The 230,686-nt window shown below is 40.9% G+C and carries 209 protein-coding genes, 8 tRNA genes, 2 other RNA genes and 1 riboswitch (2 of these 220 cut by a window edge); of the genes, 113 read left to right on the forward strand and 106 right to left on the reverse strand.

Annotated elements, in window-relative coordinates:
* The 3 genes in view from THEIN_RS08710 to THEIN_RS08720 are tightly spaced (at most 2 nt apart) and all read left to right on the forward strand, a layout consistent with a single transcriptional unit that may run on beyond the window.
* A protein-coding gene (locus THEIN_RS08710; RefSeq protein WP_013908307.1) for an efflux transporter outer membrane subunit crosses the window boundary here: on the forward strand, positions 1 to 144 show its 3' end. 1,233 nt of this gene lie to the left of the window's left edge; only the last 144 of its 1,377 coding nucleotides appear in the window; its start codon lies beyond the left edge, outside the window; it ends in the stop codon at positions 142 to 144.
* A 2-nt stretch (positions 145 to 146) separates the two neighbouring features.
* Positions 147 to 1,304, forward strand: a complete 1,158-nt coding sequence (locus THEIN_RS08715; RefSeq protein WP_013908308.1) for an efflux RND transporter periplasmic adaptor subunit — start codon at positions 147 to 149, stop codon at positions 1,302 to 1,304.
* Positions 1,301 to 4,405 (forward strand): efflux RND transporter permease subunit, encoded by a 3,105-nt coding sequence (locus THEIN_RS08720; protein WP_013908309.1) that lies wholly within the window; start codon positions 1,301 to 1,303, stop codon positions 4,403 to 4,405. Before THEIN_RS08715 ends, THEIN_RS08720 begins: the two co-directional genes overlap by 4 nt.
* Before the next feature lie 40 nt (positions 4,406 to 4,445).
* Here the strand turns inward: THEIN_RS08720 and THEIN_RS08725 are convergent, their stop codons facing one another.
* From THEIN_RS08725 to THEIN_RS08750, 6 genes are all read right to left on the reverse strand, one after another.
* Entirely contained in the window at positions 4,446 to 5,405 is a 960-nt protein-coding gene (locus THEIN_RS08725; RefSeq protein WP_013908310.1) for a hypothetical protein, read from the reverse strand.
* Between the two features lie 478 nt (positions 5,406 to 5,883).
* Positions 5,884 to 8,205: an excinuclease ABC subunit UvrA gene (locus THEIN_RS08730; RefSeq protein ID WP_013908311.1), complete on the reverse strand. Its 2,322-nt coding sequence runs from the start codon at positions 8,203 to 8,205 to the stop codon at positions 5,884 to 5,886.
* A gap of 18 nt (positions 8,206 to 8,223) precedes the next feature.
* Positions 8,224 to 8,739, reverse strand: a complete 516-nt coding sequence (locus THEIN_RS08735) for a paREP15 coiled-coil protein (RefSeq protein WP_013908312.1) — start codon at positions 8,737 to 8,739, stop codon at positions 8,224 to 8,226.
* A gap of 263 nt (positions 8,740 to 9,002) precedes the next feature.
* On the reverse strand, positions 9,003 to 10,142 hold the full coding sequence (gene hemW / locus THEIN_RS08740) for a radical SAM family heme chaperone HemW (protein WP_013908313.1): 1,140 nt from the start codon (positions 10,140 to 10,142) through the stop codon (positions 9,003 to 9,005).
* Positions 10,133 to 11,665, reverse strand: a complete 1,533-nt coding sequence (locus tag THEIN_RS08745) for a hydantoinase B/oxoprolinase family protein (protein WP_013908314.1) — start codon at positions 11,663 to 11,665, stop codon at positions 10,133 to 10,135. The genes hemW and THEIN_RS08745 overlap by 10 nt, the downstream gene beginning before the upstream one ends.
* Entirely contained in the window at positions 11,666 to 12,379 is a 714-nt protein-coding gene (locus THEIN_RS08750) for an HD domain-containing protein (protein ID WP_217125038.1), read from the reverse strand.
* Between THEIN_RS08750 and polA the strand changes: the two genes are divergently transcribed.
* Together polA and THEIN_RS08760 are read left to right on the forward strand one after the other, a co-directional pair.
* Entirely contained in the window at positions 12,371 to 15,082 is a 2,712-nt protein-coding gene (polA, locus tag THEIN_RS08755; protein WP_013908316.1) for a DNA polymerase I, read from the forward strand. The genes THEIN_RS08750 and polA overlap by 9 nt on opposite strands.
* A complete protein-coding gene (locus tag THEIN_RS08760) occupies positions 15,079 to 15,768 on the forward strand; it encodes a flagellar brake protein (protein ID WP_013908317.1) in 690 nt (229 codons plus the stop codon). The genes polA and THEIN_RS08760 overlap by 4 nt, the downstream gene beginning before the upstream one ends.
* A gap of 317 nt (positions 15,769 to 16,085) precedes the next feature.
* Here the strand turns inward: THEIN_RS08760 and THEIN_RS08765 are convergent, their stop codons facing one another.
* The 6 genes from THEIN_RS08765 to THEIN_RS08785 form a co-directional block, all read right to left on the reverse strand.
* Complete coding sequence (locus tag THEIN_RS08765; protein WP_148236953.1) at positions 16,086 to 16,847, reverse strand: RNA methyltransferase; 762 nt, start codon at positions 16,845 to 16,847, stop codon at positions 16,086 to 16,088.
* Between the two features lie 2 nt (positions 16,848 to 16,849).
* The gene (locus tag THEIN_RS08770; protein ID WP_013908319.1) at positions 16,850 to 17,833 is read right to left on the reverse strand and encodes a beta-ketoacyl-ACP synthase III; all 984 of its coding nucleotides are present in this window, start codon (positions 17,831 to 17,833) and stop codon (positions 16,850 to 16,852) included.
* On the reverse strand, positions 17,830 to 18,852 hold the full coding sequence (plsX, locus tag THEIN_RS08775; protein ID WP_041435300.1) for a phosphate acyltransferase PlsX: 1,023 nt from the start codon (positions 18,850 to 18,852) through the stop codon (positions 17,830 to 17,832). The genes THEIN_RS08770 and plsX overlap by 4 nt, the downstream gene beginning before the upstream one ends.
* A 9-nt stretch (positions 18,853 to 18,861) precedes the next feature.
* Positions 18,862 to 19,050: a 50S ribosomal protein L32 gene (gene rpmF, locus THEIN_RS12070; RefSeq protein WP_013908321.1), complete on the reverse strand. Its 189-nt coding sequence runs from the start codon at positions 19,048 to 19,050 to the stop codon at positions 18,862 to 18,864.
* Positions 19,051 to 19,078: 28 nt separating this feature from the next.
* Entirely contained in the window at positions 19,079 to 19,615 is a 537-nt protein-coding gene (locus THEIN_RS11735; RefSeq protein WP_052299065.1) for a YceD family protein, read from the reverse strand.
* A 204-nt stretch (positions 19,616 to 19,819) separates the two neighbouring features.
* A complete protein-coding gene (locus THEIN_RS08785) occupies positions 19,820 to 21,091 on the reverse strand; it encodes an OmpP1/FadL family transporter (protein WP_013908323.1) in 1,272 nt (423 codons plus the stop codon).
* Positions 21,092 to 21,354: 263 nt separating this feature from the next.
* Here THEIN_RS08785 and THEIN_RS08790 point away from each other — a divergent pair, with 263 nt between their 5' ends.
* Positions 21,355 to 21,627, forward strand: a complete 273-nt coding sequence (locus THEIN_RS08790) for an HU family DNA-binding protein (RefSeq protein ID WP_013908324.1) — start codon at positions 21,355 to 21,357, stop codon at positions 21,625 to 21,627.
* A 46-nt stretch (positions 21,628 to 21,673) separates the two neighbouring features.
* Here the strand turns inward: THEIN_RS08790 and THEIN_RS08795 are convergent, their stop codons facing one another.
* The gene (locus tag THEIN_RS08795; protein ID WP_013908325.1) at positions 21,674 to 22,015 is read right to left on the reverse strand and encodes a hypothetical protein; all 342 of its coding nucleotides are present in this window, start codon (positions 22,013 to 22,015) and stop codon (positions 21,674 to 21,676) included.
* 192 nt (positions 22,016 to 22,207) lie between these two features.
* Between THEIN_RS08795 and THEIN_RS12485 the strand changes: the two genes are divergently transcribed.
* The gene (locus tag THEIN_RS12485) at positions 22,208 to 22,333 is read left to right on the forward strand and encodes a hypothetical protein (protein WP_013908326.1); all 126 of its coding nucleotides are present in this window, start codon (positions 22,208 to 22,210) and stop codon (positions 22,331 to 22,333) included.
* A 47-nt stretch (positions 22,334 to 22,380) separates the two neighbouring features.
* Here the strand turns inward: THEIN_RS12485 and THEIN_RS11740 are convergent, their stop codons facing one another.
* Positions 22,381 to 25,362: a ChaN family lipoprotein gene (locus tag THEIN_RS11740; protein ID WP_013908327.1), complete on the reverse strand. Its 2,982-nt coding sequence runs from the start codon at positions 25,360 to 25,362 to the stop codon at positions 22,381 to 22,383.
* A gap of 959 nt (positions 25,363 to 26,321) precedes the next feature.
* Here THEIN_RS11740 and THEIN_RS08810 point away from each other — a divergent pair.
* Positions 26,322 to 26,759, forward strand: coding sequence for a CoA-binding protein (locus tag THEIN_RS08810; RefSeq protein WP_013908329.1), 438 nt, complete (start codon positions 26,322 to 26,324; stop codon positions 26,757 to 26,759).
* Positions 26,760 to 27,227: 468 nt separating this feature from the next.
* Here the strand turns inward: THEIN_RS08810 and THEIN_RS08815 are convergent, their stop codons facing one another.
* From THEIN_RS08815 to THEIN_RS08900, 16 genes are all read right to left on the reverse strand, one after another.
* Positions 27,228 to 28,559, reverse strand: a complete 1,332-nt coding sequence (locus THEIN_RS08815; protein WP_013908330.1) for a hypothetical protein — start codon at positions 28,557 to 28,559, stop codon at positions 27,228 to 27,230.
* A 15-nt stretch (positions 28,560 to 28,574) separates the two neighbouring features.
* Positions 28,575 to 29,114, reverse strand: coding sequence for a PilW family protein (locus tag THEIN_RS08820; protein ID WP_013908331.1), 540 nt, complete (start codon positions 29,112 to 29,114; stop codon positions 28,575 to 28,577).
* Entirely contained in the window at positions 29,104 to 29,499 is a 396-nt protein-coding gene (locus THEIN_RS08825; RefSeq protein WP_013908332.1) for a type II secretion system protein, read from the reverse strand. The genes THEIN_RS08820 and THEIN_RS08825 overlap by 11 nt, the downstream gene beginning before the upstream one ends.
* Positions 29,496 to 29,954 (reverse strand): pilus assembly FimT family protein, encoded by a 459-nt coding sequence (locus tag THEIN_RS08830; RefSeq protein WP_013908333.1) that lies wholly within the window; start codon positions 29,952 to 29,954, stop codon positions 29,496 to 29,498. Before THEIN_RS08830 ends, THEIN_RS08825 begins: the two co-directional genes overlap by 4 nt.
* Before the next feature lie 533 nt (positions 29,955 to 30,487).
* Entirely contained in the window at positions 30,488 to 32,986 is a 2,499-nt protein-coding gene (locus THEIN_RS08840; protein ID WP_013908334.1) for an RIFT barrel domain-containing protein, read from the reverse strand.
* Between the two features lie 6 nt (positions 32,987 to 32,992).
* On the reverse strand, positions 32,993 to 34,804 hold the full coding sequence (locus THEIN_RS08845; RefSeq protein WP_013908335.1) for an asparagine synthase-related protein: 1,812 nt from the start codon (positions 34,802 to 34,804) through the stop codon (positions 32,993 to 32,995).
* A gap of 1 nt (position 34,805) precedes the next feature.
* The gene (locus tag THEIN_RS08850; protein ID WP_013908336.1) at positions 34,806 to 35,765 is read right to left on the reverse strand and encodes a UbiA prenyltransferase family protein; all 960 of its coding nucleotides are present in this window, start codon (positions 35,763 to 35,765) and stop codon (positions 34,806 to 34,808) included.
* A 481-nt stretch (positions 35,766 to 36,246) separates the two neighbouring features.
* Entirely contained in the window at positions 36,247 to 36,909 is a 663-nt protein-coding gene (locus THEIN_RS08860; RefSeq protein ID WP_013908338.1) for a nucleotidyl transferase AbiEii/AbiGii toxin family protein, read from the reverse strand.
* Positions 36,845 to 37,114 carry a hypothetical protein gene (locus THEIN_RS12215; RefSeq protein WP_169311168.1) on the reverse strand — a complete coding sequence of 90 codons (270 nt, stop codon included), beginning with the start codon at positions 37,112 to 37,114 and terminating at the stop codon, positions 36,845 to 36,847. The genes THEIN_RS08860 and THEIN_RS12215 overlap by 65 nt, the downstream gene beginning before the upstream one ends.
* Positions 37,071 to 38,384: a putative glycoside hydrolase family 15 protein gene (locus THEIN_RS08870; protein WP_013908340.1), complete on the reverse strand. Its 1,314-nt coding sequence runs from the start codon at positions 38,382 to 38,384 to the stop codon at positions 37,071 to 37,073. The genes THEIN_RS12215 and THEIN_RS08870 overlap by 44 nt, the downstream gene beginning before the upstream one ends.
* Positions 38,385 to 38,530: 146 nt before the next feature.
* Entirely contained in the window at positions 38,531 to 40,072 is a 1,542-nt protein-coding gene (locus THEIN_RS08875; RefSeq protein WP_041434650.1) for an ATP-binding protein, read from the reverse strand.
* A gap of 126 nt (positions 40,073 to 40,198) precedes the next feature.
* Complete coding sequence (locus tag THEIN_RS08880) at positions 40,199 to 41,848, reverse strand: ArnT family glycosyltransferase (protein ID WP_013908342.1); 1,650 nt, start codon at positions 41,846 to 41,848, stop codon at positions 40,199 to 40,201.
* A gap of 291 nt (positions 41,849 to 42,139) precedes the next feature.
* On the reverse strand, positions 42,140 to 43,063 hold the full coding sequence (locus THEIN_RS11745) for a sulfotransferase domain-containing protein (protein WP_013908343.1): 924 nt from the start codon (positions 43,061 to 43,063) through the stop codon (positions 42,140 to 42,142).
* Positions 43,056 to 44,132 (reverse strand): glycosyltransferase family 4 protein, encoded by a 1,077-nt coding sequence (locus tag THEIN_RS08890; RefSeq protein ID WP_169311169.1) that lies wholly within the window; start codon positions 44,130 to 44,132, stop codon positions 43,056 to 43,058. The genes THEIN_RS11745 and THEIN_RS08890 overlap by 8 nt, the downstream gene beginning before the upstream one ends.
* Before the next feature lie 316 nt (positions 44,133 to 44,448).
* Complete coding sequence (locus THEIN_RS08895; RefSeq protein ID WP_013908345.1) at positions 44,449 to 45,729, reverse strand: O-antigen ligase family protein; 1,281 nt, start codon at positions 45,727 to 45,729, stop codon at positions 44,449 to 44,451.
* Positions 45,730 to 46,075: 346 nt separating this feature from the next.
* Positions 46,076 to 46,363, reverse strand: a complete 288-nt coding sequence (locus tag THEIN_RS08900) for a GIY-YIG nuclease family protein (protein ID WP_013908346.1) — start codon at positions 46,361 to 46,363, stop codon at positions 46,076 to 46,078.
* A gap of 363 nt (positions 46,364 to 46,726) precedes the next feature.
* On the opposite strand from THEIN_RS08900, the gene THEIN_RS08905 reads away from it, so the two are divergent.
* A complete protein-coding gene (locus THEIN_RS08905; RefSeq protein WP_013908347.1) occupies positions 46,727 to 47,695 on the forward strand; it encodes an IS110 family RNA-guided transposase in 969 nt (322 codons plus the stop codon).
* 198 nt (positions 47,696 to 47,893) lie between these two features.
* Here the strand turns inward: THEIN_RS08905 and THEIN_RS08910 are convergent, their stop codons facing one another.
* The 10 genes from THEIN_RS08910 to THEIN_RS08960 all read right to left on the reverse strand — a co-directional run bounded on the left by THEIN_RS08910 (position 47,894) and on the right by THEIN_RS08960 (position 57,661).
* Complete coding sequence (locus THEIN_RS08910) at positions 47,894 to 49,009, reverse strand: glycosyltransferase family 4 protein (protein ID WP_013908348.1); 1,116 nt, start codon at positions 49,007 to 49,009, stop codon at positions 47,894 to 47,896.
* Entirely contained in the window at positions 48,990 to 49,997 is a 1,008-nt protein-coding gene (locus tag THEIN_RS12080; RefSeq protein ID WP_013908349.1) for a glycosyltransferase family 2 protein, read from the reverse strand. The genes THEIN_RS08910 and THEIN_RS12080 overlap by 20 nt, the downstream gene beginning before the upstream one ends.
* A gap of 1 nt (position 49,998) precedes the next feature.
* Positions 49,999 to 50,880 (reverse strand): sulfotransferase family protein, encoded by an 882-nt coding sequence (locus tag THEIN_RS11750; RefSeq protein WP_013908350.1) that lies wholly within the window; start codon positions 50,878 to 50,880, stop codon positions 49,999 to 50,001.
* Positions 50,881 to 50,882: 2 nt separating this feature from the next.
* Positions 50,883 to 53,114, reverse strand: a complete 2,232-nt coding sequence (locus THEIN_RS08925) for an NAD-dependent epimerase/dehydratase family protein (RefSeq protein WP_013908351.1) — start codon at positions 53,112 to 53,114, stop codon at positions 50,883 to 50,885.
* Positions 53,107 to 54,042: a glycosyltransferase gene (locus THEIN_RS08930; protein WP_013908352.1), complete on the reverse strand. Its 936-nt coding sequence runs from the start codon at positions 54,040 to 54,042 to the stop codon at positions 53,107 to 53,109. The genes THEIN_RS08925 and THEIN_RS08930 overlap by 8 nt, the downstream gene beginning before the upstream one ends.
* Positions 54,042 to 54,824 (reverse strand): oligosaccharide flippase family protein, encoded by a 783-nt coding sequence (locus THEIN_RS08935; protein ID WP_148236954.1) that lies wholly within the window; start codon positions 54,822 to 54,824, stop codon positions 54,042 to 54,044. The genes THEIN_RS08930 and THEIN_RS08935 overlap by 1 nt, the downstream gene beginning before the upstream one ends.
* Before the next feature lie 19 nt (positions 54,825 to 54,843).
* Positions 54,844 to 55,488: an oligosaccharide flippase family protein gene (locus THEIN_RS08940; protein WP_041434656.1), complete on the reverse strand. Its 645-nt coding sequence runs from the start codon at positions 55,486 to 55,488 to the stop codon at positions 54,844 to 54,846.
* Positions 55,489 to 56,478 (reverse strand): sulfotransferase domain-containing protein, encoded by a 990-nt coding sequence (locus THEIN_RS08945; protein ID WP_013908353.1) that lies wholly within the window; start codon positions 56,476 to 56,478, stop codon positions 55,489 to 55,491. It abuts the gene before it with no gap.
* Entirely contained in the window at positions 56,466 to 56,678 is a 213-nt protein-coding gene (locus THEIN_RS08950) for an oligosaccharide flippase family protein (protein WP_013908354.1), read from the reverse strand. Before THEIN_RS08950 ends, THEIN_RS08945 begins: the two co-directional genes overlap by 13 nt.
* Positions 56,679 to 57,436: 758 nt before the next feature.
* Positions 57,437 to 57,661 (reverse strand): DUF2283 domain-containing protein, encoded by a 225-nt coding sequence (locus tag THEIN_RS08960; RefSeq protein WP_013908355.1) that lies wholly within the window; start codon positions 57,659 to 57,661, stop codon positions 57,437 to 57,439.
* A 626-nt stretch (positions 57,662 to 58,287) separates the two neighbouring features.
* Between THEIN_RS08960 and THEIN_RS08965 the strand changes: the two genes are divergently transcribed.
* The 3 genes from THEIN_RS08965 (at position 58,288) to THEIN_RS08980 (ending at position 61,915) form a co-directional block, all read left to right on the forward strand.
* Positions 58,288 to 58,536 (forward strand): type II toxin-antitoxin system prevent-host-death family antitoxin, encoded by a 249-nt coding sequence (locus THEIN_RS08965; RefSeq protein ID WP_013908356.1) that lies wholly within the window; start codon positions 58,288 to 58,290, stop codon positions 58,534 to 58,536.
* 650 nt (positions 58,537 to 59,186) lie between these two features.
* Positions 59,187 to 60,701: an alkaline phosphatase gene (locus tag THEIN_RS08975; RefSeq protein ID WP_013908358.1), complete on the forward strand. Its 1,515-nt coding sequence runs from the start codon at positions 59,187 to 59,189 to the stop codon at positions 60,699 to 60,701.
* 68 nt (positions 60,702 to 60,769) lie between these two features.
* On the forward strand, positions 60,770 to 61,915 hold the full coding sequence (locus tag THEIN_RS08980) for a YibE/F family protein (protein WP_013908359.1): 1,146 nt from the start codon (positions 60,770 to 60,772) through the stop codon (positions 61,913 to 61,915).
* Positions 61,916 to 62,055: 140 nt separating this feature from the next.
* Here THEIN_RS08980 and THEIN_RS08985 read toward each other — a convergent pair.
* The 3 genes from THEIN_RS08985 to THEIN_RS08995 all read right to left on the reverse strand — a co-directional run bounded on the left by THEIN_RS08985 (position 62,056) and on the right by THEIN_RS08995 (position 65,191).
* Positions 62,056 to 62,128: transfer RNA gene (locus THEIN_RS08985), tRNA-Thr, on the reverse strand.
* 243 nt (positions 62,129 to 62,371) lie between these two features.
* The gene (locus THEIN_RS08990) at positions 62,372 to 63,340 is read right to left on the reverse strand and encodes an IS110 family RNA-guided transposase (RefSeq protein ID WP_013908360.1); all 969 of its coding nucleotides are present in this window, start codon (positions 63,338 to 63,340) and stop codon (positions 62,372 to 62,374) included.
* Positions 63,341 to 63,745: 405 nt separating this feature from the next.
* Entirely contained in the window at positions 63,746 to 65,191 is a 1,446-nt protein-coding gene (locus THEIN_RS08995) for a CCA tRNA nucleotidyltransferase (protein ID WP_013908361.1), read from the reverse strand.
* Between the two features lie 53 nt (positions 65,192 to 65,244).
* On the opposite strand from THEIN_RS08995, the gene THEIN_RS09000 reads away from it, so the two are divergent.
* From THEIN_RS09000 to THEIN_RS09095, 20 genes are all read left to right on the forward strand, one after another.
* The gene (locus THEIN_RS09000) at positions 65,245 to 68,271 is read left to right on the forward strand and encodes a phosphoenolpyruvate carboxylase (RefSeq protein WP_013908362.1); all 3,027 of its coding nucleotides are present in this window, start codon (positions 65,245 to 65,247) and stop codon (positions 68,269 to 68,271) included.
* A gap of 388 nt (positions 68,272 to 68,659) precedes the next feature.
* Positions 68,660 to 70,426: a chloride channel protein gene (locus THEIN_RS09005; RefSeq protein WP_013908363.1), complete on the forward strand. Its 1,767-nt coding sequence runs from the start codon at positions 68,660 to 68,662 to the stop codon at positions 70,424 to 70,426.
* A complete protein-coding gene (locus THEIN_RS09010) occupies positions 70,426 to 72,168 on the forward strand; it encodes a chloride channel protein (RefSeq protein ID WP_013908364.1) in 1,743 nt (580 codons plus the stop codon). The genes THEIN_RS09005 and THEIN_RS09010 overlap by 1 nt, the downstream gene beginning before the upstream one ends.
* A 71-nt stretch (positions 72,169 to 72,239) precedes the next feature.
* Positions 72,240 to 73,244: a PhoH family protein gene (locus tag THEIN_RS09015; RefSeq protein ID WP_013908365.1), complete on the forward strand. Its 1,005-nt coding sequence runs from the start codon at positions 72,240 to 72,242 to the stop codon at positions 73,242 to 73,244.
* The gene (locus tag THEIN_RS09020) at positions 73,241 to 74,275 is read left to right on the forward strand and encodes a molybdopterin-binding protein (protein ID WP_013908366.1); all 1,035 of its coding nucleotides are present in this window, start codon (positions 73,241 to 73,243) and stop codon (positions 74,273 to 74,275) included. Before THEIN_RS09015 ends, THEIN_RS09020 begins: the two co-directional genes overlap by 4 nt.
* Positions 74,276 to 74,290: 15 nt before the next feature.
* On the forward strand, positions 74,291 to 74,587 hold the full coding sequence (locus tag THEIN_RS09025) for a YggT family protein (RefSeq protein WP_013908367.1): 297 nt from the start codon (positions 74,291 to 74,293) through the stop codon (positions 74,585 to 74,587).
* A gap of 4 nt (positions 74,588 to 74,591) precedes the next feature.
* Positions 74,592 to 75,041 carry a DivIVA domain-containing protein gene (locus THEIN_RS09030; protein ID WP_013908368.1) on the forward strand — a complete coding sequence of 150 codons (450 nt, stop codon included), beginning with the start codon at positions 74,592 to 74,594 and terminating at the stop codon, positions 75,039 to 75,041.
* Positions 75,042 to 75,341, forward strand: coding sequence for a DUF167 domain-containing protein (locus tag THEIN_RS09035; protein WP_013908369.1), 300 nt, complete (start codon positions 75,042 to 75,044; stop codon positions 75,339 to 75,341).
* A 152-nt stretch (positions 75,342 to 75,493) separates the two neighbouring features.
* Positions 75,494 to 76,162, forward strand: a complete 669-nt coding sequence (locus tag THEIN_RS09040) for an HAD family hydrolase (RefSeq protein ID WP_013908370.1) — start codon at positions 75,494 to 75,496, stop codon at positions 76,160 to 76,162.
* Complete coding sequence (locus THEIN_RS09045; protein ID WP_013908371.1) at positions 76,162 to 77,088, forward strand: NOL1/NOP2/sun family putative RNA methylase; 927 nt, start codon at positions 76,162 to 76,164, stop codon at positions 77,086 to 77,088. The genes THEIN_RS09040 and THEIN_RS09045 overlap by 1 nt, the downstream gene beginning before the upstream one ends.
* Complete coding sequence (locus tag THEIN_RS09050; protein WP_013908372.1) at positions 77,088 to 77,561, forward strand: hypothetical protein; 474 nt, start codon at positions 77,088 to 77,090, stop codon at positions 77,559 to 77,561. The genes THEIN_RS09045 and THEIN_RS09050 overlap by 1 nt, the downstream gene beginning before the upstream one ends.
* 230 nt (positions 77,562 to 77,791) lie before the next feature.
* A complete protein-coding gene (locus THEIN_RS09055; protein WP_013908373.1) occupies positions 77,792 to 78,895 on the forward strand; it encodes a Coenzyme F420 hydrogenase/dehydrogenase, beta subunit C-terminal domain in 1,104 nt (367 codons plus the stop codon).
* Positions 78,896 to 78,928: 33 nt separating this feature from the next.
* Positions 78,929 to 80,944 carry a CoB--CoM heterodisulfide reductase iron-sulfur subunit A family protein gene (locus THEIN_RS09060; protein ID WP_013908374.1) on the forward strand — a complete coding sequence of 672 codons (2,016 nt, stop codon included), beginning with the start codon at positions 78,929 to 78,931 and terminating at the stop codon, positions 80,942 to 80,944.
* Between the two features lie 10 nt (positions 80,945 to 80,954).
* Complete coding sequence (locus THEIN_RS09065) at positions 80,955 to 81,476, forward strand: 4Fe-4S dicluster domain-containing protein (protein WP_013908375.1); 522 nt, start codon at positions 80,955 to 80,957, stop codon at positions 81,474 to 81,476.
* Positions 81,477 to 81,491: 15 nt separating this feature from the next.
* Positions 81,492 to 82,412 carry a CoB--CoM heterodisulfide reductase iron-sulfur subunit B family protein gene (locus THEIN_RS09070; RefSeq protein ID WP_013908376.1) on the forward strand — a complete coding sequence of 307 codons (921 nt, stop codon included), beginning with the start codon at positions 81,492 to 81,494 and terminating at the stop codon, positions 82,410 to 82,412.
* Between the two features lie 2 nt (positions 82,413 to 82,414).
* On the forward strand, positions 82,415 to 82,825 hold the full coding sequence (locus THEIN_RS09075) for a hydrogenase iron-sulfur subunit (RefSeq protein ID WP_013908377.1): 411 nt from the start codon (positions 82,415 to 82,417) through the stop codon (positions 82,823 to 82,825).
* Positions 82,826 to 82,846: 21 nt separating this feature from the next.
* Complete coding sequence (locus THEIN_RS09080) at positions 82,847 to 83,806, forward strand: NADH-quinone oxidoreductase subunit B family protein (protein WP_013908378.1); 960 nt, start codon at positions 82,847 to 82,849, stop codon at positions 83,804 to 83,806.
* 18 nt (positions 83,807 to 83,824) lie between these two features.
* A complete protein-coding gene (locus THEIN_RS09085) occupies positions 83,825 to 85,294 on the forward strand; it encodes a Ni/Fe hydrogenase subunit alpha (RefSeq protein WP_013908379.1) in 1,470 nt (489 codons plus the stop codon).
* 253 nt (positions 85,295 to 85,547) lie between these two features.
* Positions 85,548 to 86,015, forward strand: coding sequence for a hydrogenase maturation protease (locus THEIN_RS09090; RefSeq protein WP_013908380.1), 468 nt, complete (start codon positions 85,548 to 85,550; stop codon positions 86,013 to 86,015).
* A 75-nt stretch (positions 86,016 to 86,090) separates the two neighbouring features.
* The gene (locus THEIN_RS09095) at positions 86,091 to 86,813 is read left to right on the forward strand and encodes a hypothetical protein (protein WP_013908381.1); all 723 of its coding nucleotides are present in this window, start codon (positions 86,091 to 86,093) and stop codon (positions 86,811 to 86,813) included.
* A gap of 197 nt (positions 86,814 to 87,010) precedes the next feature.
* On the opposite strand, the gene THEIN_RS09100 is transcribed toward THEIN_RS09095, so the two are convergent.
* The 3 genes from THEIN_RS09100 to THEIN_RS09110 are packed head-to-tail and all read right to left on the reverse strand — an operon-like array spanning position 87,011 to position 90,332.
* A complete protein-coding gene (locus THEIN_RS09100) occupies positions 87,011 to 88,102 on the reverse strand; it encodes an NHL repeat-containing protein (RefSeq protein ID WP_013908382.1) in 1,092 nt (363 codons plus the stop codon).
* 5 nt (positions 88,103 to 88,107) lie between these two features.
* A complete protein-coding gene (locus THEIN_RS09105; protein WP_013908383.1) occupies positions 88,108 to 89,193 on the reverse strand; it encodes a cytochrome c3 family protein in 1,086 nt (361 codons plus the stop codon).
* A gap of 50 nt (positions 89,194 to 89,243) precedes the next feature.
* On the reverse strand, positions 89,244 to 90,332 hold the full coding sequence (locus tag THEIN_RS09110; RefSeq protein WP_013908384.1) for a cytochrome c3 family protein: 1,089 nt from the start codon (positions 90,330 to 90,332) through the stop codon (positions 89,244 to 89,246).
* Positions 90,333 to 90,869: 537 nt separating this feature from the next.
* Here THEIN_RS09110 and THEIN_RS09115 point away from each other — a divergent pair.
* The 13 genes from THEIN_RS09115 to THEIN_RS09175 all read left to right on the forward strand — a co-directional run bounded on the left by THEIN_RS09115 (position 90,870) and on the right by THEIN_RS09175 (position 106,497).
* Positions 90,870 to 92,675, forward strand: a complete 1,806-nt coding sequence (locus THEIN_RS09115) for a hypothetical protein (protein ID WP_169311170.1) — start codon at positions 90,870 to 90,872, stop codon at positions 92,673 to 92,675.
* Positions 92,676 to 92,753: 78 nt separating this feature from the next.
* Positions 92,754 to 93,254 carry a GNA1162 family protein gene (locus THEIN_RS09120; RefSeq protein WP_169311171.1) on the forward strand — a complete coding sequence of 167 codons (501 nt, stop codon included), beginning with the start codon at positions 92,754 to 92,756 and terminating at the stop codon, positions 93,252 to 93,254.
* Positions 93,255 to 93,364: 110 nt separating this feature from the next.
* Positions 93,365 to 94,849, forward strand: coding sequence for a hypothetical protein (locus THEIN_RS09125; RefSeq protein WP_013908387.1), 1,485 nt, complete (start codon positions 93,365 to 93,367; stop codon positions 94,847 to 94,849).
* A complete protein-coding gene (locus tag THEIN_RS09130; RefSeq protein ID WP_013908388.1) occupies positions 94,831 to 95,397 on the forward strand; it encodes a hypothetical protein in 567 nt (188 codons plus the stop codon). The genes THEIN_RS09125 and THEIN_RS09130 overlap by 19 nt, the downstream gene beginning before the upstream one ends.
* Positions 95,367 to 97,037, forward strand: a complete 1,671-nt coding sequence (locus THEIN_RS09135; protein ID WP_013908389.1) for a peptidylprolyl isomerase — start codon at positions 95,367 to 95,369, stop codon at positions 97,035 to 97,037. The genes THEIN_RS09130 and THEIN_RS09135 overlap by 31 nt, the downstream gene beginning before the upstream one ends.
* Positions 97,018 to 98,961 (forward strand): cytochrome c3 family protein, encoded by a 1,944-nt coding sequence (locus tag THEIN_RS09140; RefSeq protein WP_013908390.1) that lies wholly within the window; start codon positions 97,018 to 97,020, stop codon positions 98,959 to 98,961. The genes THEIN_RS09135 and THEIN_RS09140 overlap by 20 nt, the downstream gene beginning before the upstream one ends.
* Positions 98,958 to 100,142: a cytochrome c3 family protein gene (locus THEIN_RS09145; RefSeq protein WP_013908391.1), complete on the forward strand. Its 1,185-nt coding sequence runs from the start codon at positions 98,958 to 98,960 to the stop codon at positions 100,140 to 100,142. Before THEIN_RS09140 ends, THEIN_RS09145 begins: the two co-directional genes overlap by 4 nt.
* A complete protein-coding gene (locus THEIN_RS09150; RefSeq protein WP_013908392.1) occupies positions 100,115 to 101,014 on the forward strand; it encodes an NHL repeat-containing protein in 900 nt (299 codons plus the stop codon). The genes THEIN_RS09145 and THEIN_RS09150 overlap by 28 nt, the downstream gene beginning before the upstream one ends.
* A 156-nt stretch (positions 101,015 to 101,170) precedes the next feature.
* Entirely contained in the window at positions 101,171 to 102,229 is a 1,059-nt protein-coding gene (locus THEIN_RS09155) for a cytochrome c3 family protein (RefSeq protein ID WP_013908393.1), read from the forward strand.
* Complete coding sequence (locus THEIN_RS09160) at positions 102,168 to 103,556, forward strand: cytochrome c3 family protein (RefSeq protein WP_013908394.1); 1,389 nt, start codon at positions 102,168 to 102,170, stop codon at positions 103,554 to 103,556. Before THEIN_RS09155 ends, THEIN_RS09160 begins: the two co-directional genes overlap by 62 nt.
* Positions 103,547 to 104,878 carry a YncE family protein gene (locus THEIN_RS09165; RefSeq protein WP_013908395.1) on the forward strand — a complete coding sequence of 444 codons (1,332 nt, stop codon included), beginning with the start codon at positions 103,547 to 103,549 and terminating at the stop codon, positions 104,876 to 104,878. Before THEIN_RS09160 ends, THEIN_RS09165 begins: the two co-directional genes overlap by 10 nt.
* Positions 104,879 to 104,958: 80 nt before the next feature.
* Complete coding sequence (locus THEIN_RS09170; protein WP_169311172.1) at positions 104,959 to 105,957, forward strand: cytochrome c3 family protein; 999 nt, start codon at positions 104,959 to 104,961, stop codon at positions 105,955 to 105,957.
* A gap of 12 nt (positions 105,958 to 105,969) precedes the next feature.
* Positions 105,970 to 106,497, forward strand: coding sequence for a methyl-accepting chemotaxis protein (locus THEIN_RS09175; protein ID WP_013908397.1), 528 nt, complete (start codon positions 105,970 to 105,972; stop codon positions 106,495 to 106,497).
* Positions 106,498 to 106,548: 51 nt separating this feature from the next.
* On the opposite strand, the gene THEIN_RS12560 is transcribed toward THEIN_RS09175, so the two are convergent.
* The 3 genes from THEIN_RS12560 to nadC all read right to left on the reverse strand — a co-directional run bounded on the left by THEIN_RS12560 (position 106,549) and on the right by nadC (position 108,550).
* Positions 106,549 to 106,647: a cytochrome c3 family protein gene (locus THEIN_RS12560; protein WP_083817708.1), complete on the reverse strand. Its 99-nt coding sequence runs from the start codon at positions 106,645 to 106,647 to the stop codon at positions 106,549 to 106,551.
* Between the two features lie 182 nt (positions 106,648 to 106,829).
* The gene (locus tag THEIN_RS09180; protein ID WP_013908398.1) at positions 106,830 to 107,618 is read right to left on the reverse strand and encodes a sulfide-dependent adenosine diphosphate thiazole synthase; all 789 of its coding nucleotides are present in this window, start codon (positions 107,616 to 107,618) and stop codon (positions 106,830 to 106,832) included.
* A 65-nt stretch (positions 107,619 to 107,683) separates the two neighbouring features.
* Positions 107,684 to 108,550 carry a carboxylating nicotinate-nucleotide diphosphorylase gene (gene nadC / locus THEIN_RS09185; protein ID WP_013908399.1) on the reverse strand — a complete coding sequence of 289 codons (867 nt, stop codon included), beginning with the start codon at positions 108,548 to 108,550 and terminating at the stop codon, positions 107,684 to 107,686.
* 100 nt (positions 108,551 to 108,650) lie between these two features.
* Here nadC and THEIN_RS09190 point away from each other — a divergent pair, with 100 nt between their 5' ends.
* The 12 genes from THEIN_RS09190 (at position 108,651) to THEIN_RS09245 (ending at position 120,405) form a co-directional block, all read left to right on the forward strand.
* On the forward strand, positions 108,651 to 110,045 hold the full coding sequence (locus THEIN_RS09190) for a sigma-54-dependent transcriptional regulator (RefSeq protein ID WP_013908400.1): 1,395 nt from the start codon (positions 108,651 to 108,653) through the stop codon (positions 110,043 to 110,045).
* 311 nt (positions 110,046 to 110,356) lie between these two features.
* Positions 110,357 to 112,219, forward strand: a complete 1,863-nt coding sequence (locus THEIN_RS09195) for a tetratricopeptide repeat protein (protein ID WP_169311173.1) — start codon at positions 110,357 to 110,359, stop codon at positions 112,217 to 112,219.
* The gene (locus THEIN_RS09200; protein ID WP_013908402.1) at positions 112,219 to 113,517 is read left to right on the forward strand and encodes a sigma-54 dependent transcriptional regulator; all 1,299 of its coding nucleotides are present in this window, start codon (positions 112,219 to 112,221) and stop codon (positions 113,515 to 113,517) included. The genes THEIN_RS09195 and THEIN_RS09200 overlap by 1 nt, the downstream gene beginning before the upstream one ends.
* An 8-nt stretch (positions 113,518 to 113,525) precedes the next feature.
* Complete coding sequence (flgB, locus tag THEIN_RS09205) at positions 113,526 to 113,933, forward strand: flagellar basal body rod protein FlgB (protein ID WP_013908403.1); 408 nt, start codon at positions 113,526 to 113,528, stop codon at positions 113,931 to 113,933.
* On the forward strand, positions 113,933 to 114,367 hold the full coding sequence (gene flgC / locus THEIN_RS09210) for a flagellar basal body rod protein FlgC (protein ID WP_013908404.1): 435 nt from the start codon (positions 113,933 to 113,935) through the stop codon (positions 114,365 to 114,367). Before flgB ends, flgC begins: the two co-directional genes overlap by 1 nt.
* An 11-nt stretch (positions 114,368 to 114,378) precedes the next feature.
* Positions 114,379 to 114,669 carry a flagellar hook-basal body complex protein FliE gene (fliE, locus tag THEIN_RS09215; RefSeq protein ID WP_013908405.1) on the forward strand — a complete coding sequence of 97 codons (291 nt, stop codon included), beginning with the start codon at positions 114,379 to 114,381 and terminating at the stop codon, positions 114,667 to 114,669.
* 12 nt (positions 114,670 to 114,681) lie between these two features.
* Entirely contained in the window at positions 114,682 to 116,295 is a 1,614-nt protein-coding gene (fliF, locus tag THEIN_RS09220; protein ID WP_013908406.1) for a flagellar basal-body MS-ring/collar protein FliF, read from the forward strand.
* Positions 116,285 to 117,298 carry a flagellar motor switch protein FliG gene (gene fliG, locus THEIN_RS09225; RefSeq protein ID WP_013908407.1) on the forward strand — a complete coding sequence of 338 codons (1,014 nt, stop codon included), beginning with the start codon at positions 116,285 to 116,287 and terminating at the stop codon, positions 117,296 to 117,298. Before fliF ends, fliG begins: the two co-directional genes overlap by 11 nt.
* The gene (locus THEIN_RS09230; protein ID WP_041434672.1) at positions 117,291 to 118,127 is read left to right on the forward strand and encodes a FliH/SctL family protein; all 837 of its coding nucleotides are present in this window, start codon (positions 117,291 to 117,293) and stop codon (positions 118,125 to 118,127) included. The genes fliG and THEIN_RS09230 overlap by 8 nt, the downstream gene beginning before the upstream one ends.
* Positions 118,108 to 119,418, forward strand: a complete 1,311-nt coding sequence (locus THEIN_RS09235; protein WP_013908409.1) for a FliI/YscN family ATPase — start codon at positions 118,108 to 118,110, stop codon at positions 119,416 to 119,418. Before THEIN_RS09230 ends, THEIN_RS09235 begins: the two co-directional genes overlap by 20 nt.
* Entirely contained in the window at positions 119,415 to 119,855 is a 441-nt protein-coding gene (locus THEIN_RS09240; protein WP_013908410.1) for a flagellar export protein FliJ, read from the forward strand. Before THEIN_RS09235 ends, THEIN_RS09240 begins: the two co-directional genes overlap by 4 nt.
* Positions 119,842 to 120,405, forward strand: coding sequence for a MotE family protein (locus tag THEIN_RS09245; protein WP_013908411.1), 564 nt, complete (start codon positions 119,842 to 119,844; stop codon positions 120,403 to 120,405). The genes THEIN_RS09240 and THEIN_RS09245 overlap by 14 nt, the downstream gene beginning before the upstream one ends.
* A gap of 70 nt (positions 120,406 to 120,475) precedes the next feature.
* Here the strand turns inward: THEIN_RS09245 and THEIN_RS09250 are convergent, their stop codons facing one another.
* The 7 genes from THEIN_RS09250 to THEIN_RS09285 form a co-directional block, all read right to left on the reverse strand.
* A complete protein-coding gene (locus THEIN_RS09250) occupies positions 120,476 to 121,096 on the reverse strand; it encodes a molybdopterin-guanine dinucleotide biosynthesis protein B (RefSeq protein WP_013908412.1) in 621 nt (206 codons plus the stop codon).
* 116 nt (positions 121,097 to 121,212) lie between these two features.
* Positions 121,213 to 122,085: a formate dehydrogenase subunit gamma gene (locus tag THEIN_RS09255; protein ID WP_013908413.1), complete on the reverse strand. Its 873-nt coding sequence runs from the start codon at positions 122,083 to 122,085 to the stop codon at positions 121,213 to 121,215.
* Positions 122,086 to 122,170: 85 nt separating this feature from the next.
* The gene (gene fdh3B / locus THEIN_RS09260) at positions 122,171 to 122,722 is read right to left on the reverse strand and encodes a formate dehydrogenase FDH3 subunit beta (RefSeq protein WP_013908414.1); all 552 of its coding nucleotides are present in this window, start codon (positions 122,720 to 122,722) and stop codon (positions 122,171 to 122,173) included.
* 55 nt (positions 122,723 to 122,777) lie between these two features.
* Positions 122,778 to 125,534: a formate dehydrogenase subunit alpha gene (locus THEIN_RS09265; RefSeq protein ID WP_013908415.1), complete on the reverse strand. Its 2,757-nt coding sequence runs from the start codon at positions 125,532 to 125,534 to the stop codon at positions 122,778 to 122,780.
* 20 nt (positions 125,535 to 125,554) lie between these two features.
* Positions 125,555 to 125,737, reverse strand: a complete 183-nt coding sequence (locus THEIN_RS09275; RefSeq protein WP_013908416.1) for a hypothetical protein — start codon at positions 125,735 to 125,737, stop codon at positions 125,555 to 125,557.
* A gap of 55 nt (positions 125,738 to 125,792) precedes the next feature.
* Positions 125,793 to 126,395 carry a TorD/DmsD family molecular chaperone gene (locus tag THEIN_RS09280; RefSeq protein WP_013908417.1) on the reverse strand — a complete coding sequence of 201 codons (603 nt, stop codon included), beginning with the start codon at positions 126,393 to 126,395 and terminating at the stop codon, positions 125,793 to 125,795.
* Entirely contained in the window at positions 126,396 to 128,195 is a 1,800-nt protein-coding gene (locus THEIN_RS09285) for a 4Fe-4S binding protein (protein WP_013908418.1), read from the reverse strand.
* 577 nt (positions 128,196 to 128,772) lie between these two features.
* Here THEIN_RS09285 and THEIN_RS11755 point away from each other — a divergent pair.
* Complete coding sequence (locus THEIN_RS11755) at positions 128,773 to 129,231, forward strand: YgiW/YdeI family stress tolerance OB fold protein (RefSeq protein WP_013908419.1); 459 nt, start codon at positions 128,773 to 128,775, stop codon at positions 129,229 to 129,231.
* Here the strand turns inward: THEIN_RS11755 and THEIN_RS09295 are convergent.
* From THEIN_RS09295 to icd, 3 genes are all read right to left on the reverse strand, one after another.
* Positions 129,228 to 130,136, reverse strand: coding sequence for a cation diffusion facilitator family transporter (locus THEIN_RS09295; RefSeq protein ID WP_013908420.1), 909 nt, complete (start codon positions 130,134 to 130,136; stop codon positions 129,228 to 129,230). The genes THEIN_RS11755 and THEIN_RS09295 overlap by 4 nt on opposite strands.
* Before the next feature lie 428 nt (positions 130,137 to 130,564).
* Positions 130,565 to 133,165 (reverse strand): leucine--tRNA ligase, encoded by a 2,601-nt coding sequence (leuS, locus tag THEIN_RS09300; protein WP_013908421.1) that lies wholly within the window; start codon positions 133,163 to 133,165, stop codon positions 130,565 to 130,567.
* Positions 133,166 to 133,181: 16 nt separating this feature from the next.
* Entirely contained in the window at positions 133,182 to 134,408 is a 1,227-nt protein-coding gene (gene icd, locus THEIN_RS09305) for an isocitrate dehydrogenase (NADP(+)) (RefSeq protein ID WP_013908422.1), read from the reverse strand.
* Positions 134,409 to 134,822: 414 nt separating this feature from the next.
* Between icd and THEIN_RS09310 the strand changes: the two genes are divergently transcribed.
* Positions 134,823 to 135,572, forward strand: coding sequence for a slipin family protein (locus THEIN_RS09310; RefSeq protein ID WP_013908423.1), 750 nt, complete (start codon positions 134,823 to 134,825; stop codon positions 135,570 to 135,572).
* Between the two features lie 267 nt (positions 135,573 to 135,839).
* On the opposite strand, the gene THEIN_RS09315 is transcribed toward THEIN_RS09310, so the two are convergent.
* The 10 genes from THEIN_RS09315 to THEIN_RS09360 form a co-directional block, all read right to left on the reverse strand.
* Positions 135,840 to 136,433 (reverse strand): DUF4405 domain-containing protein, encoded by a 594-nt coding sequence (locus THEIN_RS09315; protein WP_013908424.1) that lies wholly within the window; start codon positions 136,431 to 136,433, stop codon positions 135,840 to 135,842.
* A complete protein-coding gene (locus tag THEIN_RS09320) occupies positions 136,433 to 137,779 on the reverse strand; it encodes a sigma-54-dependent transcriptional regulator (protein WP_013908425.1) in 1,347 nt (448 codons plus the stop codon). The genes THEIN_RS09315 and THEIN_RS09320 overlap by 1 nt, the downstream gene beginning before the upstream one ends.
* The gene (locus THEIN_RS09325) at positions 137,760 to 139,286 is read right to left on the reverse strand and encodes a sensor histidine kinase (RefSeq protein WP_013908426.1); all 1,527 of its coding nucleotides are present in this window, start codon (positions 139,284 to 139,286) and stop codon (positions 137,760 to 137,762) included. The genes THEIN_RS09320 and THEIN_RS09325 overlap by 20 nt, the downstream gene beginning before the upstream one ends.
* Complete coding sequence (locus THEIN_RS09330) at positions 139,264 to 139,734, reverse strand: hypothetical protein (RefSeq protein WP_148236956.1); 471 nt, start codon at positions 139,732 to 139,734, stop codon at positions 139,264 to 139,266. Before THEIN_RS09330 ends, THEIN_RS09325 begins: the two co-directional genes overlap by 23 nt.
* Positions 139,735 to 139,784: 50 nt before the next feature.
* A complete protein-coding gene (locus tag THEIN_RS09335) occupies positions 139,785 to 140,312 on the reverse strand; it encodes a MamS/MamX family magnetosome protein (RefSeq protein WP_013908428.1) in 528 nt (175 codons plus the stop codon).
* A gap of 482 nt (positions 140,313 to 140,794) precedes the next feature.
* Entirely contained in the window at positions 140,795 to 141,469 is a 675-nt protein-coding gene (locus THEIN_RS09340; protein WP_013908429.1) for a DUF1614 domain-containing protein, read from the reverse strand.
* Positions 141,459 to 141,881, reverse strand: a complete 423-nt coding sequence (gene tsaE / locus THEIN_RS09345) for a tRNA (adenosine(37)-N6)-threonylcarbamoyltransferase complex ATPase subunit type 1 TsaE (RefSeq protein WP_013908430.1) — start codon at positions 141,879 to 141,881, stop codon at positions 141,459 to 141,461. Before tsaE ends, THEIN_RS09340 begins: the two co-directional genes overlap by 11 nt.
* On the reverse strand, positions 141,868 to 143,436 hold the full coding sequence (locus tag THEIN_RS09350) for a bifunctional ADP-dependent NAD(P)H-hydrate dehydratase/NAD(P)H-hydrate epimerase (RefSeq protein WP_013908431.1): 1,569 nt from the start codon (positions 143,434 to 143,436) through the stop codon (positions 141,868 to 141,870). The genes tsaE and THEIN_RS09350 overlap by 14 nt, the downstream gene beginning before the upstream one ends.
* Positions 143,437 to 143,475: 39 nt before the next feature.
* Positions 143,476 to 144,846, reverse strand: a complete 1,371-nt coding sequence (gene tilS, locus THEIN_RS09355) for a tRNA lysidine(34) synthetase TilS (RefSeq protein WP_013908432.1) — start codon at positions 144,844 to 144,846, stop codon at positions 143,476 to 143,478.
* Positions 144,827 to 145,549, reverse strand: coding sequence for a hypothetical protein (locus tag THEIN_RS09360; RefSeq protein ID WP_013908433.1), 723 nt, complete (start codon positions 145,547 to 145,549; stop codon positions 144,827 to 144,829). The genes tilS and THEIN_RS09360 overlap by 20 nt, the downstream gene beginning before the upstream one ends.
* Positions 145,550 to 145,583: 34 nt before the next feature.
* Here THEIN_RS09360 and cbiB point away from each other — a divergent pair, with 34 nt between their 5' ends.
* From cbiB to THEIN_RS09415, 11 genes are all read left to right on the forward strand, one after another.
* Complete coding sequence (cbiB, locus tag THEIN_RS09365) at positions 145,584 to 146,564, forward strand: adenosylcobinamide-phosphate synthase CbiB (RefSeq protein WP_013908434.1); 981 nt, start codon at positions 145,584 to 145,586, stop codon at positions 146,562 to 146,564.
* A complete protein-coding gene (gene cobT, locus THEIN_RS09370) occupies positions 146,495 to 147,538 on the forward strand; it encodes a nicotinate-nucleotide--dimethylbenzimidazole phosphoribosyltransferase (protein WP_013908435.1) in 1,044 nt (347 codons plus the stop codon). Before cbiB ends, cobT begins: the two co-directional genes overlap by 70 nt.
* Positions 147,538 to 148,269, forward strand: coding sequence for an adenosylcobinamide-GDP ribazoletransferase (locus THEIN_RS09375; RefSeq protein WP_013908436.1), 732 nt, complete (start codon positions 147,538 to 147,540; stop codon positions 148,267 to 148,269). Before cobT ends, THEIN_RS09375 begins: the two co-directional genes overlap by 1 nt.
* A gap of 84 nt (positions 148,270 to 148,353) precedes the next feature.
* Positions 148,354 to 148,914, forward strand: a complete 561-nt coding sequence (locus THEIN_RS11760; RefSeq protein WP_013908437.1) for an archaemetzincin — start codon at positions 148,354 to 148,356, stop codon at positions 148,912 to 148,914.
* Positions 148,911 to 149,741 carry a glutamate racemase gene (murI, locus tag THEIN_RS09385; RefSeq protein ID WP_013908438.1) on the forward strand — a complete coding sequence of 277 codons (831 nt, stop codon included), beginning with the start codon at positions 148,911 to 148,913 and terminating at the stop codon, positions 149,739 to 149,741. Before THEIN_RS11760 ends, murI begins: the two co-directional genes overlap by 4 nt.
* Before the next feature lie 87 nt (positions 149,742 to 149,828).
* Entirely contained in the window at positions 149,829 to 150,305 is a 477-nt protein-coding gene (locus tag THEIN_RS09390; protein ID WP_013908439.1) for a flavin reductase family protein, read from the forward strand.
* Complete coding sequence (locus tag THEIN_RS09395; RefSeq protein ID WP_013908440.1) at positions 150,305 to 150,967, forward strand: YfgM family protein; 663 nt, start codon at positions 150,305 to 150,307, stop codon at positions 150,965 to 150,967. Before THEIN_RS09390 ends, THEIN_RS09395 begins: the two co-directional genes overlap by 1 nt.
* A 188-nt stretch (positions 150,968 to 151,155) precedes the next feature.
* Positions 151,156 to 151,845 (forward strand): DUF2202 domain-containing protein, encoded by a 690-nt coding sequence (locus THEIN_RS09400; protein WP_013908441.1) that lies wholly within the window; start codon positions 151,156 to 151,158, stop codon positions 151,843 to 151,845.
* A gap of 76 nt (positions 151,846 to 151,921) precedes the next feature.
* On the forward strand, positions 151,922 to 152,740 hold the full coding sequence (locus THEIN_RS09405) for a PfkB family carbohydrate kinase (RefSeq protein ID WP_013908442.1): 819 nt from the start codon (positions 151,922 to 151,924) through the stop codon (positions 152,738 to 152,740).
* A 71-nt stretch (positions 152,741 to 152,811) separates the two neighbouring features.
* Positions 152,812 to 153,801, forward strand: coding sequence for a ketol-acid reductoisomerase (ilvC, locus tag THEIN_RS09410; protein WP_013908443.1), 990 nt, complete (start codon positions 152,812 to 152,814; stop codon positions 153,799 to 153,801).
* 213 nt (positions 153,802 to 154,014) lie between these two features.
* A complete protein-coding gene (locus THEIN_RS09415; protein WP_013908444.1) occupies positions 154,015 to 154,653 on the forward strand; it encodes a class I SAM-dependent methyltransferase in 639 nt (212 codons plus the stop codon).
* Here the strand turns inward: THEIN_RS09415 and rnpB are convergent.
* Positions 154,653 to 155,090, reverse strand: an RNA gene (gene rnpB, locus THEIN_RS11870) — RNase P RNA component class A. The genes THEIN_RS09415 and rnpB overlap by 1 nt on opposite strands.
* A gap of 123 nt (positions 155,091 to 155,213) precedes the next feature.
* On the opposite strand from rnpB, the gene THEIN_RS09425 reads away from it, so the two are divergent.
* Both THEIN_RS09425 and THEIN_RS09430 read left to right on the forward strand, forming a co-directional pair.
* Positions 155,214 to 155,705 (forward strand): CarD family transcriptional regulator, encoded by a 492-nt coding sequence (locus THEIN_RS09425; RefSeq protein ID WP_013908445.1) that lies wholly within the window; start codon positions 155,214 to 155,216, stop codon positions 155,703 to 155,705.
* 3 nt (positions 155,706 to 155,708) lie between these two features.
* Positions 155,709 to 156,743 carry a PIN/TRAM domain-containing protein gene (locus THEIN_RS09430; RefSeq protein ID WP_013908446.1) on the forward strand — a complete coding sequence of 345 codons (1,035 nt, stop codon included), beginning with the start codon at positions 155,709 to 155,711 and terminating at the stop codon, positions 156,741 to 156,743.
* Here THEIN_RS09430 and THEIN_RS09435 read toward each other — a convergent pair.
* On the reverse strand, positions 156,740 to 158,008 hold the full coding sequence (locus THEIN_RS09435) for a molybdopterin molybdotransferase MoeA (RefSeq protein ID WP_169311174.1): 1,269 nt from the start codon (positions 158,006 to 158,008) through the stop codon (positions 156,740 to 156,742). The genes THEIN_RS09430 and THEIN_RS09435 overlap by 4 nt on opposite strands.
* 99 nt (positions 158,009 to 158,107) lie before the next feature.
* Between THEIN_RS09435 and leuC the strand changes: the two genes are divergently transcribed.
* The 4 genes from leuC to THEIN_RS09455 all read left to right on the forward strand — a co-directional run bounded on the left by leuC (position 158,108) and on the right by THEIN_RS09455 (position 160,133).
* The gene (leuC, locus tag THEIN_RS09440) at positions 158,108 to 159,379 is read left to right on the forward strand and encodes a 3-isopropylmalate dehydratase large subunit (protein WP_013908448.1); all 1,272 of its coding nucleotides are present in this window, start codon (positions 158,108 to 158,110) and stop codon (positions 159,377 to 159,379) included.
* A 24-nt stretch (positions 159,380 to 159,403) separates the two neighbouring features.
* The gene (locus THEIN_RS09445; RefSeq protein ID WP_013908449.1) at positions 159,404 to 159,916 is read left to right on the forward strand and encodes a 3-isopropylmalate dehydratase small subunit; all 513 of its coding nucleotides are present in this window, start codon (positions 159,404 to 159,406) and stop codon (positions 159,914 to 159,916) included.
* 51 nt (positions 159,917 to 159,967) lie between these two features.
* Positions 159,968 to 160,044 (forward strand) — tRNA-Arg (locus tag THEIN_RS09450).
* A 1-nt stretch (position 160,045) separates the two neighbouring features.
* Positions 160,046 to 160,133 (forward strand) — tRNA-Leu (locus THEIN_RS09455).
* Between the two features lie 286 nt (positions 160,134 to 160,419).
* On the opposite strand, the gene THEIN_RS09460 is transcribed toward THEIN_RS09455, so the two are convergent.
* From THEIN_RS09460 to THEIN_RS09485, 6 genes are all read right to left on the reverse strand, one after another.
* Positions 160,420 to 161,457, reverse strand: a complete 1,038-nt coding sequence (locus THEIN_RS09460) for a branched-chain amino acid ABC transporter permease (protein ID WP_013908450.1) — start codon at positions 161,455 to 161,457, stop codon at positions 160,420 to 160,422.
* A gap of 5 nt (positions 161,458 to 161,462) precedes the next feature.
* On the reverse strand, positions 161,463 to 162,371 hold the full coding sequence (locus THEIN_RS09465) for a branched-chain amino acid ABC transporter permease (protein WP_013908451.1): 909 nt from the start codon (positions 162,369 to 162,371) through the stop codon (positions 161,463 to 161,465).
* Positions 162,372 to 162,392: 21 nt separating this feature from the next.
* Positions 162,393 to 163,106, reverse strand: a complete 714-nt coding sequence (locus THEIN_RS09470; RefSeq protein ID WP_013908452.1) for a branched-chain amino acid ABC transporter ATP-binding protein — start codon at positions 163,104 to 163,106, stop codon at positions 162,393 to 162,395.
* Positions 163,107 to 163,111: 5 nt separating this feature from the next.
* Entirely contained in the window at positions 163,112 to 163,900 is a 789-nt protein-coding gene (locus THEIN_RS09475) for an ABC transporter ATP-binding protein (protein WP_013908453.1), read from the reverse strand.
* A 9-nt stretch (positions 163,901 to 163,909) separates the two neighbouring features.
* The gene (locus THEIN_RS09480) at positions 163,910 to 165,148 is read right to left on the reverse strand and encodes an ABC transporter substrate-binding protein (RefSeq protein WP_013908454.1); all 1,239 of its coding nucleotides are present in this window, start codon (positions 165,146 to 165,148) and stop codon (positions 163,910 to 163,912) included.
* Between the two features lie 88 nt (positions 165,149 to 165,236).
* Entirely contained in the window at positions 165,237 to 166,472 is a 1,236-nt protein-coding gene (locus THEIN_RS09485) for an ABC transporter substrate-binding protein (RefSeq protein WP_013908455.1), read from the reverse strand.
* Between the two features lie 728 nt (positions 166,473 to 167,200).
* On the opposite strand from THEIN_RS09485, the gene lon reads away from it, so the two are divergent.
* Positions 167,201 to 169,603, forward strand: a complete 2,403-nt coding sequence (gene lon / locus THEIN_RS09490) for an endopeptidase La (protein ID WP_013908456.1) — start codon at positions 167,201 to 167,203, stop codon at positions 169,601 to 169,603.
* Positions 169,604 to 169,659: 56 nt separating this feature from the next.
* Here lon and THEIN_RS09495 read toward each other — a convergent pair whose 3' ends face one another.
* From THEIN_RS09495 to purB, 5 genes are read right to left on the reverse strand one after another with little or no spacing between them, the layout of a single operon-like run.
* Complete coding sequence (locus tag THEIN_RS09495; protein ID WP_013908457.1) at positions 169,660 to 170,469, reverse strand: metal ABC transporter permease; 810 nt, start codon at positions 170,467 to 170,469, stop codon at positions 169,660 to 169,662.
* Complete coding sequence (locus THEIN_RS09500) at positions 170,469 to 171,212, reverse strand: metal ABC transporter ATP-binding protein (protein ID WP_013908458.1); 744 nt, start codon at positions 171,210 to 171,212, stop codon at positions 170,469 to 170,471. The genes THEIN_RS09495 and THEIN_RS09500 overlap by 1 nt, the downstream gene beginning before the upstream one ends.
* A 4-nt stretch (positions 171,213 to 171,216) precedes the next feature.
* Positions 171,217 to 171,774, reverse strand: a complete 558-nt coding sequence (locus tag THEIN_RS09505) for a Yip1 family protein (protein WP_013908459.1) — start codon at positions 171,772 to 171,774, stop codon at positions 171,217 to 171,219.
* The gene (locus THEIN_RS09510) at positions 171,771 to 172,175 is read right to left on the reverse strand and encodes a (deoxy)nucleoside triphosphate pyrophosphohydrolase (protein WP_013908460.1); all 405 of its coding nucleotides are present in this window, start codon (positions 172,173 to 172,175) and stop codon (positions 171,771 to 171,773) included. The genes THEIN_RS09505 and THEIN_RS09510 overlap by 4 nt, the downstream gene beginning before the upstream one ends.
* On the reverse strand, positions 172,175 to 173,497 hold the full coding sequence (purB, locus tag THEIN_RS09515) for an adenylosuccinate lyase (RefSeq protein WP_013908461.1): 1,323 nt from the start codon (positions 173,495 to 173,497) through the stop codon (positions 172,175 to 172,177). The genes THEIN_RS09510 and purB overlap by 1 nt, the downstream gene beginning before the upstream one ends.
* Positions 173,498 to 173,584: 87 nt before the next feature.
* On the opposite strand from purB, the gene THEIN_RS09520 reads away from it, so the two are divergent.
* Together THEIN_RS09520 and THEIN_RS09525 are read left to right on the forward strand one after the other, a co-directional pair.
* On the forward strand, positions 173,585 to 174,211 hold the full coding sequence (locus tag THEIN_RS09520; protein ID WP_013908462.1) for a TrmH family RNA methyltransferase: 627 nt from the start codon (positions 173,585 to 173,587) through the stop codon (positions 174,209 to 174,211).
* Positions 174,208 to 175,146 carry an RluA family pseudouridine synthase gene (locus THEIN_RS09525; protein ID WP_013908463.1) on the forward strand — a complete coding sequence of 313 codons (939 nt, stop codon included), beginning with the start codon at positions 174,208 to 174,210 and terminating at the stop codon, positions 175,144 to 175,146. The genes THEIN_RS09520 and THEIN_RS09525 overlap by 4 nt, the downstream gene beginning before the upstream one ends.
* Here the strand turns inward: THEIN_RS09525 and THEIN_RS09530 are convergent.
* Positions 175,136 to 175,837, reverse strand: a complete 702-nt coding sequence (locus THEIN_RS09530; protein WP_013908464.1) for a DUF8196 domain-containing protein — start codon at positions 175,835 to 175,837, stop codon at positions 175,136 to 175,138. The two genes, THEIN_RS09525 and THEIN_RS09530, sit on opposite strands and share 11 nt — an antisense overlap.
* Positions 175,838 to 175,920: 83 nt before the next feature.
* On the opposite strand from THEIN_RS09530, the gene coaE reads away from it, so the two are divergent.
* From coaE to THEIN_RS09560, 6 genes are all read left to right on the forward strand, one after another.
* Positions 175,921 to 176,508, forward strand: coding sequence for a dephospho-CoA kinase (coaE, locus tag THEIN_RS09535; RefSeq protein ID WP_013908465.1), 588 nt, complete (start codon positions 175,921 to 175,923; stop codon positions 176,506 to 176,508).
* Positions 176,495 to 177,727, forward strand: coding sequence for a molybdopterin molybdotransferase MoeA (locus tag THEIN_RS09540; protein WP_013908466.1), 1,233 nt, complete (start codon positions 176,495 to 176,497; stop codon positions 177,725 to 177,727). Before coaE ends, THEIN_RS09540 begins: the two co-directional genes overlap by 14 nt.
* Positions 177,728 to 177,926: 199 nt before the next feature.
* Positions 177,927 to 178,454 (forward strand): helix-turn-helix domain-containing protein, encoded by a 528-nt coding sequence (locus THEIN_RS09545; protein ID WP_041435362.1) that lies wholly within the window; start codon positions 177,927 to 177,929, stop codon positions 178,452 to 178,454.
* Positions 178,455 to 178,476: 22 nt separating this feature from the next.
* Positions 178,477 to 178,914, forward strand: coding sequence for an adenosylmethionine decarboxylase (speD, locus tag THEIN_RS09550; RefSeq protein WP_013908468.1), 438 nt, complete (start codon positions 178,477 to 178,479; stop codon positions 178,912 to 178,914).
* Positions 178,915 to 178,975: 61 nt separating this feature from the next.
* Entirely contained in the window at positions 178,976 to 179,821 is an 846-nt protein-coding gene (gene speB, locus THEIN_RS09555; protein ID WP_041434683.1) for an agmatinase, read from the forward strand.
* A 53-nt stretch (positions 179,822 to 179,874) separates the two neighbouring features.
* Positions 179,875 to 179,950 (forward strand) — tRNA-Thr (locus THEIN_RS09560).
* A 27-nt stretch (positions 179,951 to 179,977) separates the two neighbouring features.
* On the opposite strand, the gene THEIN_RS09565 is transcribed toward THEIN_RS09560, so the two are convergent.
* Entirely contained in the window at positions 179,978 to 181,042 is a 1,065-nt protein-coding gene (locus THEIN_RS09565; RefSeq protein WP_013908470.1) for a two-component system sensor histidine kinase NtrB, read from the reverse strand.
* Between the two features lie 137 nt (positions 181,043 to 181,179).
* Between THEIN_RS09565 and THEIN_RS09570 the strand changes: the two genes are divergently transcribed.
* From THEIN_RS09570 to nusB, 3 genes are read left to right on the forward strand one after another with little or no spacing between them, the layout of a single operon-like run.
* Positions 181,180 to 182,391: a bifunctional 3,4-dihydroxy-2-butanone-4-phosphate synthase/GTP cyclohydrolase II gene (locus THEIN_RS09570; RefSeq protein ID WP_013908471.1), complete on the forward strand. Its 1,212-nt coding sequence runs from the start codon at positions 181,180 to 181,182 to the stop codon at positions 182,389 to 182,391.
* 11 nt (positions 182,392 to 182,402) lie between these two features.
* Positions 182,403 to 182,873 carry a 6,7-dimethyl-8-ribityllumazine synthase gene (ribH, locus tag THEIN_RS09575; RefSeq protein WP_013908472.1) on the forward strand — a complete coding sequence of 157 codons (471 nt, stop codon included), beginning with the start codon at positions 182,403 to 182,405 and terminating at the stop codon, positions 182,871 to 182,873.
* Positions 182,873 to 183,292 carry a transcription antitermination factor NusB gene (gene nusB, locus THEIN_RS09580; RefSeq protein WP_013908473.1) on the forward strand — a complete coding sequence of 140 codons (420 nt, stop codon included), beginning with the start codon at positions 182,873 to 182,875 and terminating at the stop codon, positions 183,290 to 183,292. Before ribH ends, nusB begins: the two co-directional genes overlap by 1 nt.
* Here the strand turns inward: nusB and THEIN_RS09585 are convergent.
* Genes THEIN_RS09585 through THEIN_RS09625 form a run of 9 tightly spaced genes read right to left on the reverse strand, consistent with a single transcriptional unit; the run spans position 183,285 to position 192,276 of the window.
* A complete protein-coding gene (locus tag THEIN_RS09585) occupies positions 183,285 to 184,220 on the reverse strand; it encodes a tetratricopeptide repeat protein (RefSeq protein WP_013908474.1) in 936 nt (311 codons plus the stop codon). The two genes, nusB and THEIN_RS09585, sit on opposite strands and share 8 nt — an antisense overlap.
* Entirely contained in the window at positions 184,217 to 185,695 is a 1,479-nt protein-coding gene (locus tag THEIN_RS09590; protein WP_013908475.1) for a type II secretion system protein GspD, read from the reverse strand. The genes THEIN_RS09585 and THEIN_RS09590 overlap by 4 nt, the downstream gene beginning before the upstream one ends.
* Before the next feature lie 17 nt (positions 185,696 to 185,712).
* Complete coding sequence (locus THEIN_RS09595) at positions 185,713 to 186,144, reverse strand: hypothetical protein (RefSeq protein ID WP_013908476.1); 432 nt, start codon at positions 186,142 to 186,144, stop codon at positions 185,713 to 185,715.
* 5 nt (positions 186,145 to 186,149) lie between these two features.
* Positions 186,150 to 186,554, reverse strand: coding sequence for a hypothetical protein (locus THEIN_RS09600; RefSeq protein WP_013908477.1), 405 nt, complete (start codon positions 186,552 to 186,554; stop codon positions 186,150 to 186,152).
* A gap of 1 nt (position 186,555) precedes the next feature.
* On the reverse strand, positions 186,556 to 187,860 hold the full coding sequence (locus tag THEIN_RS09605; protein ID WP_013908478.1) for a hypothetical protein: 1,305 nt from the start codon (positions 187,858 to 187,860) through the stop codon (positions 186,556 to 186,558).
* Positions 187,857 to 188,774 carry an ExeA family protein gene (locus tag THEIN_RS09610; RefSeq protein WP_013908479.1) on the reverse strand — a complete coding sequence of 306 codons (918 nt, stop codon included), beginning with the start codon at positions 188,772 to 188,774 and terminating at the stop codon, positions 187,857 to 187,859. The genes THEIN_RS09605 and THEIN_RS09610 overlap by 4 nt, the downstream gene beginning before the upstream one ends.
* On the reverse strand, positions 188,774 to 189,985 hold the full coding sequence (locus THEIN_RS09615) for a type II secretion system F family protein (RefSeq protein WP_013908480.1): 1,212 nt from the start codon (positions 189,983 to 189,985) through the stop codon (positions 188,774 to 188,776). The genes THEIN_RS09610 and THEIN_RS09615 overlap by 1 nt, the downstream gene beginning before the upstream one ends.
* On the reverse strand, positions 189,985 to 191,616 hold the full coding sequence (locus tag THEIN_RS09620) for a GspE/PulE family protein (protein WP_013908481.1): 1,632 nt from the start codon (positions 191,614 to 191,616) through the stop codon (positions 189,985 to 189,987). Before THEIN_RS09620 ends, THEIN_RS09615 begins: the two co-directional genes overlap by 1 nt.
* Before the next feature lie 57 nt (positions 191,617 to 191,673).
* The gene (locus THEIN_RS09625; RefSeq protein WP_013908482.1) at positions 191,674 to 192,276 is read right to left on the reverse strand and encodes a prepilin-type N-terminal cleavage/methylation domain-containing protein; all 603 of its coding nucleotides are present in this window, start codon (positions 192,274 to 192,276) and stop codon (positions 191,674 to 191,676) included.
* A 98-nt stretch (positions 192,277 to 192,374) separates the two neighbouring features.
* On the opposite strand from THEIN_RS09625, the gene THEIN_RS09630 reads away from it, so the two are divergent.
* The 5 genes from THEIN_RS09630 to fbp all read left to right on the forward strand — a co-directional run bounded on the left by THEIN_RS09630 (position 192,375) and on the right by fbp (position 197,652).
* Complete coding sequence (locus THEIN_RS09630; RefSeq protein ID WP_013908483.1) at positions 192,375 to 192,941, forward strand: prepilin-type N-terminal cleavage/methylation domain-containing protein; 567 nt, start codon at positions 192,375 to 192,377, stop codon at positions 192,939 to 192,941.
* A 169-nt stretch (positions 192,942 to 193,110) separates the two neighbouring features.
* Positions 193,111 to 194,802, forward strand: coding sequence for an adenine deaminase (gene ade, locus THEIN_RS09635; RefSeq protein ID WP_013908484.1), 1,692 nt, complete (start codon positions 193,111 to 193,113; stop codon positions 194,800 to 194,802).
* 22 nt (positions 194,803 to 194,824) lie between these two features.
* Positions 194,825 to 196,126 carry an NCS2 family permease gene (locus THEIN_RS09640; protein ID WP_013908485.1) on the forward strand — a complete coding sequence of 434 codons (1,302 nt, stop codon included), beginning with the start codon at positions 194,825 to 194,827 and terminating at the stop codon, positions 196,124 to 196,126.
* A gap of 184 nt (positions 196,127 to 196,310) precedes the next feature.
* Positions 196,311 to 196,398, forward strand: a tRNA-Leu gene (locus THEIN_RS09645).
* 108 nt (positions 196,399 to 196,506) lie between these two features.
* Positions 196,507 to 197,652, forward strand: coding sequence for a fructose-1,6-bisphosphate aldolase/phosphatase (gene fbp, locus THEIN_RS09650; RefSeq protein WP_013908486.1), 1,146 nt, complete (start codon positions 196,507 to 196,509; stop codon positions 197,650 to 197,652).
* Positions 197,653 to 197,679: 27 nt separating this feature from the next.
* Here fbp and THEIN_RS09655 read toward each other — a convergent pair whose 3' ends face one another.
* The 7 genes from THEIN_RS09655 to THEIN_RS09685 form a co-directional block, all read right to left on the reverse strand.
* The gene (locus tag THEIN_RS09655) at positions 197,680 to 198,150 is read right to left on the reverse strand and encodes a chemotaxis protein CheX (RefSeq protein ID WP_013908487.1); all 471 of its coding nucleotides are present in this window, start codon (positions 198,148 to 198,150) and stop codon (positions 197,680 to 197,682) included.
* Between the two features lie 84 nt (positions 198,151 to 198,234).
* On the reverse strand, positions 198,235 to 200,508 hold the full coding sequence (locus THEIN_RS09660) for a glycosyltransferase 28 domain-containing protein (protein WP_013908488.1): 2,274 nt from the start codon (positions 200,506 to 200,508) through the stop codon (positions 198,235 to 198,237).
* Complete coding sequence (locus THEIN_RS09665) at positions 200,495 to 201,580, reverse strand: metallophosphoesterase family protein (RefSeq protein ID WP_013908489.1); 1,086 nt, start codon at positions 201,578 to 201,580, stop codon at positions 200,495 to 200,497. The genes THEIN_RS09660 and THEIN_RS09665 overlap by 14 nt, the downstream gene beginning before the upstream one ends.
* A gap of 382 nt (positions 201,581 to 201,962) precedes the next feature.
* On the reverse strand, positions 201,963 to 203,267 hold the full coding sequence (locus THEIN_RS09670; RefSeq protein ID WP_013908490.1) for a cobyrinic acid a,c-diamide synthase CobB: 1,305 nt from the start codon (positions 203,265 to 203,267) through the stop codon (positions 201,963 to 201,965).
* Positions 203,267 to 204,982, reverse strand: coding sequence for a precorrin-3B C(17)-methyltransferase (gene cobJ / locus THEIN_RS09675; RefSeq protein WP_013908491.1), 1,716 nt, complete (start codon positions 204,980 to 204,982; stop codon positions 203,267 to 203,269). The genes THEIN_RS09670 and cobJ overlap by 1 nt, the downstream gene beginning before the upstream one ends.
* Before the next feature lie 71 nt (positions 204,983 to 205,053).
* Complete coding sequence (gene cobM, locus THEIN_RS09680) at positions 205,054 to 205,812, reverse strand: precorrin-4 C(11)-methyltransferase (RefSeq protein WP_013908492.1); 759 nt, start codon at positions 205,810 to 205,812, stop codon at positions 205,054 to 205,056.
* A complete protein-coding gene (locus tag THEIN_RS09685) occupies positions 205,802 to 207,046 on the reverse strand; it encodes a bifunctional cobalt-precorrin-7 (C(5))-methyltransferase/cobalt-precorrin-6B (C(15))-methyltransferase (protein WP_013908493.1) in 1,245 nt (414 codons plus the stop codon). Before THEIN_RS09685 ends, cobM begins: the two co-directional genes overlap by 11 nt.
* Before the next feature lie 122 nt (positions 207,047 to 207,168).
* Between THEIN_RS09685 and THEIN_RS09690 the strand changes: the two genes are divergently transcribed.
* Together THEIN_RS09690 and THEIN_RS09695 are read left to right on the forward strand one after the other, a co-directional pair.
* Positions 207,169 to 208,143 (forward strand): FecCD family ABC transporter permease, encoded by a 975-nt coding sequence (locus THEIN_RS09690; protein WP_013908494.1) that lies wholly within the window; start codon positions 207,169 to 207,171, stop codon positions 208,141 to 208,143.
* Positions 208,130 to 208,897 (forward strand): ABC transporter ATP-binding protein, encoded by a 768-nt coding sequence (locus THEIN_RS09695; RefSeq protein ID WP_013908495.1) that lies wholly within the window; start codon positions 208,130 to 208,132, stop codon positions 208,895 to 208,897. The genes THEIN_RS09690 and THEIN_RS09695 overlap by 14 nt, the downstream gene beginning before the upstream one ends.
* Here the strand turns inward: THEIN_RS09695 and THEIN_RS09700 are convergent.
* Complete coding sequence (locus THEIN_RS09700; RefSeq protein ID WP_013908496.1) at positions 208,879 to 209,679, reverse strand: ABC transporter substrate-binding protein; 801 nt, start codon at positions 209,677 to 209,679, stop codon at positions 208,879 to 208,881. The two genes, THEIN_RS09695 and THEIN_RS09700, sit on opposite strands and share 19 nt — an antisense overlap.
* An 88-nt stretch (positions 209,680 to 209,767) precedes the next feature.
* Positions 209,768 to 210,003: riboswitch (cobalamin riboswitch) on the forward strand.
* Between the two features lie 92 nt (positions 210,004 to 210,095).
* On the opposite strand from THEIN_RS09700, the gene THEIN_RS09705 reads away from it, so the two are divergent.
* Together THEIN_RS09705 and cobI are read left to right on the forward strand one after the other, a co-directional pair.
* Complete coding sequence (locus THEIN_RS09705) at positions 210,096 to 211,019, forward strand: sirohydrochlorin cobaltochelatase (RefSeq protein ID WP_013908497.1); 924 nt, start codon at positions 210,096 to 210,098, stop codon at positions 211,017 to 211,019.
* 2 nt (positions 211,020 to 211,021) lie between these two features.
* Entirely contained in the window at positions 211,022 to 211,726 is a 705-nt protein-coding gene (gene cobI, locus THEIN_RS09710) for a precorrin-2 C(20)-methyltransferase (RefSeq protein ID WP_013908498.1), read from the forward strand.
* A 63-nt stretch (positions 211,727 to 211,789) separates the two neighbouring features.
* Here cobI and THEIN_RS09715 read toward each other — a convergent pair whose 3' ends face one another.
* Genes THEIN_RS09715 through THEIN_RS09730 form a run of 4 tightly spaced genes read right to left on the reverse strand, consistent with a single transcriptional unit; the run spans position 211,790 to position 215,213 of the window.
* Positions 211,790 to 212,890, reverse strand: coding sequence for a cobalt-precorrin-5B (C(1))-methyltransferase (locus tag THEIN_RS09715; RefSeq protein WP_013908499.1), 1,101 nt, complete (start codon positions 212,888 to 212,890; stop codon positions 211,790 to 211,792).
* 1 nt (position 212,891) lies between these two features.
* A complete protein-coding gene (locus THEIN_RS09720; protein WP_013908500.1) occupies positions 212,892 to 213,521 on the reverse strand; it encodes a precorrin-8X methylmutase in 630 nt (209 codons plus the stop codon).
* Positions 213,518 to 214,561 (reverse strand): histone deacetylase family protein, encoded by a 1,044-nt coding sequence (locus THEIN_RS09725; RefSeq protein ID WP_013908501.1) that lies wholly within the window; start codon positions 214,559 to 214,561, stop codon positions 213,518 to 213,520. The genes THEIN_RS09720 and THEIN_RS09725 overlap by 4 nt, the downstream gene beginning before the upstream one ends.
* Before the next feature lie 16 nt (positions 214,562 to 214,577).
* Positions 214,578 to 215,213, reverse strand: a complete 636-nt coding sequence (locus tag THEIN_RS09730) for a MarC family protein (protein ID WP_013908502.1) — start codon at positions 215,211 to 215,213, stop codon at positions 214,578 to 214,580.
* A 224-nt stretch (positions 215,214 to 215,437) separates the two neighbouring features.
* Between THEIN_RS09730 and THEIN_RS09735 the strand changes: the two genes are divergently transcribed.
* From THEIN_RS09735 to tyrS, 11 genes are all read left to right on the forward strand, one after another.
* The gene (locus THEIN_RS09735) at positions 215,438 to 216,313 is read left to right on the forward strand and encodes a biotin--[acetyl-CoA-carboxylase] ligase (RefSeq protein WP_013908503.1); all 876 of its coding nucleotides are present in this window, start codon (positions 215,438 to 215,440) and stop codon (positions 216,311 to 216,313) included.
* A gap of 127 nt (positions 216,314 to 216,440) precedes the next feature.
* Complete coding sequence (gene radC / locus THEIN_RS09740; RefSeq protein ID WP_013908504.1) at positions 216,441 to 217,160, forward strand: RadC family protein; 720 nt, start codon at positions 216,441 to 216,443, stop codon at positions 217,158 to 217,160.
* Entirely contained in the window at positions 217,157 to 218,884 is a 1,728-nt protein-coding gene (gene ispH, locus THEIN_RS12220; RefSeq protein WP_013908505.1) for a 4-hydroxy-3-methylbut-2-enyl diphosphate reductase, read from the forward strand. Before radC ends, ispH begins: the two co-directional genes overlap by 4 nt.
* Before the next feature lie 10 nt (positions 218,885 to 218,894).
* On the forward strand, positions 218,895 to 219,368 hold the full coding sequence (gene tadA, locus THEIN_RS11765) for a tRNA adenosine(34) deaminase TadA (protein ID WP_052299092.1): 474 nt from the start codon (positions 218,895 to 218,897) through the stop codon (positions 219,366 to 219,368).
* A tRNA-Ser gene (locus tag THEIN_RS09750) sits at positions 219,322 to 219,413 on the forward strand. Before tadA ends, THEIN_RS09750 begins: the two co-directional genes overlap by 47 nt.
* A gap of 94 nt (positions 219,414 to 219,507) precedes the next feature.
* Positions 219,508 to 219,601 (forward strand) — tRNA-Ser (locus THEIN_RS09755).
* 29 nt (positions 219,602 to 219,630) lie between these two features.
* Positions 219,631 to 219,729: signal recognition particle sRNA small type (ffs, locus tag THEIN_RS11865), an RNA gene on the forward strand.
* 6 nt (positions 219,730 to 219,735) lie between these two features.
* Positions 219,736 to 219,831: transfer RNA gene (locus THEIN_RS09760), tRNA-Sec, on the forward strand.
* Positions 219,832 to 220,166: 335 nt separating this feature from the next.
* Positions 220,167 to 221,183 carry an AmmeMemoRadiSam system radical SAM enzyme gene (gene amrS / locus THEIN_RS09765; protein WP_013908507.1) on the forward strand — a complete coding sequence of 339 codons (1,017 nt, stop codon included), beginning with the start codon at positions 220,167 to 220,169 and terminating at the stop codon, positions 221,181 to 221,183.
* A complete protein-coding gene (gene hypE / locus THEIN_RS09770; protein WP_013908508.1) occupies positions 221,174 to 222,175 on the forward strand; it encodes a hydrogenase expression/formation protein HypE in 1,002 nt (333 codons plus the stop codon). The genes amrS and hypE overlap by 10 nt, the downstream gene beginning before the upstream one ends.
* A 74-nt stretch (positions 222,176 to 222,249) precedes the next feature.
* Entirely contained in the window at positions 222,250 to 223,458 is a 1,209-nt protein-coding gene (gene tyrS / locus THEIN_RS09775) for a tyrosine--tRNA ligase (RefSeq protein ID WP_041434688.1), read from the forward strand.
* Positions 223,459 to 223,498: 40 nt separating this feature from the next.
* Here tyrS and THEIN_RS09780 read toward each other — a convergent pair whose 3' ends face one another.
* Positions 223,499 to 224,608: a DNA recombination protein RmuC gene (locus THEIN_RS09780; RefSeq protein ID WP_013908510.1), complete on the reverse strand. Its 1,110-nt coding sequence runs from the start codon at positions 224,606 to 224,608 to the stop codon at positions 223,499 to 223,501.
* Positions 224,609 to 224,954: 346 nt separating this feature from the next.
* Between THEIN_RS09780 and THEIN_RS09785 the strand changes: the two genes are divergently transcribed.
* The 5 genes from THEIN_RS09785 to THEIN_RS09805 all read left to right on the forward strand — a co-directional run.
* Positions 224,955 to 225,188, forward strand: coding sequence for a DUF465 domain-containing protein (locus THEIN_RS09785; RefSeq protein ID WP_013908511.1), 234 nt, complete (start codon positions 224,955 to 224,957; stop codon positions 225,186 to 225,188).
* Positions 225,189 to 225,199: 11 nt separating this feature from the next.
* Positions 225,200 to 226,891: a biosynthetic-type acetolactate synthase large subunit gene (gene ilvB / locus THEIN_RS09790; RefSeq protein WP_041435383.1), complete on the forward strand. Its 1,692-nt coding sequence runs from the start codon at positions 225,200 to 225,202 to the stop codon at positions 226,889 to 226,891.
* A gap of 10 nt (positions 226,892 to 226,901) precedes the next feature.
* Positions 226,902 to 227,396, forward strand: coding sequence for an acetolactate synthase small subunit (gene ilvN / locus THEIN_RS09795; protein ID WP_013908513.1), 495 nt, complete (start codon positions 226,902 to 226,904; stop codon positions 227,394 to 227,396).
* Between the two features lie 76 nt (positions 227,397 to 227,472).
* On the forward strand, positions 227,473 to 230,145 hold the full coding sequence (locus tag THEIN_RS09800; protein ID WP_013908514.1) for a cation-translocating P-type ATPase: 2,673 nt from the start codon (positions 227,473 to 227,475) through the stop codon (positions 230,143 to 230,145).
* 153 nt (positions 230,146 to 230,298) lie between these two features.
* Positions 230,299 to 230,686: the start of a shikimate dehydrogenase gene (locus THEIN_RS09805; RefSeq protein WP_013908515.1), read on the forward strand. Its footprint extends 434 nt past the window's final position; 388 of the gene's 822 nt are visible here — the first part of the coding sequence; the start codon lies at positions 230,299 to 230,301; its stop codon lies beyond the right edge, outside the window.

Below are 230,686 nucleotides of genomic sequence, written 5' to 3' on the forward strand. Positions count from 1 at the left end.
GCAAAGCTTGGAACAATTTCTATTTTAGATTATTTAAAAATTAAACACTTGTGTCTTGAGAGAAAGAGAAAGACACTTTCAACAAAGAAAAACCTGTTATTGGCAAGAATTTCTCTTTTCAGGGCCTTAGGAGGTGGTTTTTAACATTGCTTACCGCTATCAGACGTAAAACCGTTATTCAGATAGTTCTGGTATTATTCGTATTAGCCATAGGTTTAGGCATTGCTCATCACTTTATATCTACCAAGCCCAAGGTCCCGCGACGAAAAGTAAAGCCTCATATCCCTGTGGTCCAAGTAGAAACTATTAAACCTCAAAATTTTCTCGTAACTATTGAAAGTTTCGGTACGGTTAAAGCACTGAGAACAGGAAGCATTGTTTCTGAAACAAGTGGCCGTGTAATATATATTTCTCCTAATTTGCTCCCAGGAGGGCGATTCAAAAAGGGAGAAGTTTTAGTCCGTCTTGATTCCAGTGATTATAAGGCGGCCTTGGCCATGGCCAAAGCTGAACTAGAAGAAGCGAAAAGGGCCTATGAAGAGATTAAAGCTCAGGCCGAAGCGGCCAGGCAGGAATGGGAAGACGTCCTTAAGGAAAAGACACCTCCCCCGCCTTTAGTGGTTAAACAACCGCAAATAGCTGCAGCTAAAGCGAGGATAAAGGCGGCTCAAGCCAAATATGAAAAGGCTCGCTTAGATCTTGAACGTACCGTTATCAGGGCTCCTTTTGATGGCCTGGTAACAGAGAGCAAAATAGAGCTTGGCCAATACCTTGGGAAAGGCAGCCTTGTTGCTAAAGCTTATGAAGTAAGGGCCGTAGAAATAGCCGTGCCCCTTTCGTTAGAAGAGATAAAATGGATACAGGTTCCAGGGTTCAATGCAAAGAAGGGCTCAAAGGCCAAAGTTTCCTTAGAAACCTTAAATGCCACCTGGTCTGGCAGGGTGGTAAGGTCTGCGGCCAAGGCCAATGAAAAGACCCGCCTGATAGATATCTATGTAAGGGTAAAGAATCCTTTAAAGGCTAAAGTGGCCCTAGTCCCTGGACTTTTTGTAAAAGTAGAACTAACTGGTCGTACTTTAAAAAACGTCTTTATATTGCCTAGAAATGCTCTTTATTTTCAGGAAGGCAAATGGCTGGTTTATACCGTAAAAAACGGCCGTTTAATTCAAAAAGATATAAAAGTTGTCCTTTTTGACCAACGTGACAGGGCTATAGTACGAGAAGGGCTTAAACCGGGTGATCAGTTAATCCTTACCAGACTTTCAAAGCCAGTCCCTGGAATGAAGGTGCACATAAAGCCATGAAAAATATAATTTCTTGGTTTGCTGAAAATCACGTTGCCGCCAATTTACTAATGGTGTTTCTGCTGGCGGCTGGGCTTTATAGCATTTTCAATATCAAGGTAGAAATATTTCCAGATATTACCCTCAACGCTGTTCAAATAAGTGTGGAATACCGAGGAGCCTCCCCTGAAGAAATAGAAAGGGCCATTATTCGGCCTATAGAAGAGCGCATAATGGGGCTTTCCGGAATAGAAAGAGTTTATTCTAAGGCCACCGAAGGTCGGGGGCAAATTACCGTTGAGGCCACTCGAGGGTGGGACATAAATAAACTCTATGATGACATAAAAGTGGAGATTGATGGCCTTACCACCTTACCAAAAGAAGCAGAAAGGCCTATTGTCAGGCGAGTTTCAAGGCTTTTCCCGGTAATAAGTATAGCGGTTTATGGAGACGTTTCGGAAAAGATACTTAAAAAGTGGGCGGAACAGATTAAAACAGAGTTGCTTACTTTGCCTGAAGTAACAGAAGTATCTTACTTTGCCGTTCGGCCAGAAGAAATTCACATAGAAGTTCCCGAGAAAAACTTACGTAAATACAACCTTAGTCTCTCAGAAATAGCTCAGAAGATAAATCAGGAAAGCATAGATTTACCCGCCGGGCGTATTATCGAAAAAAGCCGAGAAATACTTTTAAGAGCGGAAGGGAAGCGCTATTACGGAGAAGAATTCTTAAATATTCCTATAGTAACCGGGCCAGAAGGAGCGGAAATAACACTTGGTCAAATAGCCCAAATAAAGGATTCTTTTAGGGATCTAAATGAAATTTCGGCCTATTTTCAGGACAAGCGCGCCGTAGTAGTTCAAGTATTTCGCTTGGGGAATCAAAATGTTCTTACTATTTCTAAAGCTGTAAACAAGTACTTCCAGTCTCTTAAAGATAGGCTTCCTGATGGCATTCACGTTAAACTCTTTGAAGACTCTTCGCAGATATTAAAAGCCCGGCTTTTTCTTTTAGTCAAGAATCTCAGCATGGGCATGATATTGGTATTCGTAGTTTTAGGGCTCTTTCTTCACCCTAAGCTGGCTTTCTGGATAATGTTGGGTATTCCTATTGCCTTTGCTACTGCTCTAGGGCTTATTCCTCACTTTGGTGTCTCTATTAATATGGTTTCTTTATTTGCCTTTATTCTGGTGCTTGGCATTGTGGTGGACGATGCCATCGTTGTGGGAGAAAACGTCTTTCATTTACGCCAAAAAGGGCTACCTCCTCTTGAAGCCGCTATCAAAGGAACCATTGAAGTAAGCGGGCCAGTTATTTTTTCGGTTTTGACTACTATGGCTGCTTTTGCCCCCCTGCTGTTTGCCTCAGGTGTTATGGGAAAGTTTATCTTTGTTATTCCAGTAGTGGTAATAGCGGTGCTTTTTGGTTCTCTTGTTGAGTCCCTTTTTGTTTTACCAGCTCATCTAGCGGCTACCAAAGGAAATATTTCCCCTGAAGGGATTAACTTTGTAGCTCGTGCTTTACAACGTTTTATATATGGACCATATAAAAGAGCTCTCGTTTTTTGTTTGCGCTGGCGTTATCTCACTTTAGCCGCGGCTATGGCTCTACTGATAGTAGTTTTTTCTTTATGGCTTGGAGGACGTATAAAATTTACGTTTTTCCCGAAAGTGGAAGGGGATGACATGAATTGTTATATCACCATGCCCGCTGGAACTCCGGCCAACGTAAGCCTTGCTATAGCCAAAGAAATAGAAAAGAAGGGCCTTGAGGTTGTAAAAGAATACGAGAAAAAATATGGTAAGCATCTGCTCAAATACTCCATGATAATGATAGGTGTGCACCAGGTCCGCCACGGTCCTAAGGCCGGTAAACCTGATATAGGTTCTAATCTTGCTCAGGTTACCCTCCAGCTTGTTCCAGAAGAAGAAAGGCCAGGAATTAGCAGTGCTCAATTGATACGAGAGTGGCGTAAAAAAGTCGGTGAGGTGCCGGGAGTTGAGGGTCTCTTATTTCAAAGTGAGTTGTTTGGTTTAGGTAAGGCCGTAGACTTGGCTGTATCTTTAAAAGATGAAAAGGATTTACTTAGGGTAATCACCGAAATTAAAAATGAATTAAAGAAGATACCAGGGGTGCATGACGTTGAAGATAGCTTTTTACCAGGAAAAGAAGAAATAAAGCTTGTTCTCAAACCCGGGGCAGAAACTTTAGGAATAACCCTTGAAAGCGTAGCCAGGCAAGTGAGACATGCTTTTTATGGAGCAGAAGCTCTAAGAGTCCAGCGGGGAGAAGATGAAGTTCAGGTCTTGGTACGCTATCCAGCCGAGGAACGTACAACTATAGCTTCTTTAGAGAATATGAGACTCCATCTCCCTGATGGGCGAGAGATCCCTCTGCTAGAGGTAGTGAATTTGAAATGGGGCCATAGTTATGTTTCTTTGGATAGACTTGATGGTCGAAGGGTAATTCATGTTCTGGCTGAAGTTGACGAAAAAATAGCCAGTGCCTCAGAGATAAGAAGATATCTGGCCACCCAATTTCTTCCAAAACTGAAAGAGCAATATCCGGACTTGACTTATTCCTTTGAAGGTGAAGGGCGACGTCAACAGGAGTCTATGAAAGATGTGATGAGGGCTTTTCTTTTTGCCCAGCTAATAATTTATAGCCTGCTGGCCATTCCTTTACGTTCTTATACTCAACCCTTGATTATTATGTTTGCCGTGCCCTTTGGTATTATTGGTGCTTTTCTTGGTCACAAACTCATGGGGTATCACCTGAATATATTAAGTTTCTTTGGTATTGTGGGGCTTTCTGGCGTGGTGGTAAATGACTCGCTCATTCTTACAGACATCATAAACCGGCTGAGAGATAAGGCTAAAAATATGATGGAAGCGGTGGTTGAAGGAGCTTGCCGTCGCTTTAGGCCAATTTTACTGACCACTATTACCACGTTTGCCGGGCTTACACCGATGATACTTGAAAAAAGCCTTCAGGCAAGGGTGCTTATTCCTATGGCTATAAGCCTTGGTTTTGGCGTCCTTTTTGCCACTTTTATCACCCTTATTATTATTCCTTGTGCCTATCTGGTACTTGAGGATATAAAAAAGGTCTTTAAGAGTTGATTGGGTTTGGGGAGGCCTTACTTATTGGCCTCCCTTTTTATTAGTTTTCAGCGAATAGCTTTACGGCCTGGTTACCTTTCTGAATCTGTATATTTTCAGGCCCTTCCCAATTAATTAAAGTATTGTCAAGCAAATGAATTGTTACACGATGGAATTGATTCTTTACTTCAAAAGAATATTCACTTTGTACTCGAAATCTGAATTGTTTGGTTTTGTCAAAAATTTCCAGACCAAACGAATTTTGCCGTACTATTTGAAATCGTCCCGTATCCACTACCTGAGGGCTCAAAAGACGAAGTTGTGAGCCCTGCTTTTCTGTTTGAGTGCTATTTTTTGGACTTATTGTTTCTTCCGGGGCTTGGGTAGTTTGGGTGGCGCTAAGTTCATCACTATCTATTTTATTGTCTGTAGCCTCTTCAGCCGGTGCTTCAATTTCTGAAACAGGTGTAGTTTCTGTAGGCTCTAAGGAGCTATTGTCATCTGCACTTAAGGTTTCAGAGGGTACTTGTTCTATATTTAATTCTAGATGAAAATCAACTTGGACTACCTGTCCGCGGAAGCGAGTTACTCCCTGGTAATCAAGCTCAAAGTTAAGGCTAAATTCGTCCGCTGAGGTAATTTTTAGGCCTCCTGGCTTCCATAATCCTTCAAGGAAACTGTTAAATTTTTTTAAAACAGCGTGAACATCTCCATTAGCCAGATCTTTCCAGACTTGATGAACAAGGCCTTTTAAGCGCCCAAGAGATAAGACAGGTACGTCTTCTTGCGGTAGTTTGCCCTCGGCGTTGTAAAAGTTTACTTTTTCGGGATACTCAATACCTACCTGAGATTTGATTTGACTTCTTACCTGCTCCTGAATTTGTTCCTGAGGCCGCACCTGATTTTTTACCTGAACCTGAGCTTCTACCTGATTCTTTACCTGAGTTTGATTTTTGATAGGTTCTCCAAAAGAAAAGTTTTCCCTGACTGGAGTTGGGGTAGAGTTGATGAGTCCGTTCATCTTTTTACCCTCCTTGGCTTATTTTTGAATAAATAATCGGAAACAAATGAATTGAACTGAAATAAAAAATGAGGAGGGTTTATATTTAGACCTTTAACTTACAAAATTCAGAAAATATAGATTGATCGCTACAGTTAGACTTTCGCCTCGAGAGAGTTGCTTCGGCTGCTGTCGCCTGGTGACAGAGATCCCTTCGCTAGCGCTCGGGACAGTGATTGCTTCGCCACTTTGTGGCTCGTAATGACCCTCTATCTGTCACTGCGAGCGAAGCGAAGCAGTCTCTTAGATTACTTCGTCGGTCCTTTGGGCCTCCTCGTAATGACCCGGTTGGGCCACTTCGTCGGCCCTGCGGGGCCCCTCGTAAGTATAAGTGAGAAGTGAAAATTATTTACCACCAGCCATCTACCATCAGCCCTTAGCCATTTAGTTACGGCGAGCTCGTATGGGCGAAGCAGTCTCTTAAAAAGGTCTTTAAAGGTTAGATTCTCTCAATCAAAGGCAAATATTTTTCAAACAGCCTGGCAAATGGGCCTTTTTGTTTGAGCCAGGTCTCAGGTGTTCCTGAAAAGGCTATTTCTCCTTGTTTTATTTCCCAGATCTCGTCAGCGAGAAGGGCAAAAGCCGGGTGGTTATCCGCTACCACCAGGGTATAGCCCTGGTCAAGCAGCCGCTCAAAGAGGGCCAGCAGCTTGTTTATATCTTCAAAATGTAGGCCGATGCTTGGTACATCGAATAACAATATCTGGGCTTTTTCTCCTTTGAGAAGTAGCCGGGAGAGCCTCAGGCGCTGACGTTCTCCGCCAGAAAGAGAGTTTATTTCTTGACCGAGAGTCAAATAACCCAGGCCAACTTCCGCTAAAAGGGTGAGTTTCTCGCAAAGTTTAGGGACTCTCGCCAAAAGAGAAAGGGCTTCTTCTACGGTGAGATTTAATAATTCATGGATGTTTAGCCCACGAAATTTTACCTCTAATACGTCTCGTCTAAACTTAGTTCCCAGGCATTCTTCACATACCGCCCATAAAGAAGAAAGATGTGGAATTTTTATCTCATAGCGGCCAAGGCCCTTACATACCGGGCAGCGCCCTTCTTTGGTAAAAAAGCTAAAGTGCGCCGGTTTAAAACCGCGTGCCCGGGCTTCTTTAGTAGAGGCCAAAAGTTCGCGTAAAATTTTTAACCCTTCAATGTAGCTTATAACTATACTTTCGCGCCCTTTGGGCGTGGCGGGTGTGATGAGTTTGGCCTGCTCGTATTCAGCCAGTTCTTTAAGCAACGAAGTTTTGCCTGTCCCCGAAGGGCCCACTAAACAAAGCAAGACTTGTTTGGGTATGGTAAAGCGGCCAACTTTAAGTGTCTCTTTAGTCTGTCTTAGGCGGCGAAAAAGTCGCCTTTTGCCGGAAAGAAAGGCCCCGGTAGGGGTATCTTCTCGGGAAATGAGCTCTTCAGGGCTTCCCACAAAAAGAATCTTTCCACCGTGCCGCCCGGCCCCTGGCCCCATTTCCACCACTACCTGCGAAGCAGTGATAAAAAAGGGGTCATGCTCAACTATGATAACGGTGTTGCCCTGGGCAATGAGGCCCTGCAAGAGAAAGAGAAGGCGTTCTTTTTCCATAGGTGAGAGACCAACCCCAGGCTCATCAAATATGTAGAGACAGCCTGAAAGCTTCTCTCCAAAGAAGGCCGCAAGCCGCAAGCGCTGTAGTTCCCCTAAAGAAAGTTTGTTACAAGGACGAAAAAGATTTAAATCATCAAGTCCAAGGTCAATGAGGGCACTTGTGCGGGTTTTAATTTCACTAAAAAGTCCTTCAAATATGCGGGCTTTTAAGCCTTCAAACTTAAGAGAAGAAAGTTTTTCCATCAACTCTTTGAGAGGGCTTTGAGCCAGATCAGCAAAATTGAAGGAGCCGAGAAAAACTTTCAGGGCTTCTGCTTTTAATCGTTTCCCTTTACACTCGGGGCAAAGGCCTTCAGCCGTTTCTCCTGTGCCCTGGCAATGAGGACAAGCTCCCAAGGAATGATTGAAAGAAAAAAATTCAGCTCTTATTTCCGGTAATGGAGTTCCACAATGTGGACAACATTCACCCCGGGTAAAACGAAGCTCTGACTGGTTCTTATCAAGGGGTTTAATCCATACCACTCCGCGGGTTAGGGAAAGGGCTAGTCGCACGGCCTCTTCCAGTCGGCTTTCAACCCCTTCTTTCATTATCAGGCGGTCAACCAAAATGGCACAACTTGAAAATTTTTGAGGGGGATTTTCTTCAGTGAGGTCAATTACTTTCCCGTCTATTAAGAGTCGCTGAAAGCCTTCAGCCTGCAAAAAACGCAAACCCTCTGGGTTAATTTGCCATAAAGGGGCCAGGACATAAAACTTGGTTTTAAGGGGCAGAGTATTTTGGATTTCGTCAAGTATTTCGGTAAGTGTTTGGGAGATAACAGGATTTTTACAGCTTTTACACTCAATGCTTCCGAGTTCGGTAAAAAGGACACGAAGATAATCAAGTATGCCGGTTAAAGTGCCAACAGTTGAACGGGGTGAGGCCTGAGGGACTTTTTGTTCAAGCCCCACACTTGGTGGAAGACCTCCCGCCGCTTCAAGATAAGGATTTTCTGTGGCCCTTCTTTCTGTTTGGCCTAAGTTGAGGACAGCCAGATAGCGTCTTCTCGCCTCCTGACAGATGGTATCAAAAGCTAAGCTTGATTTACCCGAACCAGAAGGCCCGGTGATACAGATTAGGACTCCTTTGGGAAGCTCAAGAGAGACACTTTTTAAGTTGTGAATTTTAGCGCCGGTAATGCGTATCACGGAATTTTGTTGCTCTATTTATTCGCCTATCACGCGTTTTTCCAAGTAGCGCAGGCGGTCTAACACGTCAGCCATGACCTTTTCTTCACGCTTCAGGCGTTCTAATTCCTGGGCCACTTTGCCAACTTGGAAAGTAAGCTGGTCAATGCGGTGGTTGGTGCTGTCTATACGGGAAGTAAGATCCGACTTCACTTCGTCAATTTTACCACTAAGCTCACATCGCACTTCGTCAATTCTTCCAGTAAGCTCGGTACGAACTTCGTCAATTTTTGTGGTAAGCTCAGACCGCACTTCGTCAATACGCTTGTTGGTCTCATCAATACGCTTGTTGGTCTCGTCAATTCTGGCGGAAAGTTCAGAGCGTACTTCGTCAATACGGCGGCTCTGGTCGGCCAGGTGGATATTTACATCATCAAGGCGTCTGCTGATCAGCTCAATGGCGGTTCTTATTTCCCTTTGCTCCTGTTTAATGCCCTCAAGTTCAGGAAGCATAAACTCTTTGAAAACACTTCTTACAGCCTCTTTGATGTCCATAATTTTCTCCAGAAGTATTTTTGATTAATATGTTTACTTAGAGACTGCTTCGCCCATACGGGCTCGCAGTGACAACGGGCGAAAGTCATGCGAGGCTGCCTCGGCAGCCGAAGCAATCCCTGTCCCGAGCGCTAGCGATGGTATCCCTCTCGCCAGGCGCCGGTGGCGCCATGGCGATCTACTCTTTGTTTTTTGGATTTTGCAAAGTCTCTTTACTTAATTATCGTTCCAAAAAGCCAATTTGAAAAGAGTTAAATGCACCACTATACCAGCTCCCGGAAAACTAAGTTTGATAATAAAAGTCCTTTTCGGCTAAGACGCAGTCTATCCTTTTCTAAAATTAAAAGTCCATTTCTTACCAACTTTTCAATAATTTCTCCATAGTAATCAAGCACATCAAAATCGAAGCGCCTTTTAAATTCCGACAAACTTATGCCTTTAAGTAACCTTAAACTGAGGATCACTGCTTCGCGAAACCTGGCCTCGGCGTCTAAAGTTTCTTCATCACGAGGAGGGAAATGTTCCTGCCTCAAGGCCTCAAGATACCCAACAAGATTTTCCTGATTTTTAAAGCGCTTGTTTTCTAAAAAGGAAGCGCCTCCCGGGCCTAAGCCTAGATATGGGCGCGCCTGCCAGTAAAAAAGGTTGTGCTTACACTGATACCCGGGTTTGGCGTAGTTGGATATTTCGTAATGCTCAAAACCTTTATCTTCTAAAAAGTCGTGAATAAGCCAGAAAAATTCGATTATTTGTTCTTCAGGCAAAAGGGTAATCTTTTTCCGCTTTATAGCCTGCCATAGCGGGGTGTCTGGTTCAGGGGTCAGTTCATAACAGGATACGTGTTGCGGTTCAAACGAAAATAAAAGTTCCAATTCGTGTTCTAGCTCTTTTAAAGTTTCGCCCGGCCAGGCATAAATCATGTCCAGAGAAAGATTACTAAAGCCTGCTTTTCTGGCAAGGGAAATGGCTTTTTGGGTATCGTCAACCGAATGCCTGCGGCCAAGGGCCTTTAATCCTTTTTCCGTAAAACTTTGGGCGCCAATGCTTATACGGTTAAAGATTTTTCGGTAGTCTGATAAGGCCTCAAAAGTTAAGCCCTCGGGGTTTACTTCTATAGTGGCTTCTTCTGGCCTGAAGTTTAAACTGGCCTTTAAAAACGCAAAAAGTTCTTGATAAAAAGCAGGCGGGATAAGCGAAGGTGTGCCGCCACCCACGTAAAAGGTTACAAATTCGTAAGTTTCAACCAGCGGCTGCCAAAGACTAATTTCTTTTTTCAGGGCGTGAAGAAATTCTTTGACTGGAATTTTTTCTGGATCAGGGAAGGGCAGGGAATAAAAATCACAATAAGGGCATTTGGTACGGCAAAAGGGGATGTGCACGTAAAGAGCAGCTTCTATCCCCAACCGCCTCCTCCAGGGGTGCGTATCTCTATTACGTCACCAGGAGCAACTTTAAGGGTTACTTTTCCAGGAAGCTTACGTTTGCGACCTTCTTTTTCTAAGATGTTCTGACCACGGCGGCCGGGCTTCCCTCCGTAAAGTCCATAAGGGGCCAGGCGTCGCCTTTCCGAAAGAATAGTCACGGTTAATGGCTTTAGAAAACGAAAGCGCCTTATAAGGCCATCGCCGCCTCGAAATTTGCCTGTCCCCCCGGAGCGAGCACGCAGGCCATATCTTTCTACCAGCACGGGGAATTCCCTTTCAAGGGCTTCAATAGGGGTATTTAAGGTGTTGGTCATGTGGGTGTGCACGCCAGAAAGCCCTGGCTTCCCGGGCCTTGCGCCCATGCCTCCCCCTATGGTCTCGTAATAAGAAAAGTCTTCAGTACCAAAGGCAAAGTTGTTCATGCTACCACAGGAAGCCGCGGGTATTTCTTCAGGTATGGCCTGGGCTAAGGCCCCTAAAATAGTATCTACGATTCGCTGTGAAGTTTCTACGTTTCCAGCAGCTACTGGAGCAGGGTAGCGGGCGTCAACCACGGTTTCTGGCTCGGTAATAACCTCTAACGGTTCAAAAGCCCCCTGGTTTTGCGGAATATTTCCCCGCGCCAGGGCAAAAAATACGTAGTAAACTGCAGCACAGGTAACCGCATAAACAGCGTTTAGTCCCGTGGCCACCTGGTGGGCGCTGCCTTTAAAATCAATAATGGCCTTCTCTCCTTTGATGTTTACCCGCACTTTAATGGGAATGGGTTCTTTATTGAGTCCGTCATCATCTAAAAAATCTTCAAAATAATAAGAACCATCAGGAATTTCTTGAATTAGGGTTCGCATGTAAATCTCACTGTGATTGAGAAGCATGGCCAGCCGTTCTTTAAGAAAAGAAAGGCCGTACCTGGAAATAAGTTCTTTTAGACGCAGCTCCCCGCGGTGGAGGGCCGCGATCTGGGCCCTTAAATCGCCCTCACGTTCAGCCGGGTTTCTCACTTTCCTCAAGAAATCGCGAAAGAAAGTTTCATTTAGTTCTCCGGTTTTGATGAGTTTTTGCGGGCGAATGAGAACACCTTCTTCTTCAATGTGAGTGGCAAGCGGCATAGAGCCTGGGGCCTTTCCGCCTACATCGGCGTGATGGGCCCTGACCGTAAGATAGAAGGCTATTTCTTCTCCGTGGTAAACCGGTTTTATCAGGGTGATGTCTGGCAGATGGGTGCCGCCAGCGTAAGGGTCGTTGGTAATAGCCACATCTCCTGGATTCAAAGTAAGTGTCTCCCGCACCGCGGCTAGGGTGTGAGGCATGGCCCCAAGGTGCACGGGTATATGAGCGGCCTGGGCGATAAGACGGCCTTTTCCATCAAAAATGGCACAGGAAAAGTCCCGCCGCTCTTTGATATTGGCCGAGAAAGACGACTTTTGCAGCACTATGCCCATCTCTTCAGCAATGGCTGAAAGCAAGGAATTGAATATAGTGATTTCTATTTCTTCACGCATTTAAAGCTCTCCGGCTACTTCTTTATGAAGACGCTCAAAAAATTTTTCCATAAAACGGTAGCGTTCTTCGGCCAGACGACGGCCTTCTTCAGTAAGCAAGTGGTCTTTAATTCTAGAAAGCTTGAGTTTGAATTCCCGCCAGGCCGTATCTTCTCGGGAATAAGATTCGGTCTTAGAAAGATCAACTTCGGGGTTATGGAGCCTTGCTCCCACTTCCCCGGCAAAGAGAAAGGCCCGGCCAATGCCTACGGCCCCCAGGGCATCAAGTTTATCCGCATCAAAAAGGACTTTGGCTTCAAGGGTTTTAGGCCGCACTTTGCTCCGAAAACGATGGGTGGCTATGGCCTCAGCTACCTTTTCAATGAAATCAGCCGGCAATTTGTAACGGGCAAGTATTTTCTTTACCTGTTCAGCCCCGTAAGCGGCGTGGCACACTTGGCCTTTGGTGCGCTTTTCTTCAGCCCGGCCTATATCGTGAAAAAGCGCGGCTACTTTAACCACGTCAAGGTCTGCTCCTTCTGCCTTGGCCAGGTGTTCAGCCAGGCGTAAAACGCGCATTACGTGGTCAAACCGATGGCTTCCGCCGTTTGCCTCGTAAAGGCGTTCAGCTTCCTTTAGCAAATTTTTCCAGAGTTTTTCGTTTACGATTCCCACTAAAAAGATTAGTAACAAGAGAGAACAAATTTGCAAATGGGTAGGAAGTTTATGGCTCAAAAAAGTTTGTTTCCTAAAAAATTACCATTTAAAGATGATAAAGACCCCATCTTCGTTATTGACGGGAGTTCTTTTGTTTACCGGGCTTACTATGCCATAAGAGGGCATCTATCAAACCGCAAAGGGCTCCCAACCAAGGCGGTCTTTGGGTTTACCCAGATGCTTTTAAAGCTTTTGCGTGAGATGAACCCTGAGTATGTGGTGGTGTGCTTTGACGCCAAAGGGCCTACTTTTCGCCACGAGATGTACAAAGAATACAAAGCCAACCGCCCACCCATGCCAGATGATCTTTCCGTCCAGATTCCCTATATCAAAGAGGTAACCAGGGCCTTTGGAGTCCCTATTCTTGAAATAGAAGGCTTTGAAGCTGACGATCTCATCGCCGCTATTGCCACTCGTATGGAAAGACCAATTGTCATCGTTGGTGGAGATAAAGATTTGTTCCCCCTTATTTCAGAGAAAGTTGTCATGTGGGACCCCATGAAAGACGAACTGATTGACGAAAGCTGGATAAAGAAACGTTTTGGCATTGAACCTAAAAAGCTCCTTGATGTAAGGGCCCTTGCCGGCGATAGCATTGATAACGTGCCAGGGGTTCCGGGTATTGGTGAAAAAACGGCCCTAAGGCTCATAAAAGAATACGGTTCCCTTGAAGAAGTCCTTAACCATGCCGAAGAAATAAAACAAAAGCGCTTGCGTGAAAACCTCATCAAACACGCCGGAGACGCCCTTATTTCCAAAAAACTGGTTGAGCTTGAGGCCAAAGCCCCAATCCCCCTTGAGCCTGATTTTTACCGCAAACGGCCATTAAATGCCCTAAAACTAAGGGAACTCTTCCTTGAGCTTGAATTTAAAAAGCTCTTAAAGGAACTTCCAGCTACTAAAACCCTTTCGTATGACCAGTACGAGCTGGTTCTTGACCCGGATAAAGTAAAAGAAATTGTAGAAAAGGCCAAAGGGGCCGAAGTGGTGGCTATTGACCTTGAAAGTGATACGAAAGACCCCATGCGTGGGAAAATAGTAGGGGTCTCGCTTTGTTTTAACCCGCCCAAAGCCTATTATTTCCCTTTTAGACATGAAGGCCTTGAGGCCCAAAAGCAGCTTCCCTGGGAGGCCTTTACTCATCTGGCCAGCCTCATTGAAGACCCCTCAGTTAAAAAGATAGGCCACAATATCAAGTATGACTTGATTATTCTTGCTCGCTACGGCGTAACTTTAAAGGGCCTTGAAGGGGATACCATGCTGGCTTCGTATCTCCTTGATCCAACACGTCGTACCCACGGCCTTGATGAGCTGGCCGAAGAGGTCCTGGGGCATACCATGATTTCTTACAAGGAAGTGACTAAAGAACTGGCCAAAGGAGAGAGCTTTGCCAGGGTCCCTCTTGAAAAGGCAAAAGTTTACGCCTGTGAAGACGCCCACGTTACCTATCTGCTTTATCAATATTTCTGGCCCAAACTCAAAGAGGAAAGCCTCTGGAAGGTCTTTACGGAAATTGATCGACCTTTAATAGAAGTTTTGGCCCACATGGAAATGGTAGGTATTAAGATTGACACCGCCTATCTTAGAGGACTTTCGCGAGAAATGGCTGAAAAGTTAAAGGAGCTTGAAGAAAAAATTTACACCCTGGCTGGTGAAAAATTTAATATCAATTCCAGCAAACAACTGGGCCAGATTTTATTTGAAAAGCTAAAACTCCCTACGGTTAAAAAGACCCCAAAAAAAACGGCCTATTCAACGGATAACGAAGTATTAGAGGAACTTTCTGCGGTCCACGAACTTCCGCGTCTGATACTTGAGTATAGAACTCTGGCTAAACTCAAATCTACTTATGTTGATGCCCTCCCGAAGATGGTTAATCCTGAAACTGGTCGTCTTCATACTTCCTTTAACCAGACGGTTACGGCCACTGGAAGACTTTCAAGCAGTGACCCTAATCTTCAAAATATTCCTGTGCGTGGTGAAGAGGGGCTTAAGATTCGCCAGGCCTTTGTGCCGGAGGAGGGCTTTCTTTTTCTCTCAGCTGACTATTCTCAGATTGATCTGCGAGTTTTAGCCCATTACTCGGGAGATGAAACCTTGATTAAGGCCTTCTGGCAGGGGGAAGACATTCACCGGCGCACGGCTGCAGAAATTTTTGGTATCCCGCCAGAAGAAGTAACTCCTGAGATGCGGCGTATGGCCAAGACTATAAACTTTGGCATTGTTTACGGCATGAGTCCTTACGGTCTGGCGAAAGAACTCAAAATTGGCCGCCGTGAGGCCAAGGCCTTTATTGAGCGCTATTTTGAACGCTACCCAGGTGTGAAACGCTATATGGAACAAATCGTGGCTGAAGCCCGAGAAAAGGGCTACGTGGAGACCCTTTTCGGACGCAAAAGGCCTCTTCCTGACATCAATAGCCCTAATCGTACGGCGCGCGAGTTTGCCGAGCGCACGGCTATAAACACTCCTATTCAGGGGACAGCCGCTGATATTATCAAGCTCGCCATGATAAAAATTCACCGGATTTTTAAAGAAAAAGGCTTTGGGACAAGGATGCTTCTTCAGGTGCACGACGAACTTCTTTTTGAAGTGCCTGAAAAAGAGATTGAAGAAATCCAGCCAATTGTCCGACAAATCATGGAAGGAGTGGTTGAATTGAAGGTTCCTCTAAAAGTAAACCTGGCAATAGGGAAAAATTGGGCAGAGGCAAAGGCATGAGCTGGCAGTATTTTGACCAGGGCTACGAACGCACTACAGACAAAAGAATTATAGAGATTTTGCTAAAAGATTTGAAAGAAAACGCCTACTGGGTGCAGTTTGCCACGGCGGGTTTCCGTTCTGGGCCGACTATTTTGGTTAAAGTTAACAAAAATAGACTCTTTTTTGACTTGCCTCGCCCCTGGCGCGATGACTTAAAAATAGCCAGGATTATCTATCAAGACGGCGATAAGATTCATCATTCCTTCAAAGTTAGGATATTGGGTACTGATTATGAAGAGAATCTGGTCATCACTGATGTTCCTAAAGAATACTTCCGTCTGGAGAGGCGCCGCTTTTATCGGGTAAGCACCCCTGACGGTTCTAAAGCTACTTTTGAATACAAAGGGAAGGAATATACCGGAGACGTGGTTGATATAAGTGCCTGTGGCACGGCCATTGTTCTTCCTAAGAAGGAAACCCTTGCTGTAGGTGATTTGATTGAAAATCTGGTTTTAAATTTGAACCTTTCGGCCAATAAGCCTTATGACCAGGAGCTACGGGTGGCCAAGGCCAGGATTGCCCGTGAAGTGCCTCGCGGACCTAAAAAACTTTACGGCATTGAATTTCTTTTTGAAAACGAAAGGGAAAGAGAACCCTTTTTGCGTTACACCATCCGCCGCGAAATAGAACTGAGAAAGCCCTAAATTTTTGCATAGCTAATATTCTACCTGTGGTGAGAGGAGAGGCCCTAGGTGTCAATGGTCAAAAAATTTTGGGTAACAGCCATTTATCCTTAGCCCTTAGCCATAAGTCCTTAGCCATTCCGTCACTGCGAGGAGCGAATGAGCGACGAAGCAGACCCTGAGATTGCTTCGCCTCTGATGGGGCTCGCAATGACACCCCTCATTGTCACTGCGAGGAGCACCCTCTTCTGTCACTGCGAGGAGCACTCCCACCCGTCACTGCGAGCGTAGCGAAGCAGTCTCTAACGGTTATGCGTAGTATAGCTTCACTTTGGCTCTCACGATGTCTTTTTATCTTTTTCGCGTAAATGCCAGAGTAGGTTGCGGCAAAAACCCTGAATAATACGCACTTCCTGCGAAGTTAATTCTAAACGCGAAAGAAACCGCCTTATAGTAGTCATCCAGAGGGTAACGTTATCATGGGGCACGTAATCAATGGCCTCAAGGGTTTCTTTCAAAAGGCGATACATGGGTTCAAGCTCAGCCGAGGTAGCAAGCTTTGGCTTTTTAAAAGGAACTTCTACTTCCTGATTAAAAAGCTCATAAAGGATAATGACCACGGCTTGGGCTACATTTAAAGAAGCCGCTTCAGTAGTAGGAATGGTTACCACCCGGTGGCAATGGTAAAGGTCTTCATTGGTAAGACCCCAGCGTTCGTTGCCGAAAAGTATAGCGATTTTATTGTTTTGAGAAAGAGTAACCAGGTCAGGAGCTGCTTCTCTTATGGTTTCAAAAACCTTGCGCTGGCGGCCAAGGCGAGCGGTAGTACCTACAACGTAGTTAAAGGGAGCCAGGGCTTCTTCCAGATTTTCAAAAATTTTTATGTTTTCAAGAACAGGTAAGCCACTTTTGGTGGCCATGGCTTGCATCTTTTCCCGGTCCAGACTTTTAGGCTTTACCACTATGAGGTCTTTTACCCCAAAATTAGCACAGGCCCTGGCGGCTGAGCCTATGTTTTCAGGATATAAGGTCTCTACCAAAACTACCGCTATGTTTTCCATTTTAGCGGTAGTTCTTTGTGCTCGTGGGCGAATTTGCATACTTACCAGCGGATAAGGGCGCTCGCCCAGGTGAAGCCACCACCAAAGGCCACCAAAAGAACCAAGTTTCCTGGTTTAAGCCGGCCTTCTTCTTCGGCTTCAGCTAGGGCTAAGGGGATACTTGCCGCTGAGGTGTTGCCGTACTTGTGAACATTTACATAGACCTTTTCCCGCGGAAGTCCGAGTCTCTCACGCAGGGCTTCAATTATTCTGATATTGGCTTGATGAGGCACTACCAATGCCAAGTCATCTGGTGAACAATTGTTCTTTTGAAGGGCCTCAAGGGCTACTTCTTCCATGGCCCTTACCGCGTGTTTAAAAACTTCTCTTCCTTGCATGCGGATGAAGTATTCTTCTCGTGGTAAATCATCACTGCAAGGGGGATAAAGAGAGCCACAGCCTTTTATGGTCAAAAGATGCCAGAGGCTTCCGTCAGCGTGGAGGTGAGTGGACAAAACCCCTCGGTTATCTTCTGGCCCAGTCAAAACCGCGGCCCCTGCACCATCACCAAAAAGTACACAGGTGGTGCGGTCTTCCCAGTTGACTTTGTGGGAGAGCACTTCGCTACCGATAACCAGGATTTTTTTACTAGGGTCAACTCTTATGAATTGGTCAGCGATGGAAACACCGTAGATGAACCCAGAACAAGTGGCTGCTACATCAAAGGCGCCGGCATTTTTAGCACCAAGCTGGTCCTGTACCAATACGGCCACTGAGGGCATGAGATAGTCAGGCGTCAAGGTAGCCACAATGATTAAATCCAGTTCTTCAGGGGCAATCTCTGCCTTGGCCAGGGCCTTTTTAGCCGCTTCTACGGCCAGTTTGCTATTTGACTCCCCAGGCCCTACGATATGTCTTTCTTTTATGCCTGTGCGCTGGGTAATCCATTCGTCACTGGTGTCAACCATTTTTTCAAGGTCCTGGTTAGTCAAAACTCGTGACGGAAGAGCCACCCCCAACCCTTTGAACATAGCACCAGTTTTCATTTTTCACTAACCTGCTCTAAATTTTTAGATTGAGATTCAGCCTCTAGGGCTTCTTTAATTTTATCGGTAATATTTTGTTTAACAAAACCAAGGGCCGTGCGCAGGGCATTTTTAATGGCCTTGGCGTCTGAACGGCCGTGGGTAATTATCACCTCTCCATTAACACCTAAAAGTGGAGCGCCGCCTCTCTCACGCCAGTCAATAAATTTTTTGAATTTTTTAAGGGCAGGTCTGGCCAGCGTAAAACCAAGGACGGCTAATTTGTGTTTCTTGATTTCTTTGGCCATCATGGTCATCAAAGTTTCAGCTAGACCTTCAGAGAGTTTTAAGCACACGTTTCCCACAAAGCCGTCACAAACAATGACTTCTACGTCTCCGCGGAAAAAATCACGCCCTTCAATATTGCCAGCGTAGTTAAGCCTGCTCTTTTTTAAGAGGTCATGAGTTTGTTTAACTAAAGTGTTGCCCTTGCCGCTTTCTTCACCAATGGAGAGAAGACCAATTCTAGGGGATTTGTAACCGAGGATCCTTTCGGCAAAGACGTTTCCCATGTAAGCAAATTGCAAAAGATGACGTGGTTTACAATCCACATTAGCCCCAGAATCAATGAGTACAGCGTAGCCTTTTATGGTAGGGAGCACGGTGGCAATGGCTGGTCTTGAAACGCCTTTTAATCGTCCCAGTACAAAAAGGGCGGTTACCAGTACGGCTCCGGAATTCCCCGCGCTTACTACAGCTTTGGCCTCTTGCTCTTTTACCAGTTCAAAGGCCTTTCTAATAGAAGAATCGGGCTTGTTGCGGAGGGCCTCTATAGGAGACTCATCCATGCCAACTATTTGGCTGGCAGGGACTATTTTTAGACGCTTATGGGATTTTTTTTTGAGAAGAGGGGTTAAAACCTCGGGTTTACCTACCAGATAAACCCCTAATTCGGAAAATTCTTTAACTGCCCAGAGCGCTCCTTCTATCGTGGCCTGGGGGGCAAAATCACCCCCCATAGCGTCTAAGGCTACCCAAATAGCCACCTTCTAAAGCTCCTCTTCCTCCATGCTCAAGAATACTTTACCCCGATAAGTGCCACATGAAGGGCAAACACGATGAGGAAGTTTGGGTGACTTACACTTGGGGCACACGCTTACCGCTGGCGCTTTAAGACTTTTGTGAGCCCGACGCATACCACGACGAGAACGAGAAGATTTTCTCTTAGGTACTGCCATTTTTGCCGAACCTCCTTTCTTCCAAAAACTAGCCAGATGAGGCCATAAGCTTCTTTAGAACTGCAAAGGGGGATTCTCGCACGTCTCTTTTACATTGGCAAGCCCCTTCGTTCAAATCTTTACCACAAATAGGGCAAAGACCTTTACATTTCTCATGACAGAGCTTACGCATGGGAATGGCTAAAAGTATCTCTTCACGGACCACTTCATCAACCTCTATGGTGTGACCATCAAAAAAGATGACGTCAAGGTCATCTTTAGTAAGTCTCAACTCTTCCTTCATGCGGGAAAGTACTGCCCGCGGTTCAAGGAGTACGTCGATTCTTCCCTTGATAGGGAAGGAAAATTCTTTGAGACAGCGGTCACACGGAAGGGCTACTTCGGTCTCTACCTGCCCGGTAACTTTTACATCAATTCCCCAGCGCTGAAGGTGAACACTGGCCCGGATAGGCTTTAAAATGGGGTAGCAGTCTTTTATCAGGTCACCCCGTTTGTCTTCAAAGGCTATGTCTAACCCTTCAGGGGGAATATCTTCAAATTTAATTTTTAATTCGTCTCTATTCATAGCTTTAACTTTTGTCACAGAACAAATTGAATTCCTTTAGAAGCTTCTAAGAGGAATGATTCTATTTTACTGCAATTTTACTCGAAATAAACCCCTGTAACTTTTTTGTCACGGATGGTTAGGATACCTTTTCGGCAGATTAAGTGATATTTGTGAGGGTTTTGTAAATGTTTCTGTGGAGAAGCCCCGTAAAGGGGCCTCTCGCTAGAATTTATATCTTACATCTACGCTGAATATGTGTGTGTCGCCATCATATTGACCATCTAGATTTCCGTATTCATTTCCAGGCGAGCCTGCCGGTGGCGTAGATGTCTCTTCCATTATGAGATAAGTATAGGCGGCGTCTAATTCCAAGTTGCCCTTCAGGTATCCCACACCGATGTTAAATAGATGGCGATCGCTAGTGGGGAGTTCGGGACCGCGGGTGTAATCATCTATGGGTGAAGGGTCATAAACGTAGCCAAAGCGTAGCTTCCATTGAGGCTTAAGGGCATACTCAGCTCCTAAACGTATGGCCCAGCGATCATGCCAATTTTTTTCATCTACTTTGGTGCCCTCTATTCCAAGGTATGGTAAATATTCGAATTTGTAAGTTAGCTTTTCATACGCAGACCAGCCACTCCAGAGGAGATCAGCACTCAATATCCAGCGGGGAACTATAGTAGTGGCCACGCCAAAAGAAAAAGTGGCCGGTAAAGTGAGAAGTACCTCTCCTTTACCGTTTATGAATTGAGCAGGTAATAGCGTGCTATTATATAAAAATTGAGGATTGGGAGGTACATTTTGATAGGTTACCTTTCCATCTAAATCCAGATCTATTTTGGAACGATAAATAAGGCCAAAAGTGGTATGCTTCCAGGGTTTAAAGGTAAGGGCAGCCAGCCAGCCACTGGCATAATCATCTCCTTCAAGTTTTGATCTAACGTCTCCTGTTGTGGTTAAGAGAGCTTTCTCCATTTCGGCATCGGCGTAAACTAGCTGGGCTCCAACGGCTATTGAAAGCTTGTCATTCAATTTAAAAGAAATACTCGGTACCCAGAAAAAAGTCTTAAGGCTGGTATAATCAGCGTCGTATCTACCTGGCCAATCATTAGGCCAATCAGTTGCAAGCCCATACGGAAGGTTAAAAGAAAAAGAAAGAGAAACTCTATTATTTACCGGAAAAATTCCATAAAAAAATGGCAGAGGATGCACGTGTTTTACCATTTCGTATTCTTCGCCAGATTTATCCTTATAAGTAAAAGAAGGTTTTACCAGCGCCATTCCGGCCAGCATCTCTGGCCCAGAAAAGAAAGCTGCGGCTGAAGGGTTGTACCAGGCAGATTCCACCATGTCGCTTCTGGCAGTAACCGCCGCTCCAAGACCCATTACCCGAGCAGAACCTTCATTAAAAAGCTGAAACCCTGCTCCCCAAGTACAAGTATTGCCCACAGATAACAATAAAATAGCCAAAAACAAACCTAAACTCTTTTTCATAGCCCCTCCTAATTAGGTTTTAGGACTTTTTAAAAGCAAAAATAAAGGCTTTGTCAATAAACCCGATTAGACTTTTGTAATTTAATTTTGCCTGTCCCCCGAAAACCCTAGAAGTTTACTAAAGATTAGATATTAAAAATTTTTTTGAAAGAATTAATTTTTAAGATATTTTTGGGTTGACCTGAGCGTATTTTTACCATAAGAAACTAGAAAGATTCTTAGTCTTCCAAACCAAGAAGATATTATTGTAAAGGAGGGTGTTTATGAACAAGGCCGAATTGGTCAATCGCATGGCTGAAATTGCGGATTTGCCCAAGGTTACAGCTGAAAAGGCTTTAAATGCTTTTATGGAAGCGGTGACCGAAGCCCTTAAAAATGGAGACAAGGTTACCCTAGTAGGTTTTGGCACTTTCACCGTAGTAGAAAGGGCTGAAAGGATGGGCCGTAACCCCCGCACAGGTGAGCAGATTAAGATTCCTGCTCGCAAAGTCGTCAAGTTTAAGCCTGGTAGCAAATTAGAAGAAGCCGTAGGTTAATTCAAAACTTTTAGTAGGCGAGGGGAATCAAAGCCCCTCGCTTTGCTTATCCTCGGTGAAAATGGACCCCAGCTAAAGCAAAGATTTCTTTGGCTTTTTCAATGAGAAAAAGCTTCTGGGCTGGAGTAGCTGGAGCAATACACTCGCAGCGCATACTCTTGAAATTGCGTACTAAAAATTCAAAGCTAATAAAGTCCTCTCCTATTTCTACGGCAAAGTAGTGCGGCCCACATTCTTTATGTTTAATCTGGATAGGAGCTAAAATGTTTTCAGGTATTTCTATCCAGTAGAGCCCGCCTATTGGCGAAGGTTTTGTTTTCTCTTGAAGGACTTTTTCCAGTTTAGCCACTTCTTCCTGATTTAGGTTATCTACCACGAAGTTTTGCATCTTCTACTCCTATTTGTGAATTTCCAAGTTTTCAAGTTGTTTCAAGCCTTGTTACCTGCGCCTACCAGAATATTAGATTTCTTGTCAATTAGGGACACCACGAGGGGCTCGAAAGTCCTGACGAAGTGCCCCCTAAGACTGCTTCGCTACGCTCGCAGTGACAATGAGAAAATGTCATTACGAGGAGTGAGAATGCGCGACGAAGTGACCCAGCCGGGTCATTACGAGGAGGCCCGTAGGGCCGACGAAGTAATCTCACAGGCTGAGATCGCCGCGACGCCATTTGTGCATCGCCACAAGGACTGCTTTGGTATCTAGATCTTTCGCTTCGCTCAGGACAAGGGCTGAAAAATTTTTTAAACATTTTATTTTGCCAGTTTTTCACTTTTATTTTTAGTCTTAAATGGCCCAACTTTTATATTAATAGCTTTCCCTTTGCGTAAAATTGTTATGAGCACATGGTCATCAGGTTTTTTTACGGCCAGTATGGCTTTTAGGTCAGCTAGGTCGTTTATGTCCTGTTTATCAGCTTTTATGATAACGTCTCCTTCTTTTAGCCCTGCCTTTTTAGCTGGGGTGTCGGGAAAAACTTTTTTGATGAGGAGGCCATTAGGCTTTTCTTCTATCAGGACACCAAGTTTGGCCGCAAAAGGGGCCTCTTTGGGCTCAGGGAAGAGCACGTAATCGGCCATGGCTGGGTTAAGGGCTTCTTCAGGCCCTAAAAGGATGATGGCGTAATCTTTTATGCCTCTTCTGGCTACACGAGATGGAATTCCGTAGCCGTAAACAACATGGCCGCTTCCTACCAGAACAACCATTTGTTTATCGGGATGCTTCTCAAGATAATTGACAATGCTCTGGGCCATGGTTTCGTCCCACACAAGCTGGGCTTCGTAAAACGTCTCAAAATTTTTTATCTTACCACTGCTATTTTCATGATGTTCAAAAACAAAACGCAAAAATTCTTGGTAGGCTAGATTTTGGCGGTCAATTTCGGGAACCTGGGCCTTTTCTTCAGGAGAAAGGGCGCCTATGCCTTCTTTGGCTACTTTATCCGTTATTTCCTTGGGAGCGTTTAAAGCTACCAACGGAATCTTATTTTCGCGGGCGTAGTCAATTATGGGCTTATATAGCTTCCAGTTATAGCCCCATCTTTTGAAGTATTCACTCTGGCGCAAGAATTCATCTTCACCTATGCGTCCGGCAATGTAGTCGTCAAGAGCTTGCTGGAAGGGGCGCTGGAACATCTCCAAACCTATGGCAATGGGACGGCCGTGTTCGTGTAACCATTTGATGATTTCCAGCTGAGCCAGGTGCTGTTCATAGCGATCGTGCCGTTCTCCTAAAAAGATGACTTTTTTTAAAGAAACAGCTCTGGCAATACTTTCTATGGAATTGAGTTCTTTCAAGGCCAATCCTTTTACATCAAAGTCTAAATTTACTTTTATCCCTTTTTCAAAAGTCGGTTCTATTTTGGTTGTTAAAACACCGTTATTAGAACAAATTCCTTGATAGCGGCCAAGATGTTCCAGTTTGTGAAGCACTCGTTGAATCTCCTGAGTGCTCGTGGTTTGAGCAAGAGCAATAATCTGAGACGGATTTTCCGGGTTTTCTACAGTGAGCAAATAAAAATTGCCTTCGGCCTGGGGAAAAAGGTTTTTATATTTCTCTGGAATAGTATCCAGATACACAATGTTTTCCGTTACTTCGTCAGGAGAAATAAAGTTAGGGCTTAAAATATAGCCTCGCTTTTCTAAAAACGAGACGAGCGGCTTGTAGCGATCAAGAATTATTTGGCTAGGAACAACGATAAAGCCTTTTCTACCGAAGAGTCGTGCCAAAACCGGAGGAAATTCGGGTTCAGTCAGGATTCTGGCCAAATCATAATTTTGGTCTAGCACGGCCTTAAGGGGTTTTCCTTTTATTTTTACATCGAGCCTTGCTTGCGGGCCGGAAATTTTAGCTTGTATGGACTTTGTTTCTTTTTCGGAAATCACTTCCACCGGCACGGATAGCTGATAATAAGGTTTTTCCTGGGTTACGCGCAAAGCCACCAAATATTCGTCATTTTTTAGGGGAATAACCCTTTCTTTGACAAGGTTTAGTTTGGGAAGGCCTGTTCGCTCAAGCCATTCGCTGAAGAAAGTATGCAGATTGGAATTGGTTTCTTTTTCAAAGGCCTTTTTGATGTCTTCCCAGGAGGCGTATTTAAAGAGATTTTCCTGGTAAAAAAGCTTTAGCCCATCAAAAAAGGCCTTGTCTCCCAATTTTTGGCGAAGCATGTGGAAAAAGAGCGCTCCCTTTCCGTACCCAATGGCCTGAGAGGCCCGGTCTTTACGGCCGATAAACATTTTCAAGGGGAAATCTCTTTCAGGGGTAACATAGCTTTGATAATTAACCAGTAAGCGATGTCTGTATAACGCACCTTCTCCTTTCTTTTCCGCCAGGCGATGGTCAGCCAGGTAAGTAACCAGGCCTTCACTCCAGTTTCCTTTAGACCAATCCACATAAACTCCGCAACCAAACCAGTTATGAAGGATCTCGTGGGGAAGCGATGTCTCGCGGATAAAAGGCAAAGGTAATAAGCGGCTGCCTATGAGGGTAAAAGTAGGGAAGGCGTAGCCGGTTTGAAAAATATTTTCTACTACGGCAAAGCGGCGGTAAGGATAGGGGCCAATCAGGGATTCATATTCGTTTATAGTTTTTTTTATCTGGTTAAGATAGGCCTGGGCCAGGTTGGCGTTTTTTTCAAACAAATAAACGGCAAGGGTCAACTTTTTATATTTTTCCTGGTAGGTAAAATAAGGGCCAGCCACGAGGGGTGGCCTTTCCTGAGGATGTTTAAAAACAAAATGATAAGTATTTTTCCTGCCGGATTTTATTTTGATTTCGTCACTTGGAGCTATGGCTACAAACTTTTTGGGTAAGGTTATTTTTATATCGTAGTGGGCCAGGCCTTCTACAGACGGGAACCAGTTTCCGGTAAGCACAATAGCCCTTTCAGAAATAATATTGGGAAGATTCGTAAATCTGGCTGAAAATTCAATTTTTAAGTGCTGGGGCGAATTAGATGGAGAAAGATTTATATATTTTTGGGGCGGAGAGATACGTTTCCCGTTTATATAAAATTTTTTAACTTTTAAACCCGAAAGATTAAGCGACACATCTTGGCCAGGGGGAGTTTTAATTTCGGCCTTTCCCTCTATGAGATTTTTTTCAGGTTTTAGTGAGGCTTCAAGTGAGACAAAAGGAATTAAAAGGGATTTCGCCTGGCATAGGCCGGGAACCAGTAACACAAATAAAAAAAGAACTACGAGCATTTGAAGTTTTTTGAATAGATTTTTCATTTTTCACCCCTTTAAAATTGTTATTATAGGGAGCACAACACAAATGATTATTTTCTACCCTGTTACGGCAAGTAGCCAACACCCATTCCGTCACAGCGAGGAGCTATCTCCCCCAAATCGTCACTGCGAGGGGCCTTTCCCTTTCTGTCACTGCGAGCGGAGCCTTCTCCATTCTGTCACTGCGAGGGGCCTTTCTCACCTGTCACTGCGAGTGGAGCGAAGCAGTCTCTTGGATGAGAGATCGCCACGGCGACTGTGTCGCCTCGCGACAAGGATTGCTTCGGCTGCTAACGCAGCCTCGCAACGACAAAATAAAGGGCGCGGCTCGCAATGATAGCCCCCTACTTGTCACCGAGAGGAGCCTTCTCCATTCTGTCACTACGAGGAGGCTTCCCCAACCGTCACTGCAAGGAGCGCGTATGCGCGACGAAGCAGTCTCATAGATTACTTCGCCGGCTCTGCAGACCTCTTCGTAATAGCACAGCTGGGCTACTTTGTCGGTCCTGCGGGCCATTTTGTAATGACCCCGTCTGGGCACTTTGTTTATAAGCAATGACAAAATTACTTCGCCGTAATAACTGCGTTGCCTGGCAATGATGTTTTGTAATGTAAAAAATGCTTTCATGATTGGAAAGATTTTAATTTAATATTTGAGCTAAGTATAGGGGCAAGTTTGTTAATGGGTTGCCATTTGCCATCGGCTATCAACTATAGTATCACTGCGAGCTAAGCGCAGTAGTCTCAGGGATTGCTTCGGCTGCTAACGCAGCCTCGCAACGACAAAATAAAGGGCGCGGCTCGCAATGACACCCCCACCCGTCACTGGGAGGAGCCATCTCCCCAAATCGTCACTGCGAGGAGCCGAAGGGAGATCCCTTCGCTGGCGCTCGGGACAGGCGAAGCAGTCTCTCAAATTTTTAAAGTTGCAGGAAATGTTTGCTTAGCTATAGTGGAAAAATATGGAAAACTGCAAACTACCTGATTATTCAAATATTCCCGAAGAGGCTTTACAAATTGTTTCAGAAACTAAAACTATCGCTTTGGTAGGGGCCAGTCCTAAAGAAGAACGCCCGAGTCATCAGGTAATGAAATACCTTCTGGAAAAGGGATTCAAAGTCATCCCGGTAAATCCCGGCCAAAAAGAGATTCTCGGCCAAAAATGTTATCCTTCCATTTCGGCTATCTCTGAGGGAGAAAAAGTTGACACGGCCATTATTTTCCGAAGGTCTGACCTGGTTCTTCCTATTGTAGAGGAGGCCTTGTCTAGAGGGATAAAAAACATTTGGCTCCAGGAAGGCATTGTTAATGAAGAAGCCCAGAAGCTAGCCCATCAAAAAGGCGCCCGCATCGTCATGAACCTGTGTTTCAAGAAAGTCCATTTAGCGGGTGCTTCTTAAATGTATTAAAGGTTTTTTAGGAGACTTTTGCTAAGGTCGCTTTAGCTTTTATGAAAGGCCCCGTAGCGATTTAGGTGCTGTCTCTGTAGGGCCCGATTCGCTTATTAGAGATCTTTGCAAAATTCAGGAAAATATAGATTGATCGCCACAGCGCTTAGCGCTTCGCGACAGGGATTGCTTCGGCTGCTGGCTCAGCCTCTCAATGACACCACCTCTGTCACTGCGAGGAGGCCCGTAGGGGAGATCCCTTCGCTGTGCTCGGGACAAGCGAAGCAGTCCCTGGGATTGCTTCGGCCTCTAGCGAGACCTCGCAATGACAGTGTTAATTAAGGCCTCGCAATGACAGTGTTAAATTAAAACCATACAATGACTCTTTGTGGTTATCACTGCGAGCCTATTTTCTATCTGTCACTGCGAGCCAATATGGGCGAAGCAGTCTCTTAAATAAATATTTTGCAAAGGTCTCTATTAGTAAGTTTTCCAGCTTACAATTTTAATATCTCCAGCATTATCAATTTGTTCTTTTAATTGACAATAAATTTGCCTAAAAGATTCAGGAATTCCTAAAGAGTTACCATTTTCATCTACATTATTGCAATATTTTACAATTTCTTCATATGTTAGGCCGCTTCTTTCTTCGCTTCCACTAAAAGACCATTTATCAAAATAAGCATCTCCATCTGCCACAATAATAGAAAAATTTCTGAAAGTATTAGAAGAACCACTGATGTCAAAACCTCCATTTTCACTACCTACTCCTTTATCTGCCCAGATTAAAAAGTTTACATCCTTTTTAGTGGTAGCTGTATCGTCTACCAAATCTCTATTAATAATTATATTACCGGGTGTAATTATGAATACATTTGATACATTTTCTTTATTTTGATTACCAGAAATTGAAAGCCACTGTCCAGTGCTATCAAGACCTTCTATTCCTTGTTCAGAATAAATTAAGATATTAAATCCATCGTCTGCACCAGCAAAGTCTATATTAGTATTATCTTCAAAATAAATTTTCCCTCCTGATATTAGTTTTAACCAAACAGTTGGTCCAGTATTATCTCTTTTTAGTGTGGTGCCTTTTGTAAAGTAGATATTTGCTGTTGCTGCAATTGTTAGATTATTGTTGAATTTAATTAATGTGTCATCTAGTGTAATATTTTGGCCGCATACTATAATCTTATCATCACTATTCTGATCAGATAAGTCTTTTGTAAATGTCTGATTGTCGCTGTAGTTGCCATAGTCACATTCACTTTGATCTGGATAAACGATATTTAAATCTGCGGCTTTAGGAAGATCTAATTGTGATGGAGTTATTAAATCAAATCCGGCATTTTTAAAATCTTCTTCAGGTATATCTAGCTTTTTAGCGGCAATTACAGCATCTGTCCAATTTCCAGATCCTGTATCTTGGAAGTTATTTATAGTTAATTTCCCATTTATAGCAAAAGGATAAAAATCTTTTTTATTATCAAAATTCACTACGACTTTTCTTTTTGCCTCGTTATATCTTCCTTCAGAAGTTATGGTTTTATTTGAAGGATCATAATCTATCTTTGCAGTTCCACCTATAATATTATAAATCCCATCAATTTCAGTTTCATCTTTACCTTCTTTAACTTTAGTCAAAGCGATTTCCGTACCGCTTTCGGCGATGCGTAGGGCTATAATGGCATCTTTGGTGATTTTATTGCCCTTAGTGCGATTAATAATCATATTGGTTGTTAAGGTGCCAGTTATTGTTAAGACTAGCATTATGCCAAGTGTCGTTACAAAGGTAAAAGCTTTTTTATTCATGATATTCCTCCTTATCTATTTCCAATTACGGCAATAAACTTTATTTGTTATGGTAAAATTCCCCAATGCTGCTTCAGCCTCAATTTTGAATTCAACGGTTTTTTCGGTGCTATTTGTTGTTATATCAAAGGTATTAATTTTTATTTTTTGAGGGTCATTCATAGCTTGAAAGCCACTTCCATTCAAATCTCTTTTTAAGGTATAATCTTCTAGTTTGTATTTTATAGTTGTGTTACAACTGGAAATGGTACTATTCCATGTCTCATTCTCACATGTTGGTTCTTCATAATCAACATACTCTATAGTTAGTATGCCATTACTATATTCAATTGGATCAGGGGGGTTCCCGTATCCTGCCTTTCTTAAGTCTGAACTTATTATCTCGGCTATCTGGAATACGACCTGTTCGGCATAGGTTTTATCTATCACTTTGGCGGTAATTTTGTTTTGCTGAATCCAGAATATAGTCCCTGCCATAATGACTAAAAGTGACACTATCATAGCCACTAACAATTCTACTAATGTTAAGCCTTTTTTGTTATGTTTAGTTTTCATTCCAGTCACCTTTTATATACTTTAATGTTACTTGTCCCATATAATTTGAGTAATAAAAATTTCCGGTGACAGTTATTTCTTTTGTGTTAGCTACTGGGCCATTTGTTACTTTCCATTTTATATTGTTGTTTCCAGCTTCATCTCCACAGCATAAGCTCGTATCAACTGCACACGATTTGTCGATTCCAATTGCTAAACATGAGTCGTCAAATTTAAGTGATATCAAATGTGACAATACTTTGTTGCACTGATATAGTGTTTCTTCTCTAATTTCATTAATTTTGGCTGATCTTATGTTATTAATCATCAGCGGTCCCAGACCCGCTACTATTATTATTAGTATGACCATGGCCACTAAGCATTCTACTAGTGTAAATCCTTTCATGATATTTTCTCCAGGCGAATTCTTCCAGTTATATGATTAACTAATATTTTATAGGTTACTCCGTATCCTGAAATTTCTATGGTGCCGTTTGAAGTTGGAAGTTTATTTCTTTGAAATATTAATTCGTTAGAAGTTGAAAAAAAAGTTGCCGATATAGTTATTCCATTTTCTAATATTTTCGTAAATAAAGTGGTTCCAATTGGTACTTCTGCTATATAATTATTAGTATTAAAAGTTATTTTACTTTCTCCTTTAGCCAAAGCCATGGATTGGACATACTGAATATCACTTAATACTTGATAAGCGGCCTTTTTTGTTTTGGCCTGTTTTATCCATGTATTGATTTTTGGAATGGCCACACTGGCCAGTATCGCCAGAATAGCAATAACTAGAACTAGTTCCACTAAGGTTAGGCCCACATATCGTATTTTTTTGTTGTGTATTAGTTTGCTCATCTCCACCCTTAAAGATGGTCTCTTTTAAAACTTATCGGCTGGGGGAGGGTAGGAGTTTAAAAATTACTATTTTCCCCGTATGTCATTGGAAATGCTTTGTTTTACAGGGTGGTTATTTTAAATCCGAGAGTTTTTACAAAGGGAGAGGGTATTGCGAGCCCTGTCAGGGGCGAAGCAATCTCGTGGCAAAGCAATCTCAGAGACTGCTTCGTCGGCCTTGCGGGCCTCTTCGCAGTGACAGGGTGGGTATCTTGCGAGGCCCTGTCAGGGACGAAGCAATCCCTGTTTTCTGAATTTTACAAAGGTCTCTTACAGATAATTTATAGGGCCTTTCCGGAAATTGTATCGGCAGTAAGCCGCACCTTGGCTTTTTGGATGGACGAAAGCCGCCTTTGTCGTTATCAAAATAATTCTTGTAATAGACAGTAACTTCTTGAACTTCTTTAGCTTGAAAGTCAATTTCTGCCGAGCATGCGGTTAAGACAAATACAAAACAAGTAAAAAGATTAAGCTTTTCGTAAAGGCAGTCCAAATTATCTTTTCCACCAGAGTAGTTTTTTCTTTACGCGTATCTTTTGAGGAACAAAGTTTTCTGGTTCTCCAAAATCGTAATTTTCTTCAGGCCATTTGGGAGGAGCTAGTTTTTCAAACCAGTAGAAACTAAAGCCACTTTGCAAAATAATGGCTAAAGGCCTGGTAAAACTCCAGGTAGAAAAAGATAGCAAGCGCTCAAGGCTTTCCTGGTAAAAGAATTTAGCTTTTTCCAAAAAAAGTTTTCTTTCATTGGTAGCAGAGGAAAAATAAGCAGCCAGATTAAACACTTCGGCCTTGCGTATTTCCTGGGCGGCCCAGGTCTCAGTGGGATATTCTAAAAGTTCGGGCTTATCAAGGTAAATGTATTCATTTTTGGCCATCCAGCGGGCGTAATGTAATAGAGATTCCCGACCATAAGCAAACATATAGTCAAGTTCATTCCATTCGTGTTTTAAAAGCAAGTACTTGCCAAGAACCTGCAGAAACACCGTGTATGACCAGCGTTTTTCAGGTTTTCGTAGTTCACGGGCTTCAATATCGTCTCTGGGGTGGATACAGCGGCGAATAAGCTCTTCGGCTTTGGCCAAAAATTTCCTATCACGCGTTAGCTGGTAAGCGTCTAAAAGACAATTGATGGAATTTCCGGCTCCGCGTCCCGGGCCGTGATACCAGGGGTCGCGGGTCTGGCTGGCAAGCCCACTTGGGCTATTATCAAGCCAGCGCAAGAATTTAAGAGGCTTGTCCATCTCTATAACGTGCTCACCAAATTTGATTACTACCTCTTTAGCCCTGGGGTCTCCTGTTAGCAAGTAGTAAAGAAGAAGTCCTGAAGAGTATAGATGTTCGTTGGAAGGGCCGCCTCCGGTTATACCGGCGTCACGCGAATAGCAGCGGTGAGTTGAACGATAAGCATCTACGTAATGAAAAGTATGCCAGAAAAGGCCATTATTATACGCCTGTTTATCTTCTTCTGTGTGATAGACGTCTATGTCGTAAACGTGCCTGGCGAGCTCATGGCCCAGATTGAACCAGCGGATATCCCCAGTGCGCAAAAATTGTATTAAAAAGCTGTAAATCAGGTCATACTGGTTGTTGTAGTGAGAAACTAGTGGTCGCTTTCCTTTATGAAAAATCGTTTCGTGGTCAGCATAGACGTCGCCAAAGTTTCGCCAGCCGTATTCGTCTATTTTTTCGCGTTTGATAAAAAATGAATTTTCCCCCTCAACAGCTTCTTGAGTTATTTTGTTGTAATTTTTGTCTCCCTGGTTTTCGGAGAAATATAAAACCGCCTCTGTCTGGCTGATCCAATTCGGGTCTAGTATCGGCGTAATCGGAGAATAGGTCCAGGCCAATTCTGGGGCCGGGTATTTCTCATCGCCAAAAGCCAGCCAGAATTCGTGAGTTTTTTGCTCTCCCCCTTGGACTTCGTGCAAATCATTGAATTCTTTTGGGAAGAGGGAAATACAGATTAAATCTTTTTCAACTTTTATAGCTTTTGGGAAATTTTGCCAGAAATAAGGTACGGCCAAGCTAATTTCTGTTTTGTCTTTCGTCAATATTTTGACTAGTGGGCTGGCCCTTAGTCCGTAAGTTTCCGAATGGCCCGCTTTTAGGCGATATCCTTTAAAGGTAAGAGAAACAATACCATCTTTGTTCACATGGACCGGACTTTGCCATAATTTTCCGCCACTTGAGTCTTGATAAATTTCAAAAGGTGGAACTGTTTCTTGAAAAGGGTTAGATGTTTCCGTGGAAAAAAGTATTGTTTCAGCCGGCTGTGAAGGCCATAAAACAAGAGAAAGGTCTTTTATGTACATGGAACCAGGGTCTCCCAGGTCCCAGTAACCGCCTTTGTGTTTGGCCCGGCGCGGGTTTCTTACGGTAAACTCAATTTTTACCAGGGAAAGCCCAGCCCAAAAAGTAAACCTTTGGTAAAATAGCAGGTGCAAATCCCGTTTTGGCGAGGATATTTGCCCCTTTATACCGATAACAACTTTTAACGGGCCGCTTTCTTCTATTGCTAACGATTTTATTTTGAGAGAGGTTTCCTTATCTTTACTTCCTATAACCTGCCATTTTGTTTTAGCAAAAAGAGGCGTGCTGTTTAAAAAGATATTTTCCAGAAAAGACGATAATTTGGAAATTAGAATAGAAGTTTGGCCGTTGTTTATATTAATTTCGTTTTCAGTCTGCCGAATAACAAATGAACTTTTAAGCTTTGAATGGGTTTCTACGAGAGCGATGGCATAATTTTTCTTTTCACCTGGTTTAAGATCGGCTAAGAAATTTCCCAAAACCCATTTTAGACTCCCGTCGGGCCACAGGAGGGTTGGCTCCCATTGGCTTGTTAGCTGGCTTTCTTGAGAATCAAGAATTACCAGTTGTTTTGGATTTTTAACTAACCCCTTTGGTAACGGAAGGCCAAAAGAAACGGGTTCCTTTACACGCTTGATACCGGCTTTTTCCTGTAGGGTTATATAAGTTAACTTTTTAGTCATACTTATTTAATCTAAAAATTCCCGGAACCAGAGTTCAAGCCCGGCCGCTGTGCCCAAAAACCGGGCGTAATTTTTCTTCCCGGTAATGTGAGCGTCAAAAACTTCTTTAAGAACGCGAGGTTCATATATGCCTCGGTCTAAAGTCTTTTTATCAAATAGTATTTGTTCTAAAGCCTCGCGGAAATATTTACGTTGCCACTTGTCAAATTCAGTGTAGTGCCTGAAACCCGGCACGCTTAGTTTCTTTAGCAAGGAATTAAATTTGTCGGTAAGCCAAAGGCGCAGCTTCCCGGCATCAAGCGGTGCTCCGGTATTAGAATTGGGCACTTTTACCAAGGCGGGCATACATGTTTTGACTATTTCTATGTGAATTTCTCCTTCCCAGCGCTTTTCAATTGGAAGAGAGAACAATTTTTTTAGAAACACCTCATCTGTAAATGGTAATCGCACTTCTATTTGAGTTCTGAAGATATTCAAGGACGAAACAACTTGGCGACTCATATATTCAAACAAGTAAAAATGCAAAAATACATCTCCAGGTGATAAATTTTCCAGAAGACTTGATATTTTACTAAGAGATTCTTCCTTAATTCTTGCTGGTAAGCGCTTCAAATCTTCTATCAGGAAAAATTTTTCCGGCGCAATGTCTGGTAAAACCAGATTAGCCTTGCGGAGAAAGATCTCGGTTAAAGTCAGAGGGCTATCAGAGTTTAAGACTTGCTTATCTACCTGAACCGGAAAGGCCAGGGAAGCCTTGGCGAGCTCTCCGCCGTGGCCACGAAAAAGTATTTTAAAAGGAGCCCTTTTAAAGTAATCAAGGGCTACCTTTTCTGTTGACTCGTGAGGAAAATAAAAACCATCACTGTAGTAAACCAAGGTTTTGGCAAGAGACACAAAATCTCGCAAACTGTCTTCGGTGATGGGCAAAAACTCGTGCCTGGTGCCGGCAATTTGGGCCATACGGGCCGAAAGCCTCTCATCTTCACAGCTGGGAAGCCCGAGGGTATATGAGGGTAAGCCCTGAGCTTCTCCGCCAAGGGCGGCCAAAATACTTCTGGAATCAAGCCCCCCCGAAAGCGAGATACCTAGTAACTCTCTATTTTTAACACGCTTGTGCACCCCTTCCCTAAAAATTTCGGCGATTTCGTTTAGGGCAATATCTTGATATTCTCCTTTTGGAGTGAAAACAGAAAGGGTATCCCAATAAGATGACAGTTCTAAAGAATCTTCTTTTAAAGAATAGCCTAACACCGAGGCCTGGGGTAAAAGCTTAGCTCCTTTAATGAGGGTTTTATCACCGGTGGCAAAACTAAAAAAAAGTAAGTCGCCAATAGTCTTCCAATCAATGGCCTTTTTTACTTGAGGATGACGTAAAATAGCCTTTAACTCAGAAGCAAAAACAAAGCCTTTGTCTAATTTAGCGTAATAAAGAGACTTTAAACCAAATTTGTCAACAGCAAGATATACTTTCTGGGAAGCCTTATCATATAAACAGAAAGAAAATATGCCTTCCACATCAGACAAAAAAGAAAAATTTTTATGTTGTTTAAAAAGAGTTAAAATATATTGAGCATCATTAAATTGGCTTTGATTATTGTAAAGTTCACCGTCTAAAAAAATAATAAAATCTCTGTCTTCAATTATTTTCTTAGGTTTTGCTAATTCTTTTATCAAAATTAATGAGCCCCAAAATGGAGGATATTTAATTAATTCTATCTGGTAATCCTGGCGATGTTTAAGACTTTCTACTAGCTTATTTAAAATAGATTGACTGGCAATATCTTCTCGCTCTGAACATACTCCCACTAGACCTGGCATATTAAAACTCCCATAATGGATTGATGTTGTAAGGTATAATTTTAAACAACTTATAAAGTACTGGAATCTTTACAAAAAGTAAAAAAACAAAAGCGGTAAAACAAACCCCCAGATAAAGCATAAGCCCTGTTTCACGATAAAGATGTTCAGGACGTTGGACGGGGCTGTTGTCGCGAAAAGCAATTTTTAAATAATAGGCAAAAAACCCGGCTAATAACGGCACACATAACAATAACTCTAAGTGATAACGCACAATAAAAATTCCTAAAAAGAAGGCACAAAAAATGGCATAGTAAAATATGCTGATAAGCAGCCTTTCTTCAGTATAGTGAGCAAACGACTTACGATATTTGGCTGCCCTTTCAGGGTCACCAATCATGCGGTATTCAGCAAATCTTTTAGCCGCCATAAAAAAGGCTCCGGCCATCCAATAGGCAACTACCAAAGAAAGAGGTGGAATTTTATTGGTAATTAAGACAAACCAGCCCAAGAATAGACGAATTGGATTATTAATAGCCTCGGTAAGAACATCCAGATAGGGAATGTCTTTGGTGCGAAAAGGTGGCACATTATAAAAGAAACCCATTACCCAAAGCCAGAGGGCTGATAAGAAAAAGGCCATATTTATTTTATAGGCAATAGATAAACCGATAACGGCCAGGATAAGCCATTCGGCATAGGCCAAAGGTAAATAAACACGTCCCGAAGGAATGGGACGATTTTTTTTCGTCGGGTGTAAAGCATCTTTGGGAGCGTCAAGTATTTCGTTAATGACGTAATTGCTTGAGGCTACCAGGCAGGCCACTATTATGCCTAGCAACACCTTCAAATACCAGTTTGTTTTTATCAGTTGAGGTTCTATGAAGAAGGCCAATAAGATACCCAGGACCATAAAACCGTTTTTGAACCAGTGGTCCGGCCGGGCAATGGCGATGTAGGCCTTAAAATCAAAATTTTTCATGTTCCACCCTTTCTGGTATTTTTTTCTGTTAGTGTGAGGCCTGTTCCTCCCTCCATGTCATTGTTGCGAGGCTGCAGTAGCAGCCGAAGCAACCTCAGAGACTGCTTCGTCGGCACTTCGTGCCTCCTCGCAGTGACAGAAGAGGGGCGGCTCCTCGCAGTGACGGTGAGGGTTTCATTGAGAGGCTGCTCACCATCATTGTTATTCATTGTCATTGCGAAGCTGTTCTCCATCATTGTCATTGCGAGGGGCGAAGCCCCGAAGCAATCCTTGTCGCGAGGCGACACAGTCGCCATGGCGATCTCAAAGATCCCTTCGCTCCGCTCGGGACAGGGACTGCTTCGCTTCGCTCGCAGTGACGGTGAGGTTCTCCTCGCAGTGACAGGATAGCCGGTGGCCGATAGTAGATGGCCGATGGCTCTAAGCAACTTTTCACCCCTCACCCCTTACCCCTCATCTCTCACTTTTCACTTTCTACATGTTATTTAGCAAAGTTCTTACTATACATAAAAACTAGGTTTTCAAAATATTGTTTTATTTTTAACCATTCTTTTTCAGTCAATACTTGTTTTTTGTTAATTAACACTTGTTGTCCTTCAGCGTCATTAAAATAGGTTAAAGCTTTAAGTAAATTTTTTTCCACAGACTTAAAAGAAATATATTTTTTCTGACAAAAATCTACCACATCAGCCAAATTCCATTTACGCTTTGCCAGTAAAAAATAAAAATCAAAAAAGTCTTTTTTTTGCCCGCGCTGTATAATAGCAATAGCTTTGGTAGCTATAAGGTCTTCATCAGAAGAAACACTTACTAACATATTATTTAATTTTAAATTTTCTAAATCCTTTATTAAAGGATAGGGATATGAGAAAAAACTTACTAGAACTTCAGTAATTCTTCCCTGAATAGTACCTTTAGATATGGTCTCTACTTCACCCCACTTAGACCACTCGTTGATAATTTCTTCTGCAGGGAAGTTGTCTTCAGCGAATTGAGGAAGTGTAAATAAATCTAAGTCTTCGGATATACGATGATCATACTTTAGTGTAAGGGCAGTACCTCCTGTTAAATAAAACTTTTTAAAAACGCCAGATTTCGCAAGAAGTTCTAAAGCTATTTTTTGTTCTTTGCTTAATTTCTTCATCAGATACATCCAATATTAATTTCCAAAAAGTGAAATTTTCTCGCTTAAAAAGATGTATATTTTTTAAAAAAGTTTTTTTTAATGTGCTTTTTTTATATTGCTTTAAAAGTTCCAGAGGGTCATCATAGAGCATGCGTCTCACTAAAAGAACTTCTGAGTCATTACAATGATCCCAGTTCCATTTTTTTTGTTTTTCGTTCATCATAAACAACCACCAGGCCTTCCCACGGCTTTAAAACGAATTTTTGGCCCTTTTCAAACATTAACATGCCGTCAATCTTACCGTCTTTACTGACCGGCCCACCCCCTTGAGGTATTACCCGAAAAACCGGCTGTTTAAAATTAACTACTTTATCTTTTCGGGAAATATTCACACAAACTTCACCTTTTTCATACTTTCGGCAATATAAATTTTTTCCCCTTTCTAGATCTTTTATGGATTTAACCGGCTCAATAGGTTTACCTAGCTTAAGATCCCATTCTGGATACCAGGAGAAAATACTTTTAGCGAAGTAATTGAGATAACTGTAGCGGCCTTTTATAAGCAGATAACAACCTAAGTAATACATTCTCGTTTTATAATCGGCATCTCTTTTAAGATATGACTGGAAGATAACAATTTTGTCCCGATTAATAAGTTTAAGGGTGCGGTCCATGGCCATCTTCCAGTCTTTGGCGTTTCTAGTCTGAAAGGCATGTTCCATGAAGGCACCAGAGGCGGTAGTATAATAATCAGTCTTATCCCAGGTAGTAAAAAGGGCACCTATGTTGGGCAAAGTGGCAAAGCCCAAAAACTCCATAAACCCGGTTAAATCAGCCATAAAAATTTCATAGGCTTCGCACCAGGTAAGTCCGTTTAATTCTTCAAATCGCCTGGAGCATGCAGCCTTTCTGGCCAAACGTGGATCCGCCCAGGCTGTTTCCCACGGCAGTAGAGCCGGTGAGGCAGAGTCAAGAAAAACTCCCTGGTATTCCCCGGCTATTATCTGGCGAGCGATAGACTTTTTCCAGTATTTACGAAACTCGGGGTTCATAATGTTCATGAGGTATTTGCCATCAATTTTAGAGCGGACTCTTTTTCCTTTTTCGTTGTGCCAGAACCAATCCTCGTGTTTGTTCACAAAATCCCAGTCATTTCCCCATCGTTTTCCGTCAATAATGAACTGGTGTTTTGGTTGTTGTTGCCAGATGGCTAAATGATAATGGAGGACGACAAACTTCGGATTGTATTTTCTTAATCGTTTAGTAATGCCTAAAGTAAGTTTTTGGCTACCTACATAATGCGTAGCGGCAAAACGTGCTCTAGCCTCTGTCATGTAAGAAGGAAGCTGGTCAGCAAATATAGCTATTTTGTTCGTGGTTTCCGGAAAGCCAAACTTTGATTGGGCTTTGGCCAGGCTGGTTGTTATGAGAAAGAACAATATTACCGGGACTACAAAACAGATAACAATTTTAGGGCTGTCATTGCGAGTCATATCTCCCCCTTCGTTATTGTTGTGAGTTATAAATCGAACATTTTTTGCACGACAAATCGTTATTACAAGACTCAATAATAGCTTTGATTATCTCTCCGTCATTACAAAAAGGCTCACAGGGGCCAATGAAGTAATCTTAAGACAGGCTAAGAAGAAACCTCTTCCCACTCAAAGCCGACGATGTTTCGCTCTTTCTTGCTGAACTCAACGCCTATGAGATAAACTTTCTGGCATCTGCCAAGGTATTTTTCGTGGTACTTTTTGGCTTTTAATTGCGAAAGAGCTTGGTTTTCAGGTTCAAGCTCAACTACTTTGAATTCAAAAAGGTAACATATTCCGTCAAACAACACGGCCATGTCTAAACGGCCGTGGCTGGTCGCATCTTCTACTTTCACCTCAACCCCTAACGCCGCAAAGTAGGCGTAAAACACGCTGGCGTAAAAACCTTCGTAATGGTGAAGTTCGGTCTTCCTATACCAATCATGGGGTATGGAGGCGAAAAAGGCCTTAAAAGCTTCCTTCAGGCCTTCAAGGTCGTTTTTCTCAAGCGCCTCGTAAACACGGTCTAGATTTTTCTCCTTTTCAATAAGGTCAAGAAAGGTATTCAAAAGATAATTGTTAAAGCTTACTTTGACCTCAAGGTTTGGCCAGCCAAGGCGGTACTTCAAAATAGCCCTTCGTTTTTTAACTTCTTTTATGGTGAGATAACCTGTCTGAAAAAGAAGACTTTCAGGATAAATTCTATCCACATCAAAGCTTTCAATAATCTCGTCACCTAGCTCAAGGTTTTCAAAAGTTGGCACACTAAGACGCTTTTCAAGAATTAGCTTTATGAGAAAACTTGGCGTGCCCGTCTCAAACCAGTAGGGCCTGAATTCTTTCAAGTCAAGAAATAATAAGATATCAAAAGGATTGTAAACGGGTTTCCCAAGCCAGGAGTAGCCGTTATACCAACGGCGAACTTCGTCTAGGTCAACGCCTTCAAGGCGATCAGCAAAAGTTTTTTCAAATTCAGCCTGAGTATAGCCACAAATAGTGGCATAACCACCGTGAAGAGTAACGTCTTTCAAGTTATTCAGGCCGGAAAAGAGAGAGACCTTGCTGAACTTGGTAACACCGGTGATGAAGACGAATTTTAGATAAGGGTCAGCGTCTTTCAGGACAGAGTAAAAGTTTTTAAGTTCCTCGCGTATCTCGGTAGCAATTTCTATTTTGTTTATGTTGTCAAGGATGGGTTTATCGTATTCGTCAATGAGAACTACTACTTTTTGGCCGTATTTTTGGTAAATTTTTTCTATAATGTCTGCAAATCTGTCTTTAATGGAAGGAAAATCCGATTGAATTTGGTATTTTTCTTCGTGTTTTTTGAGAATGACATTTTCGGTTTCCTGGAGTTCTTGAACGTTTCGGTGCACTCCGCTACCGAAGGAAATGTAAATAACCGGGTATTTTATTGACCAGTCCCAATTGTTTTCCAGGTAAAGGCCCTTAAAGAGTTCTTTTTTGGCCAGGAAGGCCTGGCGCAAGGTATCAAGAAAGAGACTTTTCCCGAAGCGCCGCGGACGAGATAGAAAATAATATTTTCCTTCGTCAACAAGTTTTTTTACGAACTGAGTCTTGTCAACGTAATAATAATTTTCCGTGCGAATATTTTCAAAACTCTGGATGCCTACCGGAAGCCTTTTCATACGAAACATTATAGCAGAACCTGTTTACTTTTCATAAATTTTTGCTGGGCCTTTTACAGCAAAAGATGTCTGATTAGGAGTTCTCTATACTTCTTCACTCTGCTTGCAATGGGCTCTAAAGCAGTCTCAAAACACTATACGCAAAAAGGCCTCTATTTTATCTTTGCTCCCGATAAAAATATCATAGGTCCAAAACAGACCAAAAACCAAACACACTGGAACAAATACCCACCAGAAACGCCTGCGTTGGTTTTGCCAGAATTCCTTAAAATGCACGACAAAATAAGAGGCATACATACAGAGTAATGGAATTAACGGTAGGTGATACCGCGAATGCCCAAAAACAATGGCATGAATAGCCGTGAAATATAAGATGAGCAAAACGATCAACCAGTCTACATATCTCTGGGATTGCTTCGTCGGCTCTAACGAGCCTCCTCGCAATGACATATCTCTTGTCATTGCGAGGGGCCGTCTTCCCTCTGTCATTGCGAGGTCCCCAACGGGGACCGAAGCAATCTCGTTCTTCCCTAAAGCCCGCCACAAAAGTCCGCAAAAACCAAAGATAACCACAAAGACATAGGCCCCCAAGATACTCAACGAAATCCAGATCTCTACCAATTTATTACGCAAACCAGGGAAGTAACCTCTTTGCATTCCAGCAATAATTGTGCGTTCAAGCTGCCAGAAATTGGCTGTTTTTATTAGAGTGCGAAGCGCAGTCAACCCCGGATTTTCTTTCATAAATTCCAGGGCTTTTTTAATGGCCCAGCGCTGTTTTTCGGCCTCGTTAAGGCCGCCTAACTCTTTTTCGTGGCCGCGATACCAGGCAATCTCTGGCGGGTTGTCCACCGCGGCCCAGGCCCGGTGAAGTGGTGTATGTTCGTAGTTGCCCATGTATAGATTGAGGCCGCCCATGGTATCTACGGCGATAAAATGTCCAAAAACCTGATAATTGCGGGCTATCCAGGGAGAAAGGGTGAGCACCGTGGCGAAAATAAAAAGGATTCCCGCGAAAAGCCCCTGTTTTTTGTTAGGTGAAACAAGAAATAAAAACAGGGCAATAAAAGGTGTAAGGGGGTAGGTCACACTACGGGTAAGGCTTGCTAACCCCCAGAAAATTCCGGCTAAGAGCGAATATATCCACGCCTTGCTATCACGAGACTGCTTCGCTTCGCTCGCAGTGACAGGGTGGGGGGTGTCATTGCGAGGCTTCTCTCCATCATTGTCATTGCGAGGGGCGAAGCCCCGAAGCAATCTCGTAGCAAAGCAATCCCTCCCGTCCAACCTGTATAATTGCTCAATTCCTGCCACCAGAAGCCACAAAGCCAATAGAAAAAGAAAAATAAAAAGAATTTCCGTCAAAATCAGGTAATTAAAAATCACAAGTGAAGGATAAAAAAGAAACAAGCCTGTAGCCAAAAGGGCCACTTTTTCTTCGTGAAAAATCTTTTTGGCCAGAGAATAAACAAGAAGGCCACTTAATATAGAAAGAAAAATCTGAATTACCCGAACGGCGTTATAATTTTCCGGCCCAAAAACTTTATAGACCCCGGCCAGAAAAGCCGGATAAAGCGGCGGCCGAATGGCCGTAGGCTTTCCCGGCGCCCAGCCGTACTCGCCACGTTCCAGGATAGCCAGGGCCAACTTATTGTAATGCTGCTCGTCAACGATATTAAGAGGCTGGTGGATAAATAGCGGTAAAAACAAAAGTCTCAGTAAAAGCGCTAGAAAAATAAGTAAAATTAGCTTTTTAATAGGTGATTTGCCCACCATTCTTTTCTCTTTTGTGTTTGGCCAGGGATGTCTCTTTGCGTGTCCCCTTCAGTATCATCATACAAGCCATGTTTCTCTTTCTGTCATGCGAGTCCTTTTTACTTTGTAATTACGAGCCCCGTCCCCTTCCCGTCATTGCGAGGGGCGAAGCCCTGAAGCAATCCCTAGAGATTACTTCGTCGGCCCTGTGGGCCTCCTCGTAATGATAAAAAAAGAAGTCATTACAAGCCCCGTCCCACTTTTTGTCATGCGAGTCTTTTATTACCTTTCTATAATAGGACACTAATGATTTTACCAATCATAACCTTTTTCATATCCCAATTTAATTAGTAAATCTCCTGCTATTTTTTTAAAAATTTCTTTTTCTTTTTCTGAAAAGTGATTTCTCCAGTCACCAGAAACACCTTTGCGATAAAAACTTTTTTTATTTGCCTCTCCTCTTTTTCTTCCAGTTCTAAACTCAAAAGAAGACTTATGTATCATGTTTTCTAAAATATCGTTAGTATAATTAAGCCCTAAAAAATTAAGTATTTTTATAGCTATCGCTTTGTTATTGTTCAACATTTCTTCGTAAGAAATAGAAAATAATCCATATTCTTTTTCATATTGTAGCTGATATTCAATCATTTCTTTCCAGAGCTTTACGCTTTCTTCAAAGTCCCAGGGTAAATTCATGTTTTTAGCATAATACCTATGAGAAACTACAAAATCTCTTCCATCTCTATAAACTACTATTAGCTTGCTATTTGGATATGTGTTTTTTATACGTGGTATAGACCGTACATGGTCAGCACTTTTTTCTATTAAGCATTTGGGATTAAATTTCTTGATAAAATATCCAAAGAATTCCTGACAATATTTCTCAGGGTCTTCAATTTTAAGAAGTTTTCTTTTTAACTTGTAACGTTCATTTAGACTTAAAGAATACTTAGTTAGTGGTTGTTCTATATTTTTAAGGCCAACTACGGGTTTCCAGTATTTTCTCACAGGATTTAGTATCTTTCTGGCAAAAACTTTGATAAAAGGAGTACTCACTTCTGCCCAAGCTGTTTTATAGAAAAGAATTTTTGTTCTTTCCTTTGGTGACTTATTAAATGCATATTTAAAAAGATTAGTTTCTGCCAATCCGATGATATCAGGGTGTAAGCTAAGCATATTAATTAACCAAGTAGTGCCACATTTATAATGGCCAACAATAAAAGCAATACTAGACATGGCTAACTACCTCATAAACTCTCCTAGAAACCAAAGACCAATCATGTTTTCTAGCCCAGAGGCGGGCCGCCTCTCCCATTTTTTGGCGCAGGTTCTTATCCTGCGCCAGGCGCCTGATAGCTTCCTTTAGTTCATTCAAGTTATTCCCATCAATTACAAAACCAGTTTCCTCGTGGCGTACGGCCTCAGGCTGGCCGCCGATATTTCCGGCAATAGAAGGAAGCCCCGCGGCGGCGGCTTCCATAAAAACAATGCCAAAACCCTCAATCATTGGCCCCACCTGAATGGAAGGCATAACATAAATATCTGCCGCGCAAAAACTCTTGATCTTTTCTTCTTCGGATATTTTACCCAAAAATTTAACCCAGGGTTCAAGATTATATTCTTGAACCATGTTTTTAAGCTTTCTTTCTTCTTCGCCAGATCCGGCTATCACATAAGCCAAAGGAAGGCCCTCTTTTCTTAATTCTGCTACCGTTTTAATAACCGCGGCCTGGTTTTTCCTCGGCTCCATGCGCGCCACAGTCAGTAAAATTACGGTGTTTTCAGGGAAACCCCACTTCTGCCGATATTTTTGGCATTCTTCTTCAGGGATTTGATATTGCTCAAAATCCACACCCAGATGGACTACATGTATCTTGTTTTCATCGCAGAATTCGGAGGCCAATCTTTTGGTAGAAAAACTATTAGCAATTACCAAATCTGATATTCGCAAGGCCTGCCTGGTTAACCAGCCAAGCTCTTTGCTGGTTTTGGCTACCAGGAATTCTTCTCCATGGGCATAGGTAACAATTTTTAGTTTGTCTTTCCATAAAAATTTTAGCCAGAGCAAATTAGCCGCCTCGGGAATGGCTTTTACCACATGAATGGTGATAGGTTTTTCGATTTTTTTGAAGAATTGCCATAAAAGATAGGTGTTTTTAAAGAAATTTCTGTCAATGCCCCAGGAGGAAACGCAGAAAGGAAACCTTATAATTTCCAGAGGGTGCTCTTTTGGAAAGATTACTTCGTCGGCACTTTGTGCCTCCTCGTAATGACAAATGGAGGAGTTATTGCGATCTCCGTCCACCTCATTGTCATTGCGAGGCTCACCCCCATTTTTGTCATTGCGAGGCTGCGTTAGCGGCCGAAGCAATCCCAGAGACGGCTTCGCTTCGCTCGCAGTGACAGGGTGGGATGTTTCATTGCGGGGCTGCTCTCCATCATTGTCATTGCGAGGGGCGCTCTTTATTTTGTCATTGCGAGGGGCGAAGCCCCGAAGCAATCTCCCAGAAGAAACCCCAGAAGTAACGATCACGGCTGGGCGAGGCCAGTAACAGGCTACCTTATAAAGCCAGAGGTGAGCCCCACCTACTTTAGGGAAAAAATCATAAGTGAAAAAAAAATCAGCTCTCTTTCTCATCAGCAGACTTTTTAGCAAGATAAATAAGGGTATTAGCCAAAATAGCTAGATAAAATTGTATTTCAAAGCCGTTCAAAGTTAAAAACATGGAACAACCTAAAAAGCCACAAAGCGAGACCAATACCGCGTCACATAAATAATATTCCAGCGAATCTCGCGGAAATGAATTACGGTATTTAAACACGCCCCAAAGGCAGCTTAGCATAAATAAGAGATAAAATAAAATGGCAAAAATGCCTGATTCCGCCGCAATTTGGACAAAGGTATTGTGAGCCATGCGAGGAGTTTTATCTGAATAAAAGGGAAAGGCCTGTGTAAAAGAGGCTAAGCCTACCCCAGTCAAAGGGTTGTCAAGCAGCATTTTGAGCCCGGCATCCCATGCTTCCAGGCGGGTGCGAGCCGAAGATTCCTCTTCATAAGTGGTAATGGTTTGGGCCCTGTGTTTAATGACAGAGCCTCCCTGCCATATATAAGCAATAATAAAGGCCGGAATAAGGGCTATGCCGATAATCTTCTTAGGGCTCCGAAAAGCAGCCAGAAGGCTAACCAACCCTGCCCCTACCAGCCCTCCTCGCGAAGCGGTGAGGAAGATAGCGTGCCAGGCAAAGGGCACCACCAGCCAGGCCCCCCAGCGTAAATACCAGCGTTTAAAATACCAGCCCAAATAAAAGAAAAAGGGAATAGCCGTTACAAAGAGCATGGCAAAGTTGTTTTCGTCAGAATACATGCCTGCTCCGGTTATATCTCTAGGGCCGGAGAGCCGTATAAAAAAGCGCCCGGAAAGGTACTGCATATTGGCCCAGTAAGTCAGATATAAAGCCGCAATTGGTAGTATGAAGGCAAAGTACTTAAGTTTTTTATGTTCCGAGATACATACCAGCCCGATAAAATAAAAAGTAAAGACTTTTAGCATGGTAATTAGCACCTGGTAGGGATCATAAAACCGCCACTGGTTTACCACATCTACATAAGGCCCGGTAAAGTAAGAAAGAAAAACAAAGAAAAAATAAAGTACAGAGAAAATCACCAGTTTGTTTTTAATAATTTCAAAATTTAGGGCTCCGCGGATAGCCCCAAACAAAAAGCCCAAAATAGTGGGAATGGCAATCATGTAAAATGCTCTAAGTCCCTGGAAATTCCACCACCAGATGTATTGCGGCCCCAAGATGTTGAACATATAACCGGCACATACTCCGAACCAGGGATTGGCCAGGGAATAAAAGGCATTGACTACCAGTAGTAAAAATAACGCAATTTTACCCATATTTTATTTATCGGCTGCTGGGCCTCGTTCCCTTCTCTGTCATTGCGAGCCACGCCCTTTATTTCGTCATTGCGAGGGGCGAAGCCCCGAAGCAATCCCTAGAGATTACTTCGTCGGCCCTGCAGGCCTCCTCGTAATGACAGAAGGGGAACGGCTCCTCGCAGTGACAAGTAGCTATCTCAGAGACTGCTTCGCTCCGCTCGCAGTGACAAGTGGAGATGTCATTGCGAGGCTGCGCCTCCCTTTCCGTTATTTGCGATGCCTCGTTCCCTTCTGTGTCATTGCGAGCGAGCCGCAGCGAGCGAAGCAATCTCAGACCCTTGCAATCTCTAAAGTAAAACAATCCCTACAATTCATCATACAAATCCCTCCACTCGGGATTGAATATATTTATCAATTCTATCTTTTTCTTTCTAGAGCCAGATTTGATTTTCTTTTCTCTTAAAATAGCATTTTCTGGATCTTCAAAGATCTCGTAATAAACCAGCTTAGTAACTTTATATTTTTTCGTAAATTTACTGCCTATTCCATTTTTATGCTGAAATATACGACGTTTAAGGTCACTAGTAATTCCCGTATAAAGAACTGTATTGTTTTTATTGGTCAAAATATAAACATAATATTGCTTTTGCATATCTTAGCCCCACTCCAGAGATCCCTTCGCTCCGCTCGGGACAAGGACTGCTTCGCTCCGCTCGCAGTGACAGATGAGGGTGTCATAGCGAGCCCGTCTCTTTTTTTGTCATTGTATGGTTTTAAGTAAAGGGCAAAAGCATTAAAGTAAAAAAAGTTGGTAGGGAGGGACAGGCTGTTGAGTCATGGAACGTTTGCTTTTTAGCAAACTGTTCGATCGCAAGATTAGCCGTCCTTCCCTGTGTTTGAACAGTATCCGGGACGTTTCCAATTACGGAAACTGTCCGTATACAAGGCTAAACCTGGAAGGACCTCCCTACCAACAATCTTTATTTTATCTCAAAGAAAGGAGAATTGAAGACCTATGAAAAATTTATCTTTTCTTGGGGTGGATGTGGCCAAGGATACATTGGTTATTTTTGATGGCCAGAAGGTTTACGAGTTTCAAAATGAAAGGGGTTTAAAGAAATTTAAGAGGAAGTTTTTTAAGAAGAAAGAAGACAGGAAGAAAAGGGTGGTGATATACGAGCCCACAGGGCCATATTCGGCATTTCTGGAGGAGTTCTGTGCTACGAATATGATAAAAGTAGTATCCCTTAACCCCAGAAAAGTCCCCCGTTTAAGAGAAGTATTAGGTCACAGAGCAAAAACAGATAATCTTGATGCGAAACTGTTATACGAATATCACAAGATAGTTAGCGAAGAAGAGATCAAAGAAATAGAATATAACGAAAATTTAGAGAAATTAGCTTTATTGTTAAGTGAGTATCAATTATATCAAAACATAGAAAACAAGTTATCTAATTTTCTAGAGTATTTAGATAGAGTACCAGTAGATAGTAAAGAAAGCAAAAAACACATACAGAAAAACTTAGAAGAAACAAGGCAGAGGCTTCAGAAGATAAAGAAAGAGATGGAGGAATTAGTAAATAAAGATGACGACATAAACAAAGGGGTTAAAGAAATAGAGAAAGTTAAAGGTATAGGGAAGATGATAGCGACATATTGTTACATCTTTTTTCGGAAGAGGCGGATAAGAAACCGGCGGGAGGTAGTAGCTCTAGCAGGATTGGACCCGGAAGTAAAGGAATCTGGTAAGAGGAAGCTGGTAACCAGGATAAGCAAGAAAGGGGATAATAGGTTAAGGAGTTTGCTTTTTATGGGGGCGCTTAGTGCCATAAGATGTAAAGAAGGGGGACTAAAAGAGTATTACGAAAGTTTGATAAAGAGAGGAAAACCGAAGAAAGTGGCCATAATAGCCTGTGCCAGAAAATTATTGATATTTGCTTTCTATAATTACAAAAAATGGCAAATGGAAGCTCAAAGTGCTTGACAAAAACACAGTATCTTGCGAGCCACGAAGTAGCGAAGCAATCCTTGTCGCGAGGCGACACAGTCGCCGTGGCGATCTCTATCTCAGAGACTGCTTCGCTCCGCTCGCAGTGACAGATGAGGGTGTCATAGCGAGCCACGCCCTTTATTTTGTCATTGCGATGGGCGAAGCCCCGAAGCAATCTCATACAAAAATACCTCACAACCCTAAAACAGTCTCATAAACCCTCAACATATTCTCAACATGCCGGTCAAGGCTAAAAACCACTTCACAGCGTCGCCTGGCGGCTTCCCCCATATCCTTAACCAGCAGAGGGTCTACTATCAACGAACGCAAAGCCTCAGCCAGAGCTTCAGGCTTTTTCGGCGGCACAAGGAGACCTGTTTCTCCATCTACGATCATTTCGGGGATTCCTCCGACCGCTCCGCCAATAACCGGTCTTGCGTGAGCCATGGCCTCAAGGGTGGCGTTCCCGAGAGGCTCAATGTGGCTTGGCACGGTTACGATGTCCACGGCGTCTAACCACTCATCTACATTCTTTTGAAAGCCGCGAAAATCGGCTTTTACCCTCAGTTCTTTAGCCAGGTCTTCCATTTCCTGGCGATAAGCCCCCTGCCCGGCCAGGTCATCACCAATTATAACCAGGTGTGCCTTTTGTTTAACCTTATCAGGCAAAAGTTTCCAGGCCCTTATTAAATCCTGCACGCCTTTACGTGGGATAATCTGCCCGGCGAATAGCACGATAACTTTATCTCCGGGTAAGTTTAGTTTCTGCCGCAGCTCAAGGCGTTCGTTTTCATTAGGGAGTTCAGGCAAAGGCAGGCCGTCATAAACAACTTCTCCCGGTTGAGAAGCAAGTGGCGGATAGGCCTTTTCTAGGTCCTTTCGCAAAGCGTTGGAAACAAATACATGATATTCAACCCCAAATTTTAGAAGCCACTTTATAGCGTCACTACCAAAAATGTAACGATGATGGCATATTCGTGGTGTTCTAAAAGGCTTTGCCGCTGCACTTAAAAATTGAAAGCTCGGTAGGTCGTTAGCATGCACTAAATCAAAGCCTTCACGCTTCAAATAACGGCGAAAGCGCCATACAGCCCACCAGTAGTAAGGGAGATTTAGCTTTTCGGTAAAAGGCATGGGAAAGTGAACCCAGTTAACGCCTTGTTCGCTAAAGCGCCTCCCCACTTCATTATTTGAACCCAATGCGCAAGTTACTTTGTGGCCACTGGCTTGAAGGCCCAAGGCCAGGCGTTCAAGGGCCACTTCCGCTCCACCGATAAAAGGTGCCAGACTAGTCAGGAGAATTTTCATTATGTTTAGATAGAAATAATTTTTTTACTAAACAAAAAAAGTATGTTTTCCATAACAACAAATTAAAAGGATAAATTTTCAGAGCTTTTTTAAAATAATAAAAAGCTTTATCAGTGTTTAAATTTTGCCAAAATAAACTATATCCTATATCCCAAAAATAAATCTGAGACAATTTTTTGATAACTAAACTTCTTTCTCTTTTTCGTGAAGCAGGCAATCTTTCTAATAATATTTTATAATGTTTAGTATATTCTAGAATCTTTTTCTCTTGAGAGAATAAATCTTGCGAATAGACATTTGATAGATGATTTTCATGAACACGGTAAGTAGCATGAATATTTAGCAAATAAGCAAATTTAAGACCTGACAAAATTGCTTCATAAACTAATAGTTTATCTTCACCAATACGTACGTCTTCATTGAAGTTTACAAAGTTAAAAGTAGACTTTTTAATTACAGATGTCTGTAAACCAGCATAAATTTCGTATTTAATAGCTTTATATAAAAATTCCTGGTCATTAAAAAGAAAAAAGTTAGGTTCTAGTTCTAAATAGGAAAATTTAGTTCTTCCATGCCAATTTTTCTTTTTTATAGAAGAAATAATAACATTATTGTTTTTGACTAATTCGACATCGGCATAAAACCAATCAATATATTTATATTTGGTTAACAAAAAAATAGCTTTTTCTAAATGCCATGGTTTCCACAAGTCATCACTATCTAAGAATGCGATATATTCACCTCTTGCATTTTGAATTCCATACTTTCTAGCACCGGCAGGACCTTTTTTAAATTTATTAGTTAAATATTTTATTCTAGGTTCTTTTCGAGCAAGGTCTGAAACTATTTCTTTCGTATTGTCTGTACTTCTATCATCAATAATTAAAAGCTCCCAGTCTTGGAAGGTTTGATTAATTACTGAAAAAATTGCTTCTCTCAATAAAAAAGCTCTATTATAAGTTGGAATAATTACTGAAACCAAAGGCATTTTATATTTCTTTTAAACCTAACAGTTTCCTGATTTTATAAGAAAATTGTAACTTACATAAAAAAGAAATCTTAGGTACTTTTTCAATATAACCTAAATCTTTCATTAAAGGTCCACAAATATCATACACTCTGGAAATTTCTAATTTAGTTAAAGAAAAATTTTGATTAATGCTTCCCGTTCCAAAAAAACCTTCTGGTTCTTTATATATTGTTTTTATTGTATCAAATTTCTTTTGTTTTTTCAGTTTGCTTAATGAACATTTTTCTATAATTTCTCTAAGCATTTCATGGTCATATTCTAAATTTAGCCAGGAAAAAATATCAGATAATAAAGAAATGGTATTAATCCTTAAATTTTCATATTTCAATTCAAAATATCTATCTTGGGGAAGGGTTCTTCCAAAAGATATACCAGAAGATACACAGTTTTTCCAAACTAAAGCTGCAACTGTTGGCGAAATATAACGTCCGTTAAGCTCAAATACTCTTTTTAAAGAAGCTACAACGTGTCTGGCATCTCTTATAAGATGAATAAATTTAGAGTCTGGAAATATTTTTGAAATAAGTGGGATATGAAAAACATGTTCTGGCGTTTTTTCTAGAAAATATTTAATATCTTTTTTTTCTGAATTTTTTAGAACAGGTTTAATAAATTCTAAAAAATACAATCTCCATAGGTCGTATTCTTTTTCTTCGGGCCAATAAGCAGGTAATCCTACTACTCTCCAATCATCCCGTTTTTTGTAAAACTCAATAAATTTTGAAAGAGCACTAAAAAAGTGGGTTTCCTGGCCAGTAATCACTTGAGGATGACTCGCTAAAAGAGCCTGCAACCAGGTTGTTCCACTTCTCGGTGCTCCGACAATAAAAATAAAATTCATAGCTAAACAATCCCGCTAAATTTTACCCAATCTATTGTCTTGACTATTGCTTCTTCTTTTGAGCAAGCTAGTTCAAAAGAAAGTTTATATTTGAGTTTGCTAATATCAAGGACAGCGTTCATCCCTCCCCCTAAAACTACTAAGTTAGATACTGAATTTTTAGGCTGGAAAACGGGCAAACTACCGCCGCCAAAAAGCTTTTTGACTTTTTCTTCTACTTTTGGCAATTCCAAGATTTTTCTGGGAAGCATACCAATAGGATCGGTATAAATAGTTTTTCGCATAAAAGCCTTAAATTCAGGAGAAGTAAAAAGTTCTTTGAAATTACCTATATATTCTTTAAGTTTGCTATCCTTTTTTGTTTCCGTTTTTGAAAAAACCGGTACCTCTTCTATATCCAAAGGAATATTTAGACCTTCAATAAAAGCTCTGTAGAATTCTTTCCAGGTCATAGAATCCTGTTCTCCCAGGTTAAACACTTCTCCTGCAATATCTTCAGGCTCTGCATGTATAGCACAAATGAAAGCCTCTACCACATTGTCAACATATATCATATCACAAGGTGTATCTGGATCTCCCTTCCAGGCAAACCTTCTTTCAGTCATAGCCTGCAAAGGGTTAGTCACAAAAGTAAAACCAAATGGCCCAAAAACTCGGGCTGGCCTAAAAATTACCGCAGGCAGGCCCTTTTTTGCATAATATTGTACTACGTGTTCGGCTTTAGCCTTACTTTTTCCGTAAACACTTTCGGAGTCAGGCTTAAGCGGGAAAGATTCGTCTATTAAGCCACTTATTTTGGAGCCATAAACTGCCATAGAGCTTACATGGATGAAATGCTTAACACCTTTTTTAAAAGCCGCCCTGGCAAGCTTGCGTGTGCCTTCCACGGTAACGTTAAAAATTTTTTTAGGGTCCCCATAGGCTGTGCCTACAGCACAATGTATAACCGCGTCACAACCTTCCACTAGCTCGTCAAAACCTTTATCCTGTTCAAGATCAAACTGAACCATCTCAACATCAAGCCTGGCCAGACGAGCGGCTTTGCCGGGATTCCTCACTACAGCACGCACCTCAAAACCTTCGCGTAACCGCAGTATTTCTGCCGCCCGGCAGCCTATAAAACCCGTTGCTCCAGTAACCAGAACTTTTGTTTTTTTAGGAAGCTTTTTTCTTTTTAAAAATTTGTTTTCAGATGGAGTAAGCCAACTTTTAGGGAGAGTCTTTTTGTTGTGATAGCATTTTTCAATCAGGGCCAAAACTGGTAAAGAACTTTGTGCCGAAGCTAGTGGTTCTTTGTCTTCTTTTATGGCAGCTAGCCAGTCGTCATAAACACGAGCGAAAGTGGCGTACCAGGACTCATCTTCGTTTAAATCATTTTTCCATAGCCCTTGATATATAAAAGGCTTTTTAGAGTTATCCCAAAAATCTTCTATGCCAGTTTCTTTAGGAAAGATAATTAATCTATAGCGTTCTGAAGGTTTAAATTCCAGGATAGCCCTTTCACACTCAATCTTTATGCCACCATTTAACTTGCGGGTTCTCGCAAATTCACCTATTCCCTCAACAGATTTCCCTTCAAAATTAAATCTAAGTTTTAAGATACAATCCGCTTCAATTCCACCAAGAGCATCATCTTGATATTCTAAAAGCTCCACCGGCTCTTCAAAAATTTGAAACAAAAAATCCAAAAAATGAGGCCCTAGATCCATTAAAACCCCACCGCCTGCAAGTTCTTTTTTCATATTGCCAAGAGAAGCCGCAGGCCAATTATAAAACCCCCCAGCTTTTACCGAAAAATTTAACGGTATTCCAAAAACTTTATTTTTAATCAGTGAGACCATTAACCTGAAGCTAGGGAAAAAACGACGATATAAAGGCACAGCTACTTTTAAGTTTTTTTCTTGAGCCAGGCTGATTACTTTTTTGGCTTCGTCAACTGATAAGGCCAGAGGTTTTTCAACTAATAGGTGAATTCCTTTATGTAGAAGTTCTATAGCACAGGGCGCATGATGAAATGGTGGGGTAGCGATAACGGCTGCGTCTATGTCAGAGAGGTCTGCTTCTGATATATCGGAATAAACCCGCGGCACTTTATAACCTTTGGCAAAATAGTGTGCACGTTCTAAATTGGGGTCAACTAAAGCAACCAAATCAATCTCAGGATGCCCGGCCAGAACCGGTAAATGAAGCTGTTCAGAAATAGCTCCACAGCCGATGAGTATGGTTTTAAGCATGTTTAAACCCCTTGGAATAAATTTTTAAAAGCAGATGAGGGCCTAATAGAAAATAAAGATAAATAAAAGAAGAACCGCGTCTATTTAAAATTAAAAAGCGTGATAAAGTTCTCAAAGATTTAGCTGAATTTTCTATGTATTTCCAAGGAATATTATAAAATTTAGCTTGTAACAAAGTCCCCCATGTAGACCAAAACGCTTGCTGTCCGTATTTAGAAAGTAAGTCCTTTCTATGAAGGAATCCGGCACATAAAGTTTCTTTTACTTTTAGATATCCGAACAACCTTTTTCTTTGATCATAATTTTTACACGTAGATGACTCGTGTGAACGATAATAGACACCTATGAAATTAGTAGTAATTAACTTTGCTCCAGCAAAAGCTATTCTAAGAAGAAATTCCCAATCTTCAGCAAAAAAAATTTCTTCATTAAAACCTGCCAATTTTTTAACTAAACTAGAAGGAAATAGAAAGGCATTTGGAGGTGCTAAATTAGTAAAAATAATTTTTGGCCAAAAATCAGCTACTATATTATCAATTTTAAAAATATTATCAATCGAGCCTGCAAAACGAGCAACATTCATAGCTGCTACCAAATTGTTCCCAGACATAGCAATATTGACTAAATTATCAAGAGCTTTTGGATGTAAAATATCATCAGAATCTAAAAAGTAGTAGTAATGACCACTTGCTAATTTAATGCCTAAATTTCTTGCAGCAGACACTCCTTTATTATTTTGGGTAACTATTTTTATGAAATTATTAGTCGAATATTTATTTATAATATCAAGAGAATTGTCAGTAGATCCATCATTAACAATAATAATTTCATAATTTTTCAAGGTTTGATCTAATACAGATTGGATAGCTTCTTCTAAAAAGATAGAACAGTTATAGCATGGTATAATAACAGAAACAAGAGGACCCATTATCTAAATGACTCCTTTAAAAGGACTAAAACTTCCTTTATAAAACTAGAAAACACTTTAAAAACAAAGAAAAAAGTAAGAATTAAATATAGAAAACCGACTAAAATAAATCCTAAATAAAAATTAAAATTTTGTAGAAATGGGAAAATAAATATTTTCAATATAAAAGAAATGATTAGAATACCGGTAATAAGTAAAAAAAAGAAGGGTAAAAGATCAAAAATTTTGCCATTTAAAATTTTTAAACTATAAACAAAATAAAAAACAGGTACAGTAAGTCCTAGAAGAACAGCTAATGCAGCTCCTTGAAGGCCAAATTTTGGAGTTAGAAACAACAGTAAAATAATAGTTAAAAAGGCGTGTAAAAAATTAGATTTAAAATTTAAATCAGGCCTTTCAAATGCTAAGAAAATAGAGTTTCTAACAGAAATTATACACTCAATAAGAGCACCAATACTGGCAATAATTAAAAGAGTGACTATTTTTAACCATTTTTCTCCCCACAAAAACAAGATAATCTCTCTAGAAAAAACTGCCAAAAAAAGGAGAATAATTGAGGAAACAATGGCATTGATTTTAATAACTGTATAAACACCATATAGTGAACGGGATAAATCCTTTGATTTAACTAAGACAGGGAAAAGAACAGAAGACAAAGGTTGCGAAAATCGCCAACGGACAAGATGTGGGATACGATAAGAAAACTCATAAAATCCTAAATTGGTAGTGCCTAAAAACCTGCTAACTACTAAATAATCCGCATGTCCTAAAAAATAAATCATTAGAGAAGAACCTATGCCATTAGTGATATATTTTTTTATAATAATGAAAACTATCAAGAGAAAACTCAAAAGTTGGACGCCACCCTGTAATGATAAATAAAGCAATCTGAGAGAACAAACAAGAAATCAACATAGCTATAACCAATGACCAATAATGAAAATGGAATTTTACAGCCAACAAAATAGCAATAAAGCTTTCTAATGCTACAGACAAAATCTGAATGATATTTAGTGAAAAGAAGCGCAAATTTTTAGATAGAAGAGAATAGGGAACAGTAGATATAACAGAAATCAAAAAGGCAAATGACATAACTCGTAAGACATCTGTTAAACGAGGTTCATTAAAAAAAGCCGCTAAAAATGGGGCAAAAATGTAAGTAATAAAAAATAAGAATACCCTGAAAATTAACATAAACCAAAAAGCAGTAGATAAATCAGTCTGATTATAATTACGTTTAGCAACTATTCCGGCACCAATACCTGCATTACTAATTAAATTTAAAAAAGAAATTATCATCATACCAATACCCATAATTCCAAAATCAAAAGGATTTAGAACGCGAGCAAGGACCATGCTGGCTGCCAATCTTATAATAGTCTGAAGAACTCCTCCACTTATATTCCAAACCGCTCCTTTTATAGCTAGGCTTTTAAGAGAAATCATTTATTTATTATTAGTTATTAAATTGTCTAAGCCATATAAGATAAGAATTTTATCTAAAACCGACTCAGAATAACAAGCCTCTTTTAAAATCTGATTCATATCTTCAGTTGAACGTCTTATACTCGTATGGCTAGGCTTGTTAAGATATTTCTGTAATTCGTTATATGATATAGATATACCTAAAAAAGAGAAAAGTTTTCTCCATTCCTTCTCAGAGGAAACTAATCTTTCATAAGAAACAAGAAGAACATTTGGTAACTCATAAACTTTTTGAGAAAATGGAACGTAATTCTCAATACACCATCTATGCATCAATCGTTCAGGTAAGGTCTTAGATTTCTTTATAAAGATTAAAAATGGACACAACCAATCTTTAATTAGAAATTTCTGTTTCAAGAGATTATCGTCTAAATCAAATGACCAGCTATATCTTTTTGATAAATAAATTTGAGATTTAATTACATTATAAGGATTACGTATAATCCATATTATTTTAATTTTTTGCCATTCATTAGCTATAAATTTTATCATCAAATTAGCTCTAACTTCTTTAATAACTCTTTTTTTATATTTTTTTCTAAAATCTACATCCCTATCCGTCCATTGTGATCTTACTTTGCCTTTTAAAATATTTTCTATCTGTTTATATAATTTACTAGATATATATTTTCTAGAAGAAATATACGGAGAATAATTCATTAAAAGATTTTCATGTTTTTTTCTATTCCAAGAACGCTTAAACAAAGAACAAGAAAAATAAAACTCGTATTTTTTATTCATAATAAATGGTTCAAATATAGGTCTAGCATTTAAAATTTTTGCGCAAACATCACCTAACCAGGTAGTACCACTTCGCGCAGAACCAACAATTAAAATTGTCCCATCAATAGAATGATTATCTTCTATCTTTTTATAATTTAAAAGATATTGATTATATATTCTCCAGTAAATTTCTTTTATTTTTAATAAAGAGTTATCTACTTTGTGCATGTGCCAAACCCCATAGAAAGGGCCATAACTATGAGCTCTTGATAAAGAAGGGCCATGCCGAAAAGGCCGAAGTCAGAAGGCTTGAGCGCCCGGGCAAGGTAAATGCTTGCCCCTAAGCGAACTAGGGTTTGCCAGCCGCCTCCGGCCACCTGCCAAAGGGCCGCTCGCCCGGCCTTTATGCCTAATGACTCTTCTGCCATTTGTCCTCTATCTTAATTTTTCCACCTCTTGGGTGGATTAGATTGCTTCGCGAGAGAGATCGCCACGGCGACTGAGTCGCCTCGCGACAGAAATTGCTTCGCCACTTCGTGGCTCGCAATGACGAAATAAAAGGCGTGGCTCGCCATGACGAAATAAAAAGCGCCCCTCGCCATGACAAAAAATACTAGCCTCGCCATGACTTCTTTTTTTGTCATTACGAGGAGGCCCGTAGGGCCGACGAAGTAATCTCTGAGATTGCTTCGGCTGCTGACTCAGCCTCGCAATGACAAAAAAGAGGGCTCGCCATGACACGTTCCCTTGTCACTGCGAGCGGAGCGAAGCAGTCTCTTTCCGAGCCGAGCAAAGCAATCTCATAAACTAATAACCATCTGCAATCGGCCAATTGTCAATCCTTCTTGCCTTATTTTACCCACCTTTTGGGTGAAGTTACCTTCTAATCGCGGATTTATTATTAACACTTTTCGGCTTTTTTGAGAATTATTTGAGGAATTTTTTTAGTGGCTTGACCGGGCTGAGATTGCTTTGGGATGAGAGATCGCTACGGCGACTGTGTCGCCTCGCGACAGGGATTGCTTCAGGGCTTCGCCCTTCGCAATGACAAAATAAAAGGCGTGGCTCGCAATGACACCCCCATCTGTCACTGCGAGGAGGCTCGTAGGAGATCCCTTTGCTGGCGCTCGGGACAAGCGAAGCAGTCTCATTCATGTGTTTTCACAAGTCTCTTAGTCAGAGATTTTTAAGCTGCTTTTTTAAATATAAAATCAGAAATAGGCAGGTTTATTATCTCAAGGTCTTTAAAACGCACTTTTTGGCTAGCATTTGAAATTTCTATCCCTACGGGAACTCCGTTTTCATCAAAGTCTATCACTATACCAGGAGAAACTTCTTCGGATTCCATACTAGGTTTGTCCTGAAGATCAATATATATGATATCATCTTCAGAATAATAGATAATTTTCATGGCTTAAACCTCCTATCAAAAAAGGCATTGTGTATTGTTTTCCCGTCAGGTTCCAAAATCACACGGAGATACTTATCAGCTTCCTGGATATAGCCCTAAAGTCTAATACGACCATCTGGTTGAACTTCTTTTTTTTATCGGAGCTTCAATCACTCGTTCAATCCATCTATACGCAAATAAGGACGTTTTGAAAGAACTTTGTTAGAGAAGTAAAAAGTAAATTTCATTCCACCCCTTTAATTTACTATTAATCCAATTTTTTACACTATTTAGAGACCTTAGCAAAATTTAGAAAATATAGATAGATCATCACGGCGACTGTGTCGCCTTTCGACAGGGATTGCTTCGCTCGCCTGAGGCTCCCTCGCAATGACAAATAAAGGGTGTGGCTCGCTCGCAATGATAAAGAAAGGGAGCGATGGCTCGCCATGACACCCCCGTCTGTCATTACGAGGAGGCCGTAGGGAGATCCCTTCGCTGGCGCTCTGGACAAGCGAAGCAGTTCATTTCCGAGCAAAGCAGTCTCTTAGGGATAGCATTTTGCAAAGATCTTATGATAGAAAAAGTTGTAAAATTATCCTAAAAATCGTATTTTTAAAAGTATAATCTTTCGTACTGGAGGGAGTATGATTATTACGGCGAATGAATTAAAAACTAAAGGAATATCATTTGTTGAAAAGCTCATGAAAAAATCCAGAGAAGTTTTTATTTCGGTTAGGGGCCAGAAAAAGTTTGTAATATTGCCAATTGAAGAATACGAACGCTTAAAAGAAGCTGAACTTGAAAGTATTATCAGACAAGCAGAAAAAGACTATCAAGAGGGAAGATATGTAGTGGAATCAGCTGAAGAGCATTTTAAACGGCTGGGAATTTAATGTACAAACTCATTTTTACAGATACTTATCTCCGCCAAGAAAAGAAATTTTTGAAACGCCATCCAGAATTAATAGAACGCTACAAAAAGATACTTAGACTCTTGGAACTGAACCCTTCCCATCCATCTCTTAGGTTACATAAACTTAAAGGAAAGTTTCTCGGCAAATATTCTGTTTCTATCACAATGTCATACAGGATCATTATTACCTTTACTGTAACTGAGAAAGGTATAGTTCTGCTTGACATAGGAAGCCATGACGAGGTGTATAGCTGAAGGCTGTACTTGCTCATGGAGAGATTGCTTCGCTCGCTGCGGCTCGCAATGACTTTTTTTTCGTCATTACGAGGAGGCCCGCAGGGCCGACGAAGTAATCTCTGAGATTGCTTCGGCTGCTGACGCAGCCTCGCAATGACAAAGAAAGGGAGCGATGGCTCGCCATGACAAATTAAAAAACGGGCTCGCCATGATACCCTCCCTCTGTCACTCTGTCACGGCAAGCCTGTAGGGCGAAGCAGTCTCGCGCTGGCGCTGGGGATAGGCAAAGTAGTCTAGTTTGTGTTGTTGCAGTTTTGTCACTTTTTAAACATCTTCTTGTAACAAAGTGGAGCTATTTATGAGTATCACCAAATAAATTCTGGGGGTCTTAAAATGAAGCAAGGTGTTTTCAGAAGAGAGTTTTTAGCTTGTTTAGCCACTTTGGTTGCGTCATTTGTTTTTCTTTTATTCGTAAGTGTTGGTCAAGTAGAAGCCGGAAAAGCGAAATACATTTTTCTTTTTATTGGTGATGGTATGGGCATTCCACAGCGTGTGGCTGCCGAACAGTTTATTGGTGAAAAACTACTGATGGATAAATTACCAGCCCAGGGTATAACCACTACTTACGCTGCTAATCGTTTTATTACTGGTTCTGCAGCAGCGGCTACAGCTATTGCTTGTGGACATAAAACTAATATCGGTATGATTGGTATAACACCTGATGGGCAGGTTATTAAAAGTGTTGCTGAGTTAGCTAGAGATAAAGGGATGAAAGTTGGTATTATATCTAGTGTTTCAATTGATCATGCTACTCCAGCTGGTTTTTACGCGCACGTAAAAAAACGTAGCCAATACTATGATATTGCCCTTCAGTTAGCTAAGAGCAATTTTAACTTTTTTGGAGGTGGTGGTTTTAAAGACCCTAACAATAAGAAACATAATAGTGTAAACTATCAGGGTAATGCTTTTGATATTATACGTAATGCCGGATATCGTATCATTCGCGATAAAAATGAATTTGAAAGTTTGAAAAAAGGAGATGACAAAGTAATTGTTATTAATCCACGCTTACCAGATGGTAAAGCAGAGCCTTATGCTATTGATCAAACTCCAGCTGATATTTCTCTTGCAGAATTAACGGATAAAGCTATTCAGTTATTAGATAATAAAAAAGGCTTTTTTATTATGGTTGAAGGAGGTAAGATAGATTGGGCTTGTCACGCAAATGATGCTGTTACAGCTATTAAAGATACCTTAGCTTTTAATGATGCTATTAAAGTAGCTTATGACTTTTATTTAAAGCACCCTAAGGATACTCTTATTGTAGTGACTGCGGATCACGAAACTGGAGGTTTAACCTTGGGTTTTGCTGGCACAAAATATGCTAGCTATTTTGACGTGCTCCATCATCAAAATATATCTTTCAAAATGTTTACTGATGAGATTATGAAAAATTTAAAGAAGAGTAAATATATTACCTTCGAAGATGTTAAGCCTATAATTACTAAATATTTTGGCCTCAAGTTTTCTGGTGATCCTTCTGATCCTATGGTTTTAAAACCTTATGAAATTGTACAGTTGGTAAAAGCTTTTGAAGTTAGCATGAAAGGTAAGTATGATGAGCATGATCCTCAGCTTTATTTGCTTTATGGTGGTTATGATCCTCTCACTGTAACTATTACTCATATCTTGAATCATAAGGCAGGTCTTGCTTGGACATCTTATAAACATACTGGTGTTCCTATTCAAACAACTGCTGTAGGTATTTATGCTGACTTATTTAATGGTTATTACGATAATACTGATATAGCTAAGAAAATTATGAAAGCTATGGGTATCACTCCTAAAGTTTACTATGTAAATAACTATTCAACTGAAACCGTCCGTTCCTTAGTTGCTAATTTCTAAAAATATTATTAAAAAAAGGGGGAGTATCCTTAGATGCTCCCCTTTTGTCTTATTTTTCGGAGAAATCTATGCCTTTTAATAAAAAAGATTTTATAATGGCTTGTTTTTTTCTTTGTTTATCCGTCATTTTATTTTTTTATCCTAATAAGTTTGAACATAGAACTGAAAGGAAATCGATCCGCTGTAAAGGTCTTATTTTAAAAGTAGATAACTCTGATATTATACAGCATGGTTTAGTGAAAACAGGAACTCAAGATGTAGTTGTTAAAATATTAGATGGCCCTTTTAAAGGAAAAATTTTAAAATCGACTAATCAACTACTAGGGCAGCTGGATATTGATAAAATTTTTAAGCCAGGTGATAAGGTTTTGGTTGTTTTATCCTTGACTAAGGATAATAAAATATTTTATGTTAATGCTCAAGATATTTATAGAATAGATATAGAATTGATACTTTTTTTATCGTTTGCCTTTTTTCTTGTTGTGTTTGGAGGTTGGATTGGACTTAGAGCATTATTATCTTTTATTTTTACGGTTTTAGTTGTTTGGAAGATACTTATCCCTACCCTTTTAAATGGTATTAATCCTATTTATCTTTCTGTTGGAATAGTCATTATTATAGTTACGGCTATTATTTTTCTGGTAGGAGGTCTTAATCAAAAAAGTTTGGTTGCTTTTTTAGGGTCTATTTTAGGTGTTATAACTACCTGTATTTTAGCTATATATGCTACTAAAAAGGCCCATATTCATGGTGCAGTTATGCCCTTTTCTGAACCATTACTATACTCTGGTTTTGAGTATTTAGACCTTACCAAAATATATATTGGGGCTATCTTCCTGTCTGCTTCTGGGGCTTTGATGGATTTATCTATGGATATCGCTTCTAGCATGGATGAGTTAGTCAAAAAGAGGCCTGACCTTAGTTTTTTTGAGTTAGCCTTATCTGGTATGACAGTATGCCGTTATGTAATGGGCACAATGGTTACAACTTTACTTTTGGCTTATTGCGGTGAATATATATCTGTACTCATGTTTTTTATGGCTCAAGGTGTCCCCTTGGTTAATTTCCTTAATTTTGTTTACGTAGCTGCAGAAATTATTAAAACACTTGTAGGTAGTTTTGGTTTGGTTTTAACTGGCCCATTTACAGCAATTGTGGGAGCTATGTTGTTAAAAAAATCATCTCAAAACAGAGAAAAGTTACTTCGGGTTTGAGATGGTTTCTTCTGTTGCGTTCTAGCTTTTCAAGTGTTCTGGAGGAGCTGTCCTCCTAGCCAGAGGTAACTGGAGATTTGCCGAAATTTTCTTCGGATTTCTGACCAGAAATACCCGACCGCACTTGACTGTAAGTAGAGAGCCGGCGAGGGGACTTGAACCCCTGACCTGCGGATTACGAATCCGCTGCTCTACCAGCTGAGCTACGCCGGCTAAAATTAATATCGCTTTACAAAAATAACATTTATATGATTTCGTTTCAATAAATGGAATGAGAAGTGAGAAGTTACTTAGATCCATCTGCCAATGGCCAGCCAGTCACTGCGAGCGGAGCGAAGCAGTCCCTGTCCCGAGCGGAGCGAAGGAATCTTTGAGATCGCCACGGCGACTACGTCGCCTCGCGACAGGGATTACTTCGCTCGCCTGCGGCTCGCTCGCAAGATACTGTGGTTTTTGTCAAGCACTTTGAACTTCCATTTGCCATTTTTTGTAATTATAGAAAGCAAATATCAATAATTTTCTGGCACAGGCTATTATGGCCACTTTCTTCGGTTTTCCTCTCTTTATCAAACTTTCGTAATACTCTTTTAGTCCCCCTTCTTTACATCTTATGGCACTAAGCGCCCCCATAAAAAGCAAACTCCTTAACCTATTATCCCCTTTCTTGCTTATCCTGGTTACCAGCTTCCTCTTACCAGATTCCTTTACTTCCGGGTCCAATCCTGCTAGAGCTACTACCTCCCGCCGGTTTCTTATCCGCCTCTTCCGAAAAAAGATGTAACAATATGTCGCTATCATCTTCCCTATACCTTTAACTTTCTCTATTTCTTTAACCCCTTTGTTTATGTCGTCATCTTTATTTACTAATTCCTCCATCTCTTTCTTTATCTTCTGAAGCCTCTGCCTTGTTTCTTCTAAGTTTTTCTGTATGTGTTTTTTGCTTTCTTTACTATCTACTGGTACTCTATCTAAATAGTCTAGAAAATTAGATAACTTGTTTTCTATGTTTTGATATAATTGATACTCACTTAACAATAAAGATAATTTCTCTAAATTTTCGTTATATTCTATCTCCTTGATTTCGTCTTCGCTAACTATCTTGTGATATTCGTATAACAGTTTCGCATCAAGATTATCTGTTTTTGCTCTGTGACCTAATACTTCTCTTAAACGGGGGACTTTTCTGGGGTTAAGGGATACTACTTTTATCATATTCGTAGCACAGAACTCCTCCAGAAATACCGAATATGGCCCTGTGGGCTCGTATATCACCACCCTTTTCTTCCTGTCTTCTTTCTTCTTAAAAAACTTCCTCTTAAATTTCTTTAAACCCCTTTCATTTTGAAACTCGTAAACCTTCTGGCCATCAAAAATAACCAATGTATCCTTGGCCACATCCACCCCAAGAAAAGATAAATTTTTCATAGGTCTTCAATTCTCCTTTCTTTGAGATAAAATAAAGATTGTTGGTAGGGAGGTCCTTCCAGGTTTAGCCTTGTATACGGACAGTTTCCGTAATTGGAAACGTCCCGGATACTGTTCAAACACAGGGAAGGACGGCTAATCTTGCGATCGAACAGTTTGCTAAAAAGCAAACGTTCCATGACTCAACAGCCTGTCCCTCCCTACCAACTTTTTTTACTTTAATGCTTTTGCCCTTTACTTAAAACCATACAATGACAAATAAAAAAACCGGTTCGCAATGACACCCCCTCTGTCACTGCGAGGAGGCCCGTAGGGCCGACGAAGCAGTCCTTGGGATTGCTTCGGCCTTTAGCGAGGCCTCGCAATGACAGGGTTAAATTAAGACCTCGCAAGAAAAATTCTCGCTTATTTAAAATTTTCCCCGAATTTTTCTTGAATAAGAAATCCTAACAAGGAAAGGGCTTCTTCGCGGGTTTTTATCTTGCCTTCGCTGCGAGCCTCTTCTACGGCTTCAAGAAGTTCGCGAAATATAGGGCCTGGTTCCAGGCCGAAAAGGTCTATCAAATCTTGGCCAGTAACGAGCCTTTCTTTTTCCTGCTTTATCAATATTTCTTCATTAAAACGGTGAATCTCCCAGAAAAGCTCGGCTAATTCCTTTTCTAGATTTGATTCTTTATCAGGTCCAGCAGAGGCCAGGCTGTCAGCCATGGCTACCATAAAAAGGGCAGGGTAGTTAGGAACATCTTTTATAAGTCTGCGCATGGCGCGGCGGCTAAGGCGGCCTGCCCTGAATTCGTGTAATAGGTGAAAAGGCCGCATGTGATGCCTTATTAAATGTGCTACTTCTTTTTTGAATTTTTTAGAAAACCTCAGCCTTTCTCCTATCTTAAAAAAGATTTCAGCGCCTACGCGGTCATGTTCATAAAAAGTGATGCGATGTCTTATGGCAAAAGTATGAGGTTTCCCTATGTCGTGAAAAAGGGCGGCTAAACGGATGACAGCTTTTGTTCGAGAATTTTTTTTAATAGAAACAAAAGGATCTTCATTAAAAAGAGCTTCACCAAAATATTTTTTCGGGGATTCCAATACTAGGTCTGCCATTTCAAGGGCCAACAAAATATGTTCAAAAACGTCTAGATGGTGAAAAGTTGGTTGGGCAACTCCTCTGGCCATTTCTAATTCTGGAAAAATGTCAAACAAAATGTAGTCTTCGGCCATTAGCCAAACAACCTTTCCTGCAGGGTGAGAAAAAAGTCTTTCAAGCTCTGCGGCTATTCTTTCCTTGGCCACGCAGTTTAAATGTTCATGAAGTTCTTTTATCCATTTTCTAGTTTGGAGGTCGAGAGTAAAGCCGAGTTCAGCTGCCAGTCGATAGCCTCTTAGCATTCTTAGTGGGTCGTCTAAAAAATTTTGGCGGCCAAGGGCCCTCAATAAACCACGTGATAAATCTTTCTTCCCTTCGAAGGGATCAATTAAGTTCCAGTAGGCGGGATTAAGAGAAAGAAATTCTTTAAGGGTAACAGCCATAGCGTTTACGGTGAAATCCCTAAGGCCGAGATCTTTTTCAATAGAAGAGCTGCCTTGGCGAAAGTTTGAAAAATCCAAGAAAAAATCATTTATTGCTACTCGAAAAACCCCTTCTTCTTCGTCCAAGGGGATAAAATGTCCATCGGAGTTCCTGGCTATTTTTTGGGCTATTTCTCTGGCGCCTTTGGGTAAAGTTAAGTCAATATCTTTGAAGGGCCTTTCCAAAAATGAGTCCCTTATTGGCCCTCCGGCAACGTATATTTCTTGCTCGGCCTCGGCCAAATTTCTAAGTACTTTATATATGGAGGTGGGAATAAATTTCATTTTGGAATTTTAAGGTATTGATTTTTAACGTCAAACTTTTAGCATAAAAAAACATGCTAAGAGATATTTTTCAAAATTTATTGGCAGAGGAAAAAGAGCTTTTCCCTTCGAATAATCTTCTTTTTAAGCCTATCGATAGAGAAACTAACATACTAGACCTATACGAAGACCTAAAAATACACTTGAAGCATTTTCGTTCAGTAACCGATGAAAATCCATTTGCCAATCCTATTTTACTTTTGGCCATTAATCTTACCCGCCGTTTGGAAAAAGGAGAAGTTACTTTTTCTGCCCTAGAACAGCTGGTTCAGTTTCTTGATACCAAGGCCTACGTGGTTAGAGCAGAACGTATGGGCCAATATGTTGGGGAAAGGGACCCGCTTAAGAATTTAAAACTTATCGAAAATTTTATAAAAAAAATTCCCGGTCTAGATGATAACGATTGGGAAGTTTTTGCCGCTCAAGTATCTAGCGAGTTTTTCGGGATAGTTATAACCGCTCATCCTACTTTTGCTTTGCGTTTTGACCTCCTGCGTGCCCTTTCTGACCTGGCCAGTGGCCGAAATAATGATGGCGTGCCCTTAAATAAAGAGCAGATAAAACAATTGCTCGTAAAGGCTTTGCATACGGAACATTTACCTGAGCCAAACATTTCTCTTGATAAAGAACACGCTTTAGCTTTAGAGGCTATTTCCAACCTCAAAAAAGCGATTTTGCTCCTCTATGACCTGGTATTTAAAGTAGCGCGAGAACATTTTCCTGATAAATGGTGGGAGATTCACCCACGCTTGATAACGGTAGCTTCCTGGGTAGGTTATGACTTAGACGGCCGCCGTGACATTGACTGGGCTAAATCTTTTACTTTCCGCCTGGAAGAAAGGAAACTGGCTCTAACCCGCTATCAACAACAATTTCAAGATATTTTGGGCTTATGCTCTGATTCAGAGGGAAGTAAGGCTTTACGAGAAGTATTGGCTGAGGCTTTAGGTGCTGTTACGCAAAATCTTGAAGGGATAGACGAAGAAATAGACGTTTTCCGCAGGCTTTCTGAAAATAAACTCGAAAGCATTGAAGATTTACGGCGCGTATCTCAAAAGATGTACAAGGGGCTTTCGCGCCGTCTGACTAAGCCCAGCGTCCTTATTAGCTGGATTGATGAGGCCATAGCCAAAGCTAAAGATTATCCAGAACTACTCCACCGACTCTGTGTTTTGCGAGCTGAGGTTGACAACTTCGGCCTGGGAGGCTCGCACATTCACGTGCGCTTGAATTCCAAGCAGATTCATAACGCCATTCGTACCTTGATAGGCCTTGAGACTGACCCTGAAGACCCCAGTGCTAAAAAGACATATCTCAAAGCCCTTGATAGACTTCTGGCCGAGGTTTCTCCCGTTACCATTAATTTTGGCTCTCTCCTGGCTGAGCGCACTACGGCCAAGCGGCTTTTCATGTTAGTTGCCCAAATGGCCAAATATATTGACGCTGAGACACCGATCAGGTTTTTGATAGCTGAAACAGAGAGTAGTTTCACTCCCATCGCGGCTCTTTATTTTGCTAAGTTATTCAACGTAGAAGAAATTGTAGATATTTCTCCCCTCCTTGAGACGCCTAGGGCCTTGATTCGCGGTGCACGCATTATCGATGAAATGCTTAATGATTATTACTACCGCAATTATGTCCTCCTAAGAGGGCGGCTTTGTGTGCAAACTGGTTTTTCCGATGCTGGCCGTCACCTAGGGCAGACGGCTGCAGGCTTTATTATAGAAAATTTCCGCCGGCGTTTAGCCAAAATTTTAGACAAGCAAAAATTAAACGATATAGAACTGGTTATTTTTAATACCCACGGAGAATCAATTGGTAGAGGTGCTCACCCGGCTAGTTTTGAGGCTCGGTTTAATTATCTTATGTCTCCTCGTAGTCGTAAAGAGTTGCTCAGAGTTGGAATAAATTTAAAAGAGGAAGTTTCCTTTCAAGGTGGTGATGGTTACGTTTATCTTTTGAACCCCTGTCTTGCTCTTGCGGTTTTGACCCGAATTTTTGAATTCCTTGAAAAATCTTTGAAGGTTTCCGATGATGATCCCTATTATCAGGAATGGGATTATGTGTTTGAGTTTTTTACCACCATTCAGCAATTTAATGAGCGATTAATGCAAGATTCAGATTATGCGCTCCTTTTAAACGACTACGGTAGAAATTTTCTTTTTCCGACTGGTTCAAGGCCTGTTAAGCGGCAGTTTGAGATTGAAAAATCTCTTTTGACAGCGGCAGAAATAAGGGCTATTCCGCATAACGCTGTTTTACATCAATTAGGCTTATTAGCTATCCCCATGGGAGGAGTAGGGCAGGCCATAGGAAAAAATCCCGAAATGTTTTTACATCTCGAAAGGCGATCTTCTAGGTTTAAGCTCGTTGTTTCTATGGCGGAATATGCCCTTTCTTTTTCGGATTTTTATGCATTTCTGGGATATATAAATGTGTTAGACCCTGGTTTTTGGCTTATGTTATCAGCCAAAGCCGATAATTCTCTTCATGCCGAGGAATTACGTCAGGTAGCCAATGCCCTAGAGAATAAAGATTATTTCGTAAAGTTTTCTAAGATAGGCCGTCTTTTTGGCCGAGACTTATTGCTTTTTACCGAGGTTTTACAAATTATTCACAGTATAAGAGGAAATAGGCCGGGAGTTTTATACGAAAGAGACGGCCTCTGGATGGATGAGCGGGTTAGAGATTATCTTGAAATTCTTCACGCGGTAAGATTGGCTATTATTTGTAACATCTTTACTCTGGCTGTTCAGATTCCAGACTTTAGCCCCCAAAGAGGAACCACTAGAGAAGAAGTTATTGAACGTCTTCTTTGTCTAGAGGTAGAAGAAGCCGTCAAAGTTTTGAAAGATATATTCCCTCTACTTGAGCATTCCTCTAATGCCGAGGATTTTGGAGAAAAGGCTACTTATCAAAGTGAGCAATATTTAGGCTATTTTCAGGAGCATCAAAATATTTTTATCCCTTTGGAAAGTCTTTATCGTTTGATAAAAAGAATTACAGGTGGTGTAACCCACATTATCGGCTCTTTTGGCTAGTTTTTTGATGGGTACTTTTTATCCAACAAAGAGTTATTAGCTTATCAACAGCCATCGGCTATCGGCCAACAGCTATTTGCCATCAACCATCAGCCATCTACCATCCCGTCACTGCGAGGAGGCCCGTAGGGCCGACGAAGCAGCCCCTATTCCGAACACAACTAAGGGGTCTCTGAGATCGCCTCAGCGCCGCTCATGCTTCGCGAAGGCAAGGGGCTCACAAGAGTATATATTGCGCTGCAGGAGTGCCGCAGTTGGTTGGGCATGTTATCTTTTTTCAAAGATTTTTATTTAAAAATTAATATCTTCTTGAATTGTCAGAAATTCGTTATATAAGAGCAAAAGGCAAAAACACTTATTTTAAAGATAAGAGATAAGGTGGAGGCAATTGGAAAGACGCCGTTTATGGCTTTTATTTGACGCTTTCTTTTTAGGAATTGTGGGGGCTATAGCGGCCTATATTTTTGCCCATCTGGTTAACCTTTCTCAAGAATTTTTCTTACATAATTTAGCCAAATATAAACCCCCAGGGCTTCCCTCTGAAGGGGGGTCCTTAAAAGAATGGATAGGTCCCTATGGTTTACTGCTTATCCCGGTAGTTACTACTCTTGGAGGCCTTCTTTCCGGTCTTATTGTCTATTTTTTTGCTCCCGAGGCTCGTGGTCACGGGACAGATGCTGCCATTAGAGCTTTTCATTTTAAAGAAGGACGTGTTCCTCACCATGTCCCTTTTGTTAAGATGGTTGCTTCGGCTATTACTTTGGGTTCAGGTGGTTCGGCGGGTCGTGAAGGGCCTACGGCTCAAATTGGTTCAGGTATTGGAGCCATTTATGCCCACCTTACCAAGCGTTCTCCTTACGAGAGACGCCTTCTTCTTCTGATGGGTATGGCGGCCGGGCTTTCGGCTATTTTCCGTTCACCCATAGGCTGCGCCTTCTTTGCTATTGAAGTTCTTTATAGCCAGATTGAATTTGAATCCAGGGCCTTGCTTTATTGTATTATTGCTTCAGTAGTGGCTTATGCCTTCTCGGGCTTTTTTATGGGCTGGGAGCCTTTATTTATTCTTCCTCACCACATTGGTATTACCCAAACCCATGAGTATTTATTTTTTGCGGTATTGGGAATTTTTAGCGGCATTATGGGGGCTTTGCTTCCTAATATCTTTGGCTTTATTCATTCCTATTTTGAAAAGATGCCAGGCCCATTTTTTGTAAAGCCAGCCATAGGAGGCTTGCTTCTAGGTCTTTTTGCCCTTTTTCTTCCTCAAATATTGGGGATTGGTTACGGCTGGGTGCAAATGGCTATTAATGGCCAGCTTACAGGGGACTTGATGCTTCTGCTGGCCTTTGCTAAAGCCCTTGCCTTTTCTTTAACAGTTGGTTCTGGCGGTTCAGGCGGGGATTTTGCTCCGAGCCTCTATGTAGGAGGAATGCTAGGTGGTTTTGTGGCTAGCCTTTTTGGTCAAGATCCAGCGGCCTATGTAGTGGTGGGGATGGCTTCGGTTTTTGGCGCTGCTGCGAGAGCGCCTATTGCCAATAGTTTGATTGTGGTGGAAATTACTGGAGGTTTCGAGCTTCTGCCGGCTGCCGCTCTTTCGGTTATGCTAGCTTATCTTATTCAAACGTGGCTCACTAGATTTTTACCTTATAAAAGCCTTTATGAATCTCAAGTTCCTTCGCCGGTTCATTCTCCAGCACATCGAGGTGAATTTTTTACCGATATTCTTACAGGCATAAAGGTAAAAGACATTTTTAACCCCCATAAAGTCTGGGCCACCATCCCTGAAGACATGACTTTTAGGCAATTTTTAGAGTTTTTCGGGCGCTCTGAGCAACATTATTTTCCGGTGGTGGATAGAGAAGGAAATCTGGTAGGTATTTTTTCCATAAACGATATCAGGCCTTTCCTTTTCAATGAGGAATTAAAAGATATTCTTTTAATCAAAGATATTGCGAGAAAAGATGTGATTACCACTCATCCTTCAGAGGACATCAACACAGTTTTAAAGAAATTTACTTTGAGAAACATTGACCAATTACCAGTGGTGGCCGATGATGACCCTAAAAAGTTTTTAGGGATGATAAGCCGACGAGAAGTAATAGCGTTTTACAACAAGCGCCTGGAGGAACTTAAAAAACAGGCAGAAGAGACCTAGTGAATAGGAAACATACCCGCCTATTTATTGATGCTCTTTTGTTGGGGCTTGTAGGCTTTTTGGCCGCTCAAGTTTTCACCTTTATGGTAAATTATGTTCATCATCTGTTTTTAGAAACTTTCGTAGGGTATGAGCCGGGCAAACCTTTATCTGAAGCGGCTCGTTTTTTAATTCCCGTAAGCACTACCTTGGGTGGTTTATTATCTGGTCTAATCGTTTATACCCTGGCCCCGGAGGCGGAGGGCCACGGTACAGATGCGGCTATCAAGGCCTACCATTTTGAAGATGGCTATATTAGGCCGCGGGTTCCCTTTGTAAAGATGTTGGCTTCGGCTATAACCATCGGTTCAGGAGGTTCAGCGGGCAGAGAAGGCCCGGTAGTTCAGATTAGCGCTGGTATTGGCTCTATTTATGCCTCTCTTACTAATAGATCTGTAACTGAAAGACGACTCTTGATTCTCATCGGTATGGCTGCTGGATTGGGAGCAGTTTTTCGTTCTCCAATTGGAGCAGCTATGTTCGCTATAGGTGTACTTTACAGCGAAATGGACATTGAAAGCCGAGCTGTTTTGTTTTGCCTGTTGGCCTCGGTTACTGGTTATGTACTAAATGGTGTTTTTGTAAGCTGGGAACCTCTTTTTAAAGTACACCAAATTCCTGTAACCCAGTGGAATCAATATCTTTTTTTCGTCAGTCTTGGAATTTGTGCAGGTTTGGTGGCTGTTATATTACCCGAAGTTTTTTATCGTTTAAGAGATCTTTTTAGGTCTTTTAAAATTCCTCAAGTTTTGAAACCCGCTTTAGGTGGTCTAGGGGTAGGGCTTTTGGCTATTTATTTTCCCCAGATTTTGGGTGGAGGATATCCTTGGATTCAAAGTGCCCTTGATGGGACACTTCCCTTTCATTTAATGATGATACTCATTTTTCTCAAGATAATCGCTCTTGGTCTAACGGTTGGTTCTGGAGGCTCAGGTGGAGTTTTTGCTCCCAGTTTATTTGTAGGGGCTATGCTAGGTGGCGTGCTGGCCCACTTTTTTAATCAGCCACCAGGGGCATTTGTTGTACTGGGAATGCTTTCTGTTTTTGGGGCAGCGGCCCGGGTGCCTTTAGCTGCTCTTTTTATGGTTATTGAGATGACAGGGGCTTTTCACTTATTAGGAGCAGCGGCTCTTTCTGTAGTCCTTTCCTATTTTGTCCAGAAATTTTTATCTGATGCTTTTAAATATCAGAGTCTTTATGAGTGGCAGGTTCCCACCAAATTTGAATCTCCAGCTCACAAGGGGGAATTTTTCTTAGATGTTTTAATGGGTATCAAAGTTAAAGATGTTTTTGATCCTTCGCAAAAAAAATGGCTGGTGTTACCTGAAGATATGTCTTTTAAAGATTTTGTTAAGTTTTTTTACGAAACAGAACAACATTATTTTCCAGTGGTAAATAAAGACGGAAAACTTTCGGGAATTTTTTCTATAAACGATATTCGAGAAATTTTAAAACAACCAGACGTATGGGACCTACTTAAAATTAGAGATGTTGCTCGCAAAGATATGATTACTACTAATCCTTCCGAGGACATTCACTCTGTTTTTCGAAAGTTTACCATCAGAAATATAGATACCCTTCCTGTGGTGGCTGAAGACGACCCCGGAAAATTTTTGGGTATGCTTAGCCGTCGTGAAGTAATATCTTTCTATAATCAACGCCTTGAAGAACTTGAAAACCAGAAAACCAGTCTTAGAGTATAGCCCCTTGGTAAAAACTAAAAAATGGTTATACTTATGAAAAAACAAAAATTGATAAAAAAATTAGAAGAAAAATGAAAGCTATGAAAGAAAAAATGGCAACACCAGAAGTAATTACTTTACAACGCACTTTTGAAGACAACGCTTTAGCCCGTTGGCTTTACGGTGAAAAAGGTTCTCACCTTAAAACTATTGAACGGGCCTTTAACGTGCACATTCAGGTGCGCGGAAATGAGATGCATATTACCGGGGAGCGTTTGGATACTGAACTTGCCGACCGCACCTGTGAGCAACTCTATGGCTTGCTTAAAGCCGGCTATACTCTTTATCCGAGCGATGTTGAGTATGCTACTCGTATTATCAGCCAAAATCCCCTGGCCAACTTAAAAGATATTTTTCTGGAAACGGTTTTTGTAAGTTCGGGACGCAAGGTCATCACTCCCAAGACCTTGAACCAAAAAGTCTATATTGATGCCATAAGGAACCACGATATCGTTTTTGGGGTTGGCCCGGCAGGAACTGGAAAGACTTATCTGGCCATGGCTATGGCTATTTCTTACTTTATGCGAGGAGATATACAACGTATTGTCTTGGTGCGTCCGGCGGTAGAAGCTGGTGAAAAACTCGGTTTTTTGCCTGGAGACATGATAGAAAAAGTAAACCCTTATTTGCGGCCGCTTTACGATGCCCTTTATGACATGCTTCCTTATGATAAGGCCTCGCGCCTTATACAAAAAGGAGTTATAGAAGTTGCCCCTTTGGCCTTTATGCGAGGCCGCACCTTAAATGAGGCTTTTATAATTCTCGATGAGGCCCAGAATACTACTTCTGAACAAATGAAAATGTTCCTTACCCGCTTAGGCTTTAGCTCTCGGGCAGTGATTACCGGAGATATTACCCAGATAGACCTTCCTGATGCCCGTAAAAGTGGCTTGGTGGAGGCGGTAGAACTTCTGCAAGGTATTGAAGGCATAGCTTTTGTGTTCTTTGATAAGCAAGACGTAGTGCGCCACCCTCTGGTGCAACGTATTATCGAAGCGTATGACCAGAAGGCCCGCAAGAAAGGATTTACTCAATGAAAACTAGAAAGGTTCCTGTGGAAGAGGCCGTGGGGATGGTCATTCCCCACGACCTTACGGAAATCCTTCCAGGCAAATCTAAAAAACCCGCTTTTAAAAAAGGACATGTTATTAGGGAAGAAGATATCTTGCGCTTAAAGCGTATGGGCAAAGATCACATTTACGTTCTCGAGCTTGAGCCTGATGAAGTTCACGAAGACGAAGCCGCTTTACGATTAGCTCAGGCTGTGGCGGGAGAGGGTATCGAATATGACCCACATATAAAAGAAGGAAAAGTAGTTCTTCGGGCTGCTTATAAAGGACTTTTAAAGGTCGATACCGAGGCCCTTTATCAGTTGAATATGCTTGGTGAAATCATACTTTCTACCAAACACTCTAATTTTATGGTGAGAGAAGGAGAAGCAGTGGCAGCAGGGCGGGCTATTCCTCTGGTAGTTAAGGAAGGCCTTTTGCAAGAGGTAGAAAAAATTTGTTCTGGAAGAAAAGTAGTTTCCGTAAAAAGGCCTGTTATGAAGAAAGTAGGCCTGGTGATTACGGGAAACGAAGTTTATTACGGGCGGGTGGAAGATGCTTTTTTTCCGGCCTTGGCCCCGAAACTTAAAAGCTATGACTTGGAAATTAGCGGCCCTCGTTTTTGCCCTGATAATAGCGAAGTTATTACCAGGGCCATCTCAGAAGCTATTTCTGGTGGGGCAGATATGGTTCTGATAACCGGGGGCATGTCCGTTGACCCTGATGATGTTACCCCCAAGGCTATTGCTGATGTCGGGGTGGATTCTTTAGTTTACGGAAGTCCGGTCTTGCCAGGCTCTATGTTTCTTGTAGCCTATAAAGGAGATATCCCTATCCTTGGAATTCCGGCCTGTGGGATGTATTTTAGAGTAACAGTGCTTGATTTAGTGTTACCTAGAATAATTTGTGGGGAAAAGTTAGGGCGAGAAGATATAGCCAAGCTGGGTCATGGTGGTTTTTGTTTGGGATGTAAGGAGTGTCATTACCCGGTTTGTCCTTTTGGGCGAGGCGGACTTTAGATGGGAGGAGAATAAATGTTTGTCTTAGCACATTTTTTACAAGCGTTGGCTACGGTTCTTAATATAGCTCTTAACATTTACATGTGGATTATAATCATCAGGGCTTTGCTATCCTGGGTAAACCCTGATCCATATAACCCCATCGTAAGATTTCTTTACGGAATTACTGAACCCGTGCTTTCGCGTATTAGGAGAGTGGTGCCGCCCATGGGGGGTATAGATCTTTCACCGTTGGTAGCTATATTGATAATAATCTTTTTGCAACAATTTTTAGTTCCGGTACTTTATGACCTTTCTTATTCTTTGAGGTGATTTTATGAGTCTTACGCCCCTTGATATTCAGGAAAAGAGTTTTTCAAGTTCACTTTTTGGCTATAACAAAGGCGAAGTAGATGAATTTCTTGAAGAAATAGCCGAAGCCTTTAAAGAACTCCAGCGCGAAAACAATTCTTTAAAAGATAAAGTGGCTAAACTGGAAAAAGAGGTGGAAGAACTCAAGCGCGAAGAAAAGCTTATTAAAGAAGCCTTGCTTAAGGCAGAAACCCTGGCGGAAAGCATCAAAAGAGAAGCTGAGGCTGAGGCCAAGGCCTTTATGCTTGAAGCCCGTGAAGAGGCTGATCGTATCATAAAAGAGGCCAAAGATAAACGAGATGAAATCCTTTTTGAAATAGAAACCCTTAAAAATGAAAGAGAAAAAATACTCATTGAGTTCAAGACCTTTCTTAAAACCTGGGAAGAGTACTTAGAACGCGCCTTTAAAGAATAAATGCTTGAAAAGTACGAAAAGGGCTTTTTGCTTTCGATATATCTCCAGCCCAAAGCTAAAAAAGAAGAAATAGTAGGGTTTTATCAAGAAGCTCTTAAAATCAAAGTCAAATCTCCCCCTGTTGACGGAAAAGCTAATGAGGCTTTAATATCTTTTCTGGCCAAAAAGTTAGGGCTGTCTAAGAAAAATCTAAAGTTGTTGGCAGGTTTTACTTCAAAGCATAAAAAGGTTTACATTGAAGGCCTTGAAGAAAAAGAAATTAAAAAACGATTAGGTATTGTTAATGATGCTATTAAATAGGTGACAAGAGCGGTCATTGCGAGCGAAGCGAAGCAATCCCTGAGACTGCTTCGACCTCTAACGAGGCCTCGCAGTGACAGCGAAGGTTACTTTGCTTTAGCGATTATGTCAGCGGCGATACTTTGTTGTGTAAAAAACATTCGGATTAATAAATGGAAACTCTAAAAGATAAAGAAGCCATTTTGTTTGACATGGACGGAGTAGTTCTTGACAGTATGCCCTGGCACGTGCGGGCCTGGCAGGAGGCTTTCCGGGAGTTTGGTTTAAATGTGCCTGAAGAGGCCCTTTATCTTCATGAGGGGGCTATTGAAGCGGAAACTTCTCGGAAAATTTTTGAGGATCAAGGAGTTTCTCCTACGAGAGAGCTTTTTGAAGCCGTTTTAAGACGCCAGCGAGAACTTTTTAAAAAGAAATACCAAGCTTTTGTTAAGCCTTTTCCCGAGATTCCTGATCTTTTATCTGACTTGAGGCGAGAGGGGAGAAAACTTGCTCTTGTGACTAGCTCCCACCACGAAATCTTAAAAGAAATTTTGCCTGAAAAGCTTATGAAGCTTTTCCATTTTATTCTTACGGGAGATAAAGTTAGACGTCGCAAACCCCATCCGGAGCCTTATCTACTGGCGCGAAAGGCCGTGGGAGTTAAGGCTGAAGAAGCCTCCGCCGTGGAAAACGCTCCTGCTGGCATCAAAAGTGCTAAAGGGGCCGGGCTTCTGTGTGTGGCTTTAACTACCACTTTACCTCCCGAACACCTCCGTGAAGCTGATATTATTCTTGATTCGCACCAAGAGCTTTTTAAGCTGGTAAGGAACGGAAAGGAATAATGCTAAAGCTTTCAGAGGCTCCAGCCTATTTTGAACGTTATAAGGACATAATTCCTGATTTTGAAAGATTTTTAGAGCATTTAAAAGAACCTTTGCCCCTTTATTTCCGTTTAAACGAACTCAAATGCCCCGAGCCTGAAATGGCGTTAAAAGGCCTGGCCCGCCAGGGAGTCCAAACTGAGCCCGTGCCAGGGTTACCTCAATTTTATAAGGTAGAGCCTCGTGATTTTCCTCTGGGCAATACAGAAGAGTATTACCTTGGCTACATTTATCCTATGACTATTAGCAGTGCTTTGCCGGTAATCGCCCTTGAGCCTGAACCCGGTGAATATATACTGGATATGTGTGCGGCTCCAGGGAGCAAGACCACGCAGATAGCTCAGGCGGCTAAAGATAAAGCGGTAATTGTCGCCAATGACCGTCGCCTGGATCGACTTACGGCCCTGGTGGCTAATCTAAAGCGCTTGGGTGTGGCTTCGGCCATGACCACTTTGTATCGAGGAGAGGTTTTTCCTTTTGGAGTTCCTTTTGATAAAGTGCTGGTAGATGCCCCTTGCTCAGGGGAAGGCCGTTACCGCCAGGGTTATGAAGGCGAACTCCTTTACCAGAAAGAAGGCCATACAAATCTTCCCGCTATTCAAAAAGGGCTACTGGTCAGGGCCTTTGACCTGGTAAAAGTAGGCGGAGTGGTGGTTTATTCTACCTGCACTTTTAATCCCGAAGAAAATGAACTGGTGGTGGATTATCTTTTGCGTAAAAGGCAGGCCGAGATTCTGCCCTGTGAATATCCTTTGCCCTGTCACCCAGGGATAACCGAATGGGAAGGAAAAATACTTCATCCCGGGCTTGCTAACGCGGCGAGATTTTACCCGCATGAAACGCAATCAGTGGGTTTTTTTGTAGCCAAGATAAAGAGGTTGATGTAATGCCTAAAAAAAAGCAGGTGAAAAAAATTCACAAAGAGGCTAAGTGGCCACGAGTAACAAGTTTTGAAGAAAGAGACGAAGTCCTTTCTTTTTGGGAAGAGCGCTTTGGTATCCCTAAAAACGCTTTTAGTGGTTACCTTCTCCTCTCTACTTCTAAAAATTACTGGCTTTTTGTAGAGCCACCAGAAATTAAACCTTTACAAGGTTTAAAAGTACAAACTGTGGGGCTTCTTTTTACCAGGCGTGTTTCTCGCTGGCTTAAACCCACTTCAACGGCCCTTCAGCGCTTCGGCCATCTGGCTACTAAAAACATAATAGACCTTACCCCAGCTGAACTTGACCGCCTGCGTCGGGAGAAAAAGATTTCTTTTTCAGCCCAGATAGAAGAAGGTTATGTTATTTTACGCTGCGAGCAAAAGGTTTGGGGCTGCGGCCTTTACGCTAAAGAGTCCTTGATAAGCTTTTTACCGTAAATAAGTTTCAATTATCTTAAATCAACTGCTTTCAAACAATGTATTTTTTTGATTTGTTTCTTTAAACTTCGCAATTTATACTTAACAAAAATTAATTTTATTCCAATTTTTTTAATAGAATAGTTAAAATTTTTTAATTTTTTGTATCAAAAAAGTTTTATTGACAAAAAAAAATAAATAATATATGCGGCTTAATGAAATAATTTATTTTTGTTTAACAGGAGTGTCCTATGAAAACTTTTGCGAATCTTCAGGAAGAAGTAATACAAAAGGGCTTATGTCACAGGTGTGGTGGTTGTGTATCTGTTTGTACCGCCATTAACTATGGCGCTTTAGGTTTTAATGAAGAAGGTTATCCTCAATACAAAGATGTAGAAAAGTGTATTGAATGTGGTGTTTGTTACATGGTGTGCCCTGAGGCGGCCTATGAGGAAGAGGCCTTTATGAAAGCTATTGGCTGGGAGCCGCCGATTGGGCCGGTCTTAGCTGTTAAAGTTGGCCGTGCTATTAGTCCGGAAATTCGCCAGAGGGCTACAGATGGCGGAGTGGTTACCGCTCTTTTGGTCCATCTCTTCAAAAGAGGCATGATTGACGGGGCTGTTGTGGCCAAACGAATCAGTCCTTTTAAAGTAGTTCCTTCTTTGGTTACTTCAGCCGAAGAGGTGATTGAAGCGGCTGGATTTTATCATGACGTTTCTGCTGGTGTTCAGGATTGGAGTGAAAAATATAGTACTTTTGCTCCTTCTTTTGAGGAAATGCGGCCGGCTATGGTAGAAAAGCTTAAACGGGTAGCCATTGTAGGAACTCCTTGTCAAATTCATACCTTACGTAAGATGCAGTTTTTTAAGGTAGCTCCTTCAGAGACTTTTTATATGCTTTTAGGCCTTTTCTGTTCTGGGCATTTCAATTTTGACGAAGCTGGTCGTAAGAAGCTTGAAGAGATAGGTGGATTCAAGTGGGATGACATTGCCAAAATTAATATTAAAGACGCTTTGATTATTACACTCCAAAATGGAGAAGTGAAACGTATTCCTCTTGATGAAGTGGAAGACCTTAAAAGACCAGCCTGTAAATTCTGTGAAGATTATGCGGCGGAATTTGCAGATATTTCTTTTGGTGGTATAGGAGCCCCTGATGGCTGGACTTCAGTTATTATTAGAACACCAAAGGCAAGGGGCGCTTTTGCTGATGCACGCCGTAAAACCATAGAAGAATTCCCATTGGAAGAAGATCCTAAACTTACCGAGAAAGTTCTAGAAACAGTCAAAAAAGCCACTGAAATCAAAAAAGAAAAAGCCAAAGAAAACAAGAAAAAATATTTAAATAACGGATAAACGATAATAAGGTCCTTTAAAGGAGGAAAGTATATGCCAAAAATTGGAGTTTATGTGTGTTTTTGTGGCGAAAATATCGCTGGAGTTATTGATTGTGAGGAGGTAAGAGCCTTTGCGGAAAAATTGCCAGGAGTCACTGTAGCTAGAACCAATCTCTTTATGTGTTCTGATCCTGGTCAGGAAATAATCAAAGAAGATATTCGTAAAGGATTGGTTGATCGAGTAGTAGTGGCGGCTTGTACTCCCAGGACTCACGAACCAATTTTCCGTAAAGCCTTGGAAGATGCTGGTTTAAACAAATATTTACTTGAGATGGCTAATATTCGTGACCAGGATTCATGGGTACACGCGTTTGATAAAGAAGGGGCTACCAAGAAGGCCAAACAGTTGGTAGCATCTGCGGTAGCCAAAGTATTTTACGCTGAACCTCTTGAAGAAACGGAAGTCGATGTTACCAAAGCGGCTCTTGTAATTGGTGGCGGTGTGGCGGGTATCTTTTCTTCTCTTGAACTCGCCAATATGGGTTATAAGGTCTATCTGGTTGAGAAAGACCCTTCTATTGGTGGGGTGATGGCCCAGCTTGATAAGACCTTCCCCACCAATGATTGTTCGGCGTGAATACTCACGCCCGCTATGGTGCAGGTTAGCACCAATCCAAATATCGAGCTTATTACTTACGCTGAGGTAGAAAACGTGGAAGGCTTTGTAGGGAACTTTAAAGTTAAGGTTCGCAAAAAGCAAACCTGGGTTGACTGGTCAAAATGTACCGGTTGCGGTGAATGTTTGGAAAAGTGCCCAGTCAAAGTGCCCAATGAATTTAACGCGGGCCTTGATCACCGCCCAGCAGTATATATTCAGTTCCCTCAGGCAGTGCCTAAAAAAGCAGTTATTGACATTGATAATTGTATTAATTGTGCTGGCCGTAAATTTGGCACCCAACCAAAAATTAGTAAACGTACAGGCAAGCCTATATTGGCTCCCTGTGAAAGGGCTTGTGGTACAGGGGCTATTAATCGTAGTCTTAATCTTGATCCTAACGGTGAGGTTGTAGAAATAGAAGTAGGGACTATTGTAGTGGCTACTGGTTTCAAAGTAATGGAAAAAGACTGGTTTAAAGAATACGCCCCTCATCACCCTGATGTTATAACCTCTCTTCAGCTTGAGCGTCTTACTTCTGCTACTGGGCCTACTGGTGGTAAATTATTGAGGCCTTCTACCAACCAAAAGCCCAAGGTAATTTCTTTTATTTCTTGTGTAGGGTCCAGGGATTCTCGCTATCATACCTACTGTTCCCGTGTGTGTTGTATGTATATGATTAAGCAAGCTAAACTCATTAAGAGCAAGTATCCTGATATCGACATTTATATGCATTTCATGGACGTAAGAACTCCTGGTAAGGATTTTGACGAGTATTATACTTCGGCCATTGAAATGGGTATCAATATTGTGAGGGGGAAACCTGGTGGTATTGAAGTTCTTCCTGACGGACGTTTACGGGTAATGGCTTATGATGCAGGACTTGGAAAAAATATAGAAGTACATGCCGACATGGTAGTTCTGGCTACGGCTATGGAACTGCCTGAATCTGCCAAAAAGCTTGCTTCTACTTTAAATCTTACCCTTGATGCGGCAGGCTTTTTTAAAGAACTCCATCCTAAACTTAAGCCAGTAGAAACTACTGTTGAGGGAATATTCCTTGCAGGTTGTTGCCAAGGTCCCAAAGACATACCTGATACAGTCTCTCAAGCCAAAGGTGCTGCAGCGGTGGCTGCTGGGCCTTTAGCTAAGGGTAAAGTGGTTATTGAACCTATTATTTCTGAAGTTGATCAGAATAAATGTAGTGGTTGTGGTTTATGTGTTCCCGTGTGTCCGTATAAGGCTATTTCTCTAGAGTTAGTAAACGATCGTCCCAGAGCCAAAATAAGCCCCACGGCTTGTAAAGGTTGTGGACTATGTACTAGCACGTGTCCAACAGGGGCTATTATCCTTCACGGTTTTACAGATAAGCAAATAGAGGCCCAGGTTGAGGCCTTAACCATGCCGGTTTAGGAGGGAAATTATGTATGAAGGAGTAGTTGTAGTAAATGAAAAAGACCGCCAGCTGGCGCTTCAAACTATTATTGAACGCGGTGGCGAGGGGATTCTCCGATGTATTCAGTGTGGGGCCTGTCAATCTATTTGTCCTATGGCGCTGGCTGATTTTACTTTGAATCCTAGAAAGTTAATTCGTTTAATCCAGTTTGGATATTTAGAAGAAATGATTGAAGATTCCTCTACTTGGGCCTGTCAGGCCTGTAATCGTTGTGTGGAGATTTGTCCTCGAAATGTCAAGCCTTTTGAGATAGTTTTTGCTTATCGTCGTTATCAGGCCATGGAGCTTGCCTTCTCTACCTCAGCGGTTCAGAGCCAGATGAACCTTTATATGAAAGGGCACGCTGTTTTCACTGAGGCCTATAAAGAAATTAGACAAAAAGTGGGGCTTCCACCTGATACTCCCACGGCTGTTACCTATCCAGAGGCAGTTAAGGAAATTCAAACACTTATTGAAAGCAGTCCTATTATGGAATTGGGGTTATTTTAGTTAAGGAGGCTATACATGAAAACTATGGGACTTTTTTTGGGATGTAATATTCCTTTTAAATTACCAGATATAGAACAATCTCTCAGGAAGACATTGCCTGAATTAGGGATAGATTTGGTTGACCTGGAAGGGGCTAGTTGCTGCCCTTCGTGGGGTACCTTACCTTCATTTGATCTGCCTACTTGGCTGGCTGTTTCCGCCAGGAATATCACTCTAGCCGAGGCTAAAGGTGTTGATATTGTTACCGGGTGTAATAGCTGTTTTGGTATTCTTGCTGAAACCAAACATATGGTTGAACATGACGAGGAATACCGTAAGGCAGTCCAAGAAAAGCTAGCTTTAATTAATCGTGAATACAAAGGCACTTCTAATGTTTATCACGTCTTGCACGCGCTTTATAAGTTTGTTGGTCCAGAGGCTATCAATCAAAAAATAAAATACACCCTTAGTCAGCTTACTATTGCCGTACAAATAGGTTGTCACGCTACTTGGCCTTCAAAGATTATGGCGGTAAAAGAGCCCAATCCCTTTTTCCCCAGTATTTTAAAAGAACTCTGTGAAGCCCTTGAAGCAGAGGTGCCACATTATAGCCGCCTTGAGGCCTGTTGCGGTATGGGTGGTATGAGAAGTACTAATATGGAAAAATCTCTTGGGCTTCTTAAAGAAAAGCTTATCTCTATTAAAGAAGAAATAGACGCTGACATGATCGTGGTTGGCTGTTCTTCCTGTTATCTTCAAATGGACGGCGGGCAAAAGATTTTGCGTGACCGCGGTGAGATTGATTTTGAGATTCCGGTTTTTTATTACACGCAACTTTTGGCCTTGTGTATGGGGTTTGATCCCAAACAGGTAGCAGCTATTCACGAAATACCTAGGGAAGAAATTATCGCTCGTATTCAGAGCGAAGAGCGTCTTAAAGAAAAACAGGAGGGTTAACTATGGAATTTACACCTAACATTATATGTTTTGCTTGTCACTGGTGATGCTACGGAGCAGCAGATGCGGCAGGTGTCGCTCGGTTCAAGTATCCACCAACAGTTAAATTTATAAGGGTGCCGTGTTCAGGTAGGGTAGATGTAGAGTTTGTAATGGAAGCATTAGCCAGAGGAGCCGACGGTGTTATCGTTGGTGGGTGCCGTTTAGGAGAGTGCCATTATCAGGTGGGCAATTACAAAGCCAATAAGCGTTTTGAAATATTTAAAAAACTTTTGGCAGATCTTGGTTTTGAGCCTGACCGTGTAAAGACCTTGTGGATTTCGGGTTCTGAAGGGCAAAAATTGGCACAAGAGGTTACGGCTTTTAGTGAACATATTCAAAATCTTGGTCCGAATCCATTGAAGGCAAGTTAGATTAATTTTTAGGAGGATCCTATGTCCAATAAAATAAAGTTAGGGGTCTTGTTGGCCGGTGGATGTGCCGGTTGTGAAATGGCCATCGTAGATCTATCTGAAAGATTACTTGATGCCCTAGAGCACCTAGAGGTTGTTTTCTGGGCGCCAACGGTGGCTGACGTGAAGTATAAAGATTTAGAGGCTATGCCAGAAGGGGCCATAGATGTAGCACTGGTGGATGGCATGGTTCGTCTCGACGAGCATGAGCATATGCTAAAGGTATTGCGTGAAAAGTCTAAAGTCTTGGTGGCCTTTGGAAGCTGTGCTTCTGAGGGTTGTATCCCTGGTATGGCTAACCTTTTTAAGGCTGAAGATTTATTAAAACAGGGTTATGTAGATACTTTTAGTACTGATAATCCTGATGGCATTTTGCCTCAGCCTGAGTGGAAAGAAGATGGTAAATATGACCTTACGCTTCCGCGCTTCTTAGATAAGGTTTCTCCTATATCTTCAGTAGTAGAAGTTGATTATTTCATGGGTGGATGTCCGCCTCATCCTGATTTCGTTTGGGAAGCTATTTTAGCTATTGTTCAGGGAAATCTTCCGCCAAAAGGTTCTTGGATTACCTGTGGAAAATCAGTTTGTGAATTTTGTGGGCGCAATCCTGCTATCCAGGGCCGTACTCGCGAAATGGCTAAAGAAGTCAAGCGTACCTTTGAAGGCGCTCCAGATGATGGAAAGTGCCTTTTAGAACAGGGTTATGTTTGTTTTGGCCCTTTTACCCAGGGAGATTGTAAAGCACTTTGCCCCAAAATTGGAATCCCCTGTCGTGGTTGCGGAGGTCCGCTTCCGGGAGTTAAGGATTACGGAGCCAAGGCGGTTAGTGCCCTCGGTAGCATGCTAACTGACGAAGCAGTAGAACAATTACTTAACAAATATACTAATTTGGCCCAGTTTGTTTATCGCTATTCTTTACCGGCCAGTTTGCTTAAGAAATAAGTTTGAGGAGGATCCTTGATGAAAAAGATAACTATAGAACCGATTACCCGTCTGGAAGGGCACGGGAAGATTGCTATTTTTCTTGATGATAATGGAAATGTTGATAATGCCTTCTTTCAGGTAGTTGAATTTCGCGGCTATGAGAAGTTTGTTCAAGGAATGCCGATGGAAGAGGTGCCCCGGACGGTTTCTACCATCTGTGGTGTTTGTCGAGGGGTTCACTTTACCGCTTCGATGAAGGCCTTGGACCAGATTTTTGGTGTAGAACCAACACCGGTGGCTAGGAAACTTAGAGAAATTTTCTTTAATGCCCATTATGTTGAAGACCATGCTGCTATTCTTTATGCCCTTGGTCTTCCTGATTTTGTAGTTGGGCCTGAGGCTTCACCAGCGGAGCGTAACGTGATAGGTCTTATTCAGAAGGTCGGAGTGGATATAGGCCGTCAAGTACTTAAAAGACGTGGTTATGCTGTTAAAATTTTCGAACTCTTAGGTGGTAAACCCAACCATCCTGTGGCTGCGCTTCCTGGAGGTTGGGCTAAGAAGCTTTCTGAAGAAGAACGCCAGCAGATACTTGAATGGGGTAAAGAGCTGGTAGAACTTGGCAAGTTTACTCTGCAGGTTTTTGAAGATGTAGTTCTTAAGAACGAGAAGTACATGGAACTCATCACCGGCGATATGTATAAAGTGGTGGTGAATTACATGGGCGGTGTAGATGAGAACGGTATTTTAACTTCTTATTATGAGCCAAAAGTGCAAAAGATAGTTTCTCATAATGGTCAAGAGATTGGTTCCTTTACCGGTAAGCAATACCTGGATTTTATAGCGGAAAGGGTTCTCCCCTGGAGTTATCTCAAGATGCCTTATCTTAAGCAAATGGGCTGGAAAGGTTATGATGATGGTGAAGATACCAGTCTTTACGCTGTTGGTCCTTTACCTCGTATAAATATAGCTAAAGGCTTCAGCACTCCTCTGGCTCAAGAGGCTTACGAGAAATTTTGGGATACTTTTAAAGAACGTCCTGTTCACTACATTCAAGCCTATCACTGGGCTAGGGCTATTGAACTCCTTCACGCAGCTGAACGCATTGTTGAATTAGCCAGTGATCCGGAGATTACTTCTCCTGAGACTCGTCGTCACGATTTTAACATTACTGGTGAAGGAGTGGGCATTGTAGAAGCTCCTCGTGGAACTCTCATCCATCATTATCAAACTGACGATAAGGGTTATGTGACCAATGCTAATCTTATTGTAGCAACCACTCATAATAAAGGTCCTATTAACGCGGCTATTCGGAAGGCGGCTAAGCACTTCATCAAAGAGGGCAAGGTTGATGAGGCTATTTTAAATTACGTGGAAATGGCTTTTCGTCCCTTTGACTTATGCTTAGCCTGTGCCACTCATGCTGCTGGTCCAGGCGTTACTCCTATAGAAATCTTTGTTTACGATAAAAATGGTAATCTCCAGCAGAAACTTAGGAATTTCTAGCTGGTTTATTTTATAAAACGGCTATTTCAGGAGGGCCAAAAGGCCCTCCTTTTTATTTTGTGAAAATGCTATATTTTGTTTTATTAATAGAAGGCTTCATTTCGCTTTAGCGCCCTCACAATAACACCACCTCTGTCACTGCGAGGAGGCCCGTAGGGCCACGAAGCAGTCCCTGGGATTGCTTCGGCCTCTAGCGAGGCCTCGCAATGACAGGGTTAAATTAAAATGAAAGTTGGGAGAAACTCTTTTAAATATGGCTACCAAAAAAGTTATCCTTATAGGTATTGGGAATCCTTATTTACAGGATGATAGGGCAGGGCTTGAAGTGGTTTCTCGTTTAAGAGAGCTAGGTTGTCCCTGGGATCTTGAAGAACTCTATACCACCGGCCTTGAATTGCTTGACAAGATTAAAGGTTATGATGAAGTCATAATAGTTGATGCGGCTCAGTGGGGGAAAGAACCGGGCACTATAATCGAATTAAGCGGAGAGGAATTAAGGCTTCCTCATGTTTCTTCGGTTAATACCCACGCCATGACTTTAGGGCACATAATTGAGTTAGGCTACGTGGCTTTTCCTGATGAGATGCCCAAAAAATTTACGGCTTATTTGATAGAAGCCGAGCATTTAGATGAATTTTCTCAGGTAATGTCTCCTCGAATTGAAGAAGCTATAGAAAAGCTGGTTAAGCTTTTTACTGAAATTTGGAAAAGCTCACTTTAGCGCTTGTCCTTTTCTTTTTGTTGTTTATTTTTTCTTACAAAACTATAATTACAAAACTATAAAAGGAGATTCACAATGAAGGTGATATTAGCTATAGGAAGGCCTGTTCGTCTTGCGGCTGGTTTTATTAGTCCTGAGGAAAAAGGCGAACTCCTTATGAAGGAAGAAGTTGATCTTGACGAAGGGGTGTCGGGAAAGAGCCTTTTTGATTTTAACGATTATTTTGAAGAATTTGGTATTGACTTCGATTCTCTAGAAGATTTTGAAGGAAAAGATATCCTTGGTCTTGATGTTGACAGGTTGAAAAAACAAGCTGTTTATTTGCCTTTTAGACTTCCTAAAAAAGGAGATTTGTTGTTATTTAAACGATTTTTAATAAGTGATGAAGAATTTGGTGCCAAATTTATTTTCCCTTATGATAATTTGGAACCTTCTAAATTGATTCCCTTGGTTTTTGACTTTGGTGATTTTTGTGGTGCAGAAAGCTTATTAGTGGGTTTTTTCTACATAAAGGGAGATGATAATCTGGAAGGGTTGCGAGAATTTTTGAACGTAGAGCTTAAAAAACTTCCTCGAGGCAAAGAGCCTTTATTTTTGAAAGAATTAGACGCCGCCTTGACGGAAGGGAGATTACCATTTGGCCCTAAAATTCCTGGAGAAATAAGTTTTCATCCGGCGGTTCCCCTTGAGGCAGAGTTCGAAGAACATTATGAAGTTCTCGTTATAGAGAATCGTGCCGGAGAAACCGAATGTTATTCACTGGAAATAAAGACTGAAAGACCTATTATAGAAATTTAACTTGCTTTAATGAAGTCATTAGCGATGGCATTGCGAGCGAAGCAATCCTTCTCCCGAGCGCAGCTAAGGGATCTTTTAGGCAGCTTCGGCCTCTAACGAGGAATTGCAGTGGCAGTGAGGGTTACTTCGCCTTAGCTGATTATATCAGCGATGACACTTTGTTATCTAAAAAACGCTCGCATTAATAGACTTAATCGTTATTTATTTTCAGGAAGGAGAAAAGAAGGCACTGGGCTTAAAGGAAGGGAAGTTTTGGGGCCTCCTTCTACTTCTAACACCTGAACACGGTGATTGAAAAGATCAGTTATATATATACGCCCGAAGCTATCTATCATTACGTCTGAAGGATAATTAAACCAGCCGGGGTTCCAGCCTCGACCTCCAAACTCAAATTTTAGTTTACCCGTATCATAGTCATATACTAAACCGGTATGTCTCATATAATCCACTACATATATTAATTTTTTTTGGGGATCGGCACATATTCCGCGAGGCCGGCTTAATTTACCCCCGCCACCACCTTTTTGTCCTCCCTTGAAAAGAAATTTTTCGTTATGGTCATACACATAGAAACGTCCCATTTCTTCACTAAGGAGATAAATTCTACCTTGACTGTCTACAAAAACATCCGTAATAATCGCTTCTTTTTCCGGTGTTTCAGGGGTAAATCTATCTTTAGGAGCTAAGGTTTTTATATAATTTCCTTCTTTATCTAGAACTATTAAGCCCCTATAACCTATCCCGGTAACATAGAGTTTGCCATTTTGACCTATAGCTATTGAACGAGGATGAAAATTTTCTGCTCCTTCAAAGCCTTTTAGAAAAATGTCTTTTATCTTTATAGCGGCCGCGTTAAACACAGAAATATGAGGACGAGATTCATAAGAACTGGTTCCCTGGCATAGATAAATATTGCCTTGTTTATCGATAGCTAATCCAGCTGGGGCAAAAACTCCTCTCCCTTTACCCATTGAAAAAATAGGAAAGAGATCAGGACTGTAAACAATTATTCTTCCCTTAGCCGTATCAACTACGTATAACTCATCCCTTCCAGGATCATAGGCCAAATATGATGGGAAAGACAATTTGTTACCTTGATCGTCTTTATCGATAATAGCAATGACTTTTGGTTCTGCTCTTTGAGCGGTGCCTTCAAGTGCTTTTTTTAAAGCCTCTTCACTTACCTGGTCAGTAACTTGTTGTGAATAACTGGGGGACAACCAAAAGAAAAGGCCCAGCAAAACAATAATAATTAACCATTTGCTGGGCCTTAAATAATTGCTAATCATATCTTTTACTGAAATACACCCTTGTTAGTATGACAGACAAAACAGCCGCAATTAGTGGAGTCTCCCACGGTGCATTGAGAGTAATCCCACCTCAGAATGTCGTCGTAGGGAGTACCATGGGGCCTATGGCATGATAGGCACATAACCATATCCTGTCCTGGAGTAACAGTGGCACTAGGTCCTCCTAAAGCTGTTAGGTCAGGCCGAGCCACTGGAGCCAAAGGATTATAAACAGTGTAATTAGCATATTCTCCAGAGTTCGGAATAACTGCATCAGAAGGATGCCTTAACCAGGGAGAGCCGCCGTTTTCGTCATCGTTTTCTATATGAAAATTCCCATGACAACCGGTACAAAAAGCGGTCATAGTGTTAGCTTGGATACTCATAAATCCACCAGTTCCTGATAAATTACCGGGTTTTCCAAAATATTCGTTGTGGTCAGAAGCACTAACTGTGGCTTCCCAATCATTGTCTTCAATTCCTTCTACTCCATAACCTGGCGAATGAGCAGCAGCTAAGAACCTATACCAACCGCCATTTTCACCCACTACATTATTGTAATTACCATTTGGATGGTCATTGACATGGTGTTTAGGATAAAGGTGACAGCCGGTACAGCCATATTTGTTCTCTATAACAGATGGTTGGCTAAGGGTGGAATGACAGCTGTTAGTACAACTTATGGCGGCTCCAGGAGCCGCATTCAAAAAGTCATCCTGTTCATTTAAAAATACGTTGTGGCCTTTAGGGTCTCCTACCTGGCCATCGGTATTCCCAAGCCCTTCCTTTACCCACCAAAAGTTTCCGCCAGCTAGATAATTGGTGGGGGCATTTCCACCAGTATAAAGAACTACAGGAACAATGCTATCACCCAACATATAAGTAGTAGAAGATTCACTTGAGGAATGGCAGCCTACACAATCATATTTGGTAAGCCCCATATGAGGCCCGGATTCGCTTACTATCTGGCCATTTTGAGAGTTATGCATAGTGTGACAATTTGAACAAACTCCAGAAACACGGGCGTTTCCGTAGGAAGTTAAAGCTAAAATAGTTAAGAAAACTGTAAACAATGTGAAAAGAAATTTCATACCCCCCTCCTGTAAGGAGGGGGAATTATCTCCCCCTCCTTTTTTCTTGCCTAGTATTTGTTAGTGTGGCAGGCAAAACAGCCACACTGATCACCAACTCCGCTGGAAGCGTTACAGTTAGCATAATTCCAACGCAAAATATCGGCGTAAGGAGAACCGTGGGCTCGGTGACAGGAGATACATAAAACTATATCATCACTACCACTAAATTGAACGGTAGAAAGGACTCCACCGGTGAGATCACTACTTCCTAAAGGCGCTCCAGGCCAATAGGTACCAGCTGTCCCGAAAGGTCCAGGATAGGCCGTGTAGCCAGCGCCTGCTGCAGAGCTTAGAGCAAAATCAGAGGGGTGTCTAAGCCAGGGAGAGCCGCTACCACTATAGCTTATTTCATTTCCACTGTGGAACTGCCCGTGACACTCGGCGCAGAGGTAATTAATAGAGGCACTATCAGTTGGTGTGGTAAAAGAGGAGCGATTAACAGCGTAATATTGGTTGTGTTCACTGCTAGTAGGCTGATATTCCCAATCGTTGTCTTCAATGCCCTTGATTCCATACAAGAAACGGAAGCTTGTTCCTACAGTAGATCCGTCAATAGTGCTGTCATCAGCATGGTGAGCACCACGAATGGCAGCAAAATCGTCTTCTTTATCATGTGTACCATGACAACCATAGGTACCAGCACAGGTTAATTGTTTGCTCCAGGTAGCTTCGTTGTTAGCTAAGGCACCGTTGGCGTTAAAGCTGGTATCCCAGCCAGGAGGGGTCATCCCGATAGCACCATCTACGTTAGCTATGTTTTTAACGTTGTGTCCGCTGGCATCATCACCGTTTTTAACCCAGTAAAAGTTACCACCGGCTAAGGTATTTCCTTCAATACCAAATGTGCCATATGTCGGTTCGCTTGGACTTAGAACATAAGGAATATTATTGGTTCCAGTGTTAGTTCCCGTATGGCAACCTACACAGTCCCCGATAGTAAGAGCTCGATAAGGACCGCCTTCTACTACACTCTGTCCACCTTGCGAGTTGTGCATGGTGTGGCAATCAGCACACTGCCCTTGCACTCTAGCTAAGGTAGATTTTGGTAAAAATCCTATCAAAGTTAAACAGATTAGAAATAAAAACCAACGTTTCATAACCCTCCCTCCTTAAAAAATAGATTTTTTTAGGTATTTACTATGTTTTGATAAATTATTCTGAATTAACCACCTCCTTTTTAATATTTCTTTCTAATTTTAATGATAAGACATTTTTTGTTCCAAAACTAATAAAAAATTTTTTAGAACTCCAGAATATTCAATAAAATAAACTTAATTTGGTTCAAAAAAACCAAAAATATTCACAAATTTCCTTGATGTTTGTAACAATAAAAGAATTCTTTATTAAAAATAGCAAACTAAATATTTCAATTTTTAAGAATAAAATATTCTATAATCTCCAAATTTTTATTATTTTTTCTTTTTTTCTTAATAAAATGTTTTTTTTCACAGCTTGAGTTTTAAAGGAACAAAAGCTAATATCCCTCGCAAATGTTTAAATTTTTTTTAGCTTTTTGGTCTATTATAGTTATTAACGTTTTTTGCTCGGCTTGGGCCCTCAATTTTATGGGGGACTGGCGGTACCTTGAAACCAAGGACGAGCCAGAGACTCTTTTTCAAGTTTATTCGCTGACTTTGTCTTCACAGGCTACCAATAATCTCATTTTAGGTACAACTTTTAGGTATAATCGAACTTCTCAGGGGGATAGTTATAGGGAAACGCTTACACCCGTTCTCTCTTTGTCCCTACGTAATGATTTTTTTAATTTTAATGTTAGCGCTACAGCCACTGAACAACATGGTACAGAAAGTAGAGATTTATCTAGCCGTTCTTGGAATGCTGATCTTAGTTCTTCATATATAAAAGGTATAAATTCAAGAATTTATTTTGGCCGCTCTAAACAAAAAGATGGAGCCACCTCTCATTTAATTAACCAAAAAAGTGATTATTGGGGACTAAATTTAAGCAAAGATTTTAGAAATTTTGATTTATATTACGATTATAGGATTAGCCATGGAGAAAATTATGTTTTGAAATCTACCACTAACACTTATTCACATCTTGTTAAATTGAACTATGCTGGTTCTTTTGATAAATTTTATTATTCATTTGGACAACAATTTAATTATACTAAAACTAAATGGCAAGCAGAACTAATTGGTGGAAAAGCCGATTTTCCTATAAATATTTCAGTAGAATGGTATATAAATAACTCTTTAGATAGTTGGGATGGTAAAAATCTTCAAGATTTTGATGATGGTATTATTGATGATGATTATCTAATTATTGATTTAGGAATAGAAGAGATAGGATTGTTAGAGTTTTATTATGATACTGTTAATTGGTATGCTATTCCAAGTAGCATAAAATGGGATATCTATTATAGTAATGACAAAATTACTTGGTCTTTGTTGGTCAGTGATGTTAGTCTTCCTTTTGATTTTTCTGGTTTAGGCTCTTTAAATTTTTCTAAAGCCCGTTATTTAAAACTTGTTCCTAAAACATTTTCTGATTTAAAATTCAATTCTCCACAATTTCGTGCTTATAAATATATTACTTCTTCTCAATATAAGACTACTTTTAAAACATATCGTACATCTTTGGCCCTTTCGTATAACTTTTCAGAAAATCTTATTTCTTCTTATTCCTTCTCTCTTAATAGAGCCGAGCCAAGCCCTGGGCCAGATTCTAAAGATTATATACATAGTGTTTCTATTTCCTGGATTCCTAATAAATTTTTTCAGCCCACTGTTTCGGCCTCAAAGACCAAAAATATAAAAGATAAACAACCAGATTTAATTATTGATAATTTATCTTTTTCGGTTTTTTCAGATATTTTGCCTACATTGGATATTTCTTATGGCTATACTCATACCAATGTCAAAGAAAACGATGTAAAAAAGGTTACAAATGATAATTTTAATATAAGCACTTTTGCCAAAATTTATCCTGATTTAGATTTTAGATGGGATATCTCTATTGGAAAATCCAAAAACTACGAAAATGATTTAACTTCTAAAACATTATCTTCGCGTACTAATGCTATAGCAAGATTGAAACCAACTATTACTACAACTTTTACATATCAGTATGATTATAGTAACAATGATTTGTCTTCTACAACTACCCATAATTTTATTTTTGATTTGAGTTGGACTATTTCTAAGAATTGCTCATTTCATGGTTCGGAAAACATCAAATTTACAGAAGGCGAAACCAATATTAATTCTTTTTATTCTTTATGGTTTTCCTTAACTCCTAGAACTCAAATTAATTTTCAATATTCAGGTAATAGAAATGGAACTGACACTGACCAATTTTCAGGTTTTCTGTCGTGGAAAATTAGTCGATATTTATCTTTTAAGTCTAATTATACCTGGCTTAAGACAGGTGATGACACATCTTGGTCTTGGATGGTTAATTTAACGGCTAAATTTTAGGAGGTGATTATGAAATATTTTAAAGTCATTTTATCTCTGTTTTTATTTTTATTTATATCATCTTGTGGTTCTTCTTATGTGCAAAAGTCTTTTGTAAGGTCAGGGGTTGATATAGGATATATAAAAAAAGTAGCGGTTCTGACTTTCCAGAACAATAGTCAAGATAATTTTGCTGCAGAAAGATTAAGAAATATTGTAATTACTGAAATACTTTCAAGAGGTATTTTTGATGTAATAGATAAATCTTTGGTTGATACGGTTTTACTAGAAGAAGGCATAACCGAGCAAACCATATATAATAAAATTACTTTACGGAGAATAGCAAAAAAATTGGGGGTTCAGGCCTTAATAACTGGTTCTGTTGATACTTATGAAATTGTACGTGAAGGTACCTATAGTTATCCTGTAGTGGCCATCACCTTAACCCTTATTGATGGTTCTACTGGGGAAATCGTATGGCGGGCCAGTGGTTCACTTACTGGATATAGTACTATTGGCCGAATATTCGGGCTCAAGCCAAAAGATTTGACCCAACTCAGTTTCGAGCTGGTTCAGAATCTTCTAAAACAATTAAGTTAAATTTTTTAGATGTTTTTGATTGTTTTGGATAATTATTTTTGTTTTGATGTTTTTGGAGAAATTCAAGTAAAATTTATTATAAAAAGATAATACATTGTTATTTTATAAAAATGAAAAATTTTTTCCTATTTATTATCATATTTATATTGTGTTTAAGCGTTGGTAACGCTAATTCCAAAATTGTAATATTACCATTTGAAGACCTTTCGAAAGATATCAATGGTATAAATTTTGAGATTCCAACTTTAATAGCGCAATCTCTTGCAGATAACAATATAACAGTTATTACTCCAAAAGAAGTATTGCCTTTTTTGGCAGAAAATCGGATTAGATGGGTAGGCTGGCTTGATAGGATTACTGCTATTAAGTTAGCTAGAAAATATCAAGCAAGTTTAATAATGGTTGGTACTGTTACCGAAAATAATAAAAATACTTCATCTTCATCTCTAGGAATTACTGTACAGTTAATTAGGCCAAAAGACTATAGTATTGTGTGGGCAAAAACTATAGTATCTTCTTCTAAAGAAGAAGTTAGCTTTCTAGCTCTTAAAAAAGTAGATTATCATATTATTAAATACGAAGTTATTCACAATTTAATTGCTAGCTTACCTATACGTGTTAAAAAATCTATTTATGAACCCCCAGAAGTACAGATTTCAGAAGCTTTTATATCTCCTCGTAGAATAAAAGGGAACGAGAAAGTTACCTGTGCTGTACGTTTAGATATATCTGGTCCTCCCCCTAAAGAAGTTTATTTTTTCTACCAAGATAGAAAAATAAAAGCTCAAAGGAAAGATTCTCTTTATATAGCAAGTTGGAAAGCTCCTAAAAAGGAAGGTAGATATTTTATAAATATGGAACTTTATTGGCCTGATTTAGGTCTTAAAAAGAAAATATTTTTATCTGATTTTAGAGTAGATAATACTCCTCCAACTTTAGGACTAAAGTTATCAAAAGGGAAAAATATTAATGGAAAATTAGCTTTTAATAAATATATTTATTGTATTCCTAAATTGAAGCATCCAGAACCAATAGCTAGATGGTTATTCGAGGTAATTGATAAAAAGTCCAAAAAGATTTTGTTTAAAGAAGATAGACCTGGCCAACTTCCTAAAAAGTTTGTTTGGAGAGGAAAAGATCGTCAGGGATATTTATTGCCAAGTGGTCTATATGTTATTCGTCTTAAAGTTTGGGATTTAGCGGGAAATATAGCCCAGGCACAAACTGAAGTTTTGTTTGTTCGTAATCCTCCTCAAATTAACTTATTAGCAGAAAAAAGAAGTGATGATAAAATTCTTCTTAAATTAAATTTTTCGAAACATTTATTACCTATCGATTATATTAGATTAGAGATATGGGATGATGAGGGAAATTTATTAAAAGAAGTAAATATTAATGGCGAAGATCTTGAAAAAAAGAAAAATATTTTATTCCAAGTAAAAAAATCAAAAAGTATATTTTATTCATTAGAAGCTAGAGATATTATAGGTAATAAAAAAATTATAAAAAATTTTCCATTATCTACTGTTTTGATTCAAGCAAAAAAAGAAAATAAGAAAAAAGAGAAAGAAAATATATGGATAGAAGATTTCTAATTTTGATATATTTAGTCTTTTTTATAAGTGCATGTTCAAAAAATGTTCCTGAAATTAGGATAACAAAAAATTTTTCCTCAAAAACTTGTAGAGTTATCGTTTTGCCTTTTGAAAACCAAACTAAAGATCCTACAATTAATAGAGTCTTTTATAGAATATTAATTGATTCTTTAATTGAAGAAGGGTTATTTGTAGTCCCTGAAGGCCAAGTTCGCAGATTTTTTATTATGGAACGATACTTGGTTGGAGAAAATATTCCTTTAAATACAATTAAACTTTTAGCTGAGAGAACTAACACAAAAATTTTTATTGACGGTAGTATTTTAACCTATGAAAAAAATGAAAAAAATTTAAAATTAGCTTTTATAATAAATATTAAGGACGCCTATAGCGGTAAAATTTTATGTTCTACTTATCATGTTAGAACTTCTGAAGATTATAGAAAAATACTGCATTTTGGTAAAGTTTATACTACTTCCGGTTTAATAAAAAAGATGATTAATGAGGTGTTAATGGAATGGAGACGAAAAGGACTTTTCAGTTGTTAAATTTAAAAAATAGTTTAGTTGTTTTTTCTTTGTTTTATTTAATTATTATTTTTTCAAATTCTGCTTATCCTTTTTGGGGAGATAATTATCTCTTTAAAATAGATAATAGAAAATATACTAAAGAAGATTTTCTTACTTGGTGGAAATATTGGAAGGAACCAAACATGAAATTTCCAGAGACTCCAGATCCTTTTATTGACTGGCTTTTAATTGCAAACGAAGCAAAAAGAATGGAATTAGATTCTGATCCTCTTTATAAGCATAAAATCAGAGTATTTTTGGAAGTAAGGGGGCTATTACTTTTAAAAAATGAGGAGGTTGATAAAAAAATAGATATTTCTCAAAAACGTCTTTGGAAAGAATATAAAACTAATTATATTCCACGTTTAAAAATAAAGGCTTTAATAACACAAGATTATAAAGTGGCTAACAATTGGAAGAAATCTATAAAAACTAAAGAGGCTTTTGATGCACTTTACGAAAAGCTAGAAAAAGAAAAAAAAGCTCGCGATTTTGGTTGGGAAAGACCTATTACTATTCCTGAGGAAATCAGAAATGAGGTTTTAAAGGCAAATAAAGATGAAATAGTTGGACCAGTCAAATATAAAAATACCTATTTTTTGTTGTTTATAGAAGATAAATTAGGGTCTGATCCTACTGATTTTAATACTGTAAAAAGAGAAATTATTAAAAAAATCCGTAAAAAAGATGAAGCTTATTATACAGAAAAGCTAATTGAAAATCTTAAAAAGAAATATAATGTCAAAATAAATTGGGATATTTTAAAACTAATATCCTTAGATACTATTCCCGAAAATTTAAAAGAAAAGACAGTTTTGGTTATTGGCGATAGAGAATTAAAAGCAATTCAGTTTTGGGAAAAATTTAAAAAAGAAATTGACCTTAGATTTCATAAAAGGAAATTGTCTTCTGAAGACATAGATAAAATGAAACATTTCGTAATTAATACTTATATTTCTCAGACATTGACGAGTCTTGAAGCTTTAAATAGGCACTATGAAAAAGAGCCACCACTTAAGGATCTTTATGAATTTTATAAAAAACAACTATTAGTTGTCTTGTTTGAAGAAAAAATAATTAAACCACAAATAAAAGTTACTGAAGAAGAAATGAAAGATTTTTATACTAAAAATAAAGAGAAATTTACAAGACCTTCTATGGTAGAAATTGCTGTTATAAAAACTAGAGATCCAAAATTGATTAAAAACGTATATAAACGTATTAAACAAGGAGAGAATTTTTTCAAAATTGGAAAAGAAATCCAATTTCATACTTTACGGCCAGAAAAGTATTTTTTAAATCAGTTAGTTCCTGAAATGAGAGATGCCATTAAGGGGTTAAAGCCTAACGAAGTATCATCTATCATTGAGTTTAAGAGAGGTGATAATACTTGGTATTGTTTAGTATATTTAATTAAACACTATCCAGAAAAAGCCCATCCTTATGAAATAGTTAAGGATGATATAAGGAGAATTTTAGAGCAGGAAAAATTTAATAGTTTAAAAAAAGAATATATTAATAAATTACGCGCTCAAACGAATATTGTTATCAATGAAAAAGAGTGGTTAAAACTCAAGCGAGAGATGATGGAGGACAATAATGTCAATTTGGCCCAATAAATTTTTTTTTAAATATTTTATTTTAAATATTATAATTTTTTTACTGATAACATCATGCGTTTCGAAGCCATCTCCTCAAAAAGCTAGAAAAAATTGTATTGATTGTCATCCTGATTTTCAAAATGTTATTAAAAAGAATGGCCCCTTTTTACATAAGCCCGTGGCTGAAAAAGATTGTAAAGGTTGTCATAGGCCACACGGCGTAATCGGAGGGGTTTTTTTAAAAGATAAACCTCCAAGGTTATGTTTTAATTGTCATAAAAAAGATATTAAAAATTTTCAAAATAGATTTATACACAGTCCACTAAAAAAAGGAGATTGTTTTGTATGTCATGAGTATCACTCAGCTCAGAATAAGTTTTTACTGAAGCAGCCTTCTACTCAACTTTGTTTATCATGTCATAAAAGTATAGTTAAAGGAAAATTCAAACACAAAGCCTTAGATAATAATCAAGGATGTTTATATTGTCATAGGCCTCATACAGCTAATAATAAAACCTTATTAAAAGAGAATGCATCTATTTTATGTTATTCGTGTCATAAAAATAAAACTAAACTAAAAAAATTACATTTTAATATAGATTTTAATAATAATTGTATTAGTTGTCATAATCCTCATACAGGAAATGATAAACGATTATTGAAACCTTATGTCCATCCATTAATGGTGCAAGGAAAATGTTTTCAATGTCATATATATAAAGATAATAAGTTGGTTACTAAAAAAGATTTAACTGGTAAGTGTTTAAAATGTCATAAATTACAATCTGGTAGAAGTATACATAAACCGTACTTTAATAAAAAATGTTTTGATTGTCATGCACCACATGCTAGTTATAATATGTATATTCTTAAGGATAGACCAGGTAAGGTTTGTATACAGTGTCATAGCGATTTTTCTAAAATCGAAAAATATAAATCTCTTCATAATCCCGTTAAAAAAGGAAATTGTTTGGCTTGCCATAAAGGTCATGTATCTAATTTTAATTTTCTACTTAAAAATAATGATAAAAAGATATGCTTGTCTTGCCATAGAGATATAAATAATAAAAAGTTTAAACATCCGCCATCTCAAAACGAAGATTGTTTAAAATGTCATCAGCCACATTGGTCAAACTTTAAAGGTTTATTAGTAGAAAATCAGAAAGATTTATGCTTTTCTTGTCATAAAAATACTTCTTTTGAAGAAGACTTATTTAGTTTGCATCAACCTTTTCAGAAAGGACACTGTACAAAATGCCATAATCCTCATTCATCTGATTTTTCAAAATTACTAATTAACAATACTCCTCAATTATGTTGGAACTGTCATGATGCTTTTAGAAAAAACTATATAAAATTAAAACAACATAAACCTTATAAAAAAGGTGAGTGTCTTTTGTGTCACAATGCACATGCTTCTGATTATGCTTATCAGATTAATCAACCTATTTCAAATATCTGCTTTGAATGTCATAATAATTTAGGTAGAAAGATCAAGTCTGAACCATTTGTCCATCCTCCGGCACAAAAAGATAACTGTAATAAATGTCATGACGTTCATGGGTCAAGTAATATATGGTTTTTAAAAGAGTCTATGAATAGTTTATGTATATCTTGCCATATAGATATTTCTCAATATTGGCATGAAGGATTTCCGCATCCTCCCGCCAAACGAGAGAATGGTTGTATTAATTGCCATTTTGTTCATGCTTCCAAATATGATCATCTTCTAAATAAGTCAAGTAGTAGTATTTGTACTGATTGCCATAATATTGATAAAAAATTAATAAAAGCTCATAATAATATTAGGCCAAATAGATCTAACTGTACAACCTGTCATAATCCTCACGGAGGAGAAACTAATAAACTCTTGTGGTCTAATCAGCATCCTCCTTTTTCTAAGGGTAATTGTACACCATGTCATGAGGGGAGGTCAAAGTGAGAATTTTTATATTCTTTTGTTTTTTTTCTTTGTTTTTCTTTTCCTATCCAGCTTTTTCTAAAGTAAATAATAAGCTCTGTTTTCAGTGTCATAAGTCTAATAAATATCTTCATAATAAATATATACATAAACCTATTATTTCTAAAGGATGTTTGGAGTGTCATTTTCCTCACGCTTCTAAAAATGAAAAGTTATTAAAAAAATCTACTAATAAATTATGTTTTACATGTCATAAAAAATTAAAAAATGATTTTAAAAGTGACTTATTTCTGCATAAACCATATAAAGAGCAAGCTTGCTTAAGATGTCATATAGCTCATTCATCAAATTATAATTTTTTACTTAAAAATGATGTGAAAGATCTTTGCTTTTCTTGTCATAAGAATTTACTTGTTAATAAGCAAAAATTTCTACATAAACCTTATCAGGATGGAAAATGTTTGTCTTGCCATAATGCTCATGTTGGATATGATGTCAGGCTTCTTAAAAAAGAAAATGGAAATTTATTATGTTATTCTTGCCATAAGAGAAATAAGAAGTTCTATGATGTCCATCTTGGCAAAAAAGAGATTAATAATTGTTTAGAATGTCATAATCCCCATATGAGTAATAACAAATTTTTGTTGAAAAATTTTGAACACAAACCTTTCGCCGAAAAAAAATGCAATATATGTCATAATCAAAAGGATAAATCTAATTCTTTATGTTTAAATTGTCATAAAAATATTGATACTACTTTTTACTATTTTCATAATCATGCTTTAGGTGGATATCAGAAAAATTCATGTTTGATTTGTCATAGCCCACATCTTGGTAATACAAAAATTCTTCTTAAGAGTTCTCCTAAAGTATTATGTATTTCTTGCCATATTAATGCTTATGTACAAAAAGAAAATTCACTTTATGTTCATCCTAAAAGAGATAATTGTATTGAATGTCATAAAGGACATGGGGCTAATAATCCTTCCATGTTAAAAGGTGATGGCAATCAGGTTTGTTCTAGATGTCATAAAACTCAAGGTAAATTTTCTCATCCCGTTGGAGATAAGGTTTTAGATCCCAGAAATGGTCAGCCTATTACTTGTATTACTTGTCATGAACCTATGGGAACTAATTTTAAGTATGAATTAAAATTGAGTGGAGAGGCTGCTTTATGTGTAGAATGTCACAAAAATTATTAATAATATTGTGTACATTGTTTTTTATTTCTCTGGTTTTTAAAATAGAAAAAGCTTTTTCGTATAAATTTCATTATCAATTTTCTCTTTTAAAAGATACTGATAATAGTTCTTTAAAGCAGCCTCTTTCTGTTTTTGTTGATACTAAAGTTAAAAGAATTTATGTATCTGATGCCGCTAGAAATCGTTTAATTTCTTATGATTTTGCCGGATCTCCTTTAAAAGAGTTTACCGCTGCAGGACAACTAAAGGGCCCTATCTTTATGGTTAAAGATTCTTCTGGGTGCCTTTGGATTATAGAAAGACCCCTTAATGTCTTAACCTTTGTAGATCTAAAAGCTAAAAAATTTAAGAGACGTTTATTAAAATACAAAAATTTTACTCTTTTGCCAGCGCGACTTGCTTTGTGGAGGAATCATCTTTTTGTCTTAGATCAATTCAGCGGATTGATATATCTGGTCGACACTAATTTGATAGAGGCTAATAAGATTATTGGGCTCCCAAAATTAAAGGATTTTAAAGGTTTTATCGATATAAAAGTTAAAAAAAATAGATTATTTGCTCTAGAAAACGGGGGAAAGCGATTGTTTGCCTTTGATTTAAATAAGGGAACTCAGCAAATATTATATTTAAAGGGGGCAAATAGTGTACTCCCTGTATCCTTTGATATTGATGACCATAATAATATCTATCTTTTAGATAGAGATTTAAAAAAGATACTAGTTTTTTCTTCTAAAGGGATTTTCAGAAAATCCTTTTTAAAAGAAGGATTTAGAATGGGACAGGTTCGTTATCCTTCTTATTTAGTAATTTCTGGATCAAGGCTTTATATAGTTGATGAAGGGAATGGAAGGATAGATATTTGGGGGCTTTAAGTGTTAAAGTCTAACTTTTTAAAAAAAGTATTTAGGCTCCGCAAAAGTGAATCGTGTTTTAAGTGTTTTAGAAGCGTTACAAGAAGATATGACTTACTATCATTTGTTTGCAAATACGGAGGAGAAAACAGGAGTTCAAAAATTATTTTTTATTTTATGTTCTTCATAATAATAATTAACATATTTGTTCTCCTTTATCCTTCTTCAGGTCTATCTAAAATAAAAAGTGGTCTTCCTTGTTCTGCTTGTCATACCATGCATTATTCTCAACATGGTGGAATTTTAACAAATTGGGGAGAGTCTGGTCCGTATAAGGCGTTAGTAATTAATGATTGTCTTGGCTGTCATACTGGCACTAATGATGGAACTAATTATATACCTTATGTACTTTCAACCAGTCCTCCGGATTATTCTAATGCTGGGATATCAGGAAATACATTAGCTGGTGGTAATTTTTACTGGGTATCTCAGGGACAAGAGGATAGAGGTCATAACGTAAAACCTTTTCCTCCCGATTCTGTTTACGGATATACTCCACCAGGTGGTAGTCCTTTGTCAACTCAGCTTTCCTGCGCAGGGGCCAACGGATGTCACGGGGATAGAAGTAAGCAGGGAGATTTTGAAGCTATTTTGGGGGCCCACCATGCCGATGATGATATTATTGATGGAAACACTGTAGGAACTAGTTATCGTTTTTTGTTAGGAATCAAAGGATATGAAGATCCTAAGTGGGAATATAAGCCCGATGTTTTTTCTCATAACCAGTACAAAGGGGTAGATCGCATTTCAGAGACAGAAATAGATTCTTCTACTATAAGTTATTTTTGTGCTCAATGTCATGGCGACTTCCATAATGGTTCGGGCCAAATAAGTGCCGATAGTGGAGGCTTTGGGTCTCCTTGGCTCAGACATCCTACAGATTATGATATGGGGAATACCCCTAGTGATTCAGAATACCGAAACTATCCAGGAGATTATCCCGGCCCCGGAGCGACTGGTAGTAATCCTTATTCTCTTATAGCTCCAGTAGGTAGTGAAGATGTGTCTTCCCCAAAATCAAACATTTTATTTCAGAAAGACGCTATAGTTACTTGTATTTCGTGTCATAGGGCTCATGGGACACCTTATAAACATAATTTACGGTGGGATTATTATGGATGGCCACAAACAACATCAATTAATGGTTGTAATGCCTGCCATACGGCCAAAAATTAAATTTGGTCTATTGGTTTTAGGCGCAGTTCTTCTGAGTGTTTCACTATGTTGGGCGGGAAAATATCTGGATTCTGCCCATGGCGATAAAGTATATGGTGTAAAACAAATTGATCTTTCTGATTACGCCATAGGCAACTGTGGTCATTGTCATTGGCAACATGGGTCTATAAATGGAAACACTAGGGGGCCTTTTCCTTTTGCTTTATTTGCAACCAACTTTAATATGGCCGCTACTCAGGTACCTTATAATGTTTCTGATAATATATGTTTTTTATGTCATAGTAATTCTTCAATTCAAGTAAACGGTATACAAAACTTTGATTATAGTAAAACTTTTGGAGGAGCTTCAAATTCTAATATTTCTTCTATTTTAGAAAGTTTTAATTTGAAAAACTTATATTCTTCCGCTTCATATCATAATCTTAAAGACATATATAATTTTGCTATTAATCAGCAATGGTCTTTTTTTAAAGAAAAGTCTAATCCCTGTGTAGCTTGTCATAATCCTCATCTAGCTAAGCGTATTAAAGCTTATCCTTCAAGTCCTGGTTCTTATACGGCGGTATCTTTACCTATTGAAAAGAATATTTCTACTAGAAAAGAATCACACTATACTCTTTGGGGAGATGATTTAGATGAGCGAATGTCTAATTTTTATCCTGGACGTTATCAGGCTCCCTATTATTATGGATCTACAAATACTTACGAGCCAGGTGGAACTAATACGTACGACGGATCAAATCTTCCAGATTATGCTACTTTTTGTATCGCCTGTCACAATCAATATAATGAAATTTATAGTACCGAATTAGGTCGTAATCTTCGTAAGATTGACTGGGTTTCAGAAGGTGGTGACAATATATCAACTGTTCCATATCCTGATAAACATGGAAAAAACTCAGCCACAGGTAGTGTACATTTAAGAGAGCCATACCAATCTTCCTCTTTGGGTATATCTATAGGTTTTGTTACTTCTTGTACAGATTGTCACGAGCCTCACGGTTCACCTAATCCTTATCTACTTCGGACTCAAGTAAATGGGGTCTTAATTACCCAGTCTTTAGTAGGTGATATTGGAAATGAAATAGGTTATTTTTGCCGAGCGTGTCACAAAGATGATGCTACTTTTGGATATACAACCGAAATAAATACATGGGAATATATTCACCACGATAGCCCAGACGCTCCTTATCCAGAACATAAGTGTAGTTACTGTCATGGTCCAGGGGGGCCGAGGAAACCACCTATTCCTTGTTTGAATTGTCATAAACACGGTTCTAAAGACAATTGGGCACCAATATATAAAACGGGGAGGATATGTTTTTAAGAATTTTTTTAATATTATTATTTGTTTTGTCATTTACTGTAGTTCCTTGTCATGCTTCCAGGTTAAATTTTTTCTTAAATATAGTTAATCCTACATCTGATAACATAGTTTTAAAAATTAAAAATATTTCAGTTTCTGTCAACAATGAAACTCATGTTTTACGAGACTTTCCTCAAACAATATCTTCTAGAGTTAATTTTGGACAAACCTTTTTAGGGTGGATTTCTTTTGAAAAAGGAATAATTTCTCAAGTAACTCTAGTATTAGATGAAGTATCTATTAATGATAAAGTTTTACCTATAGAAAAAACAAAAATTACTTTGCCAGTAGATTATAAAATATCATCCAAGAAAAGTGTCTGTTTTTTTGTTTTATGGGATGTTAAAGCTTCTTTAAAGTCTAAAAAGTTTATACCTATTTTTTCTTTAAATATTCAAAGAGTTCCGCAAAGAGGTGATAATCTTTATATATCATCTGATGATTCTTCTACTATTTTTGTTGTTCGTACAGATATTAATCGAGTAGTTGGTTCGTTATATGTGCCTCCTGAACCTAAATCGTTAGATATTGATAGGATTAATGACCAATTAATAGTTGTTTCTGATAAATTGCGTTTATTAAGTATTATTGATATTTCTAGTTTTTGTTTAGTTGATAGTTTTGTTTTGCCTATGGTAGATTCACCACAATACTTGTCTTTTGTTTCGCGGAATTTAGTAGTTGTTACTGATCCGGTTACAAGCAATATTTTATTGTTAGATATTCCTTCTGGAAATTTATTGGTTTCTAAACGTTTAGGCTATTCTCCTTCTGATATTTTGTTTGACAGTAATCTAAATAAAATTTTTGTTTCTTCTCCCAAAGATCAAAGTGTCTATATTCTTTCAAAAAATTTGGATCTTTTAAATAAAATCAAAGTTGGCCAAAGCCCACGAGGAATGGCTATTTTAGGAAAAAATTTTTATGTAGCTGATCCGGCCACGGGTATGGTGGATGTTTTTAGGATAGACTCGTGGTCTCATGTAGGCCGTATTCTTAGTGGTAGAGGAGCCGTTAAAGTTTTTTCATATATAGACCGAATATATGTTAGCAACGAAAAAGAAGGGACAATTTCGGTGATTTTTAGAGATCAGATGGCAGCCTCAAAAAAGATTAGAGTAGGGAAGCAGCCTTTTGACATGATAGCCTCCTCTAAAAGGGGATGGTTATATGTGGCTCTTAGAGGTGAAAAGGCCATAGGAGTAATAGATCTTAATTCTTTAAAGTTAATTGGCAAAATTTCTCTAGGCTGTAAACCATTTGATCTAATTTTGTCTGAATAACATATAAAAACGGGTTATATATGAAACTAGATACGCGATATTTTTTTATATTTTTGCCTTTTTTGCTAATAATTTTTTTTGTGAATGATTTGTGGGCAAAGTCTTGTAAGGAATGTCATCCTGATAATAAAATTGTTTCTCCTGGTGCTAGCTTTTTTCATCAACCTTTTCTTAAACATGATTGTAATGTATGCCATGGAGGAGAAGAAGTTTCCTCTAATGAGAAGAGTTTATCGAAAGCAGTTAAATGGGATAATAAACATGTATTTAGAGGAGGAAAAGCATATATTTTGCTTCCTACGACTGTAAAATCATATGATATTGCTTTTGAAGCTCCGTCTTTAGATTTTCAGAAGATTCTTTCTTATTCAAATGCTAGTGCCTTACCTGAAGATATTGAGCCTGTAATAGAGAAAGTTTCGTTATGTAATTGGGAAAAATATCCTTGGACTGAGGCCGGAATTTGTGTTAAAACTAGCATCCCTTGTCGAGTAAGAATTGTTTGTAATGGTGTTTCCGGTTCTACTTCTGATGAAAATTATTATACATATCAAATAGTTCCATTAGCGCATGCCAAAATAAATGATTTTTACAGTTGTAAAATAGAAGCACAAACTTATGATGGACAAATTGCCGCTAAAAATTTTAAATTTAAAGCCGTAGAAGTTTCTAAAGCGAAAGATTCTTTTGCTAAAACGGTGGCTGTAAATATTTATCGTTCGCCTTTAGATGAGCCTATATTAGAAATTCAAGCGGACGGGCAACTTACGTGGCGGATTGGATTGCTTCCAAAATCAAATATAAAGATATCTAATAAGCCTAAGGATCATCCTTTAATAAAGTCAATCTCTTGGACTTCTACAAATGCTTGTTATAATTGTCATAGCAAAAATAAATTAGGAGTGATTCATCCTGTCGGTGTACCTCTAAATTATAAGATGGCTCAAAGGAATAAAGATTTACCTTTATTTAATGGTGTAATTTCTTGTGCAACATGTCATTATCCACATGCCTCTTCTAATTCTTACTTTTTACGAAAAACAGGTAAAAATTTGTGTTTGTCTTGTCACAATAAATAATAAGAGATTAATATGCATAGACGAAAGAAATTAAATCTTAAAATCAAGTGGGAACTGCAGAAATGGCTTTTAACAAGGATCTTGTTAGCTATTTTTGTGTCCGTATCTGTTGCTTTGTTAATTTTATATTTTTTTAGCCATAAAGAAATTGGAGAAAGTTTTTATAAAGCCCATTTTACAATAAAATATGTTAGTGATTTATTGTTGCCTATTATTCTATTATCAGGTGTTATCTGTTTGGCTATTGGTATATTTTTGGCTATTTTTCTGCCACAAAAGATTGCTGGACCTATTTATAGGGTAGAAGAAGATTTAAAATATATAAGAGTTAATAAGGACTTTACTAAAAAAATATCTTTACGTAAAGATGACCAGTTTAAATCTTTAGCTCAGGAAATTAATTTGCTTTTATCAGAAATAAAAAAAGATCTTTTAGCTATTGAAAAGAACCTTGAAAAAATAGAAAGAGATAATTCTTTTAATTCTAAATCCCAAAGTTTATCAGCTATAAAAAATATTATTAAACAATATAAATTGTGAATGGAATAGCCGCAATTAGAAACTGAAATTTGTTGCTAGTTTATGCCCGCATTAATAGTTATGACATTTAATACATATCTTCCCCCCAACTACATCTCCTATCAAAAGGTGATTATAAGCTGAACCATGAGGGTTATGGCAACTATTAATGGGGTCACTAAATAGGCGACAATTGAATCATTGCGAGCGAAGCGAAGCAATCCCTGAGACTGCTTCGACCTCTAACGAGGCCTCGCAGTGACAGCGAAGGTTACTTTGCTTTAGCGATTATGTCAGCGGCGATACTTTGTCGTGTAAAATATAATTAGTGGCAGGGGAAGCCCTGCCACTAATTAGCTTTCTTTACGTAGGCGTTCGGTAATGAGCTGGGCTACTTTCTCTCCTGAAAGAAGCATGCCCCCAAATATAGGCCCCATGCGATAGGCACCAAAAGTGGCGTTAGCAGCCATGCCAGTTACAAAAACACCAGGATATACCTCGCGAGTATAATCAACCGTGAGGCTTTCGGCCACTTCAGCCCACATAGATTTTTCCCCAATAACTTTTCCTGTTTCCGTCTTTAGAGCAGCACCTAGCTTTTTCTGCATTACCTGGAGCACAGCCGTTTCATGGCCGGTAGCCTCTACTACATATTGGGCTCTTACTGCCAAAGGATCTACGTGAAGGCCAGCAATTTCTGTGGCACTCCAGTTTAATACTAGGCCTACTACTCGGTTATCTCTTACCATAACGTCTTCAACCATGATAAGATTAAATATCTTAGCTCCAGCCTGAACACATTTAGCGGCTAGGATACAGGCCACTTCTACCGCGTCTGCGGTGTAGTATTCACCACCATTCCAGGGTTCGGTGCGTACTCCTATTTCTTTTAAAAGACGGGCACCTTCTTTTTGGACCACTATTTCGTTAAACATCATGCCGCCACCCCAGATACCACCTCCAATGCTCATGCGTCTTTCAAAAACCGCTACTTTAAAGCCTTCGCTGGCCAACTTGTAAGCGGCCATAAGCCCTGAAGGTCCAGCTCCTACTATAGCCACATCCATTTCTAAGTAGTTTGTTAATTTTTGGAAATAACGTTCGATGATTGCCCGGCTAATTTTGATTTCGTCTAGAGCCATTATGTCCTCCTAAATCATAGTTTTCTGCTAGAGAATTTTGCAAAATAATAAAAATTTTGAATCTATCAAGAAAACACTTCAACAATTTTTAAATTTAAATCTACAGCTGGAGCTGAATGGGTAAGCTTACCAATGGAAATTATATCTACCCCTGTTTCAGCAATTTGACGAACATTTTCTAGATTTATTCCGCCAGAGGCCTCAAGTAAGATATAGGGATTGAGGCTTTTAGCCAGAGCTACGGCCTCTTTCAATATTTTCACATCCATATTATCGAGAAGAAGGGCGTGAGCTCCTGCTTCTATGGCTTCTTTAAGTTCTTCCAGATTGCTAACTTCTATTTCAATTAAATACACATGGGGCAGATATTCTTTAGCCCGTTTTATTGCCTTTTTTACTGAACCGCAAGCCTTTATGTGATTGTCTTTTATTAAAACTCCGTCTGATAGGCCGAAGCGATGATTCCGTCCGCCACCACAAAGAACCGCATATTTTTCAAGAACTCTAAAGCCGGGAAGGGTCTTTCTTGTATCTACAATTTTTACTGGAAGTCCTTTTATTTTTTCTACAAATTTATAGGTATAAGTGGCCACGCCTGATAGGTGCTGTAAAAAATTGAGACAGACCCTTTCGCCTTTGAGTATGGATGTAATTTTTCCGCACACTTCGGCTACAACTTCGCCTCTTTTTATTTTTTCAGCGTCTCTTTTGAGAGGAATAAATGCTAGATCGGGGTCGATTTCTTTAAATACTATGCGGGCTATAGGGATTCCACAAATAATCAGGTCTTCTTTAGCTCTTATTAGGCCTTTTCCTTTTTCTTCAGGAGAAATGAGGGTGTCAGTGGTGACATCACCGTGTCCTAAGTCTTCCTCTAAAGCTTTTTTAACAAAATCTCTGTATAACAAAGGATGGGGTGGTATAGGAAACATTTTCCCTCCGTCAAATTTATGACAGAAAAAAATTGACATTATTCATCTTTCAAAGTTATTTTTGTTTGAAAAGTTATGCAAGCTTAAAGAGGGGTTTTTTATGAGGGAATCTATCTTAGTGGTTGAAGACAATCAGATAGAAGCAGATCTCTTAGCTGAATTTTTGCAACAAAAGGGTTTTGAAGTCGATGTGGCCTACAATGGAGCTGAAGGTATTAATCGTATAGGCGAAATTTTTTACGACGTGGTTATTACCGATCTAGCCATGCCCAAGATAGGAGGGCTTGAGGTTTTAGAATATATCGTTGAGCATTCTCCTGAAACCATTTGTATTATCCTTACTGGCCAAGGGAGTATCAAAAGTGCGGTAGAAGCCATTAAAAAAGGCGCCTATGAATATCTTACCAAACCTGTAGCGTTTGATGAGTTGAGTTTAACATTGGAAAAGGCCTTAGATACTAGACGTCTAAGACGCGAAAATGAATACTTGCGGCGCAAACTCTGGCAAGAAAGCGGCTACGGAGAAATCATTGGCAAAAGTAAGCCTATGCGTCAGGTCTTTTCCCTTATAGAAAAAGTAGCTGATACTGATGCCACGGTATTAGTGCTTGGAGAGTCAGGGACAGGTAAAGAACTGGTAGCCAGGGCTATTCATGCTGCTAGCAGTCGCCGAGAAGGTCCTTTTATACCGGTAAACTGTGGGGCTATTCCTGAAGAGCTTCTTGAATCAGAGCTCTTTGGCCACGAAAAGGGATCTTTTACCGGGGCGGTAAAGACCCGCATTGGCCGTTTTGAGTTAGCCCACGGGGGAACTATTTTTCTCGACGAAATCGCTGAGATGAGCCCAAAACTACAGGTAAAACTCTTGCGAGTACTTCAAGAAAGGTCTTTTGAAAGGGTAGGGGGCACCCGCTCTATAAAAGTAGATATAAGAGTGATTGCCGCTACCAATAAAGATTTACAAAAAGAAGTACGTGAAGGCCGTTTTAGAGAAGACCTGTATTATCGTTTAAATGTTATTCCTATTAAACTTCCTCCTTTGAGAGAAAGAAAAGAAGACATACCTCTTTTAATAGAACATTTTCTTAGCCGTTTTACTCAACGAAAAAGACGTAAAATTACAGGCCTTTCTAAAGAGGCTCTCGAATGCCTGATGAAATACCACTGGCCGGGAAATGTAAGAGAACTTGAAAATGTTATTGAAAGAATGGTTATCCTCGCCAACGGTGAACAACTTATTTTGGAAGATGTTCCAGAATACATTCTTGAACAATCGCAGTTTAATTATAAACCAGGTGTTCAAGATTTTGACATTCCAGATGAAGGGATCCATTTGCCGGAACTGGTATCTGAGTTTGAAAAAAAACTTATTATCAAGGCCCTTGAAAAAACAGGCTGGGTTAAAAACCGGGCGGCTAAACTACTCCATATCAATCGCACTACCCTTATCGAAAAAATGAAAAAGCAAAAAATTACCCGTCCTACCGCCCACTAGCGTCAAATTTTTGGCTAAAAAAAGCTTTTCTTCCTCTGTTTTTTTTCGTGTAAGCCCTCACTTGGTGTGGTTTTAGTGGAATTTCTTTTAGGCACACGCTTTGCAAAGTCTGAAAGACGATGAGAGTTTTGACTAAGTTATTAATGGGAATATTTTTTACAATACAAAACGTTATCGCGAGGCCATGCAGTGGCCGAGGCGATTTAAGACCCCTTTGCCAGTGCTCGAGACAAGGATTCCTTCGCTATACTCGCAATGACAGTCTCAAAATTCTCATATATTTGGTGCTACCAGCCATCTTAATTTTAGGAATGTTCACCAGTAATACTTTGGCGGCTAAGGATGCGTTTTTGTGGTATCAACAGGCCAAAACTTTGTACGAAGAGGGAGATAGCCAAGGGGCGCTTGCGCTTCTAGAAGAACTCGAGCATCGCTTCCCCAATGAAAGAGCAGTTATAGCCAAAGGAAGAGTTCTTGCCGCTGAGATATATGCTTCTCAGGGTAACTATCAAAAGGTAATAGACCTCTTAAAGCCCCTTTTAAAGGAAACAGACTTGCCTCCCAAGGCCTATCTTTTATTGGCCAAAAGTAGCGAGGCCTTGGGGTTACACAGTGATGCCTTAGTTTATATTCGTTTTCTTCAGGCCAAATTTCCAGACGCTTTAGAGGTTTGTTCGGCTAACGTTATTGCGGCGCGAATTTTTTACAAAAGGAAGATTCCGGATAAGGCTAAACGACTGGCAGAAAAAGTTTTGGCCTCAGATTTATGCCCTCTTAAGGCTAAAGCCGAGGCTTCGTCTTTGTTGTTTAAGCTCAATGAGCCAGATAAGGTAATATCTTTCTTGAAAAATAACCCTAAAGTTAAGGCCCTTGTTCCGGAAATCATAAAAGAACTGGCCCTTTATCATTTGAAACAAGGAAATCTCAAGCAGGCGGAAGAAGAAATTTATGATTACCTTAACTATTCTGGCCGGGAAAAAGAAGCTCCGCCTTTGCTTTGGGCTTTAGGAGAAGTTTATTTTAATCAAAAAAAGTATAGAGAAGCCCGTCGTATTTTTGAATTAATTTTGACCTCTTGGCCTTCTGCGCCTCAGGCCTTGTTTGCTAAATTTAGGCTTTATGAAATGCGTTATCTCTTTGAAGAAAAGATAGGTCGTTTTGATCCTCAAACAAGGCAAATCCTCTTAAACGTAATAAAGGCCCTTAAAAAGGATTATCCGAAAGCGCCTATAACCGAAGAAGCCCATGCCTTAGAAATAGAAATACTCTTAGAGTTAAAAAAGATTGATGAATGCCTTAAAAGTGCCTGGGCTTTTTTAAAAAAGTATCCTCAATCTCCTTTTTTGCCGAAGATTTTTCCTGTTCTATGTAAAGCTTCTTCCCTTTTCGAGCAAAAACTTTTGGGAGAAAAGGACTACGAAGAAGTTATTTTATTTTTTGAAAAACACAAACCAGAGCTTGAAAAAGCTGGTTGTGGTTTAACTTTTTATTGGGCGGCTCAGGCCTATCTTTCACTCAATCTGGAAACTCAGGCTCGTTTAACTTTGTTAAAAGGGGTGCTTTTGCCACTTCCCGATGTATGGGAAAAGGATTTTAAGCTTACCCTAGCAGATCTTCTTATAAGAAATTCAGAGTACGACCTTTCTGAGAGATTTTTAAAAGAACTCCGCGAAAAATACCCAGAAATAAACAAAAATCCTTACTTTCTTTATCTTTGCGGCTTGCTCAATGAGGGTGAAGGAAAACTTATAAAGGCCCTTAATTTTTTAGAAAAGGCTTACCATGAAACCGCTACCCCTGAAATGAAAGAAAAAATTCGTAAGGATCTCCTGAAGGTTTTGATTTCCGTGGGACGCTATCAAGAGGCCCTAGTTCTTTTAAAAGAAGCCAAGAAAGTTGATCTAGAGCTCGGCAAAGCCTTGGTTACCAAGGCCTTGAATGAGGAAAAATACGGCCTTTCTCAAAAAGCCCTTGCTTTTCTTTTGAAGAAGTTTCCAAAAGATCGAGAATTAAAATGGCTTGAAGGTTTGCTATTGGAGCGCCAGGGTGAAGCAGAAAAAGCACTAGCCATTTGGCAGGAAATGGCAAATGGTAATGACCTATACGGAAGGTTGGCCTCGTCATTAGTTAAAGAAGAAAAACTTGTAGAAGAGGCGCGTCAAGAGATCTACTGATGCCAGAGACTATCTTATTGCTAGATAAAAAAGAAAAAGACTTGGCCCCATTGGCTGAAGCTCTTATGGAGAAGGGTTTGAGCCCTATCTGGGGTTTTAACCGCGAGGAGGCCTTTTCTATTTTAGAAGAGCAAGATATCGGTGCCGTGGTAGCAAATCTTGAAAATGAAGAATTTGGCCGTCTTAAAATCTTAAAAGACTTGAATTCCTTTAATCCTCTCATACCAGTCATTCTTTTGACCCAAGAAGCTGACCTTGAAGAAGCTGTTCAGGCCATTAAGGCTGGGGCAGCTGACTATCGGCTTTTATCAACAGAGCCGGCTCTTCTGACGGAAATAATCCTTAAAGTTAAGCGTACCTATGAACCACCTGAAGGTAGTTTTATTACGGCTAACCAGAGACTCAAGTTGATTTTAGCTCGGCTAAAAGAGGTTGCAAAAAGTAAGGCCACGGTACTAATTACTGGTGAGTCTGGTACAGGTAAGGAAGTCCTTGCCAGATTTATTCACGAAAACAGCGATAGGGCACGAGGGCCTTTTATTGCTATTAATTGTGCGGCCTTGCCGGAACATCTTCTGGAATCCGAGCTATTCGGCTATGAAAAAGGGGCCTTTTCAGGAGCCTTTACTAGAAAGCTTGGAAAATTTGAACTGGCCAATGGGGGAACTATTCTCCTTGACGAAATAACAGAAATGCCCCTTTCTCTTCAGGCCAAACTTTTGAGGGTGCTCCAAGAAGGAGAGGTAGATCGCCTAGGCGGAGCTTATCCCGTAAAAATAGACGTAAGAGTTATTGCTACTACCAATCGCGATGTACAGGCCCTGGTTTCTCAAGGAAAGTTTAGAGAAGATCTTTATTTTCGCCTGAATGTTATTCCGGTAGAAATTCCCCCCTTGCGTGAACGGCCTGAAGACGTGAGGCTTCTGGCCCAGAAGTTTTGTGAAGAATTTTCCCAGAAGTATAACCGTCCAGTTAAAGGTTTTGCTGATGGGGTTCTTGAAAAGTTAAGTCAATATCCCTGGCCTGGTAATGTACGCGAGCTGAGAAACTTAATAGAGAGAGCGGTACTGCTAGCTCAGGGAACTTGGATAACCCTCAAAGACATTTTCCCTAAACCACTCGGGGCTAAAGGCCAGGATATGCCACTTAAGCCGCTTCGCGAAGTAGAACGAGAAATGATAATGAAGGCCTTACGAGCGGCTAATGGAAATCGTACCCGAGCGGCAGAGATATTAGGTATAAGCGTGCGTACACTTCGCAACAAACTCCAAATTTATCGTGAAGCAGGACTCATTTAGGAGGGGATATGATAGGGGCAAAGCTTTTTGGTAAGACCTGGCAGGTGGTTTCAGAGGCTTTAAAAGTAAGACTTATGCGTCACGAGGTCATTGCCGCTAACATTGCCAACGTAGATACGCCTGGCTATAGTCGGAAAGATATCCCTTTTGAAAAGGTAATGGCTGCCTATCTTAAAGGTTCTCCCCCATTAAAAACTACTAATCCGCGGCATATTAAACCAGGCCTTGCTCCCGACGGTGGTATCCCCTTGGTAGAAGAAGAGCCTCCTGTTGAAGGCACACCTAATAATGTCTCTTTAGAACAAGAGATGGCCAAGCTTTCAGAAAATAATCTTATGTATCAGGCTACCATTCAGGCCTTAATGAAAGAAATAGAGCTTTTACGCGAAGCCATAACCGAAGGAGGTAAGAGATAATGAAACTATTAACTGCTTTGCGCTTGGCCTCAAGTGGCCTTTCTGTTCAACGGTTGCGGCTAAATATTTCAGCTATGAATCTGGCTAATGCTGATGTTACCAGAACCCTTACCGGGGAACCCTATAGAGCCCAAAATGTTGTCGTTAGTGCTTCTCAACTTCCTGACGAACTTGAGGGAGACTTATCTGATGCTGGTCTCAAGCTGGTGACTCCCAGGGTAACTGCTATAGTGGAAGATCAGAGTCCTTTTCGTGAAGTGTATGATCCGTCTCATCCAGATGCTGATAAACGGGGCATCGTACGCTATCCCAATGTAGATGTCCTAACAGAAATGGTAGAGCTCCTTTCTGCCTCACGAGCTTATGAAGCTAATCTCTCTGTAGTTTCGGTGACCAAGTCCATGGCCTTAAAGACCCTAGAGATACTCAAATAGGGAGGACTTTTATGAAGATTAACGGTTTAGGAAATCCCTACGGTATAAAGAATGTTTCTAATAAGACCAGGCCTGATTCAAAGGGAGATTTTATGGATCTCCTTAAAAAAGAGATATCTTCTGTTGATGCCGCCCAAAAAGTGGCCGCTGAAAATCTTAAAGCCTTTGCTACGGGAGAAAACCCTGACCTTACGGCTTTAACTCTTTCTCTGACTAAAGCTGATCTTTCTTTTCGTCTTTTACTTCAAGTACGTAACAAAGTGCTTCAGGCCTATGAAGAAGTTATGAGAATGCAACTTTAATGGAGGATAAACATGGCTTTTCCGCCCCCTAAAGAGGTTTTAAAGCAACTTAAAGATTTCTGGCAGGGCCTTTCTCGTGAACAACGTATTGCGGCTATAGGAACAGTGTTGATAGTTACCCTAGGTCTTTTAGGGTTGATATACTATGCCAATAGAACCGACTGGGGGCTCCTTTATAAAGGCCTTCCTGAGGAACGCGCTGCTCAGGTCATAGACTTTCTTAAACAGGAAAAGATTCCTTATAAAGTGGAAAGTAACGGGGCCATAAAGGTACCACGTGACAAAGTACCAGAGGTGCGTATGGCCCTTGCCAGCCACGGCATTTTGAGCCCAGATGTAACTGGTTTTGAAATATTTGACAAAAATCAACTGGGAGCCACTGATTTTCTCCAGCGGGTGAACTACCAAAGAGCCCTTGAGGGAGAGCTTGCTCGTACCATTATGAGCCTTTCTGAGGTAGAGGCAGCTAGAGTTCACCTAGCCTTACCAAAAGAAAGTGTTTTTATCGAGGACCAAAAGCCCCCAAAAGCTTCGGTTTTTCTGAAGCTTAAAAATGGGCAGAGATTGAGTAGGCGAGAAGTAGAAGGAATTGTTAATTTGGTGGCCAGTGCTGTACCAGGTCTTACTCCTGAGCATATTACCGTAGTAGATACCAAAGGTCGGGTGCTTTACCGCCCAGAGTCTCCTGAAGAACGTCTTAATGCTGAACAGCTTGCATATCGCAAGCAACTGGAAGAAGCTTATCAGGAAAAGATTGAATCCCTTTTGACTCAGGCCTTAGGGCCGGGACATGCCATTGCTCAAGTCTCTGTAGATGTTGATTTTACTAAAGAAGTCAGAAAAGAAGAAACTTACGATCCTGAGGGTATAGCTGTAAGGAGTGAACTTATTCAAGATAGCCAGAAAGAAGGGGGAACTGAAGGAGGAGTCCCTGGAGTCAAAGGGGCTTTGGCTAATAAAATTGAAGGTAACACCAAAGGATTTACACAGACTCAGCGAGAAACCAAAAAAAGCATTACCAAAAACTATGAAGTTAGCAAGGTGGTGCGTGAGCAGGAGTTTTCACCTGGGGCTATTAAAAAGATATCAGTAGCGGTCTTGCTTGATGAGGCGATTCTCAATAAGGGTGCCAAGAAAGGAGAGGCTCAGGCAGCCACCAACTTGGCCGAAGAACGTTTGGCCCAGGTAGAAAAGTTGGTCAAAGGGGCCATTGGTTATGACCCTGACCGTGGAGATCAAGTAGAAGTAAGTGTCCTTCCTTTTGAGGGTTTGGAAGAAATGAAGCCCGAATCTCCTTGGGTAGCCTATGCCGATCGATTTGCCAGGCCTTTGATTGAATTTCTCTTAGTGTTACTCTTTTTGCTTTTAGTTATTCGTCCAGTGCTTAAAACCTTTCTCAAACGCCTTGAACCTGAACCAGAACCTTTACCCGAAGAGGCGCTGCCTGAAGCCGAAGAAGAGGCGTTACCTGAGGAAGAACCCACTCCACTGCCCCAGGAAATTGCTCTCAATATTATTCATAATCAGCCAGAACGGGCAGCAGTGCTGGTCAAACGCTGGTTAGCTGAAGAGACAGAAGAAGAACGTCAAAAAGCCCTAAAGGAGGCCGAAGCCAATGCCCACTAAAATAGACCCCAACAATCTTACTGGCCCACAAAAGGCGGCTATCTTTCTTCTTACCATGGGGGAAGAATTTACCGCTCAGGTTTATCAATATCTTTCTGAAGAAGAGATAAAACGTATTGGTATTGAAATGGCAAGGCTTGACTATATTCCTTCTGAAGCAGTCAAAAAAGTACTTGACGAAGCTAACATGGAAAGTCGTGAGCTTCTGGCTGATCTTACTGTTTCACCAGATGATTTCTTGCAACAAAGTCTAGTCAAAGCTTACGGTGAAAAGGGTAAAGAAATATATGAAGAGATTCGTCAAGAACTTGGCCCCAAAGTTTTTGAGAAGCTTCGCCGCCTTGATCCCAGGACGATTGCCAATTTTTTGCGCAATGAACACCCGCAAACTATAGCCATTATTTTGGTTCATCTAGATGCTGATCTGGCCGGTCAGGTACTAGCTCATCTTCCTGAAAAATTGAGGAGTGAAGTAGTTTTTCGTATTGCCGAGCTTGACAAGGTAGATCCAGAAATAATTCAGGAAATAAGTGCTGCTCTTGAAGAAGAGCTCGAAGCCGTGGGCGGTACTTTTAGCAAGAAATTAGGTGGCGTTGAAAGAGCAGCAGAGATTTTATCACATGTAAGTCGAGACCTCGAGGAGGAAATACTTTCAGAAGTAGAAGAGGAAAACCCCAACTTGGCCGAAGAGGTGCGCAAATATCTCTTTACCTTTGAAGACTTACTTAAAGTGGACGACACAGCTATCCAGGCCATATTAAAAGAAATTTCCACTGAGGATCTCAAACTAGCCTTAAAGACTGCCTCTGAAGAATTACGCGAGAAGTTCTTTAGCAACATGAGTGCCAGGGCCGCTCAGCTCCTTAAAGAGGATCTTGAAATTATGGGCCCTGTCAGAGTGGCTGATGTGGAAGCCGCTCAGCAAAACATTATCAAAGTAGCCAAACGCCTAGAACAGGAAGGTAAAATTGTCTTGGCAGTAGGGGAGGATGAATTTGTCTAAAATAATCAAAGGTGAAAAGGTAAAGGTTTTTAATTTCTTTGTTCCAGAGGGTTCGGAGGAGAATTTTAATTCCTTCTCTGAACTTTTGCCTGAAGAAGCCTGGCAAGAGATAGAAAAAAGGCGCCAGGTAGAGCAGGAAATACAAGAAGAAAATAAGGAAGAAAATGTCGAAACAAGAGTTAAATCCTCTTCCGAAGAAAATGAAAACCTTAAACATCAAGATTTAGATGAAAAATTAAATACAGAGGTAGAATCTTTTGATATTTCTCAGCTTTCGGTGGACGAACTTTTACAACATCCAGAAATTTCTAAACGTATTGCCTTGTTAGAACAGGAGGCCTATGAAAAAGGTTTTGCTCAAGGTCAAAGAGATGGGGCAGCCCTGGGGAAAAAGCAATATGAAACACTTACTAACAGGCTTTCGGCTTTAGTAACTAGTTTAGAAAAAGCTATTGAAGAACACGTTCTTTCTTTTGAGCCTCAGCTAGTTTCAATAGTAAAAACAATTGTTTATGCAATTATTCAACAAGAAGTAAGTACTAATCCTAAGATTATACAGACATCTTTAAAAGAGGCCCTTTCCCACGTGGTTGACCAAACCCGTGTACGAATCCATTTAAATCCTGATGATATGGAATTTATAGAAGACATTATGGGAGCGGTAAGAGAGGAGCTTTCACGCCTAAAAGATTTTGAAATCATACCTGATACAAATATTGGTCGTGGAGGATGTATTTTAGAAACAGATTTCGGCTTGATTGACGCTACCCTTGAACGGCGCTTCAAAGAAATTTTTGCGGGACTAAGCGATGAAAGTGCCAGATCTTAGCCAATTTTTAACAGCAGTTAAAAATGTTGAACCTGTTTCGGTATGTGGCCAGGTAAAAAGAGTAGTAGGCCTTGTGGTAGAGGCCCAGGGCCCCAATGTGAGTGTGGGTGGACTTTGTGAGATTGAAGTTTCGAATGGGCAAAACATTTTAGCCGAAGTAGTAGGTTTTAAAGATGAGCGGGTTTTACTCATTCCTTTTGGGGACCCAAGAGGAATAGAGCCAGGAAGTAAGGTTTATTGGCGTCGTGAAAGTGGAGTAAGGGTAGGGGAGGCGCTTTTAGGGCGAGTAATTGATGCTTTGGGAAAACCCCTTGATGGTCGAAAATTACCTCCCCTTGAAGACGTTTATCCCATACATGCTGAACCACTTAAGCCTTTTGAGAGAGCCCGTATAGAGGAACCCCTTGATGTAGGTGTGCGGGCTATAAATGCCCTTTTGACCGTAGGGAAAGGCCAGCGTATTGCTATCATGGCTGGCTCAGGAGTGGGGAAGTCAACGCTTCTTGGCATGATGGCCCGTCACACCAAGGCCGATGTAAACGTTATTGCTCTTATCGGAGAACGCGGCCGTGAGGTGCGTGAGTTTTTGGAAAGGGATCTTGGAGAAGATGGCCTGAAACGCTCAGTAGTGGTGGTGGCTACTTCTGATCAGCCTCCTCCCTTGAGGCTTAGAGGTGCCTATTTGGCTATGGCGGTGGCCGAATTTTTTAGAGACAAGGGTGCTGATGTACTTCTTATGATGGATTCTCTTACAAGGTTTTGTATGGCTGGCCGAGAAGTAGGGCTTGCCATAGGTGAGCCGCCTACGGCTAGAGGATATACCCCTTCTGTTTTTGCTGCTCTTCCAAGGCTCTTAGAAAGGCCTGGTCCCAGTGCAAGAGGGGGTAGTATTACAGGAATTTTTACCGTCTTGGTTGAGGGTGATGACTTTAACGAACCTGTAGCCGACGCTGTAAGGTCTATTGTAGATGGTCACATTTGTTTAACAAGAGAGTTGGCCCACCAGGGCCACTATCCAGCCATTGATATTTTGCAAAGTATCAGCCGGGTGATGAAAGATATCGTGTCCCAAGAGCAAATTGAAGCGGCCAAAGAGTTGGTCAATATTCTTGCTATTTACAGAAAAGCTGAAGATCTTATAAATATTGGCGCTTATGTTAAAGGCAGTAATCCTCAGATTGATAGGGCCCTTAATAAAATCGAGGTCATTAACAGTTTTTTACGTCAAAATATAGATGAAAAAGCTGATTTTGAAACCAGTGTAAAAAGGCTTATAGAGGTGGTGAAATGAAGAGACCATCTAAGGTCTTGAAAACACTTCTTTGGGTAAGGGAACTTAAAGAAAGTCAGGCCCAGCAAGAGTATATAAGGGCGGAGCAAGCCCTTCTAGAGCTTAAAGAGATGCTAAAAGATATTGCCCAAAAACCCAAAGAGATTTTTAACGAAATCGAAGGAAAAACCTTTAGTGGTTCTGAAATAAAAGTTTTCTATCAGCATGTTGAACAACTTTTAGCGGAGAAAGAAAAGATAGAAGGTATTTTAGAGCGCAAGAACCAAGAGGTTGAAAACTTAAGAAGAAAGGCTGTAGCCGCTTATCAAAAGCGACGGGTAGCCGAGGTTCTCTGGACTCGCGCAAAAGAAAAGTATCTTAAAAAGCTTATGGAAGAAGAGATGAAAACCATTGAGGATATCGTGATAGTGAGGGGAAGGCGCCATGAAAATTTCTAGGCTGATGCCGCTTATATTGTTTTTGGCTTTTTTAAAATTTGTTGTGGCGGGAACTTATTTCTTTCTTTTTCATCAAGGCAAATTTTCTTTGGCTGTGGCAGAGGCCAAAGCTGAAGCTAAAACCCAAAATGGAAATGAAGATATTTTTTCCTGCCCCAAGGCCCTTTATGAAGCTCTTAGAATAGAAAAAGAACGCCTTGCTCAAGAAAAAGAGTCTTTGGCCCAAGAAAAGGCAAGGCTTTCTCTTCTTGAAAAACAGATTCAACGAAGGCTTGCCGCTCTCGAAAATCTGAATGAAGAAGTAGAACAGAAATTAAACGAACTTAAAGTTATCAAAACCAAACGTTTTAAGCTTTTGGTAGGGGCCTATGGAAATATGAAACCCTCTAAAGCGGCCAAGTTGCTAGTAGCTATGGAGCCAGAAATGGCCATAAAGATCCTTTCGGCACTAAAAACCGAACAAGTAGCCCGTATCCTTTCAGCCATGCCACCTGAGAAGGCGGCGTCTTTGGCAGAGGCCCTTTCCGGTCTTCCACCACGGGAGATGTAGAACTTTAAGGGTTTAATGGGGTAGAAAAGCAAGTTAGCAATGGAAAAGAGAAAATATTTTGCAAAGGTCTCTATTTATTAATTTTTACTTTTATTAAAATATTTTGGGCGTTTTCAGTCATTTTGAGAGGCTTAACAAAGCCTTCTATCACTCCTGCCAATGTTTTCCGTACATATTTTTTAAGAGGAATTCGCCTTCCGTTTACATAAAGGACAGCGCTTATTTCTTCTCGAGCAGCCTTAATGAGATGTTCTTCAATGAACTCGGTAATTTCTTTTATTTCTTCCAAAGAGAAATTTTTTCCATTTTCTATTGGGTAATCGGATATAGAAGCTATAAGACTTGAAACCTTGCCTTTAAGTGAGTTTTCATAAATACCTTTCTTTAAAACTTCAAACTTTGGTATGCGGTCAACATGAGCAAAACCATCAGCTATTACTATATCGTAGCCATCGAAAATGCGGGTAATAATATAGTCAAAATTTTCATTATCTACTTCTTGTTCTAAAAAAAGTCTTCCAAAATAAAGGCGAGCAACCGCCGAAACGTCAAGAGGTGCGAGTTGTTCACGGGGGAAAGTGACTTCCTTTAAAAGGCCAATCTTATAACCGCACTCCTTGAGTTCGGCGGCAATTTTATCGATAATTTCTTTTCTTTCTTCACAACCTATGAAAGCTATAACAGGTACCATGTGTTAATCCGAGCTTTTTTATCCGCCAAAGCATCTAACGATAAGACGTAGTCACCGTGGCGATCTCAATCCCTTCTAGCGCAATGACAGTGTAATTTGTCGTCGTTTAATGTTCCCTAATTTAACTTATTTTTGAGTTTTTCGTAGTACTTGCTGTGAAGGATAGAAACTTCATCGGCAGATTTGTAGCCGGTAATCATGCTCCAGAGAGCACCTTTAATGGCCACCATGGACATATAGATGTGAGTGAAATAAAGGGCTACAATAGCTATTCCCAATAAAATGTGAAGTAAAGTGTAAATACGAAGAGTTCCTGGAGAAACGTTAAAAAGATAGATGTAAAAGCCTGTAAAAAGCATAAAACCACCGCCTAAAGTAGCTAGCCAGAACCACATTTTTTGCCCGGCGTTATATTTTCCCGCAGGGATAGGGAACTTCTTTTTGCTAAGGTATCCTCCTAGAATGAGAAACCATTTTATATCGTAAGTAGCTGGTAACATGTCCTTAAACCACATAATAAACATGGGTACTAAGGTGATACCGAAGCCGAAGGCAGAGATTAGATGCACATAGCGTGAGAATTTTACAAAAGTTCCTCCACCAAAAAAATTGGCAAATATGATTATAAGCCCAGTAACCACCAAAAGGGAGAAAAATAGGGCTGCCAACCAGTGAATAACTCGGGCAAAGATGTCGTAATAAAGAATTTGTTCGCCTTCGTGGGAAAACTTTTTAGGACCAATGATTAAATAGTGTAGAAAAAATACGCCGGGCACTCCTAATAATACCAAAAGATAAACAAGTTTAAGCTTTGGTACGTAATTAATAAACCAGGCTGCATTTTTAGCCCAATCGCCCACAGTGGTATTGTAAAACTCTTTCCAAATATCTATGAGATACGCTTGAGCTGGAAGGGTTTGGGCCAAAGTATGTCCGGCCATCAAAACAAACCCTAAAATAGTCAGCGTCCATAGCACACTTTTTTTCATTTTTATTACCTCCAATTTATTACCTCCAAAACAGAAAATTGGGGGCTTTTAGCCCCCAATAGCGAAATTTGTTTAAATTTAGCCGTTAAAGATTGCCTTTCCCACGGCGAGCAACCCGTTCTGTATATATTTCTGAAATTACGTCTGATTCTCCAGCTAACAGAGCTTTAGTAGCGCACATACCTGCACAGAGAGGAACTTTTCCTTCGGCGATACGGTTCTGTCCGTAAAGTTTCTTTTCCTCTTCGCTAAAAGTGGGAGCTGGCCCACCAGCACAGAAAGTACATTTGTCCATAACTCCGCGGGCACCAAAAGGACCGGTTTTGGGAAACTGTGGAGCACCAAAAGGACAAGCCATAAGACAATAGCCGCAACCAATACACTTGGTTTTATCGTGGAGGACTATACCATCATCGCGCTTATAAATACATTTTGTCGGGCAGACGGCCATGCAAGCCGGATCAGAGCAGTGCATACAGGCAATGGATAAGCTTTTTTCGCCGGGTTTACCTTCATTTATGGTTACCACCCGACGGCGATTAACACCTATTGGTAAATGGTGGCCTTCTTTACAGGCTACTACACATCCATAGCAAGCGACACAACGTTCTATATCGCAAATAAATTTCATCGCCATAGTTTTCCTCCTAATCAATAGTTAGACGGAGCAGGTTTAACCTGCTCCGTTTCTTTTAAGCCTTTTTAATGCGGCAAAGAGATTCTTTTGTTCCCTGGATCTGGGTCTTTATGTCATAGCCATAGTTAGTCACTACATTGGCCGGTTCTCCAGTAGCGTAAGGTTCAAATCCCTGCGGATAGTTGCTGAGCATCGAGCGACCCATGAACATACCGGCAAAGCTGTATGGAATAAAAATAGTCTTGTCATCAACGCGTTCGGTGACTTTAAGCTTAATTTTAATGCGGCCACCCTCTGGAGATTCGATCCAGACAAATTCTCCGTCACGCAAGCCATAATCATTGGCTAGGCGCGGGTTAATCTCGGCATAAACTTCGGGCATTAGTTCGGCTAGGTATTTGTTGCTTCTCGTTTCATCGCCACCACCCATGTGTTCCACTACACGACCAGTAATAAGTACAATGGGGAATTCTTTAGCCAGCTCTGGCTTCTGCTCACTCTTAAAGCGAGTGTAAACACGATAGTGGTCAGGCTTATCAGGATAGGTCGGATATTTTTTGATAAGGTCTGGACGCGGTGAGTGTAGCGGCTCACGATGCTTGGGCACCGGATCAGGGAAGTTCCAGCAATAACAGCGGGCTCTCGCGTTTCCAAATGGTGCCATACCTCGTTTAATGGCCTCTTTGATAACGTTTTTGTCCGTCTTCCAGCCCGGAAATTCTGGATAACCGCCCATGATTTCACTTCCAGGGTTGGCTACTCCTTCTGCCGCGAGAAGGTTTTCTTTGCGACCATCAGGATAGGTGTATTCTGTGCCAAACCGGGCTCTAAATGGTAATCCACCCTTGGCTACTGGTTTAGATATATCGTAAAGAATTGGGGTGCCAGGGTGATTTTCTGTCCAGCAGGGCCAGGGAAGACCATAGTACTCACCATCACAAGGGCCACCTTTGGCCTGTAGAGTATCAATATCAAAGGTATGCCAGTTGTCGGTGTGTTTTTTGATGCGCTCTGGTAACCAGCCGCAAAGGCCGATGGTGAGACAGCCGTTGGCGATTTCACGGGTAACGTCTTCAGGTATTTTTTTGATGTTTTTGTAAAACTTATCCGCAAAACCAAAACGCTTGACGAATTCTTCCATTATTTCGTAGTCGGTTTTGCTATCATAAATTGGATTAACCACCTTATAACGCCACTGAGCCTGGCGAGAACTGCTGGTTACTGAGCCTTCGGTTTCATATTGAGAAGTAGAAGGCAACACATAAACATTGTCTTTTTCACACATGGCGGCGGTGGTGTTAAAGAATGGATCAATTACCACCACTAGGTCAAGCTGGTCAAAGGCCTTCTTCACTTTATGATATTGCGAAATGGATTGGGAAGATATCCCCCAGAAAACTACTGCTTTAATGGGGGTATATTGGGTTATTTTATCTTCCTGGATAACCCCTTGATACCAGCGGGCCAGGGTAAAACCAGGCTTATTCATATATTTTTTATTGTAAAATCGGGACTTAATCCACTCGTAATCCACGCCCCAGACTTTACACCAGTGCTTCCAAGCCTTGTCAGAAAGGCCGTAGTAGCCAGGAAGGGAGTGAGAAAGAATACACATATCTGTAGCGCCCTGGACGTTATCATGTCCACGGAAGATATTGGTTCCGCCACCAGATTTACCCATGTTACCCAGCATTAGCTGTAAAATACAGCAGGCACGGGTATTTGAGCTTCCAATATGGTGCTGAGTGACGCCCATGCACCATACTACAGTGCCTGGACGATTTTCAGCTAAAAGCTTAGCAATACGCACTATCTCTTTGGCAGGCACACCGGTTATATCTTCCACTACTTCGGGTGTATAATGGGCCGCTTCTTTTTTAAGCTCTTCAAAACCAGCTACACGGGTACGGACAAATTCCTTGTCGTACCAGTCATTCTGGATGAGCTGATTGATAAGCCCCATAAGAAAGGCCGTATCTGTACCCGGGCGGATACGTACGTAATCTGTAGCTTTAGCGGCAAGTTTAGTAAAGCGCGGGTCAACTACAATTACCGGTGCGTTGTTAACTTCTTTGGCATAAAGGATATGCTGCATGGCCACTGGATGGGCCTCAGCAGCGTTTGACCCTATAAAAAAGAGAAGCTTAGAGTGACGAATATCATTGAAATTGTTGGTCATTGCCCCATAACCCCACGTGTTGGCCACCCCGGCCACCGTAGTGGAGTGTCATATGCGGGCTTGGTGGTCTATGTTGTTGGTACCCCAGAAGGCAGCTAATTTACGCTGGAGATAGGCCATTTCCGTGGAAACTTTGGCGCTTCCATTCCAATGAACAGCATCAGGGCCGTATTTTTTACGGATTTCGAGGAGTTTATTGCTGATTTCGTCAAAGGCCTGTTCCCAGGAAATTTTTACCCAGCGACCATTTTCTCTCTTAAGTGGATATTTGAGGCGCTTCTCACTATTTACCATGTCAATGGCGCCTGCGCCCTTACAGCAATGCCCTCCACGGGAAACCGGGTGATCCTGAGCGATTTCCTGTCTTATCCAGACGTCGTTTTCAACTTCAGCGTAAATACCACATCCTACTGAACAATAGGTACAGATAGTACGAACGATTTTGGACTGACTATAAGGAGACTTTTTGCTCTTAGCCTCAGCCTCTTTACTCAAACGACCACTTAAGGCTAGCCCTGTAAGGGCTGTAACAGCCGCCGCAATCTTCATAAAAGAGCGACGAGCCACCTTGGGGTTTAAGGTAAACTTTTTGCCTGACGGGGCCCTTTTAGAGATCAATTTTCTGGCCGCCATGAAAACACCTCCTAGTTTTTTTATCTTCTTAGAGTTTCGTAATACTTGCGAAAGGTCTCTGTTTCTCTGTAAAGCACCTCATTTTGAGAGCCGGTCTTCACTTTATTGGCCTTGGCTTTATTTGAGCCCAAAGCCAAAACCGCTCCAGCTACTACTATTGCTTTTTTGATAAACGAACGCTTGCCATCGTCTATCTTTGGCATAAAAAACCTCCCTTCTTTTGTTTTAATGGCTTTATTTTGAACTTATCGACAAACTTTATCCTTCGGTTAAAAATCTCTTTTCAAGCTCTAGGTAAGACCTCAATACTTCGGCACACTTTCTGTAAAAACTGGATTTTTCTTCAGAGGTAAGCCTTTCATACGCCCCTTCCGCACAAGGTAATAAAAATTTTTCAAAAATATTTTCTAAGTGTTTAAAATATATATTATCTTTACAGGATTTTTCAATCAAAATTATCATCAGATCTAGCAAAAAAACTAGGGAGTCTTCTGATTCTTTAAAATTTTCACTTCTCGTTATTCCTAGTTCGTTTAAATTTTTACGTAATTTGGCCAAAGTGGGCCCTATGGCTTTACCATCTATGAAATAAGAAGCGGTCAAGACAAGAGGTTTTTCCCGGGTTGGGTTTACAAAAAGTTCATAGTATTCTTCTTTTAGTTGATCAGGGTCTGTCTTTTTTAAAAATTCTTTTAGGCCTAATAAGGCCTGGTCTAAGGGTTCGAAGTCAGTCTGGCCAGCAATTTTTTCAAGGACTTTAAGCCAGGTTTCTCTCTTTTCAGGAGTTGGTTCTTCTAGGAATAGAGATTTCAAAAAGTCGAATAAGAATATACGAGCGCGGTCTATTTCTGAAAGTTGCATTTAAACTCCTTTTTCAAGCATTTTTATGGCTCGGCAATCTTCACAAAGTTCAAGTATCTCCTCAAGATCTTTTAAACGCCCTTGGGCCTTCAATAGTTCTTTTACCTTTTCGATGCTCTTTTTAGTGCCAAAAATTTTGCCACAGTTTCGGCAGCGAGCTGGGTCACTTTTGGCCAGTGTTTTGGTTTGTAAAAAGCCTTTTTCCAGGCGAAGGCCTTTAGTTAACTCAAGAACCTTTTCAGGGCAGGCCACCAGGCAGGCGCTACAAGCTATACATTTTATTGGAGTAAAAATTAAGGCAAAGTCTTCCTCATTGGCTGAAAGGGCCCCTATACGACAAACATTTAGGCAGGCACCACAAAGGGTGCAACCTTCTTTGGCGGTAACTTCCCCAAAAGAGTCATGTTCTAAAACAATCGGAATTTCTTTGTTGATAGAAATAAGGAAGGCGAGAACTTCTTTTAATACTTCCCTGCGCTCTTTTATCCCCTCAGGCAGAGAAAAGAATTCTTTTAAGGGGTTTTTAGGCGGTTTTTCTAAGGAAATAGTTTTGAATTCTTGAGGTAAAAGAATTTTAAAAGGCTCTTTTCCGCTGAAATGGTGGGCAATTTTATTGGCAAAGGCGAGTTCCTTTTCAATGCCAAGTTTTTTTTCGGCAACCAAATAAACTTGAGAGGCGCCGCGAGCCCATAAATATAGAAGATGAGCACTGTTAAGTGCTCTTGGCTCTCCATATTCAATAAAAATGTGCTCGGGGAATTTCTCTTTATTACGAAACCACCAAAAGGTTTTCAAATCTTCTTCGTGAGCCAAGATAACCCGGCAATTTTTAAGAGAAAGCTCACCGAAATATTCAAAGAAACTTTGGTCTTCAAATGGAGAAAAAACGACGGCTCCTGTAGGGCAGACACTTATACAAGTTCCACAGCCATTACATTTGAAATGGTCTATTTGAAGACCATCGTCTATTTCTTTTATGGCTTTTTCAGGACAAGCTTCTAAACACAAACTACAACCGGTTTTTAAATAACTTATGTGCTGACAATTTTTAGGCTTCTGTTTAACTAATTCAACGACTTCGTGTTCTCCCTGAAGGGCCAAAAGTTCATCAAAATTTTCAAAGAAAAATATACCGTCCTGGTCTTTTGGAAGTTCTATTTTTGTTTCTTCGAGGAAGAGCAGGTAAGGAGCTTTGAGTTCAATACTTTCAAAACGATTGAAGTCAATGGCTCCTTCTGGGCAAGCTTTAACACACTCTAGGCACAGGTCGCAGCGAGTAAAATCTACTTGAAGGTCGGGTAGTATAGCTTCTTTTGGGCAACTTGGCCCACAGATTCCACAATAAGTACATTTTTCTTCCTCTATAGGTAAGCGCCTAACAAATTCTACAAGGTAATTTTCTTTACTCTTTGAGACTTTGATATCCTGGGCAACAGGATGGGTGAGGGAGGGAGTTCCTAAAGAAAGAGTAAAAAGGTCTAAAAGTCCGCCGTAAATATACTCAAATCGTGTAAGCTTTTCGGGCTCTTTTGAGAGAACAATAATTTTTCCTTTTTTATTTACCGTATAAGACTTTACCCAATTTTCTTCAAAACGTTTTTTTTCGAGAATGGCTATTTTTTCGAGAAAGAACCTGTCAAAGTCGCCCAAGGAAGCATTTACACGTAAAGTGGGCGAAAAAAGATGATTTTCATCGGGAACTTCGCAGGCAAAGGCCCCAATTAGCAGAGAATTCGAGCCATCCTCGCCTTCGCTGAGAGATAGAGTGTTGTGTTCTTTTTTTAAGTAAAAATATTTCATACCGACAAAATCTTTATAGTTTTTTTATAAATTATGACAACTTGTATTTAAAAAGATTAATTATATTTAGGGGTAGATGTATAGTCTTTTTCTATAAATTTTTTAAATAAGCGATTTTATTGACAAATTTTATTTTAAAAGAGACTTTTGCAAAATGTTATACTTAAAGAGACGGCTTCGCCCATACGGGCTCGCAGTGACTACATGGTGGATGGCCAATGGCTGAGGGCTACTGGTAATATCCCGGAGACTGCTTCGCCTGTCCCAAGCGTAGCGAAGGGATCTTCCTATTGACTCCTAGCCGTGACAGAATGGTAAATGGCTCTCACTTGCCATTTCTCACCTCTCACTTTTCACTTCTCACTCATATTTACCAGAAGCCCCGCAGGGCCGACGGAGTGGCCCAGCAGGGTCATTGCGAGCGAGCTGTGGCGAGCGAAGCAATCTCAGGGCCGAAATAACGCTCTCGCGAGGCGAAAGTCTCGCCGTAGCGATCAATCCATGTTTTTTTGAATTTTGCAAAGGTCTCTAAGGAGAGATAAACATGCAACGGATAAGCATGATTTAGGGCGCAATTTTGCTGAGTTATCTTGCCGTTTTAGGAGTAATTAGCTCTCAGGCATCAGAAACACGGTTAAACGGAGAGTCTTCTTCTCAACTAGAACCTGGAATATACAAGCCTTCTGTTAAATCCGAGAGATCAGGAAAAGTTACTTATAATCCAGTCAAAAAAACCGTAGCTGATATTTTAGCTAATCCTGTCTATCACGAGATAGTAGAAATTGAAGGTGTAATAGAAATTCATCTCGAGGGAAACGAATATCTTTTCAATGATGGTACAGGGCGGATTGTAATAGAAGCTGGCCCTCCAAGGTTTCATCGCGTTGTTCTTCCAGTGGGAGAAACGATAACCGTGATTGGCCAAGTTGATTTTGATGATGGCAAGCCCGATTTAGATATTTTTAAGGTTATTTTACCTGATGGCCGAGAAATAAACGTTCGTGGACCAGGAAGGCCTCCCTGGGCTGATCACTAGTTTGGCTGGCTGGCCTCAACGCGGGTGTGCTTGTCTGAATCATCGAATGGATCTAAGTGGATGGTTATCTCCCATCTTTTATCTGGGTCTATGCTTCTGATTTTTTCTTCTACTAAGTCTGAAATGTGATGGGCTTCTTCTAAAGAGATGTCCCGAGAAAAGACTAGATGAACATCAACAAAATTGAAAGGGCCAGCTTTTCTCGTTTTTAAAAAATGATAGTCCGTAACTTTCGGAGTGGTTTTTATAATTTCAATAATTTTTTCTATAATTTCGTCTTCCAGAGAAACATCCATTAGGATCAAAATACCTTCTTTAATGAGCTTAGAAGCTGAATAAATGATATAAAAGGCAATTAAAAGGCCAAAAATGCCATCAATGGCGTAAAATTTAGTAAAATGTACAATTAAGAGAGAAAGAAGAACGGCAGAGTTGGTAAAAAGGTCTGTTTTATAATGGAGTGCCTCTGATTTTATCACCAGATTTCCTGTCTTTTTGGCCACAGACTCTAAAAAGAGTACCAGACCTGTAGTAATTAGAATCGAGATAACCATAACAACTAAAGAAATACCTAGATTGGTTACTGGCTCTTTATGGATAATTTTTATTATTCCTTCATACGCTATAAAAAGACCTGAAGCTGAAATGATTAAACCTTCTATCACCGCAGCGAGGGCTTCTATTTTCCCTAGGCCATAATTGAACTTTTCATTAGGAGGTTTTTCCGCGCTATGAATGGCAAAATAATTGAAAATGGAGACAAAAATATCAAGGATAGAATCAACTGCTGAGGCTAAAACAGCTACTGAACCGCTCACTAGCCCAATAATAAGCTTAATAACTACTAAAAAAGTAGCTACAGTACTCGCTATAACAGTGGCTTTTTTTTGAAGGGAGAATTCCAAGGCTACTCCTAATTAGGTTTGTTTTGTTATAAAGTTTGTTAAATCTACAAACATTCCAATTTCATTAATTTTTTACATGACAAAAATAGATTTGCGACGACAGTTAAAAGAATTGTCGTCTCTTTGAGTCATTAACATAAATAAAAGCTTATAGAGACCTTTGCCAAATTTAGAAGCAACTATGTTGCTTCACGACAAGGATAAGGAAGGCTTCGACTACTGGGCGCAGCCTCGCAATTACTCTTTCTTTTTGTCACTGCGAGCCTTTACTTCCTTTGTCACTGCGAGCGGAGCGAAGCAGTCTTTTCCTCCATCTACCATCAGCCACCAGCCATCGGCCATCTGCCATTTAGTCACTGCGAGCCCGTATGGGCGAAGCAGTCTCTTAAGTATAGCATTTTGCAAAAGTCTTGTTATAGGACTTTTTATTATTTTATCACGAAATTTATAAGTTTATTGGGCACAAATATGACTTTTCTTATCTCTTTTCCCTCTACGTGACGCTTGACTTTAGGTCTTGAAAGAGCCACTTCCTTAATTTCTTCCTGAGATGTACCAGCTGGCACTTGGATCTGGTCTCTGAGTTTTCCGTTAACCTGAATGGCTATGGTTACCTCTTCAGCTTTTAAGGCTTCTTTGTCAGCTTCAGGCCACGGCGCGTTGGCAATAAGGCCATCTTTCCCTAGTGCTTCCCATAGTTCTTCGCAGATGTGTGGTGCTACTGGTGAAAGTAAAAGGAGAATAGCCTCTACCGCTTCCCTCATTACCGGCCAGAACAGGGCTTCTTGGCTGGCGTCTTTTCCTAGCGTGTCGTAGCAGGTGTTTACCAGCTCCATTATTGCGGCAATAGCCGTGTTAAATTGATAGCGTTTTTCTATATCTTCAGTGACTTTGGCTATGGTTTGGTGGGTTTTGTGCCTCAAGTCCCGTAAAGTTTTAGGTAAGTCATCTTGCTTTCCGGCATATGCCTTTACTTTTTTAAGTTCTTCTAAGTTTTCCGTAACCAACCTGAAAACCCGTTGCAAAAAGCGGTGGGCCCCTTCAATGCCAGCGTCACTCCATTCAAGGTCTCTTTCTGGAGGAGCGGCAAAGAGCATGAAAAGACGTACTGTGTCTGCGCCGTAGCGTTCAATCATGGCGTTTGGATCAACTACATTGAGTTTGCTTTTAGACATCTTTTCAAAACGGCCAATGGTTACCTTCTCTCCACAGCCATCTCTTAGGCAACGGCCGTCTTCTGAAACTTCTTCCGGATAAAGCCAGCCGTGTTTGGGGCAACGATAGGTTTCTTTAATAACCATGCCCTGGGTAAGAAGCCGCTCAAAGGGTTCGTCAAAGTCAAGATAACCAAGATCCCGTAAAACTTTAGTGAAAAAGCGGGCATAAAGCAGGTGAAGTATGGCGTGCTCAATACCGCCGATATATTGATCCACTGGAAGCCAATAGGAGACCTTTTCTTTATCAAGCGGTTCTTCGGAGTGGGGGCAGGCAAAACGGGCAAAATACCATGATGATTCCACAAAAGTATCAAAGGTGTCTGTTTCACGGCGAGCCTCACGTCCACATTTAGGGCAGGTAGTTTTAACGAAAGACTCAAGCTTGGGTAGAGGTGAGCGGCCGTGTTCGTCAAGCTCGGCGTCAAGAGGCAGTTTAACCGGGAGATTTTCGATCTTTTCAGGCACAATGCCGCAGTGTTCACAATAAATTATCGGAATAGGGCAGCCCCAGTAACGCTGGCGGGAAACACCCCAGTCCCGCAGGCGATAAGTCACTTTGCCACGGCCGAGGCCATTTTCTTCAAGGTAAGCGGTAATCTTCTTTTTGCCCTCTTCGTTTGGGAGGCCAGAAAAAGGCCCTGAGTTTACCATTATACCTGGACCCTCATAGGCCTCTTTCATGTTTTCAGGAGAAAGTTCCTCGCCTTCAGGCTGAATGACTACTTTTATGGGAAGGCCATATTTTTGGGCAAATTCAAAGTCTCTCTGATCATGAGCAGGTACGGCCATTACCGCCCCGGTGCCGTATTCCATGAGCACGAAGTTGGCGGCAAAAATTGGAATTTTCTCTCCGGTTAGAGGATGTATGGCATAAGCGTTTAAGAAAAGGCCTTTTTTCTCAAAAGTGCCTTCTTCAATCTGCCGACGCTCACGTCTGGTCTCCTTGAGAAATTCTTCAAATTTGGAGAAGAGTTCAGGGTCTTTTTCAGCCAGTTTTTTGGCCAGCGGATGTTCAGGTGAAAGGCTCATGAAGGTTACCCCGTATAAGGTATCTGGCCTGGTGGTAAAGACGGTAATTTTTTCGTCAAGGCCCTCTATAGGAAAGTCTATTTCTGCACCTTCGCTTTTGCCTATCCAGTTTATCTGCATGGCGAGGACCTTTTCTGGCCACTTGCCCCGGAGTTTTTCAATATCTTGCAAAAGTTCTTCGGCGTAAGCAGTGATGCGGAAAAACCAGCCGTCCATTTCTTTTAGCACCACTTCTTCGCCACAGCGCCAACAACAACCGTCTTCTACCTGCTCATTGGCAAGCACGGTCTGGCAGCTTTCACACCAGTTCACCGTAGTTTTTTTACGATAGGCCAGGCCCCGCTCAAGCATTTCAATGAAGAAGCGCTGCTCGTGGCGGTAATAGTCCGGGTCGCAGGTGGCCAATTCACGGTTCCAGTCATAAGAAAGCCCCAAGCGTTTTAGCTGATTGCGCATGTAGGCAATGTTTTCATAAGTCCACTTAGCAGGATGGGTGCCGTGTTTAATGGCGGCGTTTTCTGCCGGCAAGCCAAACGCGTCCCAGCCCATGGGGTGAAGCACATTAGCGCCACGCATCTTGCGGTAGCGGGCCAAAACATCACCAATGGCGTAATTTCTCACGTGACCCATGTGTATTCGCCCGGAGGGGTAGGGGAACATTTCAAGTACATAGTACTTCGGGCGTGACTTGTCACCATCAATGGCGGCAAAGGCTTTGCTTTCTTCCCACTTCTTTTGCCACTTGGTTTCAATGTTAGCAAAATCGTACTTTGGGCGAGCCATGGGCCAGGCTTCCTCCTTAAAGCTCTTTTATTTTTTCCACTACGTATTGGCCAAATTCGGAGCATTTAACTTCTTTGGCACCTTCAATCTGGCGGGCTAGGTCATAGGTGACTACCTTTTCCTGAACAGCTCTGGAAATACCTTCCCAGATAAGATCTTTCACTTCACGCCAGCCGAGATATTCAAACATCATAGCCCCTGAAAGGATAACGGAACTGGGGTTAACTTTGTCAAGCCCAGCGTATTTGGGAGCAGAGCCGTGGGTAGCTTCAAACACGGCGTAGCCGTCACCAATGTTTGCACCAGGTGCCAGGCCAAGGCCTCCTACCTGGGCGGCGAGAGCGTCAGAGATGTAGTCGCCATTTAAGTTAGGCATAGCGAGCACATCGTATTCCGCAGGTCTTAACAAGGCCCACTGGAACATGGCGTCGGCAATGCGGTCGTTAATGAGAATTTTGCCTTCAGGGAGTTTGCCGTCATGCTTTTCCCAGAGTTCGTCTTCGGTAATAGTGACTTCGGAAAATTCTTCTTTGGCTAGCTCGTAGCCCCACTTGCAGAAGGCCCCTTCGGTGTATTTCATGATGTTTCCTTTATGCACCAGGGTTACACTTCTGCGCCCGTAGGTTAAGGCGTACTCAATGGCTTTACGCACGTGGCGCCTAGTGCCAAAGCGGCTTATGGGTTTAATGCCTATCCCTGAGTCCTCTCTAATTTCTTTACCCAGTTCGTCTCTGATAAAGTCAATAAGTTTTTTGGCTTCAGGCGAGCCAGCTTCCCATTCAAGGCCCGCGTAAACATCTTCAGTGTTTTCTCTGAAAACGACCATGTCAACTAATTCAGGGTGTTTCACCGGGCTTGGCACGCCTGGCACCCATTTTACCGGACGCACGCAGGAATAAAGGTCAAGCACCTGGCGAATAGTTACGTTTAGACTGCGAAAGCCTCCACCAACAGGAGTGGTTAAAGGGCCTTTTATAGAGACTACGTGTTCTCGCATAGCCTGAATAGTCTCTTCGGGAAGGTAGTTTCCGGTTTCTTTGTAGGCCTTTTCGCCAGCGAGGATTTCCTTCCAGTGGACTTTGCGTTTTCCTTGATACGCCTTTTCCACCGCAGCGTTCCATACGGGAATGGCTGCTCGCATAATGTCTGGCCCGATACCGTCTCCTTCAATATATGGAATTATAGGTTCATCTGGGACAATGAGTTTGTGGTCTTCAGTGAGCTTTATTTTTTCAGGGGCCATAATTTCCTCCTTTTTTGGGGATCAGAGTCATTTAAAACACGTTTTTAAAAGGCTATCAACTATAAAGCCCATATAAAGCTCAGTCCTTTTATTAATTGTGTCACTAAATAGGCGACAAGAGCGGTCATTGCGAGCGAAGCGAAGCAATCCCTGAGACTGCTTCGGTCTCTAACGAGGCCTCGCAGTGACAGCGAAGGTTACTTTGCTTTAGCGATTATGTCAGCGGCGATAATTTGTCGTGTAAAAAACACTCGGATTAATATATGAAATTTAGAGTTATAGAAATTTTAGACAGGGGAGGCGGGGCTGCCTTAATTTTTAGTAATTTAGCAATAAAACTTAATAAAAGATAGCTATCGAATAGAGAACAGGTTATAAATAAATTTAAAAAATACAAGGAAGTTAGGAGGACCTATGAATATTCCCATAACGTTTGTGGTAATTTTTGCCATTTTGTTTTTGGCCTCAGCGGTAAAGATTCTCAAAGAATACGAAAGGGCTGTGGTTTTTCGTTTAGGACGTTTAATAGGTGTTAAAGGCCCGGGTATTATCATCTTAATTCCCTTCATTGATAAAATGGTAAAAGTGGATTTACGGACCATAACTCTTGATGTTCCTCCTCAGGAGGTAATCACTAGAGACAACGTCTCTGTTTCAGTAAGTGCCGTGGTGTATTTTCGGGTGGTTGATGCCGCTAAGGCAGTGGTTCAAGTGGAGAATTATTATTTTGCCACCAGCCAGCTTGCCCAGACAACTCTTCGTAGCATTTGTGGCCAGGCTGAACTTGACGAGCTCCTGGCCGAGCGAGAGAAGCTCAACATGAAGATTCAGGAAATCCTTGACGCTGATACTGAACCCTGGGGAGTCAAGGTCTCCAAAGTGGAGATTAAAGAAATTGACCTTCCAGATGAGATGAAACGGGCCATGGCCAAACAGGCTGAGGCTGAAAGAGAAAGACGTTCTAAGATTATTAACGCCGAGGGTGAACTCCAGGCCGCGGAAAAGCTGCTTCAGGCCGCCAAGATGATGGAGGAATCTCCAATAACCATTCAGCTACGATATTTGCAAACCTTAAGAGAAGTAGCGGCAGAAAACAATTCAGTAACTCTTTTCCCCATTCCTATAGATTTCTTCAAGGCCTTTCTTAAAAAACACTCAGATTAATTTTTAGGGGGCACAACTGTGCCCCCTTGTGAGGCTTCGCCTGCAGCCGAAGCAATCTCTGAGACTGCTTCCCTCCGCTCGCAGTGACAATAAGAGGGGATCATGGCGAGGCCTCGTTAGAGGCCGAAGCAATCCCGCAGCTAAGCAGTCCAGAGATCCCTTAGCTGCACTCGGGATAGGGACTGCTTGTCGGCCCTTCGTGCTTCTCACAGTGACAAAAAGAGTTATCGTTGGGTCCCGCAAGGGGGCTGCGGCCTAACTAAAGCTCTATTTCCTATTTTGGCTTGCTTGGATCAGTATTTGATAGACCTCTGAAGGTCTTTTGCCATTTAGTTTGGCAACTTCCTTCAGACTAATCTGTCCAGAAGGAACTTCTAATCCGTGTTGTCTCAAAAGTTCCACAGCGTCGCGCGGACGCATGCCAAGCCGCATGGCAATATCTCTCAAAGGCATGAGCTCAGCGTGCGGCACCGGTGGTGGAGTGGTGGGTTTTACCCAGGAGTTTTTAATCTTTTCTTGAAATTCCAGGAGATAATTTATAGGTGGTATGTATTTTACCGCCATTACTAACAATACCAAAGAAACAAGGGTGGTAATTACCGCCGGGTTAGCTGGAGAAAGCTTTTCTTTCACGTATTTAACAAATGGGCGCCAGTTCAGATAAAGGTGCCAGAATCCAAAAATTAACATTAGAATCCCGAAAACAATGTGTAACGATTGCCATTGGTCTTTATCAAGGCCAAGTAAGGTCCATCCTGTCCAGTAGGCCACGCGGCCATGGGGCATAATAAAAAGCACTATCCCGGTTACGAGCATGGCCATTAATGACCAAAATAAAAATAAACTCACGTATTTGCGCATCAGTTTCCTCCTTTGCTAGGTTTTTTTAGGCCGTGTTTGGCCATTTTATAGCGTAATACCCGTTCACTTATACCCAGTAGATCTGCGGCTTTGGTTTGTACCCAGTTGGCCTTTTTTAAGGCCTCAAGAATCATTTCCTTCTCTATCTGGGCTAGGCGTTCTTCAAGGGGGCCAAGCTTGGTGGCCTTAAAACGTTTGAGTTCTTCGGGAAGATCTTCAGGGGTAACAAGAGAACCTCGCGCTAACGTTACCGTGCGCTGAATTATATGTTCTAACTCTCTGACATTTCCTGGGTAGGGGTATTTGATTAATATATTCAGGGCTTCAGGAGAGAATTTGACTGGTCTAAAGGCATATTTTTTTATAAAAAACTCTATTAGCGCTGGTATATCTTCTTTTCGATGACGAAGAGGCGGTATCTTTATTTCAAAGACATTAAGGCGATAGTAGAGATCTTCTCGGAAACGGCCTTCTTCGACCATAGCTTTTAAATCCCGATTGGTAGCGGCAATGACTCTCACATCCACTTCTTTTTCTCGTTCACTACCAAGACGCATTATCTTTGATTCTTGTAGAACCCTTAAGAGCTTGGGTTGAATGGAAAGGGGCATTTCGCCTATTTCGTCAAGGAATATGCTTCCCTTGTGGGCCAGTTCAAAACGGCCGCGTTTTGATTGGGTAGCGCCAGTAAAGGCTCCTTTTTCATGGCCAAAAAGTTCAGACTCAAATAAGGTTTCCGGAATAGCCGCACAGTTTACCTCTATAAACGGGCCTTGAGCCCTATCGCTTAGCAGGTGTATCAAGCGGGCAATAAGTTCTTTGCCTGTCCCCGTTTCACCAGAAATGAGAACTGGCCACGGAGTTTTCGCCACCCTGGCCACCATAGAAAGGACTTCTTTCATCTGTTTGCTTTCAGCAATTATCTTTAAGGGTAGCTCCTTTTTCTCTTCTAATTTTTGGATAACTTCTTCAGCTTCTTGGTTAGTGAAAGTTTCTTGTTCTAAACGTTTTATACGCGAAAGCAGATCGTCTAAATTGATTGGTTTTTCAAGAAAATCATCCGCTCCGAGTTTCATAACTTTTACCGCGGTTTCCACTTCTCCATAGGCTGTAATCATAATAGCTCTTACTTTCGGGTTTATTTCTTTCAATTTCGCCAGTAACTCTTCTCCTGTAAGTTCTGGCATTTTTTGGTCAACCAAAACCAGCCATATTGGCTCTTTTTCAAATATTTCAAGAGCTTCTTTAGGGTTAGATGTATAACAGACGTCGTACCCTTGTTTTTCTAAAAAGCCTTTTATTAGCTGGCACTGAATTTCTTCATCATCAACTATGAGTATCTTCATTGGATATCCTCGGTAAGTGAATTTCTATCTTAAAAAGATTATCATTGGTGATTTCAGCGTAAACCTCTCCATCATGAGCTTTGATAATTTTTTTAACTAAAGCTAGACCTAACCCCGTTCCTTTTGTTTTAAAAGTGATGTAAGGATTAAAAATTTCCTCAAGTTTATCTTTAGGTGGTAATTCTCCTGAATTTTTTATAGTTAGAATGACATTTTTATCTTGTGGTTTAAGAGAAATTATTATGATACCACTTTCTTTTATAGCTTCTAAAGCGTTTAAAAGCAAATTTTCTAAAACTTGTAATAATAACTCCCTATTCCCCAGAACAAATACTTTTTCTAAATCTTTATATAGTTTTATTTTCTTGTCTTTTAAGGATAATTGATAGCGATCAAGGATTTCTAAAATAAGAGAGGATAGTTCTACTTTTTCTTTATTAAAATTCTTCTCAATCCGTACATAGTTTAGTAAAGAATCTATTGTTTTAGTTGATTGTAAAAGAGACTTGTTTAGTAGTTCTAATAGCTTAAGTTCTTCTTGAGATAAGTTTTTCGCTTCTTTTGTTAACCTTTGTAAAGCTAAAGATATGTTGTTAATGGGATTTTTAATTTCATGGGCAAGAGTTGCTGCTGCTCTTCCAAGGGCTACTTCTTCTTTCTGTTGGGCAAGGCTCTTTTCGTAGTCTCTAATGTTTTCTAAATAATTTTTTTGGAAGAAATAAAAGATAATAGTCAATATTAAACCGACAAAGGAAAGACTAATTGACAAAAATAAGTAACGTTCTCTAAGTTTTTTTTCTAAAAGTTCTAAGTTTTTGGCTTTTAAGTAAACAATTATAGTTTTATTTTGAAATGGTATTTCTATTTTAAAGTCTTTCTTGTAAAGAGAGACTTTTGGCTGATCTATTTTATGAGGGATAATTTCCACGGAACGGACATTAGGAAGCTTGGAGATACGATTGATAATACCCTCAACTGATATTTTTTCATAAAATGGCTTAATATTTTCAACCCTGGAACCTATTACAACTCTTTTTAGAGAAGATAAATTTTCTGTACAAAACATAAATAGATTATATTTTTTGATATAAATCAAATTGTTATGACACTTGATGTCTTCTGGTAACCATCCTTCAGGTACGGAAAGAATTTCTCCATTTTGTCTTTCAATAAGAACTCCAGCAAGTCCGTTTTCTTGAATAAAACCTAATAGTTCGTCAGGAGATAAAGGTTCTATAGAATCGAGATAATCAAGAAAGGAAACAGTATTAGAAAGAAAATGATAAAGAATGTTTTTTATTATTTTTTCGGCCAATGATCCTGTTTCCACATTGAGACGAATTACTTCTGTAAGTGTATAAGAATCTTGGCGTACGTGTTCTACAAAAAATTTTTCTATTTCTTGGTGATGAAGATAAAAAGATAGATTTAAAAGGCCAAATAACACAATGAAAAAAGCCAGATTGATTTTCCATAAAGAAAGTTTACCTACCGCGTCCTCCACCATGTCCACCGCCTCTTTCCCTTCCTCTTTCCCTTCCTCTTTCCCTTTCCCTTTCCTTTTCCCTTCCCCTTCGTTCCTGCCTATGCCATTCCTTCCGGACGCCCCTTGACCATTCCTTACGAATACTTTTTCGTAATCTCTTTCTTACGCCGGTAAAATCTCCTCTCTTTTTAATAATTACATTTTTGGCTAAAAATTGGCCGTTAAATGTTTTAATAAGGCGAAACCTTATTATATCTCCTGGATAAAGGGGTTTATTACATTCTTCTAAAAGTACTTTGATTCTTTTAGACCTATGGTTTTCATCAAAAAAAAGAACAATGGCACTTTTGGGGCAAGGGAAGAGCATCAATACTTTCCCTTCAATTTCAACCCCCTCTTCAAAAGTTTGAGCTTTAAGAGGGCTAATAAGTACCAAATAGATTAATAAGCTAAAAATTAAAGTTTTCATAAGCACTTTTACTAAAAAGCCCCGCTTTTGCGGGGCCTTTTGGTTCATTATTAGTTGGAATAACGCCAGCATTGACCTGGGCCATAACCCATGCCTCTACCGTAGCCGCGCCCCTGACCAGGACCATAATACTGATTACCACTTCCCTGGTTCATTTGCATCTGTTGACGGCCTCTATTTTTCCATGGGCCACCCCGCCAAAGAGGCCTTCCGTCCTCTCCCCTTAAAACAATGGTCTGGCCAGATACCGTAATTTTAGTAGCAACGATTCTGGTAGTCCCGTTAGGAAAAGTCACTTCGTAGCCTTCTACCGTAATGTCTTCGCCTACTGTGGGGTAAGGGACTCCCATTTGCTGCCAGTACCACCTGGGGCCAATGCCGTAAACGGTAACTACTCCTTGATCTGTTTCAATTTGTAGCCCTTGGCTGGCAGGCCAGGGCACGGCCTTAACCACTCCGGTAATTGTTACCGGAGTTCCCGAAAGGATGTAAGGCACTGCCGGTGGGTTGGGATTCTGGGCCCACGCTCCTCCTACCATAAACAAGCTAACTACCATAGCCAAAATTAATTTCCTCATCTCTTCTACCTCCTTGTTTTATTTTTACTTCTTACTAACTGCAATGTGCGTGCCATTTTAAAAATCTGGAAAAACTAGCAATCCCAGGAGATTTTCTAAAAAGTCTAGTAATTAGTTCGACAAAAAGAACAGTTCGACAATAGTGTCGAGGGTCATGTCAGCGTCTTACTAAGAGGTTTCGGGCTCGCCGTGATTCTTCGTGTCTCTGCGAGGCCTCGTCAGAGGTCGAAGCGGTCTTCAGAGATCTCTTAGCTGCGCTCGGGAGGATTGCTTCGCTTCGCTCGCAATGACAATGTGAGGAAGCTCGCAAGATTGTAAGAAAGTTTGTAATGACAATGTAAGGAAGCCTGTAATGACAATGTTAGGAAGCCCGTAATGACAACATAAAGAAGCTCAATGGCGATGTAAGAAACTCGTAATGACAGAGTAGAGATAGAGCCCGCAATGAGCCAAAAGGATTGCTATCTTTTTGCTATCAGCCGTTACGCCAAAATTACGGCGATAATTCCCGTGAGAAAGATGCCGTCAAAGGTCCCTGCGCCGCCAATGGAAGCCACCGGGGCTTTGAGGCGGTTTATATCCCTTAGATGCAAGATGTCCGCGCCAATGAGGGTGCCAAGCGTTCCTGAAATATAAGCAACTACCGGGGCTTTGTCTGGGGAAATAACCAGGGCTATAAGAGCAGCGGCTAACGGTGGGATAAACATGGGGATAGCTATTCCTATGCCTGGTACAGGACGGGCTAGTTTGTAACATATAAAAGCCACTATAGCGGTGGCTATAAGTGGACTGATAAAAAGACCATTTTGTACCATGAGATATAAAGAGACAAAAACGGGGATTACGCATCCACCAACGTTTACAGCTATTATCGTATAACTTGGCTCTCTTACCCGAGGAATTACATAGCGTATGCCGAAAAAGGTAACCTCTACTTCTTCAGGATAAAGCTCACGGTCCCTTCTAATTTTTTTAACGGGAATATTTATATTGCTACCTATTAGCGAACCGAATAAAAAAATAAATACTTGGCCAGCCGTTAAACCAAGTTTGCTGGCCGCTATTGTTATTAGGCCAATATGGACGAAAATAAACAATAAAAAGAGTAAGAAAAGAAAAAGAAAGAAAAATAAGATAGCAAAAGGGCTAAATATCATTTTTATCCTCTATTGTTATAAGTCTTTCACTGGGGCCTATTATTTCAAAGTAAACTTTAATGGCTTTGTCAAAGAAAAAAGGAAGTCTTTCACTCCATTCTATCACCAGAACACCTTGTTCAGCCAGTTCTTCAAGGCCTAAATCGTAAACATCTTCAGGCTCGAGACGATAAAGGTCCACATGATAAAGGGGAACACGCCCAGGATACTCATTTATAATAGCAAAAGTTGGGCTCTGGACATAATAATCTTTAGGCACTCCAAGACCCCGCGCCAATCCTTTAACAAAGGTGGTTTTTCCTGCTCCAAGATCACCAAAAAGAAAGATTACATTCCCACGAGATAGCTTTTGCCCCAGTTCTTCAGCCAGGCGTTCTGTTTCTTCAGGGCTTTTTGTTCTAAAACTGGCCAAGGTTTTTCCTCACCATTATTTCTTTGATGGCATTGGGCAAAGTTTCCGCTACTTCTTTAGCTACAAACCCAAACGGCCCTTTACGTTTAGCAAGAATATCAGCGGAAAGCCCATGTAAATAAACTCCTAGAGAGGCAGCTATAAAAGGTTCATAGCCCTGGGCTAATAAAGCTGTTATGAGGCCGGTTAAAACATCACCTGTTCCTCCGGTAGCAAGCCCAGGATTACCCGAGTAGTTAACCGCTTCCCGACCATCTGGGCTTGCCACTACCGTGGCAGCACCTTTAAGGACAACAATGCTTTCTGTTTCCTTGGCGGCCAGACGAGCTATTTCAAGGCGATTTTCCTGTATTTTTTCTTTAGAAATATCAAGGAGTCTGGCAAGCTCTCCCGGATGAGGCGTTAAAATGCGAGGGGCCTGGGCCCGACGTAGGTGAAAGACTTCTCCGGCTAGGGCCGTAATAGCGTCAGCGTCTATTACCGCGGGGATATCAAGGTGAGCTACCAACCTATGAACTAATTCAAAGGTTTCCCGATGGATGCCAAACCCAGGCCCTATGGCCACGGCTTTCTTGTCCCGGCAAAAGGAGATAATTTTATCAAAGGCCTGGTAAGAAAGGCTTTGAATATCGGTTTCTTCTTCTAAGGGAAAGGTCATGGCTTCGGTAAGAGTAGTTTCAAAAATGTGATTAAGGCTTTTAGGGCATATCAGCGTAACCAGGCCTGCTCCTCCCCTTAAAGCCCCAAGGCAGGTGAGTATGGCCGCGCCTGTTTTACCAGAAGAACCGGCCAATACAGCCACATGGCCGTAAGTCCCTTTGTGGGAGTCAGGCCCTCTCGGCTTTAAGTGATTGGCCGCCCAGCTCTCATTCAATAAAAAACGCGGGGGAGCAAGTTCGGCTATAACCCTTTTGGGCATGGAAATATCAACTATTTTAAGCTCACCTACGTAATGGCGGCCGGGATAAATCACCTGGCCTACTTTGGGAAGGGCCATAGTGGCGGTAAGCGAGGCTTTTACGGCAATTCCTAAAGGCCTTCCCAGGTCTGCCGAAAGGCCCGAGGGGATATCCACAGCTACTACGGGTTTTTCGCTCTGATTTATAGCCTCAATAGCAGCGGCAAAATGGCCTTTTACTTCGCGCTCAAGGCCGGTGCCAAAGATAGCGTCAACTATCAGGCCCGAGGCCTTTATTTCTTGTTTCAATACAGAAATATCGTTGTTTACCAAAAATAAAGGGATTTCCATTTTTTTTATTATTTGAAGGTTGACGAGGGCATCTCCTTTAAACTTTTCAAAAGGTGCCAGGCAAAATACCTTTACCGGAAAGCCCTTTTGGGCAAGGTGCCTTGCGATAACAAAGCCGTCTCCACCGTTATTACCCGGCCCACAAATAATTAGGGCACCTTGAGAAAGAGAGGGCCTAAAATATTCAAGAATTAATTCGGCTGTTCCTCGACCGGCATTTTCCATAAGAACCAGGCCGGGGACGCCAAACTCTTCAATGGTGTAGCGGTCAAGGGCCTGCATTTCACGGGCGTAGACTAGATTCATAACTCAACTCCCTTTTAGAATTGGCAATATTTAAACCTATTATTTTGTGAAAGAAAATTCTATTACCAGAGCTTTTTGATTTTTGTCTTTAGGCCCTAAGTTTTCCGCTATTGCCAGCCCAGGGATGCCGATAATCTGGCCGTCTTTTTCAATAACTGGCCATAGGCGACGTTCATCATGGGTGAGTCCGTGCTCCCAAAAAATTTTTTTTAGTTTCTTACGGCCAGAAAGTCCAGCAAGCCTAATGCGGTCACCTGGTATGGCTGAGCGCACTATCAACGGAAATTCAATTTTTTGAGGGTCAAGCACAAGGGCCCCTTTAGGGGCTTCCTCTGCTCGGGCGTAGTAAACCCGAAGGACAATTTTATTAGGAAGAATGTATTCGCCTGTCCCCGAAATTTCTTCCCTAAAAGGCTTAACAGGGGCTTCTATTTTTTTGAAAACAAGCCTTCCAGGCTCTCGTCTGGCGATAAAGCCACCGGGCAAGTTAATGTTTCCTCGGGTTTTGCCAGTAAGAAGGGATTCAATTTGTTCTATGTGGCTTAATCTTATGCGGAAAAGCGGTACCCCTATAGCCTTTAACGCTTCAAGATACATGCGCCTTCTAAGTACCAAAGGCACATTAACAAGTCCTCTTACACTTAAATGGAAAGCACCGGCTTCTCTTCGGCCGTGCTTTTGTAGCTTTTCAAGGGCTAAGCAACCTAAGAATTCTTCTTCTTCAGCTACCAGAAGGGCCGTCCGTTTAAGGCATCCTTTTACATTTTTGTGAAAGTGTTTTTCAAGAAAAGGGATAAGCAAATGTCGAACCCGATTTCTTAAAAAGCGAGGATCCTCATTACTAGGGTCTTCTATATAAGGAATATTTTCTTTTTTGAGGAAATCTTCTATTTCTTCGCGAGAAACCATGAGAAGAGGCCTTATAAAAATGCCTCCCCTTTTAACCGGGATACCAGCAAGCCCACGCCTACCAGCCCCTCTTATAAAGCGAAGAAGTACTTCTTCGGCTAAGTCGTCAGCCTGGTGGGCAAGGGCTACTCTATTTAACTCATATTCCTCGGCAATTCTTTCAAAAAAGCGATACCTAAGTTCTCGCCCGGCTGCTTCAAGCGAGATCTTTTCCCTTTTGGCATAAAGCTTTACAGGAGCTGCTGCTAAAATAAATGGAAGTCCTAGTTTTTCTGCGTATGATTTGACAAATAGGGCTTCCTTTAAGGATTCTTTGCGCAAGCGGTGGTCATAATAGGCCACGAAAAGGTCGAGTTCAAGTTCATCTTTTAAGGCCAAAAGTACGTGAAGTAAGGCCATAGAATCTGGCCCGCCTGAGACCGCTAAGAGTACTCGCTCCCCACCAGAGAGAAGGCCAAATCTTTCTATATCTCGCCTGACCTTACGAATGAGTTTTGACATAATCAAGGATAGCTTGGGACTTTTCTCGATAGCGGCCAAAGGCCTCTTTGGCCAGAGAGGTTAGCTCTTTTTGGACTTCTTTTAAAGGGGGAAGAAGGGGGATATCTGGTAATAGTTCTTCAGGAGGCGTAATTTTTTTGAACTCCATTTTTTTTTCAAGTTTGGCGGTGGATTCGTCTAAAGATGTTTGTCCTAGATCAGCGTACTCCGAAGAGGAATCAAGGCTTTTTAGAAAATGCATTATTTCGCTGAGATTATATTTTTCTTTGAAGATTTCGATCTCGTGGTTGATGACCTCGGCCTCAACTTTAAGATCCTCAAGAGTTTTGTGATATTCTTTTAAGGTTTCACATAGTTTTTCATAACAGTCTAAAAATAAATTTTTGTAACGCCCTTTGGAGGTAAAGCCTCTTAGGTGAAAACCAGAAAGAGATTCAAGAGAGGGTTCTTTTTCCTGAAAGTAGGCCTCTTTTAGACCGGTTATTTGAAGAAATCTGTTGATAAATTCTTTATCTTGATGGAGAAGAAGGTAAAGACGCCCAAAAGCTTCTTCAAGCTTAGGAATAAATTTCTTTTTGACTTCTTCTACTTTTCTAAAATAGTTTTCGGTGTCTTCTTCAATTACTCTTCTGGCGCTAAAATAGCGTTCGGCAAGGTCTCTTTTAACTTGATAGGCTAAGGCCTTGGCTACATCTTCTTCCATGCTAATATGGTGAGTCTTTTTGGAGCAGACGTCAATGGTTAATTTACCAACACCATTAATTATATTGCTAGCCTTTGTTCTCGATTTATTATTCGCAGACCCTCAGGTGCGCTGGCATCCTGTACGTGTGATAGGTCAAGTAGCCGAATTTTTTTGTCGTTTTTTCTATTCGCTGGGAAGACTTGGCGGCCTTCTCACTTTATTGTTTACCAGCATCGTTTTTGTAGGGGGGGTGTCTTTCACCGTTTGTCTTTTTCCACCTTTGGAAATCCTTTGGCTTTATTTTTTTATAGCCCCCACTTCCCTTCAAAAAGAGGTACTGAAAGTGGCTGAAGCCTTACAAGAGAACATCTCTTTGGCCAGAAAGAGGCTTTCTTTTTTAGTGGGGAGGGAAACTAAAAACCTTGATACATCTCAATGTGTGCGGGCTGCAGTAGAAACACTTGCAGAAAATTTCACCGATGCCCTGGTAGGCCCGCTTTTCTGGTATATGGTGGGCGGTATTTATGGGGTAGCCTTTTACAAAGTTTGTGAGACTCTTGATTCCATGTATGGTTACAAGACCAAAAAGTGGCTTAGATTCGGCTACTTCTCCGCTAAGTTTGACGATATTCTTAATTTTTTGCCAGCCCGATTGGCAGGCCTTTTTATTGTATTAGCTTCAGGTCTTACAGGGCAAAATTTATGGCGAGCTTTTAGGACCATGCTGGCTGATGCTCATAAACATGATTCCCCTAATTCGGGCTACACTGAGGCCGCTATGGCCGGAGCACTGGGCATAGAATTGGGTGGCCCGGTGGTTTACCAGGGGCAATTTTTTGAAAAAGAGCGTTTTGGAAAACCTTTGCGTGAGAGGGAAGTTTCAGATATCTTTTTGGCCGGTAAAATCATAAGATTGGCTACTTTTTTAATAGTGGCCACTATAGTCTTTCTGGAGGTATTTTTATGGAAATTAGGTTACCCAAACTTAATCGAGCTGATTATGAACGAGCTCAAAGGCGCCTTGATAACTTAACCAAGCCTCGAGGAAGCCTTGGATACCTGGAAGAACTTGCCAAACAATATGTTTACATTACAGGGGAGCTTTTCCCTTCTCTACCTTTGAAAAAGCATGTTTATGTTTTTGCTGGGGACCACGGTGTAGTGGAAGAAGGAGTTAGTGCCTATCCTCAGGAAGTTACCAAACAGATGATATATAATTTTTTGGCTGGTGGGGCAGGTATAAACGTTATTGCCCGGCAGGCTGGAGCTGAAGTCTTTGTGGTAGATGTTGGTGTCGCTGGTGAAGTCGAGGCCGAAGGTTTGATTAAACGCAAGGTTTGCCCTGGCACCAAGAATTTTCTGAAAGAGCCGGCTATGACTCGCAAAGAAGCTGAAACCGCCTTGCAGGTAGGTTTTGATCTGGCCACTCAGGCAGCCGAAGAGGGAGTTAAACTTCTTATCCCCGGAGAGATGGGAATTGGAAATACCACGCCTTCGGCGGCGGTAATATGCGCTATTCTTGATGAAAAGCCAGAAGACATCGTGGGCCGTGGCACGGGCATTGATGATCAGGCCTTACAACACAAGCGCGAAGTGGTGGCTAAGGCCCTTTCCCGTTATCAATTCAAAGATCCTATAGACGTCCTAGCCAAGGTAGGAGGAGCTGAAATTGGAGCCATAGCCGGACTTTTTCTGGGCGGGGCCTCAAGAAGGGTACCAGTTATCATAGACGGCTTTATATCTCTTGCCGGCTATACTATTGCTCAGGCCCTGGCCCCAGAGATAAAGGATTTTGTCTTCCTAGGCCATTGTTCTGAGGAAAAGGGAGCAGCAAAAGTTGTTAAAAAGCTGGGTTTAAGGCCCATTGTTGACCTCAGTCTCAGGCTAGGGGAGGGCACGGGGGCCTGCCTGGCGAGCATTATTGTTGAAACAGCCCTTAGAATACTTACAGAAATGGCCACTTTTGATGATGCAGGCGTCACCAAAGGGAATGAGTTTGAAGAATAATGCTTAAAAAAGAATGGCAGGCTTTTCTTTCAGCGGTATCCTTTTTTACCAGGATACCGCTTACTCCTAAAGAGTTTTCTCTGGAACTCGGCGTTTTTTATTTGCCCTTGATTGGCCTTTTTCTAGGAGGCCTTTTTTTTCTCTTGGCCTTATTGCTTATATCTTATCTTCCTTCGGTTTATCTGGCGCTTCTTCTTATGGCTATAAAGTATTACCTAGCAGATTTTTTTCACTTTGACGGCCTTCTTGACTGGGCAGACGCCATGGCCGCAGGAGGTGATATCTCCCGTAGGCTTGAGGTCTTAAAAAAGCCAGAAATTGGAGTTGGAGCCTTTTTGTTTGGTTTTTTCTTCCTGCTTGGAGAATTTTTACTAACTAAAGATTTACTGGAAAAAGGACTTTTGTTAGTCATTTTGTGGATGCCTGTTGCCGGAAGGCTTGCCTCTTCTCTTATAGCCCTTTTCCTTGAACCTGCCAAAAAAGAAGGGCTGGGCTTTCTTTTTCTATCTGGCTCAAGAAAGCGATTGTGGCTGAGCCATATTTTTGGGCTTCCGCTCTTTTGCCTTTACCCTTTGCCAACTCTGGCTGTGTTACTTCTTGTTCTCTGTCTGCGTTTCTCTTTTCGTAAAAACTTTGGCGGCTTAAGTGGAGATCTTCTCGGTGCCACCTTGATGCTAGCTGAATGGATTTTTGTAGCTGTATCTCTTATTTCTACCAAGATTCCCGCTTAATTGGGAATTAAGGCGTTGGCTTTGTTTGGTAGAAGGTTTAGAATTTAACAAAAGATCTTAGTTTAACCATGGGAGTGACTTTCTATGAATAAGCCGTTCATGCTGCTGGTACCTTTTGGAAAGGTTTCAGGCCCCTGGCTTGAAGAGCTTATTAAAGAACTTGCGGAGACTTTTCACTCCCAGGTAGAGCTAACAAGACCTCTTTCTTATCCTCCATCAGCTTTCTGTTTTAAGAGGCGTCGTTTTTTTGCTCACCTTCTTATTGATTTTTTGCGGGAAAAGGCAGGGCCGGTAGATTTTGTAATAGGCTTAACTGATGCGGAACTTTATAGCGTAAACTACAATTCTGTTATCTCAGAAAGCCATTTTCAGGCCAGAGCAGCGGTGGTTTCTGTTAACAAATTGCGAGATTTTCTTTTTGGTGAACGCCCAGAAGAGCTTTTTTTAGAGCGAGTTTTTAAAGAAATTTTAAGGTCTTTTGGGCATATGCTCGGGCTTGGGCCCTGTTTTAATCCTCGCTGTGTAATGTATCCTTCTTTAAGCCTGGTAGAGACTGATCTTAAAAGTAGTTCTTTTTGTCCTGATTGTTCTTTGAAGTTGCGTCTCCGCTTTGGAGATATTCCAATTTTGAGGAAAGCAGCTTGATAGGCGTTTTTGATTCAGGCATTGGTGGATTGACCATTGTCAGGGAAATTTTGCGCAAGCTCCCTGGTTACCGAATAATTTATTTTGGTGATACTGCTCGCACTCCTTATGGTACTAAAAGCCCTGAAACTATTATCTCTTACGCTATTCAGGATGCCGAGTTCCTTTTGGAATATGGAGCCAAGATTATCGTGGTGGCTTGTCACTCAGCCTCAAGTGTAGCCACCGAGGCGTTGCGCGAGCGTTTTCCCGATGTACCTATTTTTGAAGTGGTATCTCCTTCGGTAAAAAAGGCCCTGGCCGTTACCACCAAAAAGATTATCGGGGTAATAGGCACAAGAGCTACTATTTCGAGCGGCATATACCAGCGGAAAATTGCAGCCATTGATCCTGAGGTAAAAGTTTACGGAAATGCGTGTCCTCTTTTAGTGCCCTTAGTGGAAGAGGGATGGCTTAAAAAGCCTGAGACTAGACGCATTGTCAAAAAATGTCTTATCCCCCTTAAAATACGAGGCATTGATACCTTGGTTTTGGGTTGCACTCACTATCCGTTGCTCAAACCAGTTATTCAAGCCAAGGCTGGCCGTAGGGTAAGGCTGGTTGATCCTGCCGAAGAGGTTGCTATCGAGGTAGCTGAATTTCTAAAGGCTAATCCTCGTTTTGAGGAAAAACTTTCTCGTGGAGATGAGCCTCTCATCTATGTTTCTGATTTAACCGAGGCCTTTGAAAGAGTGGCGAGACTTTTTATGGGGCGAAGAATTACCCTTCTCAAGGCTGACTGTGAAATGTCCCATATAATAAAACCGCATATAACCAAAACAGGTTAATATTTTTGATGACTTGGGCCGGAATGTTTACTAGAATAATTTGGAGAAATAACGTTAGGTTTTTTAATTTTTTGTATGGAGGGGAATATGGGATTGCAATCAATAATTACCAAATATATTCCACAAGGAGTCTTTGTTGTAACCGTTAGAGAGGGAAAAATAATAAACGGTATGACTGCGGCTTGGGTGGGCCAGGTGTCTTTTAGGCCCAAACTTTTATCTGTATCTATAGCCCCTCAACGTTACACCTATGACCTTATCAAAAGCTCTGGTATTTTTTGTATAAATGTCCTTGGGGAAGGGCAACTTGAGCTTGCTAAACACTTTGGCTTTAAGAGTGGGCGTGAAGTAAACAAGTTCGAAGGAATTGATTACATGTCAGCGCTTAATGGTTCTCCGGTTTTAAAAGACGCCATAGCCTATTTTGAATGTAAGGTGTTTTCTACCTGTGATGCCGGGGATCATGTCCTTTTTATTGGGGAAGTTATAGACCATGCTGTTTTGAAAGAAGGGGTAGAGCCTCTCATATTTCGTTGGGATGACTTTTTCGGAGGTAGAGGGTAATGGCCAAAGAGAAGAGAAAAGAAGACAAGCCAACTGAAGAACTTCTTGTTCTTCATGAAAAATGGGTTCACTTTGCGCAACGCCATATCCGTGAAATAGTCGTAGCTGCTATAGCGATAGTTTTAGTGGTGGCTGTCTGGTCGGGCTTCTCTTATTATCAAAAGCAAAAAGCCGAAAAGGCAGCTGTTCTTTTGACGCAGGCCATAATGACCCAGGACCAAAACCAAAGGGAAAGCCTTTATCAACAAATTATTAAAAAATACGGAGGTACTCCTGCTGCCCTAGAAGCTCGTATGGCTTTATTTGAAGAGTATTACTCTCAAAAAAAATTCGATAAAGCCTTTTCTGAACTCAAACAAATTGAAAGTAAAGCCAGAGGGGACTTAAAGTACTTTTCTTTTTTAGGGCTCGGTTACGTAAACGAAGAACAGAAAAAGTTTCCTGAAGCTGAAGCCGATTATATGAAAGCAGCTAAAGCTCGTATAGGGCTTGAAAAAGTAGCTTACTGGGATTTAGCGCGGGTGGCCGAGTTACAGAATAAAACAAAAGAAGCCATAAATTACTATGAAGAGCTAATGGCTTTACAACCAGTAGGCGAAAAACTTACTTTTATTCAAGTAAAATTGGCGCGCTTGGAGAATAAGCAAGGCCAAAAGCCTTAATTTTATTACGGGGAATTTATAACCCTCATTTTTATCTTTTTTTAAAGCGGAGAAATATCTTTGTAAAATATTGATTTGCCCCTACGGCGCTCGAAAAAATTTATAAAAATGTTCAAATAAATTGTTCCCAAATTCCAAAAATTTGGATAGTATAATAAAATAAAATTTAATTAAAAGGAGTTTTAAAAATGAAAAGATTATTGATTGCGTTTCTGGTGTTTTTTGTAGCAGGCAGTGTTTGGGCTTTTCCTCCTGGAGCTTTTAAAGAAAATAATTTTCCCATACAATGTATAACCTTAGTCAAAAAGTTACCTAAACAACCTCTTAGTCCTGCTGAAAAAGAAGGCCTTTTTAAAATGATAGAAGAAGAAAAATTAGCCCATGATGTTTATTACGCCTTGTTCCAGCGCTGGCAGCTTCGGGTTTTTAATAATATCGCCCGAAGTGAACAACGCCATATAGATATGGTAAAAACTTTGATAGAAAAGTACGGTTTAAAAAATCCTGTTGAAGGTTTAGATGTTGGTCAGTTTAAATCCAAGGAAATGCAAAAACTTTATATGGAACTTGTTCGTAGAGGGATGTCATCTTTGGGAGAGGCAGTTAAGGTTGGCGCTTTAATTGAAGAAATGGATATTTACGATCTCCAGCAAGAACTAAAAAAGGCCGACAACGAAGATATTCGTATAGTTTATCAAAACCTGATGAAAGGCTCTCGCAATCATCTACGTACTTTTGGAAGCTGGCTTGAAAAAATGGGCGTTCCCTACACACCCCAATATCTCTCCAAGGAAGAATTTGCTAAAATCGTCTCTTCACCTAAAGAAATAGGCCCAGTAGATGCCCAGGGCAAACCTATGAAAATCAATACGAAATAAATCTTTTATCTGGGGGTGACTAGTCACCCCCAGATAAATTGCAAGAGATCAAAGCCTCTAGTATCACTCTCTTTATATGGCGCGTTATATCCTTTTAGGGCATTTGACCCGTGATCTTTACCCTGGCTATTTTCTTTACGGTGGAGCAGTTCTTTATGGTGGCCTTCTGGCGAGGAGGCTTGGCTTTGAGACCTGGATTATTACTGCTTCGGTGGAAAAAGATTTGAAACATATTTTTCCCGAACTCAGGTTCTACAACTTCAAAGCTAGAAAAACCACCATATTTGAAAATATTGAAACCCCTTCTGGCAGGCTTCAAAAGGTATATGCTAAAGCTCCGGCCATTCCATTAGAGAAGGTTCCAGATTCTTTGAGAAAAGCAGAAATAATTCAGGTAGCCCCTGTTCTTGACGAAGTTGATCCCGCTTCACTGGCTTTACTAGAAACAAAATTTTTGGTTTCTAATCCTCAAGGCTGGTTTAGAGAAGTTTTGCCTTCCGGGGAAGTTAGACCCAAAAGGCCAGATATAAATATCTGGCCATACTTCAAGGCACTAGTAATTAGCGAAGAAGACGTTAAGGCCTGCCCGGATATTTTACCTCTACTTTGTGAAAAAGCAGATAATCTCGTGGTTACTATGGGCAAGGCAGGCGCCAGGCTTTATTCTAAAAACGAAGAATTTTTTCTTGAAGCTCCCTTGGTGTCCAAAATAGTTGATACTACTGGGGCTGGAGATATTTTGGCTACTGCTTTTTTTGCTATGCTTTATGCTACCGGGAAGCCTAAGGTAGCCCTTGAGTTTGCCATGTGTCTGGCCGCCATTTCTGTTACGCGAAGGGGTCTTGCCAGCGTGCCCACTTTAACAGAAATAAGCCGCTGCCTGGAAAAACCTTAAAAATTCCTGAAGACAGATGTTTTTATCTGTGTTATCTAAACTGCAAATTAGTAAATATAAGGAGGTAGCCCATGAAAATTTATTACGATCAGGATGCTGATCTTTCTTATCTAGAAAATCAAACCATTTGTATTCTTGGTTACGGTAGCCAGGGACATGCCCATGCTTTAAATCTGCGTGATAGTGGACTTAAAGTTATTGTCGGGCTACGAAAAGGCGGGCCTAGCTACGAAAAGGCCAAGGCCGATGGTTTTGAGCCCCTTGACCCGGCTGAGGCTTGCGCCCAAGCCGATGTTATCATGATGCTTGTGCCGGACCAGATTCAACCTGAAATTTACGAAAAGGCTGTTAAGCCTAATCTTTCTTCCGGCAAGATGTTAATGTTTGCCCATGGGTTTAACATTCATTTTGGCCAGATTATTCCCCCAGTTGATGTTGACGTGACCATGGTAGCCCCTAAAGGCCCAGGGCACTTAGTGCGCCGTGAATACGAAAAGGGTGCTGGTGTTCCCTGTTTGATTGCTGTTGAGCAGGATGCTACCGGAAAGGCTTTTAAAAGGGCTCTTGCTTACGCCAAGGGAATAGGCGGCACACGGGCCGGTGTTCTTGAAACTACTTTTCGTGAAGAGACAGAGACTGACCTTTTTGGTGAACAGTGTGTTCTTTGTGGAGGGGTTACGGCTCTTATTAAGGCTGGATTTGAAACCTTGGTAGAAGCTGGTTATCAGCCAGAAATTGCTTATTTTGAATGTTGTCATGAGCTAAAACTTATTGTTGACCTCATTTACGAAGGCGGGCTTTCATACATGCGTTACTCCATAAGTGATACGGCTGAATATGGTGATCTCACTCGTGGTCCGCGCATTGTCACTGAAGACGTGAAAAAAGAAATGAAGCGCGTGCTTGAAGAAATCCAATCAGGCCGTTTTGCCAGGGAATGGATTTTAGAAAACAAGGCCAATCGTCCTGTATTAAACGCCCTAAGACGCCGCGAAGCTGAACATCAGATTGAAGAAGTGGGCGCTAAGCTTCGAGCCATGATGCCCTGGTTAAAAAAATAAGCCAAAGGCCCTCCCTCATGGAGGGCCTTTAAGTAAGTTGAAGCATTTATATTTTGCTATTTGCCAGTGGCTACTTACTATATATTCTCTGTGAGTCTTACGGGTGAGGCGATCTTTTAAGTAAAGCATTTTGCTATGGTTTCATTATTAATATCACCAATTATCATTTAAACCCGGAATTTTACGCGCAACTAGAATAAAGTTTTAAAAATTATGAAGCGTTTCAGACGTAGATACTATGACTTGTTTTCGCATTTATACGATAAAATTATTGCTCTCCATAGTCAGGATAAACGAGCTTTATTAAGGGAGCTTTTAGTTGAAAAAACAGGTTTAAAACCAGGGGGCTCTTTAATTGACCTGTGTACAGGGACAGGTGCTGTAGCTATTACCGCTAGCAAAGTGGCTGGAAAAGAAGGTCTAGTTATAGGCGTTGATTTTTCATTGGGTATGCTGAAAAAAGCTCATCAAAAAGCCAAGACTATCAAGGCCACTAATCTGTACTTTGTGTTAGCTGATGTGGCCAGGCTACCTTTTGCCGATAAAAGCTTCGACGCGGTAACCTGCTCCCACGCCATGTACGAATTAGACCCTTTGACTAGAGAAGCTGCCTTAAAAGAGGCCTATCGGGTGCTTAAGCCTGGTGGCTGTTTCGCCATGATGGAGCACTGCGAACCTAAACACCCTTTTATTCGTTTACTCTACTACATCCGCTTGGCTAGTATGGGATCAACAGAAAACCGCACATTTGCTCGCGACGAAAGACCTTTTTTAGCCCGTTATTTTGAAGACGTAAAACTAGAAGTTACCCCTACTGGCGGGTCAAAAATTATAAGAGGGATCAAAAAATAAAAAGGGGCCGGCCATAAGCCGAGTTCTGTACCCCATTCGGGGTGGAGGTCATTCCTCTAGGCGATTGGTTACCCAACCGCTCAAGCGGCCTACCCGGGAGCATCGGGCGGGGCACCCTCAAGCGCTCCCCTACATGGCCTTTCTCCGGGTGGGGTTTGCCGTGCCCTCTCCTGTTACCAGGAGAGGCGGTGGGCTCTTACCCCACCTTTTCACCCTTACCCCGCACCCATTTTTGAGGCAAATTGGGTAGCCCCTAAAAATAAACGTACCTTCTCAATCGTCTATAGATTCAATTCGCCCTGAAAATGGGTACGGGGCGGTCTGTTTTCTGTGGCACTTTCCAGGGGTTACCCCCTCCGGGAGTTACCCGGCACCCTGCCCTGTGGAGCTCGGACTTTCCTCCGAGGATTACTCCCCGGCGACCTCCGACCGACCCCATTTAAAATATAAGCAAAAAACAGGGACAGGCAAACATTAAGTAAATGAGTTTTTATCTTTCATTCACAAAACTGTCTTTTAATGGTAAAATTTGGCAAATACTTTAAAGCGGGAGGTTTGCCATGTTCAGCGTAGGAGACATGGCCGTTTATCCTGCTCATGGCGTAGGGGTCATTGAAGCAGAGGAAAAAAAGGTCATTGGCGGTAAAGAAAAAATTTTTTATGTAATGCGTATCCTTGATAATGATATGACAGTTCTCATTCCTAAAGACAATATAGATCGCATTGGCTTACGAAACATCATTTCTAAGGAAGAAACGAGCAAAGTCTATAGTATCCTCCAAGAAAGAGACGTTTCTTTAAACAACCAGACCTGGAACAGGCGTTACCGCGAGTACATGGAAAAAATCAAAAGTGGCTCCATATTTGAACTTGCTCAAGTCCTTAGAGACCTTTATCTCATCAGCAATGATAAACAGCTTTCTTTTGGTGAACGCCGTATGCTTGAAACAGCCAAGAGTCTATTGATTAAAGAACTTTCTTTGGCGGAGGGAAAGACCGAGGCCGAAATAGAAGACAAGATAAATGGCCTCCTGTCTGACAATGGAGGATAGTTAGTGCTGAAAAAGGTTCTTACGGCGGCTCTTTTTCTGATATGTGCTTTTTTGGGTTTTTTTGCCTTTAAGAACCTGTCTTATGCTAACGAACACCCCTGGTTTTCTTATCTAGGTTTTTTAGTGGGCCTGGGAGTTGCTGCCTTGGCCATCTTTATCGAAAAAGTTTTTCGTAAAGTTCCTTTAGCAGTCATAATCGGCGGTGCTTTTGGTCTATTTCTGGGTCTTGGAGTGGCCAGGTTACTTTCTCTTGTGTTTGAACAACTAAATTCAAGTCTGTTTAGTGCCTTTCTCTATGGTTTATTATCAGTATTTTTCGGCTATTTGGGACTGGTTTTAGGGGGCAAGAAGTTTCAAGAAATCAAAATGCCTGACAGCGTTAGCAATGCGGTATCTTATGTTTCCAAAAAGTTTCAGCGGGAATGCCCAAAAGTTCTAGATACCAGCGCCATTATAGACGGCCGCTTGGCAGACCTGTGTGAAACCGGTTGGGTTGACGGCCCACTTATTATCCCGAGTTTTGTTTTGACTGAACTGCAACACATTGCTGATAGTACCGATCCTCTAAAAAGAGCCCGCGGACGGCGGGGCCTTGACACCCTTCAACGTATTCAAGACTCAGGAAAAGTAGAGGTAAGAATTCTTGAGATAGACTACCCTGAAATCAAAGAAATAGACCATAAACTGGTAGAACTTTGCCGTGAAATCGGGGCTAAACTTATTACCACTGATTACAACCTCAATAAAATAGCCCGTCTCAAAGGTGTACCGGTGCTTAACGTAAATGAACTGTCCATGGCCTTAAAGCCTATAGTTACTCCTGGAGAAATTATTAGAATTACATTGGTTAAAGCAGGGAAGGAAAAGCACCAGGGAGTAGGTTATCTTGATGACGGTACTATGGTCGTGGTGGAAAATGCCCGTGATTTGATAGGCAAAGAAGTGGAAGTAGTAGTTACCAGTCTTTTACAAACGCCTGCTGGCCGCATAGTCTTTGGCCGTTTAAAAGAGGCCCAAACCAAAAAAGCCGTAGCCTAAGGCAAAAGAAAGACTTCAGCCAATTCACCTTCGTAAATTCCTTCAGAATTTTCTGGAATACGTAAAAAACCATGAGCTTCAGCCATAGAAGAAATTAGACCGCTTTTTTTTAATATCGGGAGGGCTATCACTCCTTTTTCGGAAAAAGAAAGTTTTACCCTAACGTAATCTTCGCGCCCTGGAGTAGAAGGAATATTCCGCGCGGCATAGGCCATGATTTTTCTCAGAAAAAGATGTTCACCTTTTGCGCCTTGCATGTGAAGCAATAAAGGCCTGACCATAATGTAAAAGATTAAAAGGGCACTGGCTACTTGACCAGGTAATCCGAAAATGGCTTTGGAGCCCACTTGCCCAAGGATGGTTGGCTTACCAGGCTTTACTGCTACCCCATGACAGATTAGTTCTGCCTCAGGTAATCGTGAAATAGCCTCAAGAGTAAAATCCCTAGTCCCAACCGAAGAACCCCCAGATATAAGTAAGACATCATTTTCTTGAATGGCTTTTTCTACTTTTACAAAAAGTTTCTCTTTAACGTCAGGCACAATGCCATAAAGCGTGGGAATAGCCCCTGATTCTAAAGAAGCGCTGTAAAGAGTATAAGAATTTATATCTCTAATTTTTCCTAGAGGGAGCTCTTTTTCTGGAAGAACCAGTTCATCTCCTGTAGAAAGAATTCCTACTTTCGGCCTTTGGCCGACTTCTACTTGGGTAATACCAAGCCCAGAAAGTACACCAATAACAGCCGGAGTGATTTTAATCCCGGCGGGAAAAACTATAGTTCCTTTTTCGAAATCTTCTCCTTTAAAGATGACATTTTCATAAGGAGCTACAGGCCTTTTAACTTCAATAATACCTTTTTCCTCTTCGGTATATTCAAGCATGACCACAGCGTCAGCTCCTTCTGGGAGCATTCCTCCAGTGGCAATACGAGCGGCTTCTCCAGAAGCAAGGGAAAAGGAAGGTACCTCGCCCATAGCAATTTCGCCTTTAATCTTTAGGATAACGGGCTCAGACTCCCTAGCACCAAAAGTATCTCTGGCATATACAGCGTAACCGTCCATAGTAGCCCGACTAAAAGGCGGGAGGTCTTCTTTAGCCAAAATATCTTTGGCTAAATATCTACCAAGGGCTTCTTTTAAGCCTAAGGACTCTTCCGGCAACATAGGAAATTTTGTTATCTCTTCCAAGACTTCAGCCACCTTTTTGACTTTGAAAAACGTAAACATATTGCCACCCAGCCAGCTAATAATGGTGTTTTTTAGCATAGTCAACTGACTTAAAAATTCAACTTTGGGACAGGCAAAACTCTTGCCTAAACACTATATTGAAGCTAATTTTTGCTAATCATTAGTAAGGAGGACAAGATGAAAAGGCCTATGACCCTTGCCGAAAAGCTTTTAGCAGCCAAAGCCGGGCTACCTGAAGTAGAACCAGGCCAGCTTATAGATTGTCCTGTAGACCTAGCCCTAGCCAATGACATTACGGCTCCTATTGCTATTAAAATCTTTAGAGAAGCAGGTTTTAGTAAAGTTTTTGACCGCAACAAAATAATTCTGGTAATGGATCACTTTACTCCCAATAAAGATATCCAAAGCGCTGAACAGGTGCGCCTCTGTCGTGAATTTGCCCGTGAACAGGGTATCGTCCATTACTATGAAGGTGGCAACTGTGGGATAGAGCATGTGTTATTACCTGAGAAGGGGCTGGTAGTCCCAGGTGACGTTGTCATAGGGGCTGACAGCCACACCTGTACCTATGGGGCGCTTGGGACATTTGCCACTGGTATGGGCTCCACTGATGTAGCTGCTGCCTGGATAACCGGCCGTACCTGGTTTCGTGTGCCTGAATCAATAAAGTTTGTCTATCGTGGCGAACTTAAACCTTGGGTCACAGGAAAAGACTTAATTCTTTATACCATAGGTGACATAGGCGTAGATGGTGCTCTTTATAAGGCCATGGAATTCACGGGGGAAGTTATAAAACGGCTTTCTATGGCCGAGCGCTTTACTATGTCAAACATGGCTATTGAAGCTGGGGCTAAAGTAGGGCTTATCGCCCCAGACAAAAAGACACTTTCTTATGTAAGAAAACATAGCCACCGCGAACCAGTAGTTTTTAAGGCAGATCGCAAAGCCAAATACTTGGACGTAATAGAATACGATTGCTCCAAGATAGAACCCCAGGTGGCTTTTCCTCACTTACCGTCAAACACCAAGCCCATAAGTGAAGTAGGCCATATCGATATTGACCAGGTGGTCATTGGTTCCTGTACAAATGGACGTATTGAAGATCTAGCAGTAGCCGCCAAAATTTTGGCCGGTCGTCAAGTAAACCCGAATGTAAGAGCTATAATAATCCCCGGAAGTCCAAAGGTCTATCGTGAGGCCTTACGCAAAAAGTATATCGATATATTCGTTGAAGCTGGAGCTATTGTCTCTCCTCCTACTTGTGGGCCGTGCCTTGGCGGGCACATGGGAATTCTTGCCAAAGGGGAGAAAGCGATTTCAACTACTAATCGTAACTTCTTGGGCCGTATGGGGCATCCAGAAAGCGAGGTTTATCTGGCCAGCCCGGCAGTGGCCGCAGCCTCAGCAGTACTAGGCCGTATTGCTAGTCCGGAAGAATTAGGTCTTTAATCTTAGGAAACTTAGGAGGACATAATGCAAAAGATAAAGGGTCGAGCCTGGAAATTCGGCAACGATATAGATACCGATATAATAATACCAGCTCGCTATCTTAATACTTCTGATCCACAGGAACTCGCCAAGCACTGTATGGAAGATGCCCGCCCGGAATTTGCCAAAGAGGTTAAGCCAGGAGACATCATTGTAGCTGGCAAAAACTTCGGTTGTGGCTCCTCTAGGGAACATGCCCCCATTGCTATCAAAGCGGCCGGTGTAGCCTGTGTAATAGCTGAAAACTTTGCCCGTATCTTTTACCGCAATGCTTTTAATACGGGACTCTTGATTCTTGAAGCTCCAGGAGCCGCCAAAGAAATAGAAGAAGGCCACGAGGTGGAAGTTGACCCAGAATCAGGAACCATTAAAGACTTAACCACTGGAAAGACATATACTTTTCAGCCTATTCCGCCATTTATGCAAGAACTTTTGAAAGATGGAGGGCTAATTCCTCATATTAAAAAGCGTTATAAACAGGTTCAGCTTGAAGAGTAAATAGTTCGTTTAGTTGACAACGGGTGGCACGAGTTTAAAATCAAGATTGATGGGCGCGTAGCTCAGTAGGATAGAGCGTTGGCCTCCGGAGCCAGAGGTCGTGGGTTCGACTCCCGCCGCGCCCTCCACGCGGGAGTGGCGGAATTGGTAGACGCGCTGGATTCAGGATCCAGTGGGGCTATTCCCCGTGGGGGTTCAAGTCCCCCCTCCCGCACCAAGAATTCTTTAAAAGAAAAGTAATCAAAGATCCTCGAAGTGAAAATTAGATATTATCCGAGCGTTTTTTACACGACAAAGCATTATTGCTAACATAATCGCTAAGGCTAAGTAACCCTCGCTCTCACTGTGAGGCCTCGTTAGAGGTCGAAGTAGTCTTCAGAGATCCCTTCGCTGCGCTCGGGACAAGGATTGTTTTGCTTCACTCTCAATGACTCAATATCGCCTATTTAATGATCTCATTAATAGCATAGTGAAGTATTAAGTTGCGATAGGTGAATTACTGCTCAATTTTCATAAATTTTTTTAAATTTTTTCTTAATCGGAATAGTAAAAATAGGCCTTTCAGGGATAATCCCTCTAGGTTTAAAATATAAAATAAGTATCATTAATGTACCAAATATCATATAAGCAAGCCAAACGGGCTCAAAAGGAATATGTAAAATAAATTTCAAATTATATTTATATACATCGAGAAAAACTTTTATCAAAACATAAAGAACAACCCCCAGAAAAACTCCCCGGTTATTACCTTTACCGCCTAATAAAAGCATCAAAAATGGGAAAAAGGCCCATTCTGCCCTGGTGAAAGCGTTTGCAACTATATTAACTGTGTAAAGAGTATAGAGTACTCCAGCAATAGCGCCTACAGCAGAACCAATGGCTACAGTTTTCATTCTCAAAAACATAATATTTCTACCATATGCCTTGAGGACATCCTCGTTTTCTCTCATTGCCCTTAAAGATCTACCAAAAGGCGTATTAAGTAGCTTTTCAAAAAACAAATAACATAAAAAGGCTATAAATAAAACAATACCAGCGAAAATCCAGGTTCTATAATTTCCCGGCATAAAGGCTAATATGTCAGGAGCAGAAGTTCCATAATATCCGCCTATTATTTTCAAATTGTAAGTACATAATAAAAATAAAGATTCACTTATAGCTAATAGTGTTATACCCAAATAGTCTTCTTTTAGTTTGGCACTAGGTAAAATAAACAAAGCCCCAGCTATTAGACCAATGATTACGGCGATTAAAATAGCTAAAAGTAGTATAAAAAGACCAACTAAAGGCTCTTTGGCGATAAGATCATTTATATTCGCTGTAGCATAAGTACTAGCCGTAATAAAATCACCTTTGATACCATAGTAATAAATAAGCAATCTATTTAAAATCCCACCAACTGCTATAGCGCCAATAATAACTGAAAAAGCTTTTCCAAAATTAGGAATGCCGGCATAACCAAATTCCATATTAAGAGAGACAGTAACTATATAATAAATTCCAATCCAAAAAAGAAGAAGAGGAATAATATCTATACTCATAGTTGTTACGCTCCTAAATATTTTTTAATCTTTTTCCATTTAATAGAAGTTAAACCTTGAGGAACAATAAGTAATGTTAATACCATAATTAACATAGAGACTAGTTTACCATATACCAAGAAACCCGTACCTAATAGAATAGCCATTATATATGTTATTAAGCTTTCGGAGATACCAATAATATAGCCACCTAATAAAGCTCCATTGATATGTCTCAGGCCCCCGACAATACTTGCAGCAAAAATAGAAATAATCATTATAGCTCCTGTACCAGGAACTATCTCTTGCATAAATGGAATTAGTCCTCCAGCTACACCTGCCAAAGCTCCAGAGAGAATCCAGGAAAATAAGCGAGTTTTTTCTACATTTATTCCCATAATTTGGGCTAAAGCAGGGTTTTCCATAGAAGCTCTTAACGCAATACCGAACTTAGTTTTATAAAGAAGGAGATATAAAGAACCAACTAAAAAGAAAACTACTCCAAATGAAACCCAAAAAATACCCCTAATACCCCAAAGATAAAAATCTAAATAAGAAAAAACAAATTTTGCCTGCGTAGAACCTATTATATTACTAAGAATTTCAGAATATGCTCCAATAATACCTAAAAGAATAAGATCAATAGCCAAAGTAGCTATCATCAAAACTTCTATACTACTTCCTCTCCTGACTAAAGGATTTAAAACAAGAAAGGTTAAAAATCCAACAACTCCTCCAATAATAAAAAGAGCAGGCAAGGAATAATAAGGAGAAATATGCCAAATTCTGTAAAATGTTAGGGCGGCGTAGCTTCCAACAATAGCAAAACTTCCTTGCGCAAAGTTAGGTACATTTGTGGTAATGTAAGTAAGAGTTAAGCCTAGCGCAAGAAGAACTAATAGATTAGCGTAAATGATTGCTCCTTCTATAACCATTAAAACGACTCCCTACAATATTTATACATTTTTAATTCCTAAAGAATATTCTTTAAATTTTTCATGATTTAAAACGTCTTTAGCTGTTCCTTCTAATGCTATTCTTCCACTAACAAACATATATCCATTGTCACTTATTTCTAAAGCTCTTTTTGCGTTTTGTTCAACAAGCAAGATAGTAAGACCAAATTTATCCCTCATATCTAAAATTTTTCCAAATATTATCTCCGCTAACTTAGGTGATAGTTGGGCGGTTGGTTCATCTAACATGAGAACTTCGGCATCTCTTACTAATGCCATTCCCATAGCCAAAAACTGCCTTTGACCTCCACTAAGAGTCTCAGCTTTCCTATTTAAAATGTCTTTTAGTTCCGGAAATACGTCTAAAGCGATATCAATTCTTTCTCTAACTTTATCTTTTGGTAAGATATATCCCGCAATTTTTAAATTTTCATTTACAGTAAGTTGAGAAAAAACATTATCAATTTGAGGTAAATAAGCAATTCGAAGTTTTACCTTTTTATAAGGTGGAATATTAGATATATCTTTCCCTTTAAATATTATTTCACCAGTGTATATTGTGGTAAGCCCGAATAGAGCTTTTAAAAATGTAGATTTTCCACTACCATTTGGCCCTACAACTGTAGTAATTTTTTTGTCTTCAATAATAGCGTTAATATCAAACAGAATCTGTAATTTACCATAACCTGTATTTAGATTGACTACTTTTATCATTTTATTTAATCCCCGATATATATCTCTATAATTTTGGGATCATTAAGAACTTCTTTAATTTCTTTTTCCCCTTTACCTTCAGCAATAACCTTTCCATTAAACATGATATATAGCCTATCAATATATTTGAGAACAATATCTAACCTATGTTCAACTATTAGAAATGTTACATCTTGTTCTCTGAGTTCTAGAATTTTACTGAATATCTCATGAGACAATCCTGGAGCTACTCCTGCGATAGGCTCATCTAATACGATAAGTTTAGGATTAGTCATCAATGCCCTTCCCAAGGCTACCAGTTTCATTTGGCCACCACTAAGCTCTCCTGCTTTTTTAAAAGTAAGATGAGATAGTTTCAAAAAATTAATTATATCTAAAGCTTTTTCTAATATTTCTTCTTCTTGTTTGAGCCATTTTTTATAAAAGAGTGCAGTTAATGGTTCTTCTCCCTTTGAAGTAATTCCTATCATTATATTTTCAAGTACAGTCATTTCAGGTAAAGGTTGAGGGGTTTGAAAAGTTCGAACCATTCCTCTTTTATATAATTCTGAAGGATCTTTACCTGTAACATCTTCTTTTTCAAAAAAAACTTTACCTTCATCAGGTGGCAGAAAACCGGTAATTACATTAATTAGTGTTGATTTTCCGCTACCATTTGGCCCTATTAGTAATACTATTTCTTTTCTATCAACCTGTATTGATACATTATCTAAAGCTCTTAGTTCACCAAAGTTCTTAATCAATCCATCGGTTTCCAAAAAAGAATTTATTTTTTTATTGTTTTTATTTTTCATGGCTACCAGTTATTTCCAAATCACTTTTTTAGTCTTAAAGTCCCATAATGCTTTAATCTTCCAGCCTTCATTAGTAACAGCATAGATAGCATAACTTCCACTAACTCTATCATTCCACTCATTAAATTTAATATATCCAGTAATAGGTTCTACTCCAAATTTACCTTCAGAATAATTAATAGCATTTTCTTTTATTTTTTTAGCTAACATATCAGCATCATAACCGTGATTTTCTTTTAGAAGCTCAGCGTAAGAGATCGAAAGTATCCAAGCGGCGTCGTAAATATTTAGTGCATACTGATCAGGACTAGCAAATTTTCTTTCTTGAAATTCTTTTTTAAGCTTTTCTGCTTCTTTGCTTTCCGAATAAAATATTGCTGAGTATAGGCCAATTTTTTTAGCCTTGTCTTTAACTTCTTCCAGAACTTTTTGACTGCCAGCTACAGCATCTCCAGCCAACCATTTAACATTTAAAAGAGGGGAATTTTGGGAAATCTGAGAGAGAAGGGTACTTACTTCTTCAAATCCTAGAAAAATTACCGCATCGTTTTTGTTAAAGTCTTTCTTTACTATATTAGTGGCTTTACCTATTATAGGACTCCAGTCACTTATATTGGGATCGTAAGGAATAACTTGAACCAGATTTATATTGTTAGCTTTTAAAAATTTAACAGTTGATTTTTTTACTCCCTCTCCCCAGGCATCCACTCTGTATATTATTATAGCCTTTTGTGCTCCTAAATCTTTGGCAACGTCTGCAATCGCTTCACCTTCAGAATCAGCAGAGGCGACTATTCGAAAGATATACTTTTTATCTTCTGGTTTTGCACAACCAATAGCCTCAGGAGGTGCGGTAGAGGATGGGGAAATGATGATAAGTTTATTAGAAAGTAAATAATTTTTAAGATTTTTTACTTCCGCACTAGAAAGTGGCCCTAAAAAGACGTTGATACCTTTGGCTTGTAGAGATTGAACTTTATCTAAACAAAGCTTGGGATCCGTCTTTGTATCTTCAAGATAAAGTTTAATCTTATAAGGATAATTTTTTTCTTCAAAAAATTTGTTAATTTTTTCTTGAGCGATCTCGCAGGCATGTTTGCTATTAACGCCGTAAGTGACAAGAGGTCCTGAAACATCTACCAGTAATCCTAATTTTATTTCTTCTTTTTGGGCTTCTTTTTTTTCTTGTTTAGAACAGGCAACCGTAAGAACAAAAAAAACGAAAAAAAGTATCAAATATTTTTTCATACGCCTCTCCTCAAAAAAAATTTAAAATTTCAGAAAAAAAGGGGAGAATTATATCCCCCCTTTTTTTCTAAAGGCTATCAAGTTTTCACTATTTTTGTTTCCAGGTTATTTCTCCAGTTTCAGAATGCCATATTCCGCCAAGGACCCATCCTTTCTCAGTGACCATAAAAATGGCGTAATTACCGCTAGCTCTGTCATTCCATTCGTTAAACTTTATGGTTCCGGTAACAGGCTTTACACCATATTCTCCCTTAGAGTATTTGGTTGCTACTTCTCTAATTTTGCTAGAAAGATAGTCAGCATCATATTTGCCTTTTTCTTTCAACATTTCGACATAAGAAATGGCCCCGATCCAAGCACCATCATAGATATTAAGTGCGTATTGGTCAGCCTTTAGGCCTTTCTTTTCATAAATTTTTTGAAGTTCTTTGGCTTCATCTGAAACAGAGTGGAACATGGTAGAATAAAACTTAACTTTTATGGCTCTATCCTTGGCTTCTTCTAAAATTTTCTTACTATTGGCCATACCGTCTGTTCCAATCCATGTGTAATTGAGAGCCGGACAATCAAGCTTCATCTGGGCCAATAAAGAAGCAACCTCTTCAAAACCAATAAATACAACTCCCGTATTTTTAGGGTCTTTGTATTTTAAATCATCAATCAATTTTTGAATAATGGGGCTCCAGTCTGCAATATTAGGATCATAGGGAATAACATCCAATAAAGTAATGCCCCACTTTTTGATTCTAGCTACACTGGCCTGTTTCAAACCGTCTCCCCAGGCGTCTTTACGATAAATAACTACTACATTTTTAAAACCCAAAGATTTGCAAAGATCACCTACAGCGTTTCCCTGAAAATTATCAGTAGGAACAAGACGAAAAATATATCTTTTGTCTTTAGGACGAGCACAGCCGATTTTATCCGGGGGAGCAGTGGAAGAGGGAGACATAATGATAATTCTGTTAGAATTAACAAAGTTTTTGAGGTTTTTAACTTCTCCACTTGACATGGGCCCTAGCATTAATTTTATGCCCAGGGCATAAAGGGCTTGAGCCTTATCAAGGCAAACCTTAGGATCACATTTGGTATCTTCTACATAAAATCTAACTTTATAAGGATAACCTTTTTCTTTAAAGAATTTGTTAATTTTACCTTCAGCTATTTCAGAAGCAATTTTTTCAGTATGACCATAAGTACTTAGCCCACCAGATAAATCTACTAATACTCCAATTTTAATAGTTTTAGCATAACCAGTAGTAGAAAATGCAAAAACTAACAAAGCTACCAAACAGGCACCAAGTAACCTAAATCCCTTTCGCATGGCTAACCCTCCTTATAATTTTTCATTCGCACTATCTAAAATGTTACTTTTATGTAATATTTTGGTCTAGATTTTAACACAAAATATTCCTTAATCTGTAAACATTTTAGTTATCAAATATAATCAAATGACCGCTATCATAAAGATTTTTTTTTGTCAAGAAATTGTATCATTACCTAGATTTGCCCTTTAAGCTATATGGACACTAGGGGGATAACCCCCAATGCCTTGTTCCAATGGTGAACCGGGAGTTAAGGATCAGGGCTCGCAGTGACAGAAAGGGAAAAAACTCGCAGTGACAAAGGAAGTAAAGGCTCGCCGTGACACCGGGAATAAGTCATTGCGAGCCACGGAGTGGCGAAGCAATCTCGCAAGGCTACGCCCAGCAGCCGAAGCAATCCTTGTCCCGAGCGCTAGCGAAGGGATCCCTGTCGCCAGGCGATAGTCTCGCTGTGCGGGCTAAATCTATGCTTTTTTAATTTTTCAAAAGTCTCAACTCGGGGTTTGGGGACACAGCCATCAGGAGCTCCGCTCCTGAAACCCCAGAAATAAGGGAAAAAATCTAAAAGATCTAAAAGTTTTTAAAAAAACAAAGAATTTGGGAGATTGGGGGCTGCGCTCCCAATGCCTTAACCGGTAATCTTAAAGGCTATTTTGCCTCTCACTTTTGCAAAGATATCTTTCTAATATTAAGCTCATTAACAAAACCTTAAGACGGGAGAAGGTACATGAGTGAACACGAAGAAACGTTAGTAATAAATGAAGTGCTTGAAGGCGAAAATATTGAAATTCCCGAAGAGCTTCCGTGTCTTGCAGTGCGAGATGTGGTGCTTTTTCCCTCAATGGTTGTTCCTTTATATATAGGAAGAGAACCTTCTTTAGCAGCCGTGGAGGAGGCCCTTAAGTCTGACCGCTTAATTGTTATCCTCACCCAAAAAGATCCTGACGTAGATGAGCCTACTCCAGAGGATGTTTATCACACAGGAGTGGTAGCGGTTATCATGCGTACTTTGAAGCTCTCTGATGACCGTCTTAAAGTGCTTGTTCAGGCAGTAGCTAGGGCTAAAGTTTCTGAGTTTGTGCAAACAAAGCCTTATTTTCAAGTAAAAATTGAACTTTTGCGAGATGAGGAACCTAAAAAAATAGACGTTGAAGCTGAAGCCTTAATAAGGGAAATAAAGGAAACTACTGAAAAAATATTTGTCCTAAAAAATCAGTTAACTCCTGAGTTAAATACCGCTCTTGATAGTATTGAATCTCCTGGCAGGCTTGCCGATTTTGTTGCCTCTCACTTGAGGCTTAAAACCAACGAAGCCCAGGAAATACTTGAAATATCTGACGCGCTGGAACGTTTGCGAAAGCTTTATCATTATCTTTTACGCGAATTAGAAGTAGCTACGGTACAGGCCAAGATTCAAACCCAAGCCCAGGAGGAGATGAGTCGAACACAGCGGGAGTATTTTTTACGCGAGCAGTTACGGGCCATCAAGCGAGAGCTTGGTGAAGTTGATGAACATTCCCGTGAAATTGAAGAGTTTAAAGCCCGCATAGAAAAAGCCCGTATGCCCAAAGAGGTGGAAAAAGAGGCCTTAAAGCAGCTGAGACGGCTTGAGATGATGCATCCTGATTCTGCCGAGGCTACCATTGTACGTACTTATCTTGAATGGCTTACTGAGCTTCCCTGGCGTAAACAAACTAAAGATAAACTTGACCTCAAACGGGCTAAGGAAATCCTTGATGAAGATCACTATAATCTTGAGAAAGTGAAAGACCGCATTCTTGAATATCTTGCGGTGAGAAAACTCAATCCCAAGGCCAAAGGGCCGATTCTTTGTTTTGTAGGGCCTCCTGGAGTGGGAAAAACTTCTCTTGGACGCTCTATTGCTAGGGCCTTGGGCCGCAAATTTGTGCGTATATCTCTAGGTGGTGTAAGAGACGAGGCCGAGATACGCGGGCATCGTCGCACCTATATTGGCTCTATGCCCGGACGTATTATTCAGGGTCTTAAACAAGCAGGCACTAATAATCCGGTCTTTATGATAGACGAAGTAGATAAGCTTTGTGCTGATTTTCAAGGAGATCCCTCAGCAGCTCTTCTAGAAGTTCTTGATCCAGAACAAAATACTTCCTTTGTGGACCACTATCTCGGTGTGCCTTTTGACTTGTCTAAAGTCATGTTTATCTGTACAGCCAATATGACTGACCCCATTCCCCCTGCCTTAAGGGACCGTATGGAAATTATCTACATTTCCGGCTATACCGCTGAAGAAAAGCTTGTCATTACCAAGAGATATCTTTTGCCCCGTCAGCTTAAAGAACACGGGTTAAAACCTGAAGATATACAGATTTCAGACGAAACTATCTTGAAAATTATAAATGAATATACTGAAGAGGCCGGGTTGAGAGAACTGGAAAGAAAGATTGCTGCTATTTGTCGTAAAATTGCCAGACGTTTAGCTGAAGGAGACAAAGGTCCTTTTAGAGTGAATCGCCAGAATCTGCATAAATATCTTGGCCCTCCTAGTTACGTCTCTGAGCTTGAACAAGAAAAGGACGAAATCGGCGTAGCCACAGGGCTTGCCTGGACACAGGCTGGAGGAGAAGTCCTTTATGTGGAGGTCTTAGTCATGGAAGGGAAGGGCAATCTCATTTTGACTGGCCAGCTGGGAGAGATTATGCGAGAGTCCGCCCAAGCTGCCCTTTCTTATACCAGGGCTAAGGCCAAAGAATGGGGGATCCCTAAAAACTTTTACGAAAAATATGATGTGCATATTCATTTGCCAGCCGGTGCTATTCCCAAAGATGGTCCAAGTGCTGGAGTGACGATTGTTACCGCTATGATTTCAGCCCTTGCTGAGATTCCGGTTTCAAAAGACGTGGCCATGACAGGGGAGATTACACTTAGGGGCAAAGTGCTTCCGGTTGGCGGGATAAAAGAGAAGTCACTAGCAGCTTTACGTAAAGGGATAAGGAAAGTGATTATTCCTGAGAAAAACCTTAAAGACCTTGAAGAAATTCCCAAACATATGCGCCGCAAAATAGAGTTTATTCCAGTGCGCCACGTAGACCAGGTGCTTGAAGTAGCTCTTCTTCCCGAAAAGTGCAAAAAGAAGCGGAAAAAGGCTTCATGAAATTATTTTTAAAAATCTTCAGGGGCGAAACAGTCCTTACATGTAATGATAAGGTGCTATTCGCCCCTTATAATTTTCCACAAAAAGCAAACTAAAAAGAAGACACCAGATAATAAAACAATGGTTCCAGAGGCAGGTAAGTTAAAAACCCCTGCTAAAAGGATACCTAAAACAGCACTGATAATACCCAAGAAAGAAGCCAGAATAACACAGGAATGAAAGTTTCTAGCCACCTGTAAGGCTGCGGCTGATGGAATGGCCAAAAGAGCAGAAACCAATAGCAGACCCATTATTTTCATACCAATAACTACGGTAACAGCTGTAAGCATGGCTAATAAGATATCAAGTTTGGCTACTGGAAGGCCTGAAGCCTTAGCACTTTCCTCGTCAAAGGTTACGTAAAGTAATTCGTGGTAAAACAGGATTAAGCAGGCTATTACTACCCCAGCCAGAGCCAAAGAAAGATAAAGCTCAAAAAGGCTTACGGCTAGGATATTTCCAAAAAGATAGGAAAGCAAAGAGACGTTAAAATTCTTCCCCAGAGTAGCTAGGCAAATGCCAGCGGCCAGGCCTAGGTTTGATATAATGGCTACCGCTGTGTCGCCATAAAGCCCAACTTTTTCGCGTACCTTTAGGATAATAAAGGCCGCGATGGTTGAAAAAATCAGGGCTACCGGGAAGGGCAAAATGTTTAAAAACAAAGCCAGAGCCACACCGGCAAAGGCGATATGGGTAAGACCATGGCCCATCATGGCGTCTTTTCGGAGTATTAAAAAGATTCCGAGGATAGAGGCCGCCCAGGCCAGAAAACCACCGGCCAAAATGGCCCGCCTAAAAAAGTCGTATTGTAAAAGTTCTAAAATCATCAGTGTCTATGGATTACCAGATGATGTTCACCGATAATTTGCTGGAGCCTTGGTGAGGAACAAAATTCTTCATGTGTGCCATGATAAACCAGCCTGCGATTTAAACAAGCTACTTGTTTAACGTGTTTGTTCACTATGCCTATATCGTGAGTAACAATGACAATAGTCAATCCTTTCTGGTTAAGTTCAGCAAGTAGATCGTAAAAGCGTTCTTGAGTGGCAGCATCAATCCCTGTGGTAGGTTCATCAAGAATAAGTATTTCAGGATAACTTACTATGGCCCTGGCAATAAATACTCGTTGTTGTTGCCCACCAGAGAGATTTGAAAGACGATGATGAAGATATTTCTCCATTTCTACGCGTTTAAGAGCCTGGTAAATGGCCTTTCGGTCTTCTCGGGTAAAAAAACGAGGGAATCTTTTTTTAGGGATAAGACCAAAGCCTACTACTTCTTCTACGGATAGGGGGAAAACCGGGTCCACCAAAGCGGTAGCCCTTTGGGGCACATATCCCAGACGCCATTTTTCTTTAAATTTTTCAACAAGTATTCCAAAAAGCCTTATCTCGCCCTTTTGGGGTTTAAGTAGGCCCAAAATACATTTCAATAAAGTGGTTTTCCCTGAACCATTCGGCCCGAGGATAGCCAGAAAGTCTCCCTGATTAATATCAAGGTTAATATCCTCTAACACCAAACGGTTTCCATACCAAAAAAATAGATGTCTTATTTCTATTAGAGGGTTCATTTGTTCAATTTATATGCACGAAAAAGGGACTTAATAACAAACTTATCAAAGAAAAAAAGACTATAGTTATCAAAGTAACCACTATTGTAAAAACGACTGCTTTTTCTTGAGGAATTTTTTTAATAATAGGTACTCCCAGGTAGAATATATAAATTCCGTATAGGCTTAAAAAAAGCCCCAAGATAATAGCCGGTGGGAAAATACTTAAAAGCCCACCTACCCAACCAGGGGTAGAAGAAAAGACCGCCAATTTATGAGACGCCAAAATATCAGCTTCGCCTCCAAAACGAGGGGCCAAAAAGTCAACTATATAGGCCATGACAAAAAGACTCCCCACTCCCATTAAAGCACTTAAAATTAATTGCCTTGCCAGGAGGTTAGAGGTCATGGGTAAATTGCTAAACAAGACCAATCCAAAAGAGCTGGCAATAAATACAGCGAAAATAAAAATCAGGGCATAATTGAAATAAAGGTCTGTTAAGGTTAGGTTTTCTTGCGCTATAACCTGCCATTCTTCTTTGGGAGAAAAAATGATGTTTTTAGCGCGCGTAAATAAGTTCATTGTTGGCTACCAGATTCAAGAGTTTTCTTTATTTCTTGCCATAATAATTTATCTGCTGGTGCCAGTGACAAATTTTCTATATCAGAAGGCAAGAATAGGCCAATTTTTTGTCCTTCAAGGGCCTGAGGTGTGCCTGAAAGAATTTCACACCGAAAACAATGAAGGGTTATTGCTGCTTCAGGATAGTTAAAGTCAACCTCAGCTAGCTTTTGTCCTACCGCAACTTTGAGGCCGAGCTCTTCTAATATCTCACGTTCAAGGGCCTTTTCTAAAGTTTCCCCTTTCTCAAGTTTTCCCCCAGGGAATTCCCAAAAACCTGCTCTTATCTTGCCAGGGGGCCTCTGGGTTAAGAGCACCTTGCCATCTTTAAGTAAAAGAGCCGCCACTACCGGGAAACGCATTAGCCAAAAACCCGCCTAAAAATAGTATCCACATGCCGCAGGTAGTGGTTAAGGTCAAAAATCTTTTCTAATTCGTCAGAAGAAATATGCCTGGTTATCTCAGGGTCACTTTTTACCACTTCAGGAAAGGTTTTGTTTTCATCTTCCCAAACTTCCATGGCCCTTCGCTGAACCAAAACATAGGCCTCCTGTCGTGGAAGGCCCTTTTCAGTTAGGGCTAAAAGAAGCGGCTGGGTATAAATTAGCCCCCTTAGCAAGTTTAAATTCCTTTGCATGCGTTCGGGGTAAACTACAAGCTTATCAAGCATGCCGGTTAAGCGCTTGAGCATAAAGTCAGAAAGAGTGGTAGCATCTGGCACTATTACCCTCTCAACCGAAGAATGGCTTATATCGCGCTCGTGCCAAAGGGCGTCGTTTTCAAGGGCAGGCATGACATAGCCGCGCACCATGCGTGCTAAGCCGCACAGATTTTCTGAAAGGATAGGGTTTCGTTTGTGCGGCATAGCCGAGGAACCTTTTTGGCCTTTGGCAAAAAACTCTTCGGCCTCAAGTACTTCCGTGCGCTGAAGATGCCTTATCTCGGTGGCAATTTTTTCTACCGTGCCCGCCAGCACCGCCAGCGCGGCCATGTACTCAGCGTAGCGGTCTCGCTGAACCACCTGGTTTGAGACCGGCTCGGGTTTAAGGCCCATTTTTTCGCAAACATAGGTCTCAACTTCAGGTTCAATATGGGCAAAGGTGCCTACGGCTCCTGAGATTTTGCCGTAAGAAATCGTCTCAAGGGCGGCTTCAAGGCGCTTTTTATTGCGGCGCATCTCTTCATACCATAAGGCAAACTTTAAGCCAAAAGTTATGGGCTCAGCGTGAATACCATGAGTGCGGCCAATCATGACTGTATCTTTGTGTTCAAGAGCGCGGCGTTTAAGGACTTGAAGGAGTTCGTCTGTGTCTTCTGTGATGATTTCCATGGCCCGTTTCATGAGCCAGGCCATAGCCGTATCTAGCATATCAGAAGAAGTCATGCCCAGGTGGAGATAGCGGCCTTCAGGGCCGATTACGCGTTCCATGTAAGTTAAGAAGGCGATAACATCGTGGCGGGTCTCACGCTCAATTTCTTCTACCTTGGCTACGTCTTCAGGGCTAAAGCCTTCTTCGAGAAAAGGCTTTGTCTTTTCCTGAATAACTTTTATGGCGCTTTCTGGGACTTTTCCAAGCTTGGCCCAGGCTTCAGCGGCTAGCACTTCCACCAGGAGCCAGGCCCTTAACTTTTCTTCTGGGCTCCATAGTTTGGCCATTACCTCGCGGGTATAACGTGGAATCATAGGCTATCTCCTTTTGGCTTTGTTGAATAATAAATTTTGCAAAGGAAACATTTTCGGCTAAAAATCATACCCCAAAGGGAGGCCTTTATGAAGGATTTTTTGGTTATTCCAGAAAGACTGGCGCGCATAAAAGAGGTCCTTGAAAGACGTCAGCCTGATTTACGCCTTTTTCTTGAGCGGGTGGTGAATTATCACAATGTAAGCGCCATTTTGCGTACCGCCGATGCCGTAGGCGTGCTTCACGTGCATTATTTTCATGAGGGCGAGCTTCCCATAAATGACGCCATTACCTGTGGGGCCCACCGTTGGCTTTTACTACACCGGGAAGAAAAAGTAAAAGAGGCCCTTACTAAGTTGCGAGACCAGGGGTTTCAACTGGTGGCCACCGGGCTTTTCCCGGAAACTATTGACTTTCGTGAGGTAGATTATACCCGGCCCACAGTTATTATCGTGGGGCACGAACTTGAAGGTATTTCTGAAACCGTGCGAGAGCTTGCCCACGCAGTGGTGAAAATACCCATGCACGGCATGGTGCAAAGCCTTAACGTTTCTGTCGCTACAGGGATTATTCTTTATGAAGCTGAAAGGCAGCGAAAAGAAAAAGGCCTCTACGAAATTTCTCATCTTTCCGAGGAAGAAATAGAATCTATCCTTGAAGACTGGGCCTATCACCGTGTAATCAAAGACAAAGCCAGAGGCCGCCTTTCTTCATGAACCAGGGGAAAACTTTTGAACTTAAAGTTTTGCCTGCTGATGAAGGTAAGCGCCTTGATGTCTTTTTGGCTGAAAATATTTCCGAGCTCACCCGCTCGCAGGCGAAAAAAATCATTGAAAATGGCCACGTGAAAATAGACGGCAAAGTAGTTTCAAAGCCAAGGCACAAAATCAAGGCAGGCGAGATCATAGAAGTTTTTGTGCCGGCGCCAAAGCCACTGGAAATAAAACCCGAAGAGGAAGTTCCCTTTGAAATACTTTACGAAGATAAACACTTGGCGGTGATAAATAAGCCGCCTGGGGTGGTGGTACATCCAGGGGCTGGGCACTACGAGGGAACTCTTGTTCACGGGCTTTTGGCCAGGCTTAAAGATCTTTCTGGTATCGGCGGGGAATTGAGGCCAGGAATAGTCCATCGCCTTGACAAAGATACCTCAGGCCTTCTGGTGGTGGCTAAAGATGATAAGACCCATCAGGCCTTGACTCAGATGTTTAAAGACCGCGAGATAAAAAAGATTTATCTGGCTCTGGTGCACGGTGTCCCAAGGCTTTCAGCAGGAAAAATAGAAAAGCCTATCGGGCGTCATCCAGTTAATCGGCAAAAGATGTCCGTTCACGCCAAAACTGGCCGTGAGGCCCTAACTTTTTATCGGGTGCGGGAAAGGTTTCCTAAGGCAGCACTTCTTGAAGTTGAGCCCAAAACCGGGCGTACCCATCAAATAAGGGTCCACCTGGCTTCAATAGGCCATCCCATAGTGGGTGATGAACTCTACGGTGGAGCAAGGCCTCACGGCCCTAAGGCCAGGCGGCAGATGCTTCATGCATATCGTTTGGCTTTTAAGCATCCTGTCACAGGAAAAGAACTTTCTTTTGAGGCCCCTTTGCCGGAAGATTTTGAGGAGATTTTAAGTGAGTTGCGCCAGGTCAAGAATTAATCCATTCGTAACTTTGAACTACGATGATACCGGCTTTTTGGGCTCGTTCAAGTATTTCCGGTTTAGCAAAGTGGGTAATGATTAGCGGGATCACTTCTCCGCCAAATTCTTCTCTGACTACATTCACTTTTTTCCACAAATTTTTAAACTTAGAGGCGTCATCTAGTTTTAAAACCGCCTCCCCCACTAAAATGGCTTCTTTGCCATTTAGTCGCACCCTGGCAAATATGTCCACCTCTTCATTTTGGACGGTGGTTCTAATGAGACGATCAATGATTTCAATGTCGTGGGTCTTTTTTAGAAACGTAGGAAGGTAGCGAAAGGCTTCATTTTCTAAAGCATAAGCAACACTACGCGCAAGGCCACCGAGTTCTTTTCTGGTGCGCTGAAGGCCTCGCGTCAATTTGGCTATTTCTTTCTCGGTTCTCTTCTGGGCTTCGGCTAGTTCCTGCATAGTGATTTCTAGCTTGGTCAAGCGTTCCTCACTCCGTTTCTGGGTATTGATCAGGTCTGCTATTATTTTGGATTGTTCTTTTATTACTTCTTTGAGCTCGTTAAATTCTTCTTTGGTGACCTGGTTCTCAAGCTCTTTGCGTTGTTGTTCCATCTCCTCCAGAAGGGAGAAAAAGATTTCGCGAAGTTCTGGAGGAGTCTCGCTGATTTTTTTGATAAGTGTAACGCTAACAGGCACTAGCTATCCCTCCCTATTGAGGCTATAAAAACATTATAATCACCTTACGGTTAAGAGCCAAACTTGTAATCGGACAGGCTTTCATGGAACACTCTAATCCTATTAAAATAGCCATAACTGGCCCGCCAGCGGCGGGAAAAACCACAGTACTTTCTATTTTTGCCCAAAAAGGAGTGCCAGTTTTTTCTGCTGATGAAGAGGTGAAACGCCTCTCTCAACCATGTAAGCCTGGGTTCCACCTGGTAGTGAAAAAATTAGGTAAAGATTTTTTGACTAAAGAAGGTCAGCTTAACCGCCGCAAGCTCCTTCACGCTATGTTGGCTGATCCGAAAACAAAAAAAACCCTTGAGGAGATTTTTCATCCGTTGGTTAAAAAAAGCCTTCTTGACTGGTTTGAAAAAAATAAAGACAAGCCGCTTTTAGTAGCGGAGATCCCCCTTCTTTACCAGGGCAGCTGGGAAAAAATTTTTGACCGGGTTATCTGGGTTACTGTTCCGCAAGAAGTTTTGCTTGAGCGCTTAAGCAAAAGGTTGAAAGACGAAAGGCTCGCCAAAGATCTCCTTAGATGTTATCAAAAAGATTTACCGGAGAAAATTTTTCCGGATTTAGTGATTGAAAGTACGAGCCCGCTATCAAAAATTGAAGAGAGAATAAAAAATGATTTCTTTTAGAGAAGCGCTTTCCCTTATTGCCAAACATTTAAGTCCTCTTAAACCAATTTATTTGCCCGTGTGGAAAGCCAGAGGTTTTGTTCTGGCTGAAGACGTAAAATCCAGGGTAGATGTACCTAACCGAGACGTTTCCTTAAAAGATGGCTATGCCGTAAGAGCTGAAGACATTTCCGCGGCTAATCCCGAAGATCCCGTTATCCTTAAGCTTATTGGCGAGATTTTTGCTGGCGGAGACGAAGATTTTGAAGTTTTGCCTGGCACTTGCGTGAGGATTACAGCCGGTGCCCCTTTGCCCACAGGAGCCAATGCCGTCTTGGCCGAAGAGTTTAGTCGTCTTGAAGGAGAAAGTGTTTTGGCTCTGGCCGATGCACCAGAAGGCATAAATGTTATCAAAAAAGGTGACGACCTTCTTAAAGAAGAAATTATTTTAGAAAGCGGTACCTTTCTTTCTCCTACAGAAGTGGGGCTCCTGGCCGCCGCTGGCTTTGATAAAGTCAAAGTATTTTCTCGTCCCAGAGTAAAGATAATTGCTACTGGAGATGAAGTGGTAGCTCCGGGAAGCCCACTTGAGCCCGGAAAACTCTACGCCAGCAATCTGGTTACACTTGTTAGCTGGTGTAATCACTTTGACTTTCCTGTATCCTGGGCCTTAATCAGTGATGAAAAATCGCAGTTAAAAATTGCTGTTGAAGAAGCCCTTTTAGAAAATGATGTTTTGATTACCAGTGGGGGTGCCTGGAAAGGCCCTAAAGATTTGGTCTTGAGAGTTCTTAAAGAACTTGGCTGGCAAGAGATTTTTAACTACGTGCGCATTGGCCCTGGAAAAGCCATTTCTTTTGGCAAAATTGGAGAAAAAGTGATTTTTTGTCTTCCTGGTGGGCCACCGTCTAATCAGATGGCTTTCTTAAACTTGGCTTTACCAGGGCTTTTGAGGCTTTGCGGCCGGGGAATGAATCCTTTCCCCACTATAAAAGCTTTGAATCGCCAAAGACTTTCCGGTGAGAGGGAGTGGACTCAATTTTTCTTTGGAAAAATTCTTCGCAAAAAAAATTGTCTCTGGTTTCAAGCTCTACCTTTTAAAAGTCGTTTAAGTTACGTAGGACAAGCTGATGCCCTGGCCATTCTTCCTGAGGGCCAAGATGTGCTAAAAGAGGGAGAGTCTATTTGTGTGCGTATGTTAAAACCTTGCTCTGCTTGTGACTTTTCAGAGGGGTATTGAAAAGTTAAATATTTTCTCGTATCAAAGCCTAAAATTTTGAGTTTAATTCTTGACAAGTTCTAAAATGTTTTTTATATGAACGCCGCACACTAACATTAAACTTTTTGTTTAAAGATTGTAATCAAAACCTGGACCAGGTCTTGCCAAGGGCCGGTTCAGGTTTATTGATTTAGGAGGGCGGGCTTGAAGCCCCAATATGCTGAAAATAGGAGAAAAAATTAGAAAATTGAGAATAGCAAACGATCTCACGCAAGAAGAGTTAGCCAGCAGGGCTGGTTTAACTAAAGGTTATATATCGCAGCTTGAGAGGGATTTAACTTATCCCTCGATAGTAACTTTGAAAGACATTTTAGATGTTTTGGGAACTGATTTAGCTACGTTTTTTAAAGAAGAAACTGCAGAAAGGGTGGTCTTTCGTAAGGAAGATCGCCAAAAAATAGAAGGAAGTGGAATTGAATTTTTGATCCCGGGATCAGGTCAGAAAACAATGGAGCCGGTGTTAGTAACATTAAAACCCGGAGAGAAGACCACACCGGATGCGCCCCACGAGGGCGAAGAGTTTGGTTTTGTTTTAAAAGGAGTGGTCAAGCTCTGGATAGGAGCACGAGCAGAAAAGCTCCGTCAGGGTGAGTGTTTTTACTTTCGGGCCGACAAGCGCCATTTCGTAGAGAACGTGGGGCGCTCCATGGCCCAAATCCTGTGGGTGGTATCTCCGCCCACTTTTTAAATTTTGTTTAGGAGGGACGGCCATGGAAAAAATAGAATACGGTTTTGGTCAACACTTGATTTTAGACGGCTATGGGTGCAATAGGGAAAAGCTCATGGATATCGACTTTATTTACGATTTCTTGAGCAATTATCCCGCTGAAATTGAAATGACAAAAATTATGCCCCCTTATGTTTTCAAGTACCACGCACCGGTACCAGAAGATTGGGGCATATCTGGTTTCGTAATTATTGCTGAAAGCCACATAAGCATTCACACTTTTCCAGAAAAGCTTTACATGAGTGTAGATATCTTCTCTTGTAAGGATTTTGATGTGGATAAGGCTATTCGTGACATTACTAAAATTTTTGAGGTCAAAAAGAGTGAGATAAAAGTGCTTGATCGTGGCCTTGAATTTCCCCGCTCAATAAGAACTGTGGAACGCTTTATTCGGGCTGAACGCAATCAGTTTACTGTTTAAGAAGACTTTTAAATAAGGAAACTTAAAAGGCCGGGTTTTGTCCCGGCCTTTATTGCGTAAAATGACTTTTCTAGGGTTATCGGAAAATCCTGAATCGGCCAAAATAGTTTTTTTGCCAGCACCTTATGACGCTACGACATCTTTTTATCCTGGTACGCGTTTTGGCCCGCGTCGTATCATAGAGGCAAGCCCTTATCTTGAGTTCTACGACGAAGAAACAGATTGCGAGGTTTATCAGAAAGCTCCTTTTCTTACCTTACCCGAAGAAGAACTCCCCATAGCTCCACAAAATATGCTTGAGGAGCTAAAAAGGCGTCTTAAGCCATACCTTGAAAGAAATATGTTTCCAGTAGTGCTTGGTGGAGAGCATACGGTCAGCCTGGCCCCAATAGAGATTTTGGCCGAAAAACATCCTGGTCTTTGCGTAGTACAAATAGACGCTCACGCAGATCTGCGAGAGAGCTATCAAGGAAGCCCTTATTCACATGCTTGCACTATGAGACGAGCTTTAGAGTATGGAATAGAGCTTTTCCCCATAGGAATTCGTGCTATTTCTCGCGAAGAAATGGAGTTTGTCCGTGATAAGGGGCTTGAGATTTTCTGGGCTAAAGATGTGGTGTTTAAACCTCATTCTATCGCCCAAAAGATTTCCCAAAGGATTGGTAGCCGGTCGGTTTATGTAACTATAGATCTTGATGGATTTGATCCTTCAGAAGTGCCTGGAGTGGGTACACCGGAACCAGGGGGGCTGAAATGGTACGATGCCCTGGTTATTTTGAAAGAGCTTGCCGGATTAAACGTAGTAGGTTTTGATGTGGTAGAACTCTTACCCGCAGATAATCGTTCTCCTTTTTTTGCGGCTAAATTGATTTATAAGTTTCTTTCATATTTGTTTTGCCGTATTTGAAAACAACGTTTGAGTTGCCTTTTTCGGGGAACATGTTATTTCTTATAAGGCCAGCCGGCGTAGCTCAATCGGCAGAGCACGGGATTTGTAATCCCGGGGTTGAGGGTTCAACTCCCTCCGCCGGCTCCAGCTTTCCTCAATGAAGCAATTTTTTGTTTATACCGGTGGTATTGGATAAAACATTCTTACTGGTAATTCCATCACTACGGTAGTTCCTCTTCCTGGTTCGCTCAAAATGTGTAAAACCCCTCCATGGGTTTTAACCACTTTTTGCACAAAAAAAAGTCCAAAACCTGTTCCTTGGGCTTTGGTCGTAAAAAATGGCATGGTAGCCTTTTCCAATATATTTTTTTCCATTCCAGGACCTTCATCTTTTACTACTATGGCTACTTCGTCATAACATAGTTTAGTTTTTACTAATATTTCTCCTCCCGTTTTTTCCATAGCGTCTTTGGCATTTTGTAGTAACTCATATAATGATTGAGAGATAAATTCCTCATCTAAAAAAATTTCTGGAATGTCTTCTTCTAAATCAAGTTTTATTTTAATGTTAGGGGGCAGTTCTCTTTTGAAATTTTCTACTACTTTTCGTACTAACTGATTTAGAGATACTAATTTTAGATTTAATTGTAATGGTTTACTAATAAATGTTAGTCTATCCATTAATTTTTCTAGTCTGTTAACTTCTTTGATTATGGCATTAATATATGTTTTAGTTTTTGGATCTATTTTTTCTAGCTTTGATAATATTTTACATAATCCACCTATTACTAATATAGGATTTCTCATTTCGTGAGCAAACTGAGCGATTATATCAATATAGAGTTTCATTCCTTCTAGTTGTTGTAATCTTCTTTCATATAAATTTTTTTCCTGTAATATAGAAATAATTTCCCAAAAAAGACGAGCGCCTAAGTGATCAATAACTTTGGTTTTAGGAGGTTTAGTTTTAAAAATTTTCTCAAGAACTTCATCTGAGCCGGTAAGTTCAATTACTAGGTCTATATGAGGGAATTTTTTAAATAATTCCCGAAAATCCGTAGAAACACAGTAGCCCTTTTTTTGAGCATAAAGGTAACCTGGAGCTTGAGGATTAATATCGGCTACACCTAAGATCACGAGATGTAAATGTTTAGGTTCGTATTCTTCTAGGAGGGCTAAAAGTTCCCGGCAAGCTTTGCCTCCACCGACAATAACTACGTCAACTTCTTTTTTCTCCAAGATTTGCCCCTTAGTGCTTTTTTATATTTTTAGCATAAAATTTATGTTTAAAGGCAAGTAAAAAATTTATCTATCCGATTGGCCTTACGGCTAATAAATGTATAATGGGCAAAGATTCATAAAGGCAAGGAGGGCTTATGCCTATATCTAGTATTGAAGAGGCACTAGAGGATATAAAAGCCGGAAAGATGATCATTGTCACCGATGATGAAGACCGTGAAAACGAAGGCGATCTGGTAATGGCTGCGGAAAAGGTTACTCCCGAAGCTATAAACTTTATGGCCAAATACGGCCGAGGCCTGATTTGCTTGACCCTTACCAAAGAAGATGTAGAAAGACTCCAGCTACCCTTTCAACCCAAACGCCATGGAACCAAATTTGACACCGCTTTCACAGTTTCTATTGAAGCACGCCACGGTGTTACCACTGGTATTTCGGCTCATGATCGAGCCCATACTATTAAGGTAGCTATTGATCCTAAAAGTGGTCCAGAAGATATAGTAACGCCTGGCCACATTTTTCCAATAATGGCCCGCGATGGGGGGGTGTTGGTGAGGGCAGGCCATACTGAAGCTTCGGTGGATTTAGCTCGGCTTGCTGGTTTGAAACCAGCTGGCGTTATTTGTGAGATAATGAATGATGACGGAAGTATGGCTCGTATGCCTGACCTTGAAAAATTTGCCGCCAAGCACAATCTTAAAATTGTAACAATTAAAGATCTTATAGCCTATCGCTTAAGAAATGAATGTTTAGTCAAAAGGGAGGTGGAAACAAGGCTTCCCACTCCCTGGGGAGAGTTTAGGCTCCTAGCATATACGAATTTGATTGATCCCTTTACTCATGTAGCGTTAGTTATGGGTGAAGTAACGGAAGAGCCGATTCTTGTTCGAGTTCATTCGGAATGCCTAACAGGAGATGTTTTCGGTTCCCTTCGTTGTGATTGCGGGCCTCAGCTTGTTAGAGCTTTAGAAATGATTGCCGAAGAAGGTCGAGGCGTACTTCTTTATTTGAGGCAAGAAGGCAGAGGTATAGGTCTTTTAAACAAGTTAAGAGCGTATGTTTTACAAGACCAGGGCAAAGATACTGTAGAAGCCAACGAAGCCCTAGGTTTTAAGCCAGATTTAAGAGATTATGGGATAGGAGCCCAAATTTTAAGAGATATAGGTGTTAAAAAGATGCGGCTAATGACCAATAATCCCAAAAAGTTGATAGGGCTTGCTGGTTATGGTCTCGAAGTAGTAGAACGTGTACCTATAGAGATAAGACCTCATGAAGAAAACTATCGTTATCTAAAGTGTAAATGTGAGAAGATGGGTCATTTATTGACGGTTTTTAAGGAAAAATTTTAAGTGGAGGTTTTATGAATAATCTAAAAACTATAGAGGGTGAATTTAAGGGAGAAGGTCTTAGGTTTGGTATAATAGCAGGGCGTTTCAATAGCCTTATAACTAAAAAACTCCTTGAAGGTGCTCTTGATGCCTTAAAAAGACACGGGGTCTCTGATAGCAATATAGAAGTAGTGTGGGTGCCCGGTTCTTTTGAAATACCTTTGGTGGCCAAGAAAATGGCCCAATCAGAAAGATATGATGCCCTTATTTGTTTGGGCACTATTATTAGAGGAGCAACCCCTCATTTTGATTATGTGGCTGCCGAAGCCAGCAAAGGGATTGCTCAGGTTATGCTTGAAATGAATGTGCCCATAGCTTTTGGTATTTTGACCACAGACAATATCGAACAAGCTATAGAAAGGGCCGGTACTAAGGCTGGAAATAAAGGCTTTGATGCGGCTATGGTTGCTTTAGAGATGGCCAATCTTTTGAGGAAGTTATAATGGGTTTGCGCCGAAAAGCTCGCGAAATAGCCGTACAAATACTTTACCAGGCAGACGTGGCCGGAGTCCCCTTCAATGAAGCCTTTGCTACCTATGAAGGGTACTTTAACCCATCGCCTAAGGTTTTAGAGTTTGCGAAGGAGTTGGTAAACGGAGTGGCCGAAAAACAGGAAGAAATTGATAAAATAATTGAAAAATATGCCAAACACTGGAAATTGTCACGCATGTCTGCTACCGATAGAAATATATTACGACTGGCCACTTATGAATTACTCTATCGGCCTGATATTCCTGAAAGAGTTTCTATAAATGAAGCCATAGAGCTGGCTAAATCTTTTGGCTCAGATGAATCTGCTTCTTTTGTTAATGGCATTCTTGATGCTATTTACAGACATGAGTGCAGAAAAACTGCTAATTAGAACAAAATCTTAACTTAATAGAAATTAATTCAGGGGTAAGATTTTTAGCGTTATTTAATAAGGAACAAGTTTTTTTAGTTTTTTGTTGTTTTAAATAGGCAATGGCTAAATTATAGATAATTGAAGGATCGTCAGATATCTTAACAGCTTTTTCAAGAGTTATTTGTGCTAAATATGGTTTATTTTGTAATAAGTAGATAGCTCCCATATTGTTTAAAATATCAGCCTTTTTTTGTGTGTCTTTTTCTTCAGCTAAAGCCTGTTGGTAATAATAAATAGCTTTTTCGTACTGGCCACTTTGGCGAGCTTCTTCGGCGAGTAAAAGATAATTGTTAAACTGGTTTTTAATGTTAGAAGAAATTTTGAATTGTTTGTTTGTTGTATTGTTATTAACTTTTATATTGTTTTTTGTCAATGTTTTATTGTCCTGTAATAAAGATAGTGTTCTCCTTTCTTTTGCTAAATCTTTTTGTGTGAGTTTTTCTTGATTGAATTTGTTTTTAATCGTGCTGTTAATTATTTGTTTTTCTTTTGTTTTTATAGTATTTTGAGTTTCAATTTTTTTAACATTTTCCTTTTGAGATAAAGTTTTTTGGTTTTTATTTTTTTGGGGTTGTTGAAAATTTTGTTCTACTGAAGAGATATTTTGTTTTTTGAAAATGTGTATATAGTTGTTTTGAGGTATCGGTTTTTTTATTGATTGTCTGTTGGTTAACTTGGTTTGTCTTTTTAAAGGTTTTTGTTCAAAAGTAAAAAATAACATTAATACTAGACACCCTAGTAGCAATGAACAAATTATTATATATAGATAAATTTTATTTTTTTTAGTCTGATTTTCTTTTTCTCTATTGAGATTGTTAGGTTTGATAGAAAATTCTGTCTGTTGGTTTTCTTGTAATTTTCTTATAGCCTCAAATAATTTGCTCATTTTATTATGCTAGCCTTTATTAGAATTATTAGTTCTACTTTTGATGACGATTCTTCTTTGCTTTTGAATATGTTTCCGATAATAGGTATGTTGCTTATTACGGGAACACTATTATTATTTTTTTCGTTTTTATTCATTATTAGGCCACTTATGACAATTAAATCATTATTTTTGGTTTTTACGACGGTGCTTGTTTCGCGAAGGCTTATTTCTGGAAGGGTTATTTCATAATCGGCTATTTTGCTTTTTTCTAAGCTAATAATATCACTTTTTATAGGTACTATAGATAGTAATATATTATTTTTGTCATCAATATACGGAGTTACTTTGAAGGCTAAACCATCAAAAATAGAACTAGTTTCAATGTTTGTACTTGCAGTAGTTATTCCTTCAGATGATGTTGTTTCTTTTGTTATTTCTTTAATATATGCGATAGATTTTCCAACTCCTATAAAAGCTGGTTGGCCATGTAGAGTTCTGATTCTCGGATTAGAAACTATTTTTACTTGTCCATACTTTTCTATAGCATTTACAATTATATTAAAATAAGGGTTTCCTGTAAGGGTAAAAGTGAAAGCTCCTGAATTGTTCCATAAAAAACTAGTTGTGCTACTTAAATGTAGTGTATTCTTTAAATCATTTTGTAAAATATTTTGCCAGTTAATTCCAAGTTGATAGTTTTTGTTTAGGTTTACTTCGATTATTTCTGCCTCTATTAATACTTGTTTTGAGTACTTTTCTTTTACCTTGTTAATAAAATTTGATATTCTTCTTAAATTTTCTGCTTTATCTCTTACATATAATGTGCCTGTATACTTATTTAATATGTATTTGCCATTTTTTGATAATAAATTTTTGATATTTTTTTCTATTATTGAAAATATGTCATTTTCCTTTGAGTTTCCACTGAGTTCTATTTCTCCTTTTAAGGGATTACTTGTATTCTGATTGTCTTGATTACCTCCTAAGACATCGCCTCCGATATTGTAGTTAACTTTTCGTACTGTTGTTAAAAAGTTTAGGTCAAATAACTTTTCGTCGTATAGTTTAACATAAATAATTCCATCTTTTATTTTATATGTTGTGCCTGTAAGGCGTGTAATAACATCTAATGCATTCTTTAGTGTTACATTGTTTAGATTTATAGTTATAAATTTTTGCTCTTCAGGTAGTTCTTTTTTTATATCATTATCAATAATGAGATTTAAATCAGCGGTTCTAGCAATTAAAGCCAGTATTTTTTCAAAATCTTCATTGATAACAGAAATGCTTATTTTTTCTTTTTCAATAGGCGATAGTTTTTTGAATATAGGTTTTAGATTAGATAGTGTTAAATTGTTTTCTGTTTCTTTTTGAGGCGCCACTGGCAGGTTTATTTGTGGTAAATTATCCGTTTTTTTTGGTGGAATTGTTTGTTGGCTTGCACACGCAGTAAGTGCGAATATAATAAATAAGATCGCTATGCTTTTTTTCATAATTTGCCTCGTCTATTTTATACTATAATTTTTTCTCCTGGTTTTATGTTTATATTTTGACCATTAATTTCTATTTCAACTTTATTGTGGAAAATTTTTATTATTTTAATATTCTTTATTGTGTCACCTTCTTTTAAAAACATTCCATTTATTATACAAGCTTTTTTATTGTTTATTACTAAGATCCCTGATAATAGCAATATTTGTTTTTTATTTGTCTTTTGGTTAATAAATTTTTGCTTGTTGTTTAGTTCAAAAATTTCTCCGGATATTATGAATCTTTCGTTTGTTTTGTTTTTTTGGGGTAGAACAATGGTTTTTGCTCTTAATGTGTTATTAATTTTATTGTATTTACTGTTAATTTGCCATATTGCTATGCTTATCGATAAGAATGTTGTGAATATCATTATCCACATTATAATTATGTTGACGTTTTTTAGTTTTATCATTTTTATTAAAAAAATTCTATCTTTTCTCCTGATAATTTTAATACTCTAAAACAAAAATCTTTCTGACATACCTTTTTGAATGTAAATGATTTTATAAATAAATAGGAATTTTTATCATATAAACTATCTAAATATAAAGATAGTATTCTCTGGTTATTAACTATTGCGTTAATTTCTATATTTGATCGTACTATGTTTTTAGGTTTATATTTTTCTATAAAGTCTTTTATTTTTTGATTATTTGTTTTTTGAATTTTTAGTTCTTGTTCTAATTTTTGATTTACTTTTAAATAATAGTTATATTCTTCCCAGTTTTTAAAAGCTAAGCCCCCTGAAACTGCAAAAATTATGCAAATAGTAAATATTCCTAAAATCGTTTTGTATTTATCAAAAATTTTTAGCATTTTCATTTTAAAATCTTTGGTATATTCCTTTAATTATTAAGTTTCCTTCTCTTTTATTTTGATCATAAAGAAGTTTTATTTGATTTTCGTTTATATCTATTCGTTCCTTTAGATTAGCCAAAAATAGGGTAAGTTGTTGTTGTGTGTAATGAAAATCTCCTTTGCATTCAGCCTTAACTAAAAGATTATTCCCCTTTCCCGAGGTTTCTGTGATAACTACGCCAGTAGGTGTTATTGTAGATAACCAGGCCAAAAATTCGTTAAGCTTAAATGTTTTCCTATACTTTTCGTAAATTTTAGCTTCTTCTTCAATTAACTTTATTTCTTTTGGAGAAATCATCTTATTGAATTTTTCAAGTTCTTTATTTAGCTCGCTTTTAATGGTGTAATGCTCTTTTTTAATTTTTTCCACTTTTGGATAATAATAAAACCAGATTCCGTAATTTAAAATGGAGCCGACAAGCATTGCAAATGTGATTTTTCTAATTATGGAAAAATGCTTCTGATACTGCTGGTAGTCAGCGGGGAGGAGGTTAAGTTCTTGAGGAACGAAAGGGAGGCCGAAAAATTCAGGATACTCTAAGGCAGTGTCTAAAAAGCTCTCTTCAATAAAAGAGAAGTCCGGCCTTATTAGTGGCAAAGAAGTTTCTGGAAGGAGTTCCCTTTTTGGGCCATAGGCAATAATTCCTTTAAGATTGAGACCAAGAACGCGGTCTCCGTAATCCATAACAGCAAGAAGTGCTTCTTCCACCTGAGCTGAAGTGAGCAGAGAACCGGGTATGGGCTTAATAGAGCGCAAGTAATGAATGTTTTTAAATCCGGTTATAGCCAGGAAGCCATAGTCTTTATCAATATAGACGCTGATAACCGGAGAATCTGTTTCCTGTAAAGTGAGATAACAAGTTGCCAGCTGAGTAGCTGTTAATACTTTTATTTCGGTTTCATATTGTTGGAAATCACTAATAATTTCTTCTACTGGAAATTTATTAATAGCTACGAAATTTACTTCTAACTGAGTTTTAAGATCTTCTTTAATATGAAAAATTATTAATGGTGTTCCTTCAAAGATACCTAATTCCTTTAAACGTTCTCTTAATTGAAGCTCTATAAGCTCTTTAGGGCCTGTTGGCAAAGTTTCTCGCCCTAGGTAAAGCTCTGGGAAGTATTTGACAGCAATTACTTGTTTTCCTTTAAGTTTTTTTAAGCTAGTTTTTTGAGGAGCCTCAAGAAGAATATATTTGCTACCGCGTTTAGCCAGTTTTGCGAATAAGTAACTATCTTCTTCTTTTTTTACTATAAGAAGCTTTTTCATAATCCCAAAATCCAATAGGATATTGTTAGACCAAATGCTATTAATATTAAAACACCTATTAGTAAAATAACAAACTTTGATTTGAACTCTATATTCCTTTTATAAGGATTTAAACTTACTAATGCTTCTTTCAAAACTTTTGAGTCTATCTTTTTTTTCTTTTCAGCAGCAGCGAAAAGAACTGCTCTATCCATAATCTTATTGAGTAGCCGAGGGATCCCGCCGCTTTCACGATATAAAACTTTCAAAGCTTTGTTTTCAAGTTTTAAGCTGTGTCCACCTGCCCGGTGCCAGCGGAAGTTCAGGTATTCTAAAATCTCTTCTTGGTTAAGCGGAGAAAGCTTTTCCCAGACAGTTATACGCTGAAGTAGTTGAGATAACTCTTTAGAGTTGAGTTTGTCAGCTAGCCCGGGTTGACCCACCAGAAGAATTTGAACAAGCTTTTTTTTGTCTGTTTCGAGGTTTGAGAGAAGCCTTAGCTCTTCAAGACTTTCTGTCGGGAGATTTTGGGCTTCATCGATTATTAAAAGGAGCGTCTTTCCCTCTTGGGCGAGACTGAGCAGATAGTCCTTAAATCTGCGTAGGAGTTGTTCTTTGCTTTCTTCAGTAGAAAAAGGAATGTTTAGGTCTTCAAGAATGGCCTTAAGAAGCTCTTTAGGAGAAAGAGTGGGTGAAAGTATTAAAGCTACTTCGCGATCAGCAGGTAGTTCCTCAAGCAAGATGCGAAGAAGAAGGGTTTTGCCTGTACCAGGTTCTCCTGTCAACACTAAAAAGCCTTCTCCTCTGGCGAGGGCATACTTCAGGACTTCAAGGGCGCTCGTGTGTTTCTCTGAAGGAAAAAAGTAAGAGGTGTCAGGGGTGAGCCTGAAGGGATGATCTTTTAATCCAAAATTTTTAAGATAATCCAGAGTCATTAGAACTTACCTATCTGAGAAATCATGTCGTAAATTGGCCCAATTAAGGCTAAAACGATTATCAGAAACAGCAATCCTGCCACTGTAATTAAAATAGGTTCAAGCATTTTAGAAAGCGTGGCCACCAGGCGTTCAAGCCTCTGATAGTAGTAATCGGCAAGATATCTAAGCTGGTCCACCAGCCGACCAGTTTCTTCTCCCACCTTAACCATACGTAGTTCAAGAGGTGAGAAAAAGCCCGTCCCCTCACAAGCTTCAAAAAAACTAAAACCTTCTTCTATGCGGTTTTTAAGAGTCATTATAATTTCGTCCATGTATGGGTTTTTAAGACTTTCCTGCATAATTTCAAGGGTCCGCATAAGGTTTACACCCGCTTCAAGTAAAAGGGCAGTATATTCAAAAAAGAAGGCCATAAAAGAAGTTCGCCTGACTTTACCAACAAGTGGAAGCTTTAAGATTATTTTTTCGAAGTAAAATCTGGCCCTGGGAACTTTCCAGACAAAGAGCCCTGCCACTACCAGGCCAAAAGGAACGGCCAAAAAGTAAAACCAATTGCTTGTGCAGAAAGAAACCAGGGCAATTAGAATCCGCGTGGCTAGCGGTAGTTTGACCTTCATTTCCTGAAACAGGGTGAGAATCCTGGGTAAAACAAAAAATATCCAGAAGGCGAGAGCCCCTGTCATGCTTACCAGAATGAAAGCTGGGTAAATGAGAGCTCGTTTGGTGGTGGAGATAATTTCGTCCACGCGTAAAAGGTGTTCGGCAGCGGAATAAAGGGTCTCATCAAGGCGGCCGGTTTCTTCCCCTACTAAAGTTAGAGCCTGAACGATAGGATAAAATACTTTTGGGTGTTCTTTTATGCTTTCGTAAAAAGGCTTTCCTTCTTCAACGTTCTGTCTGAGTTTGCGGATAGCTTTAGCCAGGGTTTTGTTTTCAGCGGTCTTTTCCAGGTCTTCCAGGGCCTGAATAAGGGGCACTCCGCCTCTTATCATGAAGGCAAGATTGCGGCAGAACTCAGCCAGTTCCACGCGGGTTACTTTGGGGGCAAAGAGCTCCTCCCAGAAATAGCGCTTTTTAAGGCGATACCGTATAAGAATTAAGCCACGACGCTCAAGCCAGCGTAAAAGTTCAAGAGGGCCTTCAAAGTATCCCTCATCTTTTATACGCCTCCCGGTAGCTGGCTCTAAGGCTTCATAAACAAATTCAGGCATTAGCCAAGCACCCTCACCGCTTCTTCTACTGTAGTTTCTCCTGCTAGTATGCGTTTTTTAGCCGAATCCCAGAGAGTCTTCATGCCCTGGGCCACGGCTACTTTTTTTATTTCCACCGTGGAGACACCTTTGGCTATCAACTCTTTAATCTCTTCATCAAATAAAAGAATTTCGGTAACCGCCGTCCTGCCTAAAAAACCTTTGCCACGGCAGATTTCACAGCCTTTTCCACGGAAGTAAGTAGCGTCATGGGGAAGCCCATATTTTTCAAGTAGTTCTGGAGAAGGCCTGTATTCTTCAAGGCAGTGGGGGCAAAGACGCCGCAGAAGCCGCTGGGCAGTAACGCCAAGGAGACTTCCCGCCAACAGGAAGTTCGTAATGCCTAAGTCGCGCAGACGCTCAATGGCCGAAACGGCGTCGTTTGTGTGCAGGGTAGAAAGCAGGAGATGTCCTGTCAAAGCGGCGCGCACTGCCATCTGGGCTGTTTCCTCGTCCCTTATTTCGCCTACAAGAATTACATCTGGGTCCTGTCGTAAAAAGTGTCTAATGGCTTGGGCAAAAGTGTAGCCTATGTCTTCGTTTATCTGGGTTTGCCGAATTAGGGGAAAATAGTATTCTACAGGGTCTTCAGCAGTAAGTACATTTTTCTTGATAGCGTCAACAAGTCGCAGAGCGGCATAAAGGGTGGTAGTTTTCCCAGAGCCTGTAGGCCCAGTTACCAGCACCATGCCATTTGGCTTGGTGAAGAGTTCTTCAAGGGCCTTTACTTCTTCCTGGTCAAAGCCAAGGGAGATTAGGTGCCTGATGGAGGCCTTAATAGGGAGAAGCCTTATGACCATGTTTTCGCCAAATAACCCGCGCACAGTGGAAATTCGCAGGTCAAATTCTTCTCCCAGAAACTCAAAGCGCATCTTGCCATCCTGCGGCAGGCGCTGTTCGGCAATGTCCATGCCGGCTCTAATTTTTACTGCGTTTATTAAGCGCCCGTGAATCGGAGCGGGAAACACGAAAGCCAGCTCAAGGAGCCCATCTACCCGGTAGTAAACCCTAAATGTTTTTTCATAGGGCACAAAGTGTATATCAGCAGCGTTTACGTTAATGGCTTCTATCATCAGGTTTTGAAAAAGCTGATCCACATCAAAATTAAGGGTTGGATTTCTTTTAAGTCTATCAAGGAGGTTGTTAATTTCTTCTCTTGGTGGGTGTTGAAGCAGGTAGTAAAAGTGTTCGACGGTCTTTTGTATTTGAGACTTCGGTGCTACATAAAGTTCTATTTTTGTTTGGGTATGGCGCAGAAGGGCTTCTCTTACCCGTCGGTCAAACGGATCAGCAATTGCCACATGCAAAACACCATTTTCAAGTTTGAAAGGCAATACCTGTGCCTCTCTGGCAAACCGTGAGGGAATTTGTAAGAGGGCCCTTTTTTCAGGATTAATGTTGGCAAGGTCAATGAAGGGCAGGTTACTTTGCTGGGCGAGAACCTGGGCAATCTCTGCGTCCGTAACCAGCCCCAGACGCACCAGAATTTCGCCCAGGCGTTCGCCGGTGGCCTGCTGCTCCACCAGCGCAAACCTGATGTGCTCTTCGGTGATACAACCTGCTTCTTTAAGTAACTGGCCTATGGGTTTCATATTAAAAGTGCAATCTCAATTTGTGATCGCTGAATTTTGCAAAGATCTCTTTAGAAATCATTTGCAACTTAATTTTGTTTTAAGTTCCCAAATCGTCACCCAACGCGCAATATCATCGTATTCTTCAGAGCGATCAAGGTCGTTAGGGAAATCGTCAACGTCTTGAGTTCCCTGTTCATAAACCTTAACCGTTACGTTACTCGTTACTTTTGCAGTAAATAAAGAATTTTTTTCTATATCCGCAGAACCTGCAATAAGCCCGGTCTGAATGTTGTAGTTAACACCGCTTCCCACCATGATGAAAGCTACATCAGTGACGCTGCTGCCGTCCGGTCGTTCCACTGTAATGTTAGTGGTAGTTTGAGTGCAAATACTATCTGTTGTGGTAAGATTTTCGTCGTAAATATACAAAAATGGCTTTCCGGTGCTGTCCCTGGCGTAGGGAACGACCTTTGCCACCTCCGTAGCATTTGGTAATCTGCCATGGGCAATGGCATAGCCGATTATGGCTTCCACATTGGCGTTGAGCTTCTCACGGCTTTCCCTATATTTAGCTTGTTTGGTGAGCGGACCTATGAGGCTTACGCCGAGCCCTAACAGAAGACCCAGCACCACCAGTACAATAGCAAGTTCAATTAAGGTGAAGCCTTTATTTTTCATTTTTTCTTTGACATGGAAAATTTTTAATTTAAATTTATTTTTCGGTTGAAAATAAATTTAACCCAAAATATAAAACTTATAAAGTAGGAGGTTAAAAAATGCGAAACAAGAAAGGTTTTACTTTGGTGGAACTGGCCATTGTGTTGGTAATTATCGGTATTATTTTGGGAGGCATTTTGAAAGGGCAGGAAATTATCAAAAATGCTAAAATCAAACGCCTTTATAATGATTATAAAGGAATAGTAGCTGCTATTTACACTTATCAGGATAGGTATCATTCTCTTCCCGGGGATGATCCTCAGGCAACTACTCATCTTGGCACTTGTACTACCCATAATGGAGATGGTGACGGCTTGATGTATGACGAGACGGCGACCGATGGTAGCTATGTTTGGGAACATTTAAGGTGCGCAGGTATAATCCCGGGTTCTGGTACAACTAATCCCTCTCATGTTTTTGGAGGGAATATAGAAATTTTAAATAAAAGAGGAGATAAAATCTGTTTTAATATAGTCCCAGGAGATGTAGCCGAAGCTATTGATATTTCTAACGACGATGGCAAACCTGATTCTGGTAGTATTAAGGCTTATAGTTCTCGTACTGCCACTACTCCAGTGACTTCTTATAGTTCTGATAGTAATTATACTTTTTGTTTCTCAATGTAAAATAAAGGGCGGGTGATCCCGCCCTTTATTTTTAGCCCCTCATCAACCTCTCCATAAGTATTTTTCATTAAAAAAAGAAAGAAAATTTAGTATTTTCTAGAAAAAAACTATTGAATTTAAACCGTTTTAATTATATTTGAAAACAGTTCTTAAAGGATATGTGATTTTTATGCAGGAAGATTTTATTTTTTTTAAAAATGCTAAAATAATAAATGTTTATACCAAAGAGGTTTTAGCAGGGAGCTTTGGGCTTAAAAAGGACCGCTTTCTCTTTGTAGATTATTCTGCTGACCAAAATATCCTTTCTCAATTCCTAAAAGAACACAAAGAGGCCCAAGTAATAGACTTAGAAGGCTGTTTCGTGTGCCCTCCATTTATAGATGGCCATCTTCACATAGAATCTTCTCATTTGATCCCTTCTGAATTTGAAAAGTTTGCTTTAAGAAGTGGGGTAGGGAAGGTCGTTATTGATCCTCACGAAATCGCCAATGTATGCGGAAAAGACGGCATAAAATTTATGCTTTCAGACGCTAGACTACTTGAAGTTTACGTTATGATACCTTCCTGTGTGCCTGCCTCACCATTTGAAACTTCAGGGAGAGAAATAGGACCAGAAGACGTAGAAGAACTGCTTAGTTTTCATGAAAGAGTGCTCGGTTTAGCCGAAGTCATGAACTATCCCGGGGTCATTAATGAAGATACCTCTATTCTTGCCAAGATAAAAGCAGCCCAAAAACTTAAAAAAATTATAGATGGTCATGCCCCTTTGCTTAAAGGGAAGGGTTTAAATCAGTATATTTTTCACGGAGTAATGAGTGACCACGAATGTGTAGAAGGAGACGAAGCCCTCGAAAAATTGAGACTTGGCATGTGGTTAATGGTAAGAGAAGGAACTGCTTCGAAAAACATATATTTATTAGAAAAGCTTAAAAAGCTAAACGATTTTAGAAGAATAATGCTTGTAAGTGACGATATATCTCCCCTTGATCTTGAAGAATACATGCTAAAAGTTTTACGAAAAGCTACGAAATATGTAGATCCTTTGGCTGCTATTCAGATGGTTACTATTAATCCTGCTAGTTATTTTAATCTTCCAACTGGCATTAAACCCGGCAATCAGGCCGATTTTTTAGTATTCAAAGACATAGAGACCTTTAAAATTAAAGATATTTGGTTTAAAGGAAAACCTCTTTCTTTCTGGGAAAAGAACTTATTAAATAAAAAAACTTTTCTAAATAAAAAATTAATCTCTTCAATTAAGACTAAGCCTAAGACTTTAGAAGAATTTTTAATTTCCGGTTTTGATGACGGTAATACAGGCAAAGTACGATTAATAAAGCCTTTTAAAGATTCTCTTCTAACCGGAGAAGTTATTCTTCCAATTAATGATGCTAAAAAGGAACTTAAAAGTGGAAATATAAATAGAATTTACGTTATAGAACGCTATAAAAACACAGGTAGAATTGGTAAAGGTTTGATTTTGGGTTTAATAAAAAAAGGAGCTATTGCTTCGTCTTATGCTCACGATTCTCATAATATTGTAGTTATCGGAAAAGATTTAGAAGATATTGTTATAGCTGTAAACGAACTTATTAAAATGCAAGGTGGTTTTGTATTAGTAAAAGATGGTAAAATTATAGCTAAAGTTCCTCTAAAAATTGGGGGGATAATGGCCGATGATGCTGAAAATTTAATTAAAAATTTGCAATCATTTTATGAAATAGCTAAAGAAATTTCTTTATTAAAAGACATTCTTTTAAGTATGAGTTTCTTTTCTCTTTCGGTTATTCCAGAGCTTAAAATTACTGATTTTGGTTTGGTCAAAAATTTTAAACTCGTGTCTTTAGTTGAACATAATTAATTCATAAAAAGAGGTGGAAGAAATGGACTTAAGAGAATTTTTTGAATTCGAAAAGTACGGAACGGATTTAAAGAGAGAGGTATTGGCGGGTATTACCACTTTTATGACGATGGCTTACATTATCTTTGTCAATCCGCAAATTCTGAGTCACGCTGGTATGGATTTTGGTGCAGTGATGGTAGCAACCTGTATCTCTTCTGCTATTGCTACTTTTATCATGGGTATTTATGCTAAATATCCTTTTGCTTTGGCACCAGGTATGGGGCTTAATGCTTATTTTACTTATGGTGTATGTTTGGGGATGAATATACCTTGGCAAACTGCTCTAGGTGCTGTTTTTATTTCAGGTGTTATTTTTATTATACTTACATTAACTAAAGTCAGGACATGGATATTTAATGTGATTCCTAACGCCATTAAATATGGTACGGCGGTTGGTATTGGCCTCTTTATTGCTTTTATTGGTTTAAAAACAGCAGGAATAATCGTGCCTAGCAAGGCAACTTTTGTGACTTTGGGAAATATTAAATCTCCCGAAGTTTTATTAGCTTTTTTTGGTATTTTGCTTACAGCTGTTTTAGTAAGCCGTAATGTAATTGGAGGTATTCTTCTCGGAATAATAGTTACTTCTCTTTTAGGAATGATTTTAGGAATTTCTCCTTTTCCTAAAGGTTTAGTGTCTGCTCCACCTTCCATATCTCCTACCCTGCTTCAGCTTGATATTAAAGGTGCATTAAACCTTGGTTTAGTTACAATAGTATTGACTTTTCTTTTTGTTGATATGTTTGACACTTTAGGAACTTTGAGTGCCCTTGCCTCTCAGGCCGGATATCTTGATAAGTTAGGAAAACTTCCAAGAGTAGAAAAGGCATTAATGTCTGATGCAATTGGAACAGTGACTGGATCTCTTCTTGGTACTTCTACAGTTACTACTTATATAGAATCCGCCAGTGGTATAGCCCAGGGAGGAAGAACCGGTTTGGTAGCAGTCGTAGTTGCTTTACTTTTTCTATTAGCTTTATTTTTCTATCCAATAGTGAAAGCTATTCCACCCTATGCAACAGCTTCGGCCCTTGTTATTGTTGGTGCTTTAATGATTCAAGCTATCAGGAATATTGACTTTTTCGATTTTACCGAATTAATTCCTGCTTTTATTACTCTTATTACCATTCCTCTTACTTTCAGTATTGCCAATGGTTTGGCTTTAGGTTTTATAAGCTACGCTGTTATTAAACTTTTATCTGGAAGGTATAAAGAAGTTCATTGGCTTGTCTATGTTCTAGCCTTAATTTTTGCCTTAAGATTTTTATATTTGGCAGATTAATCTTAGATTTCCGATCGATTTTATACTTGTTACACTATGGGTGGTAGGGGATAGGCGAAACTCCAATTTCGTCGCCTGTCTCCGCCTTACTTGTGTTGGTCTGTAAGGTAGATTTTTTCAAAATTAGGTGACTAAAAGAGCCTGTTGCAAGATGGCTGGCTCTATGTTATTTGATTAAGGCAACGCCGAGGTGGCGGAACTGGCAGACGCGGTGGACTCAAAATCCACTGGGGTTCACCCCCGTGCGGGTTCGACTCCCGCCCTCGGCACCAATTTTCCTCAATTTATTTCAAAAAATCCTTCTAATTTCCCCTAAAAGTTGGTATTAAAGAGAGGGGTTCTTCTCCAAATAAAAATTAACCTAAAAAGGAGGTCTTTTTATGAAGGTTACGATTTCCGTGATTAAAGCGGACATTGGTGGTTATGTAGGGCACTCTTCTACTCATCCTGAGGTAGTGGCAAAAGTTGAAGAATATGCCAAGGCCGGTGTAGAAAAAGGTACTTTGCTTGATGCTTCAGTTATTACCTGTGGTGATGACATTGCTATTGTTATGACCCACACCAAAGGCAAAGACAATGAAGAAATCCACAAACTAGCCTGGGATGCTTTTGTAGCAGGCACTGAAGTGGCCAAAAAGTTAAAACTTTACGGTGCCGGCCAGGACCTTTTGGCTGATGCTTTTTCCGGAAACGTAAAAGGCATGGGCCCAGGGGTTGCTGAAATGGAAATTGAAGAGCGTAAAAGCGAGCCTTTTATCGTCTATTTTGCTGATAAGACTTCTCCCAGTGCCTGGAACCTGGCCCTTTACGAAATGTTTGCTGACCCTATGAACACAGCTGGTCTGGTGATTGATCCTTCTATGCACGATGGCTTTACTTTTGAAGTCATGGATGTCTATTCTGGTAAAGCCGTAAAGTTAGAGACCCCTCGCGAGCTTTATGACCTTTTAGTCTTTATCGGTGCTACCAGCCGTTACGTGGTAAGAGCAGTCTATCGTAACCGCGATGGCGAAATTGCGGCGGTGGCTTCTACCCAGAAGCTTTCCCTTATGGCCGGCCGCTACGTAGGTAAGGATGACCCAGTGCTTATCGTCCGTTGCCAGAGTGGTTTCCCGGCCGTTGGTGAAGCCCTTGAGCCTTTTGCTCGTCCATGGTTGGTAGAGGGCTGGATGCGTGGTTCTCATACCGGGCCGCTTATGCCGGTATCTTTTAAAGAAGCTAAGCCTACCCGTTTTGACGGGCCACCACGGGTGATAGCCGCTGGGTATCAGCTCTGCGAAGGAAAGCTTGTTGGGCCCAATGACCTCTTTGACGATCCGGCTTTTGATGACGCTCGCAATCGTTGTGCGCTACTGGCTAACCAGTTGCGTCGTCAGGGTATTTTTGAACCGCATCGCTTGCCACCTGAAGAAATGGAATACACCACACTACCTAAAGTGCTTGAAAAGCTTAAAGATCGCTTTGTTGACATTGGTGAGCCTGAGGCTAAGGCCCCAGGTTCTGGTGAGGGAGAAATCCACGAATAACAAAAAGGGGAGCATTGGCTCCCCTTTTTATTTTTTATCAAGGCAGAATTCTATATAAATTTTTGAGCCATTCAAGGAAAAAGGCATAACCAGCCGTTGGGATTTGCAAAGAATTTCTAAAGTGTGATTTTCTCCTGAAACAATAGCCGGGGTGGAGCTCTGAAGACTTATTCCGTTTTGCTCAAAACGCCTACGAAAAGCTCCACAAATCATGTTAGCCATTTCTCCAGCAGCATCTCTAACTTCATCGTTAATTTCTTCTGGTCGGTGCCCAAATAGGCTTTCCACTACACCGAACAGGGAATCTTTTTCAAAAGTAACCACGAAAGTGCCGGTAAAACCTTTGCCTGTTAGGCCCAGAATGGCGGAAACATCTCCTAAAGACTTCCGTTCCTGCCGTATGAATGTTTTTTCTGGGGTAGGGGTTTGGCCGGTGAAAGTGCTGATAACCTCCATAACTGATGCTTCAATGGCTTCTCCAATAGGCGACTTACCCATTGAACCTCCCGGAGTATTTTTATTTTCTATTCGAAAGAACTCTTTTAAAACTTTAAAGACTTTAGGCAAAGTTAATAAAAATTTTTAAGTTTCAAATGGTCGGGCACTCATGATGATTATTTGCCAACCAGAGTCGGCCAGAGAGTTTAAAATATTGAGGGTTCTCTTAGCGCGGTTTTCATCAAAATAAGCTAGGGGTTCGTCAAGCAGGAAAAAGGCCTTATGTTCAAAGAAAAGCTCAACCAAGGCAAGCCTTGCCGCCAGAAGCAACTGCACTTTAGTGCCGTCTGAAAGGGAATCAATAGGAAAAGCTTTTCCCTCCTGATTAATAGCTACCCAATCTCTCTTGAAAGCTTCTCTGTCAAAAAATAAGGAAGGGAAATTGAACCTAACAGAAATATAGCGACCTTCGGTTATTTCTTTAAAAATTTCTGCCACTTTATTTTCAAATTTTTCAAGATAGGCCTGATTTATTCTTTCTTTTAGTCTGGCGAGTATATCTGCTGAAGTGCGTAAGACTGCTTCAAGCCGCTTAAACCTAAGCAATTGCCTTTCAAGAATTTTTTTCTCATCAAGAAGCTCTTCATAGCGCGCGAGATCTGGTTTGCGAGCCACCCGGTCTTCATAAAGATCTTTTTCCTTGTCAAGTTTGATAATCTCAGCTTCAGTTCTTTCTAAGTTTTGGGCTACCTGGTTTAAAAGGTTTGATATGTTTTTTAGGCTGTGGCCTTGATAAGCTTTAATGGTTTTTAGAGAAAGCCCTTCTTCGAAGTCTCTAGGGTAATCTTTTATTTTAGTCTCAAGGTTTTTGATTTCTGTTTTTTTAGCACTTAGTTCTTCTTTTAGGGCTAGATATTTCTCTTCAAGATTTCTACGCTTTTGTTCAAGTGTTTTTATTTGGTTTCTAATTTCTTTGGCAAGCTTTTCTTGCTGGACAACTTTTTTTTGATTTTCTTTGAGATTTTCAATTTCTTTTTGAGTCTCTTCAATCTTATTTTTGAGAGGAGGTAAGTTTAGTTCTTCCTCTAAAGATGTTTCCAGTTGTTTTAATTTCCTCAGCTTTTGGATAGTTTGAAGTAGATTTTCAGGGGTCAAAAACTCTTTTTCAAGGTGAGTAATCTTTTTAGAGAGGTCAGCGAGTTTTACTTGAGGATAAATGTTTAGTTCAAGGTCCTGATACTTGAGATTTACTTTACCCTGGAATTCGATATTTCTAGAAGAGACTTCTTTACCGTTTATTAAAATAGTATTTCCAGCATTTAAAATTTCTATTTTCCCCCGAGAAAGAGAGGCCATTTTGAGAAAAGTTCGCCATTCATTTAGATAATCTTGGAGTTTTTCTGGATTTTGATTGGCTAAAGGCCCTAAAATTTCCTTTAACTTCTGATATTCTTGCTGTTTAGTAAACTCCTGGTGTAGTTGTTTAAGCTTGTCCTTAAGCAATCGGATTTCTCGGTTTATGAAATTTTTTTGGGCAAGCTGAGAAATAAGCTTTCTCTCTTTTTCTCCTAAAGCCTCAAGTTCTTTTTTAATTGTTTCTTTTTCTGCTTCTATTTTTTTGATTTTGGCTGTTAATGTTTTCTCTTCTTCTTTGAGTTTTTGAAGTTTATTTTCTAGGTATTCAATTTCCAGGTAGGCCTGAAGATAGCCTAGCTGTTCTTTTTGGTGGGATAGTTTTTTTTGGTTGGCTTTAAGCTTTTCAAGCTTTTCTTTAACTACTTCTAGCCGCTTTTTGTTTTTTTCAAATTCTTCTTTTTCCCTTTCAAGGCGAAGAAGCTCCTGGTTTATATTTTTCAGTTTTTCTTGTACTTCTTGTTTCATGCGGCCAAAAGGGTTCTGGCGTAAGCCACATTTTTGAAGGATAAAATCGTCTCGAATCCGCCTCTCAAGGCCTTCAATGCTTGCAGACTTAAGAACTTTATCGAAAACTTCTCGCAACCCCCGGTTGCCAGCCACAGAAAGATCCCTTTCCCGCAAAACTAGAAGACCTTCAAGGACTTGTCTGAAATGTTTATACCCCTTTTTTTCCAGAAATTTTTTGATGCTATCAGGGCTTTCAAGGTCTATCCCGTCTGTTCCCCTAAAATAAGGACGCTTTTCAAGTCCGCTCAATTTTAGCTCATATTCATGGTCTTCTATGAGGAAATTTAACTTAATAACCGGAGGGATTCCCTGACCTTTTGTTGTTTTTTGAACTAAAATTTGCGGGCTTAATGAAAAAACATCAAGTATTCCTTCAATAATGGTGGACTTACCAAATTCGTTAGGTCTGGCAATAAACCTTAGCCCGTTATCAAACAGAAATTCGTGATCCGAAAGAACTTTATAGTTTTTAAAAGAGATTTTAGTAAGCTTCATATAAGTCCTGTAAGAACTTTTCCTTTAGAAATTCTTTGAGACGTTGAGGTTGCTGAGAAACCATTAGACCGTAAAACAAAAATTCTTTTACTTCGGCTTGAATTTCTGGAGATACATCTTCTAAAAGCTCAAGTATGATTTGAGAGATAACATCATCTGGTGAAAATACTTTAGCACCTTCGGAGATACTGATTCTTTCTTCAAAGGAAGAACAAAGTTTGCGAAGACTGTTTTCAAAAAGTTCAAGATATGAATCTATACGCACGTAAACTTTTGAAAAATCAAGCTCTTCAAGTTTTTTAAGGTCATCTTCTGAAAAAATTTGCAGACGAAGATAAGAGGGGACATCGTCAAAAGAGTGTTTGGTTACCTGTAAAGGTGTTTGGGAAAGATCTACTTTTAGAAAGCCACCTTCTGCCTGGGCTGTAGCCAGAAATTCAAAAGGCACAAAGGCTCCACTGTAAAAAGCATTTTCTCCAATCTTTTTATAGCTGTGATAATGCCCCAGAGCTAGGTAATGATAACGTTTGAGGATATCTGGTTTAAGGGGCTTTTCGTATTTTTCATTAGGCCCAAAGGCTCCGTGAAGAATGGCTATCTGGTAGTCAGCCTCGGGGAATAAATCTGGTTGGGGATAACCAAAAAAACCAGCGTAAAAGGCTATTTTTTGCTCTGGGGTTTGGATAATCACAGAAGGACGATCTGGTGAAAGGAAATGGATGTTATCTCTTTCCAATAGGGCGGCCACTTCAGGGCGACGGTAGATTGAATCGGAAGTATAGGCATCATGACCACTTATTTCGTTTTCCGTATTCTGGCCGCCTCCAGGAATGAGTACAAAATGAATTTCCGGAAAAAGGCTCAAAATAGAGAAGAACTCAAGGGCTATTTTGGTAGAAATAGCATTTGAATCAAAAGTATCACCTGCAAATAGCACTACGGCAACGTTGTTAGCCTGAGCCTCAGCTAGAATCTTTTTTAGTTTGGTGAAAATTAAAGATACGTGTTCTTCAGCTGAACGCTTTGGAGGAACCACCCCAAGATGTAAATCAGATAAGTGATAAAGCTTCACGTTTGTAATTATAACGTCAGCTATTTAGATAAAAAGGGCTTGAAAAATTTTTTGAATTTTTCTTCTAATAAACGAACCTTTGCAAAATTTAGAAAACAGGGATAGCTTTTGCTGCTCACGCAGCCTCGCAAGGCTTTCCTTTTTTTGTCATTAAGAGGAGGCACGAAGTGCCGACGAAGCGGTCTCTGAGATTGCTTCGCCCTTGACGGGACTCGCAATGACAAAGTAAAAGACGGATCGCAATGACTCCTTCATTTGTAACTGAGAGGAACCGAAGGCGACGAAATAGTCCTTGCGCCAATGGCTATCTGCCATCTGCCATTTAGGCACGGCGAGGCCTATGGGCGAAGCAGTCTCTTAAGTAAAACATTTTGTAAAGGCCTCATAAAGATCCTAGATGCAAGTGAAGGTAGCTGGCGATAATGTTTTCTTTAACTAAGCCAGCCGTAGAAACCTCTAGACCTTCAAAATCAGTAACTTTTAAACCACGGAGACCAAAGCCTGAAACGCGACTGTAATGAAACTCATGGCCCCTGATTTTTTGTCCTTCATTTGCCAAAAAATTAGAAGTCTTAAATGTGGCTTCACGATAACCGATGGCCTGAAGCCTCTTTTCCATGCGTGCCAGGCCAGGCAAGATCCCGGCCATGGGAAAAACCTGGCCGTTAACCTCAAGGCCTTCTAGAAGAAACATAAAGCCGCCACATTCGGCAAGGACAGGCATGCCTTCGGCGACATGCTTTTTAAGTTTTTCATGTAATTCGGTTTGGTTAGACAAAGTTTCCGCAAAAAGTTCTGGATAGCCTCCAGGCAAGTAGAGGACATCTGCTTTTTCTGGAAACTCTCCTTTAATGGGTGAAAAAAAGACTATTTCGTTGCCTGATTCTTTTAAAATATCCAAATTTTCCTGGTAGCAGAAGGAAAAGGCCTTGTCCCTGGCCACGGCAATTTTTGAGCCTTTAATTTTTACGGGAGAAGTTTTTTCTTGGAAAGCTTTAAAAGATGTCTCTTTAAGGCGGGCTATTATTTCTGAAAGATTGGTTTCTTTGGCCAGCTTTTCTGCAAAATAAGCCAATTTTTCTTCGAGTTTTATTTCTTCAGCCTGAACCAGACCGAGATGCCTTGAGGGAAGTTCCAAGTTTTTTTCCCGGGTTACTACGCCAAGAAGAGGAATGTCTAGGCCTTGAAGCGCTTTTTGAAGAATTCTTTCGTGTTTTACGCTGGCTACACCGTTTAAAATTACACCCGTAAAATTAAGTTCTTTCCAATAAGAAGTAAGGCCTTTTAAGATGGCGGCCGCGGTATGTCCAAAACCCCTTGCAGGGAACACCAACAAAATTGGCAGATCGAGGATTTTAGCAACTTCAGCGGTGGAAGCGCAGGTGGTGCCACCTGCACCGTCAAAAAGCCCCATCACTCCTTCTATTACAGCTATGTGGGCTTTTTTAGCTCCTCGTAAAAAACTTCGTATAACTCCCTTTTTTCCTGTCATCCAGGAGTCTAGGTTGTAACAGGGGCGGTTGGCCGCCCTAGCAAGATAAGCCGGGTCTATATAATCAGGCCCAACTTTAAAAGGCGCTACCTCAAGGCCCTGGCTTTTAAAGGCCTTAATGAGCCCGCTGGTAATCACGGTTTTCCCTGAACTACTAAACGGAGCAGCTATAACCAGGCCTTTTGCTTGATTCATCAGTAACGCTTACCCTTATAACCACGCGGGGTTACCATGAGATTTTCTAAAATAAAGCTGCTTGAGCTGCCTATAAAAACCGTAGTTTGCATGTCAACGTCTTCAGGATTGAGGGCGGTAAGAGTGGTAATTTTTAGGCTTTCGTCTTTACGCCCAATAGCTTTGGCTATTCCCACCGGGGTGTCTTCTGGGCGAAATTCAAGAATAATGTCTTTGGCGCGGGCCAAGTGTTCTTTGCGGCCTTTGCTTCTGGGGTTATAAAGCACGATGACAAAGTCCGCCTGAGCAGCGGCTCTAAGGCGCTTTTCAATAATTTCCCAGGGGGTTAAGCGATCAGAAAGGCTAATGCAGGCAAAGTCGTGCATAAGCGGGGCTCCTAGGCGGGCAGCCCCTGCACTGGCTGAGGTAATCCCTGGTATTATCTCCACAGGGATTCGGCCCATGAGTTCTTTTTCTTTCATTAGTTCAAAGACAAGCCCGGCCATGCCGTAAATGCCAGGGTCACCTCCGCTTACTAAAGCTACCTCAAAGCCCTCAAGCGCTAAATTAAGGGCCAAGGTTACTCGATCAACTTCCTGAGTCATACCTGAAGTAAAAACTTCTTTGTCTTGAAGAAGTTTTTCCACAAGGGTTACATAAGTTTTATAGCCAACTACTTTTTCTGCTTGCCTAAGGGCCTTGCGTGCTCGAGGAGTAAGTTCTTCAAGGCTTCCGGGCCCAAGCCCAACAACCCAAAGTTTTCCCGGCGGAGGCGGTATTTCAGCCACAGCTATGGTAACGCCGTCTTGTTTTTGTTTGGGAATAAGGAGCCTGTCACCTTGAGAGCCAGAAAGCGCGGCTGGTTCCGCCACGGCCCGCACTTCGGTATGTTTTTTAGCCATCGAGTCTTTAAGGCCGGCTTGGGTAATTATGACGTTTATTTTTTTAGGGGTAACGGCTAAAGCTTCAGCATTTAGTCTTTGAGCCAGGGCTTTAAATCCAGGAGATTTGGCTTTGCGCTCAAGAGTGGCTAATTTCTTGATAGAAAGAAGGCTTAAACGGTGCTTTTCAAACACTTTTTTAAGGGCCGTAAAAAGTTTTTCTTCTGAGACTCCTTCATGGAAACCCATACCCACTATAAGCCTTTTTGGCCGGGCATAAAGCCCTGAAAAATTTTCAAAATAGTGATAGCCCACGACAAGATGAGCCTCTTCGAGCTCATTCGTTAGTTCAAATGTTTCAAGAAGCGGGACTTTAGTTTCTGTATAAACTTTAAGGCCTTTTTCTTCTATGTAGCGAGAAGTAGTTTTGGGGATAAGTTCTTCTGGTTCAAAGATGAGCTCGTGCTTTTTAGCCCATAGATCAAGGGCTGGAAGCTCTGAAATATCACTGGCCGTGGTAATAACCGGCGTAGAGTTGAGACAAGCTGCTATCTCACGGGCAAGGCTATTAGCTCCTCCTAGATGTCCTGAGACCAGACTTATTACGAAGCGACCAGCTTCGTCGAGAACAAGCACCGCTGGGTCTTTTTTCTTGTCTTCTAGTAGGGGACTTATCTTTCTTACGGCGATACCACTTGCTCCAATAAAAATTATGGCCCTGCTTTCGTAAAAGCAGCTTTTGAGTTTTTGGTAAGAAAAAGGGAATATATCAGCTTCAGGAAAAAAATCGGCAATCTTTTCTGCCAAAGCTTTTCCTTTTGAGCTTATATAAAAAACAACTACTTTATTATTCATGCCTTGGAGGGTACTCTAAGCCTTCCATTTTGAAAGAAATATTCGAATTTTAACCTTTAAGTAAGTCCGTTTTAACCAAAGTTCTCGCTTAAGCGGGAATCTCGGTAGAGTTTTGATCTTTTGTTCATATGTTTTATGGCCGCTTCTAATGCTTCGCCCACGTAAATGAGGGCTGTTTTTTTAAAGCCGGCTTCTTTAACCAGGTGGCTCAAGTCTTTAAGTTTACCCCTGATAATTTGTTCTTCTGGCCAACTAGCCTTGTAAACCAGGGCTATTGGGGTATCAGGTGCAAGTTTCTTAAGTAAGGCTTGTTCTATCTCTCTAGCCCTATTGATACTGAGGAAGATTACCAGGGTAACGTCTTTTCTGGCAAAATAAATTAGGTCTTCAGAGGAAGGACCGGGAGTTTTTCCTCCAAGCCGGGTAAAAATTACCGTCTGGGAAACTTCAGGCACGGTGAACTCGAGGCCAAGGCTTGCCGCTCCAGCAGAAGCTGAAGTTACTCCAGGGATCACTTTGTATGCTATGCCTCTGGCTTTAAGCTCAACGATTTGTTCATGAATAGCGCCGTAAAAGGCAGGGTCTCCACTATGGAGTCTTACCACGGTTTTGCCCTGGAATACTGCCTCTGTAATAACTTCTATGATTTCTTCAAGGGACATTTTAGCTGAATTGTAAAGTTCAGCCTTTAAACCTTCCACAAGCGAGGGGTTTACCAGAGAGCCGGCGTAGATGATTACATCTGCTTCATTAAGTAAACGTTTTCCTTTCTTTGTAATAAGCCCCGGGTCTCCTGGGCCGGCACCTACAAAGTAAACTTTAGTTTCCATATTTTTCTCCTACCAGAAGATATATTTGGTTTTGGGCCTTGAGGTAAGTATAGCCTGAAATGCGGTGGCTTGATCTTGACACCTGGATAGAAACCACCTCTTTTAGACCATTTTTTTCTTTTAAAAATCGGTAAGCGGTATCCAGAGATTCAATGGTTATGGTCGCTATCACTACCGGGCCTGATTTAAGCTTTAGCCACACAGCGTTTAAGATGTCTTCAAGCCCTTTACCTCCGCCTCCTATGAATACTCTATCAGGTGAGGGCAGGGCACTTAAGACTTCTGGAGCGTTACCTTCAATGACCTTAACATTAAAAAGGCCGAATTTCTGGCGGTTTTTTTTTATTAAGTTTATTCTTTCTCGATGTTTTTCTACGGCATAGACCAAAAGCCCTGGTGATAGGTTAGCCACCTCACAAGAAACTGAGCCAGACCCAGCGCCTATATCCCAGAAAATTCCTCGATGAGGGAGCCTTAGTTTATGGAGGATAACGGCCCGCACTTCATCTTTGGTTATTAAGCCCCTTTCGTAGAGAAATTCTTTTTCTTTTAGGCCAAAGACAGGATTTTTGTTTAACTCTTCAGATATGATAATTACTAGGTTTGGAGTTTTAAAGTCTTTTTGAGAAAAATCAGCTGGTGTTCCGTCTATTATATTTTCTTCAGGGCGGCCTAAACGTTCAGCCACGATCATCTTTATCTGGTAAAGACGAGCTTCTAAAAGGGTGTGGGCAATCCTTTTGGGAGAATTTTCGGAGTCAGTAAGAATTACGAGTTTTTTGTATTGCCTAACAAGGGCCGGAATATCCTCTAAAGTATGGTTTCTTTCAGTTTTTCGAGAACCGTGAAGGCTAACAAAAAAAGCGCCTTCCCAGAGGATTTTGGCTTCAGCAAAAGCGACCTGGAGGCTCGAAAGGGCAGGAATTAGTTTTATTTCCCGAGGGTCAAAGCGGGTGAGAAATTTTTTACCCACCCCAAAAAACAAAGGATCTCCTGAAGCCCAAAAGGCTACTTTTTTCTCAGAGGAGAGAGCTTTTTCTACTTCTTCTAAAGCTTCACTGAAGTGTTTGAAAAAAAACCAGTTTTTGTGTGAGAACTTTCTGTGCCAAGGGACGAGTTTATCTTTAAGGTGCAAAGCCGCTACTATTTTATCAGCTTCTTCAAGGGCTTTGTTAATCTCTGAGGTATAATCTTTTACAGGTAAGCCCAAAACCCAAAGTTTTGTCTCTTCCATCTTTGTCAAACTATCGCCCTTGATCCCAAGTGGCAAGATTTTTTTTACAAACCAATCTTGATTAAGCAGGAGTTTTGGTTTGAGGGTTGAAAATTTTTGCCTGTCCCCACTATATTTGGCTTATGAAAAAAAATAGGCCTCTTCTGGTTTATCTATTCCTTACTTTAGGTCTGATAGGCGCAATTTTTCTGGCCCTTACTCGTGGAGCGGTGAACTTAAACTTTCTTGATCTTTCTCCCGTTGAAAAAGACATATTCCTCTACGTGAGGGTACCTCGAGTTCTTCTGGCGGTTCTGGTAGGTGGGGCTCTCGTATTGAGCGGTATTCTTTTTCAATATGTTATGCAAAACCCACTGGCCGACTCTTTCACTACCGGAGCTTCAGCTTCGGCGGCGCTGGGAGCCGTAATTGCTATCTTTTTTGGACTTACACATTTTATCTTGCCCTTTGCCCTGGGTTTCACTTTGCTGGGCCTAGCTATCGTTTACCGCATTGCGTCTTACCAAGGGAGGCTTCTTCCTATAACCATGCTTTTGGCAGGCATTGTTATTAGCACTTTTTCTTCCGCCACTATAAGCCTCCTTAAATACCTCAGTGATGATTCGGTTTCTTCCATAGTTTTTTGGCTAATGGGAGGCTTCCAGAATGCTTCTTACGCCAAAATCGTTCTCCTTGTCGTGACTTTATTGCTAGTGACGTTTAGTCTCTACCGCCGCGCCCTTATGCTTGATCTCATAAGCTTTGACGAAGCTACGGCCATTTCAAGTGGTGTCCCTGTTTACCGCTTAAGAAAAGAACTACTTTTTTACGGAGCTCTGCTTACGACCTTTGCCGTAGCCTTTTCAGGTATAATAGGTTTTGTAGGTTTAATAGTGCCTCATATTTTGCGTCTTTTGGGTTTTTCGCAGGCTAAAAAAATCATACTTACCGGGTTGTTTTCAGGAGCTATTTTTATGGTTCTGGCGGACTTATTAAGCCGCACTATACTTCCTCAGGGAGAAGAACTGCCAGTTGGCATTTTAACTTCCAGCATCGGTGGTCTCTTCTTTCTTTATCTTTTGGTGAAAAGGCGGAAATCCCTTTATGAGTTTGATTAGCTTAAAAAAGTTCAGAGTAAAAAAGGGAAGCTTTTACTTAAAAATAGACGACCTTTACCTTTCTTCAGGTGAGTTAGTAGCTATATGTGGTCGCAACGGGAGCGGCAAAACTACTTTTATCAAAGCTTTAACGGGCCTTATTCCCTACAAGGGAAGTTATTTATTAAACAGCCAGGAGTTTAAAAAAATACCTGATAAAGAGAAATATCGTGTTATTTCCTATTTACCTCAGGAAGGGCGTTTAGGGCTCCCCTTTGATGTTTTCTACGTGGTATTGAGCGGGCGTTTCCCTATAACTGATGGGAAAAAATATAGACCAAAAGATTTCGTGGCCACGGAAAAAATCCTGGAAAAACTTGAGTTGACTTCCTTTAAAGCAAGACCTTTTCAGCAGCTTTCAGGAGGAGAAAAAAGAAGAGTACTTCTAGTCCGGGCGTTAAACCGTGAAGCTAAGTTACTTTTTTTAGATGAACCCTTTTCTGGCGTTGATCTTCTCCATCAGCAGAAAATTTTACAATTTTTACGCTTTTACGTGCAAGAACTAAACGCCCTTGTGTTGGTGGTGGTGCACGAACTGAGTCTGGCTTTAAGACATTTTGACCGGCTACTTTTCTTGGAAAATGGAATGCTTATGGGAGATTTAACCCCAGAAGAAGTTACCGAAAGTTTTTTGAGCCGTTTAATAGGCCTTCCTACTAAACTTTTGCGCCCCAAAGACCCTAACTTTGATGGTATTTATTTAGTAGGCCGATAATGTTTCCAGAATAAACTGTTAAGCTTAATTACAGCGTCAAAAGAATTAAGGCCAGGTCTTGCAAATTCAATTTCGGGAACTTTTACCACTACCGCTGATAAACTCTTAAAATAAGGACGTTCTTTAGGAGGAACAGGGTTTCGGTTCATTGGGCCTTCTTGATACAGATAAAAATCAGGAGAAAGGGCTATAATTTTTTCTGGGGAAATGAGAACGTGTTTTTTTTGCACGTTTACAGGGTTTATACCTCCAGCTGCACGAATTATGTCCGTGACGATACTTTTTTGCCCAGCTACCTTTAAAGGTAGGCTTGTTATTTCGTATATAACTTTGGGTTGATAGGGTAAAGGCTTTACCTGTGTAAGTTTAGCCGAGAGCTTGACTATTAATTGACGGGCTTTTTCCTCTCTGCCAAGGATGTTCCCAAGGTCTTTGATACATTTAAGGATTTCATCGAGCGTGCGCGGGTCGTAACGATAGACTTTAGCGTCAAACCGGCCCGCCAATTCATCAGGGAAGGCCCGTTTAGAGCCCACTATTAAAACATCAGGACGCAAAGCTTTTATTAACTCCAGGTTAGGGCGTAAATGAGAGCCTACTTTAGTAGCTTTAGGGAAGAAATGGTCGTGGCGAGTTACGCCAACGACCTCATCTTCTATGCCCAATGCTTTAATAATCTGACTGGCCCCTGGGTAGAGAACAACGATTCTTAAAGCGTTAGCCTGTGTAGCCCCTAAAAAAGTCCACCAGAATATAAGGCTAATTAAAAAACATTTTTTCATTTTGCCTGTCCCCAAATTTTTCACGAAAATTCTAACTCAAATTTGCCTGTCCCCAAATTTTTCTTGAAAAGAAAAGCGAGTTTTGCTAATTAATTTTCTTGCCCTAGGTGCCCCGCTACAACAAACAGAGTTGGGGCGGGGTTAAACGGGAAGTCCGGTGAAAATCCGGCGCTGGCCCGCAACCGTAACCGGGGACGAAAGCCGCTAGGCCCAATTGGGCGACAGGCCACTGGGGCTTAAGGCCGAAAGGCCAAAGGCCCTGGGAAGGCGCGGTGAGTAGGATGATCCGGAAGCCGGGAGACCGGCCTAGGGCATGCTAGGACGGGGCTTCGAGGCTTCCTGCCCCGTTCGGGATTAGTCTTCCCGACGGCCCGCCTCGCAAGCCCCTCCAAAAATTTTATCAAAGGAGGGGTCATATGTTACACAAAATTTCAACGGTTATTTGTTTGGCATTAGTTCTTTTTTGGGGTGGTTCTGCTTTCGCTCAAATTTTCAAGATGAAACACCCACCGCTTAAGGAGAAGCCAGCCATTGTCATTGCCGCTTTTGGTACTTCAACAAAGGCACAGGTTACTTTTGATTTGTTTGACAAGCAGCTTCGTCATGAACTTCCGGGTTATGAAATCCGCTGGGCGTTTACTTCTGATATCATCAGAGCAAAAATGAACAAAATTTATGCCAAAAAGCGCTTGCATAAAAGGCTTTACAGCCTTCAAGAAGTATTGGCGAAACTCGAAGCGGAAGGTTATCGCCAAGTTGTGGTCCAACCACTTCACATCTTCCCTGGCATCGAATACAAAGAAGTTCTTAACATTTGTGAGAACTTCCCAGGTCTCCGTATAGTTGTAGGAGAACCTCTTTTTACCCGCTGGGAGACCATTTACGAAGTGTTAAACGTCCTTTCCAAAGAATTTTTAAAGCCAGAAGAAGGAATAAATATTCTTGCTGCTCACGGAACCGATGTTACTTGTGATACGGCTAATATAACTTATCTGGGACTTGATTGGATTTTGAATAACCACTTTCCAAATGTAGTGGTAGCCACTGTAGAAGGGGTTCCTGATGCTGAAAGCATTCTTAAAAAAGCCATTTCTTATCCTGGGGAAAAAGTGAAGTTTATTCCTATTATGTATGTGGCAGGTGACCACGTTATGAACGACATCTTCGGTGAAGAAGATTCTTGGCGGGCTGAGCTAGAAAAAGCCGGCAAAAAGGCCCAGTGCGTAACCACTGTTATAAATGGCAAGACTTATTACAAAGGCCTTGGTATGTACCCAGAAGTAAATGAAATCTTTATTGAAGGCATTAAGAGATATCTTGAAATTATTGAAAAATTCTAGCCATGCCTAAGCTCTACGGTGTGGGGGCAGGTCCGGGTGATCCGGACCTACTTACCCTTAAGGCTCTCAAAGTATTAAATAGCGCTAAGACCATTTTTGTTGCCAGTTCAAGCAAAAACGCCTATTCCTTGGCAGCGAAAGTAGTTTCTTCGCATGTTCCAGAAGGAAAAGAGCTTAAACCTTTAAGCTTTCCCATGACCTACGATGAAAATGCGCTTTCAAGAGCCTGGAAGGATAATGCCAAGACTGTGTTAAAAGCACTAGCTGAAGGAGATGTAGCCTTTCTCACTATGGGAGATCCGAGTTTTTATTCAACTTTTGTTTATCTGGCCCGGGAGATAAGAAAGCTCGCTCCTGAAGTTGAAATAGAATTGGTGCCTGGTATAACCGCGGCGCAAGCGGCTGCAGCCAGGCTCAATTTAAGTCTGGCCGAAGGAGATGAAACTGTATTATTTGCTTCTGGTGCAAAAGGAGGCCAAATAATAAGAAAATTTGGCGGGCAGGTAAACTCTATAATCCTTTACAAGGTTTATCGTTCTTCAAAAGATATTTACAACGCCTTAAAAGAAAAAGACCTTCTAGATAAAGTTAAAGGGATTTCCTGTTGTTCCATGCCTGAGGAAAAAGTTTATCCTGATGCATTATCTTTAAAGAACAAAAAGCTCCCTTATTTTACCCTCTTCATTGTAGGAGGTAGAAAAATTTAAACCTGGATTTCGGCTTAGTTATTGGGGGTCTGAGGTGAAGCCCCAATACCTTGCTCCCCAATTTTAGTGTTCCACCCAGGCTAGAGGTTTTCCTGAAAAATCAAACAATATGCCTCGAATAAAAACTTTTCGGTTGGCCATTTGTCTGGCTTCTTTTACGGCTTTTAGAGTTAATTTTTCCGCCCAAAGGGGCAAAGCTTCTGGTGATTTCTCTTTTAAAGTTTCTAAAAAAAACCTCGCGGTTTGTCCTTCAGCTAAGATATTAATTGTTTCTTCGGCTACGTTTATTTCTTTAGCCAGCTTTAACATCATTTCTAAAGGTATTTTATTGTGTTTAGCGTGGGTATTGGAAAGCCCTTTAGCTACTTTAGCCATTTTCCCTACCATTAAGCCCAAGGTTACCCTTTCGAAACCATAAGCTGCTGCTAATTTAAGAGAAAAACCTATAAAATCACCAACTTGAACAAAAGCTTCCTCAGGGAGCTCAGAGAAAAGCTTTTGACAGAAGGCCTCACTTCTTCCACCTGTAGCAAAAACAACTTCCTTTAGTTTTAAGGTTTTAGCTACGCGTAAGGCTTTGGCAATGGTGGCCTTGTAAGCTGCTGTAGAAAAAGGAATTACCACTCCTTTAGTGCCCAGAATTGAAAGACCACCTTCTATACCCAGACGAGGATTCAAAGTCTTTTGGGCTAGTTTATCGCCTTCGGGAACGGAGATAGTGATAATCACGTCTTTCCTCGTTCTTTGAGGTCCAAGCACTTCGCTAATCACATTTTCCATCATGCATCGCGGCACAGAAGTGATAGCAGGTTCACCAACCGGCAAACCAAGCCCTGGTTTGGTTACTATACCCACTCCTTCACCGGCTTTAAAAATAATTTTGCCTGTCCCTTGTTTTAATTCGACTTTTACCTGAATTTCTGCTCCATGGGTGACGTCAGGATCATCTCCGGCATCTTTTATTACCGAAGCTTTTGCTGAAAAACCATTTTTTGAAATATAAGCAATAGGAATTTTTACATTTTGACCGATTGGAAGAGTAAGTTTTACTGTTCTAGGTTTTTTGCCTTTAACTATATAAATAAGGGCTGCTTTAAGGGCTCCTGTGGCACAAGTACCTGTAGTAAAGCCCAGCCGACCTTTAACATGTTTGGGAAGTTTCATTTTATAACGCTAGCTTAATAAGGGCGTTGACCAGAGCCACCGCTATAGTAGAACCACCCCTAGTGCCCAAAAGGGTAATGTAAGGAGCAGGTGATTTTTCAACCAATAAGGCTTTGTACTCTGCTGCACCAACAAAACCTACAGGAACACCAATAATCAAGCTAGGAGGCCTTGCTCCTTTCTCTAAAGCTTTAATTAAGGCTAAAAGGGCTGTGGGGGCGTTTCCAATAACAAAGATGTCTATATTTTTACTTCTGTCAGAAATTGCTTTTTCCACTGAACAGATGGCCCTGGTTATACCACGCCTTTGGGCTTCTTTTATAACTTCTTCGTCGTCTATGTAACAGCAGACCTTTCCGCCAAGACGGGAGAGCTCTTTTTGGTTTATTCCTGAAACTACCATTTTTACGTCACAAAATATGTGGCCTCCTGATTTAAGGGCTTTTATCCCTCGAGACACAGCCAAAGGGTGAAAAACTAAGTCCTTGGCCAAACTTATATCTCCAGTGGTGTGAATAACTCGTTTTACCAGGGGGAGGGATTCTTCTGGAAAAGAAAGACCCTCTTTAGAGAGTAGATTTTCGATTATGCGAAAACTCTCTTTTTCTATCTCTTGAGGTTTAAGAATCAAGCTAGCTCCGGCCAAAAGTCTTTATGCACAGCTTTTACATAGTTAAGGACTTCTGGTTCTCGGTCTTTTTCTTCCATTTCTTCAAGTTTATCAGTGGGGATAAGCGAGCGACCAGCAAGTTCAAATAGCACTGCCGCAAGAGAATCGGCTAAACCCTGAAGGCTATATCCCCCTTCAAGGGTTAAAAGCAGGCGACCATTACAGTGTTTATCCGCTATTTGCTTTACCAGGCGTGCCAAATAAGCCACTCCTATGGGAGTAACCTGCATGCCGCCTAAAGGATCACCAAAATAAATATCAAAGCCAGCAGAAACAAGGACCAGTTCAGGCTTAAAGCGTTCGGCTATAGGAAGAAGGATTTGACGATATACAGTTGCATATTCTAGATCTCCACAACCTGCAGGAAGGGGCACGTTTACCGTAAAACCTTTTCCTTCACCTTCACCAATTTCTTCGACGGTTCCCGTTCCCGGATAATAAGGATATTGATGAGAAGAAAAGAAAAGGACTTCTCTGTGGTGATAAAAAGATTTCTGGGTGCCGTTTCCATGATGTAGGTCCCAGTCAACAATGAGAATGCGTTTTAGCCCAAGTTTTTTGAGGGCATAATGAGCCGCTAGAGCCACGTTGTTAAACAGGCAAAAGCCCATGGCTCGATCATACTCGGCGTGATGGCCCGGTGGCCTAACTAAAGCAAAAACCTGTTTGGCCTGATCAGAAAAAATAGCATCAAGCCCAACAAACTGGGCTCCTACGGCTTTGATGGCTGCTTCGTAAGACTCTGGGCTGGTAGCTGTATCGGCATCAAGTTGAACACTTTGTCCGCTTGTTTGTTGAACAGTTTTTACATATTCTGGAGAATGATTCCAGGTAAGCTCTTCAAAAGTGGCTTCTCTTGGAGCTAAAATTTTATAAAGGTTATTTATATCTGGTTTTTCTAAACGGCTGTAAATTTTTTCTAATCTTTCTGGCCTTTCAGGATGGTATTCCCCTGGGTTATGTTTGAGAAAAATTTCGTCTTTTACAATGGCTATGTTCATGTTGGGCCTCCTTGATTTACTTGAGGAGTCCCGGAAAAAGTTCTCCAAGCCCCTTAGCCATATATTCAACCGAAATAACCGCTAAAATCAATCCCATAATTCTTACAAATAAGTTAGTTCCCGTTCGACCAAGTATTTTGGCGATACGGGTAGAATAGAGAAATACCAAACAGGTAATTAGAGAAACGGCCAAAATGGCAATTATTACCTCTAAGCGAAAGCCAAAATCTTTGTGGCCAGCGGTTAATACCAATACTGTAGTGATGGCCCCAGGGCCGGCTAAGATAGGTACCCCCAAGGGGACAATAGCTACGTCTTCTTTGTGACGACTTTCTTCCTCTTCTTCTGGACGACTCTTTGTGGCTCTAGGTTGTGCCTGAATCATTTGAAGAGCTATTAATAAGAGGATCAAACCTCCAGCCACCCGGAAAGAAGCCACAGAAATATTGAAGAAGAATAGCAATTGATCTCCGATTAACGCAAAGGCTGAAAGCACTAAAGCTGCTACAATAGCGGCTTTATAAGCGCTCTTTTTTCTGCGTTCGGGAGAAAGATCATTCGTTAGCCCTAAAAATAAAGGCACACACCCTATAGGGTCTATAATGATAAAAAGAGGAATAAAAATATGTAAAAAACCCTTGATAAATTCCATGGCCTCTTTTTAGAAGATTTTTTGAAATTTGTTAAGGGCTCAAAATAGTTTTTAAGAGACCTTGGAAAATATTTTTTGCCTCCTCGCAGTGACCAAATGAAAATTGGCCGTTGCCAAATAGCTGTTGGTAAACTTTTAGTTTTTGTATAGTTTTTGCGATCTCTTTCTTAAAATCATTATGAATCGTCTTCTATTAGTTTTAAAGTTTAGTAAACTCTTGATTTATGAAACGTTTAGTTGGACTTGAAGAAGAAATCTCTTTTTTGTTAAAAAATTTTTCTCGCATTCAAAATGAAGCTTTTTATGGCTTTCCGGCAGAAGAGATTTGGCGACGAGGAGAAGAAATAGGCCAGGAAATACTTGTTTTTGAACGCCTTCCTAGAGCTATGAATTTTCTCCGCCAAAAAATAAAAGAAGACCGCTTTATAAAAAACGGTCTCTCCGTAATGGCCCTTGAAATGACTGCCGCCAAAGGTCGTTTCACTCGTACCTGGGTGGCCTCTAAAGGAGGGCTTTGGTTGTCTTTGACTTTATACGACGATTTGATCCCAGAAACAAAAGGATGGTTGCCAATTATCATAGGTTTTGCCTTGACAGAAACTGTTCAGGCTTATGGAATACCTGCCAGACAAAAATGGATAAATGATGTTTGGATTAACAAAAAGAAATTGGCCGGTGTGTTAATAGAAAAAAATGTTTGTGCTGGAGAAAGCTGGTATCTGGTCGGAGTAGGGCTAAATGTAAATAATTTTCTTCCTCCAGGGCTTCCGGCGATTTCTTTAAAAGAATTACTCGGCGAAGAACTTTCTCTTCTAGAGGTTGCCGCTAAATTTTTACTAAACTTACGCAAATATTGGGGTTTGTTAAAAGCCTACGAAATAAAGCTTATTCAAGAAGAGTCGCTTAAAAATCCGCTGCCAGAAATTTTTAAAAAATTTTCCGATACTATTGGGCGCTACGTGGCCTTTGGGGAGGATTTAACCGCCAAAGAAGAGGGCAGAGGATTGGTAGCTGGTATAAATCATCTAGGCCATCTTTTAATTGAACTTCCTTCTGGCAGCCAAATAGAGCTATTTTCCGGCGAAATTCAATATCTATGAGTCTTTGTAAAAAACTTGTTTAAGATACTGCTTCCGCGCATTTGCCCTTCGCAGTGACTAAATAGTAACTGGTTAACGGGATTAAGGTTTTTTGCTGGCCACTTGAAATTTTGCCGAAAAGAAGGCTATGAAAGAAGATTTTAAAGAAAGAGTAAAGGGCCATCGAGAGCGTTTGAGACGCAAGTTTCTTGAATATGGACTTGACGCCTTTACTGATGAAGAAGTCCTTGAACTTCTACTTATCTTCGGTACTCCAAGAAAAGATTGTAAACCAGCGGCGAGAAAAGCTCTGGCCCACTTTGGCGACCTTGCTTCTGTTCTTGAGGCTCCAAAAGAAGAACTATTAAAAATTCCAGGCATTGGCCCCAAAAATATGCTGGCCATAAAATTTGTTCACGCTGTGGCCAGAAGGTTTCTTGAAAGGCGTCTTAAAAAACGCCCTTACTTACATTCAGCCAAAGAGGTTTATGAATATCTGGCCCACAGTATGATAGATCTTAAAAAAGAAGTTTTTAAAGCTATTTACCTTGATGCCAGAAATCAAATTCTTGCCGTGGAAGACCTTTTTCACGGCACGGTAAACGAAAGTGTGGTTTATGCCCGCGAGATAATAGAGCGCGCCCTTCATCATCATGCCAGTGCTCTTGTTATCGCCCATAATCATCCTTCCGGAAACCCTAAACCTTCAGGAGCTGATATCCATCTTACTAAACGTCTTTATTTAGCTTCGGCCTTATTAAACTTAAGACTTCTTGATCATCTAATAGTTGCCAAAGAGGGATATTTCAGTTTTGCTGAAGAAGGACTACTTGAAACCATTGCTCAAGAGGTAGCTAAGACCCTATGAAAGTGATAATGGCTAAAAAAGCTGGGTTTTGTATGGGAGTGCGCCGCGCCGTACAACTGGCTATCAAAGCCTCTTACGAAGCCGAAAAACCAGTTTACACTTACGGCCCTCTTATTCACAACGAACAAGCCCTAAAGCTTCTTGAAATGCTAGAGGTAAGGCCTATTAAAAAAATTCCTGAAAAGGGCAGGGGGACTATCATTATCCGGGCCCACGGTGTTCCTCCCGAAGATAAAGAGTTCCTCAAAAAAGCCGGGTTTAAAGTCATTGACGGCACTTGCCCTAGAGTTTCACGGGTGCAGGCCCTGGCCAGACGCTTTAGCCGTGAAGGTTACTGGGTGGTAGTTATAGGAGACCCAGACCATGCGGAAGTTAAAGGTATTTTGGGCTATGCAGGCGAAAGAGGTCTCGTGGTTAGCAGTTTTAAAGACTTGGAGAATCTTCCTCCGCTTGATAAATACGTCATCCTTTCGCAAACCACACAAGACGAGGAGTTTTTCAAGTCAATAGTTGAAGAGTTGCTTTACCGTTATCCCGGCGGGAAAGTTTATAATACCATTTGTAACGCTACTCATAATCGTCAGCGAGAAGTGCGGCGTCTTTGTAAACTTTGTGATGCTATCGTAGTGGTGGGAGGAAAACATAGCGCTAACACCAAAAGGCTTGCCTTGATTGCCCAAGAAGAGGGGAAAGACGTCTTTTTAGTAGAAACCGCTGATGAATTGGACCGAGAGGCCATAAAAAAGTATCGGAAGGTAGGGGTTACTGCTGGAGCCTCAACTCCTAATTGGGTTATAAACCAGGTAATCCGTACTCTTGAAGAAATTCCTTCGCCTTATGAGTCGTCTTTTCTAAGACAGGGACGGAAGCTCTTGCGTTTTCTATGCGAAAGCAATTTAGCCCTTTGTGTTGGTGTTCTTTTTTTAAGTCTCGCCGGTCTTTTTATAAATGGTTATCCTTTTGATTTTCGCCTGGCTATTTTAGCTACAGCCTTTCTTTTTAGTGCTCATACAGTTAACCGTCTGGTGGACTTAAAGTCTCTCCATCTTAATGATCCAGCACGAGCCAAATTTTTAGAGAAAAATCGATTAGTTTTTATTGGTCTGACAATCTTTGGTTTTATTCTGTCTTTAGGACTCGCCTTGATTATTGATAAAACGGTTTTTTTGCTTCTGCTTTTAATGACCTTTTTAAGTTTACTTTACAGCTTACCTTTCCTAGGAAGGAAGGACTCTTTTTCTCCGGTTCAACGGCTGCCAGGAGTGAGAAGCCTTTTCATTGCCTTTGGCTGGTGGATAGTAATAATCTGGCCCATCATTTTAACTTATGGTTATAAGCCTTCTCTCATATGGTTTGGTTATCTAGTTTTTCTGGTAGCCTTTATGCGAGCAGTACTTTTAGAAGTTCTCGAATTTCAGGGAGATGGCTTTGTAGGCAAAGAGACTCTTCCTGTGTTCCTTGGAATTGAAAAAACTTTTCTATGTTTGAAAATAACTTCTATTCTTACGGGAATTTTCATTTTAGGCGGATTTTTGTGGGGTGACTATCCTAATCATTATTTAACTCTATTGGTGGTGCCGATTTACTCTTTCTGGGTGCTCAACCAATATAAAAAAGCCCTTCTTGGCCGCAATCTTGAACTGGAGGTCTTAGCTGAGGGTCTTCCGGTAGTTACCGGAGGCAGTATTCTAGCTGGGGAGGTTTTAGGCCGCTTTGGACGCTGACATTAAATTTATGAAAATGGCCTTGGAAGAGGCTAGTTTAGCTGCTGAGGATGAAGAAGTACCAGTGGGAGCGGTTTTGGTATCTGAAAAAGGAGAAATTCTGGCCAAAGCCCATAATAAGCCTATTTCTCTTTGTGATCCTACTGCCCATGCTGAGATATTAGTATTGCGTGAGGCTTCGAGGAAGATAGGCAATTATCGGCTTTTGGGAACTACCCTTTACGTAACCCTGGAACCTTGCCCAATGTGTGCAGGCGCTTTAGTATATGCCAGAGTAAAACGTTTAGTGTTTGGAGCTTTTGATCCTAAGGCCGGGGCTTGCGGATCAGTGTATAATATAGTTAATGATGCTAGACTAAATCACCGCCTGGAGGTTCTTGGCGGGGTATTAGCTGACGAGGCTTTAGCTCTTTTAAAAAGTTTCTTTAAGAAAAAACGGAGGGGTGCCCGAGTGGTCGAAGGGGGCGGCCTCGAAAGCCGCTGAGGGTCTTTTGGCCCTCCGGGGGTTCGAATCCCTCCCCCTCCGCCAGAATAGTGAATAGTTAGTGGCGAATGGCAGCGAGGAAACTTTAATTAATAGTTGCAGAAAGCCGAATATTTCGTTAGTTTATTAGCCTACTTGCGGAGGGGTGCCCGAGCGGCCGAAGGGGCACGACTGGAAATCGTGTGTGCGGGCTAAACCCCGCACCGTGGGTTCGAATCCCACCCCCTCCGCCATTTTTGACTTCAATCCCAACAAATATGGCTGCTGGGTCCTGCGCGACGGATCCCTGTGAACCCCGCCAGGCCCGGAAGGGAGCAACGGTAGCAGGGCTCTCCGGGTGCCGCAGGGGTGCCCAGCGGCCGCCAGTGGAAGCGCCAGGGGCCTGGTGGCCCCCCCGGGCTTCAAACCCGGTGCACCGTCGGAGACGGCGGTGGGTGGGTTCGATTCCCATGCGCTTCCGCCATTTCTGGTTGATTTTAAATAACTGACTCCTTTCACTTAAAACTTCTCGTCCCTCACTTAACTTCCTTTTTAATTGCCCAATTTATAGTTATTAATCCGAGTGTTTTTTACACGACAAATTATCGCCGCTGACATAATCGCTAAAGCAAAGTAACCTTCGCTGTCACTGCGAGGCCTTGTTAGAGGTCGAAGCAGTCTCAGGGATTGCTTCGCTTCGCTTGCAATGACTAAATTGTCGCCTATTTAGTGACTTCATTAATAACAGCCTACATAATTTTTAGTTTACAAAAGTCATTTAATGCCTAATTTGAAAGTAAAGAAGCGAGGAGGGAGAATATGCGAGAGGCCTTACTTTACGAAAAGCTTCCTGATAAAAGCGTAAAGTGTCATCTTTGCAACCACTACTGCCATATTCAGCCTGGTAAGTTTGGTATATGTCACGTACGCTTTAATGAAAATGGTGTGCTTTACACCTTGGTTTACGGAAAGATTATCGCCAAGCACGTTGACCCTATTGAAAAGAAGCCTCTTTTTCACTTTCTGCCAGGCTCAAGGAGTTTTTCCATTGGCACGGTGGGGTGCAACTTTCAGTGTGACTTCTGCCAAAACTATGAAATATCCCAATATCCACGTATAGAAGGTAAAGTAATAGGAGAGCAAGCCACTCCTCAAGAAGTGCTAGAGGCGGCCTTGGCTACGGCCTGCCAGACCATCTCTTATACGTACAACGAACCTACTGTATTTTTTGAGTTCGCCCTTGACTGTGCTAAGTTAGCCAGCCAGAAAGGCTTAAAAAATGTCTTTGTCTCAAATGGCTACATGACCAAAGAAGCCCTTGATTTGATTTATCCAGATTTACACGCGGCTAATGTTGACCTTAAGGCCTTTCGCGATGAGTTCTATCGCAAGCACTGTAAAGCCCGCCTGGCTCCGGTTCTTGAAACTTTAAAACATCTCAAAAAACAGGGTGTTTGGCTTGAGGTTACCACTCTTATTATTCCTGGAGAAAATGACGATCCGGCTGAACTAAAAGACATTGCTTGCTTTATAAGAGATGAACTAGGGCCGGAAACACCCTGGCATGTAACCCGCTTCTATCCTACTTACCAACTACTAACGCGGCCTCCTACACCGGTTGAGACCCTTAAAATGGCTTATGAGATTGGCAAAAAGGAAGGATTAAAGTATGTATATACGGGAAATGTGCCAGGCCTTGAAGCTGAAAATACCTATTGCTGGAAGTGTGATAGTCTTCTTATTGAGAGATATGGCTTTATGATCCATAGCTTCAAAATAACGCCTGAGGGAACTTGTCCTTCTTGCGGAGCAAAAATAGACGGCATATGGGAATAGACGAGATAATTCTTTTAGAGCACGGAAGCGGTGGTAAGGCCTCACAAAGGCTCCTTGAAAAAGTATTTTTGCCCTACTTTAGAGAGGTCCCTTTGCTTGACGCCGCAACACTTTCACTTGGCAAACAAAACTTAGCTTTCACTACTGATAGCTTTGTAGTTGATCCGATTTTTTTCCCCGGGGGAGATATCGGTTCTCTTGCCGTGCACGGTACGGTAAATGACCTTTCTATGGTAGGGGCAAAGCCCGTTTATCTTTCAGCGGCTTTTATTCTTGAAGAAGGTCTTCCCATGGAGGATTTGAAACGCGTAGTGGAGTCCATGGCTTTGGCGGCGGAAAAGGCTGGAGTAAAAATCGTTTGTGGTGACACTAAGGTAGTGCCTCGCGGCAAGGGAGACAAAGTCTTCATAAACACCTGTGGCCTGGGGCTAATTCCCGAGGGACTAACTCTTTCTCCCCAAAACATAACTCCAGGAGATAAAGTTCTTGTTTCAGGACCTATTGCTGACCACGGCCTTACTATTTTGGCTTCGCGGGAAAATTTAGGACTTGAAGGCTTAAAAAGCGATTCACAGGCCTTAAATCACGTGGTGGAAGCGCTAATTTCCCGCTTTTCAACCCAAATAAAAGCAATGCGAGATCCCACTCGCGGAGGCTTGGCTTCGGTGCTTCACGAATTTTCAGAAGCGGCTAAAGTAGGTATTTTTCTTGAAGAGGAGTCCATTCCCATTAGACCCCAGGTAAAAGCTGGCTGCGAAATCCTCGGTCTTGACCCGCTTTATCTGGCTTGTGAAGGACGTTTTGTAGTGGTCTGCCCGGGTGACATAGTAAGTGATGTGCGTGATTTTCTTAAGCAATTTCCCGAAAGCGAAGAGGCGGAAATTATTGGGGAAGTTGTTGCAGAGCCAAAAGGCGTATTTTTAAAAACTGTCTTTGGCGGAACACGCCCGGTGCCGCCACTAAGTGGCGAGCCTTTGCCGCGTATCTGTTAAATCGTTGCAAGTGTTTCAGCTTGCGCTATGTTTTTAACCTACTTTTTTAAAGAGGAGGAAAAACTGTGTCTAAAATGTCGCCTGAAGAGCAGCTTGAGTATCTCAAACGCGGTGTAGTGGATATCATTGAGGAAAAAGAGTTGCTGGAAAAGCTTAAACGGGCCGAAAAGACAGGAAAGCCTCTTAAAATAAAGGCCGGTTTTGACCCCACCGCTCCTGATCTTCACCTGGGGCATACCGTTCTTTTGCGAAAGATGCGCCACTTTCAAGACCTAGGCCACGAAGTCTATTTCCTCATCGGAGATTTTACCGCCATGATCGGCGATCCTTCTGGGCGCTCTGATACTAGACCTCCTCTTACCAGGGAACAGGTTCTGGAAAACGCCAAAACCTATGAAGCCCAGGTCTTTAAAATTCTTGATCCGGAAAAGACGAAAGTAGCTTTCAATAGTGAGTGGATGTCTAAGTTTACCGCTGAGGATTTTATCAGGCTTTGTGCCAAATATACCGTGGCCCGCATGCTTGAGCGTGATGACTTTAAAAAGCGCTTTGAATCTCATCGTCCCATTGCTATTCACGAGCTGATTTACCCTTTGATACAGGCTTACGATTCCGTAGCCCTAGAAGCTGATGTTGAGCTTGGTGGCACCGACCAGCTTTTTAATCTTCTGGTAGGTCGGGACATTCAGCGGGAGTACAGCCAGGAGCCACAAATTGTGATGACTGTGCCTATCTTAGAGGGCCTTGACGGTGTTCAGAAGATGAGTAAGTCCCTTGGCAATTATATTGGTATTACTGAGCCGCCACAGGAGATGTTCGGTAAAATCATGTCTATTAGTGACGAACTTATGTGGCGTTATTACGAGCTTTTAACCGATGTTCCTCTTGACCAGATAGCCAGGTGGAAAGAAGAAGCCGCTTCTGGCAAGATTAATCCTAAAGATTTGAAAATTAATCTCGCTAAAATAATTGTCGCTCAATATCACTCAGAAGAAGCGGCTGAAAAAGCAGCCCAAGAGTTTGAAAAAGTCTTTGCCAAAGGCGGTTTACCAGAAGATATACCACAAGTAGAGGTGCCGGCTGGCGAAGTTTGGCTTCCCCGATTTTTAAAAGAACAGGGTCTGGTAAAAAGCACCTCTGAAGCGAGAAGGCTTATCTCTCAGGGCGGTGTACACCTTGACGGAGAAAAAGTTCGCCAGGAAGATATTTTATTTGAAGCTGGCCACGAGTACGTTTTGCGGGTAGGTAAAAAAAGATTTTTGAAAATACTGGTAAAGGCTTAGAAATTTTAGTCACCATTAGGCCCCTTGGGGGCCAAACAAGTTATTTTCGGAAGAAGAAAAGTTTTTTGTTTTGAGAAGCGGCGCCTAGTTCTTGAAATTTCTGAGCAAAAGGTAGTAAACGGCGCTCAAAAGAACCTACTAGTTGTTCATATTGTCTGGTAGTTCTTTCAAGGGCCTTGCCGAGGTCTTCTAGATGTTTGCTTACGTTTTCCAGGCGGTTATACATTTCTCTTGAAGTCTGGATAAGTTCCTGGGCGTTTTCTATAAGAGCAGTTTCCTGCCAGCTAACGGCCACGGCTTTTAACATGGCCAGAAGTGAAAAAGGTGTAGCTAGAATCACTTTTCTTTCCGCAGCAAACTCAAAAATATTTGGGTCTTCCCGAAAGGCTGCGGAAAGCAGGCTTTCGGCAGGTAAAAAGAGAATTACAAAGTCCGGTGTACGTTTGAGTTCCTTGCGCAAGGCCTCCCAATAAGCCTTCTGAGACAAGCTTTTAATGTGTTCTTTTATGGCTTTAGCGACATTTTTCCCCTGATTTAGCACCGGCGCTTTGGCATCAACGGCTAAAACCCTTTCTCCTGGGAGATGCACCACGAGGTCAGGCCTCAAACCCTTGCTTGTAGTAACTTGGGGGCTAAAATCGCAATGTTCTAGGAGCCCAGCTACTTCTACCAGGCGCTTTAGTTGAATTTCTCCCCAGTGGCCCCTTTGTTGGGGATTTTGAAAAATGCTTTTAAGGAGCGAGGTCTCTTTTTCAAGTCTTGGCAAGTGTTCTTCAACAAGTGTTTTTAGTCGTTCTTCAAGTTGGCCGTAAGCTTTGGCGCGTTCAGTTTCAAGAAGTTTTATTTGTTTTTCAAGATTTTTTAAACTTTCGCTTAAAGGAATAGTCAGTTTTTCAAAATGTTTTTCGCGGGCCTCAAAAATCTCTCGGGTTAAATGGCTAAGAACTTGGGTATTTCTTTCAATTATTTGACCAGAAAGAGCTTCAAGGTTTTGACTTATGTGTTTGGCTATTTCTTGAGAAAGTTTTTCTTTTTCGCCTTTTAAGTATTGAACCTGGTCTTTTAAGAGCCCTACTTCTCTTTGCCTAATTATCCAGGCCAGGCCAAAGCCTACAGTAAATCCTCCAAACCCTAAGACAATTTCCCACATATAATTTCTTTCTCCGCTTTTGAAAAACTTTCAAAAAATACTAGACCTTTTAAAGGAAAAATTCTATTAAAAAAGTATGAGAGAAACAAATCCAATCAATGTGAGCCTTTTAATAGGGCTCAATGAGCATTGTTACAAAAAGCAAAGTAATTTCCGGGCTGTTTTTTGTTGGAAATTGGTTAGTTCATTATTTCACAATCTAATAATCTTCTTTTTAATCGCTAGTTACGAATTAGACCTTTATTATTAGAAGATAGTTAAAAATTTGTTAGTGAAAAAATTAACAATCTGTTGACGCCAATGTACTAGGGCATTAAAAAAACAAAATCTATATAAGGAGGTTTTTATGGACAGAGAAAAAGAATTAATTGCCAAGTATGCTGAGCAGCACGAAGAGCTCCGCAAACTTGTAGAAGAACACCGCGCTTTAGATCAACAGCTTGAGGAATTTCACCGTCGTCCATATCTTACAGCGGAAGAGGAAGTAGAAAAGAAAAAGATTCAGATTAAAAAATTGGCCTTAAAGGATCAAATTTTAGCTATGGTGGAAAAATATCGCCAAATGGAGGAGAGTAAATAGTGGCTAAGAAAATGACCGGTGCTCAGATCGTTGTTGAGGCCCTGAGAAGAGAAGGGGTTGACATTATTTTTGGTTATCCTGGTGGTGCGGTAATTGACATTTATGACGAACTTTACCGCACTGAAGACATTAAGCACGTTCTGGTAAGGCATGAGCAAGGGGCGACCCACGCCGCTGATGGCCTGGCTCGCTCTACGGGAAAGGTAGGTGTTTGCCTGGTTACCTCTGGCCCTGGAGCCACTAATACGGTCACTGGTATTGCTACGGCCTACATGGATTCTATCCCTATGGTCATTCTTACTGGTCAGGTGCCAACCAAGCTCATTGGTAACGACGCCTTCCAGGAGGTTGACATCACTGGTATCACTCGGCCGTGCACTAAACACAACTTTCTGGTCAAGCGGGTAGAAGACCTGGCCTGGACCTTAAAAGCTGCTTTTCATATTGCCCGTACCGGTCGTCCTGGTCCTGTGTTGGTTGACTTACCAAAAGATGTTCAGCAGGCGAAAACCGAATTTCACTGGCCAGATGAAATAAGGCTTCGCAGTTATAATCCCAATTATGAACCTAACAAGCGCCAGGTGGAAAAGACTTATCGCTTGCTTGAGGCCTCAACCCGGCCTGTTTTCTTAATTGGCGGAGGAGTTATTGCCTCCGGTGCCCACGAGGAAGTTAGAGAACTGGCCGAACTTCTTCACATCCCGGTTACTATGACCCTTATGGGGCTTGGTGGGTTCCCTGGCACCCACGAGTATTCTTTAGGGATGCTCGGTATGCACGGAACCTACTACGCCAATATGGCGGTAGCCAATAGCGACCTTATCATCGCCGTAGGAGCCCGTTTTGATGATCGGGTTACCGGCAAAGTAGATGCCTTTGCTCCTATGGCCAAAATTGTCCACATTGACATTGACCCTACTTCTATCCAGAAAAATGTCCGGGTAGATGTGCCTATAGTGGGCGATTGTAAGCGGTCACTGGCCAAGCTCCTCGAGGTCGTTAAGAGTGTGGCCCGTCCGAGCAAACTTTGGAAAGAACAGTTCAAGGAATGGTGGGAACAGATTGATATATGGCGTCGTCGCTATCCTCTTTCTTACAAGCAAGAAGGAGATTACATCAAGCCTCAGTTTGTTATTGAAAAGATGTACGAGCTCACCAAAGGTGATGCCATTGTTTCTACTGAGGTTGGTCAAAACCAGATGTGGACTGCCCAGTTCTGGAAATTTGATAGGCCGCGGACACTTCTTTCTTCAGGTGGGCTTGGTACCATGGGTTACGGTTTCCCTGCGGCAATCGGCGCCCAGATGGCCCATCCTGATAAGCTGGTTATAGATTTCGCTGGTGATGGTTCTATTCAGATGAATATTCAAGAGATGGCCACGGCCATTGACCAGCGTTTGCCTATTAAAGTGATTATTCTTAATAATGGCTTTCTCGGTATGGTGCGTCAATGGCAGGAACTGTTTTACGATAGGCGTTACTCATCGGTTGAGTTTGCTACTATTCCTGATTTTGTCAAATTAGCTGAAGCTTACGGTGCAGTTGGCCTTAGGGCCACCAAACCCGAGGAAGTTGAACCGGTTTTAAAGAAGGCCCTTGAGACCAAAAATTTGGTGTTTGTTGATATTCACATTGCCCCTGAAGAAGGCGTTTTTCCCATGGTTCCCGCTGGTCGGGCTACTACGGAAATGATTCTGGTATAAGGAGAAGCGTATGGAAAGAAAACACACCCTTTCAGTGCTGGTGGAAAATACTCCTGGAGCCCTGGCTCGTATTGTAGGGCTTTTTTCAGGTAGAGGTTTTAATATTGATAGTCTGTGTGTGGCTCCAACGCTTGATCCCACTCTTTCGCACTTAACCCTGGTTACCCACGGTGATGAGCTAATAATAGAGCAAATTATCAAGCAGCTCCACCGTTTAGTGGATGTTTATAAAGTCGTTGATGTTACCGAAGAGGCTGAATTTGTTGAAAGGGAAATGGCTCTTATAAAGGTTAAGGCTGAAAAAGAAACACGGGCTGAAGTTTTACGCATGTGCGATATTTTCCGCTGCAAGGTGGTTGATGTAAGCCCGAGGACTTACACCATAGAGGTAACGGGGCCAGAGAGTAAGCTTAAAGCAGTAATTGAGCTTTTAAGGCCTTTAGGCATCAAAGAAATAGTCCGCACCGGTCTTATTGCCATGAAGCGTGAAAAAAAGGGCATTTAAACCATAATTACTTTTTTAAAGGGGTAGGTGAGATTATTATTGCCTACCCCTTAATTGTTTCTTAAAACTTAAAGATGTGACTAAATTACCTCCAAATCCCCATAGCCTTACTTTAGAGGAACTTTTCAAGCTTTTAGAGACTTCAATAACAGGGCTTTCCGTCGCTGAAGCGAAAAAGCGCCTTGATACTTACGGCCCTAATGAATTGGAAGAAGCTCCTAAAAAATCTCCCTTAAAACTATTCCTGGCCCAGTTTGCCAACGTATTGATTTTTATTCTTCTTATCGCGGCTAGCATTTCTTTTTTAGTGGGAGACGAAATTGAAGCGGTGGTCATATTATTGATAGTCCTGGCCTGTGGGGTGCTTGGTTTTATCCAGGAATGGAAGGCTGATAAGGCTCTTGCCGCCCTAAAAGAAATGGCCGCTCCAGAGGCCATAGTAATTCGTGAAGGAAAACACCTGAAAATTCCTGCCCGTGAAGTGGTTCCAGGAGATATCCTGGTGCTTGCGGCTGGAGACAAGGTGGCTGCAGATGTGCGTCTCGTTGAAAGCATTAATCTCAAAATAGACGAGGCCCCGTTTACTGGGGAATCAGTTCCGGTAAGTAAAGACGCTTCTTTAGTTTTGCCTCCAGAAACACCTCTTCCTGATAGGCGTAACATGGCCTTTGCTGGTACCACGGTGATTAACGGCCGAGGTCTTGGCCTGGTAGTGGCCACGGGAAAAGCCACAGAGTTTGGAAAAATAGCTCACATGCTTAAAGGGGTTGAAGAAGAAAAGACCCCTCTTGAAAAGAGGCTTGCGGTTATTGGCCGCTGGCTAGGGGTTTTGTCACTTATAGTGGCCGCGGTGGCCGCGGCCTTTGGCATAATGCGCGGGCACTCCTGGCTTGAGATGTTTCTCTGGGGCGTTTCCCTCGCGGTGGCGGCGGTGCCAGAGTCTTTACCAGCCGTTGTTACCGCTGCTCTGGCCATTGGAGTTTCACGCATGGCCAAACGCAGGGCCATTGTCAAACGTTTGCCTGCTGTAGAAACCCTGGGCTCCACCACCGTTATCTGCACGGACAAAACGGGCACGCTTACCAAAAACGAAATGACCGTTAAGAAGATATGGGCCGGGGATAAACTCTTTGAAATTACCGGGACCGGCTACGAAACCAAGGGCCAGATCCTTTATAAAGGAAAGCCAGTTGATATCTTTCACCACCCGGATCTTTATCACACCCTTTTGGTTGGGCTTCTTTGTAACGACGCTCGCCTGGAAGATGGCAAGTTTATAGGCGATCCTACCGAAATCGCCCTTCTGGTGGCGGGCCTTAAAGCTGGCCTTAATCCAGAGGCCTTTGAAAGAGTAGCGGAAGTCCCCTTTGATAGTGACCGCAAGAGAATGAGCGTGGTGGTGCGCGAAAAGGCAAACGGGCGCTATTTGATTTTGACCAAGGGTTCTCTTGAGAGCCTTCTTGGTATTTCTTCACACTATCAAAAAGACGATAAAATTTTCCCACTAAACGCCCAGGAAAAGCAAAAAATAGCCCAGATGACAGACGCAATGGCAGACGAAGCCTTAAGGGTTATGGCCTTTGCTTTTCGCGAAGTAGAGAGCGTGCCCTCAGAAAATGAAATAGAAAGAGATCTCATTTTCTGTGGCCTTCAGGGTATGATTGACCCCCCGCGTCCAGAGGTGCGAGAAGCGGTTAAAAAGTGCCATGAGGCCGGCATCAGAGTGATTATGATCACTGGTGACCACGCTAAAACAGCGCTGACTATTGGTTATGACCTGGGTATCGTGCCTGAGAAAAGACCTGCATTTGCTTTGACAGCGAGGGAGCTTGAAAACCTTTCTGACCACGAGCTAAAAGAAAAACTGAAAAAGGTTTCTGTTTTTGCCAGAGTCTCTCCGGCTCACAAGTTGCGCTTGGTTAAACTTTTAAAAGAGGACGGACACATTGTAGCCATGACTGGCGACGGGGTGAACGACGCTCCGGCCTTAAAAGCCGCAGACATTGGTATTGCCATGGGGATTACCGGCACTCAGGTGGCTAAAGAGGCTTCGGATATTATCCTTGCCGATGATAACTTTGCCACTATTGTGGCCGCGGTGGAAGAAGGCCGCACTATCTTTGATAACATAAAGAAGTACATGCTCTTTTTGTTGAGCTTTAACCTTTCAGAGATCTTGGTGTTAATAGCAGGCTTTTTAAAAGGGCTCGCTCTACCGCTTACGGCTATTCACATTCTCTGGATTAATCTGGTAACAAACGGTCCACCAGCACTGGCTTTGGGAGTTGACCCTCCTGCTCCAGACCTCATGAAACGGCCTCCAAGGCCTCCTCAGGAAGGCGTTTTTACCAGAAGATTGGTGGCCTTAATCGGGGCCTTTTCTGTCCTAATAGCCTTCTTTTTATTGCCGGTCTTTGTTTATGGTTTTTCTGCTTCACAATCGGTAATCTTTTCGCAGACAGTTCTTTTTACCGGTTTTGTATTTATGGCCGTAGCTGTGGCTTATGTTTCGCGTTCAGAGTACTTAAATATCTGGCGCTACAATCCTTTAGCTAACAAGTGGTTGAATTTGAGTGTCCTTTTTATGGTGGCCTCGCAAATTATGATCGTGCAATGTCCGTTTTTTAATAAGTATTTGCATACGGTTCCTATTTCAGAGAAGTGGTGGTTTATACTTGCTGCGTTGGCTTTATTTTATATTTTCCCTGCAGAAATTTTGAAAAGCCTCATAAGCCGCTTCTTTCGTTAGATACCTTTGATTTCCGCTTGAGCGTAAATCTCAGGGCTTCGCCCTGAAACCCTAGAAAGTAAATTTTGGGGGGCTTTGGGGGCTGTGCCTTCCAATGTCTTTTCACACAAAAAAGCTTTTCTTTTCTGATAACTCTAAGTAAAGTTTTTTGATATGGACACTTATGGAATTATAGGTTGGCCGGTTGCACACTCTTTGTCTCCGGCTATGCACAATGCGGCCTTTAAAAGCCTGGGTATAAGGGCTGTTTATGGGCTTTTGCCCCTTGCTCCGGAGAATCTGGCTGAGGGAATAAAAGGCATAAGGGCCCTAAACATAAAAGGTGTTTCTGTTACTGTGCCTCACAAGGAAACTGTCATGCCTTTGCTTGATGAGATAGACCCGGTGGCCAGCGAAATCGGCGCGGTAAACACCATAGTAAATAAAGACGGGCGGCTTTTAGGTTTTAATACCGATTGGATTGGTGTTAAAAAGGCGCTAGAAGAAAAAATAGCTATTTCTGGCCAAAAGGCCGTAGTCGTAGGTGCTGGTGGAGCGGCCA

Origin of the sequence: Thermodesulfatator indicus DSM 15286 (assembly GCF_000217795.1) — a bacterium.
Lineage (GTDB): Bacteria > Desulfobacterota > Thermodesulfobacteria > Thermodesulfobacteriales > Thermodesulfatatoraceae > Thermodesulfatator > Thermodesulfatator indicus.

Coding starts and splice junctions, on each gene's coding strand:
- THEIN_RS08910 (WP_013908348.1), bottom strand. CDS start 49,009: ATGAAAATTCTCCTGACTAGTCTGGCACCTTTTATCGGTGGAGCGGAA.
- THEIN_RS09730 (WP_013908502.1), bottom strand. CDS start 215,213: ATGGAATTTATCAAGGGTTTTTTACATATTTTTATTCCTCTTTTTATC.
- THEIN_RS09035 (WP_013908369.1), top strand. CDS start 75,042: ATGCTTGAAAAGTACGAAAAGGGCTTTTTGCTTTCGATATATCTCCAG.
- THEIN_RS08840 (WP_013908334.1), bottom strand. CDS start 32,986: ATGACTAAAAAGTTAACTTATATAACCCTACAGGAAAAAGCCGGTATC.
- THEIN_RS08725 (WP_013908310.1), bottom strand. CDS start 5,405: ATGAACGGACTCATCAACTCTACCCCAACTCCAGTCAGGGAAAACTTT.
- THEIN_RS08875 (WP_041434650.1), bottom strand. CDS start 40,072: ATGAAAAGGCTTCCGGTAGGCATCCAGAGTTTTGAAAATATTCGCACG.
- nusB (WP_013908473.1), top strand. CDS start 182,873: ATGGGTTTGCGCCGAAAAGCTCGCGAAATAGCCGTACAAATACTTTAC.
- cobI (WP_013908498.1), top strand. CDS start 211,022: ATGCCTAAGCTCTACGGTGTGGGGGCAGGTCCGGGTGATCCGGACCTA.
- THEIN_RS09405 (WP_013908442.1), top strand. CDS start 151,922: ATGGCGCGTTATATCCTTTTAGGGCATTTGACCCGTGATCTTTACCCT.
- THEIN_RS08950 (WP_013908354.1), bottom strand. CDS start 56,678: ATGGCAGAAGAGTCATTAGGCATAAAGGCCGGGCGAGCGGCCCTTTGG.
- THEIN_RS08940 (WP_041434656.1), bottom strand. CDS start 55,488: ATGATTTCTCTTAAAAGCCTAGCTATAAAAGGAGCGGTTTGGAATATA.
- THEIN_RS09400 (WP_013908441.1), top strand. CDS start 151,156: ATGAAAAGATTATTGATTGCGTTTCTGGTGTTTTTTGTAGCAGGCAGT.
- THEIN_RS09190 (WP_013908400.1), top strand. CDS start 108,651: ATGAGGGAATCTATCTTAGTGGTTGAAGACAATCAGATAGAAGCAGAT.
- speD (WP_013908468.1), top strand. CDS start 178,477: ATGGAAAAAATAGAATACGGTTTTGGTCAACACTTGATTTTAGACGGC.
- THEIN_RS08850 (WP_013908336.1), bottom strand. CDS start 35,765: ATGAAAAATTTTGATTTTAAGGCCTACATCGCCATTGCCCGGCCGGAC.
- THEIN_RS09065 (WP_013908375.1), top strand. CDS start 80,955: ATGTATGAAGGAGTAGTTGTAGTAAATGAAAAAGACCGCCAGCTGGCG.
- THEIN_RS09105 (WP_013908383.1), bottom strand. CDS start 89,193: ATGAAATTTCTTTTCACATTGTTTACAGTTTTCTTAACTATTTTAGCT.
- THEIN_RS08745 (WP_013908314.1), bottom strand. CDS start 11,665: ATGCGTGAAGAAATAGAAATCACTATATTCAATTCCTTGCTTTCAGCC.
- THEIN_RS09240 (WP_013908410.1), top strand. CDS start 119,415: ATGAAGAGACCATCTAAGGTCTTGAAAACACTTCTTTGGGTAAGGGAA.
- THEIN_RS09040 (WP_013908370.1), top strand. CDS start 75,494: ATGGAAACTCTAAAAGATAAAGAAGCCATTTTGTTTGACATGGACGGA.
- THEIN_RS09640 (WP_013908485.1), top strand. CDS start 194,825: ATGGACTTAAGAGAATTTTTTGAATTCGAAAAGTACGGAACGGATTTA.
- THEIN_RS09785 (WP_013908511.1), top strand. CDS start 224,955: ATGGACAGAGAAAAAGAATTAATTGCCAAGTATGCTGAGCAGCACGAA.
- THEIN_RS09175 (WP_013908397.1), top strand. CDS start 105,970: ATGCATAGACGAAAGAAATTAAATCTTAAAATCAAGTGGGAACTGCAG.
- speB (WP_041434683.1), top strand. CDS start 178,976: ATGACTTTTCTAGGGTTATCGGAAAATCCTGAATCGGCCAAAATAGTT.
- THEIN_RS09195 (WP_169311173.1), top strand. CDS start 110,357: ATGTTCACCAGTAATACTTTGGCGGCTAAGGATGCGTTTTTGTGGTAT.
- THEIN_RS09390 (WP_013908439.1), top strand. CDS start 149,829: ATGGGATTGCAATCAATAATTACCAAATATATTCCACAAGGAGTCTTT.
- amrS (WP_013908507.1), top strand. CDS start 220,167: ATGCGAGAGGCCTTACTTTACGAAAAGCTTCCTGATAAAAGCGTAAAG.
- THEIN_RS12080 (WP_013908349.1), bottom strand. CDS start 49,997: ATGCCTTTGGTTTCAGTAATTATTCCAACTTATAATAGAGCTTTTTTA.
- THEIN_RS09165 (WP_013908395.1), top strand. CDS start 103,547: ATGTTTTTAAGAATTTTTTTAATATTATTATTTGTTTTGTCATTTACT.
- THEIN_RS09725 (WP_013908501.1), bottom strand. CDS start 214,561: ATGAACATAGCCATTGTAAAAGACGAAATTTTTCTCAAACATAACCCA.
- THEIN_RS09395 (WP_013908440.1), top strand. CDS start 150,305: ATGGCCAAAGAGAAGAGAAAAGAAGACAAGCCAACTGAAGAACTTCTT.
- THEIN_RS09595 (WP_013908476.1), bottom strand. CDS start 186,144: ATGATAAAACTAAAAAACGTCAACATAATTATAATGTGGATAATGATA.
- THEIN_RS09660 (WP_013908488.1), bottom strand. CDS start 200,508: ATGAAGCTTACTAAAATCTCTTTTAAAAACTATAAAGTTCTTTCGGAT.
- THEIN_RS09015 (WP_013908365.1), top strand. CDS start 72,240: ATGAAAGCTATGAAAGAAAAAATGGCAACACCAGAAGTAATTACTTTA.
- tilS (WP_013908432.1), bottom strand. CDS start 144,846: ATGTCAAAACTCATTCGTAAGGTCAGGCGAGATATAGAAAGATTTGGC.
- THEIN_RS11740 (WP_013908327.1), bottom strand. CDS start 25,362: ATGAAAAATCTATTCAAAAAACTTCAAATGCTCGTAGTTCTTTTTTTA.
- THEIN_RS09285 (WP_013908418.1), bottom strand. CDS start 128,195: ATGAAATATTTTTACTTAAAAAAAGAACACAACACTCTATCTCTCAGC.
- THEIN_RS08980 (WP_013908359.1), top strand. CDS start 60,770: ATGCCTTTTAATAAAAAAGATTTTATAATGGCTTGTTTTTTTCTTTGT.
- THEIN_RS09050 (WP_013908372.1), top strand. CDS start 77,088: ATGCCTAAAAAAAAGCAGGTGAAAAAAATTCACAAAGAGGCTAAGTGG.
- THEIN_RS09700 (WP_013908496.1), bottom strand. CDS start 209,679: ATGAAAAAATGTTTTTTAATTAGCCTTATATTCTGGTGGACTTTTTTA.
- THEIN_RS08860 (WP_013908338.1), bottom strand. CDS start 36,909: ATGAAGAAATTAAGCAAAGAACAAAAAATAGCTTTAGAACTTCTTGCG.
- THEIN_RS09250 (WP_013908412.1), bottom strand. CDS start 121,096: ATGGTACCTGTTATAGCTTTCATAGGTTGTGAAGAAAGAAAAGAAATT.
- THEIN_RS09685 (WP_013908493.1), bottom strand. CDS start 207,046: ATGGAAGAGACAAAACTTTGGGTTTTGGGCTTACCTGTAAAAGATTAT.
- THEIN_RS08790 (WP_013908324.1), top strand. CDS start 21,355: ATGAACAAGGCCGAATTGGTCAATCGCATGGCTGAAATTGCGGATTTG.
- THEIN_RS09085 (WP_013908379.1), top strand. CDS start 83,825: ATGAAAAAGATAACTATAGAACCGATTACCCGTCTGGAAGGGCACGGG.
- THEIN_RS09135 (WP_013908389.1), top strand. CDS start 95,367: ATGGAGACGAAAAGGACTTTTCAGTTGTTAAATTTAAAAAATAGTTTA.
- THEIN_RS09435 (WP_169311174.1), bottom strand. CDS start 158,008: ATGCTAAAAAACACCATTATTAGCTGGCTGGGTGGCAATATGTTTACG.
- THEIN_RS12485 (WP_013908326.1), top strand. CDS start 22,208: ATGCGCGACGAAGTGACCCAGCCGGGTCATTACGAGGAGGCCCGTAGG.
- THEIN_RS09695 (WP_013908495.1), top strand. CDS start 208,130: ATGAGTTTGATTAGCTTAAAAAAGTTCAGAGTAAAAAAGGGAAGCTTT.
- THEIN_RS09330 (WP_148236956.1), bottom strand. CDS start 139,734: ATGAAAACTTTAATTTTTAGCTTATTAATCTATTTGGTACTTATTAGC.
- THEIN_RS09425 (WP_013908445.1), top strand. CDS start 155,214: ATGTTCAGCGTAGGAGACATGGCCGTTTATCCTGCTCATGGCGTAGGG.
- THEIN_RS09615 (WP_013908480.1), bottom strand. CDS start 189,985: ATGCCTGAATTTGTTTATGAAGCCTTAGAGCCAGCTACCGGGAGGCGT.
- THEIN_RS09690 (WP_013908494.1), top strand. CDS start 207,169: ATGAAAAAAAATAGGCCTCTTCTGGTTTATCTATTCCTTACTTTAGGT.
- THEIN_RS09045 (WP_013908371.1), top strand. CDS start 76,162: ATGCTAAAGCTTTCAGAGGCTCCAGCCTATTTTGAACGTTATAAGGAC.
- THEIN_RS09280 (WP_013908417.1), bottom strand. CDS start 126,395: ATGCAACTTTCAGAAATAGACCGCGCTCGTATATTCTTATTCGACTTT.
- THEIN_RS08765 (WP_148236953.1), bottom strand. CDS start 16,847: ATGCAAATTCGCCCACGAGCACAAAGAACTACCGCTAAAATGGAAAAC.
- THEIN_RS08760 (WP_013908317.1), top strand. CDS start 15,079: ATGAGCTGGCAGTATTTTGACCAGGGCTACGAACGCACTACAGACAAA.
- cbiB (WP_013908434.1), top strand. CDS start 145,584: ATGGTTAATTTACCAACACCATTAATTATATTGCTAGCCTTTGTTCTC.
- THEIN_RS09500 (WP_013908458.1), bottom strand. CDS start 171,212: ATGAACCCTCTAATAGAAATAAGACATCTATTTTTTTGGTATGGAAAC.
- THEIN_RS08995 (WP_013908361.1), bottom strand. CDS start 65,191: ATGAAATTTATTCCCACCTCCATATATAAAGTACTTAGAAATTTGGCC.
- THEIN_RS09715 (WP_013908499.1), bottom strand. CDS start 212,890: ATGAAACTTCCCAAACATGTTAAAGGTCGGCTGGGCTTTACTACAGGT.
- THEIN_RS11750 (WP_013908350.1), bottom strand. CDS start 50,880: ATGAATTTTATTTTTATTGTCGGAGCACCGAGAAGTGGAACAACCTGG.
- THEIN_RS08945 (WP_013908353.1), bottom strand. CDS start 56,478: ATGCACAAAGTAGATAACTCTTTATTAAAAATAAAAGAAATTTACTGG.
- THEIN_RS09150 (WP_013908392.1), top strand. CDS start 100,115: ATGTGTAGAATGTCACAAAAATTATTAATAATATTGTGTACATTGTTT.
- coaE (WP_013908465.1), top strand. CDS start 175,921: ATGGAACACTCTAATCCTATTAAAATAGCCATAACTGGCCCGCCAGCG.
- THEIN_RS09510 (WP_013908460.1), bottom strand. CDS start 172,175: ATGCGTTTCCCGGTAGTGGCGGCTCTTTTACTTAAAGATGGCAAGGTG.
- THEIN_RS09605 (WP_013908478.1), bottom strand. CDS start 187,860: ATGAAAAAGCTTCTTATAGTAAAAAAAGAAGAAGATAGTTACTTATTC.
- THEIN_RS09445 (WP_013908449.1), top strand. CDS start 159,404: ATGCAAAAGATAAAGGGTCGAGCCTGGAAATTCGGCAACGATATAGAT.
- THEIN_RS09255 (WP_013908413.1), bottom strand. CDS start 122,085: ATGAAAAAAAGTGTGCTATGGACGCTGACTATTTTAGGGTTTGTTTTG.
- cobM (WP_013908492.1), bottom strand. CDS start 205,812: ATGGAAACTAAAGTTTACTTTGTAGGTGCCGGCCCAGGAGACCCGGGG.
- THEIN_RS08845 (WP_013908335.1), bottom strand. CDS start 34,804: ATGCCAGGTCTAGTGGGAGTATGTTCAGAGCGAGAAGATATTGCCAGT.
- THEIN_RS08785 (WP_013908323.1), bottom strand. CDS start 21,091: ATGAAAAAGAGTTTAGGTTTGTTTTTGGCTATTTTATTGTTATCTGTG.
- ilvN (WP_013908513.1), top strand. CDS start 226,902: ATGGAAAGAAAACACACCCTTTCAGTGCTGGTGGAAAATACTCCTGGA.
- THEIN_RS09130 (WP_013908388.1), top strand. CDS start 94,831: ATGGATAGAAGATTTCTAATTTTGATATATTTAGTCTTTTTTATAAGT.
- tadA (WP_052299092.1), top strand. CDS start 218,895: ATGAAAATGGCCTTGGAAGAGGCTAGTTTAGCTGCTGAGGATGAAGAA.
- THEIN_RS09315 (WP_013908424.1), bottom strand. CDS start 136,433: ATGCGCAAATACGTGAGTTTATTTTTATTTTGGTCATTAATGGCCATG.
- fliF (WP_013908406.1), top strand. CDS start 114,682: ATGGCTTTTCCGCCCCCTAAAGAGGTTTTAAAGCAACTTAAAGATTTC.
- THEIN_RS08830 (WP_013908333.1), bottom strand. CDS start 29,954: ATGAGCAAACTAATACACAACAAAAAAATACGATATGTGGGCCTAACC.
- THEIN_RS09100 (WP_013908382.1), bottom strand. CDS start 88,102: ATGATTAGCAATTATTTAAGGCCCAGCAAATGGTTAATTATTATTGTT.
- THEIN_RS12215 (WP_169311168.1), bottom strand. CDS start 37,114: ATGATGAACGAAAAACAAAAAAAATGGAACTGGGATCATTGTAATGAC.
- THEIN_RS09340 (WP_013908429.1), bottom strand. CDS start 141,469: ATGATATTTAGCCCTTTTGCTATCTTATTTTTCTTTCTTTTTCTTTTC.
- THEIN_RS09670 (WP_013908490.1), bottom strand. CDS start 203,267: ATGAATCAAGCAAAAGGCCTGGTTATAGCTGCTCCGTTTAGTAGTTCA.
- nadC (WP_013908399.1), bottom strand. CDS start 108,550: ATGTTTCCTATACCACCCCATCCTTTGTTATACAGAGATTTTGTTAAA.
- purB (WP_013908461.1), bottom strand. CDS start 173,497: ATGATTCCACGTTATACCCGCGAGGTAATGGCCAAACTATGGAGCCCA.
- THEIN_RS09470 (WP_013908452.1), bottom strand. CDS start 163,106: ATGATAAAAGTAGTCAATCTAAATACAGGTTATGGTAAATTACAGATT.
- THEIN_RS08720 (WP_013908309.1), top strand. CDS start 1,301: ATGAAAAATATAATTTCTTGGTTTGCTGAAAATCACGTTGCCGCCAAT.
- rpmF (WP_013908321.1), bottom strand. CDS start 19,050: ATGGCAGTACCTAAGAGAAAATCTTCTCGTTCTCGTCGTGGTATGCGT.
- THEIN_RS08930 (WP_013908352.1), bottom strand. CDS start 54,042: ATGGGTCCTCTTGTTTCTGTTATTATACCATGCTATAACTGTTCTATC.
- ade (WP_013908484.1), top strand. CDS start 193,111: ATGCAGGAAGATTTTATTTTTTTTAAAAATGCTAAAATAATAAATGTT.
- THEIN_RS09350 (WP_013908431.1), bottom strand. CDS start 143,436: ATGAATCTAGTCTACGCCCGTGAAATGCAGGCCCTTGACCGCTACACC.
- THEIN_RS09030 (WP_013908368.1), top strand. CDS start 74,592: ATGAGTCTTACGCCCCTTGATATTCAGGAAAAGAGTTTTTCAAGTTCA.
- THEIN_RS09140 (WP_013908390.1), top strand. CDS start 97,018: ATGTCAATTTGGCCCAATAAATTTTTTTTTAAATATTTTATTTTAAAT.
- fbp (WP_013908486.1), top strand. CDS start 196,507: ATGAAGGTTACGATTTCCGTGATTAAAGCGGACATTGGTGGTTATGTA.
- THEIN_RS09070 (WP_013908376.1), top strand. CDS start 81,492: ATGAAAACTATGGGACTTTTTTTGGGATGTAATATTCCTTTTAAATTA.
- THEIN_RS09540 (WP_013908466.1), top strand. CDS start 176,495: ATGATTTCTTTTAGAGAAGCGCTTTCCCTTATTGCCAAACATTTAAGT.
- ispH (WP_013908505.1), top strand. CDS start 217,157: ATGAAAGTGATAATGGCTAAAAAAGCTGGGTTTTGTATGGGAGTGCGC.
- THEIN_RS09000 (WP_013908362.1), top strand. CDS start 65,245: ATGCTAAGAGATATTTTTCAAAATTTATTGGCAGAGGAAAAAGAGCTT.
- THEIN_RS11735 (WP_052299065.1), bottom strand. CDS start 19,615: ATGAATAGAGACGAATTAAAAATTAAATTTGAAGATATTCCCCCTGAA.
- THEIN_RS09375 (WP_013908436.1), top strand. CDS start 147,538: ATGCTTAAAAAAGAATGGCAGGCTTTTCTTTCAGCGGTATCCTTTTTT.
- THEIN_RS09705 (WP_013908497.1), top strand. CDS start 210,096: ATGTTACACAAAATTTCAACGGTTATTTGTTTGGCATTAGTTCTTTTT.
- THEIN_RS09495 (WP_013908457.1), bottom strand. CDS start 170,469: ATGATTTTAGAACTTTTACAATACGACTTTTTTAGGCGGGCCATTTTG.
- THEIN_RS08815 (WP_013908330.1), bottom strand. CDS start 28,559: ATGAATAAAAAAGCTTTTACCTTTGTAACGACACTTGGCATAATGCTA.
- fliG (WP_013908407.1), top strand. CDS start 116,285: ATGCCCACTAAAATAGACCCCAACAATCTTACTGGCCCACAAAAGGCG.
- THEIN_RS09570 (WP_013908471.1), top strand. CDS start 181,180: ATGCCTATATCTAGTATTGAAGAGGCACTAGAGGATATAAAAGCCGGA.
- THEIN_RS08975 (WP_013908358.1), top strand. CDS start 59,187: ATGAAGCAAGGTGTTTTCAGAAGAGAGTTTTTAGCTTGTTTAGCCACT.
- THEIN_RS09080 (WP_013908378.1), top strand. CDS start 82,847: ATGTCCAATAAAATAAAGTTAGGGGTCTTGTTGGCCGGTGGATGTGCC.
- THEIN_RS09090 (WP_013908380.1), top strand. CDS start 85,548: ATGGCTACCAAAAAAGTTATCCTTATAGGTATTGGGAATCCTTATTTA.
- THEIN_RS09505 (WP_013908459.1), bottom strand. CDS start 171,774: ATGAACTTATTTACGCGCGCTAAAAACATCATTTTTTCTCCCAAAGAA.
- THEIN_RS09275 (WP_013908416.1), bottom strand. CDS start 125,737: ATGCCAAAGATAGACGATGGCAAGCGTTCGTTTATCAAAAAAGCAATA.
- THEIN_RS09095 (WP_013908381.1), top strand. CDS start 86,091: ATGAAGGTGATATTAGCTATAGGAAGGCCTGTTCGTCTTGCGGCTGGT.
- polA (WP_013908316.1), top strand. CDS start 12,371: ATGGCTCAAAAAAGTTTGTTTCCTAAAAAATTACCATTTAAAGATGAT.
- THEIN_RS09655 (WP_013908487.1), bottom strand. CDS start 198,150: ATGGGTAAGTCGCCTATTGGAGAAGCCATTGAAGCATCAGTTATGGAG.
- lon (WP_013908456.1), top strand. CDS start 167,201: ATGAGTGAACACGAAGAAACGTTAGTAATAAATGAAGTGCTTGAAGGC.
- THEIN_RS09475 (WP_013908453.1), bottom strand. CDS start 163,900: ATGAAAAATAAAAACAATAAAAAAATAAATTCTTTTTTGGAAACCGAT.
- ilvB (WP_041435383.1), top strand. CDS start 225,200: ATGACCGGTGCTCAGATCGTTGTTGAGGCCCTGAGAAGAGAAGGGGTT.
- radC (WP_013908504.1), top strand. CDS start 216,441: ATGAAAGAAGATTTTAAAGAAAGAGTAAAGGGCCATCGAGAGCGTTTG.
- THEIN_RS08820 (WP_013908331.1), bottom strand. CDS start 29,114: ATGAAAACTAAACATAACAAAAAAGGCTTAACATTAGTAGAATTGTTA.
- THEIN_RS09525 (WP_013908463.1), top strand. CDS start 174,208: ATGAACCAGGGGAAAACTTTTGAACTTAAAGTTTTGCCTGCTGATGAA.
- flgC (WP_013908404.1), top strand. CDS start 113,933: ATGAAACTATTAACTGCTTTGCGCTTGGCCTCAAGTGGCCTTTCTGTT.
- THEIN_RS09620 (WP_013908481.1), bottom strand. CDS start 191,616: ATGAAACCCATAGGCCAGTTACTTAAAGAAGCAGGTTGTATCACCGAA.
- cobT (WP_013908435.1), top strand. CDS start 146,495: ATGGAAATTAGGTTACCCAAACTTAATCGAGCTGATTATGAACGAGCT.
- THEIN_RS08960 (WP_013908355.1), bottom strand. CDS start 57,661: ATGAAAATTATCTATTATTCTGAAGATGATATCATATATATTGATCTT.
- THEIN_RS09610 (WP_013908479.1), bottom strand. CDS start 188,774: ATGACTCTGGATTATCTTAAAAATTTTGGATTAAAAGATCATCCCTTC.
- THEIN_RS09310 (WP_013908423.1), top strand. CDS start 134,823: ATGAATATTCCCATAACGTTTGTGGTAATTTTTGCCATTTTGTTTTTG.
- THEIN_RS08900 (WP_013908346.1), bottom strand. CDS start 46,363: ATGCAAAAGCAATATTATGTTTATATTTTGACCAATAAAAACAATACA.
- hypE (WP_013908508.1), top strand. CDS start 221,174: ATGGGAATAGACGAGATAATTCTTTTAGAGCACGGAAGCGGTGGTAAG.
- THEIN_RS08825 (WP_013908332.1), bottom strand. CDS start 29,499: ATGAAAGGATTTACACTAGTAGAATGCTTAGTGGCCATGGTCATACTA.
- THEIN_RS09020 (WP_013908366.1), top strand. CDS start 73,241: ATGAAAACTAGAAAGGTTCCTGTGGAAGAGGCCGTGGGGATGGTCATT.
- THEIN_RS09590 (WP_013908475.1), bottom strand. CDS start 185,695: ATGAAAAAAAGCATAGCGATCTTATTTATTATATTCGCACTTACTGCG.
- THEIN_RS11745 (WP_013908343.1), bottom strand. CDS start 43,063: ATGTCTAGTATTGCTTTTATTGTTGGCCATTATAAATGTGGCACTACT.
- THEIN_RS09155 (WP_013908393.1), top strand. CDS start 101,171: ATGTTCTTCATAATAATAATTAACATATTTGTTCTCCTTTATCCTTCT.
- flgB (WP_013908403.1), top strand. CDS start 113,526: ATGATAGGGGCAAAGCTTTTTGGTAAGACCTGGCAGGTGGTTTCAGAG.
- THEIN_RS09335 (WP_013908428.1), bottom strand. CDS start 140,312: ATGAGGAAATTAATTTTGGCTATGGTAGTTAGCTTGTTTATGGTAGGA.
- THEIN_RS08870 (WP_013908340.1), bottom strand. CDS start 38,384: ATGACTCGCAATGACAGCCCTAAAATTGTTATCTGTTTTGTAGTCCCG.
- THEIN_RS09735 (WP_013908503.1), top strand. CDS start 215,438: ATGAAACGTTTAGTTGGACTTGAAGAAGAAATCTCTTTTTTGTTAAAA.
- THEIN_RS11760 (WP_013908437.1), top strand. CDS start 148,354: ATGAATAAGCCGTTCATGCTGCTGGTACCTTTTGGAAAGGTTTCAGGC.
- THEIN_RS09485 (WP_013908455.1), bottom strand. CDS start 166,472: ATGCGAAAGGGATTTAGGTTACTTGGTGCCTGTTTGGTAGCTTTGTTA.
- THEIN_RS09245 (WP_013908411.1), top strand. CDS start 119,842: ATGAAAATTTCTAGGCTGATGCCGCTTATATTGTTTTTGGCTTTTTTA.
- THEIN_RS09480 (WP_013908454.1), bottom strand. CDS start 165,148: ATGAAAAAATATTTGATACTTTTTTTCGTTTTTTTTGTTCTTACGGTT.
- THEIN_RS09235 (WP_013908409.1), top strand. CDS start 118,108: ATGAAAGTGCCAGATCTTAGCCAATTTTTAACAGCAGTTAAAAATGTT.
- THEIN_RS08895 (WP_013908345.1), bottom strand. CDS start 45,729: ATGGGTAAAATTGCGTTATTTTTACTACTGGTAGTCAATGCCTTTTAT.
- cobJ (WP_013908491.1), bottom strand. CDS start 204,982: ATGAATAATAAAGTAGTTGTTTTTTATATAAGCTCAAAAGGAAAAGCT.
- THEIN_RS09625 (WP_013908482.1), bottom strand. CDS start 192,276: ATGAAAAATAAAGGCTTCACCTTAATTGAACTTGCTATTGTACTGGTG.
- THEIN_RS09415 (WP_013908444.1), top strand. CDS start 154,015: ATGAAGCGTTTCAGACGTAGATACTATGACTTGTTTTCGCATTTATAC.
- ilvC (WP_013908443.1), top strand. CDS start 152,812: ATGAAAATTTATTACGATCAGGATGCTGATCTTTCTTATCTAGAAAAT.
- THEIN_RS09520 (WP_013908462.1), top strand. CDS start 173,585: ATGAAGGATTTTTTGGTTATTCCAGAAAGACTGGCGCGCATAAAAGAG.
- THEIN_RS08935 (WP_148236954.1), bottom strand. CDS start 54,824: ATGATTTATTTTTTAGGACATGCGGATTATTTAGTAGTTAGCAGGTTT.
- THEIN_RS09780 (WP_013908510.1), bottom strand. CDS start 224,608: ATGTGGGAAATTGTCTTAGGGTTTGGAGGATTTACTGTAGGCTTTGGC.
- THEIN_RS08905 (WP_013908347.1), top strand. CDS start 46,727: ATGAAAAATTTATCTTTTCTTGGGGTGGATGTGGCCAAGGATACATTG.
- THEIN_RS09585 (WP_013908474.1), bottom strand. CDS start 184,220: ATGAGCAAATTATTTGAGGCTATAAGAAAATTACAAGAAAACCAACAG.
- THEIN_RS09025 (WP_013908367.1), top strand. CDS start 74,291: ATGTTTGTCTTAGCACATTTTTTACAAGCGTTGGCTACGGTTCTTAAT.
- THEIN_RS09600 (WP_013908477.1), bottom strand. CDS start 186,554: ATGAAAATGCTAAAAATTTTTGATAAATACAAAACGATTTTAGGAATA.
- THEIN_RS09160 (WP_013908394.1), top strand. CDS start 102,168: ATGGATGGCCACAAACAACATCAATTAATGGTTGTAATGCCTGCCATA.
- tyrS (WP_041434688.1), top strand. CDS start 222,250: ATGTCGCCTGAAGAGCAGCTTGAGTATCTCAAACGCGGTGTAGTGGAT.
- THEIN_RS08965 (WP_013908356.1), top strand. CDS start 58,288: ATGATTATTACGGCGAATGAATTAAAAACTAAAGGAATATCATTTGTT.
- THEIN_RS09110 (WP_013908384.1), bottom strand. CDS start 90,332: ATGAAACGTTGGTTTTTATTTCTAATCTGTTTAACTTTGATAGGATTT.
- THEIN_RS09630 (WP_013908483.1), top strand. CDS start 192,375: ATGCGAAACAAGAAAGGTTTTACTTTGGTGGAACTGGCCATTGTGTTG.
- ribH (WP_013908472.1), top strand. CDS start 182,403: ATGAATAATCTAAAAACTATAGAGGGTGAATTTAAGGGAGAAGGTCTT.
- THEIN_RS09180 (WP_013908398.1), bottom strand. CDS start 107,618: ATGGCTCTAGACGAAATCAAAATTAGCCGGGCAATCATCGAACGTTAT.
- THEIN_RS08735 (WP_013908312.1), bottom strand. CDS start 8,739: ATGGACATCAAAGAGGCTGTAAGAAGTGTTTTCAAAGAGTTTATGCTT.
- THEIN_RS08795 (WP_013908325.1), bottom strand. CDS start 22,015: ATGCAAAACTTCGTGGTAGATAACCTAAATCAGGAAGAAGTGGCTAAA.
- THEIN_RS09460 (WP_013908450.1), bottom strand. CDS start 161,457: ATGAGTATAGATATTATTCCTCTTCTTCTTTTTTGGATTGGAATTTAT.
- THEIN_RS09320 (WP_013908425.1), bottom strand. CDS start 137,779: ATGAAGATACTCATAGTTGATGATGAAGAAATTCAGTGCCAGCTAATA.
- THEIN_RS09360 (WP_013908433.1), bottom strand. CDS start 145,549: ATGGAAGAAGATGTAGCCAAGGCCTTAGCCTATCAAGTTAAAAGAGAC.
- THEIN_RS09325 (WP_013908426.1), bottom strand. CDS start 139,286: ATGGTGGAGGACGCGGTAGGTAAACTTTCTTTATGGAAAATCAATCTG.
- THEIN_RS09465 (WP_013908451.1), bottom strand. CDS start 162,371: ATGGTTATAGAAGGAGCAATCATTTACGCTAATCTATTAGTTCTTCTT.
- fliE (WP_013908405.1), top strand. CDS start 114,379: ATGAAGATTAACGGTTTAGGAAATCCCTACGGTATAAAGAATGTTTCT.
- THEIN_RS08770 (WP_013908319.1), bottom strand. CDS start 17,833: ATGAAAACTGGTGCTATGTTCAAAGGGTTGGGGGTGGCTCTTCCGTCA.
- THEIN_RS08880 (WP_013908342.1), bottom strand. CDS start 41,848: ATGGTGGGCAAATCACCTATTAAAAAGCTAATTTTACTTATTTTTCTA.
- leuC (WP_013908448.1), top strand. CDS start 158,108: ATGAAAAGGCCTATGACCCTTGCCGAAAAGCTTTTAGCAGCCAAAGCC.
- icd (WP_013908422.1), bottom strand. CDS start 134,408: ATGGCCCCTGAAAAAATAAAGCTCACTGAAGACCACAAACTCATTGTC.
- THEIN_RS09200 (WP_013908402.1), top strand. CDS start 112,219: ATGCCAGAGACTATCTTATTGCTAGATAAAAAAGAAAAAGACTTGGCC.
- fdh3B (WP_013908414.1), bottom strand. CDS start 122,722: ATGGCGATGAAATTTATTTGCGATATAGAACGTTGTGTCGCTTGCTAT.
- leuS (WP_013908421.1), bottom strand. CDS start 133,165: ATGGCTCGCCCAAAGTACGATTTTGCTAACATTGAAACCAAGTGGCAA.
- THEIN_RS08990 (WP_013908360.1), bottom strand. CDS start 63,340: ATGAAAAATTTATCTTTTCTTGGGGTGGATGTGGCCAAGGATACATTG.
- THEIN_RS09055 (WP_013908373.1), top strand. CDS start 77,792: ATGAAAACTTTTGCGAATCTTCAGGAAGAAGTAATACAAAAGGGCTTA.
- THEIN_RS08810 (WP_013908329.1), top strand. CDS start 26,322: ATGGAAAACTGCAAACTACCTGATTATTCAAATATTCCCGAAGAGGCT.
- THEIN_RS09125 (WP_013908387.1), top strand. CDS start 93,365: ATGAAAAATTTTTTCCTATTTATTATCATATTTATATTGTGTTTAAGC.
- THEIN_RS08925 (WP_013908351.1), bottom strand. CDS start 53,114: ATGCTTAAAACCATACTCATCGGCTGTGGAGCTATTTCTGAACAGCTT.